This is a genomic window from Faecalibacterium sp. AM43-5AT, assembly GCF_003603345.1.
GTDB classification, from domain to species: domain Bacteria; phylum Bacillota; class Clostridia; order Oscillospirales; family Ruminococcaceae; genus Faecalibacterium; species Faecalibacterium taiwanense.
Map to the genome: position 1 here is coordinate 321,891 of NZ_QVGZ01000001.1, position 221,807 is coordinate 543,697.

244 protein-coding genes, 4 tRNA genes, 2 other RNA genes and 1 riboswitch (2 of these 251 cut by a window edge) are annotated in these 221,807 nt (G+C 57.7%); of the genes, 82 read left to right on the forward strand and 168 right to left on the reverse strand.

What is annotated here, in order from left to right; genetic code table 11:
• The 51 genes from DW937_RS01730 to DW937_RS01960 all read right to left on the reverse strand — a co-directional run.
• Nucleotides 1-653 carry the 5' portion of a phage tail protein gene (locus tag DW937_RS01730; RefSeq protein WP_120119923.1) on the reverse strand. It extends 502 nt beyond the left edge of the window, so 653 of the gene's 1,155 nt are visible here — the first part of the coding sequence; it begins with the start codon at nucleotides 651-653; its stop codon lies beyond the left edge, outside the window.
• 15 nt (nucleotides 654-668) lie between these two features.
• Nucleotides 669-980, reverse strand: coding sequence for a hypothetical protein (locus DW937_RS01735; RefSeq protein WP_120119924.1), 312 nt, complete (start codon nucleotides 978-980; stop codon nucleotides 669-671).
• Complete coding sequence (locus DW937_RS01740) at nucleotides 971-1,501, reverse strand: hypothetical protein (protein ID WP_120119925.1); 531 nt, start codon at nucleotides 1,499-1,501, stop codon at nucleotides 971-973. The genes DW937_RS01735 and DW937_RS01740 overlap by 10 nt, the downstream gene beginning before the upstream one ends.
• A gap of 1 nt (nucleotide 1,502) precedes the next feature.
• Nucleotides 1,503-2,114 (reverse strand): hypothetical protein, encoded by a 612-nt coding sequence (locus tag DW937_RS01745; RefSeq protein WP_120119926.1) that lies wholly within the window; start codon nucleotides 2,112-2,114, stop codon nucleotides 1,503-1,505.
• On the reverse strand, nucleotides 2,111-2,470 hold the full coding sequence (locus DW937_RS01750; protein WP_120119927.1) for a hypothetical protein: 360 nt from the start codon (nucleotides 2,468-2,470) through the stop codon (nucleotides 2,111-2,113). The genes DW937_RS01745 and DW937_RS01750 overlap by 4 nt, the downstream gene beginning before the upstream one ends.
• Complete coding sequence (locus DW937_RS01755) at nucleotides 2,467-2,904, reverse strand: hypothetical protein (protein WP_120119928.1); 438 nt, start codon at nucleotides 2,902-2,904, stop codon at nucleotides 2,467-2,469. The genes DW937_RS01750 and DW937_RS01755 overlap by 4 nt, the downstream gene beginning before the upstream one ends.
• Nucleotides 2,905-2,928: 24 nt before the next feature.
• On the reverse strand, nucleotides 2,929-4,011 hold the full coding sequence (locus DW937_RS01760; protein WP_120119929.1) for a major capsid protein: 1,083 nt from the start codon (nucleotides 4,009-4,011) through the stop codon (nucleotides 2,929-2,931).
• A gap of 12 nt (nucleotides 4,012-4,023) precedes the next feature.
• On the reverse strand, nucleotides 4,024-4,428 hold the full coding sequence (locus DW937_RS01765; protein WP_120119930.1) for a head decoration protein: 405 nt from the start codon (nucleotides 4,426-4,428) through the stop codon (nucleotides 4,024-4,026).
• Nucleotides 4,429-4,442: 14 nt separating this feature from the next.
• Nucleotides 4,443-5,690 (reverse strand): head maturation protease, ClpP-related, encoded by a 1,248-nt coding sequence (locus DW937_RS01770; RefSeq protein WP_120119931.1) that lies wholly within the window; start codon nucleotides 5,688-5,690, stop codon nucleotides 4,443-4,445.
• Nucleotides 5,671-7,278: a phage portal protein gene (locus tag DW937_RS01775; RefSeq protein WP_120119932.1), complete on the reverse strand. Its 1,608-nt coding sequence runs from the start codon at nucleotides 7,276-7,278 to the stop codon at nucleotides 5,671-5,673. Before DW937_RS01775 ends, DW937_RS01770 begins: the two co-directional genes overlap by 20 nt.
• A gap of 105 nt (nucleotides 7,279-7,383) precedes the next feature.
• Nucleotides 7,384-7,638 (reverse strand): hypothetical protein, encoded by a 255-nt coding sequence (locus DW937_RS01780; protein ID WP_097772604.1) that lies wholly within the window; start codon nucleotides 7,636-7,638, stop codon nucleotides 7,384-7,386.
• 10 nt (nucleotides 7,639-7,648) lie between these two features.
• Nucleotides 7,649-9,577, reverse strand: a complete 1,929-nt coding sequence (locus DW937_RS01785) for a terminase gpA endonuclease subunit (RefSeq protein WP_120119933.1) — start codon at nucleotides 9,575-9,577, stop codon at nucleotides 7,649-7,651.
• Nucleotides 9,570-10,142, reverse strand: coding sequence for a hypothetical protein (locus DW937_RS01790; protein WP_120119934.1), 573 nt, complete (start codon nucleotides 10,140-10,142; stop codon nucleotides 9,570-9,572). Before DW937_RS01790 ends, DW937_RS01785 begins: the two co-directional genes overlap by 8 nt.
• Before the next feature lie 145 nt (nucleotides 10,143-10,287).
• Nucleotides 10,288-10,437 carry a hypothetical protein gene (locus DW937_RS14810; protein WP_165852857.1) on the reverse strand — a complete coding sequence of 50 codons (150 nt, stop codon included), beginning with the start codon at nucleotides 10,435-10,437 and terminating at the stop codon, nucleotides 10,288-10,290.
• A 17-nt stretch (nucleotides 10,438-10,454) separates the two neighbouring features.
• Nucleotides 10,455-10,982: a ParB N-terminal domain-containing protein gene (locus tag DW937_RS01795; protein ID WP_120119935.1), complete on the reverse strand. Its 528-nt coding sequence runs from the start codon at nucleotides 10,980-10,982 to the stop codon at nucleotides 10,455-10,457.
• Nucleotides 10,969-12,117, reverse strand: a complete 1,149-nt coding sequence (locus DW937_RS01800; protein WP_120119936.1) for a phosphoadenosine phosphosulfate reductase family protein — start codon at nucleotides 12,115-12,117, stop codon at nucleotides 10,969-10,971. Before DW937_RS01800 ends, DW937_RS01795 begins: the two co-directional genes overlap by 14 nt.
• The gene (locus tag DW937_RS01805; protein WP_120119937.1) at nucleotides 12,108-12,791 is read right to left on the reverse strand and encodes a ParB/Srx family N-terminal domain-containing protein; all 684 of its coding nucleotides are present in this window, start codon (nucleotides 12,789-12,791) and stop codon (nucleotides 12,108-12,110) included. Before DW937_RS01805 ends, DW937_RS01800 begins: the two co-directional genes overlap by 10 nt.
• Complete coding sequence (locus DW937_RS01810) at nucleotides 12,788-13,789, reverse strand: hypothetical protein (protein WP_120119938.1); 1,002 nt, start codon at nucleotides 13,787-13,789, stop codon at nucleotides 12,788-12,790. The genes DW937_RS01805 and DW937_RS01810 overlap by 4 nt, the downstream gene beginning before the upstream one ends.
• Before the next feature lie 521 nt (nucleotides 13,790-14,310).
• On the reverse strand, nucleotides 14,311-14,706 hold the full coding sequence (locus tag DW937_RS01815; RefSeq protein WP_133300954.1) for a hypothetical protein: 396 nt from the start codon (nucleotides 14,704-14,706) through the stop codon (nucleotides 14,311-14,313).
• Between the two features lie 210 nt (nucleotides 14,707-14,916).
• Nucleotides 14,917-15,342, reverse strand: a complete 426-nt coding sequence (locus DW937_RS01820) for a hypothetical protein (RefSeq protein WP_120119940.1) — start codon at nucleotides 15,340-15,342, stop codon at nucleotides 14,917-14,919.
• Nucleotides 15,326-15,586, reverse strand: a complete 261-nt coding sequence (locus tag DW937_RS01825) for a hypothetical protein (protein WP_120119941.1) — start codon at nucleotides 15,584-15,586, stop codon at nucleotides 15,326-15,328. Before DW937_RS01825 ends, DW937_RS01820 begins: the two co-directional genes overlap by 17 nt.
• Nucleotides 15,561-15,851 (reverse strand): hypothetical protein, encoded by a 291-nt coding sequence (locus tag DW937_RS01830; RefSeq protein WP_120119942.1) that lies wholly within the window; start codon nucleotides 15,849-15,851, stop codon nucleotides 15,561-15,563. Before DW937_RS01830 ends, DW937_RS01825 begins: the two co-directional genes overlap by 26 nt.
• Nucleotides 15,838-16,398, reverse strand: a complete 561-nt coding sequence (locus tag DW937_RS01835) for a hypothetical protein (RefSeq protein ID WP_120119943.1) — start codon at nucleotides 16,396-16,398, stop codon at nucleotides 15,838-15,840. The genes DW937_RS01830 and DW937_RS01835 overlap by 14 nt, the downstream gene beginning before the upstream one ends.
• Nucleotides 16,395-16,634 (reverse strand): hypothetical protein, encoded by a 240-nt coding sequence (locus DW937_RS01840; RefSeq protein ID WP_120119944.1) that lies wholly within the window; start codon nucleotides 16,632-16,634, stop codon nucleotides 16,395-16,397. The genes DW937_RS01835 and DW937_RS01840 overlap by 4 nt, the downstream gene beginning before the upstream one ends.
• Nucleotides 16,631-17,029 (reverse strand): hypothetical protein, encoded by a 399-nt coding sequence (locus DW937_RS01845; RefSeq protein WP_120119945.1) that lies wholly within the window; start codon nucleotides 17,027-17,029, stop codon nucleotides 16,631-16,633. Before DW937_RS01845 ends, DW937_RS01840 begins: the two co-directional genes overlap by 4 nt.
• On the reverse strand, nucleotides 17,026-17,358 hold the full coding sequence (locus tag DW937_RS01850) for a hypothetical protein (protein ID WP_120119946.1): 333 nt from the start codon (nucleotides 17,356-17,358) through the stop codon (nucleotides 17,026-17,028). The genes DW937_RS01845 and DW937_RS01850 overlap by 4 nt, the downstream gene beginning before the upstream one ends.
• On the reverse strand, nucleotides 17,355-17,657 hold the full coding sequence (locus tag DW937_RS01855; RefSeq protein ID WP_133300955.1) for a hypothetical protein: 303 nt from the start codon (nucleotides 17,655-17,657) through the stop codon (nucleotides 17,355-17,357). The genes DW937_RS01850 and DW937_RS01855 overlap by 4 nt, the downstream gene beginning before the upstream one ends.
• Nucleotides 17,644-17,862: a hypothetical protein gene (locus tag DW937_RS01860; RefSeq protein WP_120119948.1), complete on the reverse strand. Its 219-nt coding sequence runs from the start codon at nucleotides 17,860-17,862 to the stop codon at nucleotides 17,644-17,646. The genes DW937_RS01855 and DW937_RS01860 overlap by 14 nt, the downstream gene beginning before the upstream one ends.
• A complete protein-coding gene (locus tag DW937_RS15370; protein ID WP_279221240.1) occupies nucleotides 17,849-17,977 on the reverse strand; it encodes a hypothetical protein in 129 nt (42 codons plus the stop codon). Before DW937_RS15370 ends, DW937_RS01860 begins: the two co-directional genes overlap by 14 nt.
• Before the next feature lie 3 nt (nucleotides 17,978-17,980).
• Entirely contained in the window at nucleotides 17,981-18,325 is a 345-nt protein-coding gene (locus DW937_RS01865) for a hypothetical protein (RefSeq protein ID WP_120119949.1), read from the reverse strand.
• Nucleotides 18,322-19,860, reverse strand: a complete 1,539-nt coding sequence (locus tag DW937_RS01870) for a ParB/RepB/Spo0J family partition protein (RefSeq protein ID WP_120119950.1) — start codon at nucleotides 19,858-19,860, stop codon at nucleotides 18,322-18,324. Before DW937_RS01870 ends, DW937_RS01865 begins: the two co-directional genes overlap by 4 nt.
• Before the next feature lie 26 nt (nucleotides 19,861-19,886).
• Nucleotides 19,887-20,780 carry an N-6 DNA methylase gene (locus DW937_RS01875; protein ID WP_120119951.1) on the reverse strand — a complete coding sequence of 298 codons (894 nt, stop codon included), beginning with the start codon at nucleotides 20,778-20,780 and terminating at the stop codon, nucleotides 19,887-19,889.
• A gap of 3 nt (nucleotides 20,781-20,783) precedes the next feature.
• The gene (locus DW937_RS01880) at nucleotides 20,784-21,482 is read right to left on the reverse strand and encodes a hypothetical protein (RefSeq protein WP_120119952.1); all 699 of its coding nucleotides are present in this window, start codon (nucleotides 21,480-21,482) and stop codon (nucleotides 20,784-20,786) included.
• A gap of 24 nt (nucleotides 21,483-21,506) precedes the next feature.
• Nucleotides 21,507-22,007 carry a hypothetical protein gene (locus DW937_RS01885; protein ID WP_120119953.1) on the reverse strand — a complete coding sequence of 167 codons (501 nt, stop codon included), beginning with the start codon at nucleotides 22,005-22,007 and terminating at the stop codon, nucleotides 21,507-21,509.
• On the reverse strand, nucleotides 22,007-22,330 hold the full coding sequence (locus DW937_RS01890; protein WP_120119954.1) for a hypothetical protein: 324 nt from the start codon (nucleotides 22,328-22,330) through the stop codon (nucleotides 22,007-22,009). The genes DW937_RS01885 and DW937_RS01890 overlap by 1 nt, the downstream gene beginning before the upstream one ends.
• A 1-nt stretch (nucleotide 22,331) precedes the next feature.
• Nucleotides 22,332-23,084 (reverse strand): hypothetical protein, encoded by a 753-nt coding sequence (locus DW937_RS01895; RefSeq protein WP_120119955.1) that lies wholly within the window; start codon nucleotides 23,082-23,084, stop codon nucleotides 22,332-22,334.
• A complete protein-coding gene (locus DW937_RS01900) occupies nucleotides 23,081-23,641 on the reverse strand; it encodes a 3D domain-containing protein (protein ID WP_120119956.1) in 561 nt (186 codons plus the stop codon). Before DW937_RS01900 ends, DW937_RS01895 begins: the two co-directional genes overlap by 4 nt.
• Nucleotides 23,638-24,228, reverse strand: coding sequence for a hypothetical protein (locus DW937_RS01905; protein ID WP_120119957.1), 591 nt, complete (start codon nucleotides 24,226-24,228; stop codon nucleotides 23,638-23,640). The genes DW937_RS01900 and DW937_RS01905 overlap by 4 nt, the downstream gene beginning before the upstream one ends.
• Nucleotides 24,225-24,998 (reverse strand): DnaD domain protein, encoded by a 774-nt coding sequence (locus DW937_RS01910; protein WP_120119958.1) that lies wholly within the window; start codon nucleotides 24,996-24,998, stop codon nucleotides 24,225-24,227. The genes DW937_RS01905 and DW937_RS01910 overlap by 4 nt, the downstream gene beginning before the upstream one ends.
• Before the next feature lie 21 nt (nucleotides 24,999-25,019).
• Nucleotides 25,020-25,550, reverse strand: a complete 531-nt coding sequence (locus DW937_RS01915) for a single-stranded DNA-binding protein (RefSeq protein ID WP_120119959.1) — start codon at nucleotides 25,548-25,550, stop codon at nucleotides 25,020-25,022.
• The gene (locus DW937_RS01920; RefSeq protein WP_120119960.1) at nucleotides 25,540-25,740 is read right to left on the reverse strand and encodes a hypothetical protein; all 201 of its coding nucleotides are present in this window, start codon (nucleotides 25,738-25,740) and stop codon (nucleotides 25,540-25,542) included. The genes DW937_RS01915 and DW937_RS01920 overlap by 11 nt, the downstream gene beginning before the upstream one ends.
• Nucleotides 25,728-26,117: a DUF3268 family zinc-finger domain-containing protein gene (locus DW937_RS01925; RefSeq protein WP_120119961.1), complete on the reverse strand. Its 390-nt coding sequence runs from the start codon at nucleotides 26,115-26,117 to the stop codon at nucleotides 25,728-25,730. Before DW937_RS01925 ends, DW937_RS01920 begins: the two co-directional genes overlap by 13 nt.
• A complete protein-coding gene (locus tag DW937_RS01930; RefSeq protein WP_120119962.1) occupies nucleotides 26,114-26,644 on the reverse strand; it encodes a hypothetical protein in 531 nt (176 codons plus the stop codon). Before DW937_RS01930 ends, DW937_RS01925 begins: the two co-directional genes overlap by 4 nt.
• Complete coding sequence (locus DW937_RS01935) at nucleotides 26,641-27,252, reverse strand: hypothetical protein (protein WP_120119963.1); 612 nt, start codon at nucleotides 27,250-27,252, stop codon at nucleotides 26,641-26,643. The genes DW937_RS01930 and DW937_RS01935 overlap by 4 nt, the downstream gene beginning before the upstream one ends.
• Nucleotides 27,253-28,203, reverse strand: coding sequence for an ATP-binding protein (locus DW937_RS01940; protein ID WP_120119964.1), 951 nt, complete (start codon nucleotides 28,201-28,203; stop codon nucleotides 27,253-27,255).
• A gap of 28 nt (nucleotides 28,204-28,231) precedes the next feature.
• Complete coding sequence (locus DW937_RS14815) at nucleotides 28,232-28,402, reverse strand: hypothetical protein (RefSeq protein WP_165852858.1); 171 nt, start codon at nucleotides 28,400-28,402, stop codon at nucleotides 28,232-28,234.
• On the reverse strand, nucleotides 28,399-29,460 hold the full coding sequence (locus DW937_RS01945) for a DUF932 domain-containing protein (RefSeq protein ID WP_120119965.1): 1,062 nt from the start codon (nucleotides 29,458-29,460) through the stop codon (nucleotides 28,399-28,401). Before DW937_RS01945 ends, DW937_RS14815 begins: the two co-directional genes overlap by 4 nt.
• A gap of 4 nt (nucleotides 29,461-29,464) precedes the next feature.
• Nucleotides 29,465-29,644 carry a hypothetical protein gene (locus tag DW937_RS14680; protein ID WP_133300956.1) on the reverse strand — a complete coding sequence of 60 codons (180 nt, stop codon included), beginning with the start codon at nucleotides 29,642-29,644 and terminating at the stop codon, nucleotides 29,465-29,467.
• Nucleotides 29,625-29,822, reverse strand: coding sequence for a hypothetical protein (locus DW937_RS01950; protein ID WP_120119966.1), 198 nt, complete (start codon nucleotides 29,820-29,822; stop codon nucleotides 29,625-29,627). Before DW937_RS01950 ends, DW937_RS14680 begins: the two co-directional genes overlap by 20 nt.
• Nucleotides 29,815-29,994: a hypothetical protein gene (locus DW937_RS01955; RefSeq protein WP_120119967.1), complete on the reverse strand. Its 180-nt coding sequence runs from the start codon at nucleotides 29,992-29,994 to the stop codon at nucleotides 29,815-29,817. Before DW937_RS01955 ends, DW937_RS01950 begins: the two co-directional genes overlap by 8 nt.
• Nucleotides 29,995-30,024: 30 nt before the next feature.
• Nucleotides 30,025-30,234, reverse strand: a complete 210-nt coding sequence (locus DW937_RS01960; RefSeq protein ID WP_120119968.1) for a DUF739 family protein — start codon at nucleotides 30,232-30,234, stop codon at nucleotides 30,025-30,027.
• Nucleotides 30,235-30,403: 169 nt separating this feature from the next.
• On the opposite strand from DW937_RS01960, the gene DW937_RS01965 reads away from it, so the two are divergent.
• Entirely contained in the window at nucleotides 30,404-30,778 is a 375-nt protein-coding gene (locus DW937_RS01965) for a transcriptional regulator (protein WP_120119969.1), read from the forward strand.
• Here the strand turns inward: DW937_RS01965 and DW937_RS15375 are convergent.
• Nucleotides 30,750-30,878, reverse strand: coding sequence for a hypothetical protein (locus tag DW937_RS15375; protein WP_279221241.1), 129 nt, complete (start codon nucleotides 30,876-30,878; stop codon nucleotides 30,750-30,752). The genes DW937_RS01965 and DW937_RS15375 overlap by 29 nt on opposite strands.
• Before the next feature lie 172 nt (nucleotides 30,879-31,050).
• Between DW937_RS15375 and DW937_RS01970 the strand changes: the two genes are divergently transcribed.
• Nucleotides 31,051-31,398, forward strand: a complete 348-nt coding sequence (locus tag DW937_RS01970) for a hypothetical protein (protein ID WP_120119970.1) — start codon at nucleotides 31,051-31,053, stop codon at nucleotides 31,396-31,398.
• On the forward strand, nucleotides 31,398-33,062 hold the full coding sequence (locus DW937_RS01975; protein WP_120119971.1) for a recombinase family protein: 1,665 nt from the start codon (nucleotides 31,398-31,400) through the stop codon (nucleotides 33,060-33,062). The genes DW937_RS01970 and DW937_RS01975 overlap by 1 nt, the downstream gene beginning before the upstream one ends.
• Here DW937_RS01975 and DW937_RS01980 read toward each other — a convergent pair.
• The 10 genes from DW937_RS01980 to DW937_RS15380 form a co-directional block, all read right to left on the reverse strand.
• The gene (locus DW937_RS01980; RefSeq protein ID WP_118527033.1) at nucleotides 33,032-34,789 is read right to left on the reverse strand and encodes a bifunctional UDP-sugar hydrolase/5'-nucleotidase; all 1,758 of its coding nucleotides are present in this window, start codon (nucleotides 34,787-34,789) and stop codon (nucleotides 33,032-33,034) included. The two genes, DW937_RS01975 and DW937_RS01980, sit on opposite strands and share 31 nt — an antisense overlap.
• A gap of 272 nt (nucleotides 34,790-35,061) precedes the next feature.
• Entirely contained in the window at nucleotides 35,062-36,834 is a 1,773-nt protein-coding gene (locus tag DW937_RS01985; RefSeq protein WP_120119972.1) for an oleate hydratase, read from the reverse strand.
• 269 nt (nucleotides 36,835-37,103) lie between these two features.
• Nucleotides 37,104-37,454, reverse strand: a transfer-messenger RNA (tmRNA) gene (gene ssrA / locus DW937_RS01990).
• 70 nt (nucleotides 37,455-37,524) lie between these two features.
• On the reverse strand, nucleotides 37,525-38,007 hold the full coding sequence (gene smpB, locus DW937_RS01995; RefSeq protein ID WP_005941729.1) for an SsrA-binding protein SmpB: 483 nt from the start codon (nucleotides 38,005-38,007) through the stop codon (nucleotides 37,525-37,527).
• Between the two features lie 102 nt (nucleotides 38,008-38,109).
• Nucleotides 38,110-38,709 (reverse strand): recombination mediator RecR, encoded by a 600-nt coding sequence (gene recR / locus DW937_RS02000; protein ID WP_005941730.1) that lies wholly within the window; start codon nucleotides 38,707-38,709, stop codon nucleotides 38,110-38,112.
• A 19-nt stretch (nucleotides 38,710-38,728) separates the two neighbouring features.
• A complete protein-coding gene (locus DW937_RS02005) occupies nucleotides 38,729-39,067 on the reverse strand; it encodes a YbaB/EbfC family nucleoid-associated protein (RefSeq protein WP_097774953.1) in 339 nt (112 codons plus the stop codon).
• Between the two features lie 31 nt (nucleotides 39,068-39,098).
• On the reverse strand, nucleotides 39,099-40,964 hold the full coding sequence (gene dnaX, locus DW937_RS02010; protein ID WP_120119973.1) for a DNA polymerase III subunit gamma/tau: 1,866 nt from the start codon (nucleotides 40,962-40,964) through the stop codon (nucleotides 39,099-39,101).
• Nucleotides 40,965-41,041: 77 nt separating this feature from the next.
• Nucleotides 41,042-41,140: signal recognition particle sRNA small type (ffs, locus tag DW937_RS02015), an RNA gene on the reverse strand.
• Between the two features lie 282 nt (nucleotides 41,141-41,422).
• Nucleotides 41,423-42,175, reverse strand: coding sequence for a ZIP family metal transporter (locus DW937_RS02020; RefSeq protein WP_165852859.1), 753 nt, complete (start codon nucleotides 42,173-42,175; stop codon nucleotides 41,423-41,425).
• Nucleotides 42,176-42,267: 92 nt separating this feature from the next.
• Entirely contained in the window at nucleotides 42,268-42,402 is a 135-nt protein-coding gene (locus DW937_RS15380) for a hypothetical protein (RefSeq protein ID WP_279221242.1), read from the reverse strand.
• Between the two features lie 315 nt (nucleotides 42,403-42,717).
• On the opposite strand from DW937_RS15380, the gene DW937_RS02025 reads away from it, so the two are divergent.
• Complete coding sequence (locus DW937_RS02025) at nucleotides 42,718-42,993, forward strand: hypothetical protein (protein WP_118527025.1); 276 nt, start codon at nucleotides 42,718-42,720, stop codon at nucleotides 42,991-42,993.
• Between the two features lie 127 nt (nucleotides 42,994-43,120).
• On the opposite strand, the gene DW937_RS02030 is transcribed toward DW937_RS02025, so the two are convergent.
• Nucleotides 43,121-43,693, reverse strand: a complete 573-nt coding sequence (locus tag DW937_RS02030) for a chromate transporter (protein WP_120119974.1) — start codon at nucleotides 43,691-43,693, stop codon at nucleotides 43,121-43,123.
• Complete coding sequence (locus tag DW937_RS02035) at nucleotides 43,690-44,262, reverse strand: chromate transporter (RefSeq protein WP_120119975.1); 573 nt, start codon at nucleotides 44,260-44,262, stop codon at nucleotides 43,690-43,692. The genes DW937_RS02030 and DW937_RS02035 overlap by 4 nt, the downstream gene beginning before the upstream one ends.
• A 108-nt stretch (nucleotides 44,263-44,370) precedes the next feature.
• Here DW937_RS02035 and DW937_RS02040 point away from each other — a divergent pair, with 108 nt between their 5' ends.
• Together DW937_RS02040 and DW937_RS02045 are read left to right on the forward strand one after the other, a co-directional pair.
• Complete coding sequence (locus tag DW937_RS02040; protein WP_120119976.1) at nucleotides 44,371-45,171, forward strand: aspartate dehydrogenase domain-containing protein; 801 nt, start codon at nucleotides 44,371-44,373, stop codon at nucleotides 45,169-45,171.
• 15 nt (nucleotides 45,172-45,186) lie between these two features.
• Nucleotides 45,187-46,083, forward strand: coding sequence for a D-isomer specific 2-hydroxyacid dehydrogenase family protein (locus tag DW937_RS02045; protein WP_120119977.1), 897 nt, complete (start codon nucleotides 45,187-45,189; stop codon nucleotides 46,081-46,083).
• Between the two features lie 41 nt (nucleotides 46,084-46,124).
• On the opposite strand, the gene DW937_RS02050 is transcribed toward DW937_RS02045, so the two are convergent.
• On the reverse strand, nucleotides 46,125-46,661 hold the full coding sequence (locus tag DW937_RS02050; RefSeq protein ID WP_097774947.1) for a TIGR00730 family Rossman fold protein: 537 nt from the start codon (nucleotides 46,659-46,661) through the stop codon (nucleotides 46,125-46,127).
• A 96-nt stretch (nucleotides 46,662-46,757) separates the two neighbouring features.
• Nucleotides 46,758-46,864, forward strand: a riboswitch (TPP riboswitch).
• Between the two features lie 57 nt (nucleotides 46,865-46,921).
• Here DW937_RS02050 and thiD point away from each other — a divergent pair.
• Both thiD and DW937_RS02060 read left to right on the forward strand, forming a co-directional pair.
• Nucleotides 46,922-47,722: a bifunctional hydroxymethylpyrimidine kinase/phosphomethylpyrimidine kinase gene (gene thiD, locus DW937_RS02055; RefSeq protein ID WP_120120182.1), complete on the forward strand. Its 801-nt coding sequence runs from the start codon at nucleotides 46,922-46,924 to the stop codon at nucleotides 47,720-47,722.
• Complete coding sequence (locus DW937_RS02060; protein WP_097777858.1) at nucleotides 47,715-48,392, forward strand: TENA/THI-4 family protein; 678 nt, start codon at nucleotides 47,715-47,717, stop codon at nucleotides 48,390-48,392. Before thiD ends, DW937_RS02060 begins: the two co-directional genes overlap by 8 nt.
• 590 nt (nucleotides 48,393-48,982) lie before the next feature.
• Here the strand turns inward: DW937_RS02060 and DW937_RS02065 are convergent.
• Nucleotides 48,983-49,615 carry a rhomboid family intramembrane serine protease gene (locus tag DW937_RS02065; protein ID WP_005941761.1) on the reverse strand — a complete coding sequence of 211 codons (633 nt, stop codon included), beginning with the start codon at nucleotides 49,613-49,615 and terminating at the stop codon, nucleotides 48,983-48,985.
• On the reverse strand, nucleotides 49,612-50,100 hold the full coding sequence (locus tag DW937_RS02070) for a CYTH domain-containing protein (protein WP_120119978.1): 489 nt from the start codon (nucleotides 50,098-50,100) through the stop codon (nucleotides 49,612-49,614). Before DW937_RS02070 ends, DW937_RS02065 begins: the two co-directional genes overlap by 4 nt.
• A gap of 141 nt (nucleotides 50,101-50,241) precedes the next feature.
• Between DW937_RS02070 and DW937_RS02075 the strand changes: the two genes are divergently transcribed.
• The 5 genes from DW937_RS02075 (at nucleotide 50,242) to DW937_RS02095 (ending at nucleotide 58,005) form a co-directional block, all read left to right on the forward strand.
• Nucleotides 50,242-51,468 (forward strand): class I SAM-dependent rRNA methyltransferase, encoded by a 1,227-nt coding sequence (locus DW937_RS02075; protein WP_120119979.1) that lies wholly within the window; start codon nucleotides 50,242-50,244, stop codon nucleotides 51,466-51,468.
• A 578-nt stretch (nucleotides 51,469-52,046) separates the two neighbouring features.
• On the forward strand, nucleotides 52,047-54,134 hold the full coding sequence (locus DW937_RS02080) for a glutamine synthetase III (RefSeq protein WP_097774943.1): 2,088 nt from the start codon (nucleotides 52,047-52,049) through the stop codon (nucleotides 54,132-54,134).
• A 149-nt stretch (nucleotides 54,135-54,283) separates the two neighbouring features.
• Nucleotides 54,284-55,603, forward strand: coding sequence for a glutamine synthetase family protein (locus DW937_RS02085; RefSeq protein ID WP_120119980.1), 1,320 nt, complete (start codon nucleotides 54,284-54,286; stop codon nucleotides 55,601-55,603).
• Nucleotides 55,604-55,644: 41 nt separating this feature from the next.
• Nucleotides 55,645-56,223, forward strand: a complete 579-nt coding sequence (locus tag DW937_RS02090; protein WP_005937320.1) for an ANTAR domain-containing protein — start codon at nucleotides 55,645-55,647, stop codon at nucleotides 56,221-56,223.
• A 138-nt stretch (nucleotides 56,224-56,361) separates the two neighbouring features.
• Complete coding sequence (locus DW937_RS02095; RefSeq protein ID WP_120119981.1) at nucleotides 56,362-58,005, forward strand: CTP synthase; 1,644 nt, start codon at nucleotides 56,362-56,364, stop codon at nucleotides 58,003-58,005.
• 50 nt (nucleotides 58,006-58,055) lie between these two features.
• Here DW937_RS02095 and DW937_RS02100 read toward each other — a convergent pair whose 3' ends face one another.
• The 13 genes from DW937_RS02100 to DW937_RS02160 form a co-directional block, all read right to left on the reverse strand.
• The gene (locus DW937_RS02100) at nucleotides 58,056-59,921 is read right to left on the reverse strand and encodes a diguanylate cyclase (protein ID WP_120119982.1); all 1,866 of its coding nucleotides are present in this window, start codon (nucleotides 59,919-59,921) and stop codon (nucleotides 58,056-58,058) included.
• A gap of 400 nt (nucleotides 59,922-60,321) precedes the next feature.
• Nucleotides 60,322-61,560 (reverse strand): glycerate kinase, encoded by a 1,239-nt coding sequence (locus DW937_RS02105; RefSeq protein WP_120119983.1) that lies wholly within the window; start codon nucleotides 61,558-61,560, stop codon nucleotides 60,322-60,324.
• 104 nt (nucleotides 61,561-61,664) lie between these two features.
• Nucleotides 61,665-63,785 carry a ribonuclease R gene (rnr, locus tag DW937_RS02110; RefSeq protein WP_120119984.1) on the reverse strand — a complete coding sequence of 707 codons (2,121 nt, stop codon included), beginning with the start codon at nucleotides 63,783-63,785 and terminating at the stop codon, nucleotides 61,665-61,667.
• Between the two features lie 166 nt (nucleotides 63,786-63,951).
• On the reverse strand, nucleotides 63,952-64,203 hold the full coding sequence (gene secG / locus DW937_RS02115; protein ID WP_005937305.1) for a preprotein translocase subunit SecG: 252 nt from the start codon (nucleotides 64,201-64,203) through the stop codon (nucleotides 63,952-63,954).
• Nucleotides 64,204-64,305: 102 nt separating this feature from the next.
• The gene (locus DW937_RS02120) at nucleotides 64,306-65,901 is read right to left on the reverse strand and encodes a penicillin-binding protein 2 (protein ID WP_120119985.1); all 1,596 of its coding nucleotides are present in this window, start codon (nucleotides 65,899-65,901) and stop codon (nucleotides 64,306-64,308) included.
• Nucleotides 65,902-66,018: 117 nt separating this feature from the next.
• Complete coding sequence (gene groL / locus DW937_RS02125) at nucleotides 66,019-67,662, reverse strand: chaperonin GroEL (RefSeq protein WP_097777868.1); 1,644 nt, start codon at nucleotides 67,660-67,662, stop codon at nucleotides 66,019-66,021.
• Between the two features lie 52 nt (nucleotides 67,663-67,714).
• Nucleotides 67,715-68,002, reverse strand: a complete 288-nt coding sequence (locus tag DW937_RS02130) for a co-chaperone GroES (RefSeq protein WP_005937287.1) — start codon at nucleotides 68,000-68,002, stop codon at nucleotides 67,715-67,717.
• Nucleotides 68,003-68,255: 253 nt separating this feature from the next.
• Nucleotides 68,256-69,251, reverse strand: a complete 996-nt coding sequence (locus tag DW937_RS02135; RefSeq protein ID WP_120119986.1) for a YegS/Rv2252/BmrU family lipid kinase — start codon at nucleotides 69,249-69,251, stop codon at nucleotides 68,256-68,258.
• A gap of 132 nt (nucleotides 69,252-69,383) precedes the next feature.
• Nucleotides 69,384-71,162 (reverse strand): hypothetical protein, encoded by a 1,779-nt coding sequence (locus DW937_RS02140; protein WP_118526970.1) that lies wholly within the window; start codon nucleotides 71,160-71,162, stop codon nucleotides 69,384-69,386.
• A gap of 204 nt (nucleotides 71,163-71,366) precedes the next feature.
• Nucleotides 71,367-73,667 (reverse strand): ATP-dependent Clp protease ATP-binding subunit, encoded by a 2,301-nt coding sequence (locus DW937_RS02145; RefSeq protein ID WP_120119987.1) that lies wholly within the window; start codon nucleotides 73,665-73,667, stop codon nucleotides 71,367-71,369.
• Between the two features lie 139 nt (nucleotides 73,668-73,806).
• Nucleotides 73,807-74,070: a TIGR03905 family TSCPD domain-containing protein gene (locus DW937_RS02150; protein ID WP_005937268.1), complete on the reverse strand. Its 264-nt coding sequence runs from the start codon at nucleotides 74,068-74,070 to the stop codon at nucleotides 73,807-73,809.
• A 91-nt stretch (nucleotides 74,071-74,161) separates the two neighbouring features.
• Entirely contained in the window at nucleotides 74,162-75,019 is an 858-nt protein-coding gene (locus DW937_RS02155; protein WP_097774920.1) for a PHP domain-containing protein, read from the reverse strand.
• Nucleotides 75,020-75,083: 64 nt separating this feature from the next.
• Entirely contained in the window at nucleotides 75,084-77,360 is a 2,277-nt protein-coding gene (locus DW937_RS02160; protein WP_097781857.1) for a hydratase, read from the reverse strand.
• 274 nt (nucleotides 77,361-77,634) lie between these two features.
• On the opposite strand from DW937_RS02160, the gene DW937_RS02165 reads away from it, so the two are divergent.
• Nucleotides 77,635-77,718, forward strand: a tRNA-Leu gene (locus tag DW937_RS02165).
• Between the two features lie 50 nt (nucleotides 77,719-77,768).
• Here the strand turns inward: DW937_RS02165 and DW937_RS02170 are convergent.
• From DW937_RS02170 to DW937_RS02235, 14 genes are all read right to left on the reverse strand, one after another.
• Entirely contained in the window at nucleotides 77,769-79,286 is a 1,518-nt protein-coding gene (locus DW937_RS02170; protein ID WP_005937257.1) for a nicotinate phosphoribosyltransferase, read from the reverse strand.
• Nucleotides 79,287-79,510: 224 nt separating this feature from the next.
• Nucleotides 79,511-81,025, reverse strand: coding sequence for an IMP dehydrogenase (locus DW937_RS02175; RefSeq protein WP_118526963.1), 1,515 nt, complete (start codon nucleotides 81,023-81,025; stop codon nucleotides 79,511-79,513).
• 546 nt (nucleotides 81,026-81,571) lie between these two features.
• Complete coding sequence (locus DW937_RS02180) at nucleotides 81,572-81,859, reverse strand: hypothetical protein (protein WP_005937246.1); 288 nt, start codon at nucleotides 81,857-81,859, stop codon at nucleotides 81,572-81,574.
• Between the two features lie 176 nt (nucleotides 81,860-82,035).
• Nucleotides 82,036-82,773, reverse strand: a complete 738-nt coding sequence (locus tag DW937_RS02185) for an acyl-ACP thioesterase domain-containing protein (RefSeq protein ID WP_120119988.1) — start codon at nucleotides 82,771-82,773, stop codon at nucleotides 82,036-82,038.
• Nucleotides 82,774-82,836: 63 nt separating this feature from the next.
• Nucleotides 82,837-84,069, reverse strand: a complete 1,233-nt coding sequence (locus tag DW937_RS02190) for a spermidine/putrescine ABC transporter substrate-binding protein (protein ID WP_120119989.1) — start codon at nucleotides 84,067-84,069, stop codon at nucleotides 82,837-82,839.
• Nucleotides 84,069-84,914 carry an ABC transporter permease gene (locus DW937_RS02195; RefSeq protein ID WP_120019816.1) on the reverse strand — a complete coding sequence of 282 codons (846 nt, stop codon included), beginning with the start codon at nucleotides 84,912-84,914 and terminating at the stop codon, nucleotides 84,069-84,071. The genes DW937_RS02190 and DW937_RS02195 overlap by 1 nt, the downstream gene beginning before the upstream one ends.
• Nucleotides 84,914-85,729, reverse strand: a complete 816-nt coding sequence (locus DW937_RS02200; protein WP_044953212.1) for an ABC transporter permease — start codon at nucleotides 85,727-85,729, stop codon at nucleotides 84,914-84,916. Before DW937_RS02200 ends, DW937_RS02195 begins: the two co-directional genes overlap by 1 nt.
• A 9-nt stretch (nucleotides 85,730-85,738) precedes the next feature.
• On the reverse strand, nucleotides 85,739-86,785 hold the full coding sequence (gene potA / locus DW937_RS02205; RefSeq protein WP_097774916.1) for a spermidine/putrescine ABC transporter ATP-binding protein: 1,047 nt from the start codon (nucleotides 86,783-86,785) through the stop codon (nucleotides 85,739-85,741).
• A gap of 281 nt (nucleotides 86,786-87,066) precedes the next feature.
• Nucleotides 87,067-88,050: a DUF4340 domain-containing protein gene (locus DW937_RS02210; protein ID WP_120119990.1), complete on the reverse strand. Its 984-nt coding sequence runs from the start codon at nucleotides 88,048-88,050 to the stop codon at nucleotides 87,067-87,069.
• A 12-nt stretch (nucleotides 88,051-88,062) separates the two neighbouring features.
• A complete protein-coding gene (locus DW937_RS02215; protein WP_120119991.1) occupies nucleotides 88,063-89,493 on the reverse strand; it encodes a Gldg family protein in 1,431 nt (476 codons plus the stop codon).
• Nucleotides 89,494-89,508: 15 nt separating this feature from the next.
• Nucleotides 89,509-90,381: an ABC transporter permease gene (locus DW937_RS02220; RefSeq protein ID WP_120119992.1), complete on the reverse strand. Its 873-nt coding sequence runs from the start codon at nucleotides 90,379-90,381 to the stop codon at nucleotides 89,509-89,511.
• A complete protein-coding gene (locus DW937_RS02225; RefSeq protein WP_120119993.1) occupies nucleotides 90,378-91,352 on the reverse strand; it encodes an ABC transporter ATP-binding protein in 975 nt (324 codons plus the stop codon). Before DW937_RS02225 ends, DW937_RS02220 begins: the two co-directional genes overlap by 4 nt.
• Nucleotides 91,353-91,541: 189 nt before the next feature.
• Entirely contained in the window at nucleotides 91,542-91,742 is a 201-nt protein-coding gene (gene rpmE, locus DW937_RS02230) for a 50S ribosomal protein L31 (RefSeq protein ID WP_005926533.1), read from the reverse strand.
• Nucleotides 91,743-91,912: 170 nt separating this feature from the next.
• A complete protein-coding gene (locus tag DW937_RS02235; protein ID WP_120119994.1) occupies nucleotides 91,913-92,671 on the reverse strand; it encodes an Ltp family lipoprotein in 759 nt (252 codons plus the stop codon).
• Between the two features lie 143 nt (nucleotides 92,672-92,814).
• On the opposite strand from DW937_RS02235, the gene DW937_RS02240 reads away from it, so the two are divergent.
• A complete protein-coding gene (locus DW937_RS02240) occupies nucleotides 92,815-93,039 on the forward strand; it encodes a helix-turn-helix transcriptional regulator (protein ID WP_120119995.1) in 225 nt (74 codons plus the stop codon).
• Nucleotides 93,040-93,076: 37 nt separating this feature from the next.
• Here the strand turns inward: DW937_RS02240 and DW937_RS02245 are convergent, their stop codons facing one another.
• The 8 genes from DW937_RS02245 to DW937_RS02280 form a co-directional block, all read right to left on the reverse strand.
• Nucleotides 93,077-93,325 (reverse strand): type II toxin-antitoxin system RelE/ParE family toxin, encoded by a 249-nt coding sequence (locus tag DW937_RS02245; protein WP_120079614.1) that lies wholly within the window; start codon nucleotides 93,323-93,325, stop codon nucleotides 93,077-93,079.
• Nucleotides 93,322-93,543 (reverse strand): hypothetical protein, encoded by a 222-nt coding sequence (locus DW937_RS02250; protein ID WP_120119996.1) that lies wholly within the window; start codon nucleotides 93,541-93,543, stop codon nucleotides 93,322-93,324. The genes DW937_RS02245 and DW937_RS02250 overlap by 4 nt, the downstream gene beginning before the upstream one ends.
• Nucleotides 93,544-93,683: 140 nt before the next feature.
• A complete protein-coding gene (locus tag DW937_RS02255; RefSeq protein WP_097777885.1) occupies nucleotides 93,684-95,024 on the reverse strand; it encodes a TRAP transporter large permease in 1,341 nt (446 codons plus the stop codon).
• A 1-nt stretch (nucleotide 95,025) separates the two neighbouring features.
• The gene (locus tag DW937_RS02260; protein WP_120119997.1) at nucleotides 95,026-95,547 is read right to left on the reverse strand and encodes a TRAP transporter small permease; all 522 of its coding nucleotides are present in this window, start codon (nucleotides 95,545-95,547) and stop codon (nucleotides 95,026-95,028) included.
• 99 nt (nucleotides 95,548-95,646) lie between these two features.
• A complete protein-coding gene (locus tag DW937_RS02265) occupies nucleotides 95,647-96,735 on the reverse strand; it encodes a TRAP transporter substrate-binding protein (protein ID WP_120119998.1) in 1,089 nt (362 codons plus the stop codon).
• A 347-nt stretch (nucleotides 96,736-97,082) separates the two neighbouring features.
• On the reverse strand, nucleotides 97,083-98,093 hold the full coding sequence (locus DW937_RS02270; RefSeq protein WP_243111400.1) for a TRAP transporter substrate-binding protein: 1,011 nt from the start codon (nucleotides 98,091-98,093) through the stop codon (nucleotides 97,083-97,085).
• On the reverse strand, nucleotides 98,090-98,899 hold the full coding sequence (locus DW937_RS02275; protein WP_120119999.1) for a response regulator: 810 nt from the start codon (nucleotides 98,897-98,899) through the stop codon (nucleotides 98,090-98,092). The genes DW937_RS02270 and DW937_RS02275 overlap by 4 nt, the downstream gene beginning before the upstream one ends.
• Nucleotides 98,896-100,419: a histidine kinase gene (locus DW937_RS02280; RefSeq protein ID WP_243111401.1), complete on the reverse strand. Its 1,524-nt coding sequence runs from the start codon at nucleotides 100,417-100,419 to the stop codon at nucleotides 98,896-98,898. Before DW937_RS02280 ends, DW937_RS02275 begins: the two co-directional genes overlap by 4 nt.
• Before the next feature lie 137 nt (nucleotides 100,420-100,556).
• Between DW937_RS02280 and DW937_RS02285 the strand changes: the two genes are divergently transcribed.
• Entirely contained in the window at nucleotides 100,557-101,090 is a 534-nt protein-coding gene (locus DW937_RS02285) for a YcxB family protein (RefSeq protein ID WP_120120000.1), read from the forward strand.
• Between the two features lie 139 nt (nucleotides 101,091-101,229).
• Here the strand turns inward: DW937_RS02285 and DW937_RS02290 are convergent, their stop codons facing one another.
• The 3 genes from DW937_RS02290 to DW937_RS02300 all read right to left on the reverse strand — a co-directional run bounded on the left by DW937_RS02290 (nucleotide 101,230) and on the right by DW937_RS02300 (nucleotide 105,592).
• The gene (locus tag DW937_RS02290; protein ID WP_120120001.1) at nucleotides 101,230-102,816 is read right to left on the reverse strand and encodes a mannitol dehydrogenase family protein; all 1,587 of its coding nucleotides are present in this window, start codon (nucleotides 102,814-102,816) and stop codon (nucleotides 101,230-101,232) included.
• Nucleotides 102,817-102,821: 5 nt separating this feature from the next.
• Nucleotides 102,822-103,922: a mannonate dehydratase gene (gene uxuA, locus DW937_RS02295; RefSeq protein WP_120120002.1), complete on the reverse strand. Its 1,101-nt coding sequence runs from the start codon at nucleotides 103,920-103,922 to the stop codon at nucleotides 102,822-102,824.
• Nucleotides 103,923-104,137: 215 nt separating this feature from the next.
• Nucleotides 104,138-105,592 (reverse strand): lipopolysaccharide biosynthesis protein, encoded by a 1,455-nt coding sequence (locus DW937_RS02300; protein ID WP_120120003.1) that lies wholly within the window; start codon nucleotides 105,590-105,592, stop codon nucleotides 104,138-104,140.
• Between the two features lie 310 nt (nucleotides 105,593-105,902).
• Between DW937_RS02300 and DW937_RS02305 the strand changes: the two genes are divergently transcribed.
• A tRNA-Leu gene (locus tag DW937_RS02305) sits at nucleotides 105,903-105,986 on the forward strand.
• A gap of 284 nt (nucleotides 105,987-106,270) precedes the next feature.
• On the opposite strand, the gene DW937_RS02310 is transcribed toward DW937_RS02305, so the two are convergent.
• The 5 genes from DW937_RS02310 to DW937_RS02330 all read right to left on the reverse strand — a co-directional run bounded on the left by DW937_RS02310 (nucleotide 106,271) and on the right by DW937_RS02330 (nucleotide 110,502).
• Nucleotides 106,271-107,407 carry a tyrosine-type recombinase/integrase gene (locus DW937_RS02310; protein ID WP_120120004.1) on the reverse strand — a complete coding sequence of 379 codons (1,137 nt, stop codon included), beginning with the start codon at nucleotides 107,405-107,407 and terminating at the stop codon, nucleotides 106,271-106,273.
• 203 nt (nucleotides 107,408-107,610) lie between these two features.
• Complete coding sequence (locus DW937_RS02315) at nucleotides 107,611-108,606, reverse strand: virulence RhuM family protein (protein WP_120120185.1); 996 nt, start codon at nucleotides 108,604-108,606, stop codon at nucleotides 107,611-107,613.
• Between the two features lie 67 nt (nucleotides 108,607-108,673).
• Nucleotides 108,674-108,940 (reverse strand): DUF4177 domain-containing protein, encoded by a 267-nt coding sequence (locus tag DW937_RS02320; protein ID WP_120120005.1) that lies wholly within the window; start codon nucleotides 108,938-108,940, stop codon nucleotides 108,674-108,676.
• 72 nt (nucleotides 108,941-109,012) lie between these two features.
• Entirely contained in the window at nucleotides 109,013-109,816 is an 804-nt protein-coding gene (locus DW937_RS02325) for a hypothetical protein (RefSeq protein WP_120120006.1), read from the reverse strand.
• A gap of 50 nt (nucleotides 109,817-109,866) precedes the next feature.
• Nucleotides 109,867-110,502, reverse strand: a complete 636-nt coding sequence (locus DW937_RS02330) for a S24 family peptidase (protein WP_120120007.1) — start codon at nucleotides 110,500-110,502, stop codon at nucleotides 109,867-109,869.
• A 158-nt stretch (nucleotides 110,503-110,660) separates the two neighbouring features.
• Between DW937_RS02330 and DW937_RS02335 the strand changes: the two genes are divergently transcribed.
• Nucleotides 110,661-110,858: a helix-turn-helix transcriptional regulator gene (locus tag DW937_RS02335; RefSeq protein WP_227622660.1), complete on the forward strand. Its 198-nt coding sequence runs from the start codon at nucleotides 110,661-110,663 to the stop codon at nucleotides 110,856-110,858.
• Nucleotides 110,859-110,896: 38 nt separating this feature from the next.
• Nucleotides 110,897-111,241, forward strand: a complete 345-nt coding sequence (locus tag DW937_RS15015) for a hypothetical protein (RefSeq protein WP_207666626.1) — start codon at nucleotides 110,897-110,899, stop codon at nucleotides 111,239-111,241.
• Here DW937_RS15015 and DW937_RS15130 read toward each other — a convergent pair.
• Nucleotides 111,233-111,901: a DUF4145 domain-containing protein gene (locus DW937_RS15130; RefSeq protein WP_243111402.1), complete on the reverse strand. Its 669-nt coding sequence runs from the start codon at nucleotides 111,899-111,901 to the stop codon at nucleotides 111,233-111,235. The genes DW937_RS15015 and DW937_RS15130 overlap by 9 nt on opposite strands.
• 125 nt (nucleotides 111,902-112,026) lie before the next feature.
• On the reverse strand, nucleotides 112,027-112,380 hold the full coding sequence (locus DW937_RS02350) for a hypothetical protein (protein WP_120120008.1): 354 nt from the start codon (nucleotides 112,378-112,380) through the stop codon (nucleotides 112,027-112,029).
• Between the two features lie 71 nt (nucleotides 112,381-112,451).
• On the opposite strand from DW937_RS02350, the gene DW937_RS02355 reads away from it, so the two are divergent.
• The 42 genes from DW937_RS02355 (at nucleotide 112,452) to DW937_RS02555 (ending at nucleotide 143,055) form a co-directional block, all read left to right on the forward strand.
• Complete coding sequence (locus DW937_RS02355; protein ID WP_120120009.1) at nucleotides 112,452-113,126, forward strand: Bro-N domain-containing protein; 675 nt, start codon at nucleotides 112,452-112,454, stop codon at nucleotides 113,124-113,126.
• 1 nt (nucleotide 113,127) lies between these two features.
• Nucleotides 113,128-113,391 (forward strand): DUF739 family protein, encoded by a 264-nt coding sequence (locus DW937_RS02360; RefSeq protein ID WP_120120010.1) that lies wholly within the window; start codon nucleotides 113,128-113,130, stop codon nucleotides 113,389-113,391.
• Nucleotides 113,388-113,645 (forward strand): hypothetical protein, encoded by a 258-nt coding sequence (locus tag DW937_RS02365; RefSeq protein ID WP_120120011.1) that lies wholly within the window; start codon nucleotides 113,388-113,390, stop codon nucleotides 113,643-113,645. The genes DW937_RS02360 and DW937_RS02365 overlap by 4 nt, the downstream gene beginning before the upstream one ends.
• Complete coding sequence (locus DW937_RS02370) at nucleotides 113,642-113,857, forward strand: hypothetical protein (protein ID WP_120120012.1); 216 nt, start codon at nucleotides 113,642-113,644, stop codon at nucleotides 113,855-113,857. Before DW937_RS02365 ends, DW937_RS02370 begins: the two co-directional genes overlap by 4 nt.
• Nucleotides 113,854-114,117, forward strand: coding sequence for a hypothetical protein (locus DW937_RS02375; RefSeq protein WP_120120013.1), 264 nt, complete (start codon nucleotides 113,854-113,856; stop codon nucleotides 114,115-114,117). The genes DW937_RS02370 and DW937_RS02375 overlap by 4 nt, the downstream gene beginning before the upstream one ends.
• Before the next feature lie 8 nt (nucleotides 114,118-114,125).
• Nucleotides 114,126-114,548 carry a hypothetical protein gene (locus DW937_RS02380; protein WP_097777827.1) on the forward strand — a complete coding sequence of 141 codons (423 nt, stop codon included), beginning with the start codon at nucleotides 114,126-114,128 and terminating at the stop codon, nucleotides 114,546-114,548.
• 54 nt (nucleotides 114,549-114,602) lie between these two features.
• On the forward strand, nucleotides 114,603-114,899 hold the full coding sequence (locus DW937_RS02385) for a hypothetical protein (RefSeq protein WP_120120014.1): 297 nt from the start codon (nucleotides 114,603-114,605) through the stop codon (nucleotides 114,897-114,899).
• Nucleotides 114,896-116,554 (forward strand): hypothetical protein, encoded by a 1,659-nt coding sequence (locus DW937_RS02390; protein WP_120120015.1) that lies wholly within the window; start codon nucleotides 114,896-114,898, stop codon nucleotides 116,552-116,554. The genes DW937_RS02385 and DW937_RS02390 overlap by 4 nt, the downstream gene beginning before the upstream one ends.
• Nucleotides 116,538-116,660: a hypothetical protein gene (locus DW937_RS15385; protein WP_279221244.1), complete on the forward strand. Its 123-nt coding sequence runs from the start codon at nucleotides 116,538-116,540 to the stop codon at nucleotides 116,658-116,660. The genes DW937_RS02390 and DW937_RS15385 overlap by 17 nt, the downstream gene beginning before the upstream one ends.
• On the forward strand, nucleotides 116,650-117,579 hold the full coding sequence (locus DW937_RS02395; RefSeq protein ID WP_165852861.1) for a DUF1351 domain-containing protein: 930 nt from the start codon (nucleotides 116,650-116,652) through the stop codon (nucleotides 117,577-117,579). Before DW937_RS15385 ends, DW937_RS02395 begins: the two co-directional genes overlap by 11 nt.
• Nucleotides 117,580-117,597: 18 nt before the next feature.
• Complete coding sequence (gene bet, locus DW937_RS02400) at nucleotides 117,598-118,452, forward strand: phage recombination protein Bet (RefSeq protein ID WP_120120017.1); 855 nt, start codon at nucleotides 117,598-117,600, stop codon at nucleotides 118,450-118,452.
• Nucleotides 118,449-118,979, forward strand: coding sequence for a single-stranded DNA-binding protein (locus tag DW937_RS02405; RefSeq protein ID WP_120120018.1), 531 nt, complete (start codon nucleotides 118,449-118,451; stop codon nucleotides 118,977-118,979). The genes bet and DW937_RS02405 overlap by 4 nt, the downstream gene beginning before the upstream one ends.
• A gap of 57 nt (nucleotides 118,980-119,036) precedes the next feature.
• Nucleotides 119,037-119,858 carry a hypothetical protein gene (locus tag DW937_RS02410; protein WP_120120019.1) on the forward strand — a complete coding sequence of 274 codons (822 nt, stop codon included), beginning with the start codon at nucleotides 119,037-119,039 and terminating at the stop codon, nucleotides 119,856-119,858.
• Nucleotides 119,842-120,456, forward strand: a complete 615-nt coding sequence (locus DW937_RS02415; RefSeq protein WP_120120020.1) for a hypothetical protein — start codon at nucleotides 119,842-119,844, stop codon at nucleotides 120,454-120,456. Before DW937_RS02410 ends, DW937_RS02415 begins: the two co-directional genes overlap by 17 nt.
• Nucleotides 120,449-120,952 (forward strand): hypothetical protein, encoded by a 504-nt coding sequence (locus DW937_RS02420; protein ID WP_120120021.1) that lies wholly within the window; start codon nucleotides 120,449-120,451, stop codon nucleotides 120,950-120,952. The genes DW937_RS02415 and DW937_RS02420 overlap by 8 nt, the downstream gene beginning before the upstream one ends.
• A gap of 779 nt (nucleotides 120,953-121,731) precedes the next feature.
• Nucleotides 121,732-122,211, forward strand: a complete 480-nt coding sequence (locus tag DW937_RS02430; protein WP_120120022.1) for a terminase small subunit — start codon at nucleotides 121,732-121,734, stop codon at nucleotides 122,209-122,211.
• Nucleotides 122,198-123,436, forward strand: coding sequence for a PBSX family phage terminase large subunit (locus tag DW937_RS02435; RefSeq protein WP_120120023.1), 1,239 nt, complete (start codon nucleotides 122,198-122,200; stop codon nucleotides 123,434-123,436). Before DW937_RS02430 ends, DW937_RS02435 begins: the two co-directional genes overlap by 14 nt.
• Nucleotides 123,436-124,866, forward strand: a complete 1,431-nt coding sequence (locus DW937_RS02440; protein ID WP_120120024.1) for a capsid protein — start codon at nucleotides 123,436-123,438, stop codon at nucleotides 124,864-124,866. The genes DW937_RS02435 and DW937_RS02440 overlap by 1 nt, the downstream gene beginning before the upstream one ends.
• Nucleotides 124,866-126,614, forward strand: a complete 1,749-nt coding sequence (locus tag DW937_RS02445; RefSeq protein ID WP_243111403.1) for a phage minor capsid protein — start codon at nucleotides 124,866-124,868, stop codon at nucleotides 126,612-126,614. The genes DW937_RS02440 and DW937_RS02445 overlap by 1 nt, the downstream gene beginning before the upstream one ends.
• A 31-nt stretch (nucleotides 126,615-126,645) precedes the next feature.
• Nucleotides 126,646-126,807, forward strand: coding sequence for a hypothetical protein (locus DW937_RS14820; RefSeq protein ID WP_165852862.1), 162 nt, complete (start codon nucleotides 126,646-126,648; stop codon nucleotides 126,805-126,807).
• 64 nt (nucleotides 126,808-126,871) lie between these two features.
• Nucleotides 126,872-127,252, forward strand: a complete 381-nt coding sequence (locus DW937_RS02450; RefSeq protein WP_097775555.1) for a hypothetical protein — start codon at nucleotides 126,872-126,874, stop codon at nucleotides 127,250-127,252.
• A 71-nt stretch (nucleotides 127,253-127,323) separates the two neighbouring features.
• Nucleotides 127,324-127,400, forward strand: a tRNA-Lys gene (locus DW937_RS02455).
• A gap of 109 nt (nucleotides 127,401-127,509) precedes the next feature.
• Nucleotides 127,510-128,049 (forward strand): phage scaffolding protein, encoded by a 540-nt coding sequence (locus DW937_RS02460; RefSeq protein WP_165852863.1) that lies wholly within the window; start codon nucleotides 127,510-127,512, stop codon nucleotides 128,047-128,049.
• A 6-nt stretch (nucleotides 128,050-128,055) separates the two neighbouring features.
• A complete protein-coding gene (locus DW937_RS02465) occupies nucleotides 128,056-128,994 on the forward strand; it encodes a phage major capsid protein (protein WP_120120026.1) in 939 nt (312 codons plus the stop codon).
• A gap of 9 nt (nucleotides 128,995-129,003) precedes the next feature.
• Nucleotides 129,004-129,378: a hypothetical protein gene (locus DW937_RS02470; protein WP_120120027.1), complete on the forward strand. Its 375-nt coding sequence runs from the start codon at nucleotides 129,004-129,006 to the stop codon at nucleotides 129,376-129,378.
• Nucleotides 129,378-129,779: a hypothetical protein gene (locus tag DW937_RS02475; RefSeq protein WP_120120028.1), complete on the forward strand. Its 402-nt coding sequence runs from the start codon at nucleotides 129,378-129,380 to the stop codon at nucleotides 129,777-129,779. The genes DW937_RS02470 and DW937_RS02475 overlap by 1 nt, the downstream gene beginning before the upstream one ends.
• A gap of 4 nt (nucleotides 129,780-129,783) precedes the next feature.
• Entirely contained in the window at nucleotides 129,784-130,158 is a 375-nt protein-coding gene (locus tag DW937_RS02480; RefSeq protein ID WP_165852864.1) for a minor capsid protein, read from the forward strand.
• Nucleotides 130,155-130,610, forward strand: coding sequence for a hypothetical protein (locus tag DW937_RS02485; protein WP_120120030.1), 456 nt, complete (start codon nucleotides 130,155-130,157; stop codon nucleotides 130,608-130,610). Before DW937_RS02480 ends, DW937_RS02485 begins: the two co-directional genes overlap by 4 nt.
• A 13-nt stretch (nucleotides 130,611-130,623) precedes the next feature.
• Entirely contained in the window at nucleotides 130,624-131,181 is a 558-nt protein-coding gene (locus tag DW937_RS02490) for a hypothetical protein (protein WP_120120031.1), read from the forward strand.
• 101 nt (nucleotides 131,182-131,282) lie between these two features.
• On the forward strand, nucleotides 131,283-131,801 hold the full coding sequence (locus tag DW937_RS02495; protein ID WP_120120032.1) for a DUF6673 family protein: 519 nt from the start codon (nucleotides 131,283-131,285) through the stop codon (nucleotides 131,799-131,801).
• On the forward strand, nucleotides 131,794-132,387 hold the full coding sequence (locus DW937_RS02500) for a Gp15 family bacteriophage protein (RefSeq protein WP_120120033.1): 594 nt from the start codon (nucleotides 131,794-131,796) through the stop codon (nucleotides 132,385-132,387). Before DW937_RS02495 ends, DW937_RS02500 begins: the two co-directional genes overlap by 8 nt.
• Before the next feature lie 195 nt (nucleotides 132,388-132,582).
• Nucleotides 132,583-136,491, forward strand: coding sequence for a phage tail tape measure protein (locus tag DW937_RS02505; RefSeq protein WP_120120034.1), 3,909 nt, complete (start codon nucleotides 132,583-132,585; stop codon nucleotides 136,489-136,491).
• Nucleotides 136,492-136,505: 14 nt separating this feature from the next.
• A complete protein-coding gene (locus DW937_RS02510; protein ID WP_120120035.1) occupies nucleotides 136,506-137,378 on the forward strand; it encodes a phage tail domain-containing protein in 873 nt (290 codons plus the stop codon).
• Entirely contained in the window at nucleotides 137,375-138,382 is a 1,008-nt protein-coding gene (locus DW937_RS02515; RefSeq protein ID WP_120120036.1) for a siphovirus ReqiPepy6 Gp37-like family protein, read from the forward strand. Before DW937_RS02510 ends, DW937_RS02515 begins: the two co-directional genes overlap by 4 nt.
• Before the next feature lie 12 nt (nucleotides 138,383-138,394).
• Nucleotides 138,395-140,329 carry a hypothetical protein gene (locus DW937_RS02520; RefSeq protein ID WP_120120037.1) on the forward strand — a complete coding sequence of 645 codons (1,935 nt, stop codon included), beginning with the start codon at nucleotides 138,395-138,397 and terminating at the stop codon, nucleotides 140,327-140,329.
• An 18-nt stretch (nucleotides 140,330-140,347) separates the two neighbouring features.
• Complete coding sequence (locus DW937_RS02525) at nucleotides 140,348-140,650, forward strand: hypothetical protein (RefSeq protein WP_120120038.1); 303 nt, start codon at nucleotides 140,348-140,350, stop codon at nucleotides 140,648-140,650.
• Nucleotides 140,647-141,039, forward strand: coding sequence for a hypothetical protein (locus tag DW937_RS02530; protein ID WP_120120039.1), 393 nt, complete (start codon nucleotides 140,647-140,649; stop codon nucleotides 141,037-141,039). Before DW937_RS02525 ends, DW937_RS02530 begins: the two co-directional genes overlap by 4 nt.
• 31 nt (nucleotides 141,040-141,070) lie before the next feature.
• Nucleotides 141,071-141,217: a hypothetical protein gene (locus tag DW937_RS02535; RefSeq protein WP_187119379.1), complete on the forward strand. Its 147-nt coding sequence runs from the start codon at nucleotides 141,071-141,073 to the stop codon at nucleotides 141,215-141,217.
• Between the two features lie 84 nt (nucleotides 141,218-141,301).
• Nucleotides 141,302-141,715 carry a D-Ala-D-Ala carboxypeptidase family metallohydrolase gene (locus DW937_RS02540; protein WP_120120041.1) on the forward strand — a complete coding sequence of 138 codons (414 nt, stop codon included), beginning with the start codon at nucleotides 141,302-141,304 and terminating at the stop codon, nucleotides 141,713-141,715.
• A gap of 11 nt (nucleotides 141,716-141,726) precedes the next feature.
• Nucleotides 141,727-142,152, forward strand: a complete 426-nt coding sequence (locus DW937_RS02545; RefSeq protein ID WP_120120042.1) for a phage holin family protein — start codon at nucleotides 141,727-141,729, stop codon at nucleotides 142,150-142,152.
• A 6-nt stretch (nucleotides 142,153-142,158) separates the two neighbouring features.
• The gene (locus DW937_RS02550; protein WP_120120043.1) at nucleotides 142,159-142,539 is read left to right on the forward strand and encodes a hypothetical protein; all 381 of its coding nucleotides are present in this window, start codon (nucleotides 142,159-142,161) and stop codon (nucleotides 142,537-142,539) included.
• Nucleotides 142,540-142,713: 174 nt separating this feature from the next.
• Nucleotides 142,714-143,055, forward strand: coding sequence for a sporulation initiation factor Spo0A C-terminal domain-containing protein (locus DW937_RS02555; protein ID WP_120120044.1), 342 nt, complete (start codon nucleotides 142,714-142,716; stop codon nucleotides 143,053-143,055).
• An 83-nt stretch (nucleotides 143,056-143,138) separates the two neighbouring features.
• On the opposite strand, the gene DW937_RS02560 is transcribed toward DW937_RS02555, so the two are convergent.
• Nucleotides 143,139-143,220 (reverse strand) — tRNA-Leu (locus tag DW937_RS02560).
• A gap of 156 nt (nucleotides 143,221-143,376) precedes the next feature.
• Between DW937_RS02560 and spoIVB the strand changes: the two genes are divergently transcribed.
• From spoIVB to DW937_RS02575, 3 genes are all read left to right on the forward strand, one after another.
• Complete coding sequence (gene spoIVB / locus DW937_RS02565) at nucleotides 143,377-144,624, forward strand: SpoIVB peptidase (RefSeq protein ID WP_120019763.1); 1,248 nt, start codon at nucleotides 143,377-143,379, stop codon at nucleotides 144,622-144,624.
• A gap of 116 nt (nucleotides 144,625-144,740) precedes the next feature.
• Complete coding sequence (gene spo0A / locus DW937_RS02570; protein WP_044953592.1) at nucleotides 144,741-145,499, forward strand: sporulation transcription factor Spo0A; 759 nt, start codon at nucleotides 144,741-144,743, stop codon at nucleotides 145,497-145,499.
• A gap of 72 nt (nucleotides 145,500-145,571) precedes the next feature.
• A complete protein-coding gene (locus DW937_RS02575) occupies nucleotides 145,572-146,414 on the forward strand; it encodes a polysaccharide deacetylase family protein (RefSeq protein ID WP_243111404.1) in 843 nt (280 codons plus the stop codon).
• Nucleotides 146,415-146,420: 6 nt separating this feature from the next.
• On the opposite strand, the gene DW937_RS02580 is transcribed toward DW937_RS02575, so the two are convergent.
• From DW937_RS02580 to DW937_RS02610, 7 genes are all read right to left on the reverse strand, one after another.
• Complete coding sequence (locus DW937_RS02580) at nucleotides 146,421-147,266, reverse strand: MerR family transcriptional regulator (RefSeq protein ID WP_120120045.1); 846 nt, start codon at nucleotides 147,264-147,266, stop codon at nucleotides 146,421-146,423.
• Between the two features lie 140 nt (nucleotides 147,267-147,406).
• A complete protein-coding gene (locus DW937_RS02585) occupies nucleotides 147,407-148,810 on the reverse strand; it encodes an aminopeptidase (RefSeq protein WP_120120046.1) in 1,404 nt (467 codons plus the stop codon).
• Nucleotides 148,811-148,825: 15 nt separating this feature from the next.
• Entirely contained in the window at nucleotides 148,826-149,494 is a 669-nt protein-coding gene (locus DW937_RS02590) for a lytic transglycosylase domain-containing protein (protein WP_005941169.1), read from the reverse strand.
• The gene (gene coaE / locus DW937_RS02595; RefSeq protein ID WP_120120047.1) at nucleotides 149,491-150,108 is read right to left on the reverse strand and encodes a dephospho-CoA kinase; all 618 of its coding nucleotides are present in this window, start codon (nucleotides 150,106-150,108) and stop codon (nucleotides 149,491-149,493) included. The genes DW937_RS02590 and coaE overlap by 4 nt, the downstream gene beginning before the upstream one ends.
• Entirely contained in the window at nucleotides 150,105-151,133 is a 1,029-nt protein-coding gene (locus DW937_RS02600; protein ID WP_118528065.1) for an L-threonylcarbamoyladenylate synthase, read from the reverse strand. Before DW937_RS02600 ends, coaE begins: the two co-directional genes overlap by 4 nt.
• An 86-nt stretch (nucleotides 151,134-151,219) precedes the next feature.
• On the reverse strand, nucleotides 151,220-152,311 hold the full coding sequence (gene prfA / locus DW937_RS02605) for a peptide chain release factor 1 (protein WP_120120048.1): 1,092 nt from the start codon (nucleotides 152,309-152,311) through the stop codon (nucleotides 151,220-151,222).
• A 94-nt stretch (nucleotides 152,312-152,405) separates the two neighbouring features.
• On the reverse strand, nucleotides 152,406-152,594 hold the full coding sequence (locus DW937_RS02610; RefSeq protein ID WP_005941184.1) for a DUF951 domain-containing protein: 189 nt from the start codon (nucleotides 152,592-152,594) through the stop codon (nucleotides 152,406-152,408).
• A 205-nt stretch (nucleotides 152,595-152,799) separates the two neighbouring features.
• Between DW937_RS02610 and DW937_RS02615 the strand changes: the two genes are divergently transcribed.
• Nucleotides 152,800-153,735, forward strand: a complete 936-nt coding sequence (locus DW937_RS02615; RefSeq protein ID WP_120120049.1) for a S1 RNA-binding domain-containing protein — start codon at nucleotides 152,800-152,802, stop codon at nucleotides 153,733-153,735.
• 50 nt (nucleotides 153,736-153,785) lie between these two features.
• On the forward strand, nucleotides 153,786-154,337 hold the full coding sequence (locus tag DW937_RS02620; protein ID WP_120120050.1) for a DUF4364 family protein: 552 nt from the start codon (nucleotides 153,786-153,788) through the stop codon (nucleotides 154,335-154,337).
• Between the two features lie 54 nt (nucleotides 154,338-154,391).
• Here DW937_RS02620 and spoIVA read toward each other — a convergent pair whose 3' ends face one another.
• The 3 genes from spoIVA to DW937_RS02635 form a co-directional block, all read right to left on the reverse strand.
• Nucleotides 154,392-155,882 (reverse strand): stage IV sporulation protein A, encoded by a 1,491-nt coding sequence (spoIVA, locus tag DW937_RS02625; RefSeq protein WP_120120051.1) that lies wholly within the window; start codon nucleotides 155,880-155,882, stop codon nucleotides 154,392-154,394.
• 140 nt (nucleotides 155,883-156,022) lie between these two features.
• A complete protein-coding gene (gene aspS / locus DW937_RS02630) occupies nucleotides 156,023-157,357 on the reverse strand; it encodes an aspartate--tRNA(Asn) ligase (protein WP_005941202.1) in 1,335 nt (444 codons plus the stop codon).
• Between the two features lie 154 nt (nucleotides 157,358-157,511).
• Nucleotides 157,512-158,123, reverse strand: coding sequence for a sugar transferase (locus DW937_RS02635; protein WP_120120052.1), 612 nt, complete (start codon nucleotides 158,121-158,123; stop codon nucleotides 157,512-157,514).
• A 327-nt stretch (nucleotides 158,124-158,450) separates the two neighbouring features.
• On the opposite strand from DW937_RS02635, the gene DW937_RS02640 reads away from it, so the two are divergent.
• Together DW937_RS02640 and DW937_RS02645 are read left to right on the forward strand one after the other, a co-directional pair.
• A complete protein-coding gene (locus DW937_RS02640; RefSeq protein ID WP_120120053.1) occupies nucleotides 158,451-160,466 on the forward strand; it encodes a TIM-barrel domain-containing protein in 2,016 nt (671 codons plus the stop codon).
• Nucleotides 160,467-160,671: 205 nt separating this feature from the next.
• The gene (locus DW937_RS02645) at nucleotides 160,672-162,039 is read left to right on the forward strand and encodes an MATE family efflux transporter (RefSeq protein WP_120120054.1); all 1,368 of its coding nucleotides are present in this window, start codon (nucleotides 160,672-160,674) and stop codon (nucleotides 162,037-162,039) included.
• Nucleotides 162,040-162,173: 134 nt separating this feature from the next.
• Here the strand turns inward: DW937_RS02645 and DW937_RS14825 are convergent, their stop codons facing one another.
• Together DW937_RS14825 and DW937_RS02650 are read right to left on the reverse strand one after the other, a co-directional pair.
• Nucleotides 162,174-162,311, reverse strand: a complete 138-nt coding sequence (locus tag DW937_RS14825) for a hypothetical protein (protein WP_165852865.1) — start codon at nucleotides 162,309-162,311, stop codon at nucleotides 162,174-162,176.
• A 209-nt stretch (nucleotides 162,312-162,520) separates the two neighbouring features.
• Complete coding sequence (locus DW937_RS02650; RefSeq protein ID WP_120120055.1) at nucleotides 162,521-163,069, reverse strand: GNAT family N-acetyltransferase; 549 nt, start codon at nucleotides 163,067-163,069, stop codon at nucleotides 162,521-162,523.
• A gap of 197 nt (nucleotides 163,070-163,266) precedes the next feature.
• On the opposite strand from DW937_RS02650, the gene DW937_RS02655 reads away from it, so the two are divergent.
• The 3 genes from DW937_RS02655 to DW937_RS02665 are packed head-to-tail and all read left to right on the forward strand — an operon-like array spanning nucleotide 163,267 to nucleotide 165,431.
• Nucleotides 163,267-164,022 (forward strand): GntR family transcriptional regulator, encoded by a 756-nt coding sequence (locus tag DW937_RS02655; protein ID WP_120019754.1) that lies wholly within the window; start codon nucleotides 163,267-163,269, stop codon nucleotides 164,020-164,022.
• Nucleotides 164,023-164,050: 28 nt separating this feature from the next.
• Nucleotides 164,051-164,992, forward strand: a complete 942-nt coding sequence (pyrB, locus tag DW937_RS02660) for an aspartate carbamoyltransferase (protein WP_118527822.1) — start codon at nucleotides 164,051-164,053, stop codon at nucleotides 164,990-164,992.
• 1 nt (nucleotide 164,993) lies between these two features.
• A complete protein-coding gene (locus tag DW937_RS02665) occupies nucleotides 164,994-165,431 on the forward strand; it encodes an aspartate carbamoyltransferase regulatory subunit (protein ID WP_005941235.1) in 438 nt (145 codons plus the stop codon).
• Nucleotides 165,432-165,847: 416 nt separating this feature from the next.
• Here DW937_RS02665 and DW937_RS02670 read toward each other — a convergent pair whose 3' ends face one another.
• From DW937_RS02670 to DW937_RS02715, 9 genes are all read right to left on the reverse strand, one after another.
• On the reverse strand, nucleotides 165,848-167,155 hold the full coding sequence (locus tag DW937_RS02670; protein WP_120120188.1) for a sensor histidine kinase: 1,308 nt from the start codon (nucleotides 167,153-167,155) through the stop codon (nucleotides 165,848-165,850).
• A complete protein-coding gene (locus tag DW937_RS02675) occupies nucleotides 167,148-167,870 on the reverse strand; it encodes a LytTR family DNA-binding domain-containing protein (RefSeq protein WP_118527824.1) in 723 nt (240 codons plus the stop codon). Before DW937_RS02675 ends, DW937_RS02670 begins: the two co-directional genes overlap by 8 nt.
• Before the next feature lie 59 nt (nucleotides 167,871-167,929).
• Nucleotides 167,930-169,297: a sodium-dependent transporter gene (locus DW937_RS02680; RefSeq protein WP_120120056.1), complete on the reverse strand. Its 1,368-nt coding sequence runs from the start codon at nucleotides 169,295-169,297 to the stop codon at nucleotides 167,930-167,932.
• Nucleotides 169,298-170,180: 883 nt separating this feature from the next.
• Nucleotides 170,181-171,011 carry a pseudouridine synthase gene (locus tag DW937_RS02690; RefSeq protein ID WP_120120057.1) on the reverse strand — a complete coding sequence of 277 codons (831 nt, stop codon included), beginning with the start codon at nucleotides 171,009-171,011 and terminating at the stop codon, nucleotides 170,181-170,183.
• Nucleotides 171,012-171,414: 403 nt separating this feature from the next.
• Complete coding sequence (ytfJ, locus tag DW937_RS02695; protein ID WP_118527832.1) at nucleotides 171,415-171,822, reverse strand: GerW family sporulation protein; 408 nt, start codon at nucleotides 171,820-171,822, stop codon at nucleotides 171,415-171,417.
• A gap of 79 nt (nucleotides 171,823-171,901) precedes the next feature.
• Nucleotides 171,902-172,651 carry a DUF2953 domain-containing protein gene (locus DW937_RS02700; protein ID WP_120120058.1) on the reverse strand — a complete coding sequence of 250 codons (750 nt, stop codon included), beginning with the start codon at nucleotides 172,649-172,651 and terminating at the stop codon, nucleotides 171,902-171,904.
• A gap of 3 nt (nucleotides 172,652-172,654) precedes the next feature.
• Complete coding sequence (gene scpB / locus DW937_RS02705) at nucleotides 172,655-173,206, reverse strand: SMC-Scp complex subunit ScpB (protein WP_005941268.1); 552 nt, start codon at nucleotides 173,204-173,206, stop codon at nucleotides 172,655-172,657.
• The gene (locus DW937_RS02710; RefSeq protein WP_120120059.1) at nucleotides 173,203-173,925 is read right to left on the reverse strand and encodes a segregation/condensation protein A; all 723 of its coding nucleotides are present in this window, start codon (nucleotides 173,923-173,925) and stop codon (nucleotides 173,203-173,205) included. The genes scpB and DW937_RS02710 overlap by 4 nt, the downstream gene beginning before the upstream one ends.
• A gap of 2 nt (nucleotides 173,926-173,927) precedes the next feature.
• Entirely contained in the window at nucleotides 173,928-174,602 is a 675-nt protein-coding gene (locus DW937_RS02715; RefSeq protein WP_120120060.1) for a site-2 protease family protein, read from the reverse strand.
• Between the two features lie 453 nt (nucleotides 174,603-175,055).
• Between DW937_RS02715 and rpmB the strand changes: the two genes are divergently transcribed.
• The 5 genes from rpmB to DW937_RS02740 all read left to right on the forward strand — a co-directional run bounded on the left by rpmB (nucleotide 175,056) and on the right by DW937_RS02740 (nucleotide 179,492).
• A complete protein-coding gene (gene rpmB / locus DW937_RS02720; protein WP_082210844.1) occupies nucleotides 175,056-175,244 on the forward strand; it encodes a 50S ribosomal protein L28 in 189 nt (62 codons plus the stop codon).
• Nucleotides 175,245-175,313: 69 nt separating this feature from the next.
• Nucleotides 175,314-175,490, forward strand: coding sequence for a DUF4250 domain-containing protein (locus DW937_RS02725; RefSeq protein ID WP_120120061.1), 177 nt, complete (start codon nucleotides 175,314-175,316; stop codon nucleotides 175,488-175,490).
• 100 nt (nucleotides 175,491-175,590) lie between these two features.
• Nucleotides 175,591-176,346, forward strand: a complete 756-nt coding sequence (locus tag DW937_RS02730; RefSeq protein ID WP_097801858.1) for an alpha/beta hydrolase-fold protein — start codon at nucleotides 175,591-175,593, stop codon at nucleotides 176,344-176,346.
• A gap of 143 nt (nucleotides 176,347-176,489) precedes the next feature.
• Nucleotides 176,490-176,885, forward strand: a complete 396-nt coding sequence (locus DW937_RS02735) for a metal-sensing transcriptional repressor (protein ID WP_118527842.1) — start codon at nucleotides 176,490-176,492, stop codon at nucleotides 176,883-176,885.
• Nucleotides 176,886-176,927: 42 nt separating this feature from the next.
• On the forward strand, nucleotides 176,928-179,492 hold the full coding sequence (locus tag DW937_RS02740) for a heavy metal translocating P-type ATPase (RefSeq protein ID WP_120120062.1): 2,565 nt from the start codon (nucleotides 176,928-176,930) through the stop codon (nucleotides 179,490-179,492).
• A gap of 95 nt (nucleotides 179,493-179,587) precedes the next feature.
• Here the strand turns inward: DW937_RS02740 and DW937_RS02745 are convergent, their stop codons facing one another.
• Nucleotides 179,588-179,854, reverse strand: coding sequence for an AbrB/MazE/SpoVT family DNA-binding domain-containing protein (locus tag DW937_RS02745; protein WP_097774882.1), 267 nt, complete (start codon nucleotides 179,852-179,854; stop codon nucleotides 179,588-179,590).
• A 691-nt stretch (nucleotides 179,855-180,545) separates the two neighbouring features.
• Here DW937_RS02745 and DW937_RS02755 point away from each other — a divergent pair.
• Nucleotides 180,546-181,913: an AAA family ATPase gene (locus tag DW937_RS02755; protein WP_120120063.1), complete on the forward strand. Its 1,368-nt coding sequence runs from the start codon at nucleotides 180,546-180,548 to the stop codon at nucleotides 181,911-181,913.
• 128 nt (nucleotides 181,914-182,041) lie between these two features.
• On the opposite strand, the gene DW937_RS02760 is transcribed toward DW937_RS02755, so the two are convergent.
• Nucleotides 182,042-183,094 (reverse strand): hypothetical protein, encoded by a 1,053-nt coding sequence (locus tag DW937_RS02760; protein ID WP_120120064.1) that lies wholly within the window; start codon nucleotides 183,092-183,094, stop codon nucleotides 182,042-182,044.
• 72 nt (nucleotides 183,095-183,166) lie between these two features.
• Between DW937_RS02760 and DW937_RS02765 the strand changes: the two genes are divergently transcribed.
• Both DW937_RS02765 and DW937_RS02770 read left to right on the forward strand, forming a co-directional pair.
• Nucleotides 183,167-183,454 carry a YabP/YqfC family sporulation protein gene (locus DW937_RS02765; protein WP_243111406.1) on the forward strand — a complete coding sequence of 96 codons (288 nt, stop codon included), beginning with the start codon at nucleotides 183,167-183,169 and terminating at the stop codon, nucleotides 183,452-183,454.
• Nucleotides 183,455-183,463: 9 nt separating this feature from the next.
• The gene (locus DW937_RS02770) at nucleotides 183,464-184,606 is read left to right on the forward strand and encodes a sporulation protein YqfD (RefSeq protein ID WP_120120066.1); all 1,143 of its coding nucleotides are present in this window, start codon (nucleotides 183,464-183,466) and stop codon (nucleotides 184,604-184,606) included.
• 406 nt (nucleotides 184,607-185,012) lie between these two features.
• Here DW937_RS02770 and hslO read toward each other — a convergent pair whose 3' ends face one another.
• The 12 genes from hslO to DW937_RS02835 all read right to left on the reverse strand — a co-directional run bounded on the left by hslO (nucleotide 185,013) and on the right by DW937_RS02835 (nucleotide 197,221).
• Nucleotides 185,013-185,924, reverse strand: a complete 912-nt coding sequence (gene hslO / locus DW937_RS02780) for an Hsp33 family molecular chaperone HslO (RefSeq protein WP_120120068.1) — start codon at nucleotides 185,922-185,924, stop codon at nucleotides 185,013-185,015.
• A gap of 4 nt (nucleotides 185,925-185,928) precedes the next feature.
• Nucleotides 185,929-186,678: a class I SAM-dependent methyltransferase gene (locus tag DW937_RS02785; protein WP_005940360.1), complete on the reverse strand. Its 750-nt coding sequence runs from the start codon at nucleotides 186,676-186,678 to the stop codon at nucleotides 185,929-185,931.
• A gap of 3 nt (nucleotides 186,679-186,681) precedes the next feature.
• Nucleotides 186,682-187,281 (reverse strand): ribosome biogenesis GTP-binding protein YihA/YsxC, encoded by a 600-nt coding sequence (yihA, locus tag DW937_RS02790; protein WP_120120069.1) that lies wholly within the window; start codon nucleotides 187,279-187,281, stop codon nucleotides 186,682-186,684.
• A gap of 306 nt (nucleotides 187,282-187,587) precedes the next feature.
• Nucleotides 187,588-190,047, reverse strand: coding sequence for an endopeptidase La (gene lon, locus DW937_RS02795; protein ID WP_120120070.1), 2,460 nt, complete (start codon nucleotides 190,045-190,047; stop codon nucleotides 187,588-187,590).
• A gap of 141 nt (nucleotides 190,048-190,188) precedes the next feature.
• Complete coding sequence (locus DW937_RS02800; RefSeq protein ID WP_118527860.1) at nucleotides 190,189-190,734, reverse strand: Gx transporter family protein; 546 nt, start codon at nucleotides 190,732-190,734, stop codon at nucleotides 190,189-190,191.
• Between the two features lie 13 nt (nucleotides 190,735-190,747).
• On the reverse strand, nucleotides 190,748-192,643 hold the full coding sequence (locus DW937_RS02805; RefSeq protein ID WP_120120071.1) for an ABC-F family ATP-binding cassette domain-containing protein: 1,896 nt from the start codon (nucleotides 192,641-192,643) through the stop codon (nucleotides 190,748-190,750).
• 35 nt (nucleotides 192,644-192,678) lie between these two features.
• The gene (locus DW937_RS02810) at nucleotides 192,679-193,419 is read right to left on the reverse strand and encodes a YjjG family noncanonical pyrimidine nucleotidase (RefSeq protein WP_120120072.1); all 741 of its coding nucleotides are present in this window, start codon (nucleotides 193,417-193,419) and stop codon (nucleotides 192,679-192,681) included.
• Between the two features lie 95 nt (nucleotides 193,420-193,514).
• Nucleotides 193,515-193,736 (reverse strand): hypothetical protein, encoded by a 222-nt coding sequence (locus DW937_RS02815; protein WP_120120073.1) that lies wholly within the window; start codon nucleotides 193,734-193,736, stop codon nucleotides 193,515-193,517.
• A gap of 55 nt (nucleotides 193,737-193,791) precedes the next feature.
• Complete coding sequence (locus DW937_RS02820; RefSeq protein ID WP_120120189.1) at nucleotides 193,792-195,657, reverse strand: SGNH/GDSL hydrolase family protein; 1,866 nt, start codon at nucleotides 195,655-195,657, stop codon at nucleotides 193,792-193,794.
• A gap of 42 nt (nucleotides 195,658-195,699) precedes the next feature.
• The gene (locus DW937_RS02825; RefSeq protein WP_243111407.1) at nucleotides 195,700-196,353 is read right to left on the reverse strand and encodes an HAD-IA family hydrolase; all 654 of its coding nucleotides are present in this window, start codon (nucleotides 196,351-196,353) and stop codon (nucleotides 195,700-195,702) included.
• Between the two features lie 152 nt (nucleotides 196,354-196,505).
• On the reverse strand, nucleotides 196,506-196,829 hold the full coding sequence (locus DW937_RS02830) for a hypothetical protein (RefSeq protein ID WP_005940334.1): 324 nt from the start codon (nucleotides 196,827-196,829) through the stop codon (nucleotides 196,506-196,508).
• Nucleotides 196,830-196,903: 74 nt separating this feature from the next.
• Nucleotides 196,904-197,221 (reverse strand): YerC/YecD family TrpR-related protein, encoded by a 318-nt coding sequence (locus tag DW937_RS02835; protein ID WP_120120075.1) that lies wholly within the window; start codon nucleotides 197,219-197,221, stop codon nucleotides 196,904-196,906.
• 696 nt (nucleotides 197,222-197,917) lie between these two features.
• Here DW937_RS02835 and DW937_RS02840 point away from each other — a divergent pair.
• A complete protein-coding gene (locus DW937_RS02840) occupies nucleotides 197,918-199,645 on the forward strand; it encodes a carbon starvation CstA family protein (RefSeq protein ID WP_118527872.1) in 1,728 nt (575 codons plus the stop codon).
• An 80-nt stretch (nucleotides 199,646-199,725) separates the two neighbouring features.
• Here the strand turns inward: DW937_RS02840 and DW937_RS02845 are convergent, their stop codons facing one another.
• The 5 genes from DW937_RS02845 to DW937_RS02865 form a co-directional block, all read right to left on the reverse strand.
• A complete protein-coding gene (locus DW937_RS02845; protein WP_120120076.1) occupies nucleotides 199,726-200,418 on the reverse strand; it encodes an alpha/beta hydrolase in 693 nt (230 codons plus the stop codon).
• Nucleotides 200,419-200,609: 191 nt separating this feature from the next.
• On the reverse strand, nucleotides 200,610-201,533 hold the full coding sequence (tsf, locus tag DW937_RS02850) for a translation elongation factor Ts (protein ID WP_097774867.1): 924 nt from the start codon (nucleotides 201,531-201,533) through the stop codon (nucleotides 200,610-200,612).
• 48 nt (nucleotides 201,534-201,581) lie between these two features.
• Nucleotides 201,582-202,304, reverse strand: coding sequence for a 30S ribosomal protein S2 (gene rpsB, locus DW937_RS02855; RefSeq protein WP_005940316.1), 723 nt, complete (start codon nucleotides 202,302-202,304; stop codon nucleotides 201,582-201,584).
• A 201-nt stretch (nucleotides 202,305-202,505) separates the two neighbouring features.
• Complete coding sequence (locus tag DW937_RS02860) at nucleotides 202,506-204,443, reverse strand: LTA synthase family protein (protein WP_120120077.1); 1,938 nt, start codon at nucleotides 204,441-204,443, stop codon at nucleotides 202,506-202,508.
• A 135-nt stretch (nucleotides 204,444-204,578) separates the two neighbouring features.
• Nucleotides 204,579-204,878: a YlmC/YmxH family sporulation protein gene (locus tag DW937_RS02865; RefSeq protein WP_097774865.1), complete on the reverse strand. Its 300-nt coding sequence runs from the start codon at nucleotides 204,876-204,878 to the stop codon at nucleotides 204,579-204,581.
• Nucleotides 204,879-205,008: 130 nt separating this feature from the next.
• Here DW937_RS02865 and DW937_RS02870 point away from each other — a divergent pair, with 130 nt between their 5' ends.
• A complete protein-coding gene (locus tag DW937_RS02870; RefSeq protein WP_097777932.1) occupies nucleotides 205,009-205,623 on the forward strand; it encodes an HAD family phosphatase in 615 nt (204 codons plus the stop codon).
• Between the two features lie 66 nt (nucleotides 205,624-205,689).
• Here DW937_RS02870 and DW937_RS02875 read toward each other — a convergent pair whose 3' ends face one another.
• The 6 genes from DW937_RS02875 to DW937_RS02900 all read right to left on the reverse strand — a co-directional run bounded on the left by DW937_RS02875 (nucleotide 205,690) and on the right by DW937_RS02900 (nucleotide 210,290).
• Nucleotides 205,690-205,848, reverse strand: coding sequence for a DUF1540 domain-containing protein (locus DW937_RS02875; protein ID WP_097777933.1), 159 nt, complete (start codon nucleotides 205,846-205,848; stop codon nucleotides 205,690-205,692).
• 58 nt (nucleotides 205,849-205,906) lie between these two features.
• A complete protein-coding gene (locus DW937_RS02880; RefSeq protein WP_120019732.1) occupies nucleotides 205,907-206,263 on the reverse strand; it encodes a nitrous oxide-stimulated promoter family protein in 357 nt (118 codons plus the stop codon).
• Nucleotides 206,264-206,592: 329 nt separating this feature from the next.
• A complete protein-coding gene (locus DW937_RS02885) occupies nucleotides 206,593-207,009 on the reverse strand; it encodes a flavodoxin (protein WP_005940293.1) in 417 nt (138 codons plus the stop codon).
• A 152-nt stretch (nucleotides 207,010-207,161) separates the two neighbouring features.
• Nucleotides 207,162-207,932 (reverse strand): heparan-alpha-glucosaminide N-acetyltransferase, encoded by a 771-nt coding sequence (locus tag DW937_RS02890; protein WP_120120078.1) that lies wholly within the window; start codon nucleotides 207,930-207,932, stop codon nucleotides 207,162-207,164.
• Nucleotides 207,933-208,089: 157 nt separating this feature from the next.
• The gene (locus DW937_RS02895; protein WP_005926148.1) at nucleotides 208,090-208,641 is read right to left on the reverse strand and encodes an NADH peroxidase; all 552 of its coding nucleotides are present in this window, start codon (nucleotides 208,639-208,641) and stop codon (nucleotides 208,090-208,092) included.
• Nucleotides 208,642-208,928: 287 nt separating this feature from the next.
• A complete protein-coding gene (locus DW937_RS02900) occupies nucleotides 208,929-210,290 on the reverse strand; it encodes a uracil-xanthine permease family protein (RefSeq protein ID WP_097777936.1) in 1,362 nt (453 codons plus the stop codon).
• A 394-nt stretch (nucleotides 210,291-210,684) separates the two neighbouring features.
• Here DW937_RS02900 and DW937_RS02905 point away from each other — a divergent pair, with 394 nt between their 5' ends.
• The gene (locus tag DW937_RS02905; RefSeq protein ID WP_120120079.1) at nucleotides 210,685-211,806 is read left to right on the forward strand and encodes a cysteine desulfurase family protein; all 1,122 of its coding nucleotides are present in this window, start codon (nucleotides 210,685-210,687) and stop codon (nucleotides 211,804-211,806) included.
• A 209-nt stretch (nucleotides 211,807-212,015) separates the two neighbouring features.
• On the opposite strand, the gene DW937_RS02910 is transcribed toward DW937_RS02905, so the two are convergent.
• The 9 genes in view from DW937_RS02910 to priA are tightly spaced (at most 39 nt apart) and all read right to left on the reverse strand, a layout consistent with a single transcriptional unit that may run on beyond the window.
• Nucleotides 212,016-212,651, reverse strand: a complete 636-nt coding sequence (locus DW937_RS02910) for a thiamine diphosphokinase (protein WP_044953453.1) — start codon at nucleotides 212,649-212,651, stop codon at nucleotides 212,016-212,018.
• Nucleotides 212,652-212,669: 18 nt separating this feature from the next.
• Nucleotides 212,670-213,548: a ribosome small subunit-dependent GTPase A gene (gene rsgA / locus DW937_RS02915; RefSeq protein WP_097777939.1), complete on the reverse strand. Its 879-nt coding sequence runs from the start codon at nucleotides 213,546-213,548 to the stop codon at nucleotides 212,670-212,672.
• Between the two features lie 11 nt (nucleotides 213,549-213,559).
• The gene (pknB, locus tag DW937_RS02920; protein WP_120120080.1) at nucleotides 213,560-215,458 is read right to left on the reverse strand and encodes a Stk1 family PASTA domain-containing Ser/Thr kinase; all 1,899 of its coding nucleotides are present in this window, start codon (nucleotides 215,456-215,458) and stop codon (nucleotides 213,560-213,562) included.
• Entirely contained in the window at nucleotides 215,458-216,198 is a 741-nt protein-coding gene (locus DW937_RS02925; protein WP_118527895.1) for a Stp1/IreP family PP2C-type Ser/Thr phosphatase, read from the reverse strand. Before DW937_RS02925 ends, pknB begins: the two co-directional genes overlap by 1 nt.
• A gap of 19 nt (nucleotides 216,199-216,217) precedes the next feature.
• Nucleotides 216,218-217,258, reverse strand: coding sequence for a 23S rRNA (adenine(2503)-C(2))-methyltransferase RlmN (gene rlmN / locus DW937_RS02930; protein ID WP_005940261.1), 1,041 nt, complete (start codon nucleotides 217,256-217,258; stop codon nucleotides 216,218-216,220).
• A gap of 39 nt (nucleotides 217,259-217,297) precedes the next feature.
• The gene (gene rsmB, locus DW937_RS02935) at nucleotides 217,298-218,632 is read right to left on the reverse strand and encodes a 16S rRNA (cytosine(967)-C(5))-methyltransferase RsmB (protein WP_120120081.1); all 1,335 of its coding nucleotides are present in this window, start codon (nucleotides 218,630-218,632) and stop codon (nucleotides 217,298-217,300) included.
• Nucleotides 218,632-219,552: a methionyl-tRNA formyltransferase gene (gene fmt, locus DW937_RS02940; protein WP_120120082.1), complete on the reverse strand. Its 921-nt coding sequence runs from the start codon at nucleotides 219,550-219,552 to the stop codon at nucleotides 218,632-218,634. The genes rsmB and fmt overlap by 1 nt, the downstream gene beginning before the upstream one ends.
• Nucleotides 219,552-220,088, reverse strand: coding sequence for a peptide deformylase (def, locus tag DW937_RS02945; RefSeq protein ID WP_097777944.1), 537 nt, complete (start codon nucleotides 220,086-220,088; stop codon nucleotides 219,552-219,554). The genes fmt and def overlap by 1 nt, the downstream gene beginning before the upstream one ends.
• A gap of 16 nt (nucleotides 220,089-220,104) precedes the next feature.
• On the reverse strand, nucleotides 220,105-221,807 hold the 3' portion of the coding sequence (priA, locus tag DW937_RS02950; protein ID WP_120120083.1) for a primosomal protein N'. The gene runs 556 nt beyond the window's last position; only the last 1,703 of its 2,259 coding nucleotides appear in the window; its start codon lies off the right edge, out of view; its stop codon occupies nucleotides 220,105-220,107.

A 221,807-nucleotide genomic window follows, 5' to 3' on the forward strand; every position in this document is an offset into this window, starting at 1 on the left:
TTGGAAGGGCTCTCGTAGGGAATGCCGCCATTTTTGGTGTCGGTCTCTGCGAGGCAGCCCGCCATGACGGTAGAGCCGTGGAACTTCTTTTCGCCCAGAGTGCCGTTAGGCCAGCACGGAATGGACTTCTGGTCGTAAGTACCAGCGTTCTTGGCCTGCACTGCGGCAGTATAGGTCTTTGCAGAAATGTCCACCAGAGCCTTGCCAGAGAACATACCGTTGATGGAGCCCGCCTTCGCAGCCAGCGCAGCAGAAACGGTAGCTTCCTTGGAGAAGCCGGGTGCCATAATCAGGTCAGGCACAATGCCGAACATAGTCAGGCAAGCCTCGACCTGCTCTACGGCAGCTGCCACAGCCTCTGCCTCGGCGTTTTCTGCGAGCGGCAGAAAAATGACCGGCTGGCAGGCACACAGCTTGAAGTGATAGTACATCACCTCGCAAACGGTGAACTTTGCCCAGTCGTTGTCATAACCCAACTGTTCCTCCGCTTCGGTGTAGCTGGTGCACAGCACAGGGGTGCCAGCGGTTGCAGCGGTGCCAGTTGCCTTGGACAGCGGTGCAGTACCGATGACAAAGGGGATGCCGCAGGTTGCGGCGTTCGGGGTCGCCACGGCGGTGTCGGCGCGGCTGACGTTAATACCATGATCTGCCATAGTATGTAATCCTCCTTACTTGGATTTGGCGAGCATCCGGGCATACGCAAGGATGGCCTCGCCGCGTGCTTTTGCCTTTTCAGGCGTGGTGTTCAGTTCGGCCACATCGATGATGAAGTCGGCCACGCCGGGATATTTCTCGGTGGCGATTTTCACATCGTCACGATTCACCGCCTCCGCAGCAGCGCAGGGGTAAATCGTATTTTTCTGGATATAGCCCAGAATGGACGGACCAACGTAAATGGAAACGCCGGGCTTGCTCTGCGCAGGCTCGGCGTTCACGGTGGTTTCGGCGGGCTGTTCCGCCGCGGTCTTTTTTACCGCCATAATTTAATATCCTCCGTTTGCTGCACGGTCGGCAGCTTCCAGTGGGTAATCATCTCTCCGGCGTAATACTGTCCAGACCACTCATCGTAGGGCAGGCTTTCCAGATTGTGACCGGGAGAAAGGTCAAGGGCGAACTGGTACCGCATTTTGCCATCGGAACCAATGCCGCCGATTTTGCGCTTTTTGAGCAATTCCACCCGAAAGCGTTCCATCATGTTCAGGAGTGCAAGCTCGCCTTCCTGTTCATCCGGGTTGTAGCAGCAAAAAATAGAGCGCACAGAAACGACCGTACGCTCCTCGCTGCCCGGCTGCTGTTCGGTGGACAGAGGGATGATGCGGTGGATGATGTAGGGGGCCTTTTTCTGGGCCGACTTGCTGTCGGGCAACCGCATCAGGTAGACCGCAGGTGCACGTTCTTCCTGTTCGGTATCGCCTTTCTGCATGGCCACCGGGAGAAGCATATCTTTCATTACTTCCTCGGTGAACGCTTTCAGCTGTTCAAGCAGTACAACGCAGTTCATATCACACACCCCATCCGTTCAAAATTCGCGTGATCTCGTGTTCGATGCGCTCCTCATAGGTGGATGCCATCTTTTCTTCAATGGAATCCATGACGCTCTCGTTGGAGTACATCATCTGCGGCGTGGCTGGGCCATACAGTTCCTTGACCAGGAACCGTTTTTCGCCCTGCCTCTCGTAGATTCCGTAGTGCGAGCCCATCTTTGCCGAAAAAGCATGGTCAATGGCTTGCCGGGAACTGGATTTTTTAACACGGGTAACGACACGGCCACTGCGGTCCACCTTGGTATCGAACACCCGAAGCGGAATCACGCTGCCCCGATATCCGAAATTGATGGAGATCTCGCCGCCGCTGCCCCTCTGAATGTTGTTGATGTTCTTCGTGCGGTTGAGAAACTCGCTGCTGCTGATGGCGTACTCCTGCGTCACGGCTCGTTTTGCCACCGTTTTTCCGGCAGCGGCAGCACGAGCGAGGGCAGAACCGACCGCCTTGTTTGCGCCGCCGGGAATCCCGGAGAGCAGCGCAGCCACACGGTCGAAACCTTCCTCGGCAATATCGACAGCAAGGCCGGCGTTTACGTTGTGCATCATAGTGTCGGTTGTGACATCGCTCATTCGTCAATCGCCTCCAACTCCACACGCAGCATCCCCATCTCGCAGACGGAAGATGCCACATAGTAGGTGCGAACGAAACCGTCTTCCTCGATTTTGAGCTTGCACCCCTTTTCCGGCTGGTTTCCGCCGAGGGATGCAATGTTGCAGTGCAGCACCCTGCTGACCTGATACAAGCCCTGTGCGTGGTCGCTGATGGCCTGGCGCACACGCTCTTTCTCATTCAGGCCAGTAAGCACGAGAGGCACATCTGGGTACTCCTCGCCATCGTAGTAGACGGTATATGTTTCGGCAAACTCGTCCAGATTCAAGAAAACGCCGTTCAGGTCTTCCTGAACAGCGTCCTTGAAGCCGCTCATGCGGTGGGCATCGCAGCTGCCAGTTCAGGGCCATCGGTGCACTCGTCACCGGGCACAACGTCCTCGGCGCAGATAGCCTGAATGAGTGCGTCCTTTGTCTTGAACTGCTTGGTGTCGATGCCCATATCTGCGGCCAGCTTTTTCAGATTGGCAACGGTCATATCGTGCAGCTGGTCGGGGTCGAGGTGTGTCGCCTCAGAGCCGTTCTGCGAGGCTTCGGCTGCGGGGGTGTCGTTACCTTCCGCAGTTGCCGGAACGTCCGCAGGGGCGGTTTCCGGGGCAGTGGGCGCAGAAAACGCGCATTTTGCCACGCCCAGCCCGATAAGGCGGCGTGCTTCGCTTTCGCTGACCTCGCACTGTTCACCACGCATGACGGTGTGAATGCCCGTCTTGGTGCGGCAGCCATAGCCGCCGCAAAGAATCTCAACAAGCATCGGTATACTCCTTTCTGGCCAGACTTAGCCGACCACGTTCTTGACGCGGATCCACGGGCAGTAGTTGTGGGGTGCAGCCAGCGGGCGGGCCTTGAGAATGGTCTTGCGCAGGTCGTTCTCCTGATTGAGGCTGAACTTCGGAACACGGCGACTTGCGATGGTGGTATGCTTGGTATCACCGTAGTTGATTTGGGTGATGGCACCATACATCAGGTGGCCGCAGCCGGGAGCGGTGACCAAGGCATCGGTCTTGGGGAACTGAGGCCGCGCCTTGCCCTCATCGTCAACATAGGTCTCGTCAACGGAGATCAGGTTCAGCTTGTGCCCCTTGAAGTTCAGGGTGCCACCATAGACCACACCATGATACGGGCTGAGCTGCTCCTCAATCTGGCCCACAATGATGCCAGAGTTCTTGTCCAGCAGGCGCTGCACCTTTTCGAGATCCAGAATGGCATTGTAGGTATCGGCACCCAGCAGCAGGTCTGCGGAAGCCAGACCACGGCTGGACAGCATATCACACATGGCAGCAACATCCTCAAAGAACTTGCCACCTTCCTCGTTCCACTTTGCAGCAGGGACATAGATGTGGTCGTTCTCATGGCCGGGGTTGTAGAACTTCACAACCTTCGTATCGCCCTTGGTCTGGTTGTCGATCATTTCCTGCATGGTGCAGCCGTTATCCAGCATAGTCTGGGCGCACATCCACTCCTCACGGCGAACGATGCGGGCATCCATATCTGCCAGGTCTTTCTGGGTCAGCTTGGCCGCACGCTGTGCAGGGGTACTGTTGGCATAGATGGCCTCGCCAAAGCCACGCTTCGTCAGGTCGTCGGTGGACAGCTCACGGCTCATGCCGATGAATGCAGGCTCAAGCTCATGAATCTCGTAGCCCATGCGCTCCATCGGGATTGCGCCGACACGAGGCGCAACAAAGGCTGCCATCTTCTGGTCGCCGTCCATGTATTCGGTCAGAACCTTGTTGGACGCAAAGATGTCCTCGTCGCTGGTCGGGAAATAGCGGTCACGGAAGAAAGTCTTCTTGGGGACGACCCTCTTATAGACGGCCATCAGGGTGTAGGTATCGAAAAAATTCAGTTCAGCAGGCATGATATATCCTCCTTACAGTGCCGGTGCAGCGGCCTTGAAAAAGATGCCGCCCTCGCGCAGGGCATCCTTGTCAGCCTCGGTCATGGTGTAGCTGTCGGCCACAATGCACTTGTTGGTGTTGAAGCAGCCCGTCAGGTACACAGGGACGGTCACATCATCGGACGTGCCGACCTCAACGTCATCACACAGGATGCAGTTGGCAGTCAGCACCTCGTCGCCAGTGGCCGCGGTGCCCAGCACCACCAGTTTGCCATCGCCGGAAGTGCCGCTGGACTTTGCCAGAATGGTGCCACGCTTGATGGTGGCAGCCTCGGCCAGCTTACGGATGGTGCCGCCGCTGACCACCAGCTTAGGATAGATGTCGGCAATCAGGCCGTCATAATCCATGCTGCCCAGTCTTTTGTTCAGCTCAGTCATTGTAGTGTTCCTCCTTACTTTTTCTCGTCCCCGTCAAGCAGCGCAGCGACGGCAGCATCAGCCGCAGCCATGCGTTCAGCCGGGGTCTTGGGTGCATTGCCCGTTGCATCGGGCAGGGACTCCGGGTCGCCGGTTGCGGATGCGCCCGGCACGGCCTCCACGCCCTGGGCACCGGATGCCTGATTGTCGGCCGCCAGCTTCTTCAGGAACTCGTGGCCCTGCGCAGCTGCGGCCTTGGCAGCGCGGAAAGCCAGCTCACGGGCATCGCAAGCGGCCTTGCCGTACTTGGCCTCCTGAACCATAGTCGGGTCGAACAGGTTGGCCACCTCGTCAATTTCAGACAGGCGGGTGCGCTCGTTCTGGGATGCCTGTTCAGAAGCGCTCTGCTCAAGCTGGCGGCACAGCTCCGGGTTTTCCTTGCGAAGCTCCTCGATGGTAGTTGCCATAGTGGTATGTCCTCCTTCGTTGGACTGGGCGGCGGGTGCCGCCGGTGTATTTGCAGTAGCGGTCGCAGGTGCAGCCGCTTTAGCCATAGGAATATTGCCGGGCAGTTTTGTGCCCGGTCTCAGGTGCAGGGCGTGGCCCTTGGCGTAGATGGTCTGCCGGTCGGCACTTGCGGAGATCTCCACCGGCTCGGCATCATCCAGCAGCTCATTTGCAAAGCCCTTTTCCACGGCCTCTTTGCCGGTCATGTAGGTGGTATCGGACATCATGTGCAAAAGCACGGTCTCGGAGAGGCCGGTCTTCCGCTTATAGATGGAAACCTGACTCTTATCCCATGCGTCGTTGGCATCTGCGGCTTTGCGCAGTTCATCGGCGTTGTAGTTGCCCCAGATGAGCGACCAGCACTTGTGAATCATCACGAGGCTGGATGGGTTGGCCTTGACGGTATCGCAGGCGCACATGATAAGGCTGCCGCCGGACATGGCCACGCCGTCCACAATACAGGTCAGTTTCGTACCCTTGGCGGTCAGCTCACGCAGCCTGTTGTGAATCAGGATGGAAACGCCAGCATCGCCGCCCACGCTGTCCATGCGGATGGTGATCTCCGAACAATGCTCGACCTGCTGCAAGTCGGACAGGAACTCGCTCTCAATGATGTACTGACCCGGAATCGGCTCACCCGTCCACCAATCCGTGGGCTGCGTGTCCACGATCTGGCCGTACATGGTGATGTCAGCGCTCTGGCCGTCAGTGCTGGCCATTGCATAGCAGGGCCGCTGGATGCTCACCATCGGGGTGCTACTCGGTGCTTTCGGCATTTTCTTTACCTCCCTGTGTAGTGACACTTTCTGTGGTTTCGATTACGCCCTCGCTGCCCGCAGCTTTGAGCTGCTCATTTTCGTGGGCCAGCTCTGCGACATTGTCCTCCCAGTCGCCGCCGCCCAGCTCGCGCGTGACCTGCTCATGGGTGCGGAAGCCGTGATGGGTCTGGAGCACGGCGGCCTCGACCTCTTTCTTCGGGTCAAGGGTGCCCTGCACAGGCCCAATCCACCGTGCGCCGCACCATGCAGCACGCACCAGAGGGTCATCAAAAAAGCCCGGGGCGATTACTCGTCCACGGGCCACAGCCTCAGAAAGCCAAATTTCATATACAGGCTGGCAGAAGCTGCCTACCAGCCATGCACGCCGCATCTTGATACCTTCCCATGCCTCCAAAAGAGAGGCACGGCTGGCCGAGTAGCTGGCGTTGAACTCTTTCAGCAACAGCTCATACGGCATTTCAATGGCACCACCCATGAGTTTGCACAGCGTTTTGACGAACGTATCAAACCCTGCGGTGGGAATATTGGGGTTTCCGAACTTGATGTCCTCGCCCTTGCCGAGGTGCGCAACCGTACCCGGCCCCATCTCATACTCGTTCGGGCTGTGGCTGGCGTTGTCAGCCTTTGGGTTGTCCACAGGAACACCGCCGAGATCTCCGCTACCGGTTTCGTCAAACGGGATAGCGTTCTTCGGGGTATCGGTGACAATCCATGCCGTGAAGAAGCTCTGCACCAGAGCTGCCAGCAGTTCCGACTCCGTATATCTGCGAAGCTGGAGCAGCGGTTCGATGATGGGGGCAATGAGCGGGACACCACGGTACTGGTCCGGACGTTCGGACTCCATAATGTGCAGGATCTGGGGCAGCCCAGTTGTCGCACCGACCGCCTCCACTCGCTGCCATTTGGTGATGTCATTTCGCCACTCATGCGGATATGTGTTGCGGACGTGGTAGGCCACGATCATGCCGCTGCTGTCCACTTCCACACCATCATAGATTTTGTTCCCGGTGTTGGGGTTTGTGCCCTCGGTATAGCCCAGGCCATCCAGCATACCGCCGAGCTTATCCGGGGTGGACACACGGTCAGCCTCCACCAGATGCAGCCGCAGCCCGTAGGGGTGCAGCTTGTCCGGGTCACGAATTTTCACCACGGCGAACACATCACCGCTCATAAGCCAGCTTTTCAGGGCCAACTGCTGCAAGCCGTAGAAATCGTTCAGCCCCATGGCATCACAACTGCGGCGGTTTTCGGCCCAAAGCCGGAACTCTGCCTCGGTTTTACTCTGCCACTCTTTGGCTTTTTCCGGGGATAGCCCCAGTACGTTTCGGTCAACGGTCGCTTTCAAGGTCAGCCCGGTGCCAACGATCTTCGTTCGATTCGTGTTGATGGCACTGGTCGCAACAGGTGCGCTCATGTAGAGCATTCTGCTCCGCTGCCGCAGAATATCTGCGTTGTCGTGAATATCGCTGCTCGGAGAGCTGCTGTTGGGGAAGAAAGCCCGCAGCGCACGCCGTTTGTAGGATGCGCCCGCCTCGCTGTAGCCGCTGGCCTGCGGTGCAGCGGTGACGCGGTATCTGACACTCAAGAGTAATCGCCTCCGTAATTTTCAAACTAAGCGGGCTGGCTGGGGAAAGGAGTAAAAAGCAGCCAGCCCGCGGCAAAGGCCCTTTCGGGCCGTCACCCTAAAGGATCACCAATCGCGCGGGATAACGGAGAATGCCTTGCGGGCACTCTGGCCGTTCAGCAGCGCGGTCAGTTCATCGACCTTTTCCTCGGCATCTTTGATCTCATCGCTGAGCTTGCCGAGGTCAAGACGTGTGAGTTCCCGGTCGTCCAGACGATAGCTTTTCACGCCACCGGAAAGCAGCTTGTTGTAGGCCACATACAGGTTATCAAGCCGCTTCGTGTGGAACTCCAGCCGCTTTTTGATGGTCACGGTATCCATAACTCACACCTCACCAGTCGTCTAAAAAGTTCTCCCGCCTCCGGCCGGGGGGCGGCTGGGGACGGGAGACGGGTTGTTGAATATTTATCACCGGGACTGCCGGTGCCTCTGGTGCCTTGCCGCGCAGCCTTTTCAGCGCCTGGTCGATGGCATCAAGGTCTTTCGGCAGCACCTTGTAGGCCGCTATGGCATAGTTTCGGCAGTCAAGAGGTTCGTTTCGCTCATGGCCGGAGATTTTATCCCATTGCCACGGGTTGCGGTGGCCCTCTTTGTATATCAAATGCTCTGACAAGAGGCCGTTGAAGTAGCCGAGGCCGTAATCGTCCCGGCGTGGGAAGTGGCAGTACCGAGGGCCCGGCTCCTGCACTTTCAAATCGTCCATGATGATTTGCTTGCCAGCGTCAACGCCCAACTGGTACTGCCAGCACATCCCGATGTAGCGGTTCTGCACCGTGATTTTCACCTGCTTTGGCGGGCCTGTGAACGGCCGGTCGGAGCCGGGAAAGCCCTTGATGCAGAAAACCTTTTTGCCGATGCGGTCATGGCAGCGCTGGCGCACCTCTTGGGTGAAATGGCCGCCCTCGTCTACAAATTTGATGGAAACGGGCAGCTCTAGGCCGTCAGCAAATTTCAGCTTGCGGTCGAAAACCAGCTCGTCCAGTTGCTGCCAGACCTCGTCACTGTCCGGGCGGCCCATGATGATGCCTTTTTCGATGCCCCATGTTTCACCGAAGTGGCCGAAGCCCACGATTTCGTACTCCATGCGGTCATCCTGTGTGTCAACGCCGGCAGTCAGCACCAGCACACCATCCGGCAGTTCCGCAGGGTATTCCTCCCTGCGGCCAAGCATGGTGTCCTCGTCCTGCACATCGCCGCGATCTTCCCACAGCAGCCCCAGACGGGTGTTGTAGACGACCTGCATCTTCTTGGTGTCGCCCAGCGCATTCAGGTATTTCAGCACGGTGTCTTTCCATGCCGCCCACTGCGAAACAAAGCTGTTCAGCCAGAAGCTGCGGATACCGTTCTCATAGGCGGCGGGATTTTCCGCTTGCCAGTGAGCTGGTGCCCGCTTCATGGTCACTTCGTCCGAAATGCAGGCGCACTCCGGGCAGAGATACCACACGTCCTTGACCTTGTAGGTTTTCTCTCCGTGGGTTTCGATGGTGTCATACTCGTACCGAATATCTTCCCAACGCAGTTCATGGAATCCCTTGCAGTGCGGGCACTGGGATACCCAGCGCTCCATCGTGCCCTTGACGTAGGACTTGGCAATGGCACTGTGTCCCTTGATGGTGGGTGTGCTGACTTCCACAGCCTTTGCGTTGTAGAAAGTGGTCTGCCGGGCCATTGCCAGTTCCCAAGGGTCGCCCTCTGTGCCGGCACTCACTGCCCAGCGGTCACGCTCGTCACCCAGCACATAGCGGATGGGCTTTGATGCCAGAGCGTGCGCCTCGGTAGATCCGCACATGGTCAGGATGCCGCCGGGATAACTTTTCTGCAAAATCGTGTTGCCGCTGTCCCGGCTCTTTTTCTCCGCGACCTTGGCCCGCAGTGTAGGGCAGTCTCGTATCATGGGGGCGATACGGAGCTTGCTGTACTCCTTGGCATCCGTCATTTGGGGATGGATGAAAAGAATACTGCCGGGGTCAACGTCAATGGTGCGGCCTATGACATTGTTTTCAAACTCCGACTTGCCGACCTGTGAGGACGCAACGACAACGATATGATGGATGCGCGGGTCAGAGTATGCGTCCATGATTTCCACCAGATAGGGCGTTCTGCTGTTGCGCCAGCGGCCTTGTTCGGCAGATGCTTCCGGGGACAGGACGCGGTTTTGTGCTGCCCACTCGCTGACCGTCACGTTGGGCGGCGGGCGAATAGCTGCTACCAGCTTTGACACCAGAGCGTTCAGGCGGTCTACTGCGGCGTTGTCACTCATCCTCGTCACCGCCCAGTTTATCAGTCCACGACCGGCGTTCCCGGACGCGAGCCTCATACTTGGCCGGGTCATAGCGGAACAGAGCAATTTCCTCCGCAATCTGATTGACCTCGCCGCGCATATACTCTGCAACCTCAGCAGGGTCAGACAGAGCAGCGGCATTGATGGCCACCCGGCTGGGCAACGCCATCAGCGCACCCCGGATGGTGTAGATAAGTTCAGCGGTCATGGCCGCCACATCCTCGCTGCGGTGCATCTGCCCGGACAATTCCTTGGCTTCTGCCTGTGCGATTTTGGCCTTGCTGGTCTTGAGCGTTGCCTCTGCTTTGGCCTTTACCCGCTCAATCTTCTTGGCTTCCTCCGCTTCTTCCTTGGTCAGTCCGCCACGGGAGATGCTGCCGATGTAGGCTTGCACGGCATCAGACAAGACGAACTTGCCCCTGCTGACGGTGGTAAGCACACCATCCTGTGTCAGCTGCTGCACTCTGCGGCCTGTGATTCCCAGTATCAGAGCCAGTTCGGTGGTGGTCACGTTTCTGTCAGCAAGTCTTTCTTTTGTAGGCATCCAGAAACCACCTCCTTTTCTGGTAAAACTATCTGGAAAATTCCTTGAAATTCGTTATACAAAGCGTAACGAAATGGCTGATTTTTCCCTTACTAACTAGCACGATTTCGGGGTCGACGAGCCCGCTCATGGTAGGGTACCCCCGTCACAGTACCTTTTCGGCACTGAACGGCTGCTCCTGCCCACTGTCGGGCGGGTGGAGCGCAGCTTCAACCATTGCAGGGTCATACACGAAGGTGAACTCCATGTCCTGCACAGGCGCAGGCTTATTAACGTAGATGTCTACGACAGGCATTGTGATACGCTCCTCTCTCAGATGCTGCGGATGACCTTGGCCTTGGAGTATGTCGGATGGTCTTTGGTCATCATGTTCAGGAACTCGTCTTTGGTGAAGCCGGACAGACGGAAGATTTCTTCGGGCTTCATGCCCAGCTGCTTGCCGATCTCGTCCACGGTCTTGCCCTCGTCCATGAGCTTCTTCACGATGGCTTTCATGGGGTCGAGCAGGTGTGTGCCGCGGGCGCGGTTGTGGGTGATTGTGCCGTATACGTCGGCACTCTCGTCACCGTGATGGTCTACGACTACGACAGGCACCTTGCCGCCCAGCAGGGACAGCAGCGGTTCACGGCCTGATACTGTCCAGCGGTGGAAGCCGTCAATGATGGTTCCGTCCGGGCGTACCACGATGGGCAGCGTCCAGCCGTTGGTCAGGATGGACTGCACCAGCAGCTTCAGGTTCTCCTCACTGACCTTGTTGGGGTTGTAGTCGTTGGCGTGGATGGTGTTGCGGTCTACCCACTGGAGGGATGCCAGCGGTGCGAATACGTCAATGTTTTCCATGGTTCTGCTCCTCCTTGATGCGGGCGTTGTGGTCGTTATAGATGGTGGTCCAGAGGATGCGCAGGATACGCATCTTGGGATCTCCGTACAGCAGCCCCTCATACATGGTCTTGTAGTGCTTCTCCTCGGCGATACCATACGTCTTGATGAACAGTCCGCGCCAATGGTCGAGGTGCGACTTAGTGTCCTTGGCGATGGTGTACTTCTCCGGGTGGAGGAACAGCAGGTCTTTGCAGAGGGCTTTGTAGTCCTTCTTCTCGGATTCTTCTTCCAGTTCGCCACGCTTGCGGGTGGTGCGCCGGAACATTTCAGAATCCCAGTAGAGCAGAACGAGGTAGGCATTGGGCTCTCGCCGCTGGATGCGCTCCCACAGGTCGTTGTCCGTTTCAGCTATCCAGCGGAGGCCTTGTGTGCCGCAGTCACCGAAAAACGCGCACAGCCGGAGGGCGTTCTTTCGGACACCCGCCTCATAGAGCCTCATATAGATTTCAGGGAATTCAAGGTTTCGCTCTTTGATGTAGAGCCAGACATCGGAATCCGACCAGTCATAAATGGGATAGAACTTGCCGCCGCGGGTGATGCGCTCCATCTTGGTGTTGGCGATGCATTTTAAGCGGGTCAGGCTCTCTGCGGTGCGCAGACCGACAAGCTGGATGCCGTCGGAGAACGCCTTGGAGCAGAATGTCTGATAGTTCATCTCCCCGGCATAGTGGAGATACGGGCTGTACATGATGGCAAAATCAGGAGGTTTCCGCATCCACACATCCTCTTTGCCCGGTTCCCACGTTATCCACGATTCGGAACTGGAAAGATGGTCGATTACGGACACCTGTTTGAACGGCAAGCAAAACCATAAGAATTTTGCGCCGACCGACAGGAAGTTGCGCCGCCAGCGGTGTGCTGCATCGACCATGGAGGGATAGAGCCCTTCCTCGTCAATGAACGTCACCGTCAGCTGTTTGGGGTCAAGCTCGCCGGAGAGAATCATCTCATACACGAGATTGGCCATGCACAGACTGTCCTTGCCAGAGGAAAACGACAGATAGATTTTGCAGCCGCAGGCGAACACATTGCGGATGCGGATCTTCGCCGCCTGTAGCACGTTCATGCTGCTTTCCACTACTTTCACAGGCATATCAGTTCACCACACTTCGGGCAACGGATGCGCCTGTGCCGCTCTACGCTGTTGTCCGCCTCTGGAGCAGTGGTTTGCGGTTCGGAAGGTGTAGACGCCTCCAGCACCGGGGAGGGCTGCTGCGGGGCAGCGGAGACGTCTGGAACAAGCTGTGGGGCGTGAACCACCGGGTAGGTTGGGGTTTCGGCATACGGAATGTGTTCTTCTGCCTGATGGCGATTGATGGGTGCGATCTCGTTTTCCGGGAAATCGCCGTAGGAGCCGATTACTTCATCAGCTTCATCCGTGGTGCTGTTCAGCATTTCCAGCAGGTCAGCATCCCAGCCCGGAACGTCCACATCGCCGTCCAGTTCCTTGACCAGTTCTTCGATGGCATCCACATCGGTAAAGCCGAGTTCATAGACCTTGTTGTCGGCCATCATCAGCTTTTTCTTCTGCACATCGGTCAGCCCGACCATCACATAACAGTCGCAGGTTTCCCGACCCATGCGGAGCAGGGCTTCGTACAGACCGTTGCCGGCAATGATTTCGCCATCCTCGGCAACGACCAGCGGCTTCACCTGTCCGAACATCTCAATGCTGCGGATGTACTCGGTGATTTGCTTATCGGAGTGCCGGCGGATGTTGTGGGCAGGCTTATGCAGTTCTGCCAGTTTCTTTACCGTGATGTTCATCGTGCATCCTCCTTTCGGTCAGAAACGAGGTGCAGCACGACCGAGGCCAGCAGCACAGCAATGATGATGTAGAGCCGGATTTCGCTCATCAGCGTCCAGATGCCCATGACACCCAGCGGAATCACGATCTGCCACGAGCACACAGTGATAACGTCCAGAATGAAGCCCATGGTGTCACCGAACACCAGATACTCCGAATAGAGGTAGGTGGACAGAGAGGACAGGGCGATGATGGTGATAAGGATAGCCTTCATAGTGTTCAGCAGCGGGCTGAAATTGACCCATGTGAGCAGCGCGGCCAGCACCATGTAGATGCCGAACATCACGCCAGCAAGGACAAAGGACATCTTCATGTTTCCGCGCCGGGTGCCATCGCTGTTCTTGTCGTTGTAGGAGAACAGGGAGTAGTAATACGGATAGGTGAACGGACCGGGCAGCAGCAGAAAGCCCTTGTAGAGCCCTGTCTGGATGCCGGCAGCGTTCAGGCCGGGGTCGATGTTGACGAAATTGCCGCGAGTGTAGACCAGAGCAGCAACGACAACAACGGCCAGCAGGCCATAAACCACCACCCACGAAAACCCATCCGACAGCACGTTGCGAATCATGCCGTCTTTGAGCAGCAACAGCAGAAAGACGATGCAGGTGCCGTACACAATAAGTGTGCCTCCGGTGGTTCCGATGGGTGTGTCGCCGAAGATCTCATAGATGCCGGACATCTGCGTCCACGTCTGGAACACGGTCAGGAAGCCGATGAAGTAAAACATCACCTTGCTCTGCATCAGCCGCCGGACTGTCGGGATATATTCCGCGAACAAACCGAACAGGATGCAGGCCAGCGAATTGAACACCGCCCAGATGATAGCCGCCGCTGCGCCGTTGTTGATGGCCAGCGTGCGGAAGTTCATCAGACTGCCCACTCCTGCCCACGATGCAACAATGGAGCAGGCGTAGAAAATAGTGGGGTTTGCCTTGAATTTTGCCTTGATTTTCTGATACATGGAAAAATCTCCTTCTTTGCGGCCGGGCACGGCGAAATGTCCAGCTTGCAGCACCTCGGCTTTTCGGGGGTGCTGCGGTAATGCCACACGCAAAGGAGAGCAGCGTGCGGCTCGGAATCCTCCTTTCAGGTATAAAAATAGCGGCACCCGCCATTTCTGGCAGGCACCGCTTGGCTTGATTCGGATTTTGCATCCTAATCATATCACCGGGAGCATCCGTTGTCATCTGAATCCATATCAAAGCGTTGCTGGTCGTTGCTGCTCGTTGATTTTCGTTCTTCTTCGTTGCTGTTTGTTCTTGTTTATTGTACGGCATTACACGCCGTGTGAAACCGTCCTACACCGTCCATCACCGTGTGAAACAATCTGCATTGATTTTTGATATTTTCAGTTTGAATTTAACTTTTGGCGGCCAAAATGTAAAACTCATTTCTATATTTGGCCGTATTTTATGAAAATTTTAGGTTGAGTTTGAGTTTTCGGGCAAAAATAAAAAGCCCCGCAAATGCAGGGCTTATCGGTCAATGTGATTCGAGGTAGTTGTAGGCCATCCGGCTGACCCCGGCTTCCGTGTAGCACTTTCCGAGTGCTCCAGCGACTTCTGCCCACGAGTAGCAGCGGACAAACCGCAGCCGGAAGATCAGATAAAGCCGGGCATCCATGATGCTCTTGCAGTACGCCTCGACCTTGGGCTTTTCTTCCGCTGCCTGTTCCTCCAGCCAGCGGACACGCTCATCCATGTCAGCCAGTTCCACAGCCAGATCTGCCACCTTGTCCCGAACACCGGGCGTATGCGGCATACCCGTCAGCTGTGGGGAGGCAGGATTGATTTTCTGCCGAAGATTCTCCAAGGCCTCACGGTCTTTTTCGAGGGTCATCTGAATGTCATAATACTTGGACAATTCCTGTAATGTCACAGCCTACCTCCGTCATAATTCAGCTGCCGTTTTGCAACGGTGCTTCTGTTATTTTATCACATTTTGCCGTTGGAAGATAGACAGGAATCCCAGAAATTATGTGGTCCGCTCCAATTTTGCACAATCCCGGCACCTTGTAGGTCTGGCCGTGCGAATCGATGCGCCAGATGGGCGGGTCGAGAGGAATGTAATGCGCACAAGACATACAGTTCATTCGTCCACCCTCTCGATTTTCGGGTACGGTTCCCGGCCCAGAGGGACAGGCCCATGAGAGCGATATGTGGTGCCGGGTGCCTCTTTTTTATCCTCTGGCGCATCAAGCCACTGCTGGTGCTCGATGGCGTGGACGAGGTCAATGCACGTTCCCCATGAATCATGCTGCCGTCCACGGTAGCCACGCGGCGGGAAAGCCATTTTGTAGGCGGCATCAAACAAATTCTTGATGTTGCTACACCGCTTTTGAAGAGCGGTATCGTAAGTGTACTTTCCAGTGAGAGCTTTGACGCGGGGTATGCCGTCATACGCCAGATCTTCAGCCAAATCATCGAACTGCCCCATGCGTAGCCTCATATACTCGTCCACAGCCAGCCCGATGACGCGCAGCTGCTCTTCCGAGATCTCAATGCGGTACTTCATTTTCATCGTCCTTTTCCGTTTTTCTCATGCCCAAGAAATCACCAATCCCGTAGCTTCCATCCTTGCAGCTGTGAAATTCAAACTGTGTTGGCGCGTTTGGAGATTCAAACTGCGGGGTGATGCCAGAAGATTCGAGAACTGTATACATAGTGGCCGTGGCCGCCGTGTCCTTGTCGCCTGTTCCAGAGTGACAGAATTCTTTTCCGCAGAGGCGGCATTTATAGATTGCCATGTACATTTCCATCTGTTTGCTTACCTCCTTCGTATTCGCCGGACAGCACCAGAGCCATGGCCTCACAGATGATGGTTACCTTGACCCGTTCAAGGTTTTCCCATGACAGGTCTTTCGACCTGTCCTTGCGCTGCCCGGCGGTCTTCTGCATCAGCATCTGACGCAGTTCCATGCAGGCCTCTTTGAGAGCCGGGTAGTTGGCTTTCATCCCGCCCATCTGCATAAAGCTCCACATGGTATCCAGCATCGGGTTTTCCCATGGTTCAGGCTTTACCATCGGCAACCTCAATTTCCTGCACATAGCACCAACTCTGGGGCGGTCGCTGCGCTTCCACAGGCCGCACACCAAACCGCGTGTTTAGCAAGCCCGTGAACGGCCGCAGCTCGCGCGGATTGTCATAAATTTTCAGGTCGGAAATGTGCCAGCCATACAAGTCTTTCAAATCTGCATAACTCATCCCGGACTTCCATCCGGCATAGTCTTTGACTTGCGGTACTGTGAGACAGCTTCCAGCAATTGCAGATTCGATATCTTCTTTGACGACACAGTATTCAGGGCCAATGCGTCGGATGTCATCGCAGATAAATTCGCCGACAACCATTCCGTCAACCCTGCGGTCGAATAGCTTATGAGACCTATCGTCGAAATATAAATGGTCAACGGCTTTCCAGCAGAAAAATTTCGTTCCTTTCGTGCAATATATGTAGCACTTAAAAGGTTCTTTCAACGAGACCGGTCTTGTCTTACGGATTTCCACCGTTTTACAGCCCGAAAAGATACGGCTGCACCATTCGGGCCGGATGCTCAAAAGAACTGCTTTCACTTTTCGTCAACCTCCGCGCACGCCCTGCGGCAGGGTTCGCACTTTTTGTACGGCTCTTCGAGCCAGCAGTTGAACAGCAGGCACTTCGGCTTCCTGTATTCAGGCGGAGCCTTGTTTCCGTGAGTTTGGGTGCGTAGTGCATGGTATTTGCATACCTCTTTGCCCCAAAAATCTCCTCCGAACTCACATTTTCCATACCCCGGCGAAACCTCATGCTTAACTGTGATGATTTTCATTTCGCTACCTCCGGCGGCTCCAGCAGCGGAGCCCAGAACTTCACAGCACCATAGGGCGTATCTGCCGCCGGTCGGCCATCCTCGATGTACCACTTGCCGTTTTCAATCCAGCCCTTCATGGTGTTCCGGCTTTCGCAGCAGACCCACACAAGTTCGCTCATGATGCAGCAGTGCTTTTCTCCCGCGTTCTCCCAGCTTTCGTCGTGGACAGGCGGCGGGGTTTTGGCATCGTGCCACGATACACGACGGATAAAGTCAACGACCATGCGGGATGCTTCTTTCAGCTTTTGAGCAGCTTGTTCCTTGCCATTGAATCCGCCATAATACTCAGCCTCGGCCAGAGCGTCCATATCGGTTTCCGGGTCGATAAAGCGCAGTGCTTCTTCCAGTGTCATTTTGAACACCCCCTTTTCAGACAGATCCATGGATAACCGTTTCTGCGCGGGCTATGCGTGTAAACCATCGTTGCGCTGCGGCAGAAGTGGTACTCTGCACATCCCGCACAAAAATCCTTGCGGTTCTCGTAAAGTGTTTTGGCCTCATAGTCCGGCGGGGCATCAGGGCTGACTCTCTTGGAGTACATAAACATGCTGTCCCAGTAGAACCTGACCTCGTCGGCTTCTTCCTGCCGGCTGATCTGCCCGGAAACATTGATTGCGACAAGCGCGATGGACAGCAGCACCGCGATGCCGATGCCGACAGGAATTACAATTGCCCAGTTCATTCCGTGTACCTCCGTGTGTCTTTGTTCCAGTGCAGCGTGATGGGGTTGCCGCACTTGCACGGCACTGTAAATTCCTGTTCCGCAATGTTGGTCTTGCCCTTGGCGTGGAACTCGCAACAGCTGCATTGGAACTCATACGGCGCAAGGCCACGTTCCAGTGAAATCGTAGCCCCGCAGCGGCAGCCGATGGACATTTGCGCAACGTGGAGGTATGTACCGAACTCCTTGCCGCAGCAGGGGCAGGTCAGGCGCAGAAGCCCACGTGCGCCGGGCTCCGGCGGGCGATTACTCTTTCTCATGGTCGGCTCCTTTCTCGGTCTGAAACCGAATCACTTCCCGGAACAGCAGCTCATTGTTGTGCTCCGATTCAGTCATAAAGTTGATGTACTCCCGGAACAGCTGGCGGTCATGCTGCTGCCGGCTGGTTTCGCCCAGCAGGGCACCGATAGCCACGCCCACGGCCAGCAGCGCAATGTTGATGAAGATCTGATCAAGCATTGTCATCACCCAGCACTTTCTCGATGAGGTCAAAGACCATTTCTCGGTCTTCGGTGGTCAGAAAGTCAGCCGCCATGATTTCAAACTTGAGGCGGTCAGCGTATTCTTTCAGGTCATCCATGGTTTACTCCTCTCCCAGCCGGGCAAGGATCTCGTCGCCCTTGTCCAGCAGTTCATCTCGCCGCTTTTTCTGCTCGGCCTCCAGCTTTTCCATTTCAGCCTGATACTTTTTCAGCGTTCCCGGCCGGAAATGCTTGCTCTGCCCCATACGGATTTTTGCGGCAATTTTCTTGTGCCGTTCAACGGTCTGGCGCAGTTCAGTGTCCGTGGTCAGAATCTGGTAGCGATGGTGGCAGCCGGGGCAGGTGAAATACTGCACCATGTAATCGCCGCTCCATGTACTGCGGATGCCGGCTGTCTGGATGCTGAACGGTGTGCCGCAGCGGTCGCACTTTACAAGGTCGGTCATTCGCCATACTCCTTTCTGCACAGCTGGAACGCATTGCAGTGGTCATCGCAGGTCTTGCAGCACTTGTCGCATCCGGGATGCGCCGCCTTGCAACCTTCGCAGGGCGCATCTGCCTTTTTAGGGGCATTGGTGGAAAAGATGGCATGGGTTCCGTTCTGCAATGCCTTTTCTTCGTCAGACATTTCATAGCCCAAGGCTACCAGCAGAGTGTAAATAGCGTCGAGACTGCCGTTTTCCTCCCAGCCGTACCCGCCGCTCTGGCAGTCGGGTTTCCAGACCCAGCCCCAGTATCCGTTGCTACCATCGTCAGCGGCCGAATAAGCCAAGGAGAGCAGTGCCTTTTCCGGCTGGTTGCTGAACACCGAGGCGTTTTCCAAATAATCAAGCAGGTCAACGCCGTCCGTTTCTGGGGGTGCAATGCCCAGCAGCTTGATTGCCAACTCGCCATCGCAGCTTGAATCGAACGCATCCACAGCAAAGCGGACGATTTCGCCCAGATGCTTTTTGCACTCTGCCGTGGAGAGCTGCGCCACAAAGTCCCGGCGCAGTTCAAACATATAGTTTGTGAGGGCGGCAAGCTGGTCCTTATAGAACTGTTCCTGCTGCCGCTTTTCCTCTCGCTTAGCCGTTTCCGCATTCTCTTTTCCCAAATCGCGCTCTTTGTAGAGGTCAATCTGGTTTTGGCTGACCTTGTAGCAGTACGCTACGCTATCGGCATCGTCCGGTACTTCAACGTCCTTGCCGGTGTTCCAATATCCGTACCCGGCAACGTGTGTGTGAGTACTGTAATCGGCATCAGGATTTTCCACAGCAAATTGGCGAAGCTGCTCAATCCATTCAGCCTTTCGATGCTGGTATTTCTGGTCAGACAAGGCATTCTGCATGGCGCGGTTGAAGTTCTGGGTACCGAGGGTTTCCAGCACCTTGTTCCGGGCATCCAGATCCTCGATTTTGTTGAGTTCAACAAAATCGGAAAGGGTTGCGCCACGCTGCTCTGCCTTTTTGAAGTTGTCGTGGTTCAGTTCCAGCAGCTTGATGCGCCGCCGGATAGTGGACTGAGAAAAGCCGGAGCGGTCTGCGACACGCTCCACAGTATCGCCCATGTCCAGCATCATCTGGAAGCCCTGCGCCTGCTCGTAGACGGTGAGATCGGACCGCTGCATATTCTCAACCATCATGGTTTGCAGCTGCTCTTTCTCGTTCATATCGACCACAGAGCAAGGCAACTCAAACTTGCCAGCCTGCTGCGCTGCCGCCGCCCGGCGGTGTCCGATGATGATGGTGTAGTCCTCGCTGGACCACACGGCCTTGGGTGTCCATGCCGCTTCTGCTGCCGAAGCGTCGCCGCCATCGGCAATGCACCGGGCAATGTACTCCTGCTTGCCGAGGTAGTGACCCGGAATGACGGTCAGGTTCTGGTACACGCCGTTTTCCTTGATGCTGGCGGCCAATTCTGTCAGGTCACCCAGTTCCTTGCGAGGGTTATCCGGGTGCGGATACAGCTGCCGGATGGGGATGTAAGTAATGTCTGCCATGGTGTTTACTCCTTTCTGAATTCGGGTCAGAAAAACGTGAGCTGCCCGGTGCGGGTTTCGTTAAGAGCCGCTTTTTCGGGTGCTTTAGGCTCAGTTTTGATAGATTTTTGCAAATTTTCGGGCTTAGTTTCCGGCTTTTCGATTTTAGCAGGCTGCTCTTTCGGTTTCATCAGCAGATTCATCTTGGCTATCTGCCGCCGCATATACCACACATCCGTGGAGAAGAACGGCATATACCAGATGCGATTCTGCGGTCCGGCCGGGAGAAGTCCTCGGTCATCGTAAGCAGTTGCCGGGTCTGTGATGGTGTTACCGATGACTACATATCCAGCGCAGCCCATGAAGCTGCACTGGATGTAGCACATCAGGCCCACAATAAAGTCAATGTCTTGGGCAACGACAAGGACTTTGTTGTGGTAGCAAATATTTCTGCTCTTGCAGATATTCAGAAAGGCCAGCAGTGTTGCGCCCGCTCCGCAAGCCGGGTCTGACACGGAGATGAAGCCCTCCATGTCAGGCACGAGTTTGGCATCGAATGTAATCTCTGCCATACAGCGGCACACATCGTATGGAGTGAAGAACTGGCCAGCATGGTCATTTCCCAACTCACACATCATGTACAGTGACCCCAGAAAATCCTGATCCGGGTTCTGCTCCATTCCCATGACCACCTCGGCCAGCATTTCGGCCATGCCGTTCCTCTCCGCTGCGGAGTATTTGGAAATGATGGTCTGGTAGTCCTTGGCTCGTTCCAGGGCGTTTACCTTGTCCGTCGAGTTGGAGATCTCGATGGCCGTCAGGTGGATGAAATCCCGCCAAATCTCCCAGCGGCTATGCTTCCCAGTCAGCCCCTCGAAGATTTTGAGGAAGTTTTTCTGGTGGTCATCACGGATGCTGCGCGTCACTGCTGCCTTTGCCATGGGTTATTCCTCCTCTGTGTCAGCGAGGAGATAGTGGCCGTTAGAGAACTCGATTACGCCGGCCGACTCCATCTCGTCCAGCAGGGCGATGGCCTTTTCAGCCGTCACGCCCATCTGCTCCTCCAACATGGCCTGCGTGATGCCGTTGTTCTGCCGGGCAATCTCGGTGGCCTGCGTCAGTTCGTCAGAGGTAGGCTCGTCCTCCTCGTCATCCTCAATTTCTTCCAGCGGTTCGGCCTCCCCGGGGAGATTCGAAGAATCAGGCTCATTTTCCCGGGGCGCATCCTGCTGCCCACCGGATTCCGGAATATCCGGCATTTTGTAGCCGAGAGCTGCCAGCTTGCCGCCCTCAACCAGATCCCGGAAGAAGAACTGGAGCCAGAGGTAGTGCATATTCTTGAAGATGTTCTTGATTTTGTTGAACAGGGTGTCGGAGATCGTGAACGTCTTGCTCATGCGGTAGGTCAGGTTGCCGTCCTTGACGGTGAACAGGATGGATGCGCCCGGCGAGATGTAATTGTCCTCGGTCGCTTCTTCCAGCATCGACATCTGCTCACCAACGCCGCCCAGCGGACGGATAACCAGCTTGATGGGATATGCGTTCTTGATGAACACATAGCTCAGGTTGTTGGCCTCGCAGATGCCCTTGAGTTTTTCACGGTAGACTGCGAAACGTGCGGATTCAGACAGAGAATTATCCATGATGAAGCTCCTTTCAAGTAGCTTTTAAGTAGTCGAAAATTTGTAGTCGTTCTCCCGGTTCTCGATGGCGGTCAGGCCAAGTGCGTAGGCTGCCCACACATCGGCCTTAAAGCCATAGAAGAAATCCGGCTTTTTCTTTGTGCCCTTGCCGTTTTTCAGGTCATGGGCTGCAAATCGGTCAATCAACGCCCGCCGGATGGAGGTATCGTTGGCTCTGCTGTCGTGGCAAATGTGCTTTTTCTCCTCGATGCGGCACAGCATTCGCACCGGGCATTGGTCGGAAAGAACTTGGTAAAAGCGGCCGATCCAGACCGTAGTGTCGAAAACATCCCGACCAACCGACATTCCATAGGATGCCACCATTTCAATGACCGCCCACCGCCATCCCTGCTCGACAGCCGATTCCAGCTTTTTCAGCAGTTCTTCGTTGTCGATTTTGCCGAACTCCAGCGGTCGGAGCGTTTTCTGGTCAATCACGCAGTAGCCGGATTGCACATTGCCGGGGTCAATAGCGATGATGGGCATCACAGGTACGACCTCCCGAACTCCTTGATGAACTTTGCTTCCGGCCATCCGTAGTATTCCATGGCCTTTTTCTGCGCCCACTTTTTCAGGCGGAGGTCTGCCTCCCGGTTGGTATGTACGGCAGTCACGCCGTTCTGGTGGCACCAAGGGCAGAGGTTCGCCCACAGGCCAAGCCGCTTGCTCTTATCCCGGTACGGTCCGAAAAATACTTCGTGCCGGGCGGTGCGATACCGCCCACAAATCAGACAGGTGGGGCTCTGGCTGAGGATGCTGGGTGCATAGCCATTGCTGTCCAGCTTCTCGCCGTATTCATTTTGTGCCATATCAACGTCTCCTCCTACGCTCAAACGACTGCTGGGAAACCTGCTGCATAATCTCCTGAACCTTGTCCTGCACACCCTGCTCGGCCAGTACGTTGACGGGCTGTGAGGTGGCACCGATGCGGCCAAGGGTCTGTGCCCGGACACGCTTGATGAAATTCAGCTGCTGCTTACGGAACTCTTTGTCCACTTCCACGGCATCCTTGCTGCCATCGATATCAGCAACTTCCAGATCCGGGGATTGCATGGCATCAGCAGCACAGCGGCGCAGCTTTTCCATCGCAACATCCAGACCATCCTCATGCCCCCACTTGTTCAGCTGCTCATAGTTGGCATGGCTTTCCTTGCGCAACCGTTCCAAGCGGTCTGGACCGTAGTGCAGCACATCAATAACCGCCTTGGCGTAAATCTGCCAAGCAATTTTGGCAGCTCTGTCGCCAGCCATGCGGTACTGCTGCTCTTTGCGCCCACGAGGCATTCTCACCATCGGGATTCGGTAGTCAGAAGAAACGCACCCAGCCAACCAGCTTTCCCGGATTGCCTCGGCCTTGTCCTTGGAGGGTCTGCCGTTTGCATCCGGGGTCATAATGACCTCGGTGTTCTGGTTCTCCAACTCGTCAATTCTAGCTTTAATGCGCTCCAGTCTGGTCTTGCCGACACCGAACTCCTGATGCAGCGCAATGGTGGTGCACAAACCCACGATTTGTCCGACCGCCTGTCTGGTATCGTCCATTTCGGTCTCAAACGGCTTTTTCACGGTTCAACACCTCCTGAAATGACCCAGACCCGGCGGGAGCCCCATCCAGACCAGCTTAGAGCCTCTGCATGGGTGTTTACCGCCACATCCAGCTTGTTACCTTTTACCGCTCCGCCAGTGTCCTGAACGACCCGGAGGCCTACGCCCTCGATATAGACCACTGTGCCGTAGGGCAGAACGCTGGTGTCAGCAGCTACGGTTACACCCGGCTGCACCTTCGCGCCGCTGGATGTGATGCCGTGCCCCTCGCCACAGATGTGGGCGTATTCCTCGGAACAATAGGCTGTGCAGCTGAACGCCCCGGCGTATGTAAGGGTCAAATCGGTCTGGGCGTTCAGTTCTGCGGTCAGCTTGTCTACCTCGGTTTGGAGTTGGTCAATGGTTTCATCACGTTCTCCGGCCATGCGCTCCCAGTTGGATGACTTGCTGGCGTAGATATCCCGCTCGGTTTCCAGATCGTTCACCCGCCGGGAGTAGGCCGTGCTTGTGAGGATGCAGCCAACCATCGCACACGAAACACACACGATCAGGCTGCGGAATGGTCTTTTCGACCTCATGCCGTGCCACCTCCAATCTGTGCCGGGACTGCGCCGCCGGGCAGAGCCGGGGGCTGCAAACTCTCAACCGGGGCATCCTGCACAGCCCGGTCAAAGCCCGGACGGACGAACTGGCGCAGATCCGCGCTGCTGCGGCTGCTGAAAATCTCCGACAGGTCTGCCGGGGAGCCAGCCCACCGCTGCACCACCATCGGGAGGGCGGCGAAGATTTTCGCGTTTTCCTTTTTGAAATCTTCGCCTTTCAGCTTGCGTCCATCGGGGGCAATGAATCCGCCGTGGGTCTGGTAGTACAGATTTGCCTCGATTTTCCGGGCAGCTGCCGCAGCCTGCGCCCAGAGGTCGTTTGCCGAGGGCTCCACAGTAGCCTGCAACTTTTTTATCTCCGCGTGCCAGTCAACAATGATCTGTTTCGGAAACCGGCACTCTGCAAATGCAGCATATAACGCCTTTTCTACAATTTCGTCAGGAACCATGCCAAATGCCTGAACGCAGGTTTTTATTTCGATTATGCACTCTTCTTTACTGCGGACACGGCCATAGCGATTGTCAATCACCGCCAGCAGTTCTTTCAGTTTTTTGTCTGTCACGTTGAGCCTCCTAAGAGTTCTCTGAAAATTTCATCGTAATCCTCGGCCGTAGAGCGTTTCGGTTGTTGCCCAGCTGAGGGCTTTCGCTGAGCTTCCCACGCTTCAAAGTCACCGGGAGTTTTGATGTTGTTCTTTTTCCATCGCCTTAATATAGATTCAATATAGCTCCACTTATGGGCACCATTCTTTGCGCCCTCGGAGATAGCCAAAAGCATCATTTCTGTGCTGAATAGTTCTCTCCAACGTTGCAAATCAGGAGTCAAGATGTGCGGCCATGTTCCAATATTTGCCTCGTAGGCATCAACTATCTTTCTGAGGTCCGTATCCAGCCTAGGGTCGTTTGCGCGGGTGCCGCCGTCCTTTATAACTAGAATATCTGTTATATTATCTTCTATATTATTAGGTCTAAAATTTGGACTAGGGTGGTCTAAATTTTGGACTACCCCCGGTCTAAAATTTGGACTAGGCGGTCTAATTTTTGGACTACCCCTCGGCGAAGCTAAATAATAGTTGTGTCGCACTCCGTTCAAGACTTCTGTCCGCTTCTGAACCAATCCTCGTTTGATGAGCTTTTCCAGCGTGTTGAACACGGTCTGTTTACTTTCTGCGCCCAACCATTCCTGCATATAGCGGATGCTTCCGGAAAACTCCGTTTCGCCATCCTGCGTAAATCCGTAGATTATTGCGTAGAGGTTCAACTCGTTCCCTTTCAAATCCAGTTCCGTGCGCATCCATCCGGGAATCATGATGTAATTGTCTGGCTTTACCATCCAACCACCTCCTTGTTGCGGTCAGAACGGCAAGTCGTCCGTGTCATCAATCTCAGAAAAGTCATCGGGATTGCCCTGCGAGTAGCCGGACTGCTGCCCGCTGGGGGCACTCTGCTGCCACTGCTGCCGCTGGCTCTGGGTGTTGAAGCCCATCTGCTGCGGCTGCTGATTCTGATAGGGCGGCTGCTGGTAGCCCGGCGGCGCCTCACCGCCATCATCCACTCGCTGCTCCGTTTTGGGGCCGCAAAAGTGAATCTTCTGGACCACAAACTCGGTGGCGGTGCGCTTCTGACCGTTCTTGTCCTCGTAGGAGCGGGTCTGGCACTGGCACTCCACAAGAGCCGTGCTGCCCTTGCGGAAATACTGGCAAACGAACTCTGCCGTTTTACGCCATGCCACGAAATTCAGCCAATCGGTAGCTCGCCGGCCATCCTGACCGACATTGTCCCGGTCAACGGCCATGCGAAAGCTGGCAACTGTCAGGCCGCTCTGTGTGGTCCGCATTTCAGGATCAGCGGCGAAGCGGCCCTGAAATGTGCAATTATTCAGCATCGGTGTCCTCCTGCTTGGTAATCAGCTCCGGATGAACTGCAAGCATCAAATCCAGCACAAAGTTACCAATGTCGTAAACGCTGCCGCGTGCACCCTTGTGATAAATGAGGCTGAGTTCGGCCTGCTTCTGGAGCAGTTCCTTGTACTCCTCAACCGGGATAGCGATGGTCTGGACGTTCAAATCTTCCATAACTGGTTCCTTTCTTCTCGCATGATGCAGACCACCTTGCGGCACTGGTCCACATCGAACATTCCAATATGCGTAAATTCAATCGGGGTGCCCATCTTCTCGGACAGCCAGCGGTAGGCCTCATTCCGGCGGCCACGGTAGGGACCGTATTTCCAGAGCGGGTCAAATGCTGCATGAGCTGCCTTTTTCCAGTTGCGCAACTCCGAATTTGCCAAGCGGCCAAGGGGTTTGTCAGACCCCTTGTGTACGCCGACATAGGCACCGCAGCGAGGGCAGAGGTAAATCATGCCGAAGCTGTGGCCGTGGTAAACCACCGAACTGTCTACGAAGTCTGCGGGCGTTCCGCAGTAGTCGCAGATGACGATTCGGCCTTTCATCGTGACCATTCCTCCTTGTACCGGGCCAACTGCTCCGGGGTATCCGTCTCGATACCCAGAGCCTTGGCTTCATCAATCGCACCGTCAATCAGGTGTGAAAATTCTTTCGTGTCCATCTTGCTGGTGTCCTTGTAAACCAAGTAGCAGTTGAACCATTTTCCGTCCTCTTCCCGCACATCAAAGCAGCGGGTGTATTTGTAGAGGTCGTGAACATCCACGCTGACCGGAAGTTTGAAGCCCACGGTGCAGCCGTCCTTATCTCTCGCAACCGTGCCGTAAGCCACAACCAGCCGCTCTTTCACAAGGTCGTCCGATTCGCCAGTTTCGGCGGCGATCTTGTTGACCAGAACATGAAAGTAGGCGTTTGCACTGTGGCTGCGCTTGTTGCGGTGCTTCTTGATTTCAATGTCCAACAGCGGTTCCTGATTCAGCTTGTCCCACAGGTTTCGGAAATCAGAATCAACTTCCAGCGTGATACGCTGCTTGCGGTTCAGGCTGAAACTCATATCCACCAGCCGCCCGGTCATAAGGCTTTCCAGTGTTCCTTGAACACATCCATCAGACCGAAAGCATCCAGCCAGTCGAAAAAGTCCGAAATGATGGGGCGAATGTCGGGCGTTTCATCCCGGCGATAGCACTCTGTCCAGACGTCCATGCCGTTGCTGACAAGGTAGGAGAACGTCTGGGCCTCCGGGATCAGCAGCATATAGGTGGGATGCTGGGTGCTGGAATAGAACTTTCCACGCTCATAGCCCTTGCTGAACTTAATGTCGTAGACGGTTCCGGCTTTGAGGGCATCGAGGCGGCCGTACAGGACAACGTCCATGCCACGCACCTTGATGGCTTTTCTGGCCTTGAATTGCAGCTGCCCGCCGTGGATGATGGCGGCGATCTGCCCGGCGGCCCAACTCCACGGATTGTCCGGGTCATCGTGCCCGGAGATGATGGAGGTCACCAGATTTTCAAAGTCGATGCCGTTCTGCATGGCCTCGGTGCGGGGCGTAGGTTCACGTTTCAGCACCAGCATGAACTCTGCCAGAGGGTCGCCCTCTGTGGTCAAATCCTCGTAGGGATTCTCCCGGATAAGGTGCAGCCACGAGGACAGCAGCGAGTGAGTAATGAGGTATGCGGCCATTTACTGCGCCTCCTCTGCGGACTTGGGAACGTACTTGACCGCGGTGGAATCGAATGCCAGACCGAGGGCGGCGATTTTGGCTTTCCACATGGCGTTCAGTTCCCGGCTGGAAGTCAGATGATGCCGCAAACCCTTGAACGGCTGCATGGCGGCGTTTGCGGTGTCTGCATCCTTGATGCCAGCAATGATTTTGCTGCCCTCCTGCATAACCTGTTCGTACGCCTCGTTCTCCTTGGCGTTTGCAGCTACTTCCTCGGCGGCCTTGCTGTTGTACTCCTCGAACAGCTTGGTCAGGAAGTCGTTCTGGCTGCCGGGAGTGAGGGCCGGAATCTTGTAGATGCCGTGGATGCCACGGGTGCCTTTGGCGAAATACTTCTCGCAGTTGGAGAAGCCAATGGTGCGGTCGTTGCCGTACATCTCCACGAAGCCGCCCAGATCCATAGGCTCCCAGACGTTGTTCTTGGTCTGGCCCTCGACCTTGATGCGGAGGCGGGTGTTGTCGCCATCCTTTTCTTCGGTGGCATGGAACACGACCACGATGTTCTTCTTCAACTCATAGAAGCAGTAGTCCATCAGCCGGACGAACTCACGACCTACGAAGCCGTAACCTTTGAGGGACAGGCTGCCATCACGCTGGCCGTACTTGGGGTTTTGCTTGATAGCCCACAGGCCCATCAGGGAAATCAGCTTACCGGCGGTATCAAACACCAGCGTCTCAAAGTCGTTGAGGTTCTCAGGCTTCAGGTCGTTCAGAATCTCGTCATAGCTACGGGGCTGGATGTACGGCATACGGTAGCGAGGCTCGATACGGTCAATGCCGAAATCGCAGTCGATGTGCAGCGGGCGGGGTGCGGACAGGGCCAGAGTGGACTTGCCGATGCCGGGGTAGCCAGCAATCAGCATACGGATTTTCTTTGCGCCATCCTGAATGTCATTGGGGTTGCGAATCATAATGTTTACTCCTTTTCTCTTGGTGGGTTTACTTGTGGAACATAACGGTCTTGCCAGTGGTACGGTTCAGCAGAACCATATGATCCGGGGCATCCCGGACGCAGAGGTACAGGCGGGAATCCCAGCCCTGTGCGGAAAGGGCTTCTTTCTGCTTGCGGGTCAGCCTTTTTGGCCGGGCATTCATGTGTCTACCGCTCATACGGCGCTCACCTCCTCATTCCAGCGCTTCAACAGCGAGGGCTGCATGGTGATGATCTTGTAGCCGGTGGCTTCCAGTTCAGTACTGCGATCATAGCTCTGCACGTCCTGTGCGTGCCGTGTGACGGCGTTTGCCAAACCATAGAGGGAAAGGTCACCGCCTGCGATAAGATGCCCCAGAATGCCATCGCTCTCGTTCTGGCGGAGATTGAACTCCTTGGCCGCAAGCTCAACCACCTTGGGAGCCGCCGCCGGGAGAATGGGCGCTTCCTTGGCATCCCGGAGTTTCTGCACCAGTGCATTGAACCGGGCTTCATCGACCGCCGCCCGGACGGTGTCCTCAATCTTCATCAGGAACGCCCGGTCATCGGCTTCGATGGTCTCATCCCGGAAAATCCCGAAATCGCCATCCACGCTTTCGTTGATGCGGCCAACGTGGCGCTTGCCAACACCCACATCCGCCACCATGCCATTGGTGCAGACAAGCCGGTAAATCAGCGGCTTCACGGACACGCTGCCCATGCCGACCTCAGAATTGGAAATCAGAATGCCAGCCTGAACAATGTCCCCCGGCACCACCTCGGTCTGGATGCGCTCATTGACCACCTTGATGTACATGCGGGTATCGGTCAGCTCACAGCTTTCAATGCGGGCGCCCTGCATTTCAGAAATAATCGGCAGGACCGTCTGGGCTACCTCGTAATTGTCGATGCGGCGGTAACGGTCGGAGAGAATGGCGCGGGCGGTGCCATCAAGGGTGCGAACCATGCGGCGGGTGTCCGGGGACTGCTGGAACCAGCCATTGACGTTTGCCATCAGCAAGCCGGGGTTCTCTGCCCGCATCCGCTCGTAGTAGGGTGCCGGGATTTTCAGCTGCAATCCCAGTTGACGGTGAGCATTCTCATTCAGCTGGAATGGGGTGTTGCCAATCACGAGGTCAAAGTTCTCGTTGACGGCGGTCATCTGCATAGCACCCGCCGTGGCAACGTAGTCCTTTTTGACCTTGGCTTGCCGATCAAGTTCAATCGCCAATTCCTGCAAACTTCTTCCATATTTCATAGGGTTACTCCTTTTCCGGGAAGCACTCGTTGACTTCCCATGCATCGACCGCTTCAAGGCAGCGGTCACAGCCTACGATTGTTCCATCCTCGGCGCGATAGACGGTATCGCACGGATGGTGGCAGATGGGGCACACAGGAGGGTCAGGGTAGCCAGCCTCCGCATCAGTCCTCGGATACAGCATCCAGCACCTCCCGGAGTGTCCGACCAATCCAGCAGCCTACGCCATCGAACGTACCGTTGCTGTCCAGCCAGACGAACAGAGCTGCAATGGCGGCAGTCAGAACGAACTGCGCCGCCGGGAGCCGGGCTGCTGCTTGTTCTGCGGTGATGCCGTACATGGCCATCAGAATCTTAATCATTCTTATTCTCTCCTTTCTTTCTCTGCTGGTAGGCCTCCCACTCGGCATCCAATATCGCCCGCCCATTCGGCATGGCAATGATGTTGAGATAGAGTTGCTTGCAGCCTCGTGCCAGCATTTTGGCAGTTTCAGGGCTGATTTCATCCAAGTGGATGTGTGGAATACTATCCATGTGAACCTCCGTTGTTCAGTTTAACTGAACTTACAGGGCAAAAAAATAATCTGGGATGTCCGACACTTCGATTTTTAGTGCCTGACACGCAGCTTCGATTTCGTCCTGTTTCCAGTCAACCTTACCGTTGAGTTTGAGAGAGGTGGTGCGGTCCGACCATCCCATACTCTTACCAAATGCCCCTCTGGTTCCGAAAATCTCAACGATTCGGCCCAGCAGCTTGTTATAGCTTCTCTGCATCGTTTTCACCTCTTTTCCGTTCGGTTCAGTTTAACTGAACTGTTCACACTTTACCACAACGATTTCTCCTTGTCAATACAAAAATTCACTTTTTTTGAACTTTTGGGCTGGAATACTTGAACTTTTGTTTATACCATGATATGATGTAACCATACCGGAGGTGAACCAAATGAAGCCATCAACGACCGCAGAACGTCTGCAAGAGGCTATGAATATCAGAGGTCTGAAACAGGTTGATGTTTTGAGGCTTGCAGAGCCGTACTGCCACGCTTACGGTGTCAATCTTGGAAAAACCGCTTTGACCCAATATGTTTCAGGGAAAATCGTTCCTCGGCAAGATAAGCTAACCATCTTGGGATTAGCCCTTGATGTTTCAGAGGTATGGCTGATGGGATACGATGTTCCCATGGAAAGAAAAACTGCGCCCATCCCCATGGAAGAGGATGAGCGCAGCAAAGAGTTCGTCGAACTATTTAATCAGCTCAGCACCGAGCAGAAAAAGGCCGTTCTATATGTTATGAAAGGCTTTTTAGAAAAGCAATGACACGTTCTTGATCTTCTGCTGACAGATGCAAGAACAGTTCAAGTGCCAGCATGGCGCGAAGCTGCTCTCGGACATCATCGGAATCGATGGAAACGTCCATAATATTCCGCTCCTTTCTGTAAAATTACTGCCAGCAGTTTATCTGATTATACCAGAATAACATACGGTTTTCAGCCGTTTGTAAAATAATGCCAGAATACGATGAATAATTATGATTTTGACTACAACTGGCAACGTGCAGGGTAAAAACGTAACGGAATAGGTGATTTCTTATGGATTTGAAAGAAATTGCACTTCACTTGCAAGATTTTAGGAATGTCTATGTGACAGGGAATCCCGCCATGTTGAGGAGCCGGACGGATTTTCTTGATATTTTTTCAGCGTATGGTCTGGCCGCAGACATGAGCGTGTCAAAGAAGACCGGTCTTTTAATCGTGTGCAGTGACCCGATGCAAAAGAAAATCGACAGAGCTGCCGCCCTAAACATTCCAATCATTTCAGAACAGCAATGGTTTGAACTTATGCCGGAACTAGAAGCCCTCGGAATGTGGAATGGAAAGCCAATTCCGTTTGCGGATGACAATGGCATCTACCGTTTTGATGTGGGTGGTGTTGGATAATGGCAAAAAAGAAGAAGCCCGCCGGGGGCAACGCCATCATCTATGCCCGCTACTCGTCCCATAACCAAAGGGATGTTTCCATCGAACAGCAGATTGAGGCCTGCCGGAAACACGCTGCAGAACTTGGGCTGACCATCACCGACACCTACGAAGACCGCGCGATCAGCGGCCGCACCGACAACCGTCCGGCGTTTCAACGGATGATGCGAGATGCCGAGGACGGAAAGTTTCAATATGTCTTGGCGTGGAAGTCCAACCGCATGGGTCGAAACATGATGCAGGCCATGGTCAATGAATCCCGCCTGATGGATTGCGGTGTAAAGGTGTTCTACGCCGAGGAGGATTTTGACGATTCGGCCGCTGGGCGTTTTGCCTTGCGCAGTATGATGAACGTCAACCAGTTCTACTCGGACAACTTGGCCGAAGATGTGCGCCGTGGCCTGATGGACAACGCCAGCAAGTGCATGGCGAATGGCCGGCAGCCGCTGGGCTACAAGCGTGGCGAAGATGGCAAGGTTGTTGTTGATGAACCCGCAGCAGCAATCGTCCGGGAGATTTACACTCGTATTGCTTCTGGCGAAATGTTTATGGACATTGCCCGCGATTTGAACCGCCGAGGGATAAAAACGCAGTCCGGCAGCGAATGGAACAAAAGCAGCTTCAAGGTTCTGTGCCGTAACGAGCGATACCGTGGAATTTACATATACGGCGATACCCGCATCGAGGGAGGCATCCCGCCTATCGTTGACGATGTTTTGTGGTACAAGGTGCAGGAGGTTCTCAAGGTGAAAAAAAGCAAAAATAGGCACCACTGCCCCAGCGATGAAGATTACCTCTTGACTGGAAAACTGCGGTGTGGGAAGTGCGGCGGCTACATGATCGGAATGTCCGGCAGGTCAAAGACCGGGGATGTGCATCATTACTACGCCTGTCAGAATAGACGTGTCGGCCATACCTGCGACAAGAAGAATATCCGCCGGGATGTTGTCGAGCCAGCGGTGGCACAGGCCATCAAGCAATATTGTCTGACAGATGACGCAATCGAGTGGATCACCGACCAGACTATTGCTTACTGGGAGGACGAGGACAGAAAGCTCCAGATTGACTCGATTGAAAACGATCTCTCTGCTGTGCAGTCTTCTATCTCGAACGTGATGAAAGCCATTGAGATGGGCGTTATCACTGAAACGACCCGCGACAGGCTTATCGAACTCGAACGGCAGCAGACCGACTTGAAATCGAAGTTGGCACTTGCCAAAGAGGAAATCGTCCACGTTGACCGTAAAGATCTCATTTCCAGCCTGTTGGCTTTCAGGCATGGAAATGTTCATGACCGGGCATATCAAGAAAAATTATTCAATGCTTTCTTGATAGCCGTTTATGTCTACGATGATGACCATTTGAAGCTGGTGTTTAACAGCTTCGGAAAAGACGATACCGTAAACATCGCCCTTGACCTTGGAGAAAATGACGATAATTCAGGACTTTCGGATGTGTCAAAAAGTTCGCCTATACTCTCCAACGGTCAACCAAAAAGCCATCTGGTTTATGCCGGATGGCTTTTTTCGTTCTATATTGTTATACAAAAACAGCGTACCGTCTTTGCGACGGTACGCCCATTTTTATGCAGTTATTACAGAATGCTGATGCGGCCTGCGCCGTAGGGATTCTCGTAATCCAGCAGATAGCCCGGGTAATCGGCCAGCGGGCTGTTTGCGGTGGTCAGATGCGGCAGACCCTCGCCGTCCACGCCGCCAAAGCTCATTGCGTAAGTGGACATCACGAGGTAATCCTCAGACACATAGTCCTTGATCAGCTCTGCGCCATCAAACATGGCAAAGCCATCGCCCAGATTGCGCAGAGTGTAATTCATGCCAGCCAGAGCGTAGGTCTTGCTCTCGTCCAGCGGTTCATAAGTACCGGAAGCCTTGTTGTAGATCTTCACGTTCTGCACGCGCGGAGTGCCGGTGGCACTGCCAATCCAGACATTCTTCTCGTCGGTCTGCACGGTGTTGGGGATATCGGTGTGGATCTCGTAGGAAGCGCCTGCCACATGCAGGAAGCCGCCGTTCTCCTTTTCCGTTCCGGCAAAGCGGGCCGCAAACTCCAGTGCATCCTGGATCTGCTTGCCGGTGACAGACATCAGACATGCCACATTGCCAAACGGGCTGACCTGCTTGCAGGTCTTGAAGGTCCAGTAGCCGGCTTTCTCATCGGCGCGGATGCCGCCGCCGTTCATGATAGCGATGTCACAATGCAGCTGTTCCACCTCATTGAAGTAGGAGTAAATGCCGTCGGCCACGAAGTCGCCGAGATTCGTCTCTGCCATGCGGATGCGGCGCTTGCCAGTCTCGGGGTCGGAGATGTAGAAGTTCGTATCGGCAACAGCGATCTTCTCACCCAGCATGTCGTCCACAGAAGCGACCCATGCGTTCTGGATATCGGCAACGGCACTGTCGGAGCCTTCGTAAGAGGAGATCAGACGGGTGGCAATGGAGCCGTCAGCCTTGATGGTCATTTCGCCAACATTTGCAAAATAAGAGCCGGTCTGGGTCAGGGCGACAGCCTTGCCGGACAGATCCTTCACCCACTCACACTCCATCTTGGTGTGAGAATGGCCGTCGATGAATGCATCGAAGCCGGAGGTGTGCTCGATGACTTCCTTGCTGGTCCAGGGCGAAGAGGAAGGATCAACGCCCAGATGGCCCAGACCGATCACGTAGTCAGCCAGAACCTTGGCCTTATCAATGGACTTCTGCACAGCCTTGTACAGCTTCTGGCCGTCGTCACCGCCCAGAATATCATAGATATAGCGGCTCTGGCTCTTATCCATGAAGTAAGCCGGAGTAGACTTGGTGAAGGTCTCGGGCGTGGTGATGCCCACAAATGCGATCACGCGGCCGCCGATGGTGAAGTATTTGACATCCGGCAGAACGCGGTTGCCCAGCGGCAGATTAACCCAGTTGCTGGAGAGGTACGGGAAATCCGCCTCAGCCATTACCTCTTTTGCACGGGCCATGCCGTAGTCGAATTCATGGTTGCCGGGAGTTGCAGCATCATAGCCAGCGGCGTTCATCAGCTGGATGATGGATGCACCTTCGTCCATGGAACCATATGCGGTACCCTGAATATGGTCGCCCGCATCTACCAGCAGGACATTTTTGCCTGCATCCTGATAGCTCTTTTTCAAAGCTGCGATGGCAGCATAGGTCAGTTCCGGCGATTTTTTGTCGATGTAAGTATGAACATCGTTGGTGTACAGGATCGTAATGTCCTTAAAGCTGCCGGGGTAACATGCAGACGCAGCGGGTGCGCCCAGACTCACGGCAGCAACGGCTGTGGTGACACCTGCGGCTTTCAGGAAGCTGCGGCGGGAGATAAGCTGTTTCATGGAAAAACGACCTCCTCATAAAACTCTCTTTTGTATTCTATCGGGCGCACAGAACCAGCCCGACGCTTGTTATATTAAGCATAACACACAAAACACCCAAGAACAACCCGGAATCGCACAATTTGTTCATAATTCACGGTACTAGGTCACACTTTTTGTGCAACATTATTCCTTTTCAGAGCAAAAAACAGCCCGCATCTGCAGCCAGTCGTTGACTGCAAAAGCGGGCTATTTTCAAAGGGGGGATTCAAAAACAGATCAGAGCAACGAGCTCAAATCGCATTGTATTCCTTGAGGAATTTCTCAAGGTCGGTACCCTCGATCTTTTTCAAAGCTTCCTTCATGGCAAGGCGCGGGATGAGCGGCAGATCCATGTCGGTGATCTTCTTGCCGTCGCGCAGCTTGACCGTTGCATCGATCAGGGCACGTACGTCATAGGTGCTGCCCCAGACCTCGGGCACACCGCGGTCGATGTCCAGCAGGGTGTACACAGCTTCCATACCGGTGCGCATGGAGTATTCGGTGGTGAAGATGGTGTCACGACCGGTCTCGGCGAACTGGCCCAGGAAGGCAAAGTTGACAGCACCCTCCGGCACGATATCAGGACGGTCGCCCATCGCACGCGGCATAAAGAATGCATCGATATACGGCATCATGACCGGGATGGTGTTGGCACTGTGCTCGGCCAGCTCTTCGATCTGATCCTCGGGCGCACCAATGTGGTACAGCCATTCCATGCACAGTTCCTTGCCGGTGCAGTCGCGCATGGCCTTCTTGACGTAGTTGCCGGGCTTATCACTGAACAGGCCGTAGACCCAGACGCACAGCTGGTTCTTAGGCTGGTCGCGGAACTGCTGCTGACGGTTCAGCGTCCAGCTGAGCAGCCAGTTGGAGTCCTTAACCGTGACGATGCCGCCGGTGACGGTGTGGCCGCTGAACGGGTCACGCTTGCAAATCTTCTGGATATACTGCGGGATCTTGTCGTCCAAGGTGGTAATGGTAGCGCTCTCCCAGTTGGAATGTTCCGGGTCGGAGCAGAACTTCTCGGGATGGCCGAAAGCGGGATCCTGTGCAGCGATCTTCTTCCACAGGTCCCAGCCGTTACCCGGCTTGATGGTGGGATCAAAGCCTGCTGCCTTGTCCTGTGCGCCCATCGTGCAGCTTTCCACGCAGCCGCCGTTGGTGATGAACAGCAGATCATTTTCGGTCAGGCCGATGGTGCTGGTCTCCCCCGCATGCTCCACGACCACGCTGCTTGCCTGCTTGCGCTTGCCATTGATATCAAATTTTACGTCCACGACCTTGGTCTCATAGTGGAACTGCACGCCGTGGTCCTTCAGGTAAGTGACCATGGGCAGGATGATGGACTCATACTGGTTGTAGCGGGTAAAACGCAGGGCAGTGAAATCCGGCAGACCGCCGATATGGTGGATATAGCGCTTAAGATAGAGCTTCATTTCCAGAGCACTGTGCCAGTTTTCAAAGGCAAACATGGTGCGCCAGTACAGCCAGAAGTTGGAGTTCAGCACTTCATCATCAAAGAAATCGGTGATCTTCTTATCCTGCAGCTGCTCGTTGGGGGTGAAGAAGAGCTTCATGATCTCCATAGCACCCTTATCAGACAGGCCGAACTTGCCATCGGTGTGGGCATCCTCGCCGCGGTTGACGGTAGCACGGCACAGTGAATAGTTGGGGTCTTCCTTGTTCAGCCAGTAGTACTCATCCAGCACACTGGCACCCTCGGTCTCCAGAGACGGAATGGAGCGCAGCAGATCCCACATGACCTCGAAGTGGTTATCCATCTCGCGGCCACCGCGCATCACGTAACCGATATCGTATTTGTAGCCGTCGCAGGCACCGCCGGGGATGGGGTCTTTCTCAAACACATGCACATGCTCGCCCTTCATCTGGCCGTCACGCACCAGATAACATGCAGCCGTCAGTGCGGCCAGACCGGAACCAATGATATATGCAGATTTATGATCGACACCCTCCGGCTTTTTAGGAGTTGCAAATGCTTCATAGTTGCCACTGGAATAGTACATAGAAAAGCCTCCCTGCTTTTTATTGCTTTTTTCGGCATCCTTGCGCCGTCCTTATGGCAACAGTATACCCCGCGCCGCCGCAGCAGACAACAAACAAACTTTAGCGGGTGTATAAATTTTATACAATCATTCTGTTTTGCTGGAAATACGTACAAATTGTGACAAAAGCCGCCCTAATAGCGAATCGTTCTGTGATATAGCGTGCTTTATAAACCAGTTTCAGCAAAAAGAAAAGCACCCAGATTTCAATGAATCCAGGTGCTTTTTGTTGGTGGAGGCGATGGGAGTCGAACCCATGTCCGAAAAGAGTTCAGTGTAGGTGTCTCCGGGTGCAGGCGATCTACAACATTCCCGCCGCGCCACGCCGATCGTCAGGCTAGCGCATTGGTAGCTTCATGAGTTCCTGCCGGTCCGCAAAGCTTAAGTCCGTTCAGGTGCTGTGTCTAAAGGACGCCCCGGCCCCACATGACACAAGAGTGGGCGGAACGCGCAGCACTCAGGCTGCGAGCAACTGAGAATTGTTATTGTCAGTTAATTTTTTTGGAGGAGTTATAGAGCAGTTCCCCCACTGCTACCCGCTGCCCAGACCTCGCTCTCCCCGTCGAAACCTTTACGCCCCCTTATAAAGCACACCTTGCGGTGTGCAGAAAGCTTTGAAAAAGTTCCGCTTCAGGAAGCGGTCTGAAAAGATCAATAGTATTTGCCGTTGGACTTCATGGCACGGTCAATGGAACGCTTTGCATCGCGCTGGGCGGCATCGGCACGCTTATCATAGAGCTTTTTGCCTTTGCAAAGGCCCACTTCCATTTTCACGCGGCCATGTTTGAAATAGAGCGAAAGCGGCACAAGGGTATATCCCTGCAGCTTGCACTGCTGATGCAGCCGCCGGATCTCACTTTTGTGTGCCAGCAGGCGCCGGACGCGCATCGGATCCTGATTGAACATGTTTCCGTGGTCGTAGGGACTGATATGCATTCCCTTTACCAGCAGTTCACCATCCTCAATATCGACCCAGCTGTCTTTCAGGTTGACCCCTCCGGCACGCAGGCTCTTGACCTCCGTACCTTTCAGTTCAACGCCGGTTTCCAGCGCTTCCAGAACGAAGTATTCATGGCGCGCTTCACGGTTTGTGGCAATGGTTTTTGTTGCCGGACGCTCCTTAGTGGGTGCCATTCCGCGCGCCTCCTTTCTCCATTGTGGTTTGTTGTATCAGTATACCATTTTTTTATGGTTTTGCAAGGGCTGTTTTTGAAGAAACTGTAAATTTTTCCCAATTCACAGCTCACCACGGCCAGAAAGTGCACGATACAAGGTGGTCTCGTCTGTGTACTCCAGACTTGCACCCACCGGCAGACCGTAGGCCAGACGTGTGGTCTTGATGCCCAGAGGCTTGATAAGCTTTGCCAGATACATGGCGGTAGCTTCACCCTCCACCGTGGGGTTCATGGCCATGATGACCTCTTTCACCTTGCCGTCGCCCAGGCGGGCCAGAAGTTCCTTGACGCACAGCTGTTCGGCAGTAATGCCGTCCATCGGGCTGAGCAGGCCGTGCAGCACATGGTACAAGCCGTGATACTCCCTTGTGCGTTCAAACGCCTGCACATCGCGGGGCGTTTCCACCACGCAGATCACAGAAGGATCGCGTTTTGCACTGGCACAGATGGGGCAGATATCCGCTTCTGTATAATTCTGGCAGATACGGCAGCGATGGAGCTTGGTGTGGGCACCCTGAATGGCTCCCGCCAGTGCGGCGGCATCTTCGTCCGACATGCTCAGCACCTGATACGCCATGCGGGTAGCGCCCTTGCGCCCGATCCCCGGAAACTTGCTGAATTCTTCGATCAGCTTTTCCAGCGGGGCAGCAGTATAGCCCATGTTCTTCCCTCCTGCCGGATCAGAGACCGGGGATGTTCATGCCGCCGGTCAGCTTGCCCATTTCAGCTTCGGCAGTTTCGTCCACCTGCTTGACGGTTGCGTTGATGGCAGCAGCCACCATATCTTCCAGCATTTCAACATCATCCGGGTCCACAGCCTCGGGCTTGATGGTGATGGACAGCACTTCGTGCTTGCCGTTCATCTTAACAGTGACCATCTCACCGGCAGCGCTGCCGGTGTACTCGGCAGCTTCCAGCTCGGCCTGTTTGGCTTTCATATCTTCCTGCATCTTCTGTGCCTGACGCATGAGGGCGTTCATATCGGGGCGGCCAAAGCCTGCGGGCATTCTTGCTTTCATAATCGTTTCTCCTTATTGATGCAATGTATTTTTATGATCTCGTTTTCCTTGCGGAATCCTCAATGGACACATCCAACCCCAGCTTTTCCAGTGCACGAAGCGACTGCTCTGCGTTGGAGACCGTTTTGCCAGCGCTCTTTGGTTCATAGGGACCAATGGGCACCGCCGTACCGGACACATCCTTGATCAGCTTTTTGATCAGGCGCTGGCTGTCCTTATTGGCGCGGATAAAATCGCGGAAGGTCTTGCCGCCGTCGATCAGCACGCGGGTGCCATCAAAGTAAGCCTTGGACTTGCGCAGATAGGTGTAGAGCATGGGATCTTTTTCCTGCAGCTGCTGTACCACCTGCGGCCAGTACGGATACAGCACAGTCCCTTCCTGCCCGGCATCCTGTGGCTTTTCCGGCACAGGCTTTGCAGCGGGCGTGGGTGCAGGTTTGGGCGGTTCTGGCTGCGGAACAGGTTCCAACTCTGCCGGCACGGGTGCAGCTGACTGTGCGGCCTGCGCGGCAGGCTCGTCCCAAGGCAGCATTCCGGCCTGCTGCACGGGCGGTTCCTCCGGCAGCGGCGGCAGCTCTTCGGTCTGGACGGGTGAAGTCTGCTCTACAGATATTTCCGACGGCACGGAAGGTTCTGCCTTTACAGGTTTCGGTTCCGCTGCAGGCTGCACCACAGGAACGGACGGTATTGGCGGCTGGGAAATCGGAGCGCTTGCAAAGGGCTGCACAGCAGTTGCCGATGCAAACGGCTGCGGCGCTGCGGGTTGAGCTGCAGCACGGATAGGCGCGGCCTGCACAGGAACTGCCTGCGGCTGCTGGGGCGGTTCGGATAAGCCAAACAATGCAAGTTCCAGCTCGATCCGCTGGTCGCTGCCGCGGGTCATATGTTCCAGCGCACTGCCCAGCGCACGGATGGCACGAATGGCCTCCCGCTGGCCCAGCTGCGGGCCTTTTTCCAGATACAAAGCCTCCTCCTCCGGCGAAACGCCGGACAGAAGGCTCTGCCCGCCCGGCAATGCTGCCAGCATCAAAGCACGATAATGCGCGATCAATTCCTCTGTCAGACGCTTGACATCCACAGACTGCTGGCGAAGCTGTGCCAGCTGGGCCAGTGCTGTGGCACCGTCCTGCGCTTCCAGTGCGTCCGAAATGCGGAACAGATAACTGCGGTCGGTCACACCTGCCATGCGGCGCACCACATCGGCGTCGATTTTCGCCGTAACGCCTGCGCAGGTATCCAGAATGGACAACGCATCGCGCAGCGCACCGTCGGCCAGACGGGCGATCAGTTCCGCACCGTCCGGCGAAAGCTCCAGCTTTTCCTCCCCTGCAATGTATTCCACCCGGCGGGCGATATCCTCCGGCCCGATGCGGGTAAAATCGTACCGCTGGCAGCGGGAAAGAATGGTGGCGGGCACCTTCTGGATTTCAGTGGTTGCCAGAATGAAGATGACGTGGGCAGGCGGTTCTTCCAGCGTTTTGAGCAGCGCATTGAATGCTGCTGTGGACAGCATGTGCACCTCATCGATGATGTATACCTTATATTTACAGGCGCTGGGAGTGTAAGCTGTTTCGTCGCGCAGGTCGCGGATATCGTCCACACCGTTGTTGGAAGCCGCATCCATCTCCACCACGTCCAGAATGCTGCCGTTATCGATGCCCTTGCAAATCTCACACTCGCCGCAGGGGTCTCCATTGACCGGATGCAGGCAGTTGACTGCCTTTGCAAAGATCTTGGCGCAGGTGGTTTTGCCGGTGCCGCGCACGCCGGTAAACAGGTAGGCATGGCCCACACGGTTTGCCGTGATCTGGTTTTTCAGCGCAGTAACAATGGCCCGCTGGCCTACCACATCCTCAAAACGCTGCGGTCTCCATTTGCGGTACAAGGCACGGTACATGGTTCTCTCCCCTTTCCTGCAAAATAAAAAGGACAGCGCTGACGGGGTTTTGTCCCCGCCTTGCGTAACTCGGCATACGGATGCAGGCTTACTGAAACGCACGAACGCACTGCTTAAGGCTGCTTGGTTCCCCACCTGACCTGGTTCACAGCGAATCCATCGTACAGGACCCGCATCCGTATGCCGAACCACGCAGCAGGCGCTGTCCGACACATCCTTCTGAATGCCAGAATATTGTACCATAAACGCAGGCAGATTGCAAGGGGTGGGAGGTATCATTTCACGGCCCACGCATGAAACGATCAAATAGGATAGCCCAAAGTCAGAAAATGTGATGTTCTCAAAAATCCAAGAAAGCGCAGTACATTCTCTGCGCTTTCGCGTTATGTTTGTACTGCGCTTTGCTTTTATCCTGTTATTTTATTAACGGCATTGATTTTGCAGCAGCCCCTTTTTTCTTACAATGCCACATCCAGTGCCATCATCAGCGCAAATCCCAGCACAATGCTTACAACACCGGCAGGCTCATCGCCCTCCACGGCCTGCGGGATCATCTCCTGTGCGGTCACGCACACCATGCAGCCCGCCGCTGCGCTGAGCAGCCACGGCAGCGCAGCACTGACCCATTCGGCCAGAGCAAAGGCAAGCAATGCCCCCAACGGCTCTACCAGCCCGGAAGCCGCTCCCGCAAAAAACGCCTGACTGCGGGTGCGGCCATTATGGGCCAGCGGCAGGCTGACTGCTGCACCTTCCGGGATATTCTGCAGACCGATGCCAAGGCTCAGCGCCAGCGCACCGCTGATAGCATCCGGCTCCCCGGTCAAAGCCAGTGCAGCGGCAAGGCCCGCCACCATACCCTCGGGCAGGTTGTGTAATGTTACAGCCAGCACCATGCGTCCGCCGTGTCGGGCCCCGCCTGCCAGCAGCTGCCCGGCAAACTGTTCCACCTGCAAAAGGCCCACTGCGCCAAGCACAAGCCCCACTGCCGATGGGATCCATGCCGGAAGCGGCAAAGTCTGTCCGCGCTGGATAGCAGGCAGCAGCAGGCTCCACACACTGGCCGCCAGCATAATGCCCGCTGCCATGCCGCACAGGATGCGCTGCGTGCAGGGCCGCGACTGCCGCCGCAGCAAAAACACACCTGCTGCTCCCAGTGTAGTGCACGCCGCCGGGAACAGCAGCACCCACGCAGTGAAAACGATCTGGTTCACGATGCATTCCCCCTTTGCCCGGTGTATGTGCGCCGAAGCAAAAAGGTGCAGAAAAGCCCGTCACACAAAATACAGTGCGACGGGCTTTTCTGTCAGAATGCGATGGCATCTTCTTCGCTGTCAAAGTCATTCTCCGGTTCTTTGACCAGCTTTACCTTCTGGCCTACTGTAAACGGCTGAGTGCCGAAGCGGTAGTTGAGTCCGGTCAATGTAACATAGTACTTCATCTTTATTTCTCTTCAGGAAACATGCATTCCCGTCTTGATTCAAGTGAATAAATAATGAAAGAAATTACAAAGGGATTACAACGCGGTAAAAAATTCTTTCCTGAGTTTTCCTGTGCTTCGATCAGTTTAACAAAAACTCTTTGACTTTTAGCGATAAATTATAACAAAATCGTAGATTATCATTGAAATCTCACTTCTTAGCCCAAAAAGCTCTTGATTTTTTCGCAAAAAAGACTAGAATATCCACTTGCAGAAAGGCACTTCCTGTAGGGCCTTCTGCAAAATACATTTGCGTATGGCAAGGAGATTTTAGATATGAAACTCAAGAATGTTTGTGTTGCTGTTGTTGCTCTGGCTCTGGCTGTTGGCATGACCGCTTGCGGCGGTTCTGCTTCCTCCACTGCTGCATCCTCTTCCGAGGCTGCTTCTACCAGCACTTCTGTTGCTGCTGAGGCCGAGGAGAACACTTCTTCCGCTGTTGCAGAGGAGAACGGTTCTTCTTCTGAGGCTGCTTCCAGCGAGGCCGCTTCTTCTGAGGCCGCTTCCAGTGAGGCTGCTTCCAGCGAAGCTGCTTCTTCTGTTGCAGCTTGATCGCACAGCGCCTAAATTCCAATAAAAGCTGAAGCCGGGCACAGGGAGCCATGAGTTTTCCTGTGCCCGGCTTTTTACAACAAAACGCACCGGATCTTTCAACGAGAACCACCCGGCGCGTTATTTTTTATGCTCCCCAGAACAGGATCCCCAGTCCTGCAGAGAACAGGATCATCCCAATGGGCGATGGTGCTTTGCCCTTTTTCCGGCGGCAAAGGGCATGCAGCCCCCACAGCAGCAGAAACACCACAATGGAACGGAGATCCGGTGCAATGCCTGCCTTGTCCGCTGCAAACCCGGCCAGCGTAGAAAGCGCCATGTTGACTGCAGTTGCAAGGATCATCGCCACCACGCAGGGACGAACGCCGCCAAGAACTGCGTTGATTCCCGCATACTTCATCAAATTCTGCAGCACCGATGCAACGAGCAGGATAATGACAAAGGACGGCAGCACCACACCCAGCGTCGCACACAGCGCACCCCAGAAGCCGCCCTGTGAAGCGCCGATGAAGGTAGCCATATTGATAGCCAGCGGGCCGGGTGTGGATTCCGACACGGCAATGAAGCTGAGAAATTCGCCTTCCGTCAGCCAGCCGTGTCCTAAGACCGTTTCCCGCACCAGCGAGATCATCCCGTAGCCGCCGCCAAAGGACAGCGCGCCGATCATGAGAAAATTCCAGAAAAGTTCTACATAGATCACGGCTTCTTCTCCCCCTTCCGCAGCTGCTGTACTGCATACACCAGCAGCCCGGCCGCACCGCTGAACAGGATGTAAAAAATGGAAGAGAAGGACACTGCTGCAATGGAACAGCCCACCATCGCTGCCGCAACCGTGGTCAGGATGACAATATTGAAAGCACTCCGTTCCAGCTGCTTCAGCATCTTCAGTCCGGCGGAAAGGATCAGATAGATCACACACACCTGAATGCCGTGGAATGCACTTGCCACCACCGAAAGGCGGAGGAACTGGTCAAAGAACAGCGAGATCAGATAAATGACCGCGAAGGACGGAAGACATACCGCCACCGTGGACGCTGCCGCACCTGCCGCACCCTCGATCTTGTAGCCGATATAGGTGGCACTGTTCACCGCCACCGGGCCGGGCGTAGACTCCGCAATTGCCACCATGTCCAGAAATTCTTCTTTTGTCACCCACTTTTTCTCTTCTACAAATTCATTCTGCAGCAAAGCCACCATGGCATAGCCGCCGCCAAACGTGAACGCTCCAATTTTGAAAAACGTCCAGAAAAGCTCCTTTGTTTTCGACATAGCTTTCTCCTTTCTTGCGCCTTATTATATCATTTTTTGTTTTGATATGATATACTTTAATGGAATATGCTGCTTTCTTTGGAAAAAGCAGAAAAAGGAGTTTAGGATATGAAAACAAAATTTGGCATCGTAGGCTGCGGATTTCTGGGCAACATTGTGGCCGATGCATGGAAGAACGGTCTGCTGCCGGACTATGAGCTGGTGGGCGTGACCAGCCGCACCCGTGCTTCGGCAGAAAAACTTGCCGCCGAGGTCGGCTGTCCCGTCTGCGATGATGTGGATGCTCTGCTGACACTGCAGCCGGAATACATTGTGGAGACTGCTTCGGTGGAGGCTGTGCGCGCCATGGCTGTGCCTGTACTGAAAAAAGGCGTGAACCTGGTCATCATTTCCATTGGCGCGTTTGCGGACCTTGATTTTTACGAGCAGGTCAAGGCCGCTGCCGTGGAGGGCGATGCCAAGGTGCATCTGGCAAGCGGTGCCATTGGCGGCTTTGATGTGCTGCAGACCGTCACCCTGATGGCCGAGGCCCAGCAGCTGGCCGAGACGGCAGGCATTGAGACCCACACCGGAGCCAAGGGCTTCCGCAACACGCCGGTATGGGCCGACCACCTGCTGACCGATACCGAAAAGACCACCGTGTTCACCGGCAATGCCAAGCAGGCCATTGCCACCTTCCCCCGCCGCGTGAATGTGGCTGTTGCCACCTCGCTGGCCACCACCGGCCCGGAGATCACCGGCGTGACCATGCACTCGGTACCCGGCTGGGTGGGCGACGACCACTGCATCACCGCCGAGATCGAGGGCGTGAAGGCCGTGGTGGATATCTGCTCTTCCACCAGCGCCATTGCCGGTTGGAGCGTAGTTGCCCTGCTGCGCAACCTCTCCTCCCCCGTATGCTTCTATTAAAGGAGGGCTTTGCAGATGTTCAACAAACTGGTGGCCATTGAGCCGGTAAGCCTGATTCCTTCCGCCGAGGAAGCGCTGCATCAGTACGCAAAAGAAGTGGTGCTGTACCGCGATATCCCGGCCAGCGACGACGAAATCGTGCAGCGCATCGGAGATGCCGATGCCGTGCTTTTGAGCTACACCTCCCGCATGGGCAAAAATGTGATCGAGCGCTGCCCGAATATCCGTTACATCGGCATGTGCTGCAGCCTGTATTCTGAGGAAAGCGCCAATGTGGATATCGCCTACGCCCGCACCCGCGGCATCAAAGTGCTGGGCATCCGGGACTACGGCGACCGCGGCGTTGTGGAGTACGTCCTGCATGAGCTCACCGGCATCCTGCACGGTTTTGGGATGCCCATGCTGCGGGACGAGCCGGTGGAGATCACCGGGCTGAAGGCAGGCATCATCGGGCTGGGTGTGTCCGGCAAAATGATCGCCGACGCGCTGCAGTTCATGGGTGCCGACATTGCCTATTACAGCCGCACCCGCAAGCCGGATGCCGAAGCTGTGGGCATGGCCTATAAGCCGCTGGCACAGCTGCTGACCGAGAGCGAGGTGGTGTTCACCTGCCTGAACAAGAACGTACTGCTGTTGGGCAAGGACGAATTTGCACAGCTGGGCGCAGGCAAGGTGCTGTTCAACACCTCCATCGGCCCGGGCTTTGACTCTGCTGCTCTGGAACAGTGGCTTGCTCTGCCGGGCACCCACTTCTTCTGTGACACCCGTGCCGCTGCCGGCCCGGTGGGTGAAGACTTCTTTGCCCGTGAGAATGTGCATTGCGCGAATGTTTCTGCCGGACGCACCAAGCAGGCTTTTGTGCTGCTGAGCCAGAAGGTGCTGGCAAATATCCGCACTGCACTGGGAGAATGATATAAAAAGGAAACGCTTCCCGGCCGGGGAAGCGTTTCCTTTTAGGCTTTATTCAAAATTGTTGTGATCTCTTCCAGATTCGCCGCAAATCGGATGCCCTGCTGGCGCTGCGGCGTGGAAAGGCCTTTCTCGATCATTTTGGCAAGCAGTGCTTTCAGGCTGTCGTAGTAGCCGTTCAGATCATACAGGATGCAGGGCGCGTCCAACTGGCCCAGCGAGACCTTGGACATTACCTCTGCGATTTCTTCCAGCGTGCCGGTACCGCCGGGGAATGCGATGAAGGCATCGCCCAGCTCGATCATCTTCGTCTTGCGCTCGGTCATGTCCTTGGTGACGATCAGCTCGGTCAGGCCATCGTGCTGCAGCTCCTGCTGCACAAAGAACTGCGGTTCCACACCGGTCACCGTGCCGCCTGCGTCCAGCGCGCTCTGGGCAAGCTGACCCATTAGGCCGCTGCGGGAGCCGCCGTACACAAGGCGGTGCCCGTTTGCACCGATCCAGCTGCCCAGTTCCCGGACAGCTTCCGCCAGCGCAGGATCATTGCCCGCATTTGCTCCAAGATAGACCGTGATGTTCATGGTATTTCCCCCTTTGTTTTTTTCATTTTACCACGCAGCGGGCCGATTGAAAAGGGCCATCCCCTTGCAAATGCAGCGGCACTGTGGTATTCTTGAACGCAGAAAAAAGGGAGCCTGCAAAAGCAGGCTGAGAGTGGGCTGTTTGCCCAGACCTGTGACCTGATTTGGACAATGCCAACGTAGGGAGATACTGCTGCTTCAAAGTGCGGAAATGCCTCCTTGCGGGCATTTCCGCATTTTTTGCAAAGGAAGTTGTAACCATGAAAACTGCATTGACGATTGCCGGCAGCGATTCCAGCGGCGGTGCTGGCATCCAGGCCGATATCAAAACCATGACTGCAAACGGCGTGTATGCCATGAGCGCCATTACCGCACTGACTGCCCAGAACACCACAGGTGTGACCGGCATTTTTGAAGCCACGCCCGAATTTCTGGCACAGGAGATCGATGCCATTTTTACCGACATCTACCCGGATGCCGTCAAGATCGGCATGGTATCCTCGGCAGAGCTGATCGGTGTGATCGCCGAAAAGCTGCACACCTACGGCGCAAAGCATATCGTGGTGGACCCGGTGATGGTTGCCACCTCCGGCTCCAAGCTGCTGCGGGACGATGCCGTGCAGGCACTGACCGAAAAGCTGCTGCCCATGGCAGAGGTGGTCACCCCCAACATTCCGGAGGCTGAGATCCTTTCCGGCATGAAGATCACCGATGCGGCCGGAATGGAGGCCGCTGCAAGGCTGATCAGCGAAAAATACCACTGTGCCGTGCTGTGCAAGGGCGGCCACCAGATCAACGATGCCGACGACCTTCTGTGGCGGGACGGCTGCGGCAAATGGTTCCGCGGCAAGCGCATTGCAAACCCCAATACCCACGGCACCGGCTGCACCCTATCCAGCGCCATTGCGTCCAATCTGGCAAAGGGCTATGATCTGGATGCATCTGTGGAGCGCGCAAAGGCCTACATTTCCGGCTGTCTTTCTGCCATGCTGGATCTGGGCCACGGCTCCGGCCCCATGAACCACATGTTTGCACTGAAGGGAGAGTTTGTGGGTGAGTGAGCAGACCTTTGTGCAGCAGCTGGTGCAGGAAAGTCTGCCTGTGTGGGAGAAATGCCTGCACTCAGAATTTCTGACTCACCTTGCGGATGGCACACTGGATGAAGCCTGCTTCAAGGGCTACATCGTGGAGGACAGTCTTTACCTGCGGGAATATGCCAAGGTGTTTGCCTGGGGCATGACTAAGGCAAAGGATATGCAGACCATCCGCACCTACTATTCCCTGCTTTCCTTCGTGAATGAGAGCGAGGATGCAGCCCGCCTGCACTATCTCAAGCACTTTGGACTGACCGATGAAGGCATCCAGAGCCTGCCGCTGCGGCCGGAGAACCGTGCCTATGTGGACTCTATGATCGAAGCCGCCAAAAACGGCGAGGGCGCAGCCGAGTGCATGATGGCCTGCCTGCCCTGTATGCTGAGCTATGGCTGGATCTTCCAGAAACTGCTGGAAGAAAAGCCTTCCGTGCAGGATACCCTTTATGGTGCACTGGTGGTGGACTATGCTGACAAGGGCTATGAGGCGGCCTGCCGCGACTGGGCCGCGTTTGCAGAAAAAGTCTGCGAAGGCCTGAGCGACGAACGCCTTGCCCGCTGCCGCGAGATCTTCCATGCCTGCTCGGAGCACGAGCTGAACTTCTGGGCCATGGCAGCTTCCCCGCGCAGTGACCTGTAATTTTCCTAAAATATAAAATGCACCCGGCCTGTGGGCAGAACCGCAGCAACCGGGTGCATTTGTTTTGTTCAGGGTTTCGTGGCCGCAGCCGCAGGCATGAGCCTTCGTGCCGGAAATAAGGGAGCCCTAAAACAAAAACTCCCCCGGCTCTTCTACCGAGGGAGTGGAAAAGAAAAAAGCCCCTAACAGAAGAACTCTCTTCTGTCAAGGACGAATAAAATATGACCTTTTATCCGCGGTGCCACCCTGACTTCATGGGCATGACCCCATGCACTTGGCGGGATGCCAACACATCCCCGGCAACTGACGTATGCCCTACGTTGCAGAATACTGTGCGGCGAAAGTTCTCCGCAGTTCCCTGCACCCTCAGCGGTCCATTTCGGGAAAATATAACGCAAAGTCACACTTTCCTTGACGAACTGTTTCCGGTCTGCTTCTCAGCTGCGCAGGCTCTCTGTACAGGCATGGTTCGCCGTTATCTCCGCTTCAACGGTTTAGTGTATTGAATTTTGCTATATTAAACCACAGATTTTTCGTTTGTCAATCCCTGTTTGCAATTTTTTCAAAATCAGCCTATGTCCACAGTGGGTTCAGCGCTTCCGGCGGCTGTTCGTGCTGGAAAACTTCACCGCTTTTGCCGGCCTGCGGCGGCTGTGCAACGCACTGTAGTAGCCAAAGGCAGTGCCGCATAAGCCGCCCACAATGTGCATGAAGTTTGCTACATTGTCGTGCACAAAAATGATATCGTACACCTGCTGACCAAAGTACAGCGCTGCAACCAGCAGCATGGTGACCGGGATGCCGCCGGAGAAGCCCGCCAGCGACGAAAGCATGATAAGCATGAACACGATGCCGGACGCACCCAGCAGCCCCGAACGCGGGAACAGCACGCATTGCAGCACACCGGTGACCAGAGCGGTGAACACCATGCCGCACAAAAGCGGCTTGCTGCCGTACTTTTCTTCCATTGGCGGGCCAACAACGAGCAGCAACAGCATATTATTCAGAAAGTGATCCCAGCTGGCATGGCCCAGCACATGGCCGAACAGCCGGATGTAGAACAGCGGGTCCTTCAGCGAGGAGCGGTAGACACAGAACAGATGCATCGTCGTCCACCCGTCCGTCCACTGGTCGAGGAACAGCACCAGAAGTGACAGCAGGAAAAATGTGAGGATCACCGGGGAGTTGTACTGCAGTTCCAGTTTGAGTTTTACTTTTTTCATCCTCTTGTCTCCACCCAGTATTCGCCCATGCTCTGGCCGGGCTGGTTCGTCACTTCATCCTTAAGGTAATCGCCAAGGCCGCAGCTTTCCGGCTGCCATGCAAGGGCTGCTTCCACCGTGGGGTACTCCACCTCGGCATACCAGAACTCAGTGGGCTGGCCTTCGTCCACATGGTTCACTTCCAGCACAGAACCGTCCGGCAGGGTGTAGCTGCGGCGCAGCTTCGGGATGAGAGGTTTGCCGATGATCTTGTGTTCCAGATCCTCAAACAGCGTTTTATCGATGCTGCGCTCGATCTCCTCGCGGGCAAGGCCGCCCCCGGATTTGAAGCAGAGGATGTAGTCCGTTCTGCCGCCGGTGAGGGCTTCTTCCCGGATGCGCACAGTGGGCCGCACGCTGATATAGCCCTGCCGCATGGCAAATTCCTCTCTGAGGGGCAGCCCCTCCGGCCAGCCCTTCACCATCCATTTGCGTTCGATTTCCATAATGCATCCCTCTTTCATGCGGTTTTTTGGCATTTCTTATTTATAATAACATGATTTTGTGCTATTATAAAGAGTAGATTTTTACTCCTTCTGTCTGCAAACGCGGGACGAAGGGAGTTCGTTCATGATAAGGAGAACCATATGAAAGAACGCGCTTACCCTGTGTATACCGTTAACAAACACGCCGAGGGCTTGCTGGTGGGCGGGCATCCATGGGTGTACGAGAACGACATCCTCCATTCCCCGGAAAATGAGCCGGAAAATGGCACTCTGGCCGATGTGGTCAGCACCAAGGGTTCCTACCTTGGCACCGGCTTCGTTTCGCTCAAAAGCAAGATCCGCGTGCGGCTGATCTCCCGCAACGCCAATGACACCTTTGATGCAGCTTTCTGGCGCCGCCGGGTGGAATATGCATGGAGCTACCGCAAAACCGTGCTGGAACCCGCAGACCTTTCTGCCTGCCGCGTCATTTTTGGCGAGGCCGACCAGTTCCCCGGGCTGACTGTGGACCGGTTCAGCAACATCCTCGTCACCCAGACCCTGAGCGTGGGCATGGAAAAGCTCAAGCCCATCCTCTTCCCCATTCTGGCAGAAGTCCTGCGCGCCGACGGCCAGACCATCGACGGCATCTACGAGCGCAACGATGAGGCTCTGCGCGCAAAGGAAGGTCTTGAGCAGAACAAAGGCTGGTTTGAGCTGCCCGGTGAGACTCATCCGGCAAGCACCCAGACCGAGATCTGCGAGAACGGAATTTACTATCATGTGGATTTCGAGAACGGCCAAAAGACCGGCTTCTTCCTTGATCAGAAGTACAACCGCCGGGCGGTGGCACGTCTTGCCGCAGGCCACACCGTGCTGGACTGCTTTACCCATACCGGCAGCTTTGCACTGAACGCCGCTGCGGGCGGCGCTACCCGTGTGACCGCCGCCGACATCAGCGCCGAGGCCATTGCCATGGCGCAGCGCAATGCCCAGCGCAACGGGCTGACCAATATGGACTTTTTGTGCGAGGACACCTTTGAGCTGCTGCCCCGCTTGGAAAGAGAGGGACACCCCTACGATTTTATCATTCTGGACCCGCCGGCCTTTACCAAGGCGCGCCGCACTGTGGAGAACGCCATGCGCGGTTACAAGGAGATCAACTACCGTGCCATGAAGCTGCTGCCCCGCGGCGGCTATCTGGCAACTGCCAGCTGCTCCCATTTTGCCACCGAGGAGCTGTTCATCAAGATGCTGCGCGCCGCTGCAAAGGATGCGCACCGCCAGCTGCGGCAGATCGAGGTGAAGCAGCAGGCACCGGATCATCCGATCCTGTGGGGTGTGCCGGAGACCAACTACCTCAAGTTCTTTTTGTTCCAGGTGATCTGACCATTTAGAATGCCCTCCGCTTCGCTCTGGGCATATTTAAAGGAAATATTATTTTTATATTGGCGTTTGTCGCGGCCTGCGGGCCGCTCCAAACGCATTTTCACAAAAGGGGTCGTAGCGGGTAGTAGCATCTGCGGCTGTCACGCAACGGATAAGCCTAGGTTTTGCAAATGCAATTGTCCGTAACGACTCCTCCCGTGAAAAAACAGTTCCGGCGGGCCCGCAGGCCTGCCGGAACTGCAAATTTAAAAATATTATTTCCGCTGATATTGCCAGAGCGCAAGCGGAGGCAATTCCAAATCGTTCTGTTCCGGTTTAAAGGTTCAAAAGTCATACCAAGTGCGGATGCTCCAAAAATGCAGGAAGCTGTTTGTACAGAATCGTCAGATTTGTCAATTGCCTTTTTGGCCCGCCGGGGCTATAATCAAACCATAGACAGCAACGGCGCTGTGGGTCACCTCCTGACTCGCAGCGCCGTTTTTGTTAAGATGCTTTCGTACTTCTGGGTGCGGCATTGCGGCAGACCAGAATGCAGACGAAAGGGTAAGAAAAATAAGATCAAGTAAGGAGTAGGATTTATGGCAGCGAATGTTATGGAAATCTACGGCAGCAAGGTCTTTAACGAACATGTGATGAAGGAGCGCCTGCCGAGCGCAACCTATAAGAGCCTGAAGAACACCCTGCACAAGGGTGCTCCGCTGGACATTGAGGTGGCAAACGTTGTGGCCAGCGTGATGAAGCGCTGGGCCATGGAGCTGGGTGCCACCCACTACACCCACTGGTTCCAGCCGCTGACCGGCATCACCAGTGAGAAGCACGATGGCTTTGTTTCCCCTGTGGGCGACGGCACCGCCATCATGGAGTTCTCCGGCAAGGAGCTGGTGCGCGGCGAGCCCGATGCATCTTCCTTCCCCTCCGGCGGTCTGCGCGCCACCTGCGAGGCCCGCGGCTACACTGCATGGGACCCCACCAGCTACGCATTCGTGAAGGATGACGTGCTGTGCATCCCCACCGCATTCGTCAGCTACACCGGCGAGGCTCTGGATAAGAAGACCCCCCTGCTGCGTTCCATGAACGCACTGTCCAATCAGGCGGTTCGTATCCTGAAGCTGTTCGGCAAGGATGTGGATTACGTCTCCACCACCGTCGGTCCCGAGCAGGAGTACTTCCTTATCAAGAAAGAGGATTACGAGGCCCGTCAGGATCTGATCCTCACCGGCCGCACCCTGTTCGGTGCCCCCTCTGCCAAGGGTCAGGAGCTGGAAGAGCACTACTTCGGTGTCATTCGTCCCGAGGTCTCCGAGTTTATGAAGGAACTGGACGAAGAGCTGTGGAAGCTGGGCATTCCCGCCAAGACCAAGCACAACGAAGTTGCTCCCTGCCAGCATGAGCTGGCTCCCATCTTCGACACCACCAACGTTGCCATCGACCACAACCTGCTGACGATGGAGATGATGAAGAAGATTGCTCCCAAGTACGGTCTGGTCTGCCTGCAGCATGAGAAGCCTTTTGAGGGCGTGAACGGCAGCGGCAAGCATAACAACTGGTCCATGTCCACCACCCACGAGAATCTGCTCGACCCGGGCGACACCCCCATGGAGAATCTGCAGTTCCTTGTGTTCCTGGCTGCTGTCATCAAGGCTGTTGACGAGTACGCCGATCTGCTGCGCACCTCCGTTGCCACTCCCGGCAACGATCACCGTCTGGGTGCCAACGAGGCACCTCCGGCTATCATTTCCATCTTTGTGGGCGAAGAGCTGGAAGCTGTCATCGATGCTATCGCATCCGATTCCCCCTATGCCGGCCCCGTCAAGATGAAGATGGATCTGGGCGTTGATGTCCTGCCCAAGTTCAGCAAGGATACCACCGACCGCAACCGTACCTCTCCCTTTGCCTTCACCGGCAACAAGTTCGAGTTCCGTATGCCCGGTTCCGCTGAGAACCTGAGTGATGCCAACACCATCCTGAACACCGCCGTTGCAAAGGAACTGAAGGGCTACGCCGACGAGCTGGAGAGCGCTGAGGACTTTACCAGCGCCGTGATTGCTCTGGTCAAGCGCACCATCCGCGACCACCGCCGCGTCATCTTCAACGGCAACGGCTACACTGCCGAGTGGGAAGAGGAAGCCGCAAAGCGCGGTCTGCCCAACAAGAAGAACACCCCCGCTGCTCTGCCTGCCCTGATCGAGCCCAAGAACATTGCCCTGATGGAAGAGTTCGGCGTGCTGACCAAGGTAGAGATGGAGAGCCGCTACGAGGTGGAGATGGAGCACTACTCCAAGATCATCAACATCGAGGCTCTGACCATGCTGGAAATGGCCCGCAAGCAGCTGCTGCCTGCCGTCAACTCCTACATGAGTGAGCTTGCCAATACCGCAGCATCCAAACTGGCCGTCAGCGAGAACATCAGCGTGCGCAGTGAGACCAAGACCCTGACCAAGCTCTCTGCTGATGCCGATGCTATGAGCGACGCTGTCGATACCCTGCAGGATGCAGTGGATGCTTCCAAGGCATTGCCCACCGAGGCAGAAAAGGCCGTTGCTTTCCACGACAACGTGCTGCCTGCAATGGATGCTCTGCGTGCCGCTGCGGACGACGCCGAGACCATCTGCGGTGAGGATTATTGGCCTCTGCCCAGCTACAGCAAGATGCTCTACTACGTCTGATCTTTCATCAGCGTAACAGCAGAATAGCATCCGTAGGCTGCGGAATTTAAAATTGCCATTCTCCTTTTCCTATTTCTTACACCAGCCTAAAGACCTGCTCCCATTCTGAGGGCAGGCCTTTAGGCGTTTTATTTGAAAGGGAAACCATTATGAGCTATTCGACCCAACAGGACATCCTTGATTTTGTGGAGGACAACAACGTCAAATTTGTGCGCTTTGCCTTCTGCGATATCTTTGGAACTCAGAAGAACATTGCCGTGCTGGCAAACGATCTGCCCAAAGCTCTGGAAGACGGTGTCTGCTTCGACGGCAGCTCCATTGCCGGCTTTATGAAGGTGGAGGAAAGCGACCTTGTGCTGCGGCCGGATCTTTCCACCGTGACTATCCTCCCCTGGCGCCCTACCGAGGGCCGGGTGATGCAGTTCTTCTGTGATGTGGAAAAGCCGGACGGCCAGCCCTTTGGCGGCAACTGCCGCGGCTTTCTGCGCAGCGTGAACCGAAAATTCAAAAAGCTGGGCATCACCTGCAATGTGGGCGCAGAGTGTGAGTTCTACCTGTTCGAGAATGATGACCGGGGCCGCCCCACCCGTATCCCCATCGACTTTGGCGGCTACTTTGACGTGGCCCCGCTGGACGCAGGCGAGAACCTCCGCCGGGACATCTGCCTGACCATGGAGCAGATGGGCATGAGCCCTCAGCACAGCCATCACGAAAGCGGCAACGGCCAGAACGAGATCGACTGCCACCACGCAGGCCCCCTCAAGACCGCCGACAACGTGATGATGTTCAAGCAGATCGTGCGCGCCATTGCCACCCGCAGCGGCATCCATGCAAGCTTCCTGCCCAAGCCCCTGCCGGATCAGGCAGGCAGCGGCCTGCACATCAACCTGTCCCTTTACATGGATGGCCGCAACCTGTTTGAGGGCGACATTGCCCCGGACAGCATTGCAGGCAGCTTTATGGCCGGTGTGCTGGCCCACAGCCGGGAGCTGACCGTGTTCACCAACCCTCTGCCCAACAGCTATCAGCGCTTTGGCTGCGATGAAGCGCCCCGCTATGTGAGCTGGAGCCGCCAGAACCGCAGCCAGCTGGTGCGCATCCCGCAGGTAAAGGGCGACAACTGCCGCATGGAGCTGCGCAGCCCGGACCCTGCCTGCAACCCCTATCTGGCCATTGGTCTGGTGCTGGCCGCCGGATTGGACGGCATTGAGAACCGCATGGTGCTCTCTGCCCCCGTGAACAAGAATCTGTTCGATTCCTCCGAGGCTGAGGGGCTCGGTCTCGAGACTCTGCCCGCCAGTCTGGAAGAGGCCGTGCAGGCTGCGGAGGAGAGCGAATTTTTGCGCAGAGTGCTGCCCGAGCAGCTTGCCAGCCGCTACTTTACGGAAGAACTGAAGCGCTGCGAAGCACTGAAGCACGCGTCCGACCCTGTTGAGTATGAGCGTATCCATTACTTCAACGCCATCTGACCCCTGCAAAAGAGGGTGTGTAGGAGAAAGGAGCGAAGGAAATGGGACGTGCACTGATCGTAAGTGCCGGTGCAAGCTCCAACGAGTATATCGCTGCACGGCTGACCGAAATGGGCTACAGCCGCCCGGTGATCATTCCCAGCGGGGCCGAAGCCCGGCGGCGCATGACGGAATCGGATTTTGAGCTGATCGTGGTCAACTCTCCCCTGCCCGATGAATTCGGGCATGAGGTGTGCATCAATGCTGTAGAAAAAACAGATGCCGGTGTCGTGTTTCTGGTCAAGGCCGCACAGGCTGAGCAGCTTTTGGGGCCTTTGAGCGAGCAGGGGGTATTGCTGCTGTCAAAGCCCTTCAGCACCGCCTTTTTTGTGCAGGCCATGCACATGGCGGCGGCGGGCAACCACCGCCTGCTGCGTGCCCGGCAGGAGAACGCCCGCTTACAGGAAAAGATCGCACAGGTGCGGCTGGTCAGCCGGGCAAAATGCTGCCTTGTGGAGCACGAGCACATGACCGAAGCCGAGGCACACCGCTACATAGAAAAACAGGCCATGGATACCCGTCGTGACCGCACAGAAATTGCACAGGAAGTCCTTGAAAATTATGAGGACATGGGTGTATAATATTGGATTGGGAAAAGTATTCTTGCTTTCACCGGCTCATTTTGGGAGAGGCTGAGAGCAAGACCGTTCACCTGAAAGAATTCACAAAGGTTTATAAGGGAAAGAATTCAGAAAAACAAAAATAGAGGAGGAAATTCTATGGCAGAGAAACAAACCAAATTCATCTTTGTCACCGGCGGTGTCGTCTCCGGCCTTGGCAAGGGCATCACAGCCGCATCGCTGGGCCGTCTGCTCAAGTGCCGCGGTCTGAAGGTGGCCAGCCAGAAGCTGGACCCCTATGTGAATGTGGATCCCGGCACCATGAGCCCGCTGCAGCACGGTGAGGTGTTCGTGACCGACGATGGCACTGAGACCGATCTGGATCTGGGCCACTACGAGCGCTTTATCGACGAGAATCTGAACAAATACTCCAACCTGACCACCGGCAAGGTGTACTGGAACGTACTGAACAAGGAACGTCAGGGTGCATATCTGGGCCAGACCGTGCAGATCATTCCCCACATCACCAACGAGATCAAGAGCTACATCTACAATCTGGCCTCTTCCACCGAGGCTGACGTGGTCATTACTGAGATCGGCGGCACGACCGGTGATATCGAGAGCCAGCCCTTCCTCGAGGCCATCCGTCAGGTGGGTCTGGAGCAGGGCCGCGACAACTGCTGCTACATCCATGTGGTGCTGGTGCCCTACATTTCCGGCTCGGACGAGTACAAATCCAAGCCCGCACAGCACTCTGTGAAAGAGCTGCAGGGCATGGGCGTGAACCCGGACATCATCATCCTGCGCGCAGACGGCAGTGTGGGCGGCGACATCCGCCGCAAGATCAGCACTTTCTGCAATGTGAAGCCGGAGTGCGTGATCGAGAACCTGACCATGCCCAGCCTGTACCAGTGCCCGCTGATGCTGCACACCGGTGGTCTGGACGAGGTAGTGGTGCAGAAGCTCAAGCTGGATGTGCCCGCTGCCGACCTGACCGAGTGGAAGCAGGTGGTCAGCCGCATTGCCACCCGCAGCAAGACCTGCAGCATTGCACTGGTGGGCAAATACGTCAAGCTGCACGACGCTTACCTCTCCGTGATGGAAAGCCTGTACCACGCCGGCTTTGAGAACGACAGTCAGGTAGAGATCAAGTGGGTGGAAAGTGAAGACCTGACCGATCAGGCCGCCTGCAAGGAAGCCTTTGCCGATGTGGACGGCATCATCGTACCCGGCGGTTTCGGCGACCGCGGCATTGAGGGCATGATCCAGGCTGCACAGTATGCCCGCGAGAACCATGTTCCCTACTTTGGTATCTGCCTTGGCATGCAGATCATGGTGATGGAGTTTGCCCGGGGCGTTCTGGGCTACAAGGATGCAAATTCCAGCGAGTTCACCCCGGATGGCAAGCACAATGTGATCGCCCTGATGGCCGACCAGCAGGGCAACATTCCCAAGGGCGGCACCATGCGTCTGGGTAAATACCCCTGCAAGGTGGTGCCCGGCACCAAGATGGCCGAGTGCTACGGCGAGACCGAGATCTGGGAGCGCCACCGCCACCGCTACGAGTTCAACAACGAGTTCCGTCAGGAGATGCAGGACGCCGGTCTTGTCATTTCCGGCACAAGCCCCGACGGTCGTCTGGTAGAGACTGTAGAGCTGCCCGGCCGTGACTTCCATTTGGGCGCACAGTTCCACCCGGAGTTCAAGAGCCGTCCCAACCGTGCTCACCCGCTGTTCAAGGCATTCATTGCTGCGGCACTCAAGTTCCGCGCCAGCGAGCAGCGCAGCCTGCTGCACATGTAAACCATAAAAATAAGGTGCTGTCTGTGCGGACAGCACCTTATTTTTTACCCCTATGATCCATGATCCTGCAGGGCGTGGTTCTTTTGCTTGTGCTTATACATCCGCTGGTCAGCCAGACGGGTGATCTTGTCTGTATCCGTGCCTTCTTCCGGGTAAAGGGCAAAGCCGCAGCTGGTGCCGATCGTCAGAAGACTGCCTGCAACATGATAGGGTGCTGCAACAGTCTTACAGATAAGCTCGACCTTGCGGTGGGCCTCTTCCGGGGACATTGCGCCAATGGTCAGCAGGGCAAATTCATCGCCGCCCATGCGAAACGCATAATCTTGATTGCGGATGCAGCTTTGCAGGCGCTTTGCCACCGCCTGCAGCAGCTTGTCGCCCACCTCGTGTCCATAGGTATCGTTGACTGACTTGAAACGATCCAGATCCAGATAGAACAGCACAAACGCCTGTTCCTGGTGGACCAGTGCACGGGTCACAGCATCAAAATAGCGCTTGTTCAGCAGGCCGGTCAGGCCGTCCGTGTTGGCAAGTTCCTGCAGAATGTGCTGGCCGCTCATATCCTGCGAGATCATTATGATCTGGGTCAGACGGCCATTCTGCCAGCCGACAGGCACCACCGTCATCATCAAAAAGTTTTTGCGGTCACGGGTGGCATATTCGAACTTGATGCTGTCCTTTTCCTCTTTGAGCTGTGCACGCAGGTTTTCCGGTGCAAGCATCTGCACGAGCTTTGCGTTCTCGCCGTCGGTCAGGATCGCATACTGCCGGGACAGCCAGCTGAGCAGATCCAGATAGCTGCCCTCGGTCGGGTACAGCTCCTTTCCCCTGCGCTCGTGGTATTCATAGTGGTCATTTTCCAGATCACACACCACAAACCGGTCCACGATGCGGGCCATCCCGTGGAACATCTGTTCCGTAAGTTCCTTGCGGCGCTGTAGCTCTATCCGTTCCACTTCCGCTTTTTCTTTTCGCGTTTTTTCCTTATCATAGAAGATCTTTCCGATACCGCCCAGGATCATCAGAGACAGCACTACCAGCAGTGCAATGGTAAACATTTGCACCTGGCGCATTCCCGCGTCCATCACATTGGTGGGCACAATGCCGATGATGGCCCAGTCTTTTACACCTACCGGCTGGTATACCATATAGTAGCGCTTGCGGTTGAAGGTATAGCTCACACTGCCTTTGTACTGCAGCGGCAGGTTCTTGCGCATCTCGTCAAAATACGGCTGGTCGGCCTTGACGTTTGCTTCCAGATAGTCGAACAGGTTGGTCATCTGCTCCGGGATCTCGCTCTTCGGCTCGGTGGAAAGCACGATATTGCCATTGGAGCGAACAATGTAGCAATCGCTCTGTCCCTCATAAGCCAAGCCGCCCAGCATGTTTTCCAGTACGGAGTTATCGTAGCAGATCGCCAGCGAGGTATAGGTAACGCTATCCATCGTGACAGGCTCGATCTGCTGGGCAAACATGACCTTGCGCACACCCTTACTGGAAATGTAGCTGGTCACGATAGGGCCGTCCATAGTGTATACTTCTTCCAGCGCAGACTGCATATGCGGGGCATCTCCCCGTCTGCCGCTGACCGTCCAGAACTGATCATCCGCGTTGAACAGGGCCACCTCGCTGTACTGCCAGTTGGCTTTTTCGTTCACATATCTGCGCCACTTTACCTCGGTATTCGTTTCCTCTGCCAGCTGTGCAAGATCATCAGACCAGATCTCAAGGATGTTCCAGTTGCGCTGCACAAACATGGTAAAGGTCTTGCTTACCTGCCCATAGGTGGAAAGCAGATTTTGCGTGCTCTCGTGGTGGATCTGGCGCTGGGTATAGCGGCTGTATGCCACAATACTGAGCAGCATTACCAGAACAAGCCCTGCCCCAAGAAGGATATTCTTCCTCCGCTGTTTCATAAGCTGTTCCCTCTACTTTTCTTATATCTTCCCAGAGAAATTATACCATTTCCGAAAAATGGGTGTCAATGCACGAAATGGTCGATTCACGCCTGAAAACGGTCGATTCGCGCACAGAGCGGCCTTCCGCCGCCTTTGGAGCCTTCTGGCGCTCTGTTCTGCCGAGTACTTTCCGCATTTCCCGCTGGCAATTGCCTGCATGCTGTTCAAGGTTCCGCTACGCATTGGCTTCTTCCTGCGCCCTATGAGGAATCCGCGTGGGCCGTCTTTTACCGGGACATCACCGCCCCGTCTGCTGCACCGGAGGGAAATTTCTAAAAAGTCCATTTCCTGTATCACACAAAAAGCCACCGGGAACTTTCCGCTTTTGCAGAGAACTCCCGGTGGCTTTGTTCTATCCTTAATTCCCGATCAGCACCACGGCCACATCGTTGACATTCGTGCCGGTCGCGCCGGTGATGATCAGCCCATCCACCGCCTTGAGGGCATGGTAGGCATCGTTGTTCTGCAGCACATCGTACACGTTCAGCTGGTTCTGCGCCAGTGCCGCGGCCGTGCTGCCGTCCACGTAGCCGCCCGCAGCATCGGTTGGGCCGTCGGTGCCATCGCTGCCCACCGAAAAGACCGCTGCATCCAGCCCGGCGATCATTGGTGCTGCAGCAAGGGCCAGCTCCTGATTGCGCCCGCCCAGACCTGTTCCGGTCAGGTGGACGACCGTCTCACCGCCTGCAAGAAAGGCCAGCTTTTTGCCCTGCCCCGCGTGGGTGCGGGCTATGGAACCAAGGAAGCTGCCAGCCTCCCGTGCTTCACAGCAGAGCCTGTCGGTCAAGATCACCGGCTCATAGCCCAGCTCCCGGCAGGCGTTGGCTGCTGCGCTGCACAGCTCCCGCACGCTGCCGGTGATCTGCGTGGCAACACGGTCCAGCACCTTTGGAGTCTCCTGTGCCAGCAGAGCCTTGGCCTGTGCCGAAAGCTGCAGGTGATATTTTTCCGCAATGGCAAGGGCCTGTGCACAGGTGGAGGTATCCGGCACTGCCGGGCCGCTGGCGATCATATCCAGCGGGTCGCCCAGAATATCGCTGAGCACGATGCTGAACACCTGCGCGGGCGCACAGCTCTGTGCAAACCGCCCGCCCTTGACCCCGGACAGGCGCTTGCGAATGGTGTTCATCTCCACGATATCGGCACCGCTGGCAAGCAGCTGGCCCGTGATCTGCTGCAGCTCTGCGCCGGGGATCAGCGGCTTCTCAAACAGTGCACTGCCGCCGCCGGACAGCAGAAACAGCACCGTATCCTCTGCCGTTAAGCCCTGCACCAGTTCCAGCGCTTTCCGGGTGGCGGCAAAGCCATTCTCATCCGGCACGGGGTGCCCGGCTTCGCAGCAGTCCACGCCGGGGATCGTGCCCTTCACGTGGCCGTATTTGGTCACGACCACCCCGCCATCCACCCGGCCAAGAAATTTCACCGCCGCATGGGCCATCTGCCATGCTGCCTTACCGGCAGCCACCAGCAGCACCCTGCCGCCCTGCGGCCGGAAATTTTTCAGCGCGCGGCGCACCGCTTCGTCCGGCAGAACAGCGTTCAGGCTGGCACGGATGATGGCATCTGCATCTCTGCGCAGTGTTTTGTTTTTCAGCATGTCGTTCTCCCCTTTTCCATCGCTTCTTGTCCGCGGACAAAAAACACCTGTACAGTCTCTTCCTATGCAGGAAAACGCAGTACAGGTGTTCTGATCTTTTTTGCTTACTTTGTGCTTGCCGGAGCAACCTCAAAGTCGATCTTGCCCAGGTTCACATCCGCACGCACAATGGTGATCATCATGGTGTCGCCCAGACTCCAGTTCTTGCCGGAGACGGGGTCGGACAGGCGGATGCCCTCGGTGAGCATGGTGCCGGAGGGGGTCAGGCTGGAAGCCGGCACAAAGCCCTCCACACCGTTCTCCAACTCGATGAACAGGCCGCGCTGGGTCACGCCGGAAATGCGGCCCTCGTAGCACTCGCCCAGATGGCGGCGGGCATACTCGGCCTTGTAGCAGTCCTCAGCCTTGCGCTCGATCTGCATTGCAATGATCTCGCGCTCACTGGACTGCTTGCTTGCCTTCTCGGCAAAGTCGCTGTAGCGCAGCACCATGGTATCCTTATCCATGCCCTTGAGCTGGGCGGTCATGATGCGATGGATGGCCAGATCCGGGTAGCGGCGGATGGGGCTGGTGAAGTGAGCGTAGTCCTTCAGCACCAGACCATAGTGGCCCTTGGGCTTTTCCTCATACACAGCCTTGGACATGCAGCGCAGCATACCGGTATTGATGATCTGCTCATACGGGCCGCCGCGCACACCTTCCAGAATGGCGCTCAGCTCCTTGGGGGTGGGCACATCCTTGGCAAAGTGATCGTTGATGCCGCAGGCCTGCAGCAGAGTGTGCAGACGCTCCAGCTTTTCAGCATTGGGTTCCTCGTGCACACGGTACACGAAGGGGATCTGCTTCACGCGGGCAAAGTGGGCAGCGCACTGGTTGGCCAGCAGCATGAACTCTTCGATCATAGCTTCGCTCTCGCCGGAGGTGCGCTTTTTCACATCGATGCAGTGGCCGTCCTCGTCGAGGATCAGCTTCACCTCGCCGCTCTCGATATCCATGCAGCCGCGCTCCTTGCGCAGGCGGGCGCGGTGGCCGTACAGCTCCTTCATGGCGGGCAGCTGGCTGAGCACTTCATGGTACTTGCCCTTCAGCTCGTCGTCAGCACTGCCGGCCAGCAAGGCATTGATCTCGGAGTAAACGCCCTTGACGCGGCTGCGGATGACCGACTTGACAAAGCGGTAATCGATCAGGTTGCCATCCTTATCCAGATGCATCAGGCAGGAGAAGGCCAGACGCAGCACGCCCTCATTCAGGCTGCAGATGCCGTTGGAAAGCTGCTTGGGCAGCATGGGCACCACCTGATCGGCATAGTAGACGCTGGTTGCGCGGTTAAATGCTTCGTTGTCCAGCTCGCTGCCGGGCTTGACATAGTTGGAAACATCTGCAATGTGGACACCCAGCTCAAAGCCGCCCTCCGGGGTCTTGGTCAGGCTGATGGCATCATCGATGTCCTTAGTCTCAGCACTGTCAATGGTGAAGATGGGCAGGGCGCGCAGATCCATGCGGCCCTCGACGTCCTTTTCAGAGACCTCAGCGTTCTCCAGCTTCTTGGCTTCCTCACGAACCTTATCCGGGAAGCGGCTGCGGATATCCTGCGCATAGAGCAGGGCCTTTGCGCAGCGCTTTGCTTCGTCCGAGCTGCCAAACCGCATGGCAACGCCCACGCGGTGATCTTCCTGCCGATTGCCGCGCTGCAGAATCTCCACGGCCACCTTGTCGCCGTCCTTTGCACCGCCCTCGCAGTCACGCATCAACTGCATGGAGATGGCCGGGCAGTCGTCCGGCACGAACTTCAGGCGGCCCTCAATGCGGCGGGCAGTGCCCACCAGATCGTTCTTTTCTTCCAGAATGGCCAGGATCTCGCCTTCATCGCTGCCCTCCACACGGGGGTGCTCAAACTTTTCCACAAGCACCATGTCGCCGGGCATGGCACCGCGGGTAAAACGGCCCGGGATAAAGATATCACTGGTGCCGTCCTCCAGCATGACAAAGGCAAAATTCTTGCCCAGTTTTACCACCTTGCACAGCAGAGCCTTGTCTGCACGGCCGGAGCGCACCGTAAAGAACACGCCCTGACGCTGGCAGATGACCGCCTCGTGCACCAGCTGATCCACAGCCTCCATCACCTTGCGGTCCGAGCCGCGGTCCCCGCCGAATTTGGATTTGAGGTCTTTGACGGTGCACGGCTGATTCTGGATCGCGTGCTCAATTTTATCGCGCATTGCCATAATATTTTTTCTCCTTGCTCTTCCATGGCCGCAGCCTCCAACGTGCCGCAGCGCTGCCAATCGTGGGCCAGCTGCCCCACCCTGCCCAGCGGTCAGACTGCCGCCGACATCCTATCATAACACAGAAAAACAGCCCCGTCCTTTACACGGGGCTGCACGAACCTTGTCAACCTGCCAGACGGCCTGCAAACAGACATGCCAGAATGGCAACCACAAAGAAAACAATGCCTGCAATGCGGGTGGTCTTGGCCAGCATCTGATCAGCCGGGGTCAAACGGGCATTGTTTGCGCCGCCCATACTGCCGTTGATGGCACCGGAAAGGCCCTGACCGTGGGTGTGCTGCATGAGAGTGAGGAAAACGATGACGAGCGAAGCGATCAGCAGGATCACACCGCCAACAATTTCGATAACAGACATGGATTGAAACGCTCCTTTATTTTAATTCAACAAAAACTACGCAGAAATACAAATATATAGTAGCATAACAAGCGCAAAAAAGCAAGCAGAAACCGTGCATTTTTATGCCAGAAGGTCCAGCATTGCGCACAGCCGGGCAAAGATGGCGGCGCTGGAATGTTCCGTGCTCACCTGCCCGTCCTGCAGCACCACAATGGTGTAGCGCGGCTGCTGCGCCGGGTAAAACCCTGCGAACCACAAGTTTTTGCGTTCCGTGCCATCCGGTGTGAACTGCCCGGTCTGCGCGGTACCGGTCTTGCCGCCAGCCCCTTCTTCCAGCCAGGCAGCATCCTGTGCGGTGCCCTCTTCCACCACCTGCTGCAGCATCTTACGTAGGAGCGCTGCATTTTCCGCACTCATCACCCGCCTTGACTGCGGATGTGCAAGCGTTTCCAGCGGCGTACCGTCAGTTTCATCCACCGAGCCACACACAAAGAAAGGCGTGCGGTACACCCCGCCGGAAGCAATGGTGTTCATCATGGCGGCGATCTGTACCGGTGATGCCAGCAGACCGCCCTGCCCAAAGCTGAAATTTGCCAGCTGGCCGCTCTGGGCAAGCTCCCCGGCAGACGGCAGCTTTCCGGCATCGGCGTGCAGCGCACCTGCCACCGGCACCTCTTGCCCGAAACCAAGCTGCCGAGACATCTGCAAAAGCGTCTCTGCCCCCAGCTGCTGCCCCAGCCGGATAAAATAGCCGTTGCAGCTTTTTTCCAGAGCCGCAGTCATGTCCACCGTTCCGTGCGGAACACCGCCTGCGCAGCGGAAGATCTGTCCATCCACCACCACCGCACCGGTGCATTCGTACTCCGGCAGGATGCCCTGCTCCAGCGCTGCCGCAGCCAGCACCGGCTTGAACACTGAACCCACAGCATAGCTTTCCAGTGCGCGGTTCAGGAACGGACTGTCCGGTGCATCCAGACTTGCGGCAAGGTCATCCGGGTCATAGCCCGGTACGCTGACGCTGGCGCGAACCGCAGCAGTGGCCGTGTCCAGAACCAGAATGCAGCCGCTGGTCATGGTGTCTGCGGCCACCGCTTCGGCGGCACGCTGCACCGGGCGGGAGATCGTCAGCTGCACGCCAACCGCACTGCTGTCCTGCCGGGTGAGCTGCGGTGTTTCCCCGGCCCGCAGCCGTCCTTGTGCTGTGACCGCGCACACCAGCGTGTCATGCTCCTTTGTCCCGGCCAGCTGGCTGTCCAGCGCCTTTTCCAGCCCGGCAGTGCCGCGGCCTTCTGCATCCAGATAGCCGATCAGATGCTGGCACAGCGGAACTTCTGCGCAGCGCCGTGCCGTTGCAAAGCAGCGTATGCCGCGCCCGGAAAGGTCGCGGTCCACTTCCAGCAGAAACGGTGCGGAGCGGTTGCGGTTCCGGTACAAAAGTGCCTGCCCGGCACTGTCCGTAAATGCATACAGGCGTGTGTAGTTGTTTTCGCCCGGGAAGCAGAGGGCAAGGTACCGCGTTTCCAGCCCGGTGAGAAGCAGGCCGCTGTGGTCGTAGAAGCTGCCCCGCCGGGCAGGCAGCGAGAGCCGGACCGTGCTCTGTGCTTCGGCCCGGGCAGCATAGGTATGGTTCTCTGCCAGAAAATACAGGCGGCACAAAACTATCGCAAACCCCAGCAGAACAGCTGCATACAACGCCAATACCCGTTTGCCGGACATCTGCTCACCCCTTTTTGATAGAGTGGGCTGCATCTGTGGTTTCTATACAAAAAGAGACGGGGTCTCCGAAGAGATCCCGTCTCCATAAGGTACTTATTGAGTAAGCACGTCTGCTGCTTAGTACATGCCGCCCATACCGCCCATGTCACCGCCTGCAGCAGCGGGTGCAGCAGGGGGTTCCGGCAGATCAGCGACCAGGCTTTCGGTGGTCAGCACCATCTCAGCGACGGAGGCTGCGTTCTCCAGAGCGGAACGGGTGACCTTGGTGGGGTCAACGATGCCAGCAGCGATCATATCGTCCACAAAGACCTCGTTCTGAGCATCAAAGCCGTAGTTGGGCTTGTTGGCAGAGATGATCTTGTCGATGATGACACTGCCTTCCAGACCGGCATTCTTAGCGATCTGGCGCAGAGGAGCTTCCAGAGCCTTCAGAACGATCTTGGCACCGGTGCGCTCGTCGCCTTCCAGCGTGTCGCACAGCTCGCGCACAGCGGGGATCGCATTGATAGGAGCAGTGCCGCCGCCAGCAACAACACCTTCCTGAACAGCAGCCTTGGTTGCGTTCAGAGCATCCTCGATGCGCAGCTTCTTGTCCTTCATCTCAACTTCGGTAGCAGCGCCGACCTTGATGACGGCCACGCCGCCAGCCAGCTTTGCCAGACGCTCCTGCAGCTTTTCACGGTCGAAATCGCTGGTAGCGGCCTCGATCTGGCTGCGGATCTGAGCGATGCGGGCTGCGATGGCATCCTTATCGCCTGCACCGCCAACGATGGTGGTGTTCTCCTTGGAGACCTTCACCTGACGGGCATGGCCCAGCATCTGGACGGTAGCATCCTTCAGCTCATAGCCCAGATCGGAGGAGATCACGGTGCCGCCGGTCAGGGTTGCGATATCCTGCAGCATTTCCTTGCGGCGGTCGCCAAAGCCGGGAGCCTTGACAGCGCAGACGTTCAGGGTGCCGCGCAGGCGGTTGACGATCAGAGTGGACAGAGCCTCGCCCTCAATGTCCTCAGCCACGATCAGCAGTTTCAGACCGTTCTGCATCACCTGCTCCAGCAGAGGGACCAGATCCTGAATCACGCTGATCTTCTTATCGGTGATCAGGATAGCGGCGTTGTCCAGATCAGCCACCATCTTGTCGGTATCGGTGACCATATACGGGGTGAGGTAGCCGCGGTCGAACTGCATGCCTTCCACGATCTCGTTGTAGGTCTCAGCGGTGGTCTTGTTCTCCTCAATGGTGATAACGCCATCGGAGGTGACCTTCTCCATAGCCTCGGCGATCAGACGGCCGATCTCGGGATCGCCTGCAGAAATAGTGCCGACGCGGGCGATATCGTTGCTGTCCTTCACCTTCTGGCTGTGAGCCTTGATGGTCTCAACAGCCTTGGCAACAGCCTTGCTCATGCCGCGGCGGATATCCATGGGGTTTGCACCGGCGGTGACATTCTTCATGCCCTCGGTGACCATGGCCTGTGCCAGAACGGTTGCGGTGGTGGTGCCGTCGCCTGCTGCGTCGTTGGTCTTGGTAGCGACTTCACGCACCAGCTGTGCGCCCATGTTCTCGAACTCGTCCTTCAGCTCGATCTCCTTGGCAATGGTCACGCCATCGTTGGTGATGACCGGTGCACCGAACTTTTTGCTCAGCACCACATTGCGGCCCTTGGGGCCCAGGGTGATCTTAACGGTGTTTGCCAGGGTATCGATACCGGCACACAGTGCCTTGCGGGCATCCTCGCCCTGCTTGATCTGCTTAGCCATAATCAAATCGCTCCTTTAAAGCTCAATTTTCAAATATCAGAGGGGAAACCGCTCAGTCCTCAACGACTGCCAGAATATCGCCCTGACGGACGATGGTGCACTCTTCGCCGTCCACCTTGACCTCGGTACCGGAGTACTTGCTGGTGAGGACCTTGTCGCCGACCTTCACAGTCATCTTGACTTCCTTGCCGTCCACAACGCCGCCGGGGCCGACAGCGATGACCTCAGCCACCTGGGGCTTTTCCTTAGCACTGCCGGTCAGGATCAGACCGCCCTTGGTGGTCTCCTCAACCTCAACAGCCTTAATGACAACACGGTCTGCAAGAGGAATGATCTTCATAGTTCTTGCCCTCCTATAGTAAAAATATAATTTAAAACTTTGCTGTGTCCAAAGGGCCTCATGTCGGCCCTTTGGTTCTTTAGCACTCCATTTCTCTGAGTGCTAAGTGTATTGTACTCATCTTGACCCGAAAAATCAAGACCTTTTTTGCTTCTTTTTGTTAAGAATTTATGACAGATGAAAAAATCAGCCGTACAGCGAAAAAGAGACAGCTTTCTTCTTGGACAAAAAAGCTGTCTCTTCTTCTGGTTTTTCATGTTCGGTCTGCACTCTGTGCCGTCTTCTGCGCTGCAAAGCGCTCAAAAGCAGGCTTTGGCAGAAGGATGCGCCCTGCCAGCGGCTGTACCTGTACAGTGATCTGCTCCTTGGGTGCGCATTCACCGTCTGCCGTGGCAACGATCGGCCCGCGGCCATCCGCAGCGCGCAGGCTCACCTGCTTTGCGCGGCGGTAAATGAAATACGGCTCTGCAGCCCTGACGAGCTGACCGTTCTGGAAGTGCTTGCCGCTCTTGTACATTCCCAGCAGCTTTGCAATGGTCACGCGGCTCACCTTGCGGATGATATATACATCCAGCCAACCATCGTCGGGCTGTGCTTCCGGCGCTGCACAGAAACCGCCGCCATAGGTGCGGCCATTGCAGATGGCACACATCAGGCAGTCCACATCCAGCGTTTCACCATCGATGGTGTACTCCACCCTGCGGCCAATGTGTCCGCACAGCTGTTCCACAATGGAAAGCACATAGGCCATCTCGCCGCCGCACAGCGGGATGCGCCGGAACTTCGGGATGCCGTAGGCAACCTGCGCATCCAGACCGGCAGCGCAGATGGTGGCCGAAAGGCCAAGGCTGGTCTGCATCAGATCGATGCTCACCGGCCCACCGGCCAGCTGGGCATCCAGATCCAGAAACTCTTCCTTTGTACCAAAGGTGCGCAGAAAATCGTTGCCGCTGCCAAAGGGCAGACAGCCCACGGCTGCATTTGCATAGCCATAGATCCCGGTGAGCGCTTCGTTGAAGGTGCCGTCGCCGCCGGCAGTGAAGACCCGCAGTTCTTCCCCGCTCTGCCGGGCCTGCTGCGCAGCGGCATTGGCCAGCTCCCGGGCATGACCGGCGTGATTTGTGACCTGAATGGTATATTCTTCCGGCGCAAGCCCTGCACGCGCGGCGGCAGCATTGATCTGCTGCGGCAGCGTACGGGTGCAATCGGCCTTACCGGCAGTTGGATTCAAAAGAAATAATGTGCGCATGGACTTCCTCCTGCAATTCTGTTGCTTCTATGATAACAGAAAACCAAAAGGATGCAAGAGCCAATCTCACAATGTCCCTGCCCCGTACGCACAAAAAAGGAGCGGATGTCTCCGCTCCCTTCGGGGGGATGTTTACTGTTTGGGGAATGCCTTATTCCATGTCTGGATGACCTTGAATTTCGGGGTCCATCTGTCGGGATCGAAATCCGCATCCAAATAGCCCTGCTCCACGCACCACTGTGCAGCTTTGGCTGTTTCGGGGTCCGTCATATTGGCAAAGGCAGAAGCATTTTCCGGTTCCGGAAAACCCGCCGTCTGCCAGACCAGTTTTGCCAGCTGGGCCTGATTTTTGGGGATCGCCGCGCCCTCGGGCAGAAGATCCTGCAGCATCAGTTCCGTGATGATGGTGTAGCCGCCAAAGACAGCAGCACCCGCAACAGCTGCTGCCACAAGAGCCCCTGCGGCATCGGAGCTGTCGCCGCCCGCACCGGAATCATCCGGGATGGGGTCCGAGATGTCCGGGATAATGGTCAGGCTCTCGTTCAGGCTTACGATGGCATTTTCATAAGCAGGCGCTTCTTCCAGTTTTTCGCCGTCCAGCACCACAGTGTAGCCCACGCCTTCGGCCTGCTTATAGGTCAGTTTTAGTTTCAGAGGAGATTTCCCGGTTTTATTTTCCAGCCTCAGCGTACCGGCGCAATCCACATTCAGATCTGTTCTCCTCTCCTGGGAATCAATATCGATGCTTACATTGTTTGCACCGGAAATATGGACGGAATTTCCCAGTTCACCTTTGACCTCGATGTTCGGATTTTCGTTGCCTTTGAAATCCACCGAGCTCCAAAGATCGTCCTTAAGGTCGACCGTGTATGCCCTGCTTGCAGAGTCATAGGAAACGGTCATGTTTGACATGTCAGCCGGATTCTGCGGAGTATTATCCGGGGTAAGCAAACCGCTATACGTGTAATATTCCCAGAACACCGTCGGTTCGCTGCCGGTGTAAAGTTCCCAATTTGCCGTCACTTCCACCGCATGGTCTGGCATGGTAAAGAAAAAGGCCGTTCCTGTCGGGTCATCGGTAGTTTCTACGTCAGCCGGGAAAAACCAGCGGTTGAATTTCAGGCCCTTTTCTGGCCGGGAGGTTTTCACCCGTACAGTTTCACCTTTGTAAAAGGTCGTGTTATTCTCAGAGTTACTGAGTTTTCCTCCATGCACTGTTACCGGGTAGGTAGTTGCTTTCCGGACGCTGATATAAGCTTCCGAAGGATACCAACTGCGGCATACGAAAGGATCCCCCATACGGCTTTCAAACTGTTCCGTTTCTCTGTTGCTGCCGACATAAATTGCCTTTTCGCCACTATTAGAAGAAACGCAGACCGATATCCACTGACGGATCGCCATGCCGCCCTCACCCGTTGCGATCAGGGTCAGATCACCGCTGATATCGCCAATATCCGCTCGATCTGCCGCCATGGTTTCACCGGTTATGGTCACGTTGTGTGCACCGGTCACGGTCAGTTTTCCGCCGACAGCTGCACCGCTTTCTGTTTTCATCACTACATCAACATAGCCCGCGATGGTAGGATCTACCTTGATCGTCAGATCGCCGGCAACTGCCTGCAGGATCGTCAGGGTGCTGACATCCGTGCCACCTGTATACTGAATCCGGATATTATCGACCTTGGTACTGTTGACAAGCACCCTCTGGTCGTTGACGGTGATCCCGGTATCTTGCCCTTCATCTTCCTCGCTCAAAGCGGCAGTACCGTTCGTCAAACTTAACATATCTGCCGCAGCGGCATTGCCCGTTCCGTCCGGGGCCGCAGCCAATGTTGGCAGTGTCACCGACAGTATCATGGCCGAGGCCACAACTGCCGCCGAAGCGCGCTGGATAAGCTTGTGCAATTTCATACAGTTTTCTCCTTTTTGTTTCGTTTTATTTACGGGGGGGGGTATGCTTTGAGGGAAGCATACCATATTTTTGCAAAAAGTAGAACAAAACCTGCGTGAATCGCGCCAAAACCTGCGTGAATCGCTTCCGCCCGCCCCCTGCAGACAAAAAAATACCGCCCCGGGTCTTGTAACTCAGGGCGGTCCTTTTGAGCTTCAGATGCTTTACAGTGTTGCGGTTTCGTCCTCCCGCAGGACGATAGCACCATCCGCCGAGCAGTCCGCTGTCCAGTGCTGGCCCACGCAGGCCGTGCCGGATGCGATCTGATCCGCAAGTGCCTGCTCCACTGCCCTGTCCACTGCGCGGCGCAGTTCTCTGGCCCCGTAGGCAGAGCGGGCCTTTGCTGCCAGCGCCTGCCCTACCCGCGGTGTGTGATGCAGCTGGTAGCCGCTGCGGGCGGCACGCTGCTCCAGCTGGCACAGCATTTTTTCGGCAATGGCGCACAGGCTGTCGTCGGCCAGCGGACGGAATACGATCATCTCGTCCAGACGGCCTGCCAGCTCTGGCCGGAACCACTTTTTTGCCTCCTCAATGGCCTGCGCAGACTGCTTTTCAAACACGGCTTCGCTGCCCGCCGCAAAGCCCAGCGGCGTGCTCTGACCCGCCAAAAAACGTGCGCCGAGGTTTGAGGTGAGCAGTACGATGGTGTTGCGGAAATCCGCCTTGCGGCCCATGGCATCGGTCAGCTGGCCATCTTCCAGTATCTGCAAAAGGATGTTCTGAATGTCCGGGTGTGCCTTTTCGATCTCGTCAAACAGCACCACACTGTAAGGGCGGCGGCGCACTGCTTCGGTCAGCTGTCCGCCCTCGTCATGGCCCAGATAGCCCGGCGGCGCACCCAGCAGCCGGGCAGCGGTGTGCTGCTCCTGATACTCCGACATATCAAATTTGAGCAGGGCTTTTTCGCTGCCGAACCAGCTGACCGCCAGCGCCCGGGCAAGAGCCGTTTTGCCCACTCCCGTGGGGCCAAGAAACAGCATGGCCCCCATGGGCCGGCCCGGCTCGCCAAGACCGGTGCGGCTGCGCCGGATGGCACCTGCCACTGCAGCCACAGCCCGGCTCTGGCCCACGATCTCGGCGTTGAGACGTTCTTCCAGCTTGTCCAGTCGTTCCCGCTCCTGCTCACCTACCCGCTCCACCGGCACACCGCTGGCCTGCGCCACCACATGGGCGATATCGTCCGGCATCAGCGTGGGCTTTGACTGCTTTGCCTGCTCGGCCCGGATGCGTGCCGCCGCACAGGCTTCGTCCACAAGGTCGATGGCCTTATCCGGCAGAAAGCGCCCCGGCAGATACCGCACCGAAAGCTCCACCGCAGCCTGCAGCGCTTCCGGCGGAAGGCAGACATTGTGGTAGCGCTCATAGCGCGGCGCAAGCCCGTTGAGGATATCCAGCGCCTGCGCAGGCGTAGGCTCCTCTACCTGCACCTTGCCGAAACGGCGTTCCAGTGCGGCATCCTTCTGGATGTGGGTGCGGAACTCTTCGGTAGTGGTGGCACCGATAATTTGTATCTCGCCCCGGGCCAGCACCGGTTTTAAGATGCTGGCAGCATCGATGGCACCCTCCGCTGCACCGGCACCCACGATGGTGTGGAACTCATCTACGAACAGAATGGAGCTGCCGTCCCGCACCAGCTCTTCCAGCAGGTTCTTGAACCGCTCTTCAAAGTCACCGCGGTATTTGGTGCCCGCCACAAGGCTGGCCATATCCAGTGCCAGCAGACGGCGGCCCTTGAGCGCACGGGGCACACGATCCGTGGCAATGCGCTGGGCCAGTCCTTCGGCAAGGGCGGTCTTGCCCACGCCCGGCTCCCCCACAAGGCAGGGGTTGTTCTTCTGACGGCGGCATAAGATCTCCACCATGCGGTCCAGCTCTGCTTCCCGGCAGAACACCGGGTCCAGTTCCCGTTCCGCAGCACGGCGGGTCAGATCCCGGCAGTACTTATCACTGGCGCGGCTGCCGCGCGGCGCACTGACCGTGGTCCGCATCTGATACGGCAGTACGAACTGCCCAGACAGCTGGCGGCATTCCCGCACGGCATCTGTGAGCTGCACGCCCATGGATGCCAGCAGGATGCCTGCTGTGCAGCCGTCATCCTCCAGCATGGCGCAGAGCAGATGTTCCGGCTCGGCCCGGTTCAGGTGCGCGTTCTGTGCCCCGATGATGGCGTAATCCATGGTGCGCTTGAGGTCCGGCGCAAGAGCGTAGCGATCCAGATGCAAAGCCGGTGCGCGGCGGCTCTCGGCCAGCTGACGGCGCACCTCCGGTTCCCGGATCTGCTTGCCCTCCAGAAACCGTGCTGCCGCCCCGTGATCCTGCTGCAGGATCGCCAGCAGCAGGTGGCCGGTATCGGCTTTTTCGCAGCCAAGGTTCCCGGCAAGCTCCACCGCACTGCGCAGCAGCTGATCCGACTCGTGCGAAAAGCCCTTGTACCCGCCAAAGCCAAGTTTTTCCCAAATACTCATTTGCCCGCTCCTTGCTGATGAAATTCGTTTTCACAAGAAGTATAGCCCCGAAGCACAGAAAAAAAACATCTCTTTCTGTCGGGATGGGAAAACAAAAAGGAGATACCCGCAGGCATCTCCCCTTCGCTGTTTGATTTTTTCAGTCCATTTCGGCCAGAGCCTTTTTCAGGTTCTTGGCGATCTGATCCGGGCAGCTGGTATTGCGGAAACCGCAGAGCGTGCCCTCCATGCGGTCGATCACATCTTCGGCCTTCATGCCCTTGACCAGACGGCAGATGCCCTTCAGGTTGCCGTTGCAGCCGCCAATGACCTCCATGGACGCAATGGTGTGGTCATCGTTCAGCACAAAGTTGGTCTGCTTGGAACAGGTGCCGCTGTTCGGGAAGCTGAATTCCTTGCTCATAGTTCAAAATCCTCTCTTTTTGACAGAAATCCCGACGAAGATCGTCTGCTTCTATTATAGAGCAGCGTGCCGGAATGTCAATGTGACCGGGTCACACATCAATACCGCGGCGCTTGTGGGCCAGCTCCAGAATGCGGGCCACCTGATCGTCCGCCGTGGTACAGGTACCCACCGGGTGCGGCACCTTGTGGTTTGCACCGTGGAAGTCCGTACCGCCGGTATGGATCAGCCCATACTGCTCACACAGAGCAGCACACTCGGCCCTGTCCTCCGGGCTGTTGCGGGGGTGCTCCACCTCAATGCCGTCGATGATGCCCTCTTTGGCCAGCTGACGCACCAGCGGCATGCTCTTGTAAACGGTCGGGTGTGCAAATACCAGCACCGCACCGGCAGCTTTCGCCGTGGCGATTACTTCCTGCACCGAGGGATATTTTACCTGATGCAGCACCACGCCGCGCGGCTCCCAGCCAAAGAGATAACTGTACAGCTTGCCGTACACAGCATCGCACAGCCCCAGCTGGTGCAACGCTTCCATAATGCCGCTTTTGAACAGCACACCGCTGTCCTTTGCGTATTCCAGCGCCTGTTCCGTGCGGAACTGCGGGTACAGCGCTTCGATCTCCTTTGCGCTTTGCAGGCCGCACTCGTTGCGGCGCTGTCGCAGGATGTCGCAATGCTCCTTCAGTTCCCGGCTTTCCGGGTCCGGGAAGTAGCACAGCAGGTGCACGCGATGCTTATGCTCATGGTCATAGCCGGTCAGCTCGGTGGCCGGAAGCAGGCGCACGCCGTCCTGCACAGGGTGCTCATAGCAGTAGTTTACGCTGAGCAGGGTGTCGTGGTCGGAAATGGCCATGGTGTCCAGCCCCGCCCGCGCCGCCATGAGCGGCAGGCGGTGGATGGGCACAGAGCCATCGGAACAGGTGGAATGGTTGTGAAGATCGCCGGGCATGGAAAATGAACCTCCCAAGAAAACCAGAGAAAGGCTTCCCCCAAAGAGGAAGCCTTATATCATATCAGTGCTTATAGAAATTGATCAGGCAGCCGTCGGCCAGGATCTTGCGCTCGTCGGCGGTCAGCGGGGCCATGTACAGGCTGAACTCCTTTGCGGTGTCGCCCAGCACATAGGCCTTGATGTCCTGCAGGTCACCCTTGAGGGCCTCGCGGACATTCGGGATAAAGACATAGTCGCCCAGACCGAACGGCGTTGCGCCCACCAGCTGCAACGGCAGCATACCCCAGTTGATGAGGTTGGAGCGGTAGCGCTTGGTGGCGTACTCGGTAACGATGTTGGCACCGGCACCCAGCACACGCTGGCAGCTGGCCGCCTGCTCACGGGCAGAGCCATCGCCGGGCTTGACGGCAAAGATGGTGGATGCGATCTGCACATCGTTCCAAGTCAGGTTTTCGCAGCCGGGCACCTTGTGCAGCTGGGCCAGCACCTCGGCGCTGCCCTCGCCTGCACGGCGGGCCTTTTCTTCGGCCTGCACGGCCTTGGCACGGCCCACATACTCCGGGTCCTTGCGGCTGAGGGTGAACTCGGCCAGACCCAGAGGATTGGAACGGTAAGACGAAGTCTCACCGGAGGGGATCAGCTCATCGGTGGTGGTGACAGGGTCGGTGATGTAAGATGCCACCTTCAGCAGCAGGTTATCGCCCAGCGGTGCAATTTCGGGCCAGTCCTTGATGTTGGGGCCAAGCTTGAGCAGGGCATCGTAATCGCCCTTGCCAAAGCCCTGATACACGCGGGTATCGTAGCTGGAAGGATCGTACTGATACTCCGGCACAGTGGGATCATAGTCGATATCGGTAGCTGGGGTCAGAATGCCGCCGTTGGCCGTGGTGGCCGCAATGCTGCGGGCATCCATCAGTGCCACACCGGAAAGCTGGCCGTTGCCGGGCTTGGAGCCTTCGCGGCTGGGGAAGTTACGGGTGGTATGGCGGATAGACAGCGCGCCGTTGGCGGGCACGTCGCCTGCGCCGAAGCAGGGGCCGCAGAACGCAGTGCGGACGGTGGCACCGCTGGCCATCAGGTCGTGGATGACTCCGGTGCGCACCAGTTCCATCATGATGGGCTGGCTGCCGGGATACACGCTCAGGGCGTAGTCACCGCAGCCGCCGGTGTGGCCTTTGAGGATGGAGGCAGCTTCATAAATGCTGTCGTACAGACCGCCTGCGCAGCCTGCGATCACGCCCTGATCCACACGCAGTTTACCGTTCTCGATCTTGCTGCACAGGTCAAGGCTGACATCCTTACGGCCGATCAGCTTCTGCACATCCTGCTCGCAGGCATGGAGAATATCCTCAAGGTTTGCGTTCAGCTCTTCAATGGTAAATGCATTGGAGGGATGCATGGGCAGTGCGATCATGGGACGGATGGCAGAAAGGTCTACCTCTACCACACCGTCGTAATAAGCAAGGTCGGCCGGAGCCAGCTTCTTATAGTCGGCGGCACGGCCATGCACCGCAAGGAATTTCTGCGTCGTTTCGTCAGTTTCCCAGATGGAGGACAGGCAGGTGGTCTCGGTGGTCATGGCATCGATGGCGTTGCGGGTATCCTGACGCAGGGACGCAACGCCGGGGCCGACAAACTCCATCACCTTGTTTTTGACATAGCCGCTCTTGAACAGCTTGCCCACCAGCGCAATGGCCACATCGTGCGGGCCGCAGCCTGCAGGCAGAGAGCCGGTGAGATAAATTGCAACAACACCCGGACGGGCCACATCGTAGGTGCGGCCCAGCAGCTGCTTTGCCAGCTCGCCGCCGCCCTCACCAATGGCCATGGTGCCCAGAGCACCGTAGCGGGTGTGGGAGTCCGAGCCAAGGATCATCTTGCCGCAGCCCGCAAACTTTTCGCGCATGTACTGGTGGATGACCGCCAGATGCGGGGGCACAAAAATGCCGCCGTATTTTTTGGCGGCGGACAGGCCGAAGCGGTGGTCGTCCTCATTGATGGTGCCGCCCACGGCGCAAAGGCTGTTGTGGCAGTTGGTGAGCACATACGGAATGGGGAATTTCTCCAGACCGGACGCACGGGCCGTCTGGATGATGCCCACAAAGGTGATGTCATGGCTGGCCATGGCATCGAACTTGATCTTCAGATTTTCGGCATCGCCGCTGGTGTTGTGGGCCTGCAGAATGCTGTAGGCCATGGTGCCGGTCTTTGCGTTCTCGATGGCTGCGGCATCAAAGCCCTTTGCTGCCAGTGCGGCGCTTGCTTCGCCGTCTGCAGGCACCCATTCACCGCGGGCATAGTATGCGCCGCCGGTGCTGCACTTGATCATATCCAACATCTCGATTCGCCTCTCTTTTTGTATTTCCCGCCCGCCCTATCTTGCGGGCACTGCCCCAGCAGAGCGGTACGCTGCCCGCTCTGCCCTCTTCTGCCGCGCTGCCAAAGCACGCGGCTACGGCCCGGAAAACCGTATCTGAAGGTTATTATACCATGAAACCACGGAAAGAAAAAGCACTTTTTACAAATGAATCGTGAATGGAGGATGAAGAGACGGGCTCCGTGCTTTTTCTTGACAAAGAAGCCATTCTATTGTATTATTATTAGCGTTGTATGCCGCTGTGGTGAAATTGGCAGACACGAGGGACTTAAAATCCCTTTCTGGAGACAGAGTACGGGTTCGACCCCCGTCGGCGGCATAAAAAGACCCCCCAAGCTTACGCTTGAGGGGCTTTTTATTTTGCTTATTTTACACCTTGCCGCCGTGCAGCTCTGCGTACATCTTGGAACGGCACTCGGCCACAGCCGGGGTCATGTTCACATAGTGCTTATGCGGGCACTCCAGACGCAGCTCGCTCTCCCAGGTCTCCTCGGTGAGCTGCTTTGCAATGTAGGCCTTCTTCTCTGCGATCGAAGGCAGCTCAATGGCCAGCTGACCATTCAGCACATGCGGCACCAGCAGCTTTTTGACCTTGGTGGGGGTAATGGTGACGGTGCGTTCGATGGCATCGGAGTCCAGATTGACCATCGTGACGGGCTTGCCCGCCTCGATGACTTCATCATCCATGGCGATCAGGTCACACTGGGCCTGACCATTTTCATCGTAGAGACGCCACGGCATCTTCTTGCCCGGAATGATGGCCTTGCTGGCGGAATCCGAGCACTTCATCTTGGGAGTGTAGCTGCCGTCCGGCTGCTTGACCGCCACCAGCTTGTACACCCCGCCGAACACGGGGTCGGAAGCAGAGGTGATCAGGTTTTCGCCCACGCCGTAGGAGTCAAAATGGGCGTGCTCATACAGCTCCATGTTGGCGATCTTCTTTTCGTCCAGACCATTGGAAGCCACCAGCTTGATGTAAGGCTTACCGGCCGCATCCAGTGCCTTGCGCAGGCGCTTGGAGCCGCGGGCCAGGTCGCCGGAGTCGATACGAGCGCTCTTGACGCGGCGGTTCGGGTCGTTGGGGTATTTTTCGATGAGGTAATCGTCCAGTTTAATGAGGTTGGGCAGACCGCTCTCCATGATATTATAGGTGTCCAGCAGCAGACTGACCGAATCCGGGTAGGTATCGGCAAAGGCCTTGAATGCATCAAACTCCGTGGGGAAGAACTCGATGAAGCTGTGCGCTACGGTGCCCACAGCCTTGACCTCCGCGCCGAACTTCATCTCGGCCAAACAGTTGGCAGTGCCCACGCAGCCGCCCAGAACAGCAGCATATGCACCATCGTTGCCAGCGCTTTCGCCCTGCGCACGGCGGGTGCCGAATTCCATCACGCTGCGGGGCGTGTGGGTGTTCAGGCCGGTGACGCGGGTAGCCTTGGTGGCGATCAGACTGTGGAAGTTCATGGTCTGCAGCAGGTAGGTCTCGATCAGAATTGCGCCCACGAGGTCGCACTCGATGCGCACCATCTGCACATGCGGGTATGCCACCGTGCCCTCGGGCAGAGCGTACATGTCGCCCTTCCACTGATAGGTGCGCAGATACTCGCAGAATTCCTCACTCATGCCCTTGGTGCGCAGCCACCAGATATCCTGTGCATTGAAGTGGTAGTTCAGCAGAAAGCGGGTCAGCTTGCGCTGGCCGGCGCTGATGGAGTAGCCCTGAGCATCCGGGTTCTTGCGGAAGAACATATCAAACACCAGCGTGGTGTCCTTGAATCCGTGCAGGAACAGGCAGTTTGCCATTGTAAATTCATAAAAATCCACGACCATTGCGGGGTTGTCGTAGTCCTCATCTGGAATATAAGGCACAACCTTGATTTCGTCCATGAACAGTATCCTCTCTTCTTTACACCCGGCAAAGGCTCCTTGCTGTCCCCTGCCGTTCTGACCTGTGGGAAGGTTTGCGCGCCTGCCTGTCTTGACAGTGCGTTTCTATCATGATATCACCAAACGCAGAGCGGTGCAAGCATTTTTGGAAAATCCCGGTCAATTTCCGGTAAGAAAAAGCCGCCCATACACAAACAGCATGGGCGGCTTTCAGAACAAACGTGTTAACCGTTGATGATATTGGGGGTAGCATTCTTCAGCACAACGTCGTGGCTGCCGCCCTCAACGATGGAGGTAGAGGAAACCACGGTCAGCTTTGCTTTCTGCTGCAGCTCCGGGATGGACAGAGCGCCGCAGTTGCACATGGTGCTCTTGACCTTGTACAGAGTGGTCTGCACACCGTCAGCCAGAGGGCCGGCATAGGGCACGTAGCTGTCCACGCCTTCCTCAAAGCTCAGCTTGCTGGAACCGCCCAGATCGTAGCGCTGCCAGTTGCGGGCACGGTTGGAGCCTTCGCCCCAGTACTCCTTCATATACTGGCCGTTGATGCGCACCTTATTCGTGGGGCTTTCGTCAAAGCGGGCAAAGTAGCGGCCCAGCATCACAAAATCCGCACCCATGGCCAGTGCCAGCGTGATGTGGTAATCGTGGACGATGCCGCCGTCGGAGCAGATGGGCACGTAGATGCCGGTCTCCTTATAGTACTCATCGCGGGCCTTTGCCACCTCGATGACAGCGGTAGCCTGACCACGGCCGATGCCCTTGGTCTCGCGGGTGATGCAGATAGAACCGCCGCCAATGCCGATCTTCACGAAGTCTGCACCAGCCTCGGCCAGGAAGCGGAAGCCCTCGGCATCCACAACGTTGCCTGCGCCCACCTTGACGGTATCGCCGTAGTGCTCACGGATCCAGCCGATGGTGCGGCTCTGCCACTCGGAGTAACCCTCGGAAGAGTCGATGCACAGTACATCCACACCGGCATCCACCAGTGCGGGCACGCGCTCAGCGTAATCGCGGGTGTTGATGCCGGCACCCACCACATAGCTCTTGTTCTTATCCAGCAGTTCGTTGGCGTTCTTCTTGTGGGAGTCGTAGTCCTTACGGAACACCATATACTTCAGGTTGCCCTCGGCATCCACCAGAGGCAGGGTGTTGATCTTGTTATCCCAGATGATGTTGTTGCAATCGTGCAGGGAGGTGTTCTCCGGTGCAGTGACCAGCTTTTCAATGGGAGTCATGAAGGTGGTGACAGGGGCATCATCCGGAGTGTGGTTGATGCGGTAGTCACGAGATGCAACGATGCCCAGCAGCTTGCCGCCCGGCGTGCCATCGGCAGTGACGGCAATGGTGGAGTGGCCGGTGCGTGCCTTCAGCTCCAGCACATCGTGCAGGGTGGCAGTGGGGGCCAGGTTGGAATCGGACACGACATAACCAGCCTTAAAGCTCTTGACGCGGCGCACCATGGCGGCCTCGTTCTCAATGCTCTGAGAACCGTAGATGAAGGACACGCCGCCCTGACGGGCCAGTGCAATGGCCAGCTTATCGCCAGAGACCGCCTGCATAATAGCGCTGATCATGGGAATATTCATCTGCAGGGGGCATTCCTCCTCGCCCTTGCGGTACTTGACCAGCGGGGTCTTGAGGCTGACAGCCGTGGGGATATTCTCTGCAGAGGAATAGCCGGGGATCAGCAGATATTCACCGAAAGTGCGGGAAGGTTCTTTATAGAAATAAGCCATGTTCAAACTCCTTTTCTCTTAACGCATCAACATCAATCGGATTCATGTTTGCAACCTATAAATTGATTGTATATACTGTACCACAAAGCCAGCCGGAATACAAACCCCCGCCGCGCCAAACTTTGTAAATGTCCTTTGCAGAAAAACAGGCAAATTGCCCACCAAAATGGCGTAAGGTCATACTTTCCCGCATGAGAAGCCGGTTTTTGCGTGATTTATGGATGCAAAAAAGCTCGTCCAGAACGGACGAGCTTTTTTGCACACGAAGCGGGATACCGCCTGTGCGGCACATGGATCACGACTGTGAAGGAGAACAGCCGGAGGAGGAGAACCTGTGCCCGATATCCCAAAAAACAAGAAGAAAAAGATTTCACACTCAGCAGGATCGTTTGCCCTTGCTGTAACCATATTGTAACTCTTTTGAAACCAATTTGCAATAGCTTTTCTGTAATTTCTTTGTAATAATTTTTGAACTTTTTGTGGACACATATAAAACCCCTGCCAGAAAATTTCCGGCAAGGGCTTTGCAGATCATTATTTATTTTCTTAATAGCACTTTTTGCAAGCAGTGAAGCCTTCCGCTTTTGCTTTCGATAATGTAACCTTTTCCGGGTCTTTCATATTGCTGCAGGTAGACTTGCTGTGATATTTTTTGCCGCCGTGCGTTGGGACCCAGACCATCTGCTCCGTCTTTTTGCCGGCAGAAATGGTCTGAACGGCTGCAGTGGACGGCTTGCAGGCCGCAGTCTGTACACTGGCGGCAGATGCCGCCGGGCACAGCAGACTGAAGCACAGTACCAGAACGGCCGCAAGGACTCGGAGATGTTTTTTCATTTGTTTTATCCTCCTTTGGACAACGAGAAGATCCTTCTAATAAAAGAGTACTCCCTGTTCCTCAGAGGATGCAATTCTCAAAATGCGCCGTTTTTTCTGCACAGGTGACGTTTTTTGCATTGCTCGCTTATTTTCAGCTAAAAGCGGCGCAGCGGTTCTCTTGAGAGATCAACGGTTTACACGTTTGTCTTTCCCACCTCCAGATAGCACTCAAAGCTGGTCTGGCCGTTGTGCTTTCCGATCACATACCAGCCATCCGCCGAAGGGGCATAAAACACCTCTGCCGTTTCTCCCATCGGGATCTCGCGGTGGTAGTTGATAGAAGCAAAGGTCACGGGGCCTTTGCGCATCACTTCCAGCGGCAGCGCATCGCAGACAAGGTCCAGATAGAATGCGTTGTTCAAATGGCCGTTCAGATCGCACTGGGAATAATGCACCGTCCACTCCCCTGCGCTGGTCAGACCATCTTTGCACTTGTGCAGCTGCAAAGGCAGCTCGCCCTCCACCGTATCGTTCCAGAAATTCTCCACCGTCCAGCCCGGTTCCCGCAGGATACGGCCCTCCGTAAGGCTTGCCACGATCCAGCGGCAGTCCACCATAGCCACCTCTTTCCCCTCGGCATCGGTCAGGGTGGTGATGCGTTTGACCGAACCGCGTTTGCTGACCTGCGCCCGGGAGGTAAGGGTCAGCGTTTCGGCACGCTGCGGCACACGGTCAAATTTCAGGGCCTGCTTGCCCACCAGAAAGGTCACACCGCGATCTTTGAAGAACTGGTCATCCATACCAAAGGCGCGGGCGTGGTCTGTCGAAATCTGCTCCACATAGCGCAGCAGGGCGCTGGGCTTGAGCAGGCTGCGGAAGTCGGCATCTGCGTTCATGACTGTCATGGTCTCGGTGTAAAAGAACTGTTCCATGGTTTTTCCTTTCTATAAAAAGAGACCACTGCACGTTGTTCTGTGCAGCAGCCTCCTTTGCGTTTAATACTGATTGCGGTTGCGCCTGCGGACCTTGCGCCAGATGTTGAAGCAGGCCAGCGCTACCATGGCTGCCAGCAGCGCAAGGAACAGCAGACTGCTGCCACCCTCGTCGTAGCTCTTCATTTCGCTCCACTTCACGTCCAGCTCGCTGTTCACATCGTCGCTCAGGGCAGTGAACACCTTTTCCTTGGCGGCTTTCTCTTCGGACGGATAAGCGATCTCGCTCTCCTTCAGATCCTCGTCCAGCACCTCCCACACATCCTGCATGGGGGTGGTGTAGCCGATGTACTCGGCGTTTGCCTTGCCGATGTCCGTCTCACACATGAAGTTGATGAACATTTCCGCAGCTTCCTGATGTTCACTGGCAGCAGGAATGGTCATGCAGTCCACGGAAAGCACGCTGCCTTCCTCCGGGAACACCCATGCAAGGTCGGGATTATCGTCGATCATGGTGATGGCATCGCCGGAGTAGTACACACCGACGGCTGCCTCGCCGCCGATCATCTTATCAAAGATCTCATCCATGACGTAGGCCTGCACTAGCGGTTTCTGAGCCTTCAGCTCTTCCACCACCTCATCCACCTCTTCAGTGGACTGCGGGTTGATGTTGTGGCCGCTCTTAAAAGCAGCAATGGCGTAGGCATCGCGGCTGTTGTTGAACATCAGGATATTGCCTGCGTACTGCTCGTCCCACAGGTCGGCCCAGCTGGTGGGCGCTTTGTCCACCATGGTGGTGTTATAAATGATGCCGGTGGTGCAGAGCATATAGGGCACGGTGTAGGCATTTTGCGGATCGTAATCCGGATCCACGTATTCCTGATCGATCTTTTTGAAGTTCGGGATATTGTCGTAGTTCAGAGGCTTGAGCATCCCCTCAGCGATCATTTTTGCCACCATGTAATCCGACGGAATGACCACATCGTAGTTGGCAGCACCGGACTTGAGCTTTGCGTACATGGACTCGTTGGAGTCGAAGGTGGTGTAGTTCACCTTGATGCCGGTGAGCTTTTCAAAGGCCGCCACCACGTCCACGCTGTCGTCCGAGCCGTTGGAGATATACTCGCCCCAGTTATAGACATTGATGGCCACGTTCTGGCCCTTGAAGCGGGTCCAGTCGTAATCGTCCGACACCGAGACATCCTCGGTGACTTCGATGGTGCCGGCGGCAAAGGCGGGCATTGCACAGCAGACCGTCATTGCCAGCGCCAGCAGCAGCACAGCAAAACGTTTCATCACACGCCCTCCCCTCTCAGCGCCTTCTGGTCGCGGCGGTAGCTGCGGCTCTCCATTGCGTTGGAAATCAGAATGATGCACAGAATGACCACGAACATGATGGTGGACAGCGCATAGATCTCCGGGCTGACCTTTTTACGGGTCATGGAGTAGATGGCGATGGGCAGCGTTTCCACCGTGCCGCAGTTGAAATAGGAGATCATGAAGTCGTCGATGGAATAGGTCAGGCAGATGAGGAATGCCGACAGGATGGCCGGGCTGATCTCCGGCAGGATGACCTTGAAGAAGGCCTGCCTGGGGTCGCAGCCAAGGTCGAGCGCTGCCTCATACAGCTTGATATCCAATTGCTTGAGCTTGGGCGTGACGTTGAAGATGACATACGGCACATTGAACGCGATATGCGCAATGAGCAGCGTCGGGAAGCCCATGATGGTATCCGGCAGCCAGGAGACACCCCCGGCAAAGCGCTGGTAGGCCACGAACAGCAGCATGAGCGAGATGCCGGTGATGATCTCCGGGTTGACCACCGGGATATAGGTGATGTTGGTGACGACAAGGCGGCTCCCGCGGCCCATGGACGCAATGCCCAGACTTGCCGCTGTACCCAGCACAGTGGCAATGACCGCAGAGATCAGAGCCACTTCCAGCGAGACCAGCAGCGCATGCAGGATGGAGGAGTTGTGCAGCAGGCTGGAGTACCACTTGAGGGTAAAGCCGGTGAAGAGCGAATAGCCCTTGGACTGGTTGAAGCTGAATACGATCATGTATGCAATGGGCAGGTACATGAAGCAGAAAAACAGCACGATATAGACGCGCTGCATCAGGCGCAGATGTTTCGTTTTCATCAGGACACGCCCTCCATTTCATCTTCATCAAAGCTGGAGGTGAAGCTCATGCACAGCAGCACAATGATCATCAGCACAAGGCTCATGGCAGAACCCACGTTCAGGTTGTAGCTGTTGCCAAGGAACTGCATCTCGATCAGATCGCCAATGAGCAGGTTGGAGCCGCCGCCCAGCATACGGCTGATAACAAAGGTGGACACCGCCGGGACGAACACCATGGTGATGCCGGTGCTGATGCCGGGCACGCTCATGGGGATGAGCACCCGGAGAAGGGTCTTGGTGGTGGAAGCGCCCAGATCCTGCGCAGCTTCCACCAGGCTCTGGTCGATCTTGGTCATGCTGGTGTACAGCGGCAGGATCATATAGGGCACATAGTTATACACCATGCCCAGCACCACCGCACCGGAGGTGTTGAGCATATTGAAGGGGCCAAGGCCGAACACGCCCAGAACGGCGTTCACCGGGCCGTTGATGCTGAGCAGGCCCATCCATGCGTAGGTGCGCAGCAGAAAGTTCATCCACATGGGCAGCATGACCAGCATGAGCATGATGTGCTGCTTGTTCACCCGCAGGCGGGAAAGAAAATAGCCCACCGGGAACGCAATGACCAGACAAATGACCGTGGCAATGAGTGCCAGCAGCAGGCTGCGGGCAAACACCGAGCCGTAGCCGCTGATGGAGGTGAGGTTATCCAGCGTGAAAGCTCCGTTTGCATCCGTAAATGCATAGTACACCACGATGATCAAAGGCACCACTGTGAACAGCGTCATCCATACAAAGTACGGATAGGCCAGCTTTTTATCGTAAATCTTCATCATTGCGGCTCACCCCTCTGAACGCGCCATAATGTGGATCTCGTTGGGGCCGATGCGCATACCAATGGTCTCACCGGGGGTGCAGGCGCGGGTGGAATGGATCAGCCATTCGCGGCCCTCGCACTCCACATGCATCTCAAAGTGGACACCCTTGAAGATGACATCGTTCACAACGCCGACAAGCTGGCCTTCCACAGGAGAGACCACCTCGATATCCTCGGGGCGCACCACTACCTGCACGCTCTGCTCGCGGGCAAAGCCGCGGTCCACACAGGGGAAGTCCACGCCGGAGAAGGACACCAGAAAATCCCGGTGCATCACGCCGTCCACAATGTTGGAATCGCCAATGAAGTCTGCAACAAAGGCATTCTTCGGCTCATTGTAAATATCCTCCGGCGTGCCGATCTGCTGCACCTTGCCGCCGTTCATGACCACGACGGTATCGGACATGGTAAGGGCTTCCTCCTGATCGTGGGTAACATAAATAAAGGTAATGTTCATTTCGCGCTGCAGGCGCTTCAGCTCCAGCTGCATCTCCTTGCGCAGCTTGAGGTCCAGTGCGCCAAGGGGTTCATCCAGCAGAAGGATCTCCGGCTCGTTCACCAGACTGCGGGCGATGGCCACGCGCTGCTGCTGGCCGCCGGACATCTGGCTGATGCTGCGGCGCTCGAAGCCTTTCAGGCCAACAACTTCCAGCATGTTGCGCACCTTGCGGCGGATGGTCTCTTCGTCCATCTTTTTGAGCCGCAGACCGAAGGCCACGTTCTCGAACACGTTCAGGTGCGGGAACAGTGCGTATTTCTGAAAAACGGTGTTCACCGGGCGCTTATAGGGCGGCACGCCGGTAATGTCCTCACCTTTCAGCAGCACTTTGCCGGAATTGGGTTCCAGAAAACCTGCGATCAGACGCAGGGTGGTGGTTTTGCCGCAGCCGGAAGGGCCCAGCAGCGTTACGAACTCTTTGTCATGGATGTCGAGGTTCAGCCCATCCAGAATGCGCTGACCGTCAAATTCCACTACGATATCCCGCAGTGAAACGATCACCGAGTTGTCCATTTTTTTACTTTATCCTCCTTGTAACTCAGATACGAAAAAAGACAGGGCCATGCCCCATCCCTCGTACCAGGGCGACCCAGCCCCGCACAACATCCATGACGACCGGAGAACCTGCAAAAGCAGGCTCTTATATTGCGCAGTTATTCTGCCCTGTCTCGTCTATCTTAATCAATCTTTGCTGAAATGTCAATCACTCTGCCAATGTTTGCCGAAGCTTTACACGCCGCAACAAAAAAAACATGCGCCGCAGCGGGCTTTCCGCATACGGCGCACAAAGGTTTTTATTCAGCTTTTAAGGCAGTGGCCGTTATCAGAAGGGCCTGCACAGTGTCAAGGTCAACCGCATAGACGGAACTGTCCCCCTCCACCATCATCCAGCAGCCGTCTGCATTTTCGGCGTAGTGGATGGTCACGGTCCCATCGGCAGAGGCGGCCCGCACCGTTGCAAGCGGTGCATCAAAGCCGTAGGCCGAAGGGTCGGCATCCGTGATTTGTGCGGTCACATAGCCTGCCAGAGCAGAGAGGATGCTCTGCACCTTGCTGTCGTCCAGATCGGCAGAGGGTTCATCGGCCAGCCGCCACACGGTCTGATAGGTAGTGGAATCGGCCGCACTTTCCGAGGAATCGCTCTCCGCTTCCGCAGGCTCAGAAACTGCATTCAGTGCAAGGGTGCCGCTGCCCGTCGTAATGGAAACACTTTCCAGCGCGGAGACTGTCAGTTCCGCCGGGTTGAACGTGCCAAAAATGTCTGCTTTGGTCAGCTCAAAGCAGGTCGCCTTGTTGCCAGAAACGGTGTACACGGCATCGTCCCCTGCCTTCTGCACATACAGATCTCCTGTGACCGGGTTCTCGGTGCCAAAGGCAAAGGTGTTCGTCTCGCCTGCCGCCGTCACTGTGACCGTAACAGCCGGATCGGCAAGTCCGTAGTCCTCGCCGGGCTGAGCCGTGAGCTGACGTTTGGCGTTCAGGGATGCCAGCGCCGTAACCATGGTATTGCAGGCAGATGCATCCAGATGATAGTCCGGGTCATCCGCCAGCGTCCAGCTGCCGGAATCGTAATTTAAGGTAAGCGTTTCGCCGCCATAGGCATACCGGATGCTGGTCACATCGCCCGCCGCAAAAGAAGAAAGCAGGATGCTGCCCTCTGTGGCGGCGCTGGAAGCAGCTTCTTCTGCGGCATTGCTGCGGCTGGCAAACCACAGCAGCCCGCCCAGCACAAGCACCAGCACCAGAAGCACCGCAAGGGTGCGCTGTTTTGTTTTCATGGCAGTGCCCCCTTACCTGCGGCGGCGCAGCAGCACCACCACAGCACCTGCAATGAGCACTGCTGCGGGCAGCACGAATACGAACACCATGCCCAGCGTCATGGATGCGGAAGCCGGGACCGTGATGGGTGCAGCTTCCAGTGCTTTGGTGTCGATGAGCAGGCTCTGCCCTACCAGCGAAGCGGCACAGCCCTGCAGGAAGGTCAGGTTGCCCGGGATGGACTGGTACACCTGCTCGTTGTCCATGTTGGGGCAGCCGATCCAGATCACCTCGGCACCGGTGGAGTCATTGCGCGCCCATACGGCCAGCGAGAATGGGCCGTCGGTATCGCCGGCTTCCTTTGCGGAAGAAGAGCTGGCATCAAAGTCCTGCTTGCTGTAGGCATCCTCGGTGGTATACAGCAGCGGTTCCGCCGTCACATCGTCTGTCTCGGTAATGGTGATGCCCTGTGCCACCGAGAGCATCACATGGGTGCTCTGATTTACGCCGTCCAGCGCGGTGCTTTCGTCGGCGGCCGCGTAGTCCGGGAACAGCGAGTACGGGTAGCCGTACAGCGCGTGGCCCGCATCGCCCTCCACCACAAGGCCCGGCTCACGCGCAAGGCCGAACTGTGCCATCACTGCATCCAGAGCGGGCGTTTCGGTATAACCGCTGGTGGTCAGCAGCACCTTGCCGCCGTTTTCCAGATAGGTCTGCAGCTGCGCGATCTCATTCACAAGGCCGTCAGCTGCAAAATCCGAAGCGGGGTCGCTGATGATGAGCAGATCACAGTCCTCCGGGATGGTGCCGGTGAGCAGATCCAGCGGCTGGGCATTGATATTCTGCGCCTTGAGCGCCTCGGTCAGCGAGGAGGTAAGCGCCTGCTCGCCGTGGTTGGTGGTGTAGTAGGCATGACTTTCTGCTGCGGCAGTCAGCTTGTAGATGGCAGAGCTGATCTGCTTTTCGCCGCCAAAGGTCACGTTGGCAGCGCCGGTGGTGTAGTAATCGGAGTAATCGTACTCGTAAAGTTCGGCGGCGTTCAGCACTTCGCTGTTCTCACCGCTGACCACGATCAGACTGCCGGTGGATGCATCCTCTGCGCCGTACTGCGCTGCAAAGGTCGGGTAAAGCGCCGGGTCCTTCTGCTCCCAGTGGAAGTGACCGCTCTCGTCGGCGTAGTGATCCAGCAGCTTGGTGATAATGGCATCCTCGCTGCCGGTCTCGCAGAGGTAGTAGACCGTCACGTCCTGATCCAGGCTCTGCATCAGCTGCCTGGAGCTGTCGCCCAGCGTGTACATTTTGGCGGCAGAGAGGTCGAACTCGGTGTATTTTTTCGGGATGGCCCCCACCAGCAGATTGATCAGCACGGCCAACACGATGGCTGCTGCCAGAATGGCCGTGGAGTACAGCCCACTGCGGAACACCTTGCCGTTTGCGGAGGAAGAAAATTTGAAATTTTTCATGTTGTTCCCCTCCCCTCAGTTCCAGCGGCGCTTTTCCAGCCCCTGCGCCGTGAAGAACAAAAACAGCATGGTCACGGTCAGGTAGTACACCAGCGTCGGGATAGAAAAGCTATTGTTGACAAACTCTTCAAACGGCGTGAACAGGCACAGCCCGCTGAGCACCGCGCTGAACGCTTCGGTCAGCCAGCTGCTCTGCAGCAGGAACAGTGCCGTCAGCACCACACAGCAGCCCGCAAAGGTCAGGCAGCCCAGCGTAAAGCTGCGGGTACGCAGGCCTGCCACCACACTGAGCACTGCCGCAATGGCGGTGAACAGGGCCAGCGCCACTGCGCTGCCTGCGGTGAACATGCTGCGCAGGCTGGGCATCATGTAGGCCAGCAGCAGTGCGGCAACACCTGCCACCGCAGCAATGATCTGATTCTCGGTCAGGCTGGAAAGAAACACGCCAATGGCAATGGCGGCGCAGCCCATGAGATAATAGCACAGCAGAGCGGCCCAGTTTGCCAGCGTGGCCGTGCCGGTGGCACCCAGTGCGGCCAGTACAAGGATCATGACCGCACCGGCAAGGCACGGCAGTGCAAAGATGACGCACAGGGCAAAGAATTTGCCCAGCACGATCTCCCACACAGACACCGGGCTGGTAAGCAGCAGCTGATCGGTGCGGGTGCGGCGTTCCTCTGCAAAGGAGCGCATGGTGAGCACCGGGATATACAAAAGCAGCACAAACGTGGTGCGGTAAAGCGTGTAATAGCTAAAATCCGTCAGGCCGTAGCCCAGATTCAGGGCAACAAAATAGATGGCCGTTGCCGCCAGCATAAAGGCGGTGAGCACATAGCCGATCATGCCATGAAAGCTGCTGCGGACTTCGCGTTTGAAAATGGCGATCATTCCGTTTTCTCCTCCCCTTCATCCGATGGTGTTTCAGACTCGTTTTCGGTCAGTGCAAGGAACACTTCCTCCAGCGTCCTGTTTTCCGCTGCCAACGCCAGCACCGTGCATCCGGCCTGCGAAAGGGCGCGGGACACCTCGGCGCGGCGGTCAGAAGCATCGGCACTTTCTGCGGTAAAGGTCACCTGTCCGTCGGCCTCGGATTCGATCTCCACCTTGCGGATGCCCGGAATGGAGCCAACTGTTTTCAGTACGGTCTTCCCCCCGCCCAGAACGGTAGCGCGCAGACGGCTGCCGGGGTTCAGCTTTTCGGCCAGCTGTTCCGGCGCACCCACCGCCACCAGATGTCCCTTGGAAAGGATCAGTACCTGACTGCACACTGCCTGCACCTCGCTGAGGATGTGGCTGGACAGGATGACCGTGTGGCTTTTTCCCAGCTCCCGGATCAGTCTGCGGATCTCGATGACCTGTGCAGGGTCAAGGCCCACGGTAGGCTCGTCCAGAATGATGAGCTGCGGCGCGCCCAGCAGTGCCTGCGCAATGCCCACGCGCTGGCGGTAGCCCTTGGACAGACTGCGGATGAGCCGGGGCAGCACCTCTTCCAACCCGGTGCGGCGGGCAGCTTTGCGCACCTGTTCTTTGCGGTCGGCCTTCTTTTTGATGCCTTTCAGCTCTGCAGCAAAATCCAGATATTCCTGCACCGTCATTTCCGGGTAGAGCGGCGGCTGCTCGGGCAGATAGCCCACACAGGCCTTGGCCTGCTGGGCCTGCTCCGGCAGGCTGAAGCCCGCCACCTTCACTTCACCGGAGGTGGCGGCAAGGTAGCCGGTGAGGATATTCATGATCGTGGATTTGCCCGCGCCGTTGGGGCCGAGCAGGCCGAAGATCTGGCCGTCGCCCACCGTAAAGGACAAATCTTCAATGGCAGGGTGCGTGCCATACTTTTTGCTCAGATGCGATACTTCGATCACAGCAAACGCTCCTTTTTCATCTAGTTCAATGCTGGTATATTTTAGACGGAAAATGTGTAAAAATTAAGACAATCCTGTGGTGGGATGCAAAAAGAATTCTTAAGAATGATTAAGGCCGCCCTTTCATATGCCAAAAAGGCAGCAAAAAAGCACCGTCTCCCGAAGGAAACGGTGCTCAGAAAACCATAATTACTTACGGCCGAAACGCTTGTTGAAGCGCTCAACACGTCCGCCGGTGTCAACCAGCTTCTGCTTGCCAGTGTAGAAAGGATGGCACTTGGAGCAAACTTCGACGTGGATCTCAGGCTTGGTGGAACGAGTCTTAATGACGTTGCCGCATGCGCAGGTGATGGTGCAGTCAACGTAGTTCGGATGGATACCCTGTTTCATTCTTTTCACCTCATTTCTGGTTCTGACTTATCGGGGCCATATTATGAATGTATGTGCCCATCACAACCTTCAATATCGGCTACCCCGTCGAGCGGCCTTGGAAACGATTGCCTTACTATTATAGCACGATTCCGACAGAATGCAAGAGGGAAAATAAAGTTTTTTAAAAATCAATCGTCCAGATGATCGATTGCGTACTGCGCCTCAGATTCCGTAAACTGCTCACCATATTCCGACGTCAGCTGATCGTAGATTGCTTTGTGAGACATATCCATTGTGCTCTGATAAGTCTTGGCCTTCTGCAAAGCATTTTCATTCCAGTCTGCCGACATATGATCTACTGCATACTGCGCTTCTTCTGTGGTAAATTGCTCACCGTATTCGGAAATCAGCTGATTATAAATACCCGCCTTGGACATATACATTGTGTCACTGTAAGTTTCAGCTTTTGCCAGTGCGTTTGCTTCGTAATCAGCATCCAGATTTTCCACTGCATAATCTGCCGCTTCCTCCGAGAACTGTTCTCCATATTCAGAGGTCAGCTGATTATAAATGCCAATTTTAGACATATGCATCATGCTGCTGTAAGTTTCGGCCTTTTTCAGTGCAGACTTATATTCTGACGGTACATTGTCGTCTGCCTTATCCTCCTGCGGTTCAACAGCAGCAGTCGCTGCTTCCTGTACGGTGGAACTCGCCACACTGGAAGCCGCCGGAACGTTGCTTGCCGGTGACGCTGTCGTTTTCTTTCCTGTGTTAGAACCGGAGCTTCCGATTGCATACAGCACAATAATAATAATCAAAATGATAAACCACGGTCTTTTATAAATTGGTGCCTTGATCTTTGCGCCGCACTTTGGACACGTTTTTGCACTTGTGGCAATTTCTGCGCCGCAGCTCTTGCACACAGTCATCTTCGGTTTTGTCATGTTTAATTCCTCCATTTTTAAGAACTTCTGTTATTTAACAGCTTCACAGCAATAAATATATAGCATTTTGTTTTATATGTCAATATAACAAAATGTTTTGTCTATACTTTCATTAGTAATGTCTTATGAATGGAGGTATTCCTTTGTACGATCGAATCCGCAATCTGCGGGAAGACCATGATCTGCGTCAAATCGATCTTGCTTCCTACCTCAAATGTACTCAGGTGTGCTACTCCAATTATGAGACCGGAAAGCGGGATATCCCTACCGAAGCTCTTATCATGCTTGCGCGATATTACAATACAAGCACCGATTACCTGTTAAATCTTACAGATGAACCCGCACCCTATCCCCCATTAAAAAGATAGCCGTCAGCTGGATGCTTTCCAACTGACGGTTTTTTACTTATTTATAAATATCTCCCCGGTTTCCGGCTTTTGTTACACAGACCGTGACGATTTCTTCCTTCACCATGTAAACGATCCGGTAAGTTCCCACGCGCAGGCGGTAATATCCTGCCTGCCCTGCCATTGGTTTGATGTCCCCATCTTCCGGAAGTTTCGCAATTGCGGCCATGATCCGCATACGCTGCGGAGCAGGCTGCTTTGCAATAAACTTCAGTGCAATTTTATCGATCTGGATGTTCCACTTCACAGTGAGACCCCCAGTTCTTTGCAGGCATCCTCAAAGCTTACAAACTGGCCCTTTTCAGGGTCGTTCTGATACTCCTCCAGAAGCTTCGCACAATATGCATCATCTGCTGATTCATCAGCATCCGCCATCAAAAGGCCCTGCATATAGGCCACAACATAAGCCAGCTTATATTCCGGCAGCTTATCCGCCAGAAGTTCCATCTGTTCTCTTGTGCTCATGGTATACGCCTCCATTCTGGCTCCCATTATACGGGTTTTGATTTCTTTTGTCAAACAAAATCTTTTTGCACAGCGTCAAAAAAATCCCCTGCACTTTCATGCAGAGGACTTTAACGGTTTTACCTTACGCCGTCAGGCCATCAGTGGATGAACACAGGACCCAGCGGGTTGGTGATGGGGCTGACGTAGCCGCCCAGCAGCTTGGGGATCGCCAGGCTGATGTCGGGCACGAAGGTCAGCAGCAGCAGTGCAATGAACATGCACAGGTAGAACGGCAGGGTCGCCTTGACGACCTTTTCCATCGGGCGCTTTGCAACGGCAGAGCCGATGAACAGCACAGCGCCGACAGGAGGAGTCAGCAGGCCGATGCCGCAGTTCAGAACCACGATGATACCGAACTGGATGGGATCGATGCCGATGGAGGTTGCGATGGGCAGCAGGATGGGAGTAGCGATCAGGATGATGGGAGCCATATCCATGATGCAGCCCAGAACCAAGATGATCAGGTCGATCAGCAGAGCGATGATGTAGGGGTTATCGGTGACGCTGGTGATGGCATTTGCAGCCAGATCCGGCACATGCAGCATGGTCAGGCAGTTGCCGAAGACTGCAGAGGTGGCGATCAGGATCAGCACGATGGACAGAGTGTTCACGCACTCATCCAGCGCATGCCAGACACCCTTCCAGTCCAGACCCTTGTAGACGAACACCGACACGAACAGAGAGTAGATAACTGCAATAGCTGCAGACTCGGTAGCGGTGAACACACCGCCAACAACGCCGAACACAACGATAACAACAGCGGCCAGTGCCCAGATGGAAGTGCCCAGCTGCTTAACGAAGCCCTTGATGCTGAACGGAGAGCCCTTGGGGTAATTCTCCTTGACCGAGATGATGTAGGAACCGATCATCAGGACGATGGCCAGCAGAGCGCCGGGCAGATAACCTGCCAGGAACAGGCTGCCGACCGAGATGCCGCCGGCAGTAGTGGCATAAATGACCATGTTGTGGCTCGGAGGAACCAGCAGGCCCTCGCAGGAGGAGGTGATGGTAACAGCAGTGGAGAAGTCGGCATCGTAGCCCTGATCGACCATCATGGGGATCATGATGGAGCCGATGGAAGCGGTATCTGCAGATGCAGAACCGGAAATACCGCCGAAGAAGTAGGAAGCAACGATGTTGACCATTGCCATGCCGCCGCGCATCCAGCCCACGCAGGCATCAGCCAGAGCGATCAGCTTTTCAGAAATGCCGCCGGAGCCCATGAGCACGCCCATGGTGATGAAGAACGGCACGGCCATCAGGCTGAAGGAAGAAATGCCCTTGACCATCAGACGGCAGACATCGGTCAGTGCCTGACCCTGCACCATCATGCACAGCACGCTGGAAAGGCCAACGGCGTATGCAATGGGGAAACGCAGGAAGATCATTACAAAGAAGCTGACAAGAAGGACAATGATTGCCAGTGTCTGAACTGTCATATTACACTTCCTCCTTTACAAAAATGCTCTTGATGTGGTTGTACAGTGCCTCGATCTCGAAGATGATCATGGCAACACCGGCCAGCGGCACCGGGAAGTACATCCAGAAGCGGCTCAGCCAGGGCATGGACACGTAGAAGCCGCGGCCGCCCAGAGTGGTGGCATAGTTCCAGCCGACCACCATCATGATGACACCCAGAATGCACACGGCAAGATCGGCCAGAATATCCAGCACCTTGACGGCGGTTTTGGGCAGATACACGTCAAACGCAGTCATGCGGATATGGGCACCGCGGCGGATGGCCAGAGCAGCACTCAGCACGGCCATGTAGCTCATGCAGGTCAGCACAACTTCTTCCGACCATGCCGGGTCCGGGATGAACGAGACGTAACGACCGATGACCGACATGGTAGTGATGAGGATATCTGCGATCAACAGCAGCTTGCAGATAAACAGGACCACTTTGTAGGTGATGTCGTACGCCGGCTTGATCTTATCCAAAGTGGTAAAGATTTTCGGCATATGAATTCCTCCATATAAAAAACCCGGCAGGTCTGCGGGCGTATCCCGTAGTCCCCCGCCGGGCTATGTACTATCTCAGAACAGGAAAGGCTTTTTCAATTATGCCTTCATGTCCAGCAGCTGCTGATACAGTTCAGCCTGATCGGAGGTGTTCTCGCTGATGACCTTAGCGCAGGCCTCCTGCCAGGGTGCCTTGTCGTCAACATCCACAACGTTGCAGCCGGAGCTTCTCAGCTCCTCCAGGACCTTGTTCTCAGCGGTCTCGGACAGGTCTGCATTGAAGGCCTGCGTATCAGCACCAGCCTCCATGATGGCAGCCTGCTGGTTCTCGGTCAGCTTGCCCCATGCGTTATCGGTGATAACAGCCTGAATAGCACCCAGAGTGTGGCCGTCCAGGATCAGGTTGTTGGCAACCTCGGGGAATGCATTGGACTTGTAGTTTGCGATGGGCTGCTCAGCACCATCCACAACGCCGGTCTGCAGTGCGCTGTACAGCTCACCGAAGGAAACGACGGTGGGGTTAGCGCCCAGACTCTCGACCATGCCGTTCATAACGGGGTCGTTGGACACGCGCAGCTTCAGGCCCTTGAAATCAGCGATGCCGGAAACCGGGTTGACCGTGAAGAAGTGACGGAAGCCCTCTTCGCCGTAGAAGACACCACGAACGGGCAGACCCAGCTCCTGAGGCTCGTTCAGGAACTCAGGTGCCAGATCGCTGTTGGCGAAGTTCCAGAAGTGTGCGCGGTTCTCGAAGGTGAAGGGGATGGACAGCAGCTTGGACTTGTTGCAGCCATAGCTGGTCAGTGCGAAAGCGGAGATACGGCTCATATCGATGGAGGTAGAACCGCCCAGGATTGCGTCCAGAACGTCGTTCTCAGAACCCAGAACGCCGGAAGCCTGCACATCGATGACGACGGAGCCGCCGGTCAGCTCCTCGACCTTCTCCTTGAAGTGGGTAGCGGTCTGGCCAACGATGGTATCCAGCGGGTTGACCTCGGCGTAGACCAGAGTCACCTTGGGATCGTTTGCAGCAGCAGTAGCATCACCAGCAGCAGAAGCTGCGGTGGAAGAAGCTGCGGTAGAGGTGGAAGCAGCAGAATTGCTGGAGCCACCACATGCGGTCAGAGCCAGAGCAGCGGCGGAAACACCGGCTGCTGCCAGAAAGCTGCGACGAGTGATCTTTTTCATAATAAATCGTCCTCCTTAAATCTCCCGAACGGCCCGGTCTGCACAGGACCCGCATACCGTTCATTTACTGTACACACTTTAGCAAATTTTTTTAAACGAAACAAGGGCTTTCAAAAAATGTCCTGCTTTTTGAAAGAATGTCAGAATTTCTTTTGTGAAAAATGCCAAGTGCTTTACTTTTTGTTTGTGCACCTTCGCCTAACAGATGGATACATTTCTGTATTCCAGATAGAAGCAAAGCGCTGGATGCCCTTCCCTTTGGGGTTCAGAGCACACAGCGCTTTGCCGGTTCTTTTTTCTGTTTTCCTGATTTCTTTGCCCATCTTTTCCGGGCTTTGCTGTGGGGCTTATGCCTGCCGGATGCGGGCGATCAATTCGCCCTGCTGGGCAAACCGATCATACATCGGCTGCACAGCAGCACGGAACCTTGCCTTTTCTTCTTCGTCCAGCTCTGTCACCTCAATGCCTGCTGCACGCAGATCACTTTCCGATTCCGCCTCCTGCTGCGCCCAGAGCCTGCGCTCCACCTTGGCGCTCTCCCGGGCACACAGGCGGATGATCTCCGGGTAGCGCTCGTCCAGTGCGGCCAGCTTTTCCATCACAGCAGGGCTTGCAAGCTGCACCTCCGGCACGCGGGTGTGCTCATCCTTTAAAAAGTAAGGTGCCACCTCGTAGTGACCCATGGCTTCGTAGCTGGGCCAGTTGTTCTCTGCGCCATCGATCTCACCGTTGTGCAGGGCGGCATACACCTTGCTGTACACTACCTTTACCGGCTTTGCGCCGAGGTCGGTGATCATTTCGCTCATCATGTCCGATTCCTGCACGCGGATGGTCAGGCCCTGCAGATCCGCAAGGCCTGTCACCTTCTGCCGGGTGTAGATGCTGCGCACACCGGCATCAAACCAGGAAAGGCCGGTCAGCTCCAGCGACTCCAGCGTGGAGAGGAACTCGTCGCCGATGGTCCCATCCAGCACGCGCCACATCTGGTCAGCGTCGGTGTAAAGGTACGGCAGCTGCAATACGCTCAGCGCCGGTTCATACTCAGCCAGCTGGCTGAGGGACACGCGGGAGAAGTCAATGCCGCCGAACTGCATCTGCTGGATCACGCTCTGCTCCGCGCCCAGTTCTCCCCCGCTGTACACCAGCACTTTCACGCGGCCATCGGTGCGCTGGGCCACAAGATCCGCAAAGGCCAGCGCCGCCTGCGTAGTAGGATAATCCTCCGGCTGGTTCTCCGCATAGCGCAGGATCAGTTCCGCCCCCTGTTGCTCCTGCACCGGCTGATGGCCGCAGCCCGCCACCGGCAGTGCCAGCACGGCTGCGCCGAACAGGGCGGTGAGCATCTGACGGCGGGTCACAGGCGGGCCTCCCGTGCAGCCTTGGCCGCTTCCCTGCGGTACTGGGTGGGGGTCATGCCGGTGCGTTTTTTAAAGGTGCGGGCAAAATAGCTGGAATCCTCGTAGCCCACCATGGAAGCCACCTCTGCTGCCGAACGGAACGGGTCGGTGAGCAGCTCCTTGGCAGCGTTGATCCGCAGTTCGGTCAGGCAGTCCAGAAAGTTCATCTTCTGGTACTTCTTGAACTGTGCCGAGAGATACGCCGGGCTGATATGCAGGATCTCGCTCACACTGTCCAGCGAGAGGTCGAACATATAGTTATCCTCCATATACTTGCGCACATGGGCCATGACCAGTGCATTGCGGTCGTTCTCCCCTGCTTCGGCGGCATCGCTCTCCGGGTCAGCTTCCGACTCCGGTTCCACCGGAGCCAGCTCTGCAAGGCGGCGGCCCGCCTCGATCTGACGGATAGCCTTGCGGATGGAAGCTTCCACTTCGTCCGGGTTCACCGGCTTGAGCAGATAATCGCAGGCACCCAGATGCATGGCCTCGTGGGCGTACTGGAACAGACTGTAGGCCGTAACAAAGATCACCTTGCACTCCGGGCGCTGTTCCAGCACGGCGCGGGCTGCATCCAGACCGTTCATACCGGGCATCTCAATGTCCATCAGGATCAGGTCTGCGCCCCACAGCACCGCCGTATCCGCTGCCTTGCGGCCGTTCTCGGCAGTCTCGATGGTCACTTCGTGCTCAAAGCGGCGGGCCACGATGTCCGCCAGCGTTTCCCGTTCCAGTGCTTCATCATCCGCGATCAACAGACGAATCATTCCTCAAACTCCTCCTCATTTTCCACCAATGGCAGATACAGCACCACCGCCGTACCGCGTCCCGGATGGGACCGTATCACAAAGCGGCTGTTCCGATCCAGCAGACGCAGGCGGGCCGCAACATTATAAATGCCGATATGCTCCCAGCGCTCACCGGGCTGGCTGAGCGCCCCGCGCAGCTGTCGTAATTGATCCAGCTGGATGCCCACGCCGTTATCCACCACGCGGATGCACAGCAGTCCCTTCTCCCGCAGAGGGTTCACGCGGATGCGCACCACACCGCCCTCCTCTTTGGGGCAGATGCCGTGCTTGAAGGCATTTTCCACGATGGGCTGTAAAATAAAGGACGGCACCATGGTCTCGGTAAGATCCAGCGAATCGGAAATGCGCCACTCCATACGCACCCGCTCACCAAAGCGGACATGGTAGATGGAGTAATATTCATCCACGATGCGCACCTCACGGGAGAGCGGCACCTGTTCATCGTTGCTCATCAGGCTGTAGCGCAGCAGGTGCGAAAGCGCCATGATGAGCGCCTGCGTACGGTAGGCCGTCTCGGTGCCGGCGGTCTGCTGGATCACATTCAGGGTGTTGAACAGAAAGTGCGGGTCGATCTGGCTGCGCAGCTGCTGCAGCCGGCTGCGCTCCATGCGGTTCTGCAGCTCCAGTGCTTCGGTCTTCTGGCGGTGCAGCTCCCGCTCGATCTCGTTTTTCTCCTGCAAGGTGGTCACCTGCTGGGCCATGGAGTGCTTCATGATGTTGAAGGACTCGGCCAGCTGAGCGATCTCCGGCTGCTTGGGCAGCGGGATGTCCGGGGTGTCGAACTCACTTTTGCCAATGGCGCGGGAGGCAGCGATCATCTGCTGCACCGGCGTGAGCAGACGCATGACCATCAAACCGGTAACGCAGCCCAGCGCCACGCACAGCGCCACCACCACCGTCTGCAGCATGGTGATGCGCTCGTTCAGGGCCGAGATGGTGGTGTAGGTGGTCTGGGAATCCTGAATGGCGGTTTCCAGCAATTGCAGGGTGTACTGGCTCAGGTAATCGCCGCAGGGTACCACCTTTGCATAATACAGCTGGGAAGCTGCGGCATCGTTGCCGCTGAGCAGGTCGTTTTCCAGCTCATTCAGCAGGCCGGTGTAGGTCTGATAGACCGTATCCACTGCGCTGTAGAGCACCCGCTGTTCATCGCTGACGCTTTCCAGACTGTTCAGGCTGGTACCGATGCGCCAGAGCCATGCGTTGCAGGTGGAAGATGCCGACTGCAGCCGGTCAATGATCTCCTCCGGCTCGCTGTTCTCCCAGCGGTAGTTCTCCAGCACGGAAATAGAGCTTTCCACACCGCCCTGAAAGCGGCTGATGGCGTTGAAGCAGCCCATCTGCGCGTCCTGTACTGCCTGCACTGCTCTGGACTGGTAGCCATTGAGCGTGAGCTGCATGGCAAAGGCCGCAAAAAATGCTGCCAGACACAAGCCCATGCGCTGCTTGAGGGTGATCTGCCGCTTGCGGTGCTGCAAAGCCTGCCGCCTCCTTTCGTTTGGTAACGATTTATTGTACCACGCTTTGGGCCGGATTGGCAAGGTTTGCATGTTTTTCTCTTGCCTAAACCACGCAATTGTGGTACGATGCCTATAAATACAAAGGAGGCGACTTTATGTCCCAGACCATCTCCGTTTCCACCACTATGGGTGAGCAGGGCTTCCGCGATTTTGCCGTGTTCGATGCATTCCATCACCGCAAAGCATGGCTGCGTCCCGCTGTTTTTGCCGCCATCATGCTGGCTTTTGCCGCCGTCTGCCTTTCGCAGCTGGGCAAGCGCCCGGATGCCGGGCTGCTGGCTGCTGTGCTTGCCATTGTGGGCATCGGCCTGCCGGTGAGCTACTTTTACTCGTTCTTTCGCAGCGTTTCCCGGCAGATCAAACAGATGCACCTGCCGCGGGCCTTCTACCGTGTGGAGCTGGCCGACACCGGCATTGCTGTGTGGATGTACGGCCAGCAGGACAAGCCCGAACCCACCAGCCGCCACGCATGGGACAGCTTTTACTGCGCCTACCGCACGGACAATGCGGTGTACCTCTACGTAGAAAAAGAGAAAGCTTACTTACTGAACGACCGCATGGAAGTGGTGTGGAAGTTTTTGGCCGGCATCCTGCCCAAAGAAAAGCTGCACGACTGCAGAAAAGGTTAATCCCAAAAAATATGCACACGCAAAAAAGAACTGCTGACATTTCGTTCAGCAGTTCTTTTTTGTATATAAAAAACCCACGCTGCGGCAAAGCAAAGCGCAGCGCGGGTGCGAAGATATCTTAAATTATCGTGTCAGCAGATCAACGGGCCAGCGTATACTTGTGCAGGGTCTTGCGCACAGCGCCGGGGCCTGCAAACAGCTCCTTGGCCATTGCCTCGATCTTCTCGCCCAGACCAACGGCATACAGATCCACGCCGAACACGTCAACACGGCTGTACAGCTTCTTCAGGCAGCTGAAGTCCTGCTCGCCTTCCTTGACCTCCAGCGGAGCCACAATGGCCTGCAGCTCAGCCAGCAGCGGATCGGTGGAAGGCTCAAAAGCCTGACCGTTGTCATCGATGCCCTTCAGGTAGCGGGCGTAGCCTGCCAGCACCAGCGGGATCAGGATCAGGTTGCTCTTGTCCAGACCGCGTGCCTCGTAGGCCTTGATGGTCTCACCAAAGCGGATGGCCAGCTTCTGGGAGGTATCGGTAGCGATACGCTGGGGAGCATCGGGCATGAAGGGGTTGGGCAGGCGGCGGTTGATGACAGCGCCGATGAACTCGTAGGGGTTCAGCACGCCGGGATCGACGACCACAGGCATTGCCTCGATGTAGCCGATCTTCTGGATGAAGGCACGCAGGTCTTCATCGGCCATCTCGGCGGAGATGAGGGTGTAGCCCAGCATGCAGCCATAGATGGACATTGCAGTGTGCAGCGGGTTCAGGCAGGTGCAGACCTTCATCTTCTCGATCTTGTCCACGGTCTCGCGGTCGCAGTACAGCACACCGCCCAGCTCCAGCGGAGGACGGCCATTGGTGTAGTGATTCTCGATGCACAGGTACTGGGTCTCTTCGGCGTTGACGAAGGGAGCGGTAAAGGTGTGCTTCTCGGTGACGATGGTGTAGTTATCCTCAAAGCCGTCGTCGGCCAGCATCTGCTGGACCTTGGCATCCGGGCGCGGGGTGATCTTGTCGATCATGCTCCAGGGGAAGGTGATCTTGGTCTCGTCCTGCACATAGGCCAGGAACTCGGCGGGCACCAGACCCTGCTCCACCCACTTGGCAGCATAGGCGTGGACAGCGTTCTTGACCTTATCGCCGTTGTGGGAGCAGTTATCCATGCTCTGGACGGTCAGGGGCAGCTTGCCGGCCTTGAAGCGCTCGTACAGCAAAGCAGTGACCTTGCCCATGGCCAGCACGGGGGTCAGGCCGCGCTCCAGATCAGCAGGAGCAACGCCGTAGCCCTTCTCAGTGATGGTGAAGGAGATCATCTGCAGGCTGGGGTTCTGGAAGATCTCCACCAGACGTGCCCAGTCCTCGCCGAAGGAGTAGTCAGCCTTCAGGCTCTCGGTAACGGAAGCCACCACCTTCTTCTCGATCTCGCCGGTGGACTTCAGGCAGACCAGCAGGCTCATATTGTCGTAGGGACGATAAGCCTTGTCGATGATCTCGTAGTCAAAGCTCTCGGCCACGATGACACCGCGGTCATACTTGCCGGTGTTCAGCGCATCGTTCAGGATGGCAGCCGGGAATGCACGGAAGATATTGCCTGCGCCGAAGTGCACCCAGGTGGGTTCGGCGTGGGTCTTGGCCTTGACAGCCTCGATATCGAATTTGGGCAGCTCATAGCCCTTCTCTGCCCACTCGGCGGACAGATTGCCGTTTTTGATCTCAGACAGCTTCATATTTATCAGCCCTTCTTTTTCTCTTCATCCAGACGATCCAGCAGATCCCAGACACCCAGCATGTACTGAACGCCCAGAGCACGGTCATACTTGCCGTAACCGGGGCGGCAGCTGCCGGGGCCTTCCTCCCACAGCTGACGGCCGTGGTCGGGACGGATGTAGCCCTCAAAGCCGCAGTCATGGTAAGCACGCAGCACCTCGATGATGCCGGTCTCGCCGCAGCAGTCGCGGTGAGCAGCCTCGGAGAAGTCGCCGTTGGGGAAGTGGTGGATGTTGCGGATGTGACCAAAGGCAATGCGGTCGCAGTGCTTGCGCACGATCTCGGCACAGTTGTTGTTGGGGTTTGCGTTCAGGCTGCCGGTGCACAGGGTCAGGCAGTTGTACGGATCATCCACCATGCTCAGGAAGCGGTCGATGCTCTCAGCATCCACCAGCAGACGGGGCAGGCCGAAGATATCCCAAGGGGGATCATCCTGATGGATGGCCATTTTGATGCCGCACTCATGGCAGGTGGGCATCAGTGCTTCCAGGAAGTACTTCAGGTTTTCCCACAGCTTTTCCTTCGTGACAGGGGCGTAAGCCTTGAACAGCTCGTCCAGCTTTGCCATGCGCTCCGGCTCCCAGCCGGGGAAGGTCATGTTATACTTCTCAGTGAAGGACATGATGTACTCAGCCATAGCCTTGTAATCGCCCTTGACCTTGTCCTTCTCATAGAACAGTGCAGTGGAGCCGTCGCCCACGGGGTGGAACAGATCGGTACGGGTCCAGTCGAACACCGGCATGAAGTTGTAGCAGATGACCTTGACACCGAACTTGGACAGATTGCGGATGCACTGCTTGTAGTTCTCGATGTACTTGTCGCGGGTGGGCAGGCCGATCTTGATGTCATCGTGGACATTGACCGACTCGACCACGTCCATGTCGAAGCCGTAGGCGTGGATCTGATCGGCTACCTTCTGGATCTCGTCGATCTCCCAGATCTCGCCGGGCATCTTATCGTGCAGCGCCCAGACGATGCTGGTCACGCCGGGGATCTGCTTGATGTCGCTCAGGCTGATGGGATCGTTGCCCTCGCCATACCAGCGCCAACCCATTTTCATAGGCATAGGAAAATCCTCCTGTTTTATATTTTCTGCTTTGCATTTTCCGCGCAGCCGTGTGCCGCGCTCTTGTACTTATATTCTAGTATATCAGTTGCGTTTTTTCAATGGTCGCTTTGCCGGTTTTTTATATTTGTTCTTGTATACTTTAGACAAAAAGAACAAAAATCCGTCGGACATCACCCGCCCGACGGATTTTTACGCGATTCAAAATGCCGGTTTCAGCGTTTCAGCTTCTGCCGGATGGACGGAGCCATCACATCCTTGAAATATTCAAAGGTGTCCAATTCCAGAATGGCAGAGCCTGTCAGATAAATGCCCAGACCAACCACCACCTGAATGATCACCGTCAGCAGATCCGGCAGGTGCAGGAAAATGACCAGATACATGCACAGGCCCGCGCCCGCTGCCAGCAGCAGGGTCGGCAGGATATCACGCATCTGTTCCAGATAGCCATAGCCGATCAGCTTTTTGCTGGGCTGTGCATCCAGGATCTGGGTCACGACATTCGTGATCAGCACACCATATGCAATGGCCTCGACGCTGATACGGAATGTTGCCAGCAGAAGAAGGATGCACACCGCTTCGTTCATAAGCTGACGCTTCAGGTAAAGATCGCTGCGGCCCACGGCCTTGGCTGCATTCAGGTTTGCCGTGATGATCGGCCAGCATATATAGCTCAGGCAGAACACCCTGAGGAACAGCACGCAGGGCAGCCACTTCTCGGTGAGGATCAGGCGCACCAGCGGTTCGGCACAGAACGCAGTGCTCATCATCACCGGCGCAATAATATAGGTACAGGTCTTGATGGAGCGGCGGGTCATGTTCTTGACCTGCGCACGGTCATCCTGCAGTGAGGACATGACCGGGAACAAAACGCTCTCAATGGAAGTATCCACGCTTGACGCGATATTATAAGTCAGGTTATCGCCCTGATTGTAATACGCCAGATCCGCCGAGGTGTACACCTTGCCGATGATCAGGCTGCGCAGGTTGTTGTAGATGACGCTGCTCAGCGACGAGGCCAGCAGCTTCCAGCCATAAGAGAGCAGCCCTTTCAGGTGCTGCCACGAAAACTCCATCTTAGGCCGCCAGGAGGACAGCTTCCACAGCACCAGCGTGTCCACCGTGATATTGGATACCTGCTGCACCACCAGCGCCCAGACTCCAAAGCCCATATAGGCAAGGCCCAGGCCCAGGATTGTGGACACGATCGCGCCCGCAAAGGCGGAATAGAAAAAATACTGGAACTTCATGTTCCGGGTCACATGCGCCTGCTGGATCGTTTTGATGCCGCAGACCGCCACTGTCAGGCTGATGCCGCGAAAGATCGGGGTCATGCTGGGGTCATTGTAGAAAGCAGCCAGATACGGTGCCGCCACGAACATTCCCCCATACAGCACAAAGCTGATTACAATGCTGAAAAAGAACGCCGACGAGTAATCCAGCTCGTCCACTTCCTTCTTCTGCACCAGCGCGGTGCCAATGCCGCAGTCCAGCAGGACATACATGATATTGTTGAACACCGTCACCAGTGCCACCTTGCCATAATCATCGGGTGTAAGGATGCGCGCCAGAAGGATGGACACCACCGCTGAGATCAGCTGCACACCGCACCGCTCTGCAAAGCGCCAGAAAAAACCGTTTACAATAACATTTTCTTTTTTCTCGTTCATTCCTGCGTCCACTCAAATTCCTTTCAAAAAACCGGTCGGTCTGCACCCTGCGCAGAAATGCATTTCCGCCGTATCCTTATCATCTTCTTCCCTGCTGCCAAAACAACTGAGCAGAGATAGTTAGTTATATAGTATCACACCCATCCATGCATTTCAACCAACATATTCTTAAGGAATGACGGCCCGAAAATTTCATTTAAAAAGAGAAAAAGCGCTTGACTATCTGCCGGGAACGTGGTAATATATTCAAGCAGTCCGCATCACGGTCTTTCACCTCAGAGATTTCAGGGCTGCGAAAACAATACGGTATGCGAGGGTGGCGGAACTGGCAGACGCGCACGTTTGAGGTGCGTGTGGTTTATCCTTGGGGGTTCGAGTCCCCTCCCTCGCACCAAAAACCAGTACACATTGTGTACTGGTTTTTCTTTTTGGGCGAGGGAGCAGACCTCGAACAACACTATTTATTATATAAAAGAAAGCGCGATGAATTCTGAGAACTCATCGCGCTTTTTCTCTTATGCGGGTAGTGGGGGTCGAACAACAAAAAATGATTGAGTGATGTCAAAAACATATCTGCAACGCGTCTAAGCACTTGCTAAAAAGGTAGTGGGGTTGGTTTGTAGCCCATGTATTTTGCTACGTTTACAAAAAAGAGTGTTACCAAAACTGTTACCAGAATCACCCTTGAGCCTTCCTGAATGCCGCGGTGGTAGCGGCAGCAAGATCTTCCCTCTGACCGTCAAGCTCGTGCCGATACACTCCGGCAGTGTCCATGTTCTTGCTGTGACCGACCAGCATCTTCAGCTGGCTGTCGGTCAATACGCCGGATTCAATGCTGACGAAAGTGTGCCGCATCTCATACAGCGTGACCTGAGGCTCAATGCCATTGTCACGCTGGTACTTCTTCCAGCGCTTGAATAAAGCTCTCTGGTTCGGGATCTGGAACAAAGGGGTGGTATAGTTCAGCGGGATATCGGAAGCCTTCAGCAAGGCCACCTGCGCTTCGTAGGCCTCATGGGCTTCCTCGCCCATGTCAAATGAGCGAATGGCGTTTTCGTTCTTGCCGGTGGTTTCCTCATCCAACCGGTTGATGCTGCGGCGCAGATTGACCGTGTTCCCTTTGATGTCACCATACCAGAGCCCCACAAGTTCACCCGGGCGTACACCTGTAGCAACTGCAAACCGGTAGGCATAGATATACTCGTCAAAGACCAGCTTGCCATAGTAAAGGCGGGTGTCCACATCAAACAGAACTTTCAAAGCGGTCGGCTGTAAAATCTTTTTCTTCCCCATGCGGGCATTCTTCGGGATAGACAGCTCAGGGAACATCGTACTGTACCTGTTCCGGCGGCACCATTTCAAAAAGCTGATCTCCGTTGAGCGGATCGTCATAATGGTCTTGCGGCTCAAAGGCTTGTCGCTTGACCTACGCTGACGCTCCTTTTTAAGGCATCGCTTTTTGAAAGACAGATTGATGGCCTTTTGCAGATCGCCTTCGGTCAGCTCGTCAATGCGGATGTCCCCACAGACAGGCAGAATATAGTAATCTCCGTATTTTTTGCACTGCTCAACATAGGATGTGCCGCAGGTGAGCTTCAGCTCTTCCACCCACTCTGAATAAAGGGCGCTGACCTTCTTTTTTCCGTCTCTGATACTATCATCAAGCCATGCATCCGCTTTTGCGTTTGCTTCCCGTTGTCCTGTTCGGCCCGGCGTACTGCTGTAAAAGCGCTTGCGGGTGCCGTTCTTCTGCACTGCGATGCACCAGCGTTTTTCCTTTTCCACCCAAAATGCCGTGTTCGTTCTCTTTTTCATTGTTTCCACCTCCAAAAAGGTACACTTTGACAAGCCTGCCTGGAGGTGGTACAATACAAGTGTTCATGTTGGATTGTACCCTCTGGGGCAAGCCACTCTGCAAACGCTCTCGGTGTTGGTAGCACCGGGGGCGTTTTTGTTTTTATTGAGCTGTTGCAGATTTTGCAACGGCTGGAAGCAATGTGCAAAATTTGCACATTGCTTTACTCCTTCAGATCCTTCACTGCCCTATCAAAGTCCGACACGATCTTCTGCGTAGGATTGAACAGGTCATACTCAGCTTCTGCCTTTTCTCTGGCCTGCCTGGCAGATATCTTGCCCTTGTCTGGCAGGATGTCATACCGCCGGAAGGACAGAAACTCGTTGATGCTGGCGGCAAACTGTTCCATGGTGAAGGTATTTTCCCGTTCGATCAAGTCCTCGATATAGTCAAAATAGCCCGATACGGTACGCTCCAACTGGCGGATCTGTTTTTCGGACAGGTAGTTTTTTGCCACCGACACGTCCGATTTGAGCACACGGCCTTCGGGGGCGTTCTTCCATGTGGTCAGCCCCATGTGGTCTTTGGTATGGTCGGCCTTATTATACACGATCTCTGCCGCCGTCTGGCCGGTGATAGCGTAGTGGAACTTGTTCTGCACCATGGCATAGAAGTCCTTGGTCACCGGTGAATTGCGGTCATAGTCGATGCTGCATTCTGCAAAAATATCCGTCACCTGCTGCCAGATCCGGCGCTCGCTGGCACGGATGGAGCGGACGCGCTCCAGCAATTCACGGAAGTAGTCCTTGCCAAACGCATCTTTGCCCTGCTTCAGGCGTTCGTCGTCCAGAACAAAGCCCTTGCTCATGTACTCTTTGAGGATGCCGGTAGCCCAGATACGAAACTGCGTAGCCCGGCGGGAGTTGACCCGGTAGCCAACCGAAATGATGGCATCGAGGTTGTAGAACATACGTTCTCTGCTGACCATTCTGAAGCCTTCCTGTTCAACCGTTTCCATTTTGGAAATAGTTGCTTCGGTCTGCAACTCGCCTTCCTCATAAATGTTTGCGAGGTGCTTATTGATTGCAGCAGGTTGCACACCAAACAGCTTTGCCATGCCCTTCTGCGTCAGCCAGATACTTTCGTCCTTCACAACGGCATTGATGGAAACATCTTCTTCCGCAGAACGATATATCAAAAATTGAAAGTTGTTTTCCATTTCCACCCCTTTTATCTCCCTTCTCGCCCACCGGCACGCCCGGCGGGCGTTTTCTTTCGTCCTTATATCAGTTCACCTTTTCAAACACCATTGTTGCCTGAATGCGGTCGCCGCCCATCAGACCCTTGCTGCCGCCGTTGGCCGTGGTGATGGTATGCAGCCGGTAGCCTTTGGCGGCCTGCTGGTTAATGACATTCTCCAGCTCAGTCAGGTTTCCAGAGCCGGTGCCGATGAACTTTTCCTTCAGTGTGACTTGAAGGACCACGTACTGGTACGAATTGCCGGATGCAGTAGAGTAAGAAGATTCTTTCTGTAAAGTATCCATAAAGCCCATGATTTTGTCCTCCTGTATTCTTGTTGATTTTCCCGGCGTTGGCGCACCGGGGACGTTTTTGTTTAGTTCACATCAGTTATTCAAAGCCTTTGCGCGCACAGTCGGGCTTGCTGCCTTGAACAGATCATATGCGTTCAAGACATCCGTAATTGCCTGACGCTCTTCGGGGGTGACTGTGTGGTCGATGCTGCCACCATCGCCGCTGTATCGGATAATGATTTCATCAGCGCTCAAAATATTCTTAAACCACTGGATATCTTCATCATCGCCTACAAAGGAGGTCAGTTCCCAATACTGCTTTCCATCATAGCCACGATCCACATCCGTCCAATCAATCGTGTAGGTATATTTATACTCGCCCGCGCGAATCGTAATCGTGTCCAAGTACACATATTTGTTGCCGCTACACAGAACCATGAAAAACATTGACGGATCATTGGTGCTGCCATTTGCAAAGAAGGGCAGTATATAGCTTTTGCCTTGATTGCTCAGTCGGTCTTCCGTGGGTGACACATAGCTTCTTGCGTCCTCGACCTTATCATAACTGATTTTCAGCTTTGCAAGAGCGTCTTTCAGTCCCAGTACCTGCTGGGCTTCTGCCAACACCGCAAAGTTACTGACCTGTGCCTTGCTTGCATCGTCCAATTCATTATAGGCATTCACGGCAGCCACAATTGCCGGGCGGCGGGCAGTTGTTACTGTTCCAATCTGACTGATAAGGTTCTCTACCGCGGCCACTGTTGCTGTGTTGCACTGTTCCAGAACGGCTGTGCTTGTATACTCTGCCGGGCTAACAGCCATTGCCGGCGCTGCCACAGATACAAGCGTTGCGGCAATGCACAGCGCTGCAGCGGTCTTTTTCATAGTTTTCTTCATACATAACACTCCTTCGCTATATAGACTGGAATGACTCCGATAATCCAAAATTACCCCACCCAGTGCGTCCAGCCTACAGCCTTGCCCTCAATGTGCACCTCTTCCAGCTGGGGGCCGGTGTAGACCATTGGCGCATAGGCCGGGTTTGCAGGCATCAGGGTCAGCGTGCCTGGGTTGTAATATACCCGCTTGAGGGTGGCTTCACCATCAATGCGCACCGCTGCGATCTCGCCGTTCTCCACCTCCGGCTGGATGCGGATATACACCACGTCTTTATCGTGAATGCCGGCATCCACCATGCTGTCACCGTGGCAGGTCAGGGAAAAATCGCACCGGATGTTCTCCGGCACATCCACCATTTTTTCAATGTTCTGCTCTGCCGTGATGGGTTCCCCGCAGGCAATGGCTCCGATCAGCGGGATCTTCTTCATCTTTGGCATCGGCTCAAAGCCCGGGGGGATGGTGGGCTTCTTGGGCTCCGGCTGTTCTTCCCAGCCCATCAGGTAGGCGGGGGATACTTTCAGCCGTTTGGCAATAGCGTCAACCTTGTCTGTCGGTATATTGGTTACAATATTATTTTCATACTTATATACAGCCTGCTTTGATACGCCGATGTAATCGGCAAGCTCCTGTTGGGTTACATCTTGCTCTTGACGTACCTGTCGAATGCGATCGCCTACAGTCACCGTGAGCACCTCCTTTGATGTCTATAGTATAGCAGATAAACCACCAGTTTACAATATTTTTAATTCAATTATCAAAAATAACTTGACAGGTTACAAATATGATGCTATTATACTTGTGACCTCATAAGTTACACAGGGGCCGTTTGGAGGTGAAAAGTGTGGTAAACGTCAATTTGCTCAAGTCGTACATGGTCAAAGCAGGCTACACTCAAAAAATGTTGGCTCAGGAACTTGGAATTTCTGAGCAGACCTTAACACGCAAGCTCAAGAAACGTGTTTTTGGTACAGATGAAGCCTCAAAGATTGTGGAACTTTTGAGTATCGACAATCCGCAGGCCGTATTTTTTGGCCATTAAGTAACTTGACAGGTTACATTTCAAGGAGGGTGAAGAAGATGAAAAAGCCTAATTTGCAGGAAACAAAATCCGCCAGAGTGATGCAGGTCATTGAGACCGTTTCTCTGGCGGGCGATGGTACGGATGCGAATCCGGTCTATGAAGTTCACCAGTACTGGACTCTGGACGGAAAGCTGTTGGCGAAACCAGGCTCTCTCGAAATGGAGCAGAATCTAAGCGACCTTTCGACCGGACAGCTTTTGAAAGAACTGGTAAAGCGCAACGACGTAAAAGTCATAGAACATCACCTGTCAAACAATTGCATCAACGTATCTTTGCAGATTGGCCATTTCGGATGCTACGAGATTCAGGATTTTACCAAGAGTGATGATTGTTCAAGATGAACGACGCTGTTCCTGCTTATCCTGATCTATCTCAAAAATTTCTTGATACAGTTCGTTGCGGTCATGCCGGGCAATGTACCAATCTTTGAGAAGCAATTCCAGAACCTTAACGAGCTTCTGAGCCTCGCCGGGGTCGATATCAACGATCAGATTTACATCTTTCTCCATGTGAGCGCCAATATTTCCTAAGCGGCGAATACCGTTGAGGACGCGATACTCGTCGACTGAAATTTTATCTTTGATTAAATCGATCTCGCTCGCAAGGTTTCCCGCTTTAACTCTCCAATAGTCCCGAATCATACCCTGCAAACAGCGGCGAGCCAACGTAGCAGCCGCCCTTGGACTAGCATCCAGAATAGCACAAGCTTCTAGATAGTCTGTTTTGATGGGTTCCGGGATATAATCCGGCAGAACTATTCCCGTATACGGAGGATACGTCAACGAGAAAGCATTGTCGAATCCGGTGATTTGAACGGAATATCCTTCACACGCCGGGCAGCAGTGGTAGCGGGCTTGGATTCCATGATTAAGCCATATGTAGCCAGTTACCGCTAATTCGTCCGCATCTCGGCCGAAATCAATCGTTCGGAGTTTTGTATTATCGCTTTTCTCGATGAATTCAACCCCGCAATACGGACATCTAAATTTTGTTTCAGGCATTTCAGCATCTCCCTTCCGCCCCAGTATACCGCAGGAGCGAGGTGCACACAAGGAGGTGAACCACATGAACAACAATAAAAAGCCCGGCGAACCGCTGGAACCGGAACGCTGGGCGCTGAAACGCTTTATTGATGAGAACTGGCACACCATTGCACTAGCAGCGGCCACAACCATTGTAATCCGTTTATTGCTAGGTTGGTAACAACACTGACAGCGATAGGAAGCCAGAGCGATTCAAAAAACTGATTTTTTCTTTTTTCACGCCGGTAATCTCTATATGTGTCATAAAAATCCGCGATATGGAAGTGATGCATATTAAGACCTTTTTCGGTTTCCATTGGTCTTATCAGCCCATAAAGATAAAGCTGCCATACATCATCTTGATTACACTTCATATCTGGATTTTTTTGAATCTGTTTTAGCAACTCTTTTTCCTTTTTTGTCAGTACAATCCGCTCACACTGTTCTTTTCGTTCCATTTTTACACCTCCCTTTCGCACCTCTATTCTACCGCAGAAGGGAGCCACCCACAAGGAGGTACATCTTCACCATGAACGACTTGACCACATTCACTAATCCCGAGTTCGGGCAGGTGCGCACCGTCGAGATCGACGGCACACCGTGGCTCGTCGGCAAGGACGTTGCCGTGGCGCTGGGGTACAAGAATCCCCAGCGTGCTATCCGCGACCATGTTGATGCCGAGGACAAAGGGGTGACCAAAACAGTCACCCCCTCCGGTGAGCAGGAGATGCTCATTATCAACGAAAGCGGCCTGTACAGCCTGATCCTGAGCAGCAAGATGCCCAAGGCAAAGGCTTTCAAGCGCTGGGTGACCAGCGAGGTGCTGCCCGCCATCCGCAAAATAGGCGCTTACGAGAGCTTTCAGGCACAGCAGCACATTGAGCAGTTGGAAGCCACCAACACCCGGCTGAACGCCGCCATTCAGGCAGTAGGCAGCGCAAAAGCAGAGCTGGCCGACGTCATCAATCTGCGCAACGACTTCATCAAGCACCGCGACAACTACAAAGCCCGGTATATGCAGGCCAAAACCGATTACGGCAAGATCTGCGACAGCCTGCGGCAGGCGGAATGCCTTGTGGCCAAAGCGCAGTCCAATCTGGACAGCCGCATCGACCAGCTGAGCATCGTGGCCTTTGGCCTGCCCGGCTTCGACGAGATCATGAACGCCGTCATCGGCACATTGCCCGCCAAGAAGGAGGAATAAAATGTTGAACACATCAACCATTCGCGGCACCTTCCGGCAGATTCCGTACTGGAAGCTGCGGGGCCGGTTCCACAGTCGCGGGTTCCGGGATCAGGAGATTGCAAATGCAATCGGCATCGGAACTGACACAATGAGCAAGCGGATGAACGGGAAGCAGCCTTGGACAAGCACTGAGATCGCAGAAATTTGCAAGACGCTTGATATCCCGCAGGATGAAATCGGGGAGCTGTTCTTCCCTACTGTTGAGAAAGGAGAATCCGCATGAGCAAACCTTACACCCTTGCATCCGAGCGGGCCGACGCGCCCAACGGATGCGCGTACGTGGCACCGACGTTCTGGAACAAGTGGTTCCGCTGGGATGGAAGCCGGGCATCCGGCTGCTATCAGCTGGGCGGGCAGGTCAAGGACGAAAACCACACCGGCCTGCAGATTTTTGCAGATGGCGAATGGCACCCGGTCGTTGGATGGGCATTGGACAACTGCGGCCCTGAAATCGACTATCAGGAGGCGGAAGCATGAAAATCAACCCGAACGCTCAGTTGAAAATCCAGCTGGGATCGGATGGCAACCCCCAAATTTACGCCTGCGGCACACAGATGGAACAAGCGGCTCTTTGCACCGCATTGGTCGCGGGAATCTGTATGGACAGCAAAGACCCAGCAGAGACAATCATCAACATCATGACAGCTGCCGCCGATCTTATGGACAGAATGGAGGAAACCCACCAATGAAGATTAAATCCGGCGTGTGGTATTGGCTGGCCGTGGCCAGCGGGGCCGTGGGCCTGCTGTACGGCATGGGGCTGGAGGGCAGCTTCCAGACCGGCGGCACTGTTTCGGATGCCGACTTCATCACGGCCATGGTGCTGATCCTGCTGGCGGTGTTTTTTGCCCGGCTGGGCTTTGCCGCCCATGACCGGGAGCAGCAGGAGCGCCGCAAGGTTCACCAGCAGCCCCGCAACACCGTGAAGAGCGGAAGGAAGGCGGGCTGACACCACCCATGAATAAAGGAAAGCACTTTACCCGCGTTTGTTTGGACTGCGGCAAGGTGATGGAAAATGTTGCTGGCAACCTGCGCTTTTGCGCTTCCTGCCGCAGAGAGCGCCACAACCAATATTGCAGGGATTACAGGGCGCATAATGAAAAACCTGCCCGCGTCATGTGGTACACCGTCTGGGACGCAAAGACCGGCGATCTACTGGCATCCGGAACGTCCGAGATGTGTGCCCGGCGGCTGGGCTACAAGAGCGCGAACAGCTTTGCGTCTGCCGTCAGCCATGGGCTCAGCGGCAGCCATCGAACTTACAAGTACACATTTGCGCGGGAACGTATCGACCGCAGCGAGGTGGACAGCCTGCCGCCGGTACGCACTATACGAAAAAAGCCCGCCGGTGCGCCAACACCGACGAGCTGCAAGGGATGATGAATTTGAACGACTTCATCACCCCGATGATATCACAAAATCGGAGGTTTTACAATGAAAGGAATTTTGATCGAACCGGGCAAAGAACCGGTAGTCACCACCCTGCCGGACACGCTGCAGGGCATCGAAGCACTGCTGCGGTGCCCCTGTGAGCAGAAAGTCCTGCCACGCACCCCGGCAGTGCTGGTGTACGGCATCATGGGCAGAGACCTGAACCGTATCTATCGCGGCCAGCATATCTACGGGCCCATCCTCTGCTACGGCTGGAAGGGCAACAACATCCAGCCCATGAGCAAGGATGTGCAGGCCGAGATGCTGGACAGGCTCAAGGACACGGAGGTGCGGGCATGACGGACTACACCATCAGTTCCAAGCTTTCCAACAAGACGGTTTATGCCTGTTACCGCGGCCGGTTCTGGCACTGGAACGGCAGCATTTGGAAAGAAAGCCGTATCATGACGAATAGATTTGAGCTGGCCAGAGCGGCAGACAAGAATCTGACCCCACAGGCGTTCCTGACCAACGGCGCGGAGTTCGCCCCGTTGGATGAGTACGAAATCGACTGCGCAATGCTGGACGCGTTGGAAAATGCCAAGCCCTGCAAGAACGCGCCCATCGAACCGGTGGAAGAACGCCCTACCCCATCCGCGCAGTGTTCGGATGCTGCCACTGCTGCGGAAAGCCAAACTGCGGCATCCCCGGCAGCGCCGGAGGGGTCAAGCCCTACGACGGAGACGGCAGATGCTGCCAGCGGCTCCGATGCTCCGGGCAATGCAACCGGAAAGAATGCTGCACTATCCGCCACCTCCGGCAGCTCTTTGAGTAATCCCGCCGCACCCACCTTTGACTTTGGTGCAGACGACCAGACAAACGCCCTGCTTTTGCAGGATGCGCAGACCTTCATCACCGGCAACATGGCCCGCATTATGGCCGCAAAGCACGCCCACGATCTGACCGCAAACCACTATCAGGGCAGCTGGGGCAAGTGGTGCACCGCTGTCGGTATCAGCCGGGACACCGGTGACAACATGGTGAGAGTTGCCGAACAGTTCGGCAACATCCAGATTGAAGGCAAGTCCATTCTGGACGTGCAGCCCCTGAAACTGCTGTATGCTGCGGCCAAGCCCAGCACCCCGGAGGTGGTCAAGCAAGCCGTTTTTACCGGTGACATCACTACTTATAAAGAGTATCAGGAGCTTATGGCCCAGCTCAAGGCCGAAAAAGAGCGCGCCGATGCTGCCGAAAAGTCCGCTCAGAACGCCCGCAAGGAAAATGCCTATTTCAAGGAGCTGGTGAAAAGCGCCGAAGCCCAGACACATAAAGACGCAGAAAAGCGGGAAGAAGCAGAAAGCCGCTATGAATCCGCTCTTGCCGACATCAGCGGCCTGAAAGAGCAGAACGCCCAGCTGCGACAGCGCGCCGACACCGCCGAAGCCCGGGAAGAAGAAGCATGGAAGATGCAGAGCAAGGCCGAAGCCCGGGCCAAGAACGCCGAGGGCCAGCTTTCCGGCTCCCGGCAGGTGGCCGAAGCGGCAAAGCTCCGGGCCGACAAGCTGCAGGAAGAAAATGCGGCCCTGAAAAAGCAGCCCATCGCCGCTGTGGTGGATGAGGAAGAGGTAGACCGGCGGGCCAAAGCTCTGGCTCACCAGTGGGATGAGGAAGAACTGGACCGTCTGGCAGCAGAAAAGGCCTGGGGCCTTGCAGATGCCCGGAATTCTGAACTTGCCAAGGATAACACTGCCCTGCGCAAACAGCTGGCCACACTCCAAGCCCGCGCCAATGACAATACACAGGCCGATTTTGAGACCGCTAACTATTGCGCCAGCCTGTTCCGTTCGGCATGGGACACCTGCAAAGGCAGCTATTCCCGCCTGACCGGTGAAGATCTGGAGAGCACCTTTCAGACCCTGTGCGGCGCACTGAACAGCATCATGGAAGAAGCTTCCCTGCTCTGCCGTCAGCCCGCAGATTATGACGGAGGTGCAGCTGATGAACCCGATGTATGATCTTGCGCTGGACGGCTACGGCCCGCCGCTTGAGCCGCCCGACAACTATTACTTTTTGCCACGCGAACAGGAAGCAGAACAGGAGGATCCCGAAAATGACGAATGAATTGACCGTCCGGGTGGAGCACCCGGAACTGCCCGCGATCCGGTGGAACGAGACCGAGGTGCAGCAGAATCTGACCGAGATGCTGGCCGCCTACACCGGCCGCGTCTACACCCCGGACACCATCAAGGATGCCAAGGCTGACCGCGCCGCCGTGAACAAGCTGGACAAGCAGCTCAGCGATGCCGCCCGCAGCGCCAAGGCTTTTTACATGAAGCCGTTGGAAGAGTTCTTGCAGAGTGCCAAGCAGATGCAGGGTCAGTGCAAGGCTGTCTCCGATGCCATTGACCAGCAGGTCAAGGCTGTGGAGGAAGCCGAACGGCAGGACAAGGCCGACGCCCTGCGGGCTGTCTATGCCGACTGCATCGGAGAACTGCGGGAGCTTATCCCCTTTGACCGCCTGCTTGTGTCCCAGTGGCTGAACAAGACCTATGATCTGGCAAAGGCCAGCCGGGAGCTGCGCCGGGATGTTGAAACACGGCGGAAAGAGTTGAAAATCATTCAGGACACCTGCGGCGAAGATGCTGAAGCCTGCAAGCTGGGATATCTTCGTGTGCTGGATCTGAACGCCGCGCTTGCCGAACACCTGCGCCTGCAGGACAACCGGGAAAAGTTGCGCCGCGCAGAAGCAGAAAGGCAGGCCGCAGAACGTGCCCGCGCAGCCGCACCGGTGATCATCCCTCCCACCGAGGAAGAGCGTCAGCTCAAGGCGGAAGCTGAACAGAGCGCCCAACGCAACGCCTTTATCACCGCTTCCGGACGGCTGGACTGTGAAGTGCTGCAGCGCTTTGCAGCACCTGCACAGCCGGAACTCCCTGCCCGCAAGCAGTATCGTTTCTGGGTAGAGTTCACCCGCGAGGATATCGCATGGTTCAAGCAGGGAGCCGCAGAGCGCGGTTTCCGCTATGGTTCTATCAAATAATTTTGGAGGTATTTACTTATGGCACTTACTCGTTCCGGCGCACCCGCGCCTACTTCGTCCGTTTCCAATGCACAGGCTCTGGCAAACCGTTCCGTCCAGAACGCCAACCGTGCAGGCAGCACTGCTATGCAGGCCGCATCCCCGTCCGTTCCGGTGGAGATCACTGCTGCCGATGGCCAGCACCTCGTCGTCAGTTTTGACGAAGTACGGCGTTTTATTTGCGACAAAGCCACCGACACCGAGTGCAAGATCTTTCTGGAAACCTGCAAACAGTATCACCTGAACCCCTTCACCAAGGAAGCCTATCTGATCCACTACGACAATAAAAACGAGAGCGCCGCCAGCACCATCGTGCTGGGCAAGAACTGCTACATGCAGATGGCCGAGCGTAACCCCAACTTTGACGGCTTCGAGGCGGGTGTGATCGTCCTGACCGCAGATGGCCAACTGCTGAACCGTGAGGGTTCCATCGTCTATGATGGGAACGCCGGCGAGACCCTTCTCGGCGGCTGGGCAAAGGTCTACCGCAAGGACCGCACCCGCGCCAGCTATGAGGAAGTCAAGCTCAGCGAGTATGACACCGGCAAATCCCTCTGGAACGGCAAAAAGGCCACCATGATCCGCAAGGTAGCGCTGGTGCACGCCCTTCGTGAAGCGTTCCCGTCTACCTTTGGCGCTCTGTACGATGAGAGTGAGGTGCGTGTGGATGCCGAAAGCACCGCTCGTGAGGTGCCGCCTGAAGAACTGCCGGTGCTGGATCCTTACACAGGTTCCCACCGCCATCGCAAGACGGCAGGCACCCTGATCCCTGCCCCGGATGCACCCTCTGCAGAGGAAAACGCCGATGATCCGTTTGGCGGTGATGATGCATGATCGTCCAGACCAAGAACGGCATCATGCTGCACGGCGAAATTGCCAAAGACCCGGTGCTCCGGGATGCCGGGCAGAAGCGGGTGCTGAAGTTTGACCTGAAAGCCAGCCGCACACAGGACGAGACCGGAAAATGGCAGAGCTTTTTTGTAGGCGTGAACCTCTGGCACGGCATCGACCAGTGGGATGGGATGCTGCAGAAAGGCGATCAGGTCACCGTTTTTGCCCAGAATCTGAAAGAGCGGGAGTATAACGGCAAGGTCTATTACGACGTGGACGCGGATGATGTTCAGCCCGGCGGGCTGGTGACATTCCGCTGGCTGCAGCAGATGATCGACCTGATGGCACAGCCCGGCCCTCCGCCGGAACCTGCAGAACCGGCAGCAAACCCGGCAGATCTGCAGGGTGCGCAGATGTACCCCGGCGAAAGCCTTGCAGACTACGCACCGCACATCGCTTCCGCGCCAGAACCGGCTCCATCTACCGAGTATGACCCCATCAACGAAGACGCAGGAGATCTCCCCTTCTGATTTTGCAAGCTGTGCTATCCGGCTATACGGGCATTTCACACGAAAGGAGGTCGGGCTGTGGGCATCGACACAACACGCGGCTTCGTAGCATTTCCCCGCGGTCTGATCGACTGGGAGTGGTACACAGAACCCAACACTGCCCGCCTGTTCTTTCATCTGCTGCTCACGGCCAACTGGCAGGAAAAGCAGTGGCAGGGCATCACCATCCACCCCGGAGAACTGGTTACAAGCCAATCTCAGCTGGCAAAACAGCTGAATTTGTCAATTCGGAATGTTCGGACTGCTTTGGAGCACTTGCAGGCGACAGGCTATGTGACAGTCAGAACCGGGCCAAAATACAGCGTTGTTTCAATCAATAATTATAATTTACTCGTTGGTGCTGACAGGCAAAGTGACAGTCAGGCGACAGGCAACCGACAGGCTGCCGACAACAACTTAACAAATATAACAAAGAAACCATTAAAACAATCGTCGTCTGCGCGTGCGCGCGAGACTGCCGGGACGAGGACGACGAACCATCCCGCAGTGGATGAATTTGAATCCTGTATCTGTAAGCTGAGTGCCACCAGTAAAGCTGAGCTGATGGCCTACGCGGAACGGCTGGGTTCAGAACTGGTATCTGCCGTGATCCTGAAGTGTTCTGATCTGGGCGGGCACAGCTGGGCCTATGTCCGCAAGGCGCTGGCAGAAGCTGAATCGCAAGGGTGCAGGTCCGCCGAGGAATACCGCCTGACGAATCCGATCGGTGCCGGACGGAATAAACGTGTAGACCGAACCGGACCCAGCGGGAATGACTGGCTGAAGAATGCCACGCGGCGCAGGCCGCTGATAAAAAAAGAAGCAGCAAAGGAGGACGCATCCGATGTATCGGAACCCTGAACACTACCCGGACCCGACGGCGGGTGCCGCCCTCTGTCAGCTGCGCAGAAAGGAGAACCGTTTGAATACCGGAAAACAGTTTGAAGCGGACTGGAAGAAGTCCATGCCGCCGGATGCCTGGTGCTATCGGCTGAAGGACAGCGCCGCTACCTACTACGGCGGCAACGAAAACTTGAGCTTCTCTGTGGACAACATCTGTGACTTCGATGTCTACCGTTACCCCATGCACCACTATTTTGAACTCAAGACCATCGAAACACCCAGCATCCCGCTGACGAAGATCTTTGGCAGCTTTGACCGGGACAAACAGAAATATCATAAGCTAAAACATATCACCGACATGGTCGCTGCGGCTTCCTACAAGGGCCAGACGGCCCATGTGGTGATAAACTACCGCGGCAAGGTGAACCGCACCTTTGCCGTGCCCGCCAGCGCTGTGCTGGAGTACATGCAAACCCAGACCCGCAAAAGTATCCCGTGGCAGTGGGCCGCCCTCAACGGCATTGAGGTGGAGCAGCACCTGCTGCGGGTTCACTGGCGGTATGACGTGAATGGGCTGCTGAAAAAATTGGAAGGAGGGAATGCTGGGAATGTCTGATATCAGAACATGGACCCCTGAAAGCGATATCCTAAAGCCGGGCGAGCCCTGCAGTGTGCAGGAAATCAGGTCATGGTTTGAACGCCTGCCTCGGATGCGGGCGCTGATCCGGCAGCAGCAGGAACACATCGAAAGCCTGCGCAGCGCCGCCACCACGACTACCTCCAGCAACTCCGGTGCGCCGGGCCACTCCGGCACCAGTGACAAAGTTGGCACCAACAGCGATGCAGCCATGGACGCGGAAGCAAAACTGGCCGAACTGAAATGCCAGTATGCTGAGATGCAGAAAGATGCCATTGATGTTGCCTACCTGCTTCATGCTGATCCGGTATCGATCAAACGCAGTCGGTGTCTGATTCTGTCTTTTGTGGAAGGCAAGCGACATGCCGAGATCGCGCCTGAAGTCGGTTATTCCAATCCGTCTCAGGTCTCAAGGGCCATTTCTGAAGGTCTGGCGCAACTGGCAGAACTCACGAATGAACTGAATCTTAGTTGAACCTGTACATTTTGCACAATGTCAGAGAGTATTGTTTTTACACGCTCTGGCATTTACTTGTTATCGGCATCTGTGTTATCGTGGTACCATCGGCAGAGCCGGAAAGGCCAACCGATATACGCAGTCTCCGAAACGAACCTCCATGATAATTTTCTCCTTTTGGCTTTGCAGGCGTTTTTCTCTCTTCACGTTTCGCGGGCTGCTTCTATGCGATACACTGAAACAAAGGCAGCCTGCCGCTCATGAGAGACAGGAGGCGGTTCGATCCCGCCGTATCGCACCGTATGGCGCATGGACTAGACAACCCGCAAGGCCGCACGTGCAACCTCCCGTGCCAAGAAAAGGCCTTAGAATCCTTGCCAAGGTGTAGCTTTCCTGACAGGATGTGCGCCAACCAACAGCCCCGGCGGCGAACCGGAGCTGTTTTTATATGGCCGCCTGAGCGCAGTTTGGAGCGCGGCGCGTGTGTGTAGACACGGCTGGTTCGATTCCAAGGGCGGCGTTTTACTCTGGTAGCTCAATTGGCAGAGCGATGGTCTCCAAAACCGTAGGTTGCAGGTTCAAGGCCTGCCCAGAGCGCCATGCAATGTACAGTCGGGGGACGGCTGTGCAAAGCATAGCGGGGCATCTGGCCGCGAAAGTTCCAGATGCAGCAGCACCCGCCTGTTTTACGCCTGTCCGTCAAGCTGAATGCATGGGTGCTGCTTATTTTTTTTGATATCTTTGCCGTTCGGATCTTCCGGGCGGCTTTTTGATTTTACGGCAAGAGAGGTGGTGACGTGGCGTACCGCAAAAAGCAGCCGGTGGGTAGACCCCCGAAATTTAAGAACAAAGAAGAGCTTGAAGCAAAGATCCAAGCATTTTTTGAAGATTGCGAGGGTGAAGTTCTTCTCGATGATGGCGGCACGCCCGTGCTGGACAAGTACGGTAATGTCATTTGCATCCACCAGCGTCCGCCTACCGTGACAGGCCTGGCCCTTGCATTGGGCTTTGCATCACGACAGTCTCTGCTGGACTATCAGGGCAAAAAGGAATTTCTTGACACGATACTGCGCGCAAAGACCCGATGCGAACAGTACGCCGAAGAACGCCTTTACGATCGCGACGGCACCCATGGAGCACAGTTCAGTCTGCGGGCCAATTTTGGATGGAACGATAAGCCGAAGGAGCAGACAGAAGCACTGAAGGAAGAGGTGCCTGTGGATGATCTGAGCAAGGCACTGTTTGAGTTGAGCGAGGGCAGTCATGGCACTGGGTGAAAAGCAGCTGCAAATTTTGCAGTTCCGATTTTCGGATTACAGCTATCTGATCTGTGATGGTGCCGTTCGTTCTGGCAAAACGTCCCTGATGATGGTCGGCTTCGTAGATGATGCGATGGCCCGCTTCAATGGCAGGCGCTTCGGCATCTGCGGCAAAACCGTGGACAGCGCCACAAAGAACATCGTGCAGCCTTACATGGCGATGCAGTATGCTCAGCGAAGCTACAGCTTCAAATGGAGCCGCACTGACAAGACCATGACGGTTTCCAAAGGCAGCGTCACCAACGTGTTTGAAGTATTTGGCGGCAAGGACGAAAGCAGCTACGCGCTGATTCAGGGCCGCACGCTGGCAGGCTGTCTCATTGACGAGGTGGTGCTGCAGCCGCGTTCGTTCGTAGATCAGGCCATGATCCGCTGCTCTGTTACGGGCGCAAAGGTCTGGTTCTCCTGTAACCCGGCAGCGCCATCACACTGGTTCTACACGGACTGGATTCTCAAAGCTGACAAGGGCGAGATCAACGCCAAGCACATCCATTTTGTGCTGCGGGATAATCCTGGCCTGTCGGATGAGACCATCCAGCGCTATGAGCAATCCTTCACTGGGGTGTTTTACCAGCGGTATGTGCTGGGTGAGTGGGTTGCTGCCGAGGGCCTTGTGTATCCTTTCTTCTCCGCCGGGCAGGACACCTACCTCTTTCACGGTGATGCTTCCCACATCGACGGGCAGTTTTATGTGTCCATCGACTACGGCACCCACAACCCCTGCAGCATGGGCCTGTGGGTCATTCATGATGGCAAGGCCCTGCGCATCAAGGAAAGCTATTTCGATAGTCGTGCCGAGCGTGTGCAGCGCACCGACGAAGAGCACTATGCCGAGCTGGAACGCCTGACCAAGGGCTATTACATTCAGGCAGTGGTGGTTGACCCGTCCGCTGCTTCCTTCATCGAGACCATCCGCCGGCACGGCAAGTATCTGGTTATCCCCGCTGATAACGACGTGCTGAACGGCATCCGCTGCGTGGCATCCCTGATTCAGGCCGGGCTTGTGACTATCCACGAAAGCTGCACGGCATCCCGCCGGGAGTTTGGCCTGTACTCTTGGGACGACAAGGCGAAGGAAGATCGTGTCGTCAAGGAGAACGACCACGCCATGGACGACATCCGCTATTTCTGCTATACGATACTGGCCCCGCTGATCCGCTGGGCAGACTGGAGACGAAAATAATGTTTGATAGACTGCTTATCTGGCTGCGGGAGAAAGCGCGGCTGCTGTTCGGTGAAAATACCACCGTCAGCGCCAGCGTGTCCTACAGCATGGAGAATGCGATCATCCTGTGGGCGCAGATGTACGATACCGGCGGGCCGTGGTGCCACGGCGGCAAGAACGCCCTGCACAGCCTGAAGCTGGCCCAGAGTGTTGCATCGGAGCTGGCCCGTCTGACCACGCTGGAAATGGAATGCCTTGTTTCCGGCAGCGCCCGCGCCGACAGCATCAACACCATGCTGCAGCCTTTCATTGCAGATCTGCGCACCCCGGTGGAATACGGCTGTGCGCTGGGCGGCATCCTGTTCCGGCCTTTCCTCGATGCAGAGGGACGCATCCAGATCGATGCTGTGCAGGGTGACTGCTTCTGCCCTACCCGCTTTGATAGCTCTGGCCGCATGACCGGGGCTATTTTTTATGACCATCTGGTGCGCGGCAACCGCATTTATACCCGTCTGGAAGATCACGAGTTTTCCGGCAGCACGCACAGCATCACGGTCAAGGCATTCCGCTCCATGACCAGTACAGATCTCGGCATCGAGGTCCCGTTGACCGATGTGCCGGAGTGGGCCGCGATTTCCCCACACACTGAGTTTTCCGGTGTAGACCGCCCGCTTTGGGGCTATTTCAGAGTGTCCAGCGGCAATTCCACTGATCGGCACTCCCCGCTGGGCGTAAGTGTCTATGCCGCTGCTGTTGACACCATCCATGATGCCGATGAACAGTATGGGCGGCTTCTGTGGGAGTATGACGGCGGGCAGCTGGCCCTTGACGTTGACCAGACCGCCCTGCGGCCCGACATCAACGGCGAGAGCGTTATGCCGCAGCGTGAGCAGCGCCTTTACCGTAACTGGTTGAACGGCAGCTCCGGGGCCAATGGCCGGAACCTTTACGAGGTGTTTGCCCCTGCCCTGCGCGATGAAAGTTATCGTCGGGGGATGGATGCCATGCTCAAGCGGGTGGAGTTCCAGTGCGGCCTTGCCTACGGCACCCTGTCCGACCCGCAGAACGTGGACAAGACCGCCGAGGAGATCAGGAGCAGCAAGCAGCGCAGCTACACTACCGTCAAGGATCTGCAGCGGGCGCTGGGCAATGCGCTGACCGATCTGGTATACTCCATCAGCAAGCTGCTGGATGCCCAGTGGAACAGCGGCGCAGCCGTTTCCCCGCCGGGCGACTGCAACGTGACCTTTGACTTTGACGATAGCATCATCTCCGACCCCAAAGAGCGCAAGCAGATGTATTGGGGCTACGTTACCGCAGGCAAGTTCCCGTTCTGGCGGTATCTGGTGGAGTTTGAGGGCTACAGCGAGGACGATGCCAAGGCAATTGCCGCCGAAGCGGATGCCGAGAACCGCAGCCCTGAAGCCCTCACCTTCGGGGGTGCCTGATGCTGCCGCCGTCTACCCTCGACCAGATGCCGGATGCCTTTGTGCAGCTCTGGCAGCAGGTCGAAGAGCAGATCCTGCAGGACGTTGCCCGGCGCATCGGCAAGATGGACAAAGTGACCGCTACTGCAAACTGGCAGCTGTGGCGCTACCAGCAGACCGAAGCGCTGCGCAATGATGTGGTGAAGCTGCTGGCCAAGTACACCGGCAAGAGCGAAACGGCCATCCGCAAGCTGCTTTTGCAGGCTGCGACCGAAGCCATGGAGCGGGAAGATGCGATCTACTACCACTACGATATGGAGCCGACCCCCTTTGAAGAGAGCGCCGCCCTGAACAATTTGCTGGATGCCGGTGCGCGGCAGACCTGCGGCACATGGCAGAATCTGACCGCCACCACGGCAAACACCGTCACAGGGGCCTTTGAGCGCACGCTGGACGCTGCATGGCTCAAGGTGAGCACCGGTGCCTTCGACTACAAAACCGCCGTCAAACAGGCCGTGGACAGCCTTGCAGACGACATGCCCATGGTCACCTATCCCAGCGGCCACACCGACAGCATCGAGGTGGCCGCACGGCGTGCCATCCTGACCGGTGTCAACCAGACAGCTGGCAAGCTGCAGGTGGCCCGCGCCGACGAGATGGGCGTGGAGTTCTTCGAGACCACCGCCCACGGCGGGGCACGACCTTCCCACGCTGAGTGGCAGGGCAGGCAGTTCCACCGGGGCGGCGCGGTCGATTACAAGGGCAAGCACTACCCGGACTTTGAAGCCGCCACCGGCTACGGCACGGGAGCAGGGCTTTGCGGCTGGAACTGCCGACACCAGTTCTTTGCCTGCTTCCCGGAGCTGGGCGACCCGCCCGCGTGGACGCGTGAGCAGCTGGAAGCCCTGAACGCCCGGAACATCGAGTGGAACGGCAAAAAGTACACCGCTTACGAGATATCCCAGATGCAGCGTGCCCGGGAGCGGAACGTCCGCCGCTGGAAAAAGCGGTATCTGGCCGAGGATGCCGCCGGGCTGGATACCACCGATGCCGCTGTGCGCCTGAAAGCGGCCCGCCAGAGCCTTGCAGAGTTTGCACAGGCCACCGGCGGCCGTGTGGACAGCGCCCGCACCAGCGTGCCCAAGTTCGGCAGGAGCGAAGCCAGCAGAGCAAGCGCACAGGTGCGGAAGGCATCCTCTACATACAGCAGCTTGAACACAAAGGCGAAACCTGTTACAATGCAGTCAATCGCAAATGTTAAGGCGTTCAGCTGTGACACACTGGATGCCGCCGGGCAGCAACAGCTGAAAAACGCCCACAAGCGCCTTCTCATGGTCGCTTCAAAGCAGCCGGAAAATGTTGAAGTGGGCAGGGTGTTCGACATCAAGATGAAGCCGCTGACGAAAGATATCATCGGCTTGCCGGATGGTCATTCTGTTCAGCTACCAAACCCGGATGTACCCTATATTGCGATTCATACCCATCCTGCATGCGGTAGCTTTTCAAATGGTGATCTGCGGCAATTTACGCGAAACGCAAATTTGAAGTTGCTTACTGCTCTTGGGCATGATGGGCATATTTACGCAATCGAAAAGACTTCTACTTTTCAAGAAAGCTCCGCGAAACAGGCCATTCGGAAAATGGATTGCGCAATTGATGAATTGCTCAAGTCCACGCTGACGGATGAACAGGTTCTTGAAAAGGCAGAAGGGGTTATTTCGGACTGCATAAAGGAGTTGCAGAAAAATGGTGCCAAATTCTACGAATAAACCTTCTTACACAGAACAGGAAGTCAGGGAAATGCAGCAGGTTCTTCTGGAAACTCCTGTAGACCCGGCATATGACGATATTTGCAACTCATTTTACGATGGGTGGGACAGAACTGTACACCGTCAGATGTATGCTCGTGACTGCTACAGTATTTTGAAAGAACTTGGAAAGCTCCCGCCCGGCATCGAATAACCTTAACCACCATCCACCCGGACGGTGGTTTTCTTTTGCCCATTTTTACAGAAAGGAACGAACCATGAAAAAGATTCTTCTCGCCCTTGCGCTGGCCGCATCCATTCTGCTGTGTGGCTGTTCCAGCGAAGCCGAAAAGGCCAACTACAACATCTCCAAGCAGGCAGATTACTTCGAGAGTGAGCGCAAGATCACCGTCTACAACGCCCGCACCGACAAGGTGATCATGGAAGCCGAGGGCTACATGTCCATCTCCAACAACTCAAACAATGAGCTTGTCTGCACGGTGAAGGTCGGCCCGGATTCCTACCGCAAGAACTACATCTATCTGAACGACTACACCATGTATGTGGTAGAGGACATCACCGGCACCCATACCGACCCCTACCACTACAAGCTCTATTTCCACACTGACATCCTGCCCAGTGTGGAGGTGAAGCCGTAAAAGTCATTCACGGAAATGCCCCATTTTAACCACTATGTGCCCAGAAAAAGGCTTCATAGTGGTTTTTTCATGCCGTTTTAGCTCATGTTGGCAGAGCACCGGACTTTTAATCCGGGGGTGGCGGGTTCAACTCCCGCAAGCGGCACCACAGCGGAAGGCGGCGCGTACCCCGTCTTGTCCCGTGCGGAATGAGAACCGCGATACTAAACAGAAGGGACTTATCCACCCAACAGACAAAAGAAAGGAGCACATCGCAAGTGAAACGCGAAGATGTGAGCAAGATCATTCCGGGTATCACCTCGGACCAGCTGGACAGCATCATGAACCTGCACGGCGCGGATATCACGGCCAAGGTGAACGAGATCACCACCCTCAAGGCCGAGAAAACCACCCTGACCGAACAGCTGTCCACTGCAAACAGCAAACTGGAGGGCTACGACCCGGAGTGGAAGGCCAAGGCCGAGCAGGCTAAGACCGATGCTGCGGCTCAGGTCGCTGCCCTCGAAAAGGGCTACGCTCTGGAACGCAAGGCATCCGGCCTGAAGTTTTCCAGCGAGAGCGCCCGCAAGGCGTTCCTTACCGAGGCAAAGGCCCAGAATTTTGCCATGAAGGACGGCGAGATCATGGGCTTTGATGATTATGTCAAGGCTTTCAAAGAGAGTGATCCCAGTGCTATCTTGCCGGACGGCGGCATGGCACGTTTTTCCGCATCGGCGACCGGCGCACCCGGCCAGCCCGCAAACACACATGAGGCCGCAAATGCTGCATTCCGCGCAGCATTCGGCCAGAAAGGTTGATGATCTATGGCGATCGATTCTATTGCCCGCAGCAATGCGGAAGCCCTTATCCGCGAACAGCTGGTGAACACCATTCAGCAGGATGTTCCCAAAAGCTCCACCGTCATGCAGCTGGGCACCCGCCTTGCCAATATGACCTCTAACCAGACCAAGATCCCCGTGCTGTCCATGCTGCCGCTGGCTTACTGGGTCAACGGTGACACCGGCATGAAAAAGACCAGCAAGCAGGAATGGGACAATGTCTATATGACCGCCGCAGAGCTGGCCGTCATTGTGCCCGTGCCCGAAGCTGTGCTGGCAGATTCCAGCTTTGACATCATGGGCGAGGTACAGCCCCGCGTCCGGGAAGCCATGGGCGCAAAAATCGACAACGCCATCCTGTTCGGCGGCGAGCGCCCCACCGAGTGGACGACCGATGTTCTGACCCTTGCGGCCAAGAACAAAGTCACCGGCCCCATCGACTACGCAAAGCTGCTGGGCAAGGACGGTCTGTTCTCCAAGGTTGAGGCTGGCGGCTTTGGTGTGGATGCCGTGGTCGGCGATCTGACCGCAAAGGCAGAACTGCGCGGCCTTGTGGATACCACGGGCCGTCCTCTGTTCCGTTCCGATATGCAGGGTGCAACCACCTACGCGCTGGACGGTGCCCCGATGTACTTCCCGGAGAACGGCGGCTTTGATGCTTCTAAGGCCCAGCTGATCGCAGGCAACTTCAAGAAGCTGGTGTACTCCATCCGTCAGGATGTCACCGTGAAGCTGCTGGATCAGGGCGTTATTCAGGATCCTTCCACCAAGGAGATCGTTTACAACCTCGCCCAGCAGGATATGGTGGCCCTGCGTGTGGTCATGCGCATGGGCTGGGCACTGCCGAACCCTGCAACCCGCCTGAATGCCGACCGCTCCAAGGTTCCGTTCGCGTTCCTGACCGCCGCTGCCGTCGCAGCGTAAGGAGCCGCCATGCTGTACTGTACCTACGACGAATACCTCACGGCGGGCGGCACGGTGCCGGAAGCGGCCTTCGGGGTGCTGTGCAGCCGGGCTTCCCGCATGATCGATGCCGCCACCTTTGGCCGGGCAGAACCCCACGCTGCCGGGTGCGAGGCCTGCCGGGAAGCATTGGCGGACGCCTGCGCCCAGATCGTCGGCCTGCTGGCCGCTGCGTCTGCGGTGAGCGCTGTGCCGGGCGCTGCCAGCGTCTCCAACGACGGCTACAGCGTCACCTTTGGCAGCAATGCCAGTATGACCGCAGCCACCCGGCAGGAAGCCTATGAAATCATCCGCACGGCCCTCGGTGCTGACCCGCACGGCCTGCTGTACAGGGGGTGCTTCTGATGCAGACTGCTGTCACCGTGGTCAACCTTATCCGCGACATCGCCACCGAGACCGACACCCCGGAGTGCTGGGTGTTCCCCGGCTGCAGCTGGCGGGAATGCCGCTCCACGTCCGGCTCCGGCACTGCCAAGGACCCGGAGCGCACTACGCACATCCGCATTCCGGCCAGCGTGTGCACCATGGGCTATCTGCCCTACGCTCAATGGGCGGCTCTGCCTGCTGCCGAAAAGGCCAAACACTGGACCCTGAAACGCGGCTGGAAGCTGGTGCAGGGCACGGTGTCTGCCTTGACCGCCGAAGAGTATGCCAAACTCGAAAAAACACACCTGTGCTGCACCGTGTCGGCTGTCTCGGACGACCGGGAACCGCTGCTGCCGCACTGGCATGTGGAAGGGAGCTGACACCATGAGCTCACCGGTTTTTGATTTCAAGATCACCTTACGGCCCGGCCTGCAGGCGGATATGGACGCAGGCTTTGCAAAAGTGCAGTATGCGTTTTCCCAGCAGGTAGCCAAAACCGTTGACCCCTATGTGCCCTTTGACACCGGCACCCTGAAGAACAGCGTCAATCAGGCATCGGACTTCAAGAATGGTCTGCTGGTCTATAACACGCCCTACGCCCGCAGGCAGTATTATCTGCACGAGCAGGGCGCTGGACTGCACGGTGACAACCGCCTGCGCGGCTCCTACTGGGGCCAGCGGGCCATTGCCGACCACAAGGACGAACTGGAAAAGTTCGCCCACGATGCCGCAAAACAGTATCTCGGAGGTGAAAAATGAGTGAAGCCAAACCCACCATTGCCGCCCTGCGGGCGTGGCTCAAGACCTGCCCGCTGATCGCCGACGAGCAGGAAGCCACCGGCGCGGCCTTCCGCATTGCCGGACTGGACGAAGAGGCCACCGCCTTTTCCATCGAGGACAGCCCCGGCGACCCGGTGCTCACCGAGTATCTCTCCGGGCGAGACATGGCAAAGAATTACCTGTTCCTCTCCCGGCGGGAGTACGGCGAGGCGGACGTGCTGACCGTCCAGAACAGCGGCTTTTTTGAGCAGCTGACCGACTGGGTGCTGGCGCAGAACGACTGCGGCCACCTGCCCGACCTCTCGGAATGCGGCCGGGACAAACAATCCCTCAGCGTGTCCGTCACTTCCACCGGCTACATCGTCACCAGCAGCGCGGGCAGCTGCCGGATGCAGATGCAGCTGCGTCTGACTTACTACCAGCCCAGATGAAAGGAGTTTTGATATGACTGTTTCTGAAACTCTGGCTAAGCTCAAGACCGATAAGGGTATCGAGCCGAAGGCCAACTACACCGGCGTCGAGCGCGCCGATGACTTTATCTTTGCCATCCAGACCTGTGCCGAGCAGACCAAGGTCGGTGACTGGATCGTATGTGCAGAGCGCGTCAAGGAGCATTCCGGTGCTCTGAACGCCACCACCGAGGACAACTCGTATATCCGCGCCGGCACTGTGACCGAAAAGGGAGAGGTTCAGCGCACCTTTGCCCTGAACGGCAACCGTTGCGTGGGTGACGCTGCGCAGGATTTCCTGCTGAGCCACAAGGTCAAGTTCGGTTCCGGCCAGAGCGTGATTTTCCCTTACGTCTACTTCAGCGTCAAGACCGGCAAGGGCGAAAAGGGCCATGCAGCATTCATCGTCACCAGCGATACCAGCGGCGCTGCTGGTGCTGCCGCCGGCTTTGCCTGCGACGTCAAGGGTATCGGCACCCCGTCGGAGTACGATTCCCTGACCGACCCCGACATGCAGACGCAGGCAGCTCCCGGCAAGGCTGTCAAGGCCTGATATCCGCTTTCCCGTTCCGCCCCGGAACGGGATTTTTCATGCCGTGAAACAGGTTTCTCCGGGGCAGTACCGGGGCACGGCGCAACGAAAGGAGCCAGAAAATGGTTATTTGTGGACAGGAATTTGAGTTTTCCATTCTGAACGCCAACGATATGGACCGCTTTGAAGATGCCAACGAGCAGATGCAGCAGGCCGGCAGGGCCGAAACTGAGCGCTTCAACCACGGCGGTATGCGTCTGGGTGATTATATGCGTGCACAGGCAAGGATCGTCATGCACTGCATCGACGAGATCCTCGGTGCAGGTGCATCCGACCGTCTGGGTCTGGACGAGAACAACGCAGCACCTATCTACGATGTGCTGGATGCCATCAACGAGGCCTGCAAGGCTGAAAAACAGCACTACGCCGACCGTATCCCGAAGCCACAGCCCATGAACCGCGCCCAGCGCCGGGCCGAAAAGAAAGCACGGCAGCGCACCCAGACAGCAGGCCACATCGTCAGTCAGCAGCCTGTAAGCTTCCCCGCACAGCCGCCTGCCGCTCAGATGGTGGAGCGTGTGGACAAAGCTGCCCGCCGTAAGGCCCTGCTGGCCGAACTGGCTGCTCTGGAAAATGACTGACCTGCTGACGGATGCCCTGCCTACCGTTTGGGAGGGCAGACGCATCGACCCGGATTTCCGGCATATGGTCTGGCTGCTGAACACCTACCGCCGGGCAGAAACTGACGAAGAAAAGGTCCAGCTGATGCGCGACGCAGCAGAGCGGTTCTTTGCAGAACCGGTTTCAGACCCGCAGCTGCCGGATGCTTTTGCGTCCCTGATGCGCTTTTTCCGCGGTTGTGCGGACGACGCTCCCGGTGGAGAGCCGCCGGAGGCCGATGCCGGTGCCGGTGAGATCACGCTGGACTACCACTGCGATGCAGCCTATGTTCTTGGCGCATTCCAGCAGGCCTACGGCATCAATCTGACCATTGACAAGGTGCACTGGTGGCGTTTTATGGCGCTGATGCAGGCACTGCCTCAGGAGACCGCGCTGTCGCAGATCCTGCAGATCCGCACCACGGATACCAGCGAGATGGACCCAGCAACCCGACAGCGATACGAAGCGGCAAAGGAGCGGTACGCCCTGCCGCCGGAGCTGAAAGGAGGTGCGCGCGATGTTACCCCGCAGCAGCATGATGCCGCATTCCTCGCGCGGTTCCGCTGAGGACAGTACCCGCGTGCCGGTGCGCTGCCCGTATTGCAGCAAGCCGCTGCCTGCCTGGGCAGAAGCTTCCGCCAGCGCTCACGGTGTGTGGGTCAAATGCAAAAATCCCGCCTGTAAGCGGGAGGTAGAAATCAAGTTATAACAGCCTGTGCCCTTGTGCCCGCGCTCTTTTGGAATGGAGAGAGGTGGACACAAGTGGCATTCGATTATTCGATCACCGGCAACACCAAACTGGATACCAGCGGTTTTACCAATGGCATTTCCAGCATGACGGTGGCTGCTGGTAATCTGATTGCTGACTTTGTAAAATCGGCCAGCAGCAAAATGGCCGAGCTGGTGACTTCCTCGGTCGATATTGGTGCATCGTTCGAGACAGCCCTTGCCAAGGTCAGCACCATCGCCGACACGAGCAAGGTCTCTGTGGGCGATCTGAACAAGCAGATCCTTGATACATCCGGCAGCATGGGCGTTGCCGCTGCAGACATTGCCGAAGCAGCCTATCAGGCCATCAGTGCCGGACAGGACACGGCAAACGCCGTAGCTTTTGCCGGACAGGCTTCCAAGCTGGCTGCTGCTGGCTTCACTTCCAGCAGTTCGGCGGTCGATATCCTGACCACCGCGCTGAATGCCTATGGCCTGAGTGCAGATCAGGCCACCCATGTATCGGATGTGCTGCTGACCACCCAGAATCTGGGCAAAACCAGCGTGGATGAGCTTTCGTCCAGCATGGGCAAGGTCATTCCTCTGGCTGCAGCGTATGGCGTGACCGTCGAAAATCTGTCCAGTGGTCTGGCCGTCATGACCGCAAATGGTATTGCCACGGCAGAAGCCACCACCTACACCAAGTCCATGCTCAACGAACTGGGCGATGCCGGTTCTACTGTCGGCAAAATTTTGCAGAAACAGACTGGCAAGAGCTTTGCTCAGCTGAATGCTGAGGGCAAGAGCCTGGGCGACGTTCTCCAGATCTTGTATAAGAGCGTCGGCGGCAGCAGCACTGCCTTTGCAGGTCTGTGGTCGAGTGTGGAAGCAGGCACCGGCGCATTGTCTTTGGCATCCGGCGGCGCTGAACATTTCAACGATGTGCTCAGCCAGATGCAGAACAGCGCAGGCGCTACCGAGACCGCCTACGAGACCATGACCGACACCTTTCAGCACAAGGTGGAGACCATGCAGACGGCTGCCCAGAACTTCAGCATCACCCTGTATGATTCGCTGGAGCCTACTCTGGGCGATGTTGCTCAGTGGGGCACCGACTGCATCAGCACCCTGACCACTGCCCTGTCTGAGGGCGGGCCGGAAGCTATGCTGGCCGCTGCCGGAGAGATCATCTCCGATCTGGCGGCAGGCATCGCGGCACAGCTGCCCGGCCTGATGCAGACCGGCGTGGAGATCATCACTCAGCTGACCCAGAGCCTGACCAACGCCATGCCTGCCATGCTGGACACCGCAGGCGAAGTGCTAGGCACTCTGGCGCAGGGCATCATCGACAACCTGCCGGAGCTGATCGTCTGCGCAGCACGCATTATCTCCGAGCTGGTGAACTACCTCGGCGACCACGCTGACGACATCATGGATAAGGGTGTCCAATTCGTTGAGAGTATTATCACCGGCATCACCGCAGCACTGCCCCAGCTCATCACGTCGGCGGCTGGCCTGATTGCCAAATGGGCAGCTGCCCTGATCGCCCACCTGCCGGACATCCTCAAGTGCGGTGCAACTATGCTGACCACGCTGGTGGACGGTATCATCCGCAGCATCGAAAATCTGGCCGAAGCCGCCCTCGCCTGCGTAGCAAAGCTGGTGGGTGTCTGGGACGGAAACATGGACGAGTTCGGTCATATTGGTGAGAACATCGTTCAGGGCATCATCAACGGCATTGCAGGCATGTGGGGCAAGCTCACCTCGTGGGTGTCCGGCCTGATTGCCAACCTCGTTGGCACGGCCAGCAATGCCGCTGTTTCCGGCATCACCGAGGAAACCACAGATGTACCTTCCCGCAAGGGCAGCACCGTCACCGATGCCGACCGCACCCGCCGCCAAAAGCTCCACGATGAACGTGTGAAGCAGGCGCAGGAGGAAAAGGCCGCGGCCGAAGCTGCTGCAGCCGCATCCACGAACGCAACCGGCATCATCACAAACAATGCGGGTAAGGCCGCAAAGGCCACCAAGCAGGCCACTGCCACTGTAGTCAAATCCATCTCGGACACCACGACCACCGTAAAGGACGGCGTGACCCGGACGGTGGAAACGGTCAATGAGACCTTGTCCAACGGCAAAAAGCAGCAGAAACAGACCATCACCGAGACTTCCCGGCAGATGGTGGATGGTGTGCTGAAGGATGTCAAGACCATCACAGAGGTTGCTGCGGACGGCACCAAGACTGTCAAGCAGACCATGGAGGATGTCAAGGCATCCGTACAGACCACGGTCAAGGACACCCAAACCAGCATCGTGGGCGGTGCGCAGGTCACGGTGGAAAAGACCACCGAGACCCTGACTGATGGCAGCGAGCGGGTGTCCACCGTGACTACCCGCACCGGCACCGAGGTCATCGAGGGAGTAGAGCGCACCGTCAAGACCGTGACCACCAAGACCGCCGACGGTGTGGAGACCACGGTCAAGACCATTGAGGATGCCGGTCCGCAGTATGCCAGTGCCGGAGAGCTGTTGACCACTCAGCTGCGCACCAAGCTGGAAGATGGCTGGAAGAGCATCAAGAAGGACATCCAGACCGACGCGGTCGGTGCCATCAAGACCCTTGCCAACGCGCTGAAAAACGGCGATCTGGAACAGCTGGGCTTCTGGGCAGCTTCCTACTTCTGGCAGGCGTGCACGGATAAACAGAGGGAGCAGATCACGGCCATTGCGCAAGGTGCGCTGGACCAGCTCGGCAATGCGCTGTCCGGTGTTGGCAACAAGCTGGCAGCTCTTGCATCCAGTCTGGTTGCAAAGTTCGTGCCCGCTGCAACGACGGCCACCGGTGCGCAGGAGGGGCTTAACGTTGCCATGGATGCCAACCCCATCCTGCTGGTGATTTCTCTGATCGGCATGTTGGTGGGCGCACTGCTCAACTTTGCCAGCACAAACAAAAACGTCGCAAACGGCATGAACGATGTATGGTCGGGCGTGGCCGATTTCATGTCTTACATTTTTGAGGGCCTGATGTACGTCCTTGGCTTGTTTGTGGAGCAGTTTGTCATCGAGATCAATACGCTGATCGGTGCCTATAATCTCATCGCACAGCTTTGGGACGGCCACATCGACTATGTGTCCAACCCCGCATGGGACTATGCCAAGAAGATCCAGAAGGAGCGTGAGGACCGCAAGAACGCCCGCCTCGCCAAGCAGGAGCAGGCCGAGCTGGATGCGGAGTATGCCCGTCAGTCCGGCGATGCCGAGAAAAAGCAGCTGGATGCCGAGTACGCTAAAAAGGCTGCCGAACTTGCCCGGGCGAAACTTACCGAGGATGACCCCGGTATGCTGGATGCCGAAAAGGCCGTGGCTGCTGCGGACTATAAAAAATCCGTTGCCGACCTCGAAAAGAAACTGCTGGATGCCGAGTACAAGAAGCAGTCGGCGCAGATCGGCAAAAAGACTGCTGCCGATGCAACCGCGCTGGCGGATCTGGAAAAGCAGCTTGTCGAGGCCGAGAACACCCTGCGGATGGGCGACCTTGAGCGGGAACTGCTGCAGCTGGACTACGAAAAGACCCTCCGAGACCTGGAAGAAAAATACAAGCCCAGCACCCCCGCCGAGCCGGAGAAGCCTGATGCCTCGACGGACCTCGGCACCCCCGGGACTACGCCGGATAAGGATAATACCGATGCCATCCGGGACAACACCGAGGCCCTGCTGGCCGCAAACAGCAAGCTGGCCGAGATGGTGCGGCAGGCAGACAGTCTGGTTCTGTCGGACAACATGGCCATCTCTCGCAGTGTGGCCGCTTCCGGCACGGCAAAGGTGGCCGCAGCCGCCAACCAGTACCACCGGGAGGGCGACACCAACATCACCCAGAACATTTACAGCAAGGCCCAGACGGCGGCAGACCTCCAGCGGGAAGCACGCTGGGAAGCCGACCGGGCCAAGGCCCAGAAACGATGAAAGGAGGGCTCTGAATGCCATTTCGCAAAGACCATTTGCGGCTCGTGACGGATGCCGGGGCCGCTCTCGACATCGGGTGGGACTACGGCACGCCCTACTCCCTCGATCCCATCAATGGTGTGAACGTAGATCTGCAGACCGCACAGGGCGTGAACCAGATCGGCAACACGGTGGAGAAACAGAGCGTGGCCGGGGTGAGCCGTGAACTCATCATCCACTGCCACAGCCCCCACGGCGATGCGGATGCCGCCCTGCTGCTGGAAAAACTCCCCTACTTCACCAGCGGCACCATGTACTTTGAGGACAAGTATTTCTGCCGCTTTGTGCTTTCCAAGACCCCCTACACAAAGAGCATCCACCCATACCCGGTCCTTGACATGATGTTCTTCTGCCCGAAGCCCTTCTGGTACGATCTGACCGCTCAGAGCTTCTGCATCAACGGCTTTGTGCCCAGCTTCAGGCTGCCGGTCAACTACTCCAAGCCCCACCGGTTCGGCGTGCGCACCTCGTTTGGCTGGCAGAACGCGGTCAACCCCGGGGCGCTGGCTGTACCCTTCACGGCCACCCTCAAGAGTGACGGTGCGGTGGTCAACCCCTGCGTGCTGAACATCATCACAGGCCAGAGCATCCGCATCCTGACCACCCTGACCCCGGGGCAGGTCATCGAGATCTACCGCACCACCACCGACAAGCTGGCCGTCAAGCGGACAGAGGACGGCACGGAGGAGAACATCTTCTCCCTGCTGGACGAGGACAGCGACTTGCTGGAGCTGGCTCCCGGAGACAACCTGCTCAAGGCCACCGCCGACAGCGGCGAGATCCTCCTGCAGGTCACGGTGCAATTTTATCCCATGGTTTCAGGCATTCTGCCGGAGGTGATCGCATGACGCTGGATGTTTTGGATGAGACGACCCTTGCCCGGCTGGGCCGGGTGGAGGTCTGGGTGAGCCTTTACTGGGACGAGCCCTACAACACCGAGGGTGAGTTCACCCTCGAAGTCAGACCCACCGAAGAGAACCTGTCCCTGCTGCGGGAGGGCCGCTGGCTGCGCCGCAGTGACAGCGACGTGCCCATGCGCATCTGCCACCGGAGCAACGAGAACACCGACAGCAATCTGGTGGTCACCGGCTTCCCGGGAACGTGGATCTTCACCAAGCGGGCCTGCACCGCCATCGTGAAGAGCGAGAACGCGGAGCAGGCCATGCGCAGGCTGGTCAATTCCATGGAGCCGTGGCCCAAGCTGGAGCTGGGTGAGCTGGTAGGCTTTGACACCACCTACACCGCACAGACCTCCGGCGGCAGCATCATGGACTACCTGATGACCATCGGCGCGGCCTGCGACCTAGGCTTCCTGGTACGGCTGGCAGGCAAGAACGCAGATAAGAAGCTGCTGTTCGAGGTCTACCGGCCCACCGCTGACCCCAACAACCGCTTTTCCACCAAGTGGGGCAACCTGACCGGGGCCAGTTGGGCCTTTGGGGACAGCGACTATGCCAACGTTGCCGTTGTTCAGGGGGCCGGTGAGGGCGATGCCCGGGCCACCGTGACCGTGGGCCTGACGGATGCCACCGGAGCCGACCGGCGGGAGCTCTATGTGGATGCCCGGGACGTGCAGCCGGACGAGGAAAAGGGCGAGAGCAACAAGAGCGAAGCCTACCTCGAGCGGCTCATGGCCCGGGGCACCAACAAGCTGCTGGAACAGCTGCGCACCGGCTCCATTGAGCTGACCATCGATGCCGAGGGGCTTTCCCCCGGCGACGTGGCCTTCTGCACCATCCCGGAGCTGGGCTACAAGGCCACCGTCCGGGTGGCCGATGTCATCACCCAAAGCCAGAGCGACAGCACCACCCGCACCGCGCGGCTGGGCACACCGGTCTGGCGCAAGCTGTAAGGAGATGATCTTTTGAGCAAAATCGTTTTATACCCCGCCGACGGCTACGACTTCGATGCCGCAGACGTGGCGGCCTACCTTGCGGGCCTCACCAGCGGTGTGTTCAGCTCCGCTGAGGACTTCCCGGTGACAGCCGCAGACGGGCTGAAGGTCACCGTGGGCGCGGGCCGTGGCTGGGTGCACCCCAGCCGTTTCACCGGCTACTCCATCACAAAGCGGGAGGCCGATACCCTGACCCTGCCGCTGGCCGACCCGTCTCTCCCCCGCATCGACCGCATCGTCATGCGCTATGATGCCGGTGCCAGAGCCGCCAGCCTGCAGGTGCTGCAGGGCACGGCATCCAGCACACCCACGGCCCCGGCCATCTCCCGCACTGAGCTGATCTACGACCTCTGCCTTGCCGAGATCACCCGCCCGGCAGGCTCCACCGCCGTCACCACCGGCCAGATCACCGACACACGGCTGGACGAGAAACTCTGCGGTATCGTGCGGGACGGCGTGACCGGCATCCCCACCGACGAGCTACTGGCCGCTGCCAGGGAACGCATCAACGCACTGGAGGAGAAAGCCACCACCAGCGCCGCTGCGGCCAATGCCAGCGCTGCCGCCGCCAAGAGCAGCGAGACCAAGTCCGCCGCCAGCGAGAAGAACGCCAAGGCCAGCGAGACCGCCGCCCAGCGGGCCCTGCAGGACACGAAAACGGAGCACACCACCGCCTTGCAGGACATCGCACAGGCCCGCACCACAGCCCTGACCGACGTGGCCAACTCAACCAGGACGGCCACCACCGCGGCAGAAACCGCCACCCAGCAGGTCACCGCCGCTGCGAGGAGCGCTTCCACCGCCGCCACCAAGGCCGAGGAGGCATCTGCCAGCGCGGATGAAGCATCCACCAGCCGTCAGGACGCAGAAAAGGCTCAGAAAGCCGCAGAGGATGCAGCTAATCTTGCGGGCACACGGGCAAACACAGATAAGACCCTGAGCATCGCCGATGCCCCTGCCGATGCAAAAGCGACCGGTGACGCGCTGGCGGGAAAGGCAGATAAGACCCACACCCACGATCTGAGCGCGCTTATCAACGCGCTGAGCGCGGGTACCAGCACCCCGCAGGATGCAGATTACTATGTGAGCCAGTATGTCGGCGGCGGAGACACAACGACCATTTACCACCGCAGGCCTATGAGCGCCCTGTGGGCGTATATCAAGGGCAAGGCGGATGTTGTGTTTGCAGCCAAGAGCCACACCCACAATTATGCCGGGTCCGGCAGCGCTGGCGGGTCGGCCAACAGTGCCGTCAAACTCGATACCGCAACCGCGGGCAGTGCGACGAAACCGGTATACATCAGCGGCGGCAAGCCGGTGGCCTGCACTTACTCGCTGGGCAAGGATGTACCGGCCAACGCCGTTTTTACTGACCACACTTACGCCAAGATGACCGCCTCCACTGCCAGCGCGGCTGGCAAAGAGGGCCTTGTGCCTGCACCCGCAGCCGGTGCACAGGGTAAATTTTTGCGCGGGGATGGGACGTGGCAGGCCGTTGCGACCAGTGGCCTGTCTGCATACCCTGTCGGCAGCATCTACCAGAGCACCAACTCCACCAGCCCTGCCGCCCTGTTTGGCGGCACATGGGAGCAGATCGCATCGGAGCGCGTGCTGATGGGTGCCAGCAGCAGCCACAAAGCGGGCACCACCGTGAATGCCGGACTGCCGAACATCACGGGTACGGCCAATGGCGGCGTGTTGTCCATGGTCACTCCAAGTAGTGATGGGGCTTTTGGGGGTAAATACTATGACACTAGTTCCAGGCACGGCGGTGGAGACAGGGGTGATTGGTTTAGCACTTATAACCGCACTTTTGACGCTTCCAAATCGAACCCGATCTACGGTGCAAGCAATACCGTGCAACCCGCCGCCTACTATGTTTACATCTGGCACCGCGTGTCATGAGAAAGGAGGTTTTGAGCGATGATCCCTGTGACATTTGACACTGTGGCAACATTGCAGTTTGGCAGTGAGGGTCACCCGACCAGTCTGCACTTCGCCATCCCGAAAGAGTGGAAAACCTGCAAAATCAGACTCCACCTGCGGCGCAGCAACGGTAGCTTTGTGCCCCCGATGCAGCTGGACGAAAATGGGTGCGTAAAAGTAGACCGCCGTGACTCCGGAAAGACCGGCGGACAGTGGATGCTGTCGGCTGAAAGTCCTGACGGAAAAGTATCTTACTCGCGAATCGGCAAATATGTGACCCCCATGGAGGTGACACAATGAAGATCCTTGACGAGACCGGCGCGGTCGTGGAAAACCCCGACCTGACCCTTGGCTACCTGACCACCAGCACCGAAGAAGTCACCCACCCCGCCGTGGAAGGCGTGGAGGAAGTGAACCACTACGAGACCGTAGCGGAGTATCCCAACGGCGGCAGGGATGTGCGGAAGGTCATCGACGTGCCGGGCGTGCCTGCGCAGGCCGCATGGACCGAACAGGTGCCGGTGCAGAGATACATCCGCTACACCGCCGAAGAGCTTGCGGCACAGGAGCAGGCGAAGAAGGATGCCGAAGAGCGGGAGAAACTGCCCAAGACGGTGAAGGCACTGCAAAAAGAAAACGAGATGCTCAAGCAATGCTTGCTTGAAATGAGCGAGATTGTCTATGCATAAAATCACACAAAAAATCGAAAGGATGGTACTTATGATGGCTATGTTATGGGCGCAGGAAATCATGTCCGCTGAGACCGTGGAGGACGCAAAGGCTCTGTACGAGCGTTGCCCCCGCCTGCTGAAGGAAAAGGTCAAGGCAATTCTTATCAAGAGCGGCTTTGAGGAAATCACGCAGTAAGGAGGACGCTGAGGACAAGGCAGATCAGGAGCTGGAAGAGAACGTGAAAATCGGGGCCTGACCCCGTGAAAGGACGTGATACATATGGCAATCAAACAGTACAGTTTGAAGAATGATGGTGCAAAGCAGCTCTCTCCCGCATTCCGTGTGCGTGAGTTCCGCTGCCGCGACGGCACCGACACCATCCTCATTGACGAGGGCCTTGTGGTGCTGCTGCAGTGCATCCGGGAGCACTTCGGCAAGCCGGTGACCATCACCAGCGGCTACCGCACGGCCAGCCACAACACCAAGGTGGGCGGCTCAAAATCCAGCCAGCACCTGCTGGGCCGCGCTGCAGACATTCAGGTGCAGGACACCGACCCGCTGGCCGTTGCCGCCTACGCTGAAAGCCTGATGCCCGGCTGGGGCGGCGTGGGCCGCTACCCGGTCAAGGCAGGCCGTGCAAAGGGCTGGGTGCACGTGGACACCCGCCCGAACAAAAGCCGGTGGACACTGTGAGGAGGTGGCGCATGAAAGATTATTTTTGCATGGCAATCGGCGCGATCGGCGGCGTGATTGCCGGTCTTTTTGGCGGCTGGGATGCCGCCCTGCAAACGCTGGTGATTTTTATGGCCATCGACTACATCACCGGCCTGATCGTGGCCGGTGTATTCCACGCATCGCCCAAGACCAAAAACGGCACGCTGGAAAGCCGCGCAGGCTGGAAGGGCCTGTGCCGCAAGGGCGAAACGCTGCTGATCGTGCTGGTGGCCTGCAGGCTGGATGCCGTGATAGGTTCCACCCTTGTGCGGGATGCCGTTGTAATCGGCTTTATCTGTAACGAGACCATTTCCATCATTGAAAACGCGGGCTTGATGGGACTGCCGATCCCGGCAGCGATCACCAAGGCTGTGGACATTTTAAAGCAGCGCTCGGAAACCGAGCAGAAAGGATAAGCTCTTATGAATGAATTTCTGAAAGTCGCACTCACTGCCTGCATCCCCGCAATGACCGTCATTTTTGGCTGGGGCCTGAACAAGGGTGTCAGCATTGCAAACGGCTACATCAACAACAAGTTTGCGCAGACCTGTCTCCAGAATGCCGCCAACGCGGTGTTCAACGCCGTCCAGTATGTCAACCAGACCTACGTTGATGCCCTGAAGGAACAGGACAAGTTCGACGAGGATGCGCAGCGCATTGCCTACAACCGCGCACTGACCGCAGCGAAGAAAGCCCTGACGCAGGAGACCATCACGTTCATCAAGGAGACCTTTGGCGACCTCGACAGCTACCTGAAGCCGATGATCGAAGCGCAGGTGCGCAGCCAGAAGACCTCTATGTGACGTTTCTGTAGCGCCAACAAAATCATAGTATAGCAACAGCCCCGGGGAGCCTGACGGTTCCTCGGGGCTGTTTTTGTTTGGCGTGTTTCGACGCTTTACGACGTATATCGACGCAATTAACAAATTTCAAGTGTTTTTCGGTTAGAGTTGACGCAAAGAAAGGATGTGTCAACTATGATTGTTTCCGAATTATCCACTCAAGTCAATGATCTGCTGCGCCCGATGGGCATTACACGTAACCTGAGTGCCTACAGTATCCTGTGCCAGTGTCTTGAGCTGGTCTGTGAGCAGGAAGACCGCCTGCAGGCCGTGGAGAAAGATATCTATACCCCTATCGCCGACCGCAGAAGGTGTGAGCCAAAAGCGATTCAAAGCGCTGTCCGTCGGGCAGCTAAAGGTGCATGGCTCACAAACCCGGAGTATGTGCAGCAGCTGGCAGGCTATCCGCTGACCGGTGCGCCCAGCGCGGTGCAGTTCATTGAAATGCTGTATAATGCGCTGGTGAGAGCAGTCTGAAAACTTAATAGTGTTACCAAAAGTGTTACCATGATAAGAAAAAACACGCTGGTTCTGTACGAACCAACGCGCTTTTCTTTGTATGCGGGTAGTGGGGGTCGAACCCACACGCCTTGCGGCACAGGAACCTAAATCCTGCGCGTCTGCCAATTCCACCATACCCGCGTATTCTTCTATTCTGCAGCTGCGGCCAAACCGCCTTAATATAGTATCAGTTCCGGCGGCAAAAGTCAATCACTGCATTGATATTTCCGCCCTTCACAGCGCATACTATCGCCGGACGATCGTATCATTTTCCATGGCGGAAAGGGGCTTTTGCCGATGCGCAGATCAAAACTACGCCGCGCTGGCAGCATTGCGGCAGCTTATCTTCTGGTGGCCGCGCTGGCGGTGCTGGGCTGGCTGTGGCACAGTCTGCCTGCTGAAATTTTGCTGGAACCCGGCCAGACCCTTACCCTGCCCCGTTTTGCCTATGTGCAGCCGCTGCGCACCGCTGGCTCCCGCAACGCGGCCAGCACGCAGGCTGCGGGCAGCTATCAGGCCACTTTGTCCATTGGCGGGTGGCTGCCCGTCAAGACTGTGCGCGCTCTGGTGGAAACACGTCCGGTGGTAACAGTGTGCGGTACGCCTTTCGGCGTTAAGATGTTCTCCGAGGGCGCGCTCATTGTGGGCTTTTCCGACCTGAACACCCCGGACGGCACCGCAAACCCCGCCAAGAAGGCCGGGCTGCGGCTGGGCGACCGGGTGGTGCGCATGGATGACACCCTGACCGAGACGAACGACGCCGTGCACGATGCTCTGGAAACGGCCGCAGGCGCGCCGGTGCAGGTGGTCTATATCCGCAATGGTGAGCAATTCCAGACCCGGCTGACCCCCGTGTGGGACAGCACCGCCGGGCAGTGGCGCGCCGGGATGTGGGTGCGGGATTCTTCCGCCGGGGTAGGCACCATGACCTTTGTGGACAATGCCGCCGGGGTGTTTGCCGGGCTTGGCCACCCCATCAGCGACAGCGACACCGGTGAGAGCGTGGCCCTGCGCAGCGGCGAGATCGTCCCCTGCCAGATCGTGGGGTGTACCAGCGGCACCGTGGGCAGCCCCGGTGAGCTGAAGGGCCGCTTTTTGAGCACCCATGCGCTTGGCAGCATCTGCATCAACAGCAAGACAGGGGTCTATGGCAGAACACGGGCTGCATTTTCCGGCCCGGAGCTGGAGATGGCTTTTGCGCAGGAGGTTGTGCCGGGCGATGCCGAGATCTGGACGACTGTGGACGGCGAGGTGCCCAAGGCATACCGCATCCGCATTGAAAAGGTAAACGACGCAGACCCCCACCGCAACATGATCCTGCGCGTGACCGACCGGCAGCTGCTTGCCAAAACCGGCGGCATCGTGCAGGGCATGAGCGGCAGTCCCATCCTGCAGAACGGCAGACTGGTGGGTGCAGTGACCCATGTGCTGGTAAACGACCCCACGCGGGGCTACGGCATTTTTGCTCAGACTATGCTCAAGCAGGCCCGCGCTGTTGAAAAAACAGACGATACAGCGCACACGCAGGCCCAAAACGCAAAATAATTTGCGGGTTTCGATTTTCTTTGCCAAAATTTACCAAAATAAGCCGTTGAAAGTTCTGGAAAATTATGGTAAAATCCATGGTGTTAAGGGAACTGCACACATTGGAGGAAACAACCATGGACAAAGTTAGATTTTTGATGTCGGATACTGGTGCCCCGTTCACTGCCGCCTGCCGCGAAGCGCTGGAGCAGAAGGGCGTGGACGTGACCGTTGTGGAAAAGGACGGCAACAAGGTCCTGCAGAAAATGCTCACCGTGCGCCCGCAGGTGGTCCTGCTGGATGCTTTTATGCCCGGTCTGGATGCCCTTGCGGTAAAGCAGCGCTACAATGCCGCCGGTGAGCGGCACACCTCCTTCTTCGTGACCGGTGCCTTCCAGAGCGAAGAGATGGTTCAGGAGCTGCTGGACGAAGGCTTTGCCTACTACTTTGTAAAGCCCTTTGATGAGACCGTGCTTGCCGCACGGGTGCTCAAGGCGGCACTTGGCCCGGAAAAGCACATCCTGCACACCAGCGTGGACAGCGATGAGCTGACCGTTACCGAGATCCTGCACCAGATCGGCGTTCCCGCCCACATCAAGGGCTACCAGTTCCTGCGGGATGCCATCCTGCTCACCATGAACGAGCCGGAGTACATCAACGCTGTGACCAAGCGCCTGTACCCGGAAATCGCCAAGAAAAACGGCACCACCGCCAGCCGGGTGGAGCGCGCCATCCGTCACGCCATCGAGGTGGCATGGGACCGGGGCGATGTGGACACCCTGAACAGCTACTTCGGTTATACCATCCATAATCTGCGCGGCAAGCCCACCAACAGCGAGTTTATTGCAATGATCGCCGACAAGATGCGGCTGGATAAACGGCAGAGAGTGGGCTGATTTTTTTCATAGAATCCGCCGTCGTTCATATTCTGATAAGAGCAAACCAAACAGACAAAGGAGGTTTTGCTCTTGAAGCTTGCAGAATATCTCGCACGGCGCAGGCGGGCCAGAGTTGCGGCCGTGATGCTGTTCGCCCTCATTATGGGGTTTGTATCTGCTGCGCCGCCGGTCGTCACCGGATGTCAGGCGCAGGATCTTACCCCGGCACCGGACACTTCGATGCTCTCCCCCGCCATTTCGGCTCTGGCACAGGAGCAGCAGGAGCCTGCTGCCCAGCCGCTGCCGGAAAAGTGGGTCTGCCTGACCTTTGACGACGGCCCCAGCAAGACCACACCGGATGTGCTCAGCGCGCTGAACGCGGCCGGAGTGCACGCCACATTTTTTGTGGTGGCTACCGGTTACAACGAGAAGTATCTGCCCCTGCTCGCCGAAGCGGTCAGCGCCGGGCACCAGATCGCGCTGCACTCTGCTTCCCACGAGTACAGCGATATCTACCGCAGCAGCGACGCTTATTGGGAGGACATTGCCCTTTTAAAGGAGCGCATTGCGCCCTATGTGGATGCCGAGAGCATCCGGTATCTACGGTTTCCGGGCGGCAGCACCAACACCGTCAGTCGGCGCTACGGCGGCAAAGGCCTGATGAAGCAGCTGAAAGCCGAAGTAGAGCAGAAAGGCTGGCATTGGGTGGACTGGAACGTGTGCGCCGAGGATGCCGTGGGCGGGCACCCAAGCGCGGGCACCATCTACCGCAATGTGGTGCACGAGACCGGGCAGCAGACGAACTGCATCGTATTGATGCACGATTCCTCCACTACACGCACCACGGCAGAGGCCCTGCCGGACATTATCCGGTGGTATGCCGACAACGGCTACACCTTTCTGACGGTGGCCGAAGCGCTGCCGCTGGGGTAATGCGCCTTACCGCCACCTTTCAAGGCAGCGTTCCAGCAGCACTCCGGCAGAGGCCAGCACCGCCAGCCAGAGCCAGCCTGCGCCGCCGGTCACCACCCACCCCGCCGCCAGAATGGCGGCAAAGGTACATACCGGCGGCACAGCGAGGCGCAAAAAGCGCAGCAGCTTCTCCCGCCGGAGCGGCAGTCCGGTGTCCAGCTGCTCGGGATGCACAGCATCGCAACAGATTTCGTCCCGGTACTTGCCCGGGTTGCGGTAGGCCTTATACGCGATGCCGTCCAGCAAAAACTCCGGGTACATCCCCTCTTTGGTCAGGGTGAAAAGCATCCCTTTTTCCTCTGCATAGGCTCGCAACGCCGCCGTAAATTCCTGCGGGGTGTTGATGCTGCCCTGCGGGATAAAGAAAAAGTGCTTTTGATGCTGCACCTTCGCCAGCGTGCAGTAATCCTGCAGCCAGCCGGAGAAGAACCCCTGCTGATGGGCAGGGCTTTCCATGCGGGTCAGGCAGGCGTCCACGTCCAGCGTGTCCGTCTGCGGAGCCTGCCGGGCAAGGTCGGCGCAGAACTGCATGGCTGCCGCCAGCTGCGCTGCCTGCTGCTCCAGCACGGTCTGCTGGGCTTGCAGCGCCTGTTGCAGGGGCTGTTCCCCGCGCAGCACCGCCTTGATGGTGGGCAGCGGCACATCCAGCATGCGCAGCATCCGGATGAGTTTAAGGGTACGGATATCCCCTGCGGTATAATCGCGGTAGCCATTGCCCTGCCTGCGCGCCGGGGTGAGAAGTCCCTCTTTTTCATAAAAACGGATGTTGGGAGCCGAAACGCCACTCTGTTCTGAGGCCTGTTTGATGTTCATCTGATTCACCTCCGCACCTACATTACACCTGAAAGTCGGTTGAAGGTCAAGCTTTTTGCGCCAAAAATAAAATATCCGCAGTATTTCCGCTGGTTTTTGCAAACCGGGAAGCGCTGCGGATATTTTTTCAGGCACAGAACTTACTGCTCAGCCTGGCAGAACAGCGAGAAAGTGCGGTAAGCCATGTACAGGTCGGTCTTATGGATGACCTCGAAGGGCGAGTGCATGGACAGCACCGGCACGCCGATGTCCAGCACCGGGATGCCGCGGTTGGCCACGTACTTGGCAATGGTGCCGCCGCCGCCAAGGTCCAGACGGCCCAGCTCACCGATCTGCCATGCCACGCCGTTGGCATCCAGCAGGCAGGTGATATCCCCTACCAGCTCAGCGGAAGCATCGCTGGCAGAGCTCTTGCCGCGGCTGCCGGTGTACTTGAAGAAGGCCACGCCGCGGCCTGCGTAAGTACCGTTCTGCGGCTCGAAGGCATTTGCCCAGGAGGGGTCGTAGGCGGCGGTCACATCGGCGGAGAGACACACGCTGTTCTGGAAGGCAAGGATGTCGTCCTGACCGGCGGCGCGGCACAGCAGCTGCATAAAGTGGAATACATACATGCTCTGCATGCCGGTCACACCGTCGGAGCCGATCTCTTCCTTATCGGTCAGCACGCAGACGGTGGTGTGCACAGGATCTTTCGTCTCGATCTCAGCCATAAGAGCGGGGTATGCGTCCACACGGTCATCGTGACCGTAGCCGCCCACCATGGAGCGGTCAAAGCCCACGTCCCGGGCCTTATGGGCGGGCACCACCTCGATCTCAGCGCGGGTGAAGTCCCGCTCGGTGATGCCGTACTTTTCGTGCAGCAGCATCAGGGTGTTCAGCTTGACGGCCTCCTTGATGTCGGCATCCTCCACAGCGTCGGAGCCGATGAGCACGTTCAGCTCCTCGGCCTTGATGCCCTCGCTGAGCTTGCGGTCGTTCTGCTCGGCACCCAGATGGGGCAGCAGGTCGGTGATGCAGAACACGGGGTCATTCTCGTCCTCACCCACTGCAAAGGACACGCTGGAGCCATCGGCACGGGTGAACACGCCGTGGATGGCCAGCGGCATGGTGCCCCACTGGTACTTGCGGATGCCGCCGTAATAGTGGGTCTTGAAGTAGCTGAGGTGGTCTGCTTCGTACAGCGGGTTCGGGCGCAGGTCCAGACGGGGGCTGTCGATGTGGGCGATCACCAGACGGAAGCCCTCCTCAAAAGATTTCCGGCCGATGGTAGCGGCCACCACCGCCTTGTGCTCCTGCACAAAGTAGATCTTCTGGCCGGGGGCATAGGTCTTTTTCGGCTCAAACTTTTCGTAACCGGCCTCCAGCAGCAGCTTTTCGCTGGCGGCGGCAGCTTCGCGCTCGGTCTTGGCAGCGTTCAGGAAGGCTTTGTAGCCTTCGGCAAAGGCTGCAGCCTTCTCCTTCACGTCGGCGCTCTTGTCGGCAGCGTACTCCGGCTTGTAAAGCAGCTGTTCGGCAGCCTGCTTTGCGGTAAGTTTCTCGCTCATGTTCCTTATCTCCTCTCAGCTTTCTGCATAGATACGCTGATACCGCGCATAGCAGGAAGTGATCTTTTTTACGTAGTGGTTCATCTGGTTATAGGGAAAGCCCTGCAGCGTTTCGCCGTCTGCGGAGTGCTCTTCCATCTGTAAAAGAGCATCTACCGTGCCCCACCCGCTGTGATAAGCGGCAGCGGCAGTGGCAACATCGCCGTTGTAGCGCTCCATGCACAGGTGCAGGTAATAGCATCCGAACCGGATGCTGGTCTCCGGGTCGTAGAGATTTGCAAAGAGCAGTCCTTCGTCCGGTGCGATCTTGCTGCGCAGCCAGATAAAGGTCTCTTCGGTCATCTGCATCAGGCCCCGGGCATCCACAGTGGAGGTGGCCTGCGGGTCAAAGCCGCTTTCGGTGCGGATGAAGGCATCCACCAGAAGCGGGTCAAGGCCGTAAGTCTCCGCCCACTGGTCCACCAGCGCTTCGTACTTGCGGGGGTATAAAAGCCGTTCTGCCCTGCCCCACAAGTTGGGCACCAGCACAAACAGCAGGATCAGCGCCATGCCCAGCAGGAACAGCCTGCGGCTGCGCATTTTTTTGCGGCGGCGTGCCTTCTGGGCGCGGAGAGCGCGGCGGATGCGGGCCGTCTCCGGGTCGTACTGCGGTGCAGGATCTTGTTCGTTATATCGTTTGTTCAAAATTCTTTTCCCGCACCTCCTTCTGCCAGAAGCTTTGTGCAGAGCTGCTCTGCCGCAGCCTGCAGATGTGCAAGGCTGGAATCGTTGCGCAGCACATAGTCTGCCTGCGCGGTGAGGGTGCTTTCCGGTGTCTGGGCGTTCAGGCGGCGGGCGGCCATCTCGGCCGAGATGCCGTCCCGGGCCACGATGCGGGCCACACTGGTCTCAAACGGTGCCGTGACCACGCACAGGCGGTCACACTCGGCCTGCGCCGCAGTCCCCACGATGACCGCGCCATCCAGCACGAACAGCGGTGCACCGGCATCCAGCGCCGCCTGCTTTGCCGCACGGATGCGGCGCACGATCTCCGGGTGGGTCAGGCTGTCCAGCGCCGCCTTGCCTTCCGGGGTGGCAAAGGCGCGGTCAGCCAGCAGGCGGCGGTCCAATGTGCCGTCTGCCTTTAAAATGTCTGCGCCGAACCGCTGGGCCAGCCGGGGCAGCAGCGGCGAGCCGGGCAGTAAAATCTCGCGGCTGATCTGGTCGGCATCGGCCAGCGGCACACCGTGGGCCGAAAACACCGCCGTGACCGTGGATTTGCCGCAGCCGCTGCGGCCCGTGATGCCAAGCGCGATCATAGCTTGATCACCCGGAAGGCCGCAGCGCGGATCAGGCGGTTGTACACCGCCATGGAAAGGCCGTCCTTCTGCGGGCAGCGGGCGTAGACCACGGCATCGCCCTGCTCATCCAGCGCGCGCAGGCAGCGGAAGATGTGCTTTGCCTGATCGGCACCGTCGCCCTCGCGGCCATACTCCACGCAGGGCACACCCAGCTTTTCCGCCTCGCCGGTAAAGCACAGGCAGCTGGGATCCTGCTCGGCGTGGGCATCCACATAGGCTTTGAACTGCTCAAAGGTGCCGTCCAGCAAGGTCACATCCGCCTTGGGTGCGTAGTGCTTGTACTTCATGCCGGGGCTGCGCACCACAGCACCCTCCGGCAGCTTTTCAAGGATGGCTTTGGACACTTCCACCTCTTCGCCGAGGGCGCGTTCGAGGTCTTCCAGCGTGATGTGGCCCGGACGGAACAGAGTGGGCTTTTCGCCCACCACCGACACCACAGTGCTTTCTACGCCCACGTCGCACTCGCCGCCGTCCAAAATCAGCGGCAGGCGGCCGTCCATATCGGTGAACACATCCTGCGCGTTGGTGGGGCTGGGCTTGCCGGAAAGATTGGCGCTGGGGGCAGCAAAGGCGCAGCCGCTCTTTTCAATGACGGCGCGGGCCACCGGGTGGCTGGGCATCCGGATGCCCACGGTGTCCAGACCGGCACAGCACTCCGCTGCCACCTCCGGGCCGCGGGGCATAATGATGGTGAGCGGGCCGGGGCAGAACGCAGCCATCAGCAGCTGGGCGCGCTCCGGCACCTCGCTGACAAGGCCGGGCAGCATTTCCGGTCCGGTGACGTGGACGATCAGGGGATTGTCCTGCGGGCGGCCCTTGGCCACAAAGATCTTCTTCACAGCCTCGCCGTTGCGGGCATCGGCAGCAATGCCGTAAACCGTCTCGGTGGGCAGGGCCACCAGCTCACCGTTCTGCAGCAGGGCAGCGGCTTTTTCAATGCTCTTTTCGTCCGATGCGGGCAAAATTTCAGTTTTCATTTCCATACGGATCATCGTTCTTTCTATCTGTAAAGTATTTGTGCTTTTCAGCATTTATCGACAGGATATCGTTTTATTTTCAAAACCGCATTTCAGCCCTGCTCGTTGAGCTTTTGCAGCTTTTCGGCCTGTTCGCGGGTGGCCAGTGCGTCGATCACCTCGTCCAGATTGCCGTCCATGATCTTGGAAAGATTGTGCACGGTCAGGCCGATGCGGTGGTCGGTGCAGCGGTCCTGCGGGAAGTTGTAGGTGCGGATCTTTTCGCTGCGGTCGCCGGTGCCCACCTGCCCCTGACGGCTGGCGTTAATGGCATCCTGCTGCTGTTTCTGCTTCTGGGCCAGCAGGCGGCTGCGCAGGATCTCCAGTGCCTTATCCTTGTTCTGGAACTGGCTGCGCTCGTTCTGGCATTCTACCACCATGCCGGTGGGGAGATGTGTCACACGGATGGCGCTGGAGGTTTTGTTGATGTGCTGACCGCCCGCGCCGGAGGAGCGGAAGGTGTCGATGCGCAGGTCCTTCATGTCCAGCGCAAAGTCCACCTCTTCGGCCTGCGGCATCACAGCTACCGTGGCCGTGGAGGTGTGGATGCGGCCCTGCGTCTCGGTCTCCGGCACGCGCTGCACACGGTGCACACCGCTCTCGTACTTGAGGCGGTTGTAGGCCCCGGCACCGTCCACCGAAAAGATGGCCTCCTTCACGCCGCCAAGCTCCGTCTCGTTGAGGTTGAGCATTTCCAGCTGCCAGCCCCTGCTTTGCACATACATGGTGTACATGCGCAGCAGGCTGTGGGCAAACAGGGCAGCTTCCTCCCCTCCTGCGCCGCCGCGGATCTCCACAATGACATTTTTGCCATCGTTCACATCCTTGGGCAGCAGCAGGATTTTGAGATTATTTTCCAGCTTTGCCATATCTTGACTTTTTTCGCTGATTTCCTGCTGTATCATCTGCTTGAAGTCCGGGTCAAGTGCGCCCGGTTCTTCCAGCAGAGCTTTGGCCTGTGCCAGATGATCCTGTGCGGTCTGCCACGCGCGGTAGGCCTGCACCACAGGTTCTGCATCGTGGTACTCCCGCATCAGCCTGCGGAAAAGCGCAGGGTCTGCGGCGGTATCCGGCTGATTCAGGCGGATGGAAAGCTCTTCAAAGCGGTGGCAGACAGCATCCATCTGGGTAAACATGTTCGGCATAATTCCGGCAGTTCTCCTTACAAACTCAGATTCATGTTCGTGCAGCCGAACGGCTCCGGGGCCTTTCCGCCCCGGATGCGTGCTGCGCCGGGCGCTAGGCCTGCCCGGGTTTTACCACCTTTTTGATGTTCTTTTCAATTTTAGCACGCGGCAGCATCACCTCGCGCCCACAGCCGGTACACCGGATCTTAAAATCCATGCCGACGCGCAGTACCTCGAAGCTGGACGCTCCGCAGGGGTGCTTTTTGCGGGTGAGGATGGTATCGCCTACAGCAATGTCCATAGCTCTGCTTCTCCCTTCTGCCTGCCCAAAACAGCAGGCGGTGTGTGCGCAAAGCCCGGCGTGCCGGTTTGCTGCGCATACAGATATAGTATAATGCAAAGCCGCACAAAATGCAAATATCCGCCCATGCGGATGCATAAGTTTTAACAGAAAGGCCGCTGCCGTTCCAAGCACGGCCTAAAAAGCAGAGAAAGAGGAATGAAAGATGATGCAAGCTTACCGTACCGAAGGCAACTACCGTTCTGCCGCGCGCCTGTCCCCCGCTGAACTGCGCGCCGCCATGGCAAACCGCGAGATCCTGCAGGCCACTGCTCTGGCCTTTGATACCCAGCGCCAGCTGCGGTTCGAGATCGGCGGGGTGAGAGCCGTGATGCCCTTTGCCCAGTGCGCCGATGGTGCCGCAAACGGCACCGTGCGGGACATTGCGGTGCTGACGAGGGTGGGCCGCCCCACCTGCTTTGTGATCGAGGCGCTGGACACCGACGAGAACGGTCAGCCCTTCTACCGGCTCTCCCGCGCGCTGGCGCAGCAGATGTGCAAGGCCGACTATCTGGACAGCCTGCAGCCCGGCGATATCCTGCCCTGCACCGTGACCCATATCGAGCCGTTTGGCGCGTTCTGTGATGTGGGCTGCGGCATCAGTGCCCTGCTGCCCATCGACTGCATGTCGGTGAGCCGCATCTCCTCCCCCGCCGACCGGGTGAGCGTGGGCCAGCAGATCTTGTGCGCCGTCAAGAACCGGGATGTACAGGGCCGCTTTGTGCTGACCATCCGGGAACTGCTGGGCACATGGGAGGAAAATGCGGCCGGGTTCACCGTGGGTGAGACCGTGGTGGGCATCGTGCGCAGTGTGGAGGAATACGGCACCTTTATCGAGATCGCGCCCAACCTCGCGGGCCTTGCCGAGAGCTGCACCGACCTTGTGCCCGGGCAGGCGGTGAGCGTCTACATCAAGAACATCCTGCCGGAAAAAATGAAGATCAAGCTGGTGATCGTGAACCACGCCCTGAGCCAGCGCCACCGGTTCGAGCTGAAGTATTTCATCACCGAGGGCCATCTGGACCACTGGGTGTACTCCACGCCGGAAAGCCCCAAGCGCATTGAGACAGATTTTGCCGCTGCGGCTTGCAATCCGGCGTGAAAGCCTTTATACTATAAAAGAAAAGGAATGCAAGGGGGATGTATGGAACGATGGCCGTCAATGATGCTTTTACTGCCGGTGTACGTCCCGGCGGGTTGACCAGCAGCACCGAGATCCGGCTGCTGCTGTGCTATCTGGTCAAAAATGCCGGACCCATTGCCCGGCAGGAGATCGAAAACGCCCTGATGGAAGAAGCGCTGGTGAACTATTTCGAGATCGGCTCGTGTCTGGACGATATCACCAGGCAGCAGCTCGTCACCCTGACAAAGGGCAGCTACACCATTACCGAGAAGGGCCGCAAAGTGGCGCAGGAGCTTGCCTACGACCTGCCCCGCAGTGTGCGGGAGCGCGCTGTGGCCGCTGTGCTGCGCTGCCAGACATGGGCCCGCAAGGAAGCCAAGTACAGTGCCAGCATTACCGAAAAAGAAGACGGCCACTGCACCATCCGCTGCACGGTGAAAGGGCTGGACAGTGAGCTGTTCTGTCTGGACCTCGGCACACCGGACCGGCTGACCGCCGAGCTGGTAAAAAAGCAGTTCATCCTCAAGGGCAACGAGATCTACCAAATGCTCATCAATAAGCTGACCGAAGAAGAAAAGTGAACAAATAAAGAGGGAGGCACCCGCGCGGCGCTTCCCTCTTCTGTTTTGTAGCGGTCAGATCAGAATGCAGATCAGCCCGGTGCAGCCCTCATTGATGACCCGTTCCAGCGTTTCCTGCAGGCGGGTGCGGGCCTCCTGCGGCATGTGCAGCAGCTTGTTCTGCAGCCCTTCGTTCACCAGCTCGTGCAGGCTCTTGCCAAAGATGTTGGATTCCCACAGCTTTTCCGGGTCGTCCTCAAAGCCGGCCAGCAGGCTGCGGGCAAGGTCCTCGCTCTGCTTTTCGGTGCCCACGATGGGGCTGATCTCGGTGTGGATGGTGGCCTTCATCATCTGGATGGAGGGCGCGCAGGCTTCCAGCCGCACGCCGTAGTTCGTGCCCTGCCGCACGATCTGGGGCTGTTCCAGTTTCAGCTCGCTGACCGTGGGCATCACGATGCCATAGCCGGTGGCTTCCACCTGCTCAAGGGCACTGCGTACCTTCTCGTACTCCCGTTTGGCCTTTGCCAGCTCCATGATGCAGGGCATCAGGCCCGCTTCGTCGCCAATGGCAAGGCCGGTCTGCTCGCTCAGCACCTGATAGAAAATTTCCGGCTTCAGCTCCACCGTGATGCGCACACTGCCGTTTGCAAGGTCGATGCCGCTGATGGCCGAGCGCTGCACCGCGTCACATTCCAGCGCAGGTGCGTCTGTTCCGGAGGGTACATCCTTCATGCGGGAGACCTTTGCCGCCAGCTGCATGGCCGCATCGTACACCTGCGTTTGCAGCCAGTGGCCATTTTCCAGCATCGTGACCCAGCGCGGCAGGGCAAAATCCAGCTCCTGCACCGGGAACTCGTACAGAACCTGCCGCAGAATGCTGCCGAGTGCCTCCGCGTCCAGATCCAAGCAGCTCACCGGCAGCACGGTGTGGTCGTAGTCCCGGGCCATGCCCTCGGCCAGCTGCTTCGTCTCCGGGGCATCCGGGTGAGTGCTGTTGAGCAGGATGATGTAGGGCTTGCCCAGCGCATCCAGTTCTTCCACGATGCGCTTCTCGGTTCTGGCATAGCCCTCCCGCGGGATGTCGCTCACAGAGCCGTCGGTGGTGACCACGATGCCGATGGTGGAATGTTCGCAGATCACCTTGCGGGTGCCGGTCTCGGCGGCAAGGTCGAAGGGCACCTCGTGGTCGAACCACGGGCTTTTGACCATGCGGGGCTTGTCGTTCTCCTCGTGGCCCATAGCCCCCTCCACCATGTAACCCACGCAGTCGATGAGCCGCACCCGGCACTCGCCGCCGCCCTCCAACTGCAGGGGCACGGCTGTTTCCGGGATGAATTTTGGTTCCGTGGTCATGATGGTGCGGCCCGCTGCCGACTGGGGCAGCTCGTCCCGGGCACGCTCCCGCGCAGCCGCCGGGCCGATGGCGGGCAGCACCAGCTGTTCCATGAAACGCTTGATAAAAGTGGATTTGCCGCTGCGCACCGGGCCAACCACCCCAATGTAGATATCTCCGCCGGTGCGTGCGCCGATCTCGCGGCAGATGCTCTTCTGTTCCTGATTTGCCAAATTGCTCTCCCCTTCCCGTTTGCGCTGTGCACCGGACAGGATTCCGGTCCGCTTGTTGTAATCGTATGTTGGGAAAAGGCCGGATATGACAAAAGGCTCCCATGCCAGCAGCACAGGAGCCTTTACAAACATTTTTACAATTACGGGGTCAGACGGTTGGGGCCGCGGAACAGGAACTCGGCATCCTTGATGGTCAGGCCGCACAGCAGCATGGTCAGGCGGTCGATGCCCAGACCGAAACCGCCGTGGGGCGGGCAGCCGTACTGGAAGAACTCCAGATAGAACTTGACATCATCGGCCAGACCCTTTTCCTCGGCCTGCTTCTTCAGCACCTCGTAGCGGTGCTCACGCTGGGCACCGGTGGTGATCTCAACACCACGCCAGATCAGGTCGTAGCCCTGGGGCACGCCGTTCTCGTCGCGCATGTGGTAGAACGCACGCTTCTCGGCAGAGTAATCGGTGATAAAGAGGAACTCGTGGCCGTAGTGCTTCTTCACCCACTCATAGCTCAGGCGCTCGGCCTCAGTGGTCAGGTCGCCCTTTTCGCTCTCATCGACGGTGTAGCCGAACTCTTCTTCCAGACCCTTGTACAGGTCTGCCAGCTTGACCACCGGGAACGGAGTGGTGGGAACGATCACTTCCTGCCCGAACATCTCCTTGATCTGGTCGCCATAGTTGTCCTTGACGGCCTGCAGACCGGCAGTCAGCAGCTCTTCTTCCATCTTCATCACGTCTTTATAGGAAGTGATGTAGCTGAACTCCAGATCGAAGCCGGAGAACTCGGTGGAGTGCTTGTTGGTGTAGCTCTTCTCTGCGCGGAACACAGGGCCGGTCTCGAAGATGCGCTCAAAGCCTGCAGCCATGGCCATCTGCTTGTAGAACTGAGGGCTTTGTGCCAGATAGGCATTGCGGTCAAAGTAGTCCACCTTGAACACCTCAGAGCCGCTCTCGCTGGCAGCAGCGATCAGCTTGGGGGTGTGGATCTCGATGAAGTTACGGTCCAGCAGGAACTTGCGCATGGCGTTCACAAAGCAGCTCTGTGCCTTGAACATGAGCTGGTTCTCGTCGGTGCGCAGGTCGATCCAGCGGTAATCAATGCGCTGGTCGATGCTGGAGCGCTCCACAGCCTTCTTTTTCTTGGTGGCTGCGATCTCCTTGCGGACGATAGGCAGAGCGTTGGCGATGCTCTCGATCTCGATGCTCTCGGGGATCATCTCCACGCCGCCCATCTTGACGTAGTCGTTCTCCACCACCTTGCCGGTGACGGTGATGACGGAATCCGGGGTGAGCTGATCGATGGTATCCACCAGATCGGGGTGATCTTCCTTTTCCACCGTGATCTGCAGCTTGCCGGTAATATCCTTCAGCACGATAAAGGCCATATACTTGCTGTTGCGCAGGTTCTCGATAAAGCCCTGCACCTTGACCGTGCCGCCGATGGCCTTTTGAGCCTCGTTGATATAGGTGCGTTCCATAATACAGGAATCCTCCTTTGACGTCTTGTGTACTGTTTTATTATACGCTTTTCCGGGGATAAATCAAGAGATATGGCGAACGAACTCCTTCCGTCATCGCTGCGCGATGCCACCTCCCTCAGGGAGGGAGGCTTTGGCATGGCGGCAGAAGGAGTCACTTTTCCTCTTCGTGCAGAGTGCCGGTGCCGCCCTCCACCACGCCGTCGTGCTTAAGCACCGCGGCAATGGTGCCAAAGAAGCATTTCACATCCAGCCCAAAGCTCAGATGCTCCACATACCAGCCGTCCAGCTTGGCCTTCTCCGCGATCTCCAGCTCGTCGCGGCCGTGGATCTGTGCCCAGCCGGTCAGACCCGGGCGCACATCGTTTGCATGGTACTTGTCGCGCTCTGCCAGCAGATCATACTGGTTCCACAAAGCAGGCCGCGGGCCGATGACCGCCATATCACCTACAAAGATGTTCCACAGCTGGGGCAGCTCGTCCAGACTGGTCTTGCGCAGGAAATGACCCATGCGGGTGATATACTGGTCCGGGTCGTGCAGCAGATGGGTGGGCATATCGTGGGGCGTATCGATGCGCATGGTGCGGAACTTTAAAATGTAAAAGTGCTTTTTGCCAATGCCCACACGCTTCTGTTTGAAGAACACCGGGCCGGGCGAGTCCAGCTTGATGGCGACGGCCAGAATGAGAAAAAGCCAGGACAGGCAGATCATGCCGCACAGCGACAGCACCACCGCCAGCAGGCGCTTGATTCCATTGCGATACATGGGTTTCCTCCATTTTCCGATTCAAAGTAGCAGTTCCAGTATAACAGTATGGGCCGGAATTTGCAATTGCATCCGCCGCCTGCCGCCGATATTTTTATGCTTTGGCTGCGTTCTGCCGGTTTTGTGGCAAAAAAGTGCCGGTTTTGTCTCTTGTTTTGCAGCGTGGCCCGGGGTAAGATAAAGAAAATGAGAAGTCCACTCCCCAGTCTCTCTTTCGCTCCACAGCCCCCTCGGAGATGGGGCCTTTGGCAAAACCTCTCACTTTGAGAGAGGCGGCACGCCGAAAGGCGTGACGGAGAGGGCAAGGATGCTACAAGGAGGTCCCCTATGATCCAGCGTTTCCGTTTTGGCCTGCCCCTGCCCACCGACAGTGTGGTGCAGGAGATCCCAGTTTCCGCCGGGCCAGTTCCCTTCCTCACAGCCGAAGAAGACGGCTGGGCCTACCGGATGGCTCCGGATGCCATCGTGTACGGTCTGGGCGAAATGCCCCGCGGCATCAACAAGCGCGGCTGGCACTACGTGACCAACAACACCGATGAAGCCCGCCACAGCGAGGATAAGCTTTCCTACTATGGTGCGCACAATTTTCTGCTCATTGATGGCGGCGCAGGCCGTGAATGCTTTGGTGTGTTCATCGATTTCCCGGGCAAAGTGCGTTACGATATCGGCTACACCGAATACGATGCCCTGCGCTTTGCCACCGAAGAGCCGGACTATGAGCTTTACATCATCACCGGCGACGACCTGAACGATATCAGCCGCCAGTTCCGGCAGCTCATCGGCCGCAGCTATATCCCGCCCAAGTGGGCCTTTGGTCTGGCACAGAGCCGCTTTGGCTACAAGACCGCTGAGGACGTGCGGGAGGTGGCCCGCCAGTACAAAGAGAACGATCTTCCGCTGGATATGATCTGCATGGACATCGATTACATGCAGGACTACGCGGATTTTACCGTAAACAAGCAGCGCTTCCCGGACCTTGCCGCCCTGAGCGCTGAACTGAAAGCACAGGGCATCCGGCTGGTGCCCATCATCGATGCGGGTGTGCGCATCGACCCGGAAAACCCCGTCTGTGCCGAGGGCCTTGCAAACGGTTACTTCTGCACCAAAGCCGACGGCACCCCCTTTGTGGCGGCGGTGTGGCCCGGCAAGGCTTACTTTGCGGACTTCCTGCGTCCGGAGGTGCGGGAGTGGTTTGGCCGGCAGTACAAGGCACTGACCGACTGCGGCATCGAGGGCTTCTGGAACGACATGAACGAGCCTGCGCTGTTTTACTCACCCGAGCGGCTCAAGGCTTTCTTTGAGAGCATGGACGAACTGAGCCGGAAGGACAACATCGTGCAGGATGAATTCTTTGGCAAGGTGGTGGGCGGCGCGCTGGGCCTGATGAACGCCCCGGAGGACTACGCCAGCTTCTACCACGATGTGGACGGCCAGCGGGTGCGCCATGACAGGGTGCACAACCTCTACGGCGGCACTATGACCCGTGCGGCAGGCGAAGCCTTTGCCCGCCTGCGGCCCGGCAGACGCACGCTGCTCTACAGCCGTTCCAGCTTCATCGGCAGCCACCGCTACGGCGGCATCTGGCTGGGTGACAACGCTTCCACATGGGCACAGCTTCTGGCCAATATCCAGATGATGCCCAACGTGCAGCTGTGCGGCTTTCTTTATACCGGTGCCGACCTGTGCGGTTTTTCCTACGATACTACGCCTGATCTGGCTCTGCGCTGGCTGGAGTTCGGCCTGTTCACGCCGCTGATGCGCAACCACGCCACCGACGGCTCCCGGATGCAGGAATACTACCGCTTTGCGGATATGCTGCCTGCCCTGCGGAAGATGCTCCGGCTGCGGTACGCCCTGCTGCCCTACCTTTATAGTACCTTCATGAAGGCGGCATTGGAAAATACCAGTTACTTCCGGCCCTTGGGCTTTGATTTCCCTGCTGACCCGGATGCCCGCGAGGTGCAGGACCAGCTGCTGCTGGGCGAGGGTGTGATGGTAGCGCCTGTCTACACCCAGAACGCCAGCGGACGGCATGTCTACCTGCCGGAAGCAATGAAGCTCTACCGCATCCGCAGTGTAGACGACTACGACACCGAGCTTCTGCCCGCCGGGCACCACTACGTCCGCTGTGCACTGGACGAGGTCCTGCTGTTCATCCGCCCGGGCCATGCGGTGCCGGTGGCAAGACCCGCCAGCTGCACCGCCCAGCTGGACGACACCGCCCTGACCCTGTGGGCCTGCCCGGACGAAAATGGCAGCGCCCGCTGCCGGATGTACACCGATGACGGCGAGACGAGCGATTTTGCCGCACCGGAGCACTGGAAGGTGCTTGAATCGAATTGAAAAGCCGTTTTCCTGTGGCATTGCCGGAAAAAGCTGTCTTTTTTCGGCGGTGCCACTTGTATTTTTCTGCGCCGCGCGTTATAATATGCCTTCGGTTCCCTTTATTTACGAAAAATTTACATTTCAGATGCTGTCCTCCCAAGCAGTGTGCAATGCTTCGGAAAACGGCTTCTCAGAGGAAACATAAAAAGGAGGCATTTATTCCATGGCACAGTCAAGCCGCTCCGCTGACCTGACCAGCGGCCCGATGCTGCAAAAGATCATCCTGTTCTCCATCCCGCTGGCAGCTTCCAGCATTCTGCAGCTGCTGTTCAACGCTGCGGACGTAGTGGTCGTGGGCCGCTTTGCGGGCAGCACCGCACTGGCCGCAGTGGGCTCCAACGGCTCTCTCATCAATCTGCTGGTGAACCTGTTCGTAGGGCTTTCGCTGGGCGCAAACGTGGTGGCCGCCCGCTGCTTTGGTGCAAAGGATGACCGCGGCGTGCAGGACACGGTGCAAACCTCGGTGACGCTGGGCCTTGTCAGCGGCGTGCTGCTGGCTGTGGTGGGGTTCTTTGCGGCCCGTGGCCTGCTGGAGCTGATGAGCTGCCCGGAGGATGTGATCGACCTCTCTGCGCTGTACCTTAAAATTTATTTCATCGGGATGCCCATGACCATGCTGTACAACTTCAGCAGTGCGCTGCTGCGCGCCGTGGGCGACACCAAGCGCCCGCTGTACTGTCTGGCAGCAGCCGGCATCATCAACGTGGTGCTGAACCTTGTGTTCGTCATTGGCTTTTCCATGAGCGTGGCAGGCGTGGCGCTGGCTACCATCATCAGTCAGACCGTTTCCGCCTGCATGGTGACGCGGATGCTGATGAAGGAGGAGGGCGCGCTGCATCTGGATCTGCATCATCTGGGCTTCCACATGGGTGCCCTGAAGCAGATTTTGCTCATCGGCCTGCCTGCCGGTCTGCAGAGCACCGTGTTCAGCCTGTCCAACGTGGTCATCCAGTCGGCCATCAACTCCTTTGGTTCCACGGTGGTGGCAGGCAGTTCGGCCTCCGCCAATCTGGAGGGCTTCGTCTATACCGCCATGAACGCCTTTTCGCAGGCTGCCGTCACCTTTACCAGCCAGAACATGGGCGCGCGCAAGTACCAGAACCTGAACCGTGTTGTCCTCAACTGCCTGCTGTGCGCCATCGTGACCGGCGTGGTGCTGGGCGGCGGTGCGGTGCTGGCAGGCACCCAGCTGCTGCACTTCTACTCCTCGGATGCGGCGGTCGTTGCCGCCGGATACGAGCGCCTGCGGGTGATCTGCGGCACCTACCTGCTGTGCGGCATCATGGATACGCTGGCCAGCAGCCTGCGCGGCCTTGGCTACAGCGTGCTGCCCATGGTGGTGAGCCTTGTGGGCAGCTGCCTGCTGCGGCTGGTGTGGATCGCCACCATCTTCCAGCTGAACCGCACACCGTTCATGCTGTACATCAGCTACCCCATCAGCTGGGTGCTGACGGCTGCCGTGCATCTGGCCTGCCTGCTGGTGGTGCGGCACAAGATGAAAAGCAAAGAGCGGTCTTTGCAGGCAGTCTAAAGGGCAAATGGACATTGTTATTGACAATTCCTGCAAAAATCATTATATTATAAATAGAAAAGGTACTGTCCGCATGGTCAGTTCCCTACCCGTTTAGCCAAAAAGATTGACTGTACAAGTTGGTAGCTGGGCAGTCAATCTTTTTTGTTGCCACTGGCTTTGTGCTGGTAAAACTTTTCCATGACCTCAACGGTCAGACGGATCACATCCACGATCAGACTCATCAGAGCGAGTACGAACGTGAGCAGTGCTAAAGTTTCCAACAAAGTCATCCGACATCCCTCCCTTCGCCTTCAAGGCTCCGGGCAGGGGTACTTCCAAAAAAGTTCCACTCCCGGAACCTCTGCTTCGTTCTATGTAGAAAGAGCAGTGATAACGGGTAGGAATCATGACCACCTGCGCTTGCAGACAGTACCTTAACGCCACCCTTATGGGTGGTGTTTTTAGTTTAGCACAGTTTTTTACCTGTTACAACTTCTTTTTATAGTTTTCTCGCCAGCAGGTAGCGGTCGTGGCCGCCATACATTTCCCGCCGGGAGACGATGGCAAAACCGGACGCAAGGGCGTTGTGCAGGCTGTACTGGTTCTGCGGGCTGACGGTAGCACCGATGTGGGTGATCTTTTCCGGGAAAAGCGGCAGGGCCGCTTCCAGCATGAGCCGTTGCAGGCCGTTGCCGCGAAAGTCTGCGTGGACGATGGCGCTGTCCGCATTGGCCCAGTGCTCCCACTCGGTGCGCGGCACATCCATGAAGGCCGCATAGTTGTGTGCGCTGCGCCCGCAGAAGCGCACGATGAGATACCCGCCAAGGCGGCTGCCCTGCCATGCGCCGATGCACAGGTCATTGCGGACATAGGCCGTGATATTTTCCAGCGTGTCCGGCACGAACTGCTCCGGGTCCGGCATGGCGGCGCGCACCTCGTTCTGCAAGGCGTACACCGCCGGGGCCTGCTCCGGCGTGCAGCGGCGCAGCTGCATGGACACCGGCGGCTGCACCGGCTGGCCGCAGATCTTGTGCAGAAAAACTTCCATCTTGCGTTTCCCTCCAAAATAAAATCATACTTTTTCGCTGTTTCCAGTATAAATGCCGCTTTTATAAATGTCAATTTATGTTATAATAAAGTATAAAGGGGTCTGCGGCGTATGGCGTGGTCACAAAGGTGCCGTGCGGCGCAGGCTTCAAGTCCCGGCGGGGCGCATCCCCTGCCCGTGAACGGAGGAACCGAACCATGAAGGAATCTGCACTTACCTCTTCCAACCGATTGGGCGGTGCTGTGATCAGCGACCGCATCGTTGCCAGTCTGCTGGAAGAGCTGCGCACCGGGCGCTATGCCCGGGCCGACCGTCTGCCCGCCGAGGTAGATCTTGCCGCTGAGCTGGGTGTGAGCCGCACCGTCATCCGCGATGCTTTGAGCGAGATGGAGCGCGCAGGCTATGTGGAGCGCGTGCGCGGCATTGGCACGGTGGTGAACCGCGCTGTGCTGGGCCTGCGCAGCCGGCTGGACCAGAAGCTGGAATACTACCCGCTGATCCGCAGCTTTGGCAGCTACCCCCACGCCGATGGCATTCAGGTATTTCCCATCCGTGCCGGTGAAGAGCTGGCCCACGATCTGGAAATTGAGCCGGGCGACGACGTGATCTGCATCAAAAAGCGCATTCTGGCCGATACCACCCCGGTGATCTACTCCATCGACTACCTGCCCAGAGCACTGTTCGGTGCCAGAGACTACACCCGCATCGACCTGACCGGCGGCGTGTTCGATATTCTGGAACGGGAATGCCACCAGCAGATCTCCTCCAACGTCGCCCACCTGAAGGCAAGCTGCGGCGACGATGCCATCCGCTCCGCCATGCGCCTTGCTCCGGGCGAGGCCATGCTGCTGCTGGACGAAGTGTGTTTCAATCGTTTGTGCCGCCCGGTGATGCGCTCGCTGAGCTACTACACAAACTTCTTTGATTTTTCCATTTTACGCAAGCTGCTCTAAACCAAAAAACTGACGGAGGTATGCACCCATGCGACATCTGATCGACCCGTTGGATTTTACCCAGCAGGAAATTTCCACTCTGCTCGACCTTGCCGACCGCATCCATGACGACCCGGCCGCGTATCAGGAGGTGGCCCGGCATAAAAAGCTGGCTACCCTGTTCTACGAGCCTTCCACCCGCACCCGCCTCTCCTTTGAGGCAGCCATGCTGAACCTTGGCGGCCATGTGCTGGGCTTTCCCAGTGAGAACGTGTCCAGCGCAAGCAAGGGCGAAAGCGTTGCCGACACCATCCGCGTGGTGTCCTGCTATGCGGACATCGTGGCCATGCGCCACCCCAAAGAGGGCGCACCGCTGCGCGCTTCCCGCTACTCCCGCATCCCGGTGATCAACGCGGGCGACGGCGGCCACCAGCACCCTACCCAGACCCTGACGGACCTCATGACCATCCGCCGCCGCATGGGACGGCTGGATGACCTGACCATCGGCCTGTGCGGCGACCTGAAATTCGGCCGCACCGTGCACTCCCTCATCAAGACCATGGCCCGCTGCAAGAACATCCGGTTCGTGCTTATCAGCCCGGAAGAACTGCGCGTGCCGGACTACATTGTGAAGGACGTGCTGGAGGCCAACGGCATCCCCTACAAGGAGACCCGCAGTCTGGAGGAATCCATGTCGGAGCTGGACATCCTGTACATGACCCGCGTGCAGAAGGAGCGCTTCTTCAACGAGGAGGACTACATCCGCCTGAAGAATAGCTACATCCTCACCAAGGAAAAGATGAGCCTTGCAAAGCCGGATATGGCTGTGCTGCATCCCCTGCCCCGCGTCAACGAGATCGCACTGGACGTGGACGACGATCCCCGTGCCGCCTACTTTGAGCAGGTGCAGAACGGCGTGTATGTGCGTATGGCACTGATCATGACCCTGCTGGGCCTTTGCGACCCCAAGGCACCCAAGGAGGAGAACTGATATGCTGAACATCGATGAAATTCAGAACGGCATCGTGATCGACCACATCAAGGCAGGCACTGCCATTGGCCTGATGGACCTGCTGGGCATTGCGGGCAACCGCACCGCCAGCGTGGCGCTGATCCAGAATGCACGCAGCAGCAAGACCGCCAGCGGCCGCAAGGACATCATCAAGGTGGAGGGCGATGCTTCCTGGCTGAACCTGGATGTGCTGGCCTACCTTGACCCGGGCATCAGCGTGACCATCATTGAAAACGGCAAGGCCGTGCGCAAGGAAAAGCCGATGCCCCCCAAGCGCCTTGTGAACATTGTAAAATGCCGCAACCCCCGCTGCATCTCCTCCATTGAGGAAGAGTGCGACCAGATCTTTGAGCTGAGCTCCAACGGCAAGTACCGCTGCATCTACTGCGAGCAGGAGCTGCAGGTAAAGCCGGAATAACGACACAGAAAAAGAGCTGCTGTATCAGGCAATTTTGCCGTACAGCAGCTCTTTTTTTGCAATAAAAAATCTGGCGGAACTCTCACCGACGCAAATGCCCTGTGCGGCAGATGCTCCATTCCCACAAGCAGCACCTGCCGCACAGAAATGCGACGTACCGAGTGACTTTATCAGCAGCAAACCCCAAAGTTCGCCGTTGAAAGCCCCGCCAGATGAGCTGCGCAGCGCATGAGGACTGCACAGCGAAGAGCAAAGGGAAAGCAGACAGCTTAACACGCACCGCTGCCCGGATCACTGCACAGGGGGGCAAAGCTTCACCAAATTTTCCTTTGGCCGCAAATCCGCCCTGCCCCGGCAGGAGGTCACCTTTACTGGCCTTAGTATAGCATTGTTGCGCGCCCGTTGCACAGAACATGTCATAAATTGTCGGTACTCATGTCATGAACTGCGCACGGGATGGCGCAGGTAAACCGGAACCATCGGTCGCGGCAGCTCACGGTGTACTCGGCACCGTACTTGCGCAGCACGTCCTGCACGTTGGCAAGGCCCATGCCGTGGCCGCTCTCCTTTTTGGTGGTGCCGGGCAGCTTGCCCTCCTCCAGCAGCAGGTCTTCCTGCACGCGGTTGCGCACCGAGATCAGATATTCTTCCGGCGTTTTGCGGATGCGCACATGCACCTCCGGCGGCAGGGCCTGCGCTGCGGCACGGATGGCGTTGTCCAGAAGGTTGGAGAGCACGATGACCATATCCATGCTGTCGAAGGGCATCTGCTTCAGATTGCACAGGTCAAAGTAAATGTTCACGCCAACTTTTGCCGCTTTTTCGTACTTTTTGCTCAGAATGGAATCCAGCAGCGGGTTGTGGGTATCCATGATGGTGGTGCCCGCCGCCACCGTTTTGCTCACGCTGGCAATGTAGGCCTGTGCGCCTTTCAGATCCCCCTGATCCAGCAGGGCGGTAAGGGCTGTCATGTGGTTGGTGAACTCGTGGGTCAGGCGGCGCTGCTCCGTGTAGGAATCCAGCAGGGCTTCGGCACGCTGCTGTTCCAGCTGAGCACGGTAGCGGGAGTTCTGCCGCTGCACCACCTGATCGTTGAACATCTGCACGATGGCGATATGCACCAGAACCGCCACGCTCATGCCAAAGGTGAGCAGCATGGTCATCCGGGTAGCGGGCTGCTGGGTCCCTGTGACCATCAGCACAATGTTCAGCACCACAGCTACCCCGGGGAAAAAGGACATCACCAGCGCCTGCAGCGGCTGCAGAGCACACTTCTGGTTCCAGCTGTACAGGGAATGCGCAACTGCTGCACCCACGATAAGGTTCGCGGCGCACAGAGCGATCAGGCAGCCGGGGTGCTGCCATGCTTCGCCGGTGCGCACCCCGGTGAACCAGGAGTAGGTATAGTTGACCGTGTTCTCCACCAGCAGGCACATGGTGCCGTTGATCAGGCAGGCGGTGAGCTTATCGGCAAAGTTTCCGCCAAACAGCTGCGCCGTAACAAAAAGGTACAGCACATTGAGCAGGACGCTCTGCACATTGAAAAATGACATTCCTGCTGCGAGTGACAGGCCCATCTCCCCCATGCACAGCAGCTCTGCCCACAGAACCGGCCAGCGCAGTTTTCCCCTGCCCAGATAGGCCCATTCTACCAGAATAAAGGCGTTGCACTGAATCAGACAGACCAGATGCCCCAGCATCATTTCCGCAAATGCATCACTCATCCCCATACTGCCCCTTCCATTCCAGATATGCGTTCTGGATGGCCGCATAGCCTGCGCGGCTCACGCTCAGCTCCACCCCGTTTTTCAGCAGGGCGCGGTAGCTGCGGATGCTGCGCACATATTTCATGTTCACCACATCGCTGCGGCTCACCTGCAAAAAGCCGTTCTCGTAGAGCATGGGCGGCAGGTCGGCGATCTTGCCGTAGTAGGTGCAGATGGGCCGGCGGGCAATGTCACCGTAGACGTTGATCTGGCGCAGGTCGCTTTCCAGATAATAGATCTGATCCAGCGGAATTTCCGTTTCGGTGCGGTTGTGGTGCACCGTCAGAGTCTTGCGCTGGTCGGTCAGGGCGGCAAGCAGGTCGTCCAGACACTTGGGCAGGGTGCGCGCAATGTCCCGCTTGAGCAGGTAGCGGTAGGCGTTCACCGTGTAGCCTTCCAGCGCAAATTCCAGATAGGCCGAAACATACACCAGCATCAGGCCGGGGCACTTCTGCTTGAGCTGACGGCCCAGCACCATGCCGTTTGCACCGGGCATGTCCACGTCCAGAAACGCCAGCTGATACAGCTCCAGCCCCGGCGTTGCAAGCACCTCGGCTGCGCTGGTGCAGACGGCGGTGTGCACCTGCACGCTGCGGGCGGTAAAGTAGACGGCGACATATTCTGCCATGCGCGCGCCGAACGCCGCATCGTCGTCACAGATCAGGATATGCATGGAAGGTTCCTTTCTGCCGCAAAAGGCCCCTCTTGCAGTAAGAGGGGCCAAAGTAACTATCAGAGAAATTTATCGTAGAGGCCAAAAGCAAAGATGAACAGCACGATCACCGGCAGCACGCAGGTCAGGTAACCGCGCATCCAGTCGTGCATCTTGAGGCCCTTGCCGGTGTTAACTTCCTTTTTATAGTTGTCCCAGCCCCAGCCGTAGTTGGTAACGCAGAACAGCAGGTACACCAGGCTGCCCAGCGGCAGGAACAGGTTGCTCACGAGGAAGTCCTCCAGATCCAGCACAGCGCCGCCGAACACGGCAAAGCCGTCCCATGCCCACACGTTGTAGCCCAGCACGCAGGGCAGCGAAAGCAGAGTGATGAGCACGAAGTTCACCAGACTGGATTTCTTGCGGCTGCAGCCGGTCAGCTCCATGCCGCAGCAGATGATGTTCTCGAACACGGCCAGCACGGTGGAAAGCGCCGCAAAGGCCATGAACAGGAAGAACAGGGAGCCCCACAACCGGCCCATGGCCATGTTGGCAAAGATGTTGGGCAGGGTAATGAAGATCAGGCTGGGGCCGCTGGTCTGGTCCACACCGTAGGTGAAGCAGGCCGGGAAGATGATGAGACCGGCGGTGATGGCCACGAAGGTATCCAGCACCACGATGCGGGCGGACTCGCCCAGCAGGGAGTGCTCCTTGCCGATGTAGCTGCCAAAGATGGACATTGCGCCAATGCCAAGGCTCAGGGTGAAGAAGGCCTGATTCATGGCGGACACCAGCGTGTTGACCACGCCCACCTCTTTCATGCGCCCGAAGTCGGGCACGAGGAAGAAGCTCAGGCCTTCCTTTGCGCCGGGCATGAACAGGCTGTTGACGGCCAGCACCACCATGATCACCAGCAGGGCGATCATCATGACCTTGGTCACGCGCTCAAGGCCGTTCTGCAGGCCCTTGGCGCATACAAAGATGCCCAGTGCCACCACGAACACCATCCAGAAGGTCATCACGCCGGGGTCTGCCAGCATTTCGGTAAACTTGCCAGCCACCTGATCGGCGTTCAGGCCTGCCAGCTTACCGGTGGCGGTCATGTAGAAATAGTGCAGCATCCAGCCTGCCACGGTGGTGTAGAACATCATGAGCAGATAGCAGCCAATGAGGGTAAGATAGCCGTGGATGTGCCACTTCTGGCCCGGTTTTTCCAGTGCCTGATAGGCCCGCACCGGGCTTTTGCGGGAAGCGCGGCCCACTGCAAACTCCATGGTCATAATGGGCAGGCCCAGAATGACCAGAAAGAGCAGGTAGAACAGCACAAATGCGCCGCCACCGCCCTGACCGGCAATATAAGGGAACTTCCACACGTTGCCAATGCCGATGGCACAGCCCGCCGAAAGCAGAATGAAGCCCAGCCGGGACTTCAGTTTTTCTCTTTCCATGATTCCAAACTCCTTGTTTTCCGTTCTGCTCTGCCCTGCCCTTTGCGGGGCCGGGCGAAGCGTTGCTTTTGTATTATAGCACAAATTTGGTCGAAGAACAGGGCGCTTCAGTGAGATGAACTTTTGTTGTCAAAAGTATTCTTTGTCTTTCCCGCGTGCACAGCCCGTCCTGCCGCAGGGCCGTACCGCAATTTCCGTTGCAGGTGCGTCCGTTTTTGGTGTATTTGCGGCGGGATGCAATTTTTCTCACCTGAAAGGTGAAGAGCTGACAGTTATTCACTTATATAAAAATGCCTTGCATAACAGCCGAGAACCATCTCTTGACAAACCAGCAAAAAGAAACTATACTACAAATAGAGAAGGTGCTGTCCGCAATGGTCAGCTCCCTCCGGCTAATTGGTCAATAAGAAGAATGACCGCTCACCGTTTGGAGACTGGGGCGGTCATTTCTTATTGTTATGGATCTCTTTGAAGATTGCCCATGCGATCTGAAATGTAATCCCAACTGTGCCGCCAACAATGACGAACAGCTGCAGAACATCGTTCAACACCATGATGCATCCCCCCTTCCGCGTTTGCGAACGGGGGAACAAACAATAAGCTTTTACGTCCCCCGGACGCTTGCCGGAGGGAAGCATGACCACCTGCGCTTGCAGGTCGGGTTGCGGCACCCAGCATCCGCTTCGCTCTCGCTTGCGTCTTGCTGGCCGCGGCCCCAACAACTTCTCCTTGTTTCTGCCACTGGCAGCAGTCGTCGTTGTTGCAGCACCGAATCACCGCCTTTTCGGGCAGCATCTTTATGATATCATAAAAATAACATTTTACAATAAAGAAAGCACCCGCTGTACAGGTGCTTTCTTTTCGTTTATATAGGTATATAGGCTTACTTCCGCTTCTTCGGGGCAGTGCCCTTGCCCACCGGGCCGCGGGGGCGGCGCTCGGCAGCCTTGGACTGCACTGCGGCGCTGTGGGTCTGGGCGCGGCCCTTGGCGGCAGCGGCACGCAGACCGTTGATCTCTGCCTTGCTCAGCTCACGGTAGGTGCCGGGCTTGAGCATTCCCAGCTTCACCACGCCCTCGGCGTTGCGCTTCAGGCGCACCACCTCAAGGCCCACGGTCTCGCACATGCGGCGGATCTCGCGGTTCTTGCCCTCTTTCAGGGTCATTTCCATCACGGTGCGGCCCGGCTCGTCGGTAACAACGTTGATGGCGCAGGGCATGGTCTTGGTGCCGTCGTCCAGCACAACGCCGCTGCTCAGCTTCAGGATCTGGCTTTCATCGGCGCGGGGCTGCACGGTGACGCGGTACAGCTTGGAGATGCCGCCCGACGGATGGGTGACGGCCTGCGCAAACGCGCCGTCGTTGGTCATGAGCAGCAGGCCCTCGCTGTCCTTATCCAGACGGCCCACCGGGTACAGGCGGGCGGGGATATCGCTCACCAGCTCCATCACGGTCTTGCGGCCCAGCTCGTCGCTGGCGGTGGTCACATAGCCGCGGGGCTTGTACAGGGCCAGATAGTACATCTGCTGATCCTTGCGGATATAGATGCGCTCGTCGTCCACGTGCAGCACGTCGCGGTTGGGGTCCATCTTGTCGCCCACCTTGACGGGGTGGCCGTTGACCTTCACGCGGCCCTCGGCGATGATCTGCTCTGCCGCACGGCGGGAGCACAGACCCTGTTCAGCCATGATCTTTTGAATACGTTCTTCTGCCATAATAAAACTCCTTGTGCGCCTCCCGGCGCTCAAAACGCGCACCTCTCCCCTGTTTTGGGGTGCGGGTGCGCCTGTATCAAAACTGTGAGTTGGAAGCTCACAGTTACGGCGATGGTGATTAGCAGGCCAGCAGGGAGCTTTCTCCGCGAACAGCCCGGAACCCACGGTTCCGCCCCAATACTTCGTATCGGGGCCCCACTTCCCGGTCATTCGCTGGAGAAACTCCCTGCCGTCCTGCCGGGATCGGCACCGGATACTCCGGCAAGATGCGCAAAGCCATGTCTAAAGTGCAGGCTGCGACTAAAATCGACAGAAAAGCCCGTCGGGAAGTGCGAGGGCTACACCACGCTGGTGGTCTGGCGAGCGCAGGCGGGACGGAGTGTCCGGTGCCAAGCCCCCTCCCTTACTGCTCCGCAGGAGCAGCAGGCTCTTCCTTCTTTTCGTCCTTCTTGATGAGGGCGGCAACCTTGTCCACCAGCTCCGGCAGCATAGTCAGGGCACGGCTGATGGTGTCGGCGTTGTCCGACAGCTGGATGGTGCGCACGCAGCCGTCCTTTACCACGAGGAAGGCCACCGGCTGGATGTTCACACCCGCACCGGAGCCGCCGCCAAACAGGTCCTTGTTGGCGGCGTTCTTGCCGTCAAAGTCGGTGCCGCCGGAGGCAAAGCCAAAGCTCACCTTGGAAACTGGCAGGATGGTGGTGCCGTCCTCGGTAATGATGGGCTTGCCAATGATGGTGTTGGAGTCCACCATCTGGTGGATCTTCTCCATGGTAACGTTCATCAGGCCCTGAATGGGATGCTCAGCCATAAAACAGCTCTCCTTTATCGGTTTGATTCGGGCAAAGGCCCGTTGTCTGCAGATCCGGATACTCCTATAGTGTACCACATTATAGGAAGATGTCCAATACTTTTTTGCGCCAGAACTCGTACAGCACCCGCACCGCCGCAAGGACGATGAACAGTGCCTGCGCGCTCACCCGGCAGGACACCCGGTCCTCCACGGTGGGCTGCCCGCTGCCAAAGTCCGGCAGGATGCGCAGCTCATCGAACTGCAGCCAGAGAAAGCGGTCCAGCACGCCCAGCACCGGGTACAGCCACGCCTGCAGCTTGCCGTAGCTGCGGGCAGCGGCGGCGGGGTCCTCCCCGCGCACACCAAGGCGCACCTGTATTTTTGTGATGCGCAGCGCACCGAACACAGCTTTGGTCAAAGTGCCCGCACCTTTGAGCATGGTGCAGAGGATCTCCAGCGTGATCTTTGCTTTTTTGCGGGGCTGGGCGGGCTTGTTTGCCTTGGCGGCAGCGGCGGCGGCCTTTTTGCGGGCCTTCTCCTCTGCCTTTTTCCGCTTGCGCTCAGCGCGCCATGCAGCAAATTTTGCTTTCACTTTGCCAAAGCCTTTGGGTGGGGCCGGGTTTTCCGGTGCGGGCGGCGGCTCCGGCTTCGGGTACTGGAACACCGGGAAGGTGATGCCCAGCGCACCGGCCTTTACGGTGAGCACACCGTGCTCCCAGCACAGGTCTGCGCAGAAGGGGCACAGCAGCAACAGCACCAGTAAGATCAGCACCACCAGCAGCAGAATGCCGACCACCCGGAGGATGAACAGCAGCACTGCGCCCAGCGCGGCGAGGAATGCTCCCATGCGTTACCCCTCACTTTCTGTCGGTGATGCGTTCGTTTCCGTCTCTTGTCCGTGCACCGGCGGCAGGTCGGCCAGAGAAGAAAGGCCGAACACCCGCAAAAAGGTGTCGGTGGTGCGGAAGCTCACCGGCCTGCCCGGCAGGTCAAGGCGGCCGGCTTCCTCAATGAGGCCCTTTTCCAGCAGGCCCGACACGCTGGACGAGGAATCCACGCCGCGCACCTGCTCGATGAAGGCGCGGGACACCGGCTGGTTGTAGGCGATCACGGTCAGGGTCTCCATGGCGGCGGGGCCAAGGGGCACTGCGCGGCGGCTGTCCAGCAGGCGGCGGATGCAGTCGGCCCACTCGGTCTTGGTGGCAAGCTGCCAGCGGGTGTTCAGGTGCAGCAGGCACAGGCCGCTGTCCTCCCGGGCGTAGCGCTCCCGCAGGGCTTCCAGCGCGGCTTCCACGCTGAGCTGCGGCAGCTGCACCGCCTGGGCCAGCTTGTCGGCACCAATGGGGTCGCCGCTGGCAAACAGCATGGCTTCCACGGCTGCACGGATCTGTTTCTGGTTCATTCCTTCTCCTTATCACGTTGGATGCGGCCCCGCTGCATGGTCAGCCGGCCCTCGTCGTCCAGCGTTACGCGGCCGCCGCGCACCAGCTCCAGCAAGGCCAGAAAGGTGGCCACGTTGGTGCTGCGGGTCTGCTGGCGGCTGAACAGCTGGCTCATTTTTGCCGCTGTACCGGCAATCAGGTGCCGCAGAATGTACACCACCCGGCTCGTCACCGACACCATGGGCGCTGTGACCAGCGGCTCGAACTGCTGCTGGGTAGGCTCCCGGCGCAGCTTGGTGCGGCCGGAAAGAACGGCCCAGTAATCCGCCAGCACCTGCGGCGCATGGTGCAGGTCGTAGGTGTTATCGAACTCCATCTCCATGGGCGGACGCACAAAAACCGGCGCAGCTTCGGCCTTTTGGCGCAAAAGCGCAGCCATGCGGCGGCACTGGTCGTACTCGATCAGCTGGCCGGTGAACTCCTGCTTCATGCGCTCGCCCTCTTCGCTGCGGGGCAAAAGCAGGTAGCTTTTCATCTCCACCAGCCGCGCGGCCATCTCGATGAAGGCGCTGGCGGCTTCCGGGTCCGGGTCGGCCCGCGCCACCGTGGCGGTGTACTGGTCGATCAGCTCCAGAATGGGGATGTTGTGCAGGTCCATCTTATGTTTGGCCACAAGCGCCAGCAATAATTCCAGCGGGCCGTCAAAATCTTCCAGATGGAAGGTCAGTTCTTCTGCCACGCTCACACCACCGTCCCAAGGCCGGCATAGTAGATGGAATACGCGATCTCATCAATGTAGCCGGTGCCCTTGCCCAGCAGCTCCCACACAATGTTGTTCAGGTAGTACAGGGGGGTATCCAGTGCGCCGAACCACACTGCCGCCAGCAGGGCGATCATGATATAGCGCTCGTACTTCATCAGGCCAAAGTAGATGCGCCGGGGCAGCAGCACCAGCAGGATGCGGCTGCCGTCCAGCGGCGGAACCGGGATCAAGTTGAACACGGCAAGGCTCACATTCATCAGCACAAGGTACTGCAGGAACATGGCAATGTAGATGGCGGCATCGTTCACCGGTGCCCAGTAGTACATGAGCTTCCACACCACCATGCCCACATAGGCAAGGAGGATGTTCGCCGCAGGGCCAGCCAGCGCGGTGAGGGCCATGCCCCACTTGGGGTTTTTGAAATTGCGGGGGTCGGTGGAGACGGGCTTTGCCCAGCCCACGCCCGCAAACACCATGCACAGCGTGCCCAGCAGGTCAAAGTGGGCAAAGGGGTTCAGCGAAAGCCGCCCCTGCCGCTTTGCGGTGTCGTCGCCCAGCAGCCATGCCGCCAGCGCGTGGCCGCACTCGTGGAAGGGGATGGCCACCAGCGCCACCAGCGCGCGGATGAGATAATAGATGCCCTGAGAGGTCATTCGATATTCCTGCCTTTTTTCAGTATACCATATATAATACTATTTTTTGAGGTTTTAGACAAGGGGTGTCCAGACGATTTAAAATGATCTCCGCTTCGCTCTGATCATTTCAGCTGAATTTTATTTTTAATTCGTGATTTGTCTACGAGTTGCGGCACCCAGCATTCGTTTCGTGCCTTGAACGGCACTCACGTCTTGCTGGCCGCTGCCCCAACAGCTTCTCCCTGTTTCCGCCACTGGCGGCGGTCGTCGCCGTTGCAGCCTGCGGGCTGCTCCAAATCACATTTTCACACAAGGGGTCGTAACCAAAAACAGCATCTGAGTGCATCGGGGCAGTTTTCCAAAAAACCGCAATATTTTTTGAAAAAAGGCTTGCATTTTGCCCGGTAATCTGATACAATAGTCAAGCTGATTATTTTGATTCCTTACTTCACTGCAGGAGGTGCAAGTACCATGGCTAAATGTGAATGCTGCGGCAAGGGTGTTGCCTTTGGTATCAAGGTTTCTCACTCTCATCGTCGTTCCAACCGTACCTGGAAGCCGAATGTCCGTCGTGTCAAGGCGGTCGTTGAGGGTTCTCCCAAGTACGTCTACGCATGCTCCCGTTGCCTGCGCGCTGGCAAAGTTACCCGCGCTGTCTAATTTGGTGTATGTGGCCGGTCACTTTGTCGAGTGGCCGGCTTTTTTTGTTGCTGTAAGGAGGCAAAACACATGGCTCTGCCCAACGATCCCATCATGCTGCTGAGCGTGGTGAACCTGAAGCTGCGTGATTTTTACAAAAACCTCGATGCTCTGTGCGAAGACATGGATGCCGACAAGGCCGGCCTTTGCGCAAAGCTCCGGGCCGTGGGCTACGAATACGATGCCCAGCGCAACCAGTTCGTGTGATATTTCCAGAGAAAGCTTTCTTTTGATCGCCAACGACCGGCACCGACGTGCAGCGACTGCGCCCGAGCCGGTGAATATAGAAACAAGGAGTGCTTGATTTATGATCCAGGGTACCTATTACAAAGAGTGGAGCAGCGTGCTGAACCGCGAGATGGAGTTCAAGGTATACGGCAGCGCCGGTGTGCCGGTGCTGGCCCTGCCTGCCCGCGGCGGCCGCTTTTATGATTGGGAGAACAACGGCATGCCCGATGCCATTGCCCCGCTGCTGAACGAGGGCAAGGTGCAGCTGTTCTGCGCCGACAGCATTGACGGCGAGGCCGTACTGAACGGCGACATCCCGGTGCGCCGCCGCGCCGAGATGGAGGAAAAGTACTTCGTCTACCTTACCGCCGAGCTGGCACCCCGGGTGCTGGCCCTGAACGGTGCCGCAAAGGATGCTAAGCTGTGGTGTGTGGGCATCGACCTTGGCGCTGTGCACGCCGTCAACTGCCGCCTGCGCCGTCCCAAGCTTTTTGCCGGTGCCATCGGCCTTTCCGGCATCTACGATCTGGCCCGCTTCTGGGGCAGTGAAGCCGACGATCTGGTGCTGCGCTGCTCTCCCCTGCAGTATCTGGCCGAGAACGGCATCGCCGACAAGCTGGCTCTGGCCAAGGCCAAGGAGAACAGCCTGATGCTCTGCGCCGGTCAGGGTGCCTACGAGGACGATGCCAAAGCCGACACGCAGGCGCTGGCCGATGTGCTGGCCGCACAGGGCCTGCCCGCCCACCTCGAGGTCTGGGGCGGTGATGTCTCCCACGAGTGGTACTGGTGGGGCAAGATGCTGGGCCTGTTTGTGCCGCGGATTCTGGAGAAGTAAAAGTGATTTGATAGAGGGAAGGCATTTGCAGTGCCTTCCCTCTTTTTGTTTGTATTTTTCAATTTCCTACTTGATTTATCGGGTTTGCTGTGCTATACTCATGCTGTAAGACACATACCCCCTATGGGTAAAGGAGATATTTTATGGACAACGAGAAAAAGCCCTGCTGCTGTTGCGGCACGCCCGCCCAGCCCGAAGCTGCCACGGCTCCGGCCATTGACGCATCCGCTGTGCCCACCGAAAGCGTCACCCCCTCCTGCTGCCGCCACAAAGACCGCACCCCTGAGGAACACAAGGCCCTGCTGAACCGGCTCAGCCGCATCGAGGGGCAGGTGCGCGGCATCCGCGGCATGCTGGAAAAGGATGCCTACTGCGTGGACATCCTTGTGCAGGTGGCGGCGGCGAACTCGGCGCTGAACAGCTTTTCCAAAGAGCTGCTGGCACAGCACATCTCCACCTGCGTGGCGGACGACCTGCGCGCGGGCAGCGAGGCAAAGCTGGACGAGCTGATGAATCTGCTGCCCAAGCTCATGAAATAAGAAGCCCGTTCCCGTGCATACTCAACGTAGGAGTGATATTTTATGGAACAATACAACGTTACCGGCATGAGCTGCGCAGCCTGCTCCGCCCGGGTGGAGAAGGCTGTGAGCAAGGTGCCCGGCGTTGCCAGCTGTTCGGTGAGCCTGCTGACCAACTCCATGGGCGTGGAGGGCACCGCCAGCTCTGCCGAGATCATCAAGGCCGTGCAGGATGCCGGTTACGGTGCCAGCCCCAAGCGTGCAGGCGCGGCGGCTTCCAGCTCCACCAGCGCCGACCTTGACGCGCTGGCCGACCACGAGACCCCCAAGCTCAAGCGGCGGCTCATTGCGTCGCTGGGCTTTCTGCTGGTGCTGATGTACTTCTCCATGGGCCACATGATGTGGGGCTGGCCTCTGCCCCGCTGGTTCGACGGCAACCACATCGCCATGGGCCTTGTGCAGCTGCTGCTGGCGGGCATCGTCATGGTCATCAACCAGAAGTTCTTCATCAACGGCTTCAAGGGGCTGATCCACGGCTCGCCTAACATGGACACGCTGGTGGCCATGGGTTCCATGGCAAGCTTTGTGTGGAGCACCTACGCCCTGTTCGCCATGACCCGCGCGCAGGTGGACGGCAACAGTGAGCTGGTCATGCATTATATGATGGAGTTCTACTTTGAGTCCGCCGCCATGATCTTGACCCTCATCACGGTGGGCAAGATGCTGGAGGCCCGCTCCAAGGGCAAGACCACCGACGCGCTCAAGAGCCTGATGAAGCTTGCCCCCAAGACCGCCACCCTGCTGCGGGACGGTGCCGAAGTGACCGTGCCCATCGAGCAGGTGCAGAAGGGGGATATTTTTGTGGTGCGCCCGGGCGAGAACATCCCCGTGGACGGCATCGTGCTGGAAGGCACCAGCGCCGTGAACGAGAGCGCCCTGACCGGCGAGAGCATCCCCGTGGACAAGGCTGCGGGCGATAAGGTGAGCGCTGCCACCACCAACCAGTCCGGTTTCCTGCAGTGCCGGGCCACCCGCGTGGGCGAGGACACCACCCTTGCCCAGATCATCCGGATGGTCAGCGATGCCGCCGCCACCAAGGCTCCCATTGCAAAAATCGCCGATACGGTGTCCGGTTTCTTCGTGCCTGCGGTCATTACCATCGCGGTGGTCACCACCATCGTGTGGCTGCTGCTGGGCCGGGAGCTGGGCTATGCACTGGCCCGCGGCATCTCCGTGCTGGTCATCAGCTGCCCCTGTGCGCTGGGTCTGGCAACGCCGGTGGCCATCATGGTGGGCAACGGTCTGGGTGCAAAGAACGGCATCCTGTTCAAGACCGCCGCTTCGCTGGAAGCTGCAGGCCGCACCCAGATCGTGGCGCTGGACAAGACCGGCACCATCACCAGCGGTGAACCAAAAGTGACCGATATTCTGCCCGCCGAGGGCGTTTCCGAGACGGAGCTGCTCACCCTTGCCGCCGCACTGGAGCGCAAGAGCGAGCACCCGCTGGCAAAGGCCGTGCTGGCCTGCACCGACGCGCAGAAGCTCACCGCCCCCGAGGTATCCGGCTTTGCCGCCCTGCCGGGCAACGGTCTGGCCGCAAAGCTGGACGGCGTGGAGATCTTTGGCGGCAATGCGTCCTTTATCGGCACCAAAGTCACCGTGCCCGCACAGCTGCAGGAGAAGGCCGCAGCCCTCTCCGCACAGGGCAAAACGCCCCTGTTCTTCGGCGGGGCGGGCCGTCTGCTGGGCATCATCGCGGTGGCCGATACCATCAAGGAGGACAGCCCGCAGGCCATCCGGGAGCTGCAGGCCATGGGCATCCGCGTGGTCATGCTCACCGGTGACAACCAGCGCACTGCCGACGCTATTGGCAGGCAGGCCGGTGTGGACGAGGTGATCGCAGGCGTGCTGCCCGACGGCAAGGAAGCGGTCATCCGCCAGCTGCAGGCATCCGGCAAGGTGGCCATGGTGGGCGACGGCATCAACGATGCCCCGGCCCTGACCCGTGCCGACACCGGCATCGCCATCGGCGCAGGCACCGATGTTGCCATCGACGCGGCGGACGTGGTGCTGATGAACTCCAAGCTGTCAGACGTGCCCGCCGCCATCCGCCTGAGCCGTGCTGCCCTGCGCAACATCCACGAAAACCTGTTCTGGGCGTTCATCTACAACATCATCGGCATCCCGCTGGCCGCAGGCGTGTTCATCCCCTTCGGCCTGACGCTGAACCCCATGTTCGGTGCTGCTGCCATGAGCCTTTCCAGCTTCTGCGTGGTAAGCAACGCCCTGCGCCTGAACCTGTTCGACGTGCACAGCACAAAGCACGATCGTGCGGCAAAAAATGCTGCTTCCCTGCCCGCTGTCTCCGCACAGCCCGCAGCGGTTGCAAATAAAGAGAGTACCAAGGAGGACACTGCTATGAAAAAGACCCTGAAGGTGGAAGGCATGATGTGCGGCCACTGCGAAGCCCGCGTGAAGAAGGCTCTGGAAGCCCTGCCCGAGGTGGACGAGGCCGTGGTGAGCCACGAGGCCGGCACCGCCATCGTCACCCTGAACGCCGAGGTCGCCGACGACGTGCTGAAGAAGGCCGTTGAGGATCAGGACTACCCTGTGACCGGCATCCAGTAAACCGCCGCTGAATACTCCCCATCAAATGGAAAGGCCGCTGCATGTGAACGCAGCGGCCTTTTTTATGAATCGTTTGGTGTAGGTGATCTTGTAATTCATTCGTCCGCACCGTCCAGCGCTTCAAACAGTGCGTCCACAGTGTCGAACACCGGCTGCTCCCCTGCCGCAATTTTGGCCTTTGCTTCGTTGATCTCACTGCGCAGCTCGTCCAGATACTTTTTGGGGTAAACGGCTACCGGCATCAGCTCGATCACGCCATCCTTCTCCACGATCTCCAGCTTGTCGCCCTCACGCAGGCCCATCTTCATTACAATATCCTTTGGAATGGTGATCTGGGATTTTGTCCTCAATTCCGTCAGCATCCTTCATCCTCCTTTGTGCGATTTTCTTACTTTCTCACTTTTATTATACTCTGCTTTTTTCAAAAAGCAACCATGCACCATAAAATTTTACAAAGCGTCGTTTCTGTGTCTTCTTATTGTATTTCGTCAGAAAGTATGTTAAACTAAAAATACCGCCCGAAAAGGCGGTGATTAGGTGCTGTCTGCAAGCGCAGGTGGTCATGCTTCCCTCCGGCAAGCGTCCGGGGGACGTAAAAGCTTATTGTTTGTTCCCCCGTTCGCAAACGCGGAAGGGGGGATGCATCATGGTGTTGAACGATGTTCTGCAGCTGTTCGTCATTGTTGGCGGCACAGTTGGGATTACATTTCAGATCGCATGGGCAATCTTCAAAGAGATCCATAACAATAAGAAATGACCGCCCCTGTCTCCAAACGGTAAGCGGTCATTCTTATTGATCCAACCGGAAGGAGCTGACCATTGCGGACAGCACCTTTTCTATTTGTAGTATAGTTATTTTTTGCCGTTTTGTCAAGAGAAGGTGCCCGCCTTCTCTTTTTCTTTTCCCATTTTCCGGTGTATTTTCACCCCGGAAGCTGTGGCTTTTTGCGCAAAAACTATTTGTTGACACGTTGTTTTTTCAGAGTTATACTTATAGCAACAACATTTGGTTTTGCTTCCAGTTATAAACCACAGCGAAAGGAGAAATGTATTTTGGGAGTATCCATTCAGGACCGCACAGACTTTCTGAACATGCTGGATGCCTGCCGGACCGAGCAGCAGCTGTTCAGCCGCCTGACCTTTGCGGTAATGTTCCACCAGACCGACCCGGATGCACGGGAAGACCTGCTGGACGACGTGCGCGGCGCAGCCTGCAACATGCAGCTGCCCGCCGTCAATTACAAGATCGATCAATGGCTCAACACCTGCAAGCAGGCGTGGCAGGCCGACCCCGCAGCCTTTATGGCAGCCGCGAACGCGGACGCAAAGCAGCGCAAGCTTGCGCTGGAGGGCAGCGCGGCGCAGCCCGGCCTGCTGGCCGATGTGCCCATGCAGAGCGTGGCGTGGCTTGTGCCGCAGCTGCTGCCGCTGGGCGAAGTGTCGCTGCTGGGTGCCGACGGCGGCACCGGCAAGGGCATCTGGCAGGCACAGCTCATTGCCTATGTGACGGCGGGCAAGACCTCCGGCTTTTTTCCGCTGCCGCCGCAGCAGACCGGCAAGGTGCTGCTGCTTGCAGGCGAGGACGACCCCGGCAAGGTGCTCAAGGCCCGTCTGCTGGCGGCCGGGGCCGACATGAACCGGGTGCTGGTGCTGACCGCCGACGACTACTTTGGCAAGACCGGCCAGCCCCTTACCCTCAAGGATCAGGTACTGGCGGATTTTGCCGCCAAGGCCGGGCCGCTGCTGCTCATCGTGGACCCGCTGCAGAGCTTTCTGCCCTCCGATGTGGAGATGGCAAGCCGCAACCAGATGCGCGGTGCCCTGCTGCCGCTGCGCGCCATTGCCGCAAAGCAGGGCTGCGCGGTGCTCATCGTGATGCACTCCAACAAAAAGCAGGGCGTTTCCGGCCGCGCACGTCTGGCCGACAGCTCGGATATCTGGGACATGGCCCGCAGCGTGCTGATGATGGGCCGCGCCAAGAACGACGGCAAAATTTATCTCAGCCACGAGAAAAACAGCTACGCCCGCCCCCAGCAGACGGTGCTGCTGCACATCGACGATGTGGAGGTGGAGGGCGTAAAGACCGCGCGGGCCGTGTTTGACGGCTACACCGACAAGAAGGATGCCGACTTCATTGAGGAGCGGCGGGTGCGCACGGCGGAGACCCGGCAGGACACCCGCAGCGCCATCCTGAACGTTCTGTCCGAGAGCCGCCTTGGGTCGATGGCAAATCCTCAACTCAAAAGTGCTGTACTTCAGGAGATCAAGTGCAGTGAAGCCACTTACAAACGCTCGTATGCTGAGCTTGTACGGGATGGCGACATTGCAAAATATCAGCTGTGCCAAAAGGACGGCGCGCGAGGGTGGTTTACCCGGCTGGCCTACCGTGGAGAAACACATGATACAGTGAGAAATATATAACTTACTTATGTCTCTTTTTGCCAGTGTATCAGGTTGATACACTGGCCTGCCCTGATACACTGACGCACTGTATCAATCAAGGGGGCACTGTATCAGCTTGATACACTGCATTTTTCATCGCATCAGCGTCAATAATCTGCCACTGTATCAGATAACACCTCCACCGTGATGCAGCACACGGCAAAGGCCAGCAGGGCGCAGTCCAGCGGCACGCGGCGCAGCACCACCACCCGTTCGGTCAGGGTGGTAAAGGTCTGCACGGCCTGCACCGGCACGGTGCTGCCCAGCCAGAACAGCGCCACCGAGAGCGGCAGATGCACCGCCCGCGCTGCCAGCAAAGGCCGCAGCGAGATCTCGGCCGGGCAGATGGTGCGCACCTGCAAAAGCACCGACACCCCCTGCACACTGAGCGCCGCACAGCACAGCGTGCTGGCCCACAGCCCGGTGCGGGCGGCCTGATCGCAGCCGGAACACACTTCCAGCAACATGGCGGGCAGCGCCGCCCACGGCTGTGGCAGCAATGCCCCGCACCCTGCCGCCAGCAGCCGGAAGTACAGCACAAAGCCGCAGAGCTTCAGGTAGGTCACTGCCGCCTGCGCGATCACCGCATCCAGTGCGGGCAGCTGAATGGTCTCCCCCTGCGCGGGCGGAGCCTGCCCGGCCCCGCCCTGCATCCGGCACAGCAGCGCCGCCGTGAGGTATCCCGCCAGCAGCTGGGCCGCAAACAGCCGCACCCCCACCGCGCGGCTGCCCAGCATCTGCTGCCCTACCGTGAGGATGACAAAGGACGGCCCGCTGCACACACAGGCGGGCAGCAGCGCCGAGGCCTGCCGGGAGGTGAGCTGACCGGTGCGCACGGCTTCGGACGCAGCCACCGCCGCCGGTGCAAAGCCCCCCAAGGCCCCAATGAGCAGCACGCCGCCCGCACTCTTTGCCCGGATGCCCATGAGCCGCGCCGCAGGCCGGAACACAAAGCCCAGCCACTGCCCGGCCCCGCAGCCTGCCGCCAGCGCCGATACGATGAGGAACGGAAACAGCGATACCAGCAACGGCCCGCCGCACAGCCGCAGCCCCGCCTGCAGGGCATCGGCACAGCGCTGCGGCGCGGCAAACACCAGAAACGCCGTGTACCCTGCCAGCGCCAGCAGCACGCCCCGCCGGAAATTCCAGCTTCGATTCATAACTCAGCCCTCCGCATCCATATATATGTAGCAGCGCGCCGCGGGCAGAACTGCGGGATGGGAGGGAATGGGATGTGTGCCAAGCGCAAAAAGCGGCTTAGGCCGCAAAGCTGGCTGGCCCTGCTGTTCCGTCAGCCGCCGCAGGGCTTTTACCACGCCCCTGCCGTCTACCTGAGCGGGGGCCGCATGGAGGTGGAACACTTTTGCCGCATTCTGGCCTACAGCCCCGACCGGCTGTGCCTGCAGATGCCCCATGGCCGGTTGACCATCTACGGCGACGGGCTGAAGATCGTCACCCTTACCGCCAGCCGCCTGACCCTGCGGGGGCGGTTCGTGCGCACGGACTTTGCGGATGACTAGGAGGTGCCCATGGAACCGGTAAGCCTTTGGGCCGCGGTGGAGTTCACCGCATGCAATGGCAGCACCGAAGCCCTGCTTACCGCTGCCGCCCGGGCCGGGCTGCATCCCTACGGGGTAACGGCCCTGCCGGGAGGGTTTGGCGGGCGGTGCGCCGCGTGGCAGTACCCGCGCCTTGCCGCGCTGGCCCGCAAGCACCGGGTGCGGCTGCGCATCCGCCGGAAGCTGGGGCTGTATTTCCGCCTGCGCCCCTTGCTGCGCCGGGCCGGGCTTTGGGCGGGGCTGACGGTGTTTGTGCCGCTGCTGCTCTTTGCACAGCAATTCGTCTGGTATGCGGACACCTCTTCCCTCACCACCGGACAGGCTGCGCGGGCCTGCGCCGTCCTGCGGGAAGCGGGCCTGCAGCCCGGTGCGGCTGTGACCGAGGCAAAGCTCACCGCCGGGGAGTACGCCCTTTTGCACAGCGGCGAGTTCTCCTGGGCCAGCCTGAATTTTGCCAAAGGGCGGCTGGTGGTGGAAGCCGCCGCGGCCAGGCCCAAGCCGGACATTGCCGCCGGAACGCTGCACGGCATCCGGGCAAAATGCAGCGGCACTGTTCTGCGCACGAACCTTACCAGCGGCACCATGCTGGTGCAGCCGGGCCAGCAGGTGGAAGCCGGGCAAGGCCTCATTGGCACAGCCCGCGCCGAGCGGGACGGCACCCTGATCTTTGCGCCCGCCGCCGGAACGGTGGTTGCGCAGTTTGAGTGGAGCGACACCCGCACCGTGCCCTTGGAAGAGACGGTGCAGCAGTACACCGGCGTGTGCACCCGCGCATACCGGGTGACAGCGTTCGGGCACACCTTCTCCCTGCCCGCCGCGCCTGCGCCGGAACATGCGGCGGTGGTCCTCCGGCACTTCCAGCCGGAGGTGCCGCTGCTGGGCCTTGCCCTGCCCTGCTCTGTGGAGGAGACCTGCCGCTATGTGCAGCAGCCGGAAACGCTGCACCGCACCGAAGCGCAGGCCGCCGCGCTGGCCCGGCTGCAGAGCCTGCAGGCGCTGTACGCCGCATGGCCGGACGCGGAGCACATCGCCCGCAAAGAGGACTGCACCGTGAACGGCAATGTACTGGACTATACCGTCACCTACACCGTGGCAGCGGACATCTGCGGGTGAAAGGATTCCCGTTGTAATTCGTCAAAAAGTATGCTAAACTAAAAATGCCACCCCGAAGGGTGGCGTTAAGGTGCTATCTGCAAGTGCAGGTGGTCATGCTTCCCTCCGGCAAGCGTCCGGGGGACGTAAAAGCTTATTGTTTGTTCCCCCGTTCGCAAACGCGGAAGGGGGGATGCATCATGGTGTTGAACGATGTTCTGCAGCTGTTCGTCATTGTTGGCGGCACAGTTGGGATTACATTTCAGATCACATGGGCAATCTTCAAAGAGATCCATAACAATAAGAAATGACCGCCCCAATCTCCAAACGGTAAGCGGTCATTCTTATTGACTATCTAGCCGGAGGGAGCTGACCATTGCGGACAGCGCCTTTTCTATTTGTAGTATAGTTGTTTTTTAGCGGTTTGTCAAGTCCCCTGCTCTGCAGCGGCACGTTCCGCCGCCTGCGCGTCGTACTCGGCAAGCAGGTCGTTCAGGTCGTACCGGTACTTACTGTGGCAGAAGTGGCACACCACCTCGCAGGCGGGGTCCTCGTCGCGCATCCTCACCAGCTCCTTGCGGCCAAGGCTGAACAGCATCTCCTTGGTGCGCTCGGCGCTGCAGTCGCACTGGTAGTGCACATCGCGCTCGTCCAGCACGTTGGGGTCAAAGCCCGCCAGCGCCAGCTGCATCATGTCCTCGGGGGTCTTGCCCTCGTGCAGCAGGGTGGTGACGGACGGCATGGCCGCGATGTTCTTTTCCAGCTGATCGATCTCCGCATCGGTGGCACCGGGCAGCAGCTGCACCATAAAGCCGCCTGCGCACAGGATGGACAGGTCTTTGTCCACCAGCACGCCCAGCGCCATGACGGTGGGCACCTGCTCGCTGTAGGCGTAGTAGGCGGTCAGGTCCTCGGCGATCTCGCCGGAGACCAGCGGCACCTGCCCCACGGTAGGCTCCTTCTGCAGGCGGTTATCCCGGATGACGGTGAGCACACCGTCTTTGCCCACAGCGCCGCCCACATCCAGGTGGCCGTTCGGCTTTGCGGGCAGCTCCACCAAGGGGTGATCGATGCAGCCCTTCACGTTGCCGGTGCCGTCGGTGCAGGCAATGACCACGCCCGCCGGGCCGCCGCCGGACACACGCAGGGTGATCTGGTCACGGTCGTCCTTGAGCATGGAGCCCATCAGGGCCGCGCCGGTGAGCAGACGGCCCAGTGCCGCGCTGCAGGTGGCGCTGGTGGTGTGCAGCTTTTCGGCCTTGCGGACGATCTGGGTGGAATCCACGCCGCAGAACACGACCCCGCCGTTCTCCGACAGGCCGCGGATCAGATTTGCCATAAAGTTATCCCTCCAATTGTGTATACTGCTTGACTGCGCAGAAGAAATAGCGCTGGCTGTCCTCGGTCAGCGGGCCGAAGGTCTCGCCGTCGCAGACGCTTTCCAGCGCAAAGCCGTGCTTTTCCAGCGCGGTGCGGATGGTGTCAAGGTCATAGGTGTACTCGCAGAACTGCTCGTGGAAGTGCTCGCCGGTCTCGTGGTAGTCGATGTCCACGGTGATCTCCACGCGGCGGTTGGCGGCATCGTAGTGGTTGCGCCACACACAGGCGGCATCCTCTTCCTCAAAGGTGAACGCGTTGTCGCCCAGCACGTTCCGGTGTTTGTAGGGCGTGTTCATATCGAACAGGAACACCCCGCCCTTCTCCATGAAAAAGCCCGCGTTGGCAATTGCGGTGTCGAGGTCCGGGATATGGTTGAAGGTGTCAAAGGTGGACACCGCGCCCCGGATGGTGCCGTACAGATCCAGCTTGAGCAGGTCCTGCCGGAGCAGCAGCAGCCTGCCGGAAAGGCCCAGCTGTTCGGCCTTATCGCGCACAACGCAGAGCATCTCCTCGGACTGGTCAATGCCGATCATATCATAGCCCGCCTGCGTGAGCATCAACGTCAGCTCACCGGTGCCGCAGCCAAGGTCGGCAAGGATGCCGTCGTGGATGCCGTGCTCCTTGAGCTTTGCATGGATGTGGGCATACAGCGCGTCGTAATCGGCCTCGCCGTTGAATTCATCGTAGAAATAGGCAAATTCGTTGTAGGCCATGGTTTACTCCGCTTCCTGTTCCCCGGCCACAGCGGCGTTGAGCACCGCCTGCAGCTCCGGGATGCCGTAGCCGTTCTCGCCGCTGGTCAGCACCACCTTCTGGCAGCCATAGGGGCGGCAGAAGTTCTCAAAGTCTTCCAGCGTCTTGGCCAGCTGGCTCTTTTTGAGCTTGTCGGCCTTGGTCAGGGCCACCACGTAGGGGATCTGGTGATAGTGCAGGTAGCGCAGCATCTGCTCATCGTCGGCGCTGGGTGCGTGGCGGCAGTCCAGCAGCTGCACCAGCAGAGTGTGGTGGCGGGGTGCTTCAAAGTAGCTGTTGATGAGGTCGTCCCAGCGCTCACGGTCGGCGTTGCTCACCTTGGCGTAGCCGTAGCCGGGCAGGTCCACAAAGTAGCAGTCGTCCACCGAATAGAAATTGATGGTAGCCGTTTTGCCCGGCGTACTGGACACGCGGGCAAGGTTTTTGCGGCTGCACAGCTTATTGATGAGGCTGGATTTGCCCACGTTGGACCGCCCCGAAAAGCTCAGTTCCGGGCGGTCGCTCTCGGGCAGCTGGCTGGAAATGCCGTAGCTGGCAATGAAATCAGCTTTGTTGTAATTCATAGAGCTTTCCTTTCTTTGATAAGGGGATTGTCACCGGACACTCCGTCCCGCCTGCGCTCGCCAGACCACCAGCGAAGGCAAGCCCTCGCACTTCCCGTCGGGCTTTTCTGTCGATTTTAGTCGCAGCCTGCACTTTAGACATGGCTTCGCGCATCTTGCCGGAGTATCCGGTGCCGATCCCAGCAGGACGGCAGATAGTTTCTCCAGCGAATGTCCTGGGGGTGGGGCCCCGGCGCGCAAGCGTTGGGGCGGGACTGGAGTCCCGGGCTGTTCGCGGAGAAAGCTATCTGCCGCCCTGCCCTATTCTCAGCACACCGCGCCGGGCTGGGGCTTTTCTGCGGTGGGCGGCACAATGGCGGCGTCTGCCGCCTTTTTCTTTGCATGGGTGCGGCTGGGAGCCTTGGCCTTCTTTGCGTTCTGGGGCTTGAGCAGGGCCGCGTTCAGCACCTGTGTCAGGCTCTGCATGGGCAGGAAGGTGAGGTTCTTCTTCACCTCGTCGTCCACCTCATACAGGTCGGGTTCGTTGTCCTTGGGGATGAGCACCGTTTTCATGCCCTCGCGGTAGGCCGCCATGCTCTTTTCCCGCAGGCCGCCGATGGGCAGCACGTTGCCGTGCAGGGTGATCTCGCCGGTCATGGCCACATCACCGCGCACCGGGATGCCGGACAGGCAGGACACCAGCGCCGTGGTCAGGGTGACACCGGCAGAAGGGCCGTCCTTGGGCACTGCGCCCTCCGGGGCGTGGATGTGCAGGTCGCACTTCTTGAGCTTTTCCGGGTCGATGCCGTACTCGGCGGCGTGCACGCGCACCCACGTAACGGCCAGCTGTGCGCTCTCCTTCATCACGTCGCCCAGCGAACCGGTGACGGTGATCTTGCCGCTGCCGTTGTCCATCACCTGCACCTCGATGGGCAGGGTCTCGCCGCCCACGCTGGTCCATGCCAGACCGTTGGCGATGCCCACCGCGTTGGTGCGGTTGAGGAAGTCGGGCTTGACGAAGCGGGGGCCAAGCAGCTGTTCCAGCATGGTGCCGGTAACGGAGACGCTTTCCGTCTCGCCTGCGGCGATCTTGCGGGCGCACTTGCGCAGCACGCTGGTGATGGTGCGTTCCAGATTGCGCACACCGGCCTCGCGGGTGTAGCCGTCAATGATGCCGTACAGCGCGCTCTGGCTCAGGGTGACCTTGCCGGTCAGGCCGCAGGCCTTGAGCTGCTTGGGCAGCAGGTGCTTGCGGGCAATGTTGTATTTTTCCACGCGGGTGTAGCTGGGCAGCTCGATCACGTCCATGCGGTCGCGCAGGGGGCCGGGGATGCTGCCAAGGTCGTTGGCAGTGGTGATAAAGAGCACATGGCTCAAATCGAACGGGATATCGATGAAATGATCGTTAAAGGTGCTGTTCTGCTCCGGGTCCAGCGCTTCCAGCAGGGCTGCGGCCGGGTCGCCCCGGAAGTCGCCTGCCAGCTTGTCGATCTCGTCCAGCAGCATGAGGGGGTTCGCGCTCTTGGCAGAGATCATGGCAGTGATGATCTTGCCGGGCATCGCGCCGATGTAGGTGCGGCGGTGGCCGCGGATCTCGGCTTCATCCCGCACGCCGCCAAGGCTGATGCGCACATACTTGCGGCCCAGACTTTCGGCGATGGAGCGTGCAATACTGGTCTTGCCCACGCCCGGAGGGCCTACAAGGCAGATGATCTGTGCCTTCACGTCCGGTGCCAGCTTGCGCACGGCCAGCGTTTCCAGAATGCGGTCCTTCACCTTTTTCAGGCCGTAGTGGTCGCGGTCCAAAATCTGCTGTGCGCGGCTGATATCAAGGTCGTCCACCGTAAAGGTGTTCCACGGCAGGTCAAGGCAGGTGTCCAGATAGGTGCGGATGACCGTTGCCTCCTGATTGGAGCCTTGCATCTTGGCAAGGCGGTCCACTTCCTTGAGCAGCTTCTTCTCGCTGTCCTCGGCAAGGTGCAGCCCGGTGATCCTGCGGCGGTACTCGTCGGCCTCGGCGTGGGTGTCGTCGCCCTCGCCCAGCTCGTCGCTGATAATGTGCAGCTGTTCGTGCAGGTAGTAATCGCGCTGGTTCTTGTCCATGGACTCGTTGACCTTTTCCGCGATCTCCTTTTCAATTTTCATCACCTGACACTCACGGCGCAGCATCTCGATGAGCTTTTTCAGCCGTCCGTTCAGGGTGCCCTCGTCCATCACAGCCTGCTTGTCCTCGTAGCGGAACAGCAGGTTTGCGGGCATGTACTCGCTGAGGAAGGCGGGGTCGTCGCTGGAAACGATGGCAAACACCACGTCCTTGCCAAGGCGCGGGTTCATGCCAAGGTACTCGTCAAACCCGGCCTTGAGGGCGCGCAGCAGCGCTTCGGTCTCCACGGCATCGTCGGCCTTGCCTGTGCGCACCGGGGCCGGGCGCACCTCCGAAAGCAGAAAATCGCCGCTGGCATCCAGTACACTGAGCTTTGCGCGGTACTTGCCCTCCACCAGGACCTTTACAAGGTCCCCGGAGACGCGCAGCACCTGCTTGACCTCGGCCACTACGCCGTAGCTGAACAGGTCTGCCTGCTGCGGCTCGGTGGTGTCCATGGACTTCTGTGCCACCAGAAACACGTTGGAATTATTTGCCATTGCCCACTCCACGGCGGCAATGCTTTTTTCGCGGCCCACCTCAAAGTGGACGAGATTGTTGGGGAACACCACCAGCCCGCGCAGGGCGATGGTGGGCAGATGCAGCTTTTTGCGCTCCACCTTGATGGTAACTTTTTCACTCATAGTGCAAACACCTCCCGGCTGCCGCGCACTTTCCCACGGCGGCAGCGCTGTATGCAAGAGATTTTATCTTTAAATTAGCAGGTTGTTTCCTTATTATACTGATTTCCGGCCAAAATGCAACTGTGATGCATGGACGGTTGGTTATTCCCCCCGCTTTTCCTGCGTGGAGAAGCCCATTTTGCCAAGAGCCGGCAGCAGGGCCTTGAGGGTGATGGAGGTCAATGCGCCCATCACAAGGCCCAGCACCAGCATGACCGGCGCGTAGTAGAAGGAGAGCGAGGACGAGATGATCACGCCTGCACCCAGCAGCTGGCCGATGTTGTGGGCCAGCGCGCCGCACACGGACAGGATGAACCAGGTGGGCCGCACCGGCAGCAGGTAGTACAGCACCCACATCACCAGCAGGGACAAAAGGCCGCCGCACAGCGAGAGAAGGCCCGCCGTGAAGCCGGACACCAGAAACACGAACAGTGCCTTGAGCACGTCCAGCACCAGCGCCTGCCTTGGCCCCATGAAAAACAGCGCGTACATCACCACGATGTTGGCAAGGCCCAGCTTCATGCCCGGCAAAAGGCCCGGGATGGTGAGCGTGCCCTCAATGAACGAAAGTGCCATGGCCAGCGCAAACAGCAGGCCGGAAAGGGCGATGCGGCGCGTTTTTTCGTAACTGCGTCTGTTTTGGGGCATGCGGCACCCTCCTTTACTCTTCGGTCTGCTGGCTCTGCTCGTAGCTTTCCTGCTCTTCCATGGCAGCTTCCCACGCGGCAAACAGCTCTTCCTGATGGAAGCGCAGGTCGCTCAGCTCGTCGCTCTTCTGGCGCAGCAGGTCGGGGTCGTTGTACACTTCCGGCGAGTTGATCTCGTTATCCAACTCCACTTCGCGTGCGCCGCAGGCTTCCATCTCGTCCTCGCAGGCCTTGATCTTGGCCCGCAGCTCGGCGCGGCGGCGGCGCTGCTCCCTGCCGTAGCCGGTCTTGGCCGGTTCGGCGGCCTTCTGCACGGCAGGGGCCGGGGCGCTGCGGCCCATCAGGGCGTCGTAGCTGGGGTAGAGGGTGGCCTTGCCGTCCTCAAGGTAGAGGATAGGACAGGCCAGACTGTTCATCAGGTGGCGGTCATGGGTGACCAGCAGCAGCGTGCCGGTGTAGGCCATGAGGGCCTCGGTCAGGTTTTCGCGGGTGTAGATGTCCAGATGGTTGGTGGGCTCGTCCAGAAACAGCAGGTTGGGCCGTTCCAGCACGATCTCCGCAAAGCGCAGGCGGGCCAGCTCGCCGCCGGAAAGCGCCTCGCAGGGCTTGAACACCGTCTCGCCCCGGAAGCCCAGCTTTGCCAGATGGCTGCGCACCTCCAGCTCGGTCATGCGGGGGTACTTGTTCCAGATCACATCGATGACCCGGCCCTGCCCCAGACGGTTCTGCTGCTGGGCAAAGATGCTGGGCCGTGCGCCGGTGCCCAGCCGCACCATGCCGCCGGAGGGGCGGCGCTTGCCATCCAGCACCTGCATCAGGGTGGACTTGCCCGCGCCGTTGGGGCCTGCGATCACCAGCCGCTGGCCGCGGCACACCGTGTAGGTAAAGGGTTCCAGCAGGGTGCGCTCCCCTATTTTGATGGTCAGGTTCTTGAGCAGCACCAGTTCGTTCCACGGTTCTACGTCATATTCAAACCGGAACTTGAGCTGGTTGGTCTCGTCCTTGGGTGCTTCGGTGATCTCCAGCTTTTCCAGCTGCTTGCGGCGGCTCTGGGCCATTTTGGTGGTGGAAGCGCGCACAAGGTTGCGGTCCACATAGTCCTGCAGCTTTTCGGCCAGTGCCACATCTGCATCGTGCTGCTTCTGGCGCAGGGCATCGGCGGCTTCCTTCTGGGGCAGGTAGGCCGAGAAGTTGCCCTTGTAGGTGGTCATGGTCTGGAAGGAGACCTCCCAGATCTTCGTACACACGTTATCGAGGAAGTAGCGGTCGTGGCTGACCACCAGCACCGCACCGGAATAGCCCTTGAGGTAGTTTTCCAGCCATTCCATGGTGGCAAAGTCCAGGTGGTTGGTGGGCTCGTCCAGAATGAGCACGTCCGGCTTTTCCAGCAGCAGCTTTGCCAGCCGCAGCCGCGTCAGCTCGCCGCCGGAGAGCACCGCAATGTTCTTCTGCCATGTATCCTGCGCAAAGCCCATGCCGGACAGCACCTTTTTGATGTTCACATCCATGTTGTAGCCGTCGGCGGCATCCACGATGTTCTGCAGCTGGTCGTGCCGGGCCAGCAGCTCCGTGTCGTCCGGCTGCGCGGCCATTTTGCGTTCCAGCACCTGCATCTGGGCCATGGCATCCAGCACAGGGGCAAAGGTGGAGCGCATCTCGCCGTAGAGATCCAGCGTGGCATCCAGCTTTGCGTTCTGTTCCAGATAGCCCAGCGTCACGCCGTGGGTCACGCTGAACTCGCCTTCGTAGTCCTGGTACTCGCCGGTCAAAATCTTGAGCAGGGTGGTCTTGCCCGCGCCGTTCTGGCCCACGATGCCGATGCGGTCCTCCCGCTCGACACTGGCGGTCACATCGTGCAGCACGATCTTCTCGCCAAAGCTCTTGCCTAGTTTTTCCAAATGTATCAGCATAGTTTTATGATCCCGTTCTCCATCCGCTTATTGGCTCAGCACTGGTGGCGGCGGTTCTTCAGGCCCACATTGGCCAGCTCTTCCTGCTCCATCACCAGCGGGTACAGCTCTTTCAGGTCTGCGATCTCGTAGGTGGGCACCACCTTGCCGGGGTTCTCGGCGTGGCTGGGGTTATACCAGCAGGTGTCAAGGCCCGCATTCACGCCGCCCTGAATGTCGCTGCTCAGGCCGTCGCCCACCACCAGCACATGCTCGCGGTTCTCCACGCCAAGGGCGCGCAGGGCCGCATCAAAGATCTTCCGGTTGGGCTTTTCGCTGTCCATCTTCTCGGAGACGAACACGTCCTCCATAAAGTTCAGCACACCGCTCTCGGCCAGACGGCGGGTCTGCACCTTCTGGAAGCCGTTGGTCACAACGGCCAGCGTTGCCACCTCGGAAAGCTCCCGCAGCACATCCAGCACTTCCGGCCCCATCAGGTCCGGGTGGGTGGAGAGCTGTTCCAGATAGAAGCGGTTCATCTCGGCTCCGTCACCGGCGGCATCAATGGCCTTGAGGAAGCGGGTGAACCGCTCCGCCATGAGCTTTTCCCGCTTGATCTGGCCTTTTTCCAGCTGCCGCCACAGCTCCGAGTTGATGGTGCGGTAGGTCTGCACCGTTTCTGCGTCCGGCTCAATGCCGTAGTTCACCAGCGTTTCGGCCAGTGCCTTGCTTTCGGCTGCGTCAAAGTTCAGCAGGGTGTTGTCTGCATCGAACAGCACGCAATAATATTTTGCCATAAACCTTCCCTCTTTTCCTTCTGCCATGGCCTCAGCTGCCATGCGCTCAACAACAGGCAGAAGCCAGCCCTGCCGTAAACAGAGCTGGCTTCACATCATTCTGTTACAATTTCGTACGGTAGTACGTCCGTCTGCTCCGGATCGTTGTCCGGGCAGGTGGTTTTGACATCACAGGGGGTGGCAGCACACTTTGCCATTTCCTCTTCCAGCGCGCCGTTGTCCACGTTCTCCCAGTCGGTGCCGTAATCGTCCACGCTGCCGTCGGTCACATTCTCTTCCCCGGGCAGCGCCGGGATGCGGGGTTCCTCGTAGTACATGCAAACGCCTCCCTTCCTGCCAGCCTATGCGGCACAGCAGGCCGGGGTGACAGTCTCAGGACGCGGAGTCCGTGGATGCGGACTGCTCGTTGGCGGCTTCCTTGCTGGCATTGGATTCCGAAGCCGCATGGGAGCTGCCAGAGCTTGCAGAGCTGCTCTCGCTGCTGGAGCTGCTATGGGAAGCCGAGCTGCTCTCACCAGAGTCCGCGTGGGACGAGCTGGTGCTGTGGGAAGAGCTGGCTGTTCCGTTGGAAGCAGAAGCTGAGCCTGCCGGGGAAGCCGTGCTCTCACTGCTGGAAGAGCTGTGAGACGAGCTGCCGGAGGTGGATGTAGCCCCGGAGGATGCCCCGGAGGTGGTGCCGGACGATGCACCGGAAGAGCTGGTGCTGCCGGAAGAACCGCTGCCCGACGTGCTGCCGGACGAGCCGGAACTGCTGCCGGAGCTGGACGAAGAGCTGCCGGAGCTTACGCCGCTGACCGTCACATTCAGGGTGTTGCTGGTAACGGTGCAGCCGTTGTAGCTTGCCACTGCGTACACCTTAAAGGTCGCATCGAGCATGGAGGGGTCGATCTCCACCTTGACGGTGGTCTTGCCCGCCGCCTGCGGCACTTCCACACCGTTGGCGTACCAGCGGATGCTGTCGGCAGTGAGGTGCTTGCCGCTCAGCTTTGCGGTAAAGGTGTAGGAATCGCCCAGCACAGCCTTGCCGGTGCTGCTGATATGCACGGAAGCCGCTGCAAACACGGCGGTCACGTCCACGTTCTGCTTGAAGTTCGTATCGGTGCGGGTCTTCTGGGTCACACCGTCGCTCCACTTGACGAACACATAGCCGTCCTGCGGCACAGCCGTCACGCTGATGGACTGGGCGGCGCTGGTCACTTCATAGGAGAGGGATGTCTTGCCGCTGTCGCTGCCGCTAGAAAGGGTGCCGCCGGTCTTGTCCACCCGGTAGCTGGCCTGATACAGTACACCCTGCTCTTCGGAAGAGCCTGCAGCCTCCGAGCTGCTGGGTGCTGCCACCGCAGAACTGGGGTTCGGGGTATACTCGGCGCGGGTGGGGATGTTGGCGGTGTCGGGGCGGCGGTCGTCGGTCTGGTAAGCGTGGGTGCGTAGATAGCTCAGCATGGCCTTCAGGCCCACGGGCTTCAGGTGGATATCGCCGGTCTGGTAGTAATCCTCGCGGCCATAGCCGTTGGCATCCTTCAGCGCTTCGGCGCTGTTGAGGAACTTCAGGCCCATCTGCTCACACATGGACAGCAGGGCCATGTTGAAGTCGTCGATCTTGGTCTGGTCCATGTGGGGGTAGTTTGCGTGGTTTGCAGGCACCGGCGGCACCGTGTTCACGATGATGTCGGTGTAGGGGTAGCTTTCCTGAATGGCCTGCACCAGCGCGGTGTAGCTGCTGATGAACTCGTCCACGCTCATGCCGGTATCGTTGGTGCCCAGCATGATGACCACGCGGCGGGGCTTCATTTTGGCCACGGCCTGCGCGATGGTGTAGGTGCTGCTGTCCTTTTTAAAGGTAACGATGCCCTCGTTCAGGGCGGCATGGGTGCCAATGCCCTCCTTGGCGCAGAACTGCTGCAGGCTGATCAGGCCGTTGGCGTACAGGCGCACCGTGTTGGAATCGCCGAGGAACAGCGTTTCCTTCTGGTAGCTCTCGCCCGCGTCGGCGGTCTCCGGCAGCAGGGCGGCAGAGGTCTCGCTGATCTGGTAGTGATCCGAGATATCCTCTTCGCCCGGCACCAGCACCTCGCTGGAGGGCTGTTCCCCCGGGGCCGCAGGGGTCTTGCCGCGCTTGAGCAGCGTCATGGTAATGGCAATGGTCAGAATGGCTGCCAGCGCGCACACACTGCACACCAGCACAGCCTGCTTCTGCATAGGAGTAAGCGCTTGCTTTTCCGGTCGTGTATTTCTCATATTTCTCACCATTCATTTCGTTTCCGGCACAGGGCCTTCCGGTCATGCCTGTCCGTTCAGGATCTGGTCTGCAAGGCTGGCGCAGCTTTCGGCCAGCAGCACCGGGTGGAAGGGTTCCAGCTCTTCCCTGCTGCCGTAGCCGTACAGCGCACCGGCGGCATCCAGCCCGCAGTCCGCAGCGCCGCGCATGTCGTCGTTGCGGTCGCCCACCATCAGTACCCGCCTGCCCTGCATCATGGGCTGGGCCAGCACATGGCGCACCACGTCGGTCTTGGTGTCGCGGCTCTCGTCCATGGACGCGCCGCCGATAAAATCAAAATAGCCTGCAAGGTCCTTTTCTTCCAGAATGGGCGTGACGACCTGCGTGGGCTTGGAGGTAGCGGTGCACAGCACAAGGCCCGCGTTCTTCAGGCGCTGCAGCATCTCTGCTGCACCGGGGTAGGCGGCGCACTCGTGGCTGCCCTTGACGGCGTAGCTGTCGCGGTACAGGTCGGTGGCCTTTTCAATGAGGGCCGGGTCGGTAAAGTGCTCACCAAAGCTCTTGCGCAGCGGCGGGCCAAGGTAGCGGCGCAGGTTCACATTTGTGGTGTCCACGCCCATCCTGGCAAAGACTTCTTTTAATGTATTTATGATACCGGGAGCGGAATCGATCAGGGTCCCGTCCACATCAAACAGGATCGCATCGTAGTTCAGCAATTTGTAAATTTCCTCACTTTCATGGTGATACATTGTATAGTATAGCACAGAATCCCGTTATCAGCAATTCCAACAAATGGTTTTTACAAAAATTATGCATTCAAGCAGAGAAAAGGCCCGCCCGGCATCCGGACAGGCCTTTCAGCATCTTCTTACTTCGCTGCGGCATCCGCAGGCGGATAGTACAGGTTGTTGGAGACGAACTCCAGCTTATCCTTGAGCACCAGCTCCAGGTTTGCCACGGCGTGCACCATGTTGGTGGCCGAATCGTTCACTTCCAGCAGCTTGCACAGGTCCAGACCGTCCAGCTTCATGGCGGCGTCCATCTTCCGGCTCTCGGCGCACAGGATGTGGCTCAGGGCATTTTCCTGCAGAGCGATGCTCTCCACAAGGTCAACGACCGCCTGCTCCAGCGTCACCTTGGGCAGGCAGGGGCAGGGGCAGCGGGTGGTATCGATACAGTTCTCAGCAGACATGATAAAACCTTCCTTTCGTTCATCCGGTCAGGGGCGGTGTACGCCCCATTCTATGTCTGCCGGGTACGCCGGTGTTACTCCTGCTTTTTAGGGTTCTGGGTGCCGCGCACCTTTTCGATAGTCTCGCGGTAGCCGCCGGAGCCGTACTGGATGCAGCGGTTGATGCGGCTGATGGTGGCCGTGCTGATCTCCACTGCCTTCACGATCTGATCGTAGGTTCTGCCGTCCAGCAGCATCTTTGCCGCTTCCAGCCGCTGCGCCATATCCGAGATCTCCTTTACAGTGCACAGGTCTTCAAAGAAGTTATAGCACTCCTCCCGCGTTTCCAGACTGAGGATGGCATCGAACAGTGCATCGGTGGTCTGGTTTCTTCTGGAATTTTTATCTGTCATGAATGTTCTCCTTGCCGCCGCAGCGGACTGTCCGGTTTTGGGAGCGTTCCCTCTTTTAAATGTTTCGGAAATGTTCCGGTTCTTTCCTGCATCATCACTTTAGCACATCAAAGTGTGAAAGTCAAGTCCTTGGCGTGAACTCTTTTCATTCGTGTGGGTGTATAGTTTTTTTCGTTTCACGCATGAACAAAAATCATCTAAAAATTCTTGCAGAACGCTTTCCCGAATTAGTGTATCCTCCGAACTTGTTCCAAAGATATTGACAATTTGTGAATCCCGCACTAAAATACGGACAATCATTCGGCAAATGCGATGAACAGGACATGATTCTTTGCAGCACCCTCTCCCAGAGAGCCGCCCATCTGATGCAAGGGCAGCAGTCAGGAGCAAAGCGTTCTCCCCTGCGAGCAGCCTGTGTGAACAAAGGCGCTGACCCCGCCTTCCAGTAATGCATGGCCGTTTTGCCCACGTTACGGGGCTGCGTATGTATGTACGCTGGGAGTGGCTGCCCTGTGCAGCAAACGAAGTGGTATCGCGGAGTATTCCATACACGATGTGCAGTGTATGTGATGGCCTTCGTCTTCGATGGTTCGTCCCAAATGGAACGAACGCAGGAGGACGGGGCCTTTTTTTACACCCTGCCGCACCCATGCCGCTGACATTTGCCGGATGCCAAAAAGGAAAGAGGTAAGAACAATGAATACGCTGGTCATCGTATTGATCGCAGCCGTGTGTCTGTTTGGCGCTTATATGCTTTACGGCCGCTGGCTGGCAAACAAGTGGGGCATTGACCCCTCTGCCAAGACCCCGGCAGTTGTCCATGAGGACGGCCGGGACTACGTTCCCACCGACGGCTGGACCGTGTTTGCACACCAGTTCAGCTCCATTGCCGGTGCAGGCCCTGTTACCGGTGCGATCCAGGCCGCTGCTTTCGGCTGGCTGCCGGTGCTGCTGTGGGTGCTGCTGGGCGGCATCTTCTTCGGTGCTGTCACCGACTTCGGCGCTCTGTATGCTTCCGTCAAGAACGACGGCAAGAGCATGGGCATGCTGATCGAAAAGTACATCGGCAAGACCGGCCGCAAGCTGTTCCTGCTGTTCTGCTGGCTGTTCTGCGGCATCGTCATTGCCGCCTTTGCCGACATGGTGGCCGGCACCTTCAATGCCTACGGTGCTGACGGTGCTCTGGTGGAGGCTGCCCAGACCAACGGTGCTGCCGGCATGGTCTCCATCATGTTCATGGTGTTCGCCGTGATCTTTGGCCTGCTGCAGAAGAACCTGCACTTCACCGGCTGGAAAGAGAATGTGATCAGCATCGTATTCATCGTGCTGTCCTTTGTGGTGGGTGCAAACTTCCCCATCATTCTGGGCAAGGCTGCATGGAGCTACATCACCTTTGTGTACATCTTCTTTGCCGCTGTCCTGCCCATGTGGCTGCTGAAGCAGCCCCGTGACCACATGACCACCTTTATGTTCGTGGCCATGATCGTGGGTGCTGTTCTGGGCCTGATCGTCAACCATCCCGTCATGAACCTGCCGGTGTTCACCGGCTTTACCAACGCCAAGCTGGGCACCATGTTCCCCATCCTGTTCGTTACCGTTGCCTGCGGCGCTGTTTCCGGTTTCCACAGTCTGGTGTCTTCCGGCACCTCCTCCAAGACCGTTACCAATGAGAAGGATATGCTGAAGGTCGGCTATGGTGCCATGGTGCTGGAAAGCCTGCTGGCTGTCATCGCCCTGTGCGTGGCCGGTGCTTCTGCTGCTGCAGACGGCACCCCCGCAGACGGCACTCCGTTCCAGGTCTTCAGCCGCGGCGTTGCCAGCTTCTTCGTGGGCTTCGGCCTTGACCAGCACTTTGCCTCTGTGTTTATGACCATGTGCGTTTCCGCACTGGCCCTGACCAGTCTGGATGCTGTGGCCCGTATCGGCCGCATGAGCTTCCAGGAGCTGTTCAGCGTGGACGACATGGAGCATGCTGAGGGCTGGCGCAAGCTGCTGTGCAACGTGTACTTCTCCACCTTCCTGACTCTGGCTTTCGGCTTCCTGCTGACCAAGATCGGCTACGCCAACATCTGGCCCCTGTTCGGTTCTGCAAACCAGCTGCTGAGCGCTCTGGTTCTGGCCACCCTGTGCGTGTTCCTGAAGGTCACCGGCCGCAGCAACAAGATGATCTTCCCTCCGCTGATCATCATGCTGTGCGTCACCTTCACCGCTCTGGTGCAGCGCCTGATCGCCATGGTCAAGGCCATCAGCAATGCCGCTGCTGTCACCATCCCCGCTGGCGAGACCACTTGGGGTGCTGTGTTCATTGCAAACGGCCTGCAGCTGATCCTGGCCGTGCTGCTGATCGTTCTGGGCCTGAACATCGTGTTCCACTCCTTCAAGGCCTATAAGAATGCTGAGCACAACAGCGAGGCAAAGGTTTGAGTTTCAGATCCTGCTGAACTGAATCTGTAAATGCAAACTGCCGCTGACGGCGTAAAAACCGTCAGCGGCGTTTTTTGTACTCAGAGATTGGCCTCTTCCCAGCTCTGCAGCACGGCCAGCTGCAGCGGGGTGTGGAACCAGTGCTCCCCGCCTTCCATGATCGTCAGATGCGCCCCGCTTTCCTGACGGAAGCGCTCGATCATGGTGCGGCTGGTCAGGGCATCCCTGTCACCATACAGCACCTGCGTGCGGCCATGCCAGTGCAGCGGATGTTCCCGCACCCAGCACAGATACGGCCATGAGAGGGTCTCCCCAAGATCCGTGGGGATCTCCCCTGCCCGCTGCAGCTGTTCCTCGGTCACATGGGCATATTGCATCATATTCGTGATGAGAGCTTCCATATCCACCACCGGAGAGACCAGCAGGGCCTGTTCCGGCGCGTCTCCCTGCAGCGCCTGCATGGCAAGCCACGCGCCGATGCTCACGCCATACAGCCGGATATGCGCCCACACCGGCTTCATGCGGGCGTATACGGCTTCTATCTCCGGCACAGCCACCCACGGCAGAAGCCGCTCCGGGCTGTTTTTCCGTGCGCCATGTTCGGGCAGGTCGATAGCCAGCACCTGCCAGCCAGCTGCACAGGCTGTAGCGGCGAAACGTTCTGCTTCTTCCTTGCAGCCGTTCTTGCCGTGGAGATAGAGGTAAACATTCCGGCTCCGGCTGCCGTACAGGATGGCAGGGATGCCCGCAAGAGTCATGGTTTGTTTTTTCATAAGGGACTCTCCTTATCCGATCATGCTCTCCATTCGGAGAGACGTTTTGTTTACACTGCGCATTGCTTTTCGTCCTCCCTTCTTTCCGTTTTCTCTATGATAGCACATCCGCCCGCCAAACACAAACAAAAAAGGAGCCGCAGTGCCCTGTTACGGGTACTGCAGCTCCCAATTCAACTTTGGAAGTTAAATTACTTCACCATGCTTGCAACTTCAGCAGCGAAGTCGTCAGCACGCTTCTCCAGGCCTTCGCCCTTCTGGAAGCGGGTGAACTTGACGATCTTGATGTCGCCGCCCAGATCCTTAGCGACCTTAGCGGTGTACTGAGCAACGGTCAGGTCGCCGTCCTTGACGAACTCCTGATCGACCAGGCAGTTCTCCTTGAAGAACTTCTTGATCTTGCCCTCGATCATCTTCTGCTTCACAGCCTCGGGCTTGTTCGCGGTCTTGGGATCGCCAGCCATCTGAGCCAGCATGATCTCCTTCTCCTTGGCCACGACCTCAGCGGGGACAGAAGCCTCATCGACATAGCCGGGGTTAGCAGCTGCGACCTGCATGGCGATGTCCTTGCCGTAGGTAACGAACTCGTCCTTAGCCTCGATGCCGTTGGTGGTCTCGAAGTTGACCAGAATGCCGTGGGTGCCGCCGCCGTGGACGTATGCAGAGCAAACGCCCTCGTAACGGACGAAGCGGCGAACCTTGATGTTCTCCTTGATGACCAGGATCAGGTTCTTCAGAGCCTCGTCCACGGTCTCGCCGTTCTCGGTCTTGCAAGCCATCAGAGCCTCAACATCAGCAGGGTTCTGCTTCATGATGACCTGAGTAGCCTCCTTGACGAAAGCAACGAACTTGTCGTTCTTGGCAACGAAGTCGGTCTCAGCGTTGACCTCGATGACAACACCCACCTTGCACTGGGGGCAGTAGTCAGCGTAGACCATGCCCTCGGCAGCGGTACGGCTTGCCTTCTTGGCAGCGGTAGCCAGACCACGCTCACGCAGGATCTCGATTGCCTTCTCGAAGTTGCCGTCAGCCTCGGTCAGAGCCTTCTTGCACTCCATCATGCCGCAGTCGGTCTGCTTGCGCAGTTCCATAACGTCCTTTGCAGAAATAGCCATTTTCGTATTCTCCCTTACACGTTATTTTGTTGTTTGTGGGATGGGAAATCAGGCGTTTGCTGCATCCTCAGCGGGAGCGGCCTCCTGGTTGCCCTGCTTGCCTTCCAGCACAGCGTCAGCCATAGCGCCAGCGATCAGCTTGACAGCGCGGATCGCGTCGTCGTTGCCGGGGATCACGTAATCGATCTCGTCGGGGTTGCAGTTGGTATCAACGATAGCCACGATGGGGATGTTCAGCTTGCGGGCCTCAGCAACAGCGATGCGCTCCTTGTGAGGATCGACGATGAACATAGCCTTCGGCAGGGTCTTCATGTTCTTGACGCCGCCCAGGTACTTGTCCAGCTTCTCCATCTCCAGCTCCAGCTTGGCAACTTCCTTCTTGGGCAGCAGCTCGAAGGTGCCGTTCTCCTTCATCTTAGCCAGCTGATCCATACGGTCGATGCGCTTGCGGATGGTGCGGAAGTTGGTCAGCATACCGCCCAGCCAGCGAGCATTGACATAGTGCATGCCGCAGCGCAGAGCCTCGTCACGGATGGACTCCTGAGCCTGCTTCTTGGTGCCGACGAACAGGATGTCGCCGCCCTCAGCTGCAACTTCCTTCACGTAGTTGTAAGCCTCGTCCAGCTTCTTCACGGTCTTCTGCAGATCGATGATATAGATGCCGTTGCGCTCGGTGAAGATGTACTTTGCCATCTTGGGGTTCCAGCGGCGGGTCTGGTGACCGAAGTGCACACCTGCTTCGAGAAGCTGCTTCATAGAAACGACTGCCATAGTAAAAATACCTCCAGATATTGTTTTGCCTCCGCACACCGTGATCCCGGGCCGTATCGGACGGTTCGGGACTGCCCTCCACCCATTTGGGCACAAAAGGGCATAGTGATGCGTGTGTAATGCCTTGTTATAATATCACAAACAAACGCCGGTTGCAAGAGTTTTTCTCTGTTTTTTACAAAGAAATCGTCTGTTTTTCGCTCATTTGCCTGTGTCCACGCCGCTCAGGCCCGCAAGGCCCATGCGCTGCAGGGCGTATCCCCTGCCGAACATCAGGTCGTACTGCAAAAGCCAGTGCTCTGCGCTCCACCGCTGCTGGAACTCGGTAGGCTCCTGCGTGGTGGTGCCGTCCAGATTCATGGTGGTTCCGCGGGTATTGGTGCGGCTGGCCACGCGCAGCTGACGGTTCAGGAACTGGAAGTAGAGCGGCTCTTCCAGACCGTAAATGTCCATCATCACCGGCGAGATATCGTAAGCGGCAATGGTGCCAAGGTCCACCTGCTGCTGGCTGTAGTTGGACCACATCAGCAGCGTGGTCTGGTGCAGGCGGGGGTCTGCGCTGGAATCGCTGGCATAGCCGGTAGTGGTGTAGACATCGTAATTGGAATCGATGGGGTTATAGTGGTCGCCCCAGAACACCAGAATGACCGGCTCGTCCACCTGCGAGAAGTATTCGGTCAGTTTGCCCATCATGGCATCTGCATCCCGGATGCCGGTAGCAAAATCTTCCAGCGCGCCCACGGTGCTGGGCTTGAGGCCCGCCGGGTGGGACAGCACCTTCACCCGCTCGTCGTCCGGGTAGTTGTCCTTGTTATAATTGGTATGGTTCTGCATGGTGACAGCGTGCAGGAAGATGGGCTTGTCCGAGCTGGACTTCATGCTCTCGTACTGCTGGATGATCTGGTCGGCCATGGAATCATCGGTGACAAGGCCGCTGGTCCAGTAGTGCTTGCGCACCTTGGTCACGTCATGCATATCCTCAAGGCTGATAAAATCGTCAAAGCCGAGGTTGGGGTAAGCCTTGTCGCGGCTCCAGTATTTTGCCCAGAAGCAGTGCACGGCTGCGGTCTGGTAGCCCTTGAGCTTGAGGTAATTGGGCATGGCGAACATGGGCTTGGTCACATGCTGCTGGTAGGGCTTGCTGCCGCTGGGCAGGAAGGATACCGAGTAGCCGGTAAGGGCTTCAAACTCCACATCGCAGGTGCCGCCGCCAAAGCTGGGGCTGTAGGCCCGGCCATAGGCGCTGGTCTGCTGCAAGGCGTGCAGGTTCTTGGAAACATCGGTATCAAAGGTGATGTCGTACTGTTCCAGCTCCGAGACATCCCAGTAGGACTCGTCCATCACATAGATGATGGTGGGCTGCTTCACCTGCTCGTCCTTGGGGGTCACGGCGCTGTAGCTGGTGGAGTACAGCGGGCTGGTGGCAAACTTCTGGCTCTCGTCCACATTGTCCAGCAGGGCATCCACCGCTTCCTGCGAGTATTCCTCGGGCTTCGAGATCTCCAGATTGGTGAGGTTGGTCATAAAGCCGGTGATCACGCCGTAGTAGCGGTAGTAGCGGTCCTGCATCCATGCATCCGGCGTAATGCCCAGCACCTGCGTGACAGCGGGCTGCAGGTACACGCCGAACACCAGCAGGCAGAGGGCCGCCGCGGTGGCGGCACTGCCCGCCAGCCGGGGCAGCCAGCGCTGTTTGTGACGGCCGCGGTACAGGAAAAAGCTGCCCGCCGTCAGCACCAGCACCACGATGATGGCCACGACCATGCTGGGCTGGATCTTGAGGCCCGCAGCGGATGCCACACCGGCAGCCTCCGACACCTGTGTCAGATCCCATGGCAGGAACGGCTCGCCGCGCAGCTGCAGGGTGTAAAAGTTCACCGCGCAGGGCGCACAGCCCAGCACCGCCATGCCCAGCGTGGACAGCGGCGGACAGCGGAACACCCAGTCCAGCAGCAGCCACACCAGAAACAGCAGCAGCCACGCCAGCAGATAAGCCCCGATGTGCGGGAAGATAAAACTTGCAAAAACGTCTGCGCTCAGGCTCCCGCGGGCGATCCCCTCGCCCAGCAGCAGCACGATCAGCGATGCCGCCAGTGGGAATACCATCCGCAGCGCCAAAAGCGGTTTGGGAGTTTTCATAATTCCTGTTCCTTTCCTCATCCGTGAAACCTCAGATCAAACGCAAAAGCACATTTCTTTACGCTTTTTGCACAAAGCTTCTGCGATTATTATAGTCACTTCCACAAAAAAGTCCACCCTGTTTTTGCAAAAAATTTACAAACCCAGCTTCACGCGCAGCTTTTGCCACCATTTGAGCTGTTCCGGCTGCGGCGGTGCTTCCGGCAGGGCCGTGTGCACCAGCACCGCATCCGTGCCAATGGTCTCGATCTCCTGCCATGGAATGGTCAGGCTATCGTCCCGGCCAAGCAATCCGAACAGCCTTGGCCGCCCCAGCAGGATCAGGCTCTGCAGCCGGGCGGTGGCAGGGTCAAAGGTCAGGTCGTCGGCCCGGCCAAGGCAGACCCCCTGCTCCAGCTGCACCACCTCTTTTTCACACAGTTCCCGGATGGTCAATGCCCTTCTCCCCTTTCTGCCACAGCTTATGCAGCTGCCGGGCACATCATGCAAAAAGCAGTGGAAACCGCATGGCAGATTGTGGTATACTGTGGGCAGAGCATTCCATGAGAAACAGAGGAAATTTTAAATGTATAAAAGCATCGTGTTTGATCTGGGCGGTGTCATGGTGGATTTTGCCCCCCGCGCCTATCTGGTAGACCGCATTTGCAATGAAGAGATCGAGGAGCAGGTGTACGACCTGACCTTTGGCAGCGAGGAGTGGAAGCAGCTGGATGCGGGGCTTGTCTCCCGCTTTGACGGCAATCAGGCCATGCTGCGCAACGCCAAGGCCGCCGGGCGCGAGTTTGAGGTGCAGGGCGTGCTGGACGACTGGCTGCACATCCTGCGCCCGCGCCGCCGGATGCAGGAGCTGGTGCGCCGCCTGAAGAACCATGGCTACAGCGTGTACTATCTCAGCAACATTCCGGAGGACGTGCTGGCCCTGCTCAAGGAGCGCGGCGTGCTGGACCGCTTTGACGGCGGCGTAGCCTCCTGCGAGGTGCACGTCAACAAGCCCGACCCCCGCATCTATCAGGCCCTGCTGGATCAATACGGCCTGAAGGCCAGCGAGTGCGTGTTCATCGACGACAATCTGGCCAATGTGCAGGCCGCATTCACGCTGGGCTTCGTGGGCATCCAGATGAAGGAAAGCGTGGGCACCCTGATCCGCAGCCTTGCCACCTGCAATGTGGCCCTGCGCTGACCTCCGTGACCCAAAACAGCTCCTGCCGGAAATGCTCTGGCAGGAGCTGTTTTGCTGCTTTAGGAATTACTTTTTCTCGTAGCTCTGGCAGTAGTGCGGGGTCTCCACCTGCTGCGTATCGCAGGTGCACTGCTCGGTCACTTTGATCTGGGGCAGGTCACACTTGCAGCCGCTCACATTGTGGCAGCACTCGCAGACATCACAGGTAACGCCGATGTTTTCCATATTTATCACCTCTCTGTCCACAGTATGGCCTGCGGGCAGGGTGTTTATTCTGGAAAACTCAGCCAGCCTTTTTCGCTTCGCGCTTAGACCGGAGTGTGACTGCTACATGCCGGATGGAAAGCACCGGGTGCACCGGCAGCATCCGCGGGCCTGCCCAGCGCATCACCGCGCGGATCTTCTCCCGCATTTCCGGCTTGTAGCAGTGCACTTTGCAGGCCGAACAGAAGGTCTTGGTCTCCATGAACGGGCATTTGTCAATGCGGGTCAGGGCGTAATCGTGCAGCTGCCGGCACTCCGGGCACAGGCTGCCTTTGGGTGTTTTGTGCTGCCTGCGGCAGTAAAGAGCGATCATCTCGCTCACCAGCATCTTTTCATCTTCGCGTTTCTGATCCAAGTTCTTCGGGATATCCTGCATGGGACGGGGCCTCCTGCTGCCTTATTTTTTTCTACGGCCCGACCGCATTGCAGCGCGGCGCACCGCACGGCGCAAAAATGCAAAGCCTACCGTAACACCAATTGCTGCAGCCACTGCCATATACACCGCTTTCTGAAACCAAAGCGGCAGGAGCGCAGACCTTTCCGTCTGCTGTCCCCTGCCGCAGTTTTGATGCATTCTGTACAGAGGCTGCTGCTTTTGCGTGAAAGTTAGCATTTACTAACTTTCAACTCTGCAAAAACACCGTTTTTCGGTGTTCTCATAGTTTATCGCACCCGTCTCTGTTTGTCAAGAGAAGCTTCTCCTGCTTACCATGCAGCCAGATCTGCACCCAGCTTGCGGCATGCAGCCTGAACATCATCGTCCGGGGCCTCGTTGCAGATTAGGCCCTCACCGTTCAGCACCTGTGCGCCGTCGCCCTGAGCACGCTCCACCCAGTCACGCATCCACTGGCCGTCGCCCCAGCCGTAGGAGCCGAACAGGGCGATCTTCTTGCCGTTCAGAGAACCCTCCAGATCAGAGAACATCGGCTCGAACTCGCTCTCCTCCAGCTGCTCCGCGCCCATTGCAGGGCAGCCAAAAGCCACTGCATCAAACTCAGCCAGCTTTGCGGCGTTCATCTCGCTGCAGGGCACGATGGTGCCGTTTGCGCCCTCTGCCACACAGTTTGCCATGGTCTCGGTGTTGCCGGTTGCGCTCCAGAATACGACTGCTACTTTGCTCATAAAGATCGTCCTCTCTCAAATCAATATTAGTTAGATATCTCTAACTTTATGTTCCATGAAAATGCGTCCAACCACGCAGACGCATTTCCATTTGGTTAGTATCTTCTAACCACCGATAGAATACCACAGCTTCCCTGTCCTGTCAAGCCTTTTCAGCGAAAAATCATCGCCCACACCGTCAGCACCGCGTAGATCACCGGCTGATGCAGCAGATACAGCACCAGCGAGTGCCGCCCCATCCAGCCCAGTGCCGGGCAGACCGAACGGCGCAGCGGTTCCATCCGCGCCCGGCCCACCACGCCGTGCAGAAAGTACCCTGCCCAGAACAAAAACAGCCACGGCAGCAGGGCAAAATAATCGGTGGAATAAAAATCGAAGGGCAGAAAGCCGAAAAACGCTGTAAAGTAATTCGCGTACCATGCATCCGGCAGCGCAAGGCGCAGCCCGCCGAAGCCGAGCCAACGCTCGTCCAGATGATAAGTCAGTGCAAACAGCACCGCCGAAACCGCCAGCCCTGCGGCGGGCGGGATCTTTTTCAGCAGCGGTTCCAGCAGGCCGGTAAGCAGCATGGCGCTGCCCAGAAAGGTCAGCACGCCGAACACTACCCGATCCTCCGGCATGAAGAGCAGCGTCACCGCCGTGACCAGCGCCCCGGCGGCAAACACCTGTGCGCCGCGTTTCAGGGTGTGATGTCCCAGCGGCACGCAGAAGCCGGACAGCAGGATGAACACCCAGCAGATGCTCTGCTGCCACAGACGCCCCGGCATTCCCGCGTACCAGTCCATCCAGATGCCGAACAGGAACATCATGTCCCAGCAGGCATGGTACAGCATCATGCTGACCAGATCCAGCCCGCGCAGCTCGTCCAGCAGGGCGTAGCGGCCCGCCGGGGCCTTTTGCCGGGTGGTATGTCCGTTTTTCATTTCCCCGTCTCCCCTTTCGCAGTTCATTGAACACGAGATAAATTATAACCCGCCGCCGCTGTGCCTGTCAACGGAACCGTTCCGTAGGTTGAACAAAAAACCGCTGCACAGCGGCAAAGCCATGCAGCAGTCAGAATGGATAACCGGGGAAACCTTATCAGACTTCGGTGTTGAAGTAGCGCTTCAGCAGGCCCTCAAAGCCGCGGCCGTGACGGGCCTCGTCCTTTGCCATCTCGTGAACGGTGTCGTGGATGGCATCCAGATTCAGGGCCTTTGCCTTCTTGGCCAGATCCATCTTGCCTGCACATGCGCCGCACTCGGCCTCGGCACGCATCATCAGGTTCTTCTTGGTGCTGTCGGTGACAACTTCGCCCAGCAGCTCTGCAAAGCGGGATGCGTGGTCTGCTTCCTCGTAGGCATAGCGCTTGTAAGCCTCAGCGATCTCGGGGTAGCCCTCGCGCTCAGCCACACGAGCCATTGCCAGATACATGCCGACCTCGCTGCACTCACCCTCAAAGTTTGCGCGCAGGCCATCCACGATCTCCTGCGGCACGCCCTCGGCCTTGCCGATGCCCACAACATGCTCGGTGACGTAGGTGTTGCCGGTCTTTTCCACAAAAGCGGAAGCAGGAGCCTTGCAGACGGGGCACTGTGCCGGGATCTCGCCTTCAGCAATATAACCACAAACGGTGCAAACGTACTTCTTCATAAGAATAGACCTCCATCATTCTTTTTATATCAGTTAGAAAACAGGCTGGGCGGTGTTGGTACTCACCGGCCCTTGTCATGGCTCTATTATAGCGAATGATTCTTAGTTAGTCAAGGATAATTTTAAGAATAATTCCTATTTATTTTGCCTTACAGATAAATTCCGGCAGGGTCACTAAAAACCATCATCAAAAACTGTGTGCTTTGCCCTGTGCACCTTAAAAACAGCAAAGCCGCCCTGCACACACAGGACGGCTTCTGCCTTGTTCTTCCTTCTTCTATGGGAGATCAGACCTGCAGGTTGCTGCTGGTAGCGGCTTCGGAGCCGTCAGCAGCATCAAACTCGTAGTCGTTGCCGGGCAGGATAGCGTTCAGCAGGATGCCTGCGATCGCGGCCACAGCCAGACCGGACAGGTTGATGGTGACACCTGCAACGGCAAAGCTGACGCCGCCCACAGAGTTGAAGCCCAGTGCGCACACCAGAATGACAGCAGCCACGATCAGGTTGCGGCTGTTGGTAAAGTCCACGCGGTTCTCCACCACATTGCGCACACCGATGGCGGAGATCATGCCATACAGCACAAAGCTGATGCCGCCGATGATGCCGGTGGGGATGGTGTTGATGACAGCCTCAAACTTGGGGCTGAAGCTCAGGATGATGGCCAGCACAGCCGCAATGCGGATGACCAGCGGATCGTAGATCTTGCTCAGAGCCAGCACACCGGTGTTCTCGCCGTAGGTGGTATTGGCCGGGCCGCCCAGCAGGCCGGCCATGGTGGTAGCAAGGCCGTCACCCAACAGGGTGCGGTTCAGGCCGGGGTCGTTGATATAGTTGTGGCCCACGGTTGCGCTGATGGCGGCGATATCGCCCACATGCTCCATCATGGTTGCCAGTGCAATGGGGATGATGGTGAACAGTGCGCTGATGAACTCCGGGCTGCCGTCGATGGCAAACAGGCCCATGGCCTCCTTGTGCAGAGGGATGCCCACCCATGCAGCCTCAGAAATGCGCTGGAAGTCCACTGCACCGGTCACCAGTGCCACTGCATAGGACACCAGCACACCGATGAGGATGGGCAGGATCTTGACCATGCCCTTGCCCCAGATGTTGCACACGACCACGGTGCCCAGTGCCACAAAGGCCAGCAGCCAGTTTGCCTGACAGTTGGAGATGGCGGAGGGAGCCAGGATCAGACCGATGGAGATGATGATGGGGCCAGTGACCACCGGCGGGAAGAACCGCATGATGCGGCGGATGCCGAAGGTGGAGATCAGCAGGCTGGCCACCAGATACACCAGACCGGAAAATGCAACGGCGGCGCAGGCGTAGGGCAGCATCTTGGTGTTGGCAACGGTCAGGTTGCCGTCCGCATCAGCCAGCATGGGGGCCACGATGGAGAAGCCGCCCAGATACGCAAAGGAGGAGCCGAGGAATGCAGGCACCTTCTTTTTGGTAATGAGGTGGAACAGCAGGGTGCCCAGACCTGCGCACAGCAGGGTGGTGGAAACGCTCAGGCCGGTGAGCAGCGGCACCAGCACCGTTGCGCCGAACATGGCAAACATGTGCTGCACGCCCAGAATGAACATGCGGCCTGCGCCCAGCTGGCGCGCGTCGTAAATGCCTTTGGAGTAATCGATCTTTTCGCTCATGAAGTTTTTCTGCCTCCTACAGAACTCGCAGCCCCAAAAAAAGAGGCACCGCCGTCAGCAAAACGGCAATGCCCCTGAAATTTGGGAACAATGATCCCGCCCGGAAATGAGAAGTGCAATACAGCGCAGTCGATGATTCTTGTGCAGCATGGTGCGCTCCCCCTTTCATTCAGGCTCTTTCCAAACCGCCGCCAAAAGCCCCGCAAAAGGCCGCAGCGAGCAGTCCTTCAAGAGATTATAGCAGACTTTTTGCCGCCGTGCAACTATTTTACTTAATTCTCCTGTATTTCCAGCCCGGAAGTTTGTGCCGCTTCTCTTGCAATCCGGCCCAAAGCGCACTATAATATAACCTACCATTGCAATCTGTATTATAAGAGAATTATCAGGAGAGTTTATGATCTATCTGGATTATTCCGCCAATACCCCGGTAGACGAAGCGGTTTTACAGCGCTTTTGCGAGGTGGAGCGCAATTGCCCGGGCAATGCCAATTCCCGCCACGCAGCAGGCACTGCCGCAAAGGCTGCCATCGATGCCGCCACCCAGAGCATTGCTCGCAGTCTGAACGTGCAGCCCGCCGAGGTCATCTATACATCCGGTGCCAGCGAGGCCAACAACTTTGCCATCAAGAGCATCGCCCGGCTGGAGCGCCGCCATGGCAGACACATTATTTCCACCCCGCTGGAGCACTCCTCGGTGAGCGGCAGCCTGACCGCCCTGCAGGAGCAGGGATACGAGATCGACCTTGTGGACATCCGGCAGGACGGCACGGTGGACCTTGCCCACCTGAAAGAACTGCTGCGCCCGGACACCATTCTGGTGGCCGTCACTGCCGTGGACAGTGAGCTGGGCGTGGTGCAGCCGGTGGCCGAGATCGCGGAAATGTTGAAGGCCTGCCCCCACTGCCACTTCCATGTGGATGCCACACAGGCCGTGGGTAAGCTGCCGGTCAGCTTTGCGGGCATCGACACCATGAGCCTGACCGCCCACAAGTTCTACGGGCTGAACGGCATCGGTGTGCTGGTCAAGCGGCGCGGCCTTGCGCTGGAGCCGCTCATCCATGGCGGCGAGAGCACCACCCTCTACCGCAGCGGCACCCCCACCGTGGCGCTGGCCTGTTCGCTGGCGCTGGCGCTGGAAAAGGCAGTGAGCGAGCTGCCCGCCCGGGTGGAGCACATCCGCGCCCTGAACGCCCGCCTGCGCACCGGGCTTGCCCAATACCCCAAGGTGCGCATCAACAGCCCGGACACCGCCGTGCCGCAGATTTTAAACCTGAGCGTACAGAACGTGAAGGGCACCGTGTTCCAGCGGGAGCTGGATGCCAGGGGCGTATGCGTCTCGGTCAAATCGGCCTGCTCTTCGGACGGCCTGCCCTCCCGCGCCGTGTTTGCCGTGAGCCATGACCGGCGCAACGCGCTATCCTCGTGGCGCATCAGCCTGAGCCACCTGACCACGGAACAGGAGATCACTGATTTTATGCAGGCGTTCGATGCCTGTTACAACGCCCTGACGCAATAAAAAGGAGTATTATGAAGCAAGATCCCCCCGCCGACCAGCAGCGAGGGGATCTTTTTTACTGTTTTTGAATGCCGAACAGTCTGCGCAGAATGCCGCGCAGCGCCTTGGGGCTTCGGATCACAACTACCTGCATATGCTCCCCGCCTTTCCGTTTTCTGGCCCATCCTATGCAGGCAGGGGCCGGAACGTTCCGGCAAGGGCAGCAGCGCTCAGTCTGCGATGGTCTCCACCACCACCAGCGCACCGCTGCGGGTGGAGATGGTGATGCAGTCCGACCCGGCAGCGTACTCGTTGCTGACGCCCAGCGGGTAGCTGGCGGTCAGCTCCGCATCGGTCAGCTCATAGTAGGAGCCGCGCTCGCACACGCCCTGCGCCCTGCCCTCCATCGGGAAGGCCGAGAAGAAGAAGTACTTCTCCTTCGGGTAGCGGCGGGTCTCGCCGGGCATCACGTAGGTGATGCGGCTGCGCTCATCCAGCAGGGTGGTGCGCACACCGCGCTGTTCCAGCCCAAGGCCGGTGCACAGGTTTGCAAGGGTGTGCTCCACCCGTCTGCCGCCAAGGCCGCCCAGCAGCAGCACCTCGTCAAAGCCCTTTTCCGAGACCAGCTTTGCAGCATACTCGGTGTCGGTATCGTCCTTCACATGGGGCAGCACGATGATATCGTCGTCCTGCTGTTCCGGGCAGGGGGCGGTGTCAAAGTCACCCACGATGATGTTGGGTCTACGCCCCAGAGGTGCGCAGTTGCGGTAGCCTGCATCACAGGCAATGATAAAGTCGTCCGGCCGCAGGGCCTCTGCCAGCTCCGGAGAAACCGGGCAGGCCGAAATGATCACACAGCGTGACATGAATCTCTTCCTTATCCTTTATACTTTCGGGCGCTGCCAATCCTTCACGTCCTTGACTTCCTCGTACATGGCGCAGTAGCTGTCGTACCGGGTCTGGGAGAGCCTGCCCTCGGCCAGTGCGGCGCGCACGGCACAGCCTTTTTCGCTGCGGTGGGAGCAGCCGGTGAACTGGCACTGGCCCAGATAAGGCCCGAACTCCGGGAACGCATGTTCCAGATTTTCCTTGGGGATGAACCCGGCGCGGTTCGCTTCCAGACTGGCAAAGCCCGGCGTATCCGCAATGCGCCCGCCAAAGGCTTCAAAGATCGTCACCTCACGGGTGGTGTGGCGGCCGCGGCCCAGCTTCTGGCTGATGGCACTGGTCTCGCGCTCTGCTTCCGGCAGCAGATGGTTCAAAAGGGTGGATTTTCCCACGCCGGAGTTGCCGCAGAACGCACACAGCCTGCCGCTGATCCACTGCTTCACCTCGTCCAGCCCGCCGCCGGTCTCGTAATCGATGCGGATGAACGGCAGGGTCGATCTTTCGTAGGCCTTACGCAGGAATTCCGCCTCGGCCAAGTCGCCCTTGGTGCACACGATCACCGGCTGCACGCCCTTGTCCACCGCAATGGCGGCAAGCTTATCCAGCACCAGCGTGCTGGGCGTGGGCTGGGTGGTGCTGGCCACAAGGAACAGCACATCCAGATTTGCCACCGGAGGCCGCACGAACACATTTTTGCGCGGTGCGATCTCGGCAATGACGGCTGCACCGTTCTCGGTCTCCAGCGTCACCTCATCGCCCGCCACCGGCGTGATCTTCTGTTTGCGGAAAATGCCGCGGGGCTTGCATTCCACAATGCCCTCCGGCGTTTTTACATAGTAAAAGCCGCCGATGCCCTTTGTGATATATCCCTTCATGCACGCCTCCGTCAGCTCAGCAGCGAGGACCACCAGTCGGTCAGCGGTTTCTGCGAAGAGTCGCCGCTGCCCGCTGTGCCCTGTTCGGTGCCGGTCTCGGTGCTGGAAGAAGAGGAGCCGCTGCCAAACAGGCCGCTCCACCAGTCGCCGCCGGTGGTGCTGTCGCTGGGTGCTTCCGGTTCCGGTGCAGGCTCCGGCCCTGCGCTTACCACAATGTTCACGCGGCCGTTCAGCTTTGTGGTAGAGCCTGCCGCCGGGTCCTGACTGATGACAGTGCCCACCGGCTGGTCGCTGTACTGCTCGGTCTGGCTGCCAAGGCCCAGATGGTTCTGCACCAGCAGGGTGCGGGCATCAGCGGTGCTCATGCCGGTCAGGGAGGGCACCTTGGTGGTGGTTGCCACCTGCGGGCGGCTGATATACATCACCACAGTGCTGCCTGCAGCCACCTGACTGCCCGCCGCCGGGTCGGTGCGGATCACCGCGCCGGATGCCACAGAGGTATCCACAGCCTGCGTTACCAGCACCGAGACACCCAGCTCCTTGAGCTGCTGCTCTGCATCGGCCTGCACATAGTTGGTCAGGTCCGGCACGGTAACGTACTGGGTGCCAAGGCTCACAGTCAGGGTCACATTCTGGCCCTCGCGCACCGTGCGGCCGGACACCGGCGACTGCTTGTAGATATAGCCCGCCGCATAGTCACTGTTGTACTCCTGCTCCCAGGTAACGCTGATCTGGCCGGAGACCACCTGCTCGGTGGCAGCAGCCTCGTCCTGCGTCATGCCGATATAATCGCCCAGCGTGATATCGGCCTTGTTGTTCATCAGGTTGGAGGAATCGTTCAGGATCATCCAGCACAGCGCAAGGCACGCCAGTGCAAATGCAATGGTAATGCCGAACAGTGCCGGCAGGAAGATGGTGCGCTTTTTCTTGCGCGGTGCGGCCTTTTTGCCGCGGGGCGCAGGCTTTTCGGCCTGACGGTTTGCACGGTTCTGGTTCATGGTACGTTTCACCACCTTTTCGGGAGCATCTTCTGTAATATACTTGTACTCGAACATCACGGAGGGGTTGTGCACGTAGGTGTCCAGCGCATCCAGCATTTCGCGGGCGGATGCGTAGCGGTTCTGCGGCAGCTTTGCCATGGCCTTTTCGGTGATCTCCACCAGTGCATTCGGCACCTCCGGCGCGATCTCGTGCAAAGACTTCGGCTGATCGGAGATCTGCTTGATGGCAACTTCCACCATGTCGTCTGCATCAAAGGGCAGATGACCGCTGAGCATCTCGTACATCATCACGCCCACCGAGTAGATATCGCTGGTGCAGTCGGTCTCATCGCCCTTGGCCTGCTCCGGGCTGATATAGTGCACGCTGCCCATGGCCTTGCCGCTCAGCAGCTGGTTCTCGGCACGGGAGATGCGCGCAATGCCAAAATCCATCATGCGCAGCTGGCCGTTGTCCAAAAGCATGATGTTCTGGGGCTTGATGTCCCGGTGCACCACACCGTTGGCGTGGGCATGTTCCAGCGCCTTTAAGATCTGGGAGATGAAGTGCACGGTTTCCCGGTTGGTCAGCCTGCCGCCGCGCTGGTTCAGGTACTCGCGCAATGTCATGCCGTCCACATATTCCATCACGATATACTGCAGATCATCATTCACCGATACATCGTACACTTTTACGATGTTGGGGTGGTTCAGCAGCGAGATGGCCTTGGATTCATTTTTAAAGCGGCGCACAAGGTCCGGGTCGTGCATATACTCCTGCCGCAGCACCTTTACCGCCACCACGGTACCGGCAGGCACCGGGCCGTTGTGCCCCAGCATGACCGCCTTGTAGACGTTTGCCATGCCGCCGGAACCGATCAGCTCCCGCACCTCATACAGGCCGTCCAGCTTTTTGCCGATCAGGTTGTCCATCAGCGCACCTCCTCCACACGCAGCAGCAGCGCGGTGATGTTATCCGGGCCGCCGTTCTCGTTGGCCGTGCGGATCAGAAGGTCCGGCAGGTCGTAGAACCTGCCGGTGCGCAGCAGCTGTTCCAGCTGTTCTCTGGGCACGGCATTGGTCAGGCCGTCCGAGCACAGCAGCAGGATATCCCCTTTCTGCAGCGGTGCGGTGGTGAACTCCGGGTCCAGCCGGTAGTCCACGCCCAGCGCCTTGGTGATGATGTTTTTCTGAGGGTGGTGCTCGGCTTCCTCCACGGTAATGGTGCCACAGTCCACCAGCTCCTGCACATAGGAGTGGTCGTGGGTGAGCTGGGCAAGCCTGCCGTCCCGGTACAGGTACGCCCGCGAGTCGCCTGCATGACACAGGAACACCTTGCCGCCGCGCACCAGTGCGCACACAGCCGTGGTGCCCATGCCCGCCAGCGATTCCTCACGCAGGGCCTTCTGGAACACAAAGCGGTTGGCGCTGAGCAGGCTCTTTTTCAAAAAGGTCTCCTCTTCGCCGGGCAGGCACTTGGAAGCATACTGCTCCTGAAAGCAGCGCTCGATCACATCGCACGCGCTCTGGCTGGCTTCCCTGCCGCCGCGTGCACCGCCCATGCCGTCGCATACCAGCAGCCATGCGGCATCGCCGGGCAGTTCTCCTGCGCGATAATCGTCCTGATTATCCTGCCGGACCCTGCCGACATCCGTTTTTCCTGCAAGTTTCATAGGCTTCTCCCTTTAATATTTACGCTTTCCCGTTCATTTCGTCACGGCGCAGCTGGCCGCATGCGGCGCTGATCTCGCTGCCAAGGCGGCGGCGCACCGTAGCGTTCACGCCAAGGCTCTCCAGCTTTTGCTGGAAGCGGTGCACGTTGGCTGCATCGGTGGCCGAGTACGGGCTGCCGTCCACCGGGTTGATGGGGATCAGGTTCACATGGGCACCCATGCCCCGGATCAGGTTTGCCAGCTGTCTGGCGCAGGCATCGGAATCGTTGACACCGCGCACCATGGAATATTCAAAGCTCACGCGGCGGCCGGTGGTGTCCTGATAGCGGCGCACGGCCTGCATCAGCACTTCCACGGGATAGGCATCGTTCACCGGCATCATGCCGCTGCGAATTTCATTGTTGGGTGCGTGCAGCGACACCGAGAGGGTCAGCTGCAGCTTTTTCTCGGCCAGCTGGTCGATCTTGGGCACCAGACCGCAGGTAGAAAGGCTGATGTTGCGCATCCCGATGTTCACGCCCTCGGGCGAGGTGATGTTCTCCAGAAACTTCATCACTTCGTCAAAGTTATCCAGCGGTTCGCCAATGCCCATGAGCACGATGTGGGAAATGCGCTCCCCGATATCCTTCTGGGCGGTGTAGATCTCAGAGCAGATCTCGCCTGCTTCCAGATCGCGCACGCGGCCCGCCTGGGTGGACGCGCAGAAGCGGCAGCCCATGCGGCAGCCCACCTGCGTGGACACACACACCGTGTTGCCGTAGTGGTAGCGCATCACGACGGTCTCGATGCAGTTGCCGTCCGCCATGCGCAGCAGATATTTTACCGTGCCGTCCTTTGCTTCCTGCCTGCGCTCGATCTTGGGCGCGGCAATGTAGAAGCTTTCTTCCAGCTTTGCCAGCAGGGTCTTGGGCTGGTCGGTCATGGCAGAAAACTCGGTGACCAGCTTCTGGTGCACCCAGTGGAAGATCTGCTTTGCCCGGAAGCCCGGCTGACCCATCGCTTTCAGTTCAGCGGTCAGCTCTGCCAGCGTAAAGGAAGAGATACAGCGTTTTTGTTCCATTGTGTTCTCCTATTGTTTTTTACGAACAAGCCACCTGTTTCATTGCAGCTTTTCCCCGTTTTTCTGCATGGCACACAGGAAAAAACCGTCCATGCCGGTGCGGGTGGGCACCGAAAGCGCGCCGTGCTCCCCTGCCGTCATCCCGGCGGGCAGCGCTGCGGCAGGCTCCACCACCGTAAACTCCGGGTGGCGGGCCAGAAATGCCGCGATCTGCTGCTGGTTTTCTGCCGGGTCGATGGTGCAGGTGGAGTACACCAGCCTGCCGCCCGCTTTCAGCAGCTGTGCCGCCGTATCGAGGATGGCCGACTGCGTGGCCAATAATTCAGCTTCGCGGGCCGGTTCCAGCTTTTTGTAGCGCAGATCCGGCTTTTTTGCCAGAATGCCAAGGCCGCTGCAGGGCACATCCGCTAAAATGCGGTCGGCCTGCGGCAGGGCCGGGTTCACCTTTGTGGCATCGTTGCACAGGGCTTCCACATTGGTCAGTCCCATGCGCTGCACTGCCGTGCGGATCAGGCCCACGCGGTTCTCGGCGGCATCGCAGCTGTAAAGCCTGCCGGTGCTGTGCATCTGCTCGGCCAGCAGGATGGTCTTGCCGCCGGGCGCGGCGCACAGGTCGATGACTGTTTCTCCGGGCTGTGCGTCCACGCAGAGCGCCGCCAGCTGGCTGGCCTGCCCTTCCACATGGAAGTACCCCTGCCGGAACAGCTCATTTTCCGCCGGGCTGCCCTCGAACCGGGCCAGCACACTGCCGGGCACAATGCCCCGCTTTGCTTCCTTTGCGCCGGAAGCCAGCAGCTTTGCACAAAGCTCATCGGCACTGCCTTTCAGCGGGTTCGCCCGCAGGCTGGTCATGCCGCCGTCGGCCTTGTAGGTAAGGATATCCAGTGCTTCGTCCGGGTAGTTTTTGTGCAGGAATTCCGCCACATCCCGCCCGGCAGAGCCAAGCACCATGAGCCGCTCCACTTCGTTTTTGAAGCTTGCGGTGCTCAGGTCGTAGCTGCACGCCTTGCGCAGCACGGCGTTGACCAGACCGGATGCGCTGGATTTTTTGAAGGTACGGGTCAGCTTGACGGCTTCGTTCACCGCAGCGGACACCGGCACCTGCATATAGCGGGCCTGCGCCAGCGCCGCGCGCAATATTTCGCGCACCGGTGCATCCAGCTTGGCAAGGCCCTTGGGCAGGAACTGGCACAGGATGTAGTCCAGCGTGCCCTGGTGTTCCAGCACCGTGTAAAAGATGGCGCTGGCAAAAGCTTTATCGCGGCCTTCCAGCTGCTGGCGCTTGAGTTCGGCATCCAGAACAAGGTTGGAAAAACCATCCTGCTCCTGCCGCACCAGCGCCGCCACTGCCGCCGCGCGGGGATTCGCCGCCATCAGAGGATATCCCCCGTTTTCAGGCGCTGACCGGCCGCAAAGGCGGTGCCGTCCATGGGCTTTTTGCCTTCCGGCACCACATTCAGCAGCTGGACGGCCCCCTCACCGCAAGCCACCGTGAGCGGCTTTGTGGCCAGCACGGTGCCGGGCGCTTCGCCGTGAGCTTCCACGGCACGGCACTCCATCACCTTGAGCTTTTTGCCGCCGGAGGTGACGAACCATGCACCGGGCCACGGGTTCATGCCGCGCACCCAGTTGTGGATGTGGGCAGCCGATTCGGTCAGGCGGAACTCTGCCATCTCCTTGTTCAGCATAGGTGCAAGGCAGGCGTTCTCATGATCCTGCGGCTGGGGTTTCAGCGTTTCGGCGGCGATGGCGGGCACCACCTCACACAGTACCCGTGCACCCACGGCAGTCACGCGGTCAAACAGCTGGCCGCTGGTCTCCTCCGGGTCAATGGCGATCTTCTCGCAGCAGAGCACATCGCCGGTGTCAAGGCCCTCGTCCATCTGCATGATGGAAACGCCGGTCTCGGCATCGCCGTTCAGCACGGCCCACTGCACCGGGGCGCTGCCGCGGTACTTGGGCAGCAGGGAGACATGCAGGTTGATGCAGCCGTACTTCGGCGCTTCCAGCACAGACTTCGGCAGGATGCAGCCGTAAGCCACCACCACGATCAGTTCCGGGGCCAGTGCGCGGATGTTCTCGTCCTCGCTGCCGTCCCGCAGGGTGCGGGGCTGGAACACCGGCGTGCCGTGGGCAAGGGCCACTTCCTTGACCGGGGGTGCGGTAAGCACCTGCTTGCGGCCAACCGGCTTGTCCCGCCGGGTGTACACCGCGCAGATGTCATGCCCGGCGGCATACAGGGCTTTAAGGCACTCTGCGGCAATATCCGGCGTGCCCATGAACAAAATGCGCATTACTTGTTTCCTTTCGCTTCGCGGGCAGCTTTTTTGCCCTCTTCGGTATCCTCATAGAAATACTCGCTGGACTGCATGATGGTAATGCCGTCCAGATGGTCGTTCTCGTGCTGGATGCAGCGGCCCAGCAGATCCTCAGCTTCCAGCTCGAACCACTCACCGTGGCGGTCCTGTGCGCGCACCTTGACCGCGGCGGGGCGGGTCACAGCGCCGTTGTGGCCCGGGAAGGACAGACAGCCCTCGTAGGCGGTCTCCTCTTCCTCGGATACGGCCAGGATCTCCGGGTTGACGAAGTCGATGAACTTGTACTCGTAATCCTCCGGGATCTCCTCGGGCGCGTCGGTGGTGTCCCACACCACGAACAGACGGCGCAGCATGCCCACCTGCGGGCCGGCCAGACCCACGCCGTCGGCGGCGATCATGGTCTCGTGCATGTCGTCCAGCAGGGTAGCCAGACGGTCATCAAAGGTGGTGACGGGGCGGCAGACCTTGTTCAGGATGGGATCGCCCTCTTTTACAATGTTACGGATTGCCATTTATGGTACCTCCAAATCAGATGTCACCGTCCGAGTGCAGGTCCACCGCAACGGTGGCCTTGGACGGAAGTTTTTCCTGTTCGTATCGTTCCAGTGTGCTGCGCACGAGGTCGCGGAAGCGGCGGTCGTTGCGGCACTTGATGGTAAGTTTGTAGCGGTAGGTGTCGTTGATCTTCTCAATGCTGCCGGGCGTGGGGCCAAGCACCCGCAGCGGCAGGTCCGGCTGTTTTGCCGCCTGCTGGCCCAGCAGGGCCGCAAAGCGCGCCGCCGCCCGTGCCACCTCGATCTCCTTTGCGCCTGCAAAGCCAATGACGCACAGCCCGCAGAAGGGCGGGTACAGGCCGAGCTTGCGATATGCAATTTCCTGCTCAAAAAAGGCATCGTAGTCCTGCGCGGCGGCAAGGTTCAGCACCGGGTTATCGGGGTCGGTGGTCTGGATGATGGCAAAGCCGGGGTCTTTGGCCCGGCCGCTGCGGCCCACCACCTGTGTGATGAGGCTGAACACGTTCTCATACGCGCGGAAGCCCTGCGCAAACAGCAGCGAGTCGATGCCCAGCACGCCCACAAGGGTCACATCCTCAAAATCCAGTCCCTTGGCCACCATCTGGGTGCCCACCATGATGTCATATTCGTGGTTCGCAAACCTTGCCAGCAGCTTTTCGTGGGCATCCTTTGCGGCAGTGGAATCCTGATCCATGCGCAGCACCCGCGCATCCGGGAACAGCTTTGCCAGCTCTTCCTCGGCTTTCTGGGTGCCGAATCCCCGGTACTGCAGCTTGCCGCCGCAGGCGGGGCAGACGGTGGGCGGTTCCATCTGGCTGCCGCAGTAGTGGCACAATACCTTGTGCGCCGCTTTGTGGTACACCATCGGCACGCTGCACTTTGTGCACTTGAGCACCTCGCGGCAGTCCTCGCACTGGGCCATGGTCTGGTAGCCCCGGCGGTTCAGCAGCAAAATGGTCTGCTTGCCTGCATCCAGATTGCGGCGGATGGCATCTTCCAGCGCAAGACTGATCTCCCGCGGGTTGCCTGCCGCCAGCTCTGCGCGCATATCCACGATCTGCACCGTGGGCAGCGGGTTGCCGCCGTAGCGCTGGGTCAGCCGCACCAGCTGGGTGCGGCCATGCTGGGCCGTGTAAAAACTCTCGGTGCTGGGGGTGGCGCTTGCCAGCAGAAGCAATGCACCATTTTCCGCCGCGCGCTGCCGGGCCACCTCGTGGGCAGAATAGCGGGGCGCGGATTCCGAGCGGTAGGTGTGTTCCTGCTCCTCATCGATGATGATGAGCCCGATGTTTTCCAGCGGCGAAAAGATGGCGCTGCGGGTGCCCACCACGATGTCTGCGCCGCCGTCCTGGATCATCTGCCACTGCAAAAGGCGTTCGGTGTGGTTGAGGGCAGAGTGCTGCACCGCCACCCGGCGGCCAAACTGACTCTTGAGCCGCAGGATCATCTGCGGGGTCAGGCTGATCTCCGGCACCAGCACCAGCGCACGCCTGCCCTGCTCCAGACAGCGGGCAACGAGCTTTAAGAACACCAGCGTTTTGCCGCTGCCGGTCACGCCGTAGAGCAGCGCCGAGTGGGGTGCATCGTCTTCCAGCTTTGGCAGCAGAGCATCGTAAGCCGCCTGCTGCTCCTGCGTGAGGGTGATCGGCTCGTTTTTCAGCGGAATGGACGAATACAGGTCGATGGATTTATTCACCTTGCTGCATTCCAGCACGC

Bases quoted from the DNA above. Each gene is read 5' to 3' on its own strand.
- DW937_RS01735 (WP_120119924.1), bottom strand. From the start codon at position 980: ATGGCGGTAAAAAAGACCGCGGCGGAACAGCCCGCCGAAACCACCGTG.
- DW937_RS01740 (WP_120119925.1), bottom strand. From the start codon at position 1,501: ATGAACTGCGTTGTACTGCTTGAACAGCTGAAAGCGTTCACCGAGGAA.
- DW937_RS01745 (WP_120119926.1), bottom strand. From the start codon at position 2,114: ATGAGCGATGTCACAACCGACACTATGATGCACAACGTAAACGCCGGC.
- DW937_RS01750 (WP_120119927.1), bottom strand. From the start codon at position 2,470: ATGAGCGGCTTCAAGGACGCTGTTCAGGAAGACCTGAACGGCGTTTTC.
- DW937_RS01755 (WP_120119928.1), bottom strand. From the start codon at position 2,904: ATGCTTGTTGAGATTCTTTGCGGCGGCTATGGCTGCCGCACCAAGACG.
- DW937_RS01760 (WP_120119929.1), bottom strand. From the start codon at position 4,011: ATGCCTGCTGAACTGAATTTTTTCGATACCTACACCCTGATGGCCGTC.
- DW937_RS01765 (WP_120119930.1), bottom strand. From the start codon at position 4,428: ATGACTGAGCTGAACAAAAGACTGGGCAGCATGGATTATGACGGCCTG.
- DW937_RS01770 (WP_120119931.1), bottom strand. From the start codon at position 5,690: ATGCCGAAAGCACCGAGTAGCACCCCGATGGTGAGCATCCAGCGGCCC.
- DW937_RS01780 (WP_097772604.1), bottom strand. From the start codon at position 7,638: ATGGATACCGTGACCATCAAAAAGCGGCTGGAGTTCCACACGAAGCGG.
- DW937_RS01785 (WP_120119933.1), bottom strand. From the start codon at position 9,577: ATGAGTGACAACGCCGCAGTAGACCGCCTGAACGCTCTGGTGTCAAAG.
- DW937_RS01790 (WP_120119934.1), bottom strand. From the start codon at position 10,142: ATGCCTACAAAAGAAAGACTTGCTGACAGAAACGTGACCACCACCGAA.
- DW937_RS14810 (WP_165852857.1), bottom strand. From the start codon at position 10,437: ATGCCTGTCGTAGACATCTACGTTAATAAGCCTGCGCCTGTGCAGGAC.
- DW937_RS01795 (WP_120119935.1), bottom strand. From the start codon at position 10,982: ATGGAAAACATTGACGTATTCGCACCGCTGGCATCCCTCCAGTGGGTA.
- DW937_RS01800 (WP_120119936.1), bottom strand. From the start codon at position 12,117: ATGCCTGTGAAAGTAGTGGAAAGCAGCATGAACGTGCTACAGGCGGCG.
- DW937_RS01805 (WP_120119937.1), bottom strand. From the start codon at position 12,791: ATGAACATCACGGTAAAGAAACTGGCAGAACTGCATAAGCCTGCCCAC.
- DW937_RS01810 (WP_120119938.1), bottom strand. From the start codon at position 13,789: ATGTATCAGAAAATCAAGGCAAAATTCAAGGCAAACCCCACTATTTTC.
- DW937_RS01820 (WP_120119940.1), bottom strand. From the start codon at position 15,342: ATGAAGTACCGCATTGAGATCTCGGAAGAGCAGCTGCGCGTCATCGGG.
- DW937_RS01825 (WP_120119941.1), bottom strand. From the start codon at position 15,586: ATGGAAATGTACATGGCAATCTATAAATGCCGCCTCTGCGGAAAAGAA.
- DW937_RS01830 (WP_120119942.1), bottom strand. From the start codon at position 15,851: ATGGTAAAGCCTGAACCATGGGAAAACCCGATGCTGGATACCATGTGG.
- DW937_RS01840 (WP_120119944.1), bottom strand. From the start codon at position 16,634: ATGAAAATCATCACAGTTAAGCATGAGGTTTCGCCGGGGTATGGAAAA.
- DW937_RS01845 (WP_120119945.1), bottom strand. From the start codon at position 17,029: ATGACACTGGAAGAAGCACTGCGCTTTATCGACCCGGAAACCGATATG.
- DW937_RS01850 (WP_120119946.1), bottom strand. From the start codon at position 17,358: ATGAACTGGGCAATTGTAATTCCTGTCGGCATCGGCATCGCGGTGCTG.
- DW937_RS01855 (WP_133300955.1), bottom strand. From the start codon at position 17,657: ATGAGAAAGAGTAATCGCCCGCCGGAGCCCGGCGCACGTGGGCTTCTG.
- DW937_RS01860 (WP_120119948.1), bottom strand. From the start codon at position 17,862: ATGACAATGCTTGATCAGATCTTCATCAACATTGCGCTGCTGGCCGTG.
- DW937_RS15370 (WP_279221240.1), bottom strand. From the start codon at position 17,977: ATGGATGACCTGAAAGAATACGCTGACCGCCTCAAGTTTGAAATCATG.
- DW937_RS01865 (WP_120119949.1), bottom strand. From the start codon at position 18,325: ATGACCGACCTTGTAAAGTGCGACCGCTGCGGCACACCGTTCAGCATC.
- DW937_RS01870 (WP_120119950.1), bottom strand. From the start codon at position 19,860: ATGGCAGACATTACTTACATCCCCATCCGGCAGCTGTATCCGCACCCG.
- DW937_RS01875 (WP_120119951.1), bottom strand. From the start codon at position 20,780: ATGGCAAAGGCAGCAGTGACGCGCAGCATCCGTGATGACCACCAGAAA.
- DW937_RS01880 (WP_120119952.1), bottom strand. From the start codon at position 21,482: ATGGATAATTCTCTGTCTGAATCCGCACGTTTCGCAGTCTACCGTGAA.
- DW937_RS01885 (WP_120119953.1), bottom strand. From the start codon at position 22,007: ATGCCCATCATCGCTATTGACCCCGGCAATGTGCAATCCGGCTACTGC.
- DW937_RS01890 (WP_120119954.1), bottom strand. From the start codon at position 22,330: ATGGCACAAAATGAATACGGCGAGAAGCTGGACAGCAATGGCTATGCA.
- DW937_RS01900 (WP_120119956.1), bottom strand. From the start codon at position 23,641: ATGAGGTCGAAAAGACCATTCCGCAGCCTGATCGTGTGTGTTTCGTGT.
- DW937_RS01910 (WP_120119958.1), bottom strand. From the start codon at position 24,998: ATGGTAAAGCCAGACAATTACATCATGATTCCCGGATGGATGCGCACG.
- DW937_RS01915 (WP_120119959.1), bottom strand. From the start codon at position 25,550: ATGCTGAATAATTGCACATTTCAGGGCCGCTTCGCCGCTGATCCTGAA.
- DW937_RS01920 (WP_120119960.1), bottom strand. From the start codon at position 25,740: ATGGAAGATTTGAACGTCCAGACCATCGCTATCCCGGTTGAGGAGTAC.
- DW937_RS01925 (WP_120119961.1), bottom strand. From the start codon at position 26,117: ATGAAAGGCCGAATCGTCATCTGCGACTACTGCGGAACGCCCGCAGAC.
- DW937_RS01930 (WP_120119962.1), bottom strand. From the start codon at position 26,644: ATGACCGGGCGGCTGGTGGATATGAGTTTCAGCCTGAACCGCAAGCAG.
- DW937_RS01935 (WP_120119963.1), bottom strand. From the start codon at position 27,252: ATGGCCGCATACCTCATTACTCACTCGCTGCTGTCCTCGTGGCTGCAC.
- DW937_RS01940 (WP_120119964.1), bottom strand. From the start codon at position 28,203: ATGATTCGCAACCCCAATGACATTCAGGATGGCGCAAAGAAAATCCGT.
- DW937_RS14815 (WP_165852858.1), bottom strand. From the start codon at position 28,402: ATGAGCGGTAGACACATGAATGCCCGGCCAAAAAGGCTGACCCGCAAG.
- DW937_RS01945 (WP_120119965.1), bottom strand. From the start codon at position 29,460: ATGAAATATGGAAGAAGTTTGCAGGAATTGGCGATTGAACTTGATCGG.
- DW937_RS14680 (WP_133300956.1), bottom strand. From the start codon at position 29,644: ATGCTGTATCCGAGGACTGATGCGGAGGCTGGCTACCCTGACCCTCCT.
- DW937_RS01950 (WP_120119966.1), bottom strand. From the start codon at position 29,822: ATGATTAAGATTCTGATGGCCATGTACGGCATCACCGCAGAACAAGCA.
- DW937_RS01955 (WP_120119967.1), bottom strand. From the start codon at position 29,994: ATGGATAGTATTCCACACATCCACTTGGATGAAATCAGCCCTGAAACT.
- DW937_RS01960 (WP_120119968.1), bottom strand. From the start codon at position 30,234: ATGCAGAGAAGCTATAACAAGCTGCTGGGCCGAATCGTTGAGATTTTC.
- DW937_RS01965 (WP_120119969.1), top strand. From the start codon at position 30,404: ATGAAGCCATCAACGACCGCAGAACGTCTGCAAGAGGCTATGAATATC.
- DW937_RS15375 (WP_279221241.1), bottom strand. From the start codon at position 30,878: ATGGACGTTTCCATCGATTCCGATGATGTCCGAGAGCAGCTTCGCGCC.
- DW937_RS01970 (WP_120119970.1), top strand. From the start codon at position 31,051: ATGGATTTGAAAGAAATTGCACTTCACTTGCAAGATTTTAGGAATGTC.
- DW937_RS01975 (WP_120119971.1), top strand. From the start codon at position 31,398: ATGGCAAAAAAGAAGAAGCCCGCCGGGGGCAACGCCATCATCTATGCC.
- DW937_RS01980 (WP_118527033.1), bottom strand. From the start codon at position 34,789: ATGAAACAGCTTATCTCCCGCCGCAGCTTCCTGAAAGCCGCAGGTGTC.
- DW937_RS01985 (WP_120119972.1), bottom strand. From the start codon at position 36,834: ATGTACTATTCCAGTGGCAACTATGAAGCATTTGCAACTCCTAAAAAG.
- smpB (WP_005941729.1), bottom strand. From the start codon at position 38,007: ATGGCACCCACTAAGGAGCGTCCGGCAACAAAAACCATTGCCACAAAC.
- recR (WP_005941730.1), bottom strand. From the start codon at position 38,709: ATGGGCTATACTGCTGCCCCGCTGGAAAAGCTGATCGAAGAATTCAGC.
- DW937_RS02005 (WP_097774953.1), bottom strand. From the start codon at position 39,067: ATGAAAGCAAGAATGCCCGCAGGCTTTGGCCGCCCCGATATGAACGCC.
- dnaX (WP_120119973.1), bottom strand. From the start codon at position 40,964: ATGTACCGTGCCTTGTACCGCAAATGGAGACCGCAGCGTTTTGAGGAT.
- DW937_RS15380 (WP_279221242.1), bottom strand. From the start codon at position 42,402: ATGAAGTACTATGTTACATTGACCGGACTCAACTACCGCTTCGGCACT.
- DW937_RS02025 (WP_118527025.1), top strand. From the start codon at position 42,718: ATGAAACTCAAGAATGTTTGTGTTGCTGTTGTTGCTCTGGCTCTGGCT.
- DW937_RS02035 (WP_120119975.1), bottom strand. From the start codon at position 44,262: ATGTCGAAAACAAAGGAGCTTTTCTGGACGTTTTTCAAAATTGGAGCG.
- DW937_RS02040 (WP_120119976.1), top strand. From the start codon at position 44,371: ATGAAAACAAAATTTGGCATCGTAGGCTGCGGATTTCTGGGCAACATT.
- DW937_RS02045 (WP_120119977.1), top strand. From the start codon at position 45,187: ATGTTCAACAAACTGGTGGCCATTGAGCCGGTAAGCCTGATTCCTTCC.
- DW937_RS02050 (WP_097774947.1), bottom strand. From the start codon at position 46,661: ATGAACATCACGGTCTATCTTGGAGCAAATGCGGGCAATGATCCTGCG.
- thiD (WP_120120182.1), top strand. From the start codon at position 46,922: ATGAAAACTGCATTGACGATTGCCGGCAGCGATTCCAGCGGCGGTGCT.
- DW937_RS02065 (WP_005941761.1), bottom strand. From the start codon at position 49,615: ATGAAAAAAGTAAAACTCAAACTGGAACTGCAGTACAACTCCCCGGTG.
- DW937_RS02070 (WP_120119978.1), bottom strand. From the start codon at position 50,100: ATGGAAATCGAACGCAAATGGATGGTGAAGGGCTGGCCGGAGGGGCTG.
- DW937_RS02075 (WP_120119979.1), top strand. From the start codon at position 50,242: ATGAAAGAACGCGCTTACCCTGTGTATACCGTTAACAAACACGCCGAG.
- DW937_RS02080 (WP_097774943.1), top strand. From the start codon at position 52,047: ATGGCAGCGAATGTTATGGAAATCTACGGCAGCAAGGTCTTTAACGAA.
- DW937_RS02085 (WP_120119980.1), top strand. From the start codon at position 54,284: ATGAGCTATTCGACCCAACAGGACATCCTTGATTTTGTGGAGGACAAC.
- DW937_RS02090 (WP_005937320.1), top strand. From the start codon at position 55,645: ATGGGACGTGCACTGATCGTAAGTGCCGGTGCAAGCTCCAACGAGTAT.
- DW937_RS02095 (WP_120119981.1), top strand. From the start codon at position 56,362: ATGGCAGAGAAACAAACCAAATTCATCTTTGTCACCGGCGGTGTCGTC.
- DW937_RS02100 (WP_120119982.1), bottom strand. From the start codon at position 59,921: ATGAAACAGCGGAGGAAGAATATCCTTCTTGGGGCAGGGCTTGTTCTG.
- DW937_RS02105 (WP_120119983.1), bottom strand. From the start codon at position 61,560: ATGCTGAAAAACAAAACACTGCGCAGAGATGCAGATGCCATCATCCGT.
- rnr (WP_120119984.1), bottom strand. From the start codon at position 63,785: ATGGCAATGCGCGATAAAATTGAGCACGCGATCCAGAATCAGCCGTGC.
- secG (WP_005937305.1), bottom strand. From the start codon at position 64,203: ATGTCTGTTATCGAAATTGTTGGCGGTGTGATCCTGCTGATCGCTTCG.
- DW937_RS02120 (WP_120119985.1), bottom strand. From the start codon at position 65,901: ATGTCCGGCAAACGGGTATTGGCGTTGTATGCAGCTGTTCTGCTGGGG.
- groL (WP_097777868.1), bottom strand. From the start codon at position 67,662: ATGGCTAAGCAGATCAAGCAGGGCGAGGATGCCCGCAAGGCACTGTGT.
- DW937_RS02130 (WP_005937287.1), bottom strand. From the start codon at position 68,002: ATGAAGATCATTCCTCTTGCAGACCGTGTTGTCATTAAGGCTGTTGAG.
- DW937_RS02135 (WP_120119986.1), bottom strand. From the start codon at position 69,251: ATGCGCACATTATTTCTTTTGAATCCAACTGCCGGTAAGGCCGATTGC.
- DW937_RS02140 (WP_118526970.1), bottom strand. From the start codon at position 71,162: ATGAAATTGCACAAGCTTATCCAGCGCGCTTCGGCGGCAGTTGTGGCC.
- DW937_RS02145 (WP_120119987.1), bottom strand. From the start codon at position 73,667: ATGAGTATTTGGGAAAAACTTGGCTTTGGCGGGTACAAGGGCTTTTCG.
- DW937_RS02150 (WP_005937268.1), bottom strand. From the start codon at position 74,070: ATGAGCAAGGAATTCAGCTTCCCGAACAGCGGCACCTGTTCCAAGCAG.
- DW937_RS02155 (WP_097774920.1), bottom strand. From the start codon at position 75,019: ATGCCCGGCGATCTTCACAACCATTCCACCTGTTCCGATGGCTCTGTG.
- DW937_RS02160 (WP_097781857.1), bottom strand. From the start codon at position 77,360: ATGTTGGATATGATCAAGTGCAGCACCGGCGGCGCATACTATGCCCGC.
- DW937_RS02170 (WP_005937257.1), bottom strand. From the start codon at position 79,286: ATGGACGAAATCAAGGTTGTGCCTTATATTCCAGATGAGGACTACGAC.
- DW937_RS02175 (WP_118526963.1), bottom strand. From the start codon at position 81,025: ATGGCTTATTTCTATAAAGAACCTTCCCGCACTTTCGGTGAATATCTG.
- DW937_RS02180 (WP_005937246.1), bottom strand. From the start codon at position 81,859: ATGAAAAAACATCTCCGAGTCCTTGCGGCCGTTCTGGTACTGTGCTTC.
- DW937_RS02185 (WP_120119988.1), bottom strand. From the start codon at position 82,773: ATGGAACAGTTCTTTTACACCGAGACCATGACAGTCATGAACGCAGAT.
- DW937_RS02190 (WP_120119989.1), bottom strand. From the start codon at position 84,069: ATGAAACGTTTTGCTGTGCTGCTGCTGGCGCTGGCAATGACGGTCTGC.
- DW937_RS02195 (WP_120019816.1), bottom strand. From the start codon at position 84,914: ATGAAAACGAAACATCTGCGCCTGATGCAGCGCGTCTATATCGTGCTG.
- DW937_RS02200 (WP_044953212.1), bottom strand. From the start codon at position 85,729: ATGAAGATTTACGATAAAAAGCTGGCCTATCCGTACTTTGTATGGATG.
- potA (WP_097774916.1), bottom strand. From the start codon at position 86,785: ATGGACAACTCGGTGATCGTTTCACTGCGGGATATCGTAGTGGAATTT.
- DW937_RS02210 (WP_120119990.1), bottom strand. From the start codon at position 88,050: ATGAAAACAAAACAGCGCACCCTTGCGGTGCTTCTGGTGCTGGTGCTT.
- DW937_RS02215 (WP_120119991.1), bottom strand. From the start codon at position 89,493: ATGAAAAATTTCAAATTTTCTTCCTCCGCAAACGGCAAGGTGTTCCGC.
- DW937_RS02220 (WP_120119992.1), bottom strand. From the start codon at position 90,381: ATGATCGCCATTTTCAAACGCGAAGTCCGCAGCAGCTTTCATGGCATG.
- rpmE (WP_005926533.1), bottom strand. From the start codon at position 91,742: ATGAAACAGGGTATCCATCCGAACTACGTTGACTGCACCATCACCTGC.
- DW937_RS02235 (WP_120119994.1), bottom strand. From the start codon at position 92,671: ATGACAAAACCGAAGATGACTGTGTGCAAGAGCTGCGGCGCAGAAATT.
- DW937_RS02250 (WP_120119996.1), bottom strand. From the start codon at position 93,543: ATGAGCACAAGAGAACAGATGGAACTTCTGGCGGATAAGCTGCCGGAA.
- DW937_RS02255 (WP_097777885.1), bottom strand. From the start codon at position 95,024: ATGACAGTTCAGACACTGGCAATCATTGTCCTTCTTGTCAGCTTCTTT.
- DW937_RS02260 (WP_120119997.1), bottom strand. From the start codon at position 95,547: ATGCCGAAAATCTTTACCACTTTGGATAAGATCAAGCCGGCGTACGAC.
- DW937_RS02265 (WP_120119998.1), bottom strand. From the start codon at position 96,735: ATGAAAAAGATCACTCGTCGCAGCTTTCTGGCAGCAGCCGGTGTTTCC.
- DW937_RS02275 (WP_120119999.1), bottom strand. From the start codon at position 98,899: ATGATTCGTCTGTTGATCGCGGATGATGAAGCACTGGAACGGGAAACG.
- DW937_RS02285 (WP_120120000.1), top strand. From the start codon at position 100,557: ATGTCCCAGACCATCTCCGTTTCCACCACTATGGGTGAGCAGGGCTTC.
- DW937_RS02290 (WP_120120001.1), bottom strand. From the start codon at position 102,816: ATGAAGCTGTCTGAGATCAAAAACGGCAATCTGTCCGCCGAGTGGGCA.
- uxuA (WP_120120002.1), bottom strand. From the start codon at position 103,922: ATGCCTATGAAAATGGGTTGGCGCTGGTATGGCGAGGGCAACGATCCC.
- DW937_RS02300 (WP_120120003.1), bottom strand. From the start codon at position 105,592: ATGAACGAGAAAAAAGAAAATGTTATTGTAAACGGTTTTTTCTGGCGC.
- DW937_RS02310 (WP_120120004.1), bottom strand. From the start codon at position 107,407: ATGAAAAAGAGAACGAACACGGCATTTTGGGTGGAAAAGGAAAAACGC.
- DW937_RS02315 (WP_120120185.1), bottom strand. From the start codon at position 108,606: ATGGAAAACAACTTTCAATTTTTGATATATCGTTCTGCGGAAGAAGAT.
- DW937_RS02320 (WP_120120005.1), bottom strand. From the start codon at position 108,940: ATGGGCTTTATGGATACTTTACAGAAAGAATCTTCTTACTCTACTGCA.
- DW937_RS02325 (WP_120120006.1), bottom strand. From the start codon at position 109,816: ATGAAGAAAACTATGAAAAAGACCGCTGCAGCGCTGTGCATTGCCGCA.
- DW937_RS15015 (WP_207666626.1), top strand. From the start codon at position 110,897: ATGAAAAAGCCTAATTTGCAGGAAACAAAATCCGCCAGAGTGATGCAG.
- DW937_RS15130 (WP_243111402.1), bottom strand. From the start codon at position 111,901: ATGCCTGAAACAAAATTTAGATGTCCGTATTGCGGGGTTGAATTCATC.
- DW937_RS02350 (WP_120120008.1), bottom strand. From the start codon at position 112,380: ATGGAACGAAAAGAACAGTGTGAGCGGATTGTACTGACAAAAAAGGAA.
- DW937_RS02355 (WP_120120009.1), top strand. From the start codon at position 112,452: ATGAACGACTTGACCACATTCACTAATCCCGAGTTCGGGCAGGTGCGC.
- DW937_RS02360 (WP_120120010.1), top strand. From the start codon at position 113,128: ATGTTGAACACATCAACCATTCGCGGCACCTTCCGGCAGATTCCGTAC.
- DW937_RS02365 (WP_120120011.1), top strand. From the start codon at position 113,388: ATGAGCAAACCTTACACCCTTGCATCCGAGCGGGCCGACGCGCCCAAC.
- DW937_RS02370 (WP_120120012.1), top strand. From the start codon at position 113,642: ATGAAAATCAACCCGAACGCTCAGTTGAAAATCCAGCTGGGATCGGAT.
- DW937_RS02375 (WP_120120013.1), top strand. From the start codon at position 113,854: ATGAAGATTAAATCCGGCGTGTGGTATTGGCTGGCCGTGGCCAGCGGG.
- DW937_RS02380 (WP_097777827.1), top strand. From the start codon at position 114,126: ATGAATAAAGGAAAGCACTTTACCCGCGTTTGTTTGGACTGCGGCAAG.
- DW937_RS02385 (WP_120120014.1), top strand. From the start codon at position 114,603: ATGAAAGGAATTTTGATCGAACCGGGCAAAGAACCGGTAGTCACCACC.
- DW937_RS02390 (WP_120120015.1), top strand. From the start codon at position 114,896: ATGACGGACTACACCATCAGTTCCAAGCTTTCCAACAAGACGGTTTAT.
- DW937_RS15385 (WP_279221244.1), top strand. From the start codon at position 116,538: ATGAACCCGATGTATGATCTTGCGCTGGACGGCTACGGCCCGCCGCTT.
- DW937_RS02395 (WP_165852861.1), top strand. From the start codon at position 116,650: ATGACGAATGAATTGACCGTCCGGGTGGAGCACCCGGAACTGCCCGCG.
- bet (WP_120120017.1), top strand. From the start codon at position 117,598: ATGGCACTTACTCGTTCCGGCGCACCCGCGCCTACTTCGTCCGTTTCC.
- DW937_RS02405 (WP_120120018.1), top strand. From the start codon at position 118,449: ATGATCGTCCAGACCAAGAACGGCATCATGCTGCACGGCGAAATTGCC.
- DW937_RS02415 (WP_120120020.1), top strand. From the start codon at position 119,842: ATGTATCGGAACCCTGAACACTACCCGGACCCGACGGCGGGTGCCGCC.
- DW937_RS02420 (WP_120120021.1), top strand. From the start codon at position 120,449: ATGTCTGATATCAGAACATGGACCCCTGAAAGCGATATCCTAAAGCCG.
- DW937_RS02435 (WP_120120023.1), top strand. From the start codon at position 122,198: ATGGCACTGGGTGAAAAGCAGCTGCAAATTTTGCAGTTCCGATTTTCG.
- DW937_RS02440 (WP_120120024.1), top strand. From the start codon at position 123,436: ATGTTTGATAGACTGCTTATCTGGCTGCGGGAGAAAGCGCGGCTGCTG.
- DW937_RS02445 (WP_243111403.1), top strand. From the start codon at position 124,866: ATGCTGCCGCCGTCTACCCTCGACCAGATGCCGGATGCCTTTGTGCAG.
- DW937_RS14820 (WP_165852862.1), top strand. From the start codon at position 126,646: ATGCAGCAGGTTCTTCTGGAAACTCCTGTAGACCCGGCATATGACGAT.
- DW937_RS02450 (WP_097775555.1), top strand. From the start codon at position 126,872: ATGAAAAAGATTCTTCTCGCCCTTGCGCTGGCCGCATCCATTCTGCTG.
- DW937_RS02465 (WP_120120026.1), top strand. From the start codon at position 128,056: ATGGCGATCGATTCTATTGCCCGCAGCAATGCGGAAGCCCTTATCCGC.
- DW937_RS02470 (WP_120120027.1), top strand. From the start codon at position 129,004: ATGCTGTACTGTACCTACGACGAATACCTCACGGCGGGCGGCACGGTG.
- DW937_RS02475 (WP_120120028.1), top strand. From the start codon at position 129,378: ATGCAGACTGCTGTCACCGTGGTCAACCTTATCCGCGACATCGCCACC.
- DW937_RS02480 (WP_165852864.1), top strand. From the start codon at position 129,784: ATGAGCTCACCGGTTTTTGATTTCAAGATCACCTTACGGCCCGGCCTG.
- DW937_RS02485 (WP_120120030.1), top strand. From the start codon at position 130,155: ATGAGTGAAGCCAAACCCACCATTGCCGCCCTGCGGGCGTGGCTCAAG.
- DW937_RS02490 (WP_120120031.1), top strand. From the start codon at position 130,624: ATGACTGTTTCTGAAACTCTGGCTAAGCTCAAGACCGATAAGGGTATC.
- DW937_RS02495 (WP_120120032.1), top strand. From the start codon at position 131,283: ATGGTTATTTGTGGACAGGAATTTGAGTTTTCCATTCTGAACGCCAAC.
- DW937_RS02500 (WP_120120033.1), top strand. From the start codon at position 131,794: ATGACTGACCTGCTGACGGATGCCCTGCCTACCGTTTGGGAGGGCAGA.
- DW937_RS02510 (WP_120120035.1), top strand. From the start codon at position 136,506: ATGCCATTTCGCAAAGACCATTTGCGGCTCGTGACGGATGCCGGGGCC.
- DW937_RS02515 (WP_120120036.1), top strand. From the start codon at position 137,375: ATGACGCTGGATGTTTTGGATGAGACGACCCTTGCCCGGCTGGGCCGG.
- DW937_RS02525 (WP_120120038.1), top strand. From the start codon at position 140,348: ATGATCCCTGTGACATTTGACACTGTGGCAACATTGCAGTTTGGCAGT.
- DW937_RS02530 (WP_120120039.1), top strand. From the start codon at position 140,647: ATGAAGATCCTTGACGAGACCGGCGCGGTCGTGGAAAACCCCGACCTG.
- DW937_RS02535 (WP_187119379.1), top strand. From the start codon at position 141,071: ATGATGGCTATGTTATGGGCGCAGGAAATCATGTCCGCTGAGACCGTG.
- DW937_RS02540 (WP_120120041.1), top strand. From the start codon at position 141,302: ATGGCAATCAAACAGTACAGTTTGAAGAATGATGGTGCAAAGCAGCTC.
- DW937_RS02545 (WP_120120042.1), top strand. From the start codon at position 141,727: ATGAAAGATTATTTTTGCATGGCAATCGGCGCGATCGGCGGCGTGATT.
- DW937_RS02550 (WP_120120043.1), top strand. From the start codon at position 142,159: ATGAATGAATTTCTGAAAGTCGCACTCACTGCCTGCATCCCCGCAATG.
- DW937_RS02555 (WP_120120044.1), top strand. From the start codon at position 142,714: ATGATTGTTTCCGAATTATCCACTCAAGTCAATGATCTGCTGCGCCCG.
- spoIVB (WP_120019763.1), top strand. From the start codon at position 143,377: ATGCGCAGATCAAAACTACGCCGCGCTGGCAGCATTGCGGCAGCTTAT.
- spo0A (WP_044953592.1), top strand. From the start codon at position 144,741: ATGGACAAAGTTAGATTTTTGATGTCGGATACTGGTGCCCCGTTCACT.
- DW937_RS02580 (WP_120120045.1), bottom strand. From the start codon at position 147,266: ATGAACATCAAACAGGCCTCAGAACAGAGTGGCGTTTCGGCTCCCAAC.
- DW937_RS02585 (WP_120120046.1), bottom strand. From the start codon at position 148,810: ATGAGCGAGAAACTTACCGCAAAGCAGGCTGCCGAACAGCTGCTTTAC.
- coaE (WP_120120047.1), bottom strand. From the start codon at position 150,108: ATGATCGCGCTTGGCATCACGGGCCGCAGCGGCTGCGGCAAATCCACG.
- DW937_RS02600 (WP_118528065.1), bottom strand. From the start codon at position 151,133: ATGGAAATGAAAACTGAAATTTTGCCCGCATCGGACGAAAAGAGCATT.
- prfA (WP_120120048.1), bottom strand. From the start codon at position 152,311: ATGCCGAACATGTTTACCCAGATGGATGCTGTCTGCCACCGCTTTGAA.
- DW937_RS02610 (WP_005941184.1), bottom strand. From the start codon at position 152,594: ATGGACATTGCTGTAGGCGATACCATCCTCACCCGCAAAAAGCACCCC.
- DW937_RS02615 (WP_120120049.1), top strand. From the start codon at position 152,800: ATGATGCAAGCTTACCGTACCGAAGGCAACTACCGTTCTGCCGCGCGC.
- DW937_RS02620 (WP_120120050.1), top strand. From the start codon at position 153,786: ATGGCCGTCAATGATGCTTTTACTGCCGGTGTACGTCCCGGCGGGTTG.
- aspS (WP_005941202.1), bottom strand. From the start codon at position 157,357: ATGGAACGCACCTATATCAACGAGGCTCAAAAGGCCATCGGCGGCACG.
- DW937_RS02635 (WP_120120052.1), bottom strand. From the start codon at position 158,123: ATGTATCGCAATGGAATCAAGCGCCTGCTGGCGGTGGTGCTGTCGCTG.
- DW937_RS02640 (WP_120120053.1), top strand. From the start codon at position 158,451: ATGATCCAGCGTTTCCGTTTTGGCCTGCCCCTGCCCACCGACAGTGTG.
- DW937_RS02645 (WP_120120054.1), top strand. From the start codon at position 160,672: ATGGCACAGTCAAGCCGCTCCGCTGACCTGACCAGCGGCCCGATGCTG.
- DW937_RS14825 (WP_165852865.1), bottom strand. From the start codon at position 162,311: ATGACTTTGTTGGAAACTTTAGCACTGCTCACGTTCGTACTCGCTCTG.
- DW937_RS02650 (WP_120120055.1), bottom strand. From the start codon at position 163,069: ATGGAAGTTTTTCTGCACAAGATCTGCGGCCAGCCGGTGCAGCCGCCG.
- DW937_RS02655 (WP_120019754.1), top strand. From the start codon at position 163,267: ATGAAGGAATCTGCACTTACCTCTTCCAACCGATTGGGCGGTGCTGTG.
- pyrB (WP_118527822.1), top strand. From the start codon at position 164,051: ATGCGACATCTGATCGACCCGTTGGATTTTACCCAGCAGGAAATTTCC.
- DW937_RS02665 (WP_005941235.1), top strand. From the start codon at position 164,994: ATGCTGAACATCGATGAAATTCAGAACGGCATCGTGATCGACCACATC.
- DW937_RS02670 (WP_120120188.1), bottom strand. From the start codon at position 167,155: ATGAGTGATGCATTTGCGGAAATGATGCTGGGGCATCTGGTCTGTCTG.
- DW937_RS02675 (WP_118527824.1), bottom strand. From the start codon at position 167,870: ATGCATATCCTGATCTGTGACGACGATGCGGCGTTCGGCGCGCGCATG.
- DW937_RS02680 (WP_120120056.1), bottom strand. From the start codon at position 169,297: ATGGAAAGAGAAAAACTGAAGTCCCGGCTGGGCTTCATTCTGCTTTCG.
- DW937_RS02690 (WP_120120057.1), bottom strand. From the start codon at position 171,011: ATGGCAGAAGAACGTATTCAAAAGATCATGGCTGAACAGGGTCTGTGC.
- ytfJ (WP_118527832.1), bottom strand. From the start codon at position 171,822: ATGGCTGAGCATCCCATTCAGGGCCTGATGAACGTTACCATGGAGAAG.
- DW937_RS02700 (WP_120120058.1), bottom strand. From the start codon at position 172,651: ATGGGAGCATTCCTCGCCGCGCTGGGCGCAGTGCTGCTGTTCATCCTC.
- scpB (WP_005941268.1), bottom strand. From the start codon at position 173,206: ATGAACCAGAAACAGATCCGTGCAGCCGTGGAAGCCATGCTGTTTGCC.
- DW937_RS02715 (WP_120120060.1), bottom strand. From the start codon at position 174,602: ATGACCTCTCAGGGCATCTATTATCTCATCCGCGCGCTGGTGGCGCTG.
- rpmB (WP_082210844.1), top strand. From the start codon at position 175,056: ATGGCTAAATGTGAATGCTGCGGCAAGGGTGTTGCCTTTGGTATCAAG.
- DW937_RS02725 (WP_120120061.1), top strand. From the start codon at position 175,314: ATGGCTCTGCCCAACGATCCCATCATGCTGCTGAGCGTGGTGAACCTG.
- DW937_RS02730 (WP_097801858.1), top strand. From the start codon at position 175,591: ATGATCCAGGGTACCTATTACAAAGAGTGGAGCAGCGTGCTGAACCGC.
- DW937_RS02735 (WP_118527842.1), top strand. From the start codon at position 176,490: ATGGACAACGAGAAAAAGCCCTGCTGCTGTTGCGGCACGCCCGCCCAG.
- DW937_RS02740 (WP_120120062.1), top strand. From the start codon at position 176,928: ATGGAACAATACAACGTTACCGGCATGAGCTGCGCAGCCTGCTCCGCC.
- DW937_RS02745 (WP_097774882.1), bottom strand. From the start codon at position 179,854: ATGCTGACGGAATTGAGGACAAAATCCCAGATCACCATTCCAAAGGAT.
- DW937_RS02760 (WP_120120064.1), bottom strand. From the start codon at position 183,094: ATGAATCGAAGCTGGAATTTCCGGCGGGGCGTGCTGCTGGCGCTGGCA.
- DW937_RS02765 (WP_243111406.1), top strand. From the start codon at position 183,167: ATGTGTGCCAAGCGCAAAAAGCGGCTTAGGCCGCAAAGCTGGCTGGCC.
- DW937_RS02770 (WP_120120066.1), top strand. From the start codon at position 183,464: ATGGAACCGGTAAGCCTTTGGGCCGCGGTGGAGTTCACCGCATGCAAT.
- hslO (WP_120120068.1), bottom strand. From the start codon at position 185,924: ATGGCAAATCTGATCCGCGGCCTGTCGGAGAACGGCGGGGTCGTGTTC.
- DW937_RS02785 (WP_005940360.1), bottom strand. From the start codon at position 186,678: ATGGCCTACAACGAATTTGCCTATTTCTACGATGAATTCAACGGCGAG.
- yihA (WP_120120069.1), bottom strand. From the start codon at position 187,281: ATGAATTACAACAAAGCTGATTTCATTGCCAGCTACGGCATTTCCAGC.
- lon (WP_120120070.1), bottom strand. From the start codon at position 190,047: ATGAGTGAAAAAGTTACCATCAAGGTGGAGCGCAAAAAGCTGCATCTG.
- DW937_RS02800 (WP_118527860.1), bottom strand. From the start codon at position 190,734: ATGCCCCAAAACAGACGCAGTTACGAAAAAACGCGCCGCATCGCCCTT.
- DW937_RS02805 (WP_120120071.1), bottom strand. From the start codon at position 192,643: ATGCTGATACATTTGGAAAAACTAGGCAAGAGCTTTGGCGAGAAGATC.
- DW937_RS02810 (WP_120120072.1), bottom strand. From the start codon at position 193,419: ATGGCAAAATATTATTGCGTGCTGTTCGATGCAGACAACACCCTGCTG.
- DW937_RS02815 (WP_120120073.1), bottom strand. From the start codon at position 193,736: ATGTACTACGAGGAACCCCGCATCCCGGCGCTGCCCGGGGAAGAGAAT.
- DW937_RS02820 (WP_120120189.1), bottom strand. From the start codon at position 195,657: ATGAGAAATACACGACCGGAAAAGCAAGCGCTTACTCCTATGCAGAAG.
- DW937_RS02830 (WP_005940334.1), bottom strand. From the start codon at position 196,829: ATGTCTGCTGAGAACTGTATCGATACCACCCGCTGCCCCTGCCCCTGC.
- DW937_RS02835 (WP_120120075.1), bottom strand. From the start codon at position 197,221: ATGACAGATAAAAATTCCAGAAGAAACCAGACCACCGATGCACTGTTC.
- DW937_RS02840 (WP_118527872.1), top strand. From the start codon at position 197,918: ATGAATACGCTGGTCATCGTATTGATCGCAGCCGTGTGTCTGTTTGGC.
- DW937_RS02845 (WP_120120076.1), bottom strand. From the start codon at position 200,418: ATGAAAAAACAAACCATGACTCTTGCGGGCATCCCTGCCATCCTGTAC.
- tsf (WP_097774867.1), bottom strand. From the start codon at position 201,533: ATGGCTATTTCTGCAAAGGACGTTATGGAACTGCGCAAGCAGACCGAC.
- rpsB (WP_005940316.1), bottom strand. From the start codon at position 202,304: ATGGCAGTCGTTTCTATGAAGCAGCTTCTCGAAGCAGGTGTGCACTTC.
- DW937_RS02860 (WP_120120077.1), bottom strand. From the start codon at position 204,443: ATGAAAACTCCCAAACCGCTTTTGGCGCTGCGGATGGTATTCCCACTG.
- DW937_RS02870 (WP_097777932.1), top strand. From the start codon at position 205,009: ATGTATAAAAGCATCGTGTTTGATCTGGGCGGTGTCATGGTGGATTTT.
- DW937_RS02875 (WP_097777933.1), bottom strand. From the start codon at position 205,848: ATGGAAAACATCGGCGTTACCTGTGATGTCTGCGAGTGCTGCCACAAT.
- DW937_RS02880 (WP_120019732.1), bottom strand. From the start codon at position 206,263: ATGCAGGATATCCCGAAGAACTTGGATCAGAAACGCGAAGATGAAAAG.
- DW937_RS02885 (WP_005940293.1), bottom strand. From the start codon at position 207,009: ATGAGCAAAGTAGCAGTCGTATTCTGGAGCGCAACCGGCAACACCGAG.
- DW937_RS02890 (WP_120120078.1), bottom strand. From the start codon at position 207,932: ATGAAAAACGGACATACCACCCGGCAAAAGGCCCCGGCGGGCCGCTAC.
- DW937_RS02895 (WP_005926148.1), bottom strand. From the start codon at position 208,641: ATGAAGAAGTACGTTTGCACCGTTTGTGGTTATATTGCTGAAGGCGAG.
- DW937_RS02900 (WP_097777936.1), bottom strand. From the start codon at position 210,290: ATGAGCGAAAAGATCGATTACTCCAAAGGCATTTACGACGCGCGCCAG.
- DW937_RS02905 (WP_120120079.1), top strand. From the start codon at position 210,685: ATGATCTATCTGGATTATTCCGCCAATACCCCGGTAGACGAAGCGGTT.
- DW937_RS02910 (WP_044953453.1), bottom strand. From the start codon at position 212,651: ATGTCACGCTGTGTGATCATTTCGGCCTGCCCGGTTTCTCCGGAGCTG.
- rsgA (WP_097777939.1), bottom strand. From the start codon at position 213,548: ATGAAGGGATATATCACAAAGGGCATCGGCGGCTTTTACTATGTAAAA.
- pknB (WP_120120080.1), bottom strand. From the start codon at position 215,458: ATGGACAACCTGATCGGCAAAAAGCTGGACGGCCTGTATGAGGTGCGG.
- DW937_RS02925 (WP_118527895.1), bottom strand. From the start codon at position 216,198: ATGAAACTTGCAGGAAAAACGGATGTCGGCAGGGTCCGGCAGGATAAT.
- rlmN (WP_005940261.1), bottom strand. From the start codon at position 217,258: ATGGAACAAAAACGCTGTATCTCTTCCTTTACGCTGGCAGAGCTGACC.
- rsmB (WP_120120081.1), bottom strand. From the start codon at position 218,632: ATGGCGGCGAATCCCCGCGCGGCGGCAGTGGCGGCGCTGGTGCGGCAG.
- fmt (WP_120120082.1), bottom strand. From the start codon at position 219,552: ATGCGCATTTTGTTCATGGGCACGCCGGATATTGCCGCAGAGTGCCTT.
- def (WP_097777944.1), bottom strand. From the start codon at position 220,088: ATGGCAATCCGTAACATTGTAAAAGAGGGCGATCCCATCCTGAACAAG.